This is a genomic window from Amycolatopsis samaneae, assembly GCF_039541975.1.
Lineage (GTDB): Bacteria > Actinomycetota > Actinomycetes > Mycobacteriales > Pseudonocardiaceae > Amycolatopsis > Amycolatopsis samaneae.
Map to the genome: position 1 here is coordinate 344299 of NZ_BAABHG010000001.1, position 230686 is coordinate 574984.

A 230686-nucleotide genomic window follows, 5' to 3' on the forward strand; every position below is an offset into this window, starting at 1 on the left:
GGGCGGAACCGGGTGCCGCCGCGCAGGCCCGTGCGTTCGGCGCGGTCTGCCTGGCCTTCCTGCTCGGCGCCGCGCTGGGCGCGCTGCTCACCGCGGCGCTGGGCAACCGGGCCGCGTGGGCCGCCGCGCGGTGTTCCGGGCGGAACCGGGTGCCGCCGCGCAGGCCCGTGCGTTCGGCGCGGTCTGCCTGGCCTTCCTGCTCGGCGCCGCGCTGGGCGCGCTGCTCACCGCGGCGCTGGGCAACCGGGCCGCGTGGGCCGCCGCGCTGCTGCTCTGCGCCGGGCTGCTGCTGTTCGTCCTCGACGAACGGCCACGACGCCGGAGCCCGTAGCCGCCGCGCGCGCGGCCGGGACCCGTCAGTCCACAGTGGAGTCTCGGTCGCCGAGGCCCCGCACGAGGTCGGCGAGCAGGTCGTCCACCCCTTCCAGGCCCACCGAGAGGCGGACCAGGCCCGGCGTCACCCCGCTCGCGCGCTGCTGACCTTCGTCCAGCTGCGCGTGGGTGGTGGAGGCCGGGTGGATCACCAGGCTGCGCACGTCCCCGATGTTGGCGAGGTGGCTGAACAACCTCAGCCGGTCGACGAACCGCCGTCCGGCCTCGATGCCGCCGGCCAGCTCGAAGGCGACCACCGCGCCGGCGCCGAGCGGCAGATAGCGCTCCGCCGCTTCGTGCCAGCGGTTCCCGGGCAGCCCGGCGTAGTGGACCCGCTCGACCGCGGGATGCCCCGCCAGCCACCGGGCCACCTCGACAGCGTTGCGGACATGCCGCTCCATCCGCAGCGAGAGCGTCTCGATCCCTTGTAACAGAAGGAAACTGTTGAACGGGGACACCGCGGGCCCCAGATCGCGCACGAGCTTGGTGCGCAACCGCAGGGCGTAGGCGAGTGCCCCGAACTCGGTCCCGAAGACCAGACCGTGATAGCTCGGGTCCGGCCGGGTGAACTGCGGCCAGCGGTCCGGTTCGGCGCCGAAGTCGAACTTCCCGCCGTCCACCACGATCCCGCCGATACCGGTACCGTGCCCGGACAGGAACTTCGTCGTCGAATGCACCACGAGGTCCGCGCCGTGCTCGAGCGGCCGCGTCAGGTACGGCGTCGGCACGGTGTTGTCCACCACCAGCGGCACGCCCGCTTCGTGCGCGACCCCGGCGACCGCCGCGACGTCGAGCACGTTGCCCAGCGGGTTGCCGACGCTCTCGGCGTAGAGCGCCCTGGTGTTCGGCCGGATCGCGGCCCGCCACGCGGCGAGGTCGTCCGGGTCCCGGACGAAATCGACCTCGACACCGAGTTCGGCGAACGTGTACGCGAGCAGGTTGTACGTCCCGCCGTAGAGCGTGGCGGCCGCGACGACGTGGTCACCGGCCCGCGCGAGGTTCAGCAGCGCCAGTGTCGAGGCCGCCTGGCCGCTGGCGACCGCGACGGCGGCCACCCCGCCCTCCAGATCGGCGAGCCGTTCCTCCACCACCGCGGTGGTCGGGTTGGACAGCCGCGTGTAGGCGTGCGATTCGAGGTCGCGCAACGCGAAGGCCTCGGCGGCGTGCCGTGAGTCGGCGAAGGTGAACGACGTGCTCTGGTACACCGGCGTCGCGCGGGCCCCGGTCGCCGGGTCCGGCCGGGCACCGGCGTGGATCTGCCGCGTCTCGAACGACCAGTCCGCACTCACGCGGCGGGTTTCCTTGGGCGCATGACATCCATGATCGCTCGCGAGCTTCGCTCACGCACGGTCGGCCAGGACTTCGCCCCACCAGCGTTCGGCGACCTTCGGATGCGAACGCAGCCAGCCGACCAGCGCGTTCTCCCCGTACGCCGCGAGCAGCGGATTGTCCTCGTCCTCGGTGATCCCGCGCGCGCCGGAGGCCAGTTCCGGCGGCAGCCGCAGCGGCTCGACGACCGCGTCCAGCCGGGGCGCGAGGAAGAAGGGCACCGAGAACCGCTCGACACCGGCGGGCGGGCTGACCACGCGGTGCCGGGTGGCCCGCAGGTAGCCCCGCGTCGCGATCTCCAGCATTTCGCCGATGTTGACCACGAAACCGCCCGGGATCGGGACCGCGTCGATCCAGCTCCCGTCGGCCGCCTGGACCTGCAGCCCGCCGACCTCGTCCTGCTGGAGCAGCGCGAGGTAGCCGTAGTCCTTGTGCGCGCCGACGCCCTGGTCGGCCTCGTCCGACGCGCGGCCGGGGTAGCGGATGATCTTCAGGTGGGTCGCGGCCTCCTCGTCGAACCACGCGTCGAAGTAGCCTTCGTCCTGGCCCAGCGCGGCGGCGAGCGCGCGCAGCACCTCGCGGGTGACGCGCAGCGCCTCGGCCTGCCAGGCGAGCGTCGTCTCCCGCAGTTCGGGCAGCGACTCCGGCCACTGGTTCGGCCCGATCAGCCCGCGCCACGCCGGTTCGCCGGGACCCGGTTCGACGGCGGCCCGCTCGGGCCCGACGTCGAGTTGCTCGCGCCAGTCCGGGGAACCGCCGGTGTACTCGTGCCCGGTACGCGTGTAGCCGCGGAACTGGCGCGAACGGAGGTTCTCGATCGCCAGCCGCGCCTCGACCGGCAGCGCGAAGAACCGCTTGGCCACCTCGAAGATCCCGGTCGTCAGCGCCTCGGGCACGCCGTGGCCGACGACATAGAAGAACCCGACCTCGCGGGCGGCGTGCCGCAGCCTCGCGAGGAAGGCGGCCCGGTCCGCGGCGGGGTCCCGGAACTCCGAAATGTCGATCACCGGCAGCGTGGTCACGTCTCCGAGCGTAGGCGGTGTCCCCTGCCCCGAACCGGTGCTCTCACATCGCGGGCGCCCGGACGGCGAGGAACTCGATCTTGCGCCGCAGCGCGAACCCGAGCGACTCGTACAGGCGGATCGCGTTCGTGTTGTCGGCGCTGGTGTGCAGCATCGGTGTCTCGCCCCGGTCCCGGATCTTCGCGGCCACCGCGAGCACGAGCCGGGTGGCCAGTCCCCGCCCGCGATACGCCGGGTCGGTGCAGACCGCGCTGATCTCGGACCAGCCCGGCGGGCGCATCCGCTCCCCGGCCATTGCCACCAGCGCCCCGCGCTGCCGGATGCCCAGGTACGTCCCGAGTTCGACGGTGCGCGGCCGGAACGGGCCGGGCTGGGTGCGCTCGACCAGGTCCAGCATCTCCGGGACGTCGGCGGCGCCGAGCCGGACGGCCTCCGGCGCCTCGGCGGGGACCACGCCGACGTCGACGAGCTGGACGCCGTGGATCCGGTCGACCACCTCCCAGCCCTCGGGCGGGGGCCGCTCCACGCCGAAGATCGCGGCGACGGCCCCGGGACCGGCCAGTTTCGCGACGTCGTGCCAGACCTCGTCGCCGGGTTCGCCGGACGTCGCGAAGAACGGCGTGACGTCGGCCTGGTACCGCGCCGCCCGGCCGTGCCGCTCGGCGAACCGCGCCTGCGAACCGGTCAGCGCCGCCCAGGCGGGATTGTCCAATGGTGATGCGTCCGGAAGCACAGCCATGATCGAACCACGGCCGTCCACAGCGCGGAAGGGCGTGCGGGCCACGATGTTTGGCCGAGCCCACCCACGGTCCGGCCGGTGCGCTCACCCGGGCACGGCGAGTACTCCGGCGAGCAACGCGGCGACGAGCGCCGTCCGTTCCGGTATGGCCGGGACCAGCACGTGCTCGTCGTCGGCGTGCGCGCCGCCGCCGACCGCGCCCAGCCCGTCCAGCGTCGGGACGCCCACGCCCGCGGTGAGGTTCCCGTCCGAGCCGCCGCCGACCGCGACGCCGGTGATCGGCCCGAGGCCCAGTTCGGCGCCGAGGCGCACCGCGCGGGCGAACAGCTCCGCCGACGCCGAGGGCGGCAGCGGCGGGCGGCGCGGGCCGGGGACCACCTCGACCTCCGCGCCCGCCAGCACCGGCCGCAGCGCGCGGATCGCGGTGTCCACCCGGGACTGCTCGGCCGGTTCGCGTACCCGCGCGTCCACCGTGAACGCGCCCTCGGCGGGAACGGTGTTGCCGGTGGTCCCCGCCCGGAGCACGGTCGGTGTGACGGTGGTCCCGCTCGACGGGTCGGCCAGCGCGGCCACCGCCAGGATCTGGTGGGCCAGCTCGACGGTCGCGTTGACGCCGCGTTCGGGTTCGAGGCCGGCGTGGGCGGCCCGCCCCCGGACGCGGACCTCGTACTGGGACACGCCTTTCCGCGCCGTCTTCAGCGCCCCGCCGTCGGCGGCCGCCTCCAGGACCAGCGCGGCGGCACAGCCCGCCGCCTCGTCCTGGATCAGCCGTTCGGACGAGGGCGAGCCGAGTTCCTCGTCACCGGTCACCAGTACCGTCACCCCGGACGGGTCGGGCAGCGCGGCGACCGCGTGCAGGGCCATCACCACGCCGGTCTTCATGTCGAAACAGCCCGGTCCGCGCAGGACCCCGTCCTCGACACGGAACGGGTGCGTCCGCAGCGATCCGAGCGGCCACACGGTGTCGTGGTGGCCGAGCACGAGCACCCGGCGCGGCCCGTCGCCCAGCCGCCAGCGCACATGGGTCCGGCCGTCGAGGACGATCCGCTCGGCCGGGACGCCGAGCAGCCGCTCCCCCAGCTCGGCCACCAGCTCCGCGCTCCGCGCCACGGCGGCCAGGTCGGCGGACGGGGACTCGTGGCACACCAGGCGCTCCAGGTCGGCCAGCATCGCGGGCAGCGCGTGCCGGAACCGTTCGGGCATGACTCGCTCGGCCATCCTTCTCCTCACCACAGTGCTCCGGCGTCCAATGGACCCCACCGCGGACACGGTGTCACACCATCCTGACGGACCCTTCGTGGCGCGGTACAAGAATCGGCGGTCACATTCGTGTGCCCGCACGACCCTTTCCCCCTCCTCCGCTCGTAGCGTGCTCAGCACATCGCCGGAGGGAGCACAGTGTCCACAGTAGACTTCGAGGTCCTGCCATGACGGCCGCGTCGCCCGGCGCGGCACGGCTCGCCGCCGACGCGGCGGCCACGGCGGGCGTCCGGATCCGGGAGGTCGCCGAGCCCGGCGAACTGCGGGAGCTGAACGAGCTCTTCCGCGACATCTGGCGGCCCGACCCCGGTAACCCGCCCCTCACCGAGGAGCTGCTGCGGGTGCTCGCGCACACCGGGAACTACGTCGGGGGCGCGTTCCTCGGCGACCGGCTCGTGGGCGCGGCCGTCGGCCTGTTCGCCGCCCCGGCGACCGGGGCGCTGCACTCGCACATCACCGGCGTCGGCGCGGCGGCACGGGGACGTTCGGTCGGGTTCGCGCTCAAGCTGCACCAGCGGGCCTGGGCACTGGAGCGCGGACTGGCGCGGATCACCTGGACGTTCGACCCGCTGGTCCGCCGCAACGCCCACTTCAACCTCGTCAAGCTCGGCGCCCGTCCGGCGCGGTACCTGCCCGACTTCTACGGCCCGATGGACGACCACATCAACGGTGGCGGCGCCACCGACCGGCTGCTGATCTCGTGGGAACTGGCCGGCGAGGACGTCGAAGCGGCCTGCGCGGGAAACCCCCGGCCGGCGGTCCCGCCGCCCCACGCCGCGCGCGTACTGGCGAACGAGGACGGCAGGCCGGAACCGGAGAAGGCCGACGCGCCCGTCGTGCTCGTCGACACCCCGGCCGACATCGAGGGACTCCGGACCGGGGACCCGGCGTGCGCGGCGTTGTGGCGCGAACGGATGCGCGAGGCGCTGTGCGACCGGATGGCCGGGGGCGCCGCGATCACCGGGTTCACCCGGGAGGGACAGTACGTGCTCCGGACACCGGAGGACTAGCACGACATCGCAAGAAAAAGGGGGGCGGCACACCGGAAAACGGAGGTTCACCGATGAATCCCGCACCCTTGACCGGGGAGTGGACGCGGAGCAGGATCCGCCGCACCGCCACCCTGACCATGATCATCCTGCTGCTCGCCTGGTCCATCGACTACGTGGACCGGTTCGCGATCGGCATGGCCCTGCCCTCGATCGGCGCCGAGTTCGGGCTGACCAAGACGGCGCAGGGGCTGCTGGTGACCACGTTCGCCGTGGTCTACCTGGCCTGCCAGGTCCCGGCGGGGTTCCTCGCCGACCGCTTCGGTGCCCGCAAGCCGATGCTCGTCACGCTGGTGCTGTGGTCGGGGTTCACCGCGCTGACCGGTCTCGCCGGTACCTTCGGCATCCTGCTCGCGATGCGCGCGCTGTTCGGGATCTCCCAGGGCTGTTTCCCCGCGGCGTCGTTCAAGGCGGTCGCCGAGCGCACCACCCCGGACCGGCGGGCGACGGTGACCGGGGTGATGCTGGCCGCCAGCGGCGTCGGGCCCGGCATCGCCCCGCTGATCGTCGCGCCGCTGATCGCCGCGGTCGGCTGGCGGCACACGTTCCTCTGGCTGGCGCTGGGCGGCGCGCTCATCGGCGTGCTGCTGTGGAGCCTGCTGCCGAAGCCGCTGCCCGCCCGGCTCAACGCCGCCGCCGTCGGCAGCGCGCCGCCGGTCACCGCGTCGCGCCGGGAGGTGCTGCGGTCGCCGCAGCTGTGGAAGTTCGCGGTGCTGTTCTGCTCGCTGAACATGCTCGCCTACGGCCTGATCACCTGGGTGCCGAGTTACCTGCTGGAGGCCCGGCACGTTTCGCTGGCGCAGACCGGCCTGCTCGCCGCGATCCCGATGCTGGTCACCGTGGTCACCACGATCCTCGGCGGCTGGCTGTTCGACCGGTTCTTCGCCCACCGGACCCGGTGGTTCCTCGCCTCGATCACCACCGGGACCGCGGTGCTGCTGGGCCTGATGACGTTCGCGAGCACGACGGTGGAGTTCACCGTGTACGAGACCTGCGCGATCGGACTGTCCGGGCTGAGCACGATGTGCGTGTTCGGCCTGCCGCTGCGGGTGCTGCCGCCCGCGCTCACCGGGACCGGGATGAGCGTGCTGAACTTCGGCGGCCAGGTCGCGGGCGCGAGTTCGCCGCTGCTGATGGGCTGGCTGGCCGACACGTTCTCCTACACCGCCGCGTTCGGCCTGCTGGTGGTGACCACGGTGCTCGCGGCGGTCTTCGCCTTCTGGGTCCCGCAGCGGCCGGAGCACCTGCGGCTCGGCCGGCAGCCGGACGCCACCGGGCTCGGCGAGGGCCCCGTCGTCGCCACCCCGTAACCCGCCCCGAGTCCACAGTGGACGCTCGGTGCGCTCCTCGGCGCAGGTCCGTGGGGGCCTCCTCGAGGGACTCCAGGTCCCTCAAGGAGGCCCCCACGGACCGACCGGCGAAGGTGGCTCTCGCAGTACCTGTATCGCCAGGGTCTCCCAGGAGTCCAGGACGCCTGTCAACCTCGTCGAGTCGGCCCGGCCACCCGGAAAGCGCCGACCACACGGCAGACAGGAACGAAGACCCATGGCGGACAGCCAGTTCACCACGCACTCAGACCTTTTCGATCTGAGTGGGAAGTACGCACTCGTCACCGGCGGGACCAGGGGCATCGGGATGATGATCGCGCGGGGCCTCCTCCAGGCGGGCGCCCGCGTCGTTGTCAGCTCACGCAAGGCAGACGCGTGCGCGGAGGCACAGCGTCTGCTGTCCGAATTCGGCGACGTCCGGGCGATCCCCGCGGACCTGTCCAGGCACGACGAGTGTCAGCGCCTCGCCGATCTCGTCAAGGCCGGCTCGGAACGTCTGGACATCCTCGTCAACAACGCGGGGGCGATGTGGCGCGAGCCGCTGGAGACGTTCCCGGCCGAGGCATGGGACGCGGTGCTCGACCTCAACCTCAAGTCACCGTTCTGGCTGGTACAGGCGCTGCTCCCGGCACTGCGCGAGGCGGGCTCCGCCGACGATCCCGCGCGCATCATCAACATCGGCAGTATCGCCGGGGGCATCCACGTCGCCCATGCGCCCAACTACTCCTACGCCAGCAGCAAAGCGGCACTCCACCAACTCACCAGGGTGCTCGCCAGGGAACTGGGCCCACAGCACGTCACGGTGAACGCGGTGGCCCCAGGAGTGTTCCCTTCGCAGATGATGGCGGCCACGATCGATGCCATCGGCGACACGATCGCGGCGAAGGCCCCGCTGCGCCGGCTCGGCCGCGCCGACGACATGGCGGGTGTCGCCGTATTCCTCGCCAGCCGGGCCGGGTCCTACCTGACCGGCACCGTCATCCCGGTCGACGGCGGCACCGCCACGACCGCGTCGGGCACCTAACGCACACCCCTGATCGGCAGCACCGCGAGACCGCCGAGCACTGCGGCGACGACGGCGCCGAGGAACAACGCGAAGTAGTTCGGCCCGGCGTTCCCGATCGCCAGCAACGGGGTCGCGAGCGCCGGGACGAGCAACTGCGGGAGCTGGTACGACAGCGCGATCACCGCCAGCCCCGTCCCGGCGTCCGCGCCGGGCGGGAGTACCTCGGTCATCATCGCCACGTCGACCGAGACGAACGCGCCCTGCCCCATCCCGGCCACCGCGATCCCGATCGAGAACGTCAGCAGGTCCGCGGAGAACAGGCTGATCAGCAGCCCCGCCGCGGTGCACAGCGCCGAGACCCAGACGATCGCCTTGCGCCTGCCGGTCCGGTCGGAGATCCAGCTGAACACGAGCGTGGTGACGACACTGCCCGCGAAGTACACGCCGAGGACCGTGCCGGAGACGCCCGCCGCGTCCTTTTCGGACACTCCGAGCCGGTCGGTGAGGAAGTAGAGCAGGTACCCCACCACCGACACCAGCGCCATGGTGACCAGCAGCCGGCAGCACCACGCCCACGCGAAGTCCCGGTGCCGCACCGGGTTGATCCAGTAGCTGCGCAGCAGGCCGCGCCAGTCCACGCGCGCGGGCCCGGTGCGCACGATGTCGCGCAGCACCGCCACCAGGCCGAGATTGGCCGCGAGCGCCACCCCGGCGGGCGCGCCGAACCACCACACCGGGTTCCCCGGCAGGATTCCGACCAGATGACTCCCGGCGAACGGCGCGATGCCGGTGCACAGCCCGAACGAGGCCGCCACCCTGGCACGGAGGCGGGCCGGGATCTGGTCCGCGAGCAGCGCGTTCAGCGCCATGTTGGTCGCGGCGAACCCGGCCTGGGTGAGACACCAGCCCGCGATCACCAGCGGCACGTTCGGGGCGAACGCGAGCACGAGCATGCCGAGCGCCCCGGCCACCGTGCCGCCGAGCAGGAACGGGCGCCGGATGCCCGCCCGCGCGGTGCTGCCGTCGCTGATCCGGCCGAGCGGCGCGGTGAGCACGATGACCAGCACGCCGCCCAGGCCCGCGGTCAGCGCCAGCAGCTGCGTCTTGTCCGCCGGGGCCAAAGTGGACAGTCGCAGCGGGATGCTCACCGTCGCCGCCGACACCAGCGCCAGCGCCACGCCGAAGTAGGCGAGCACGAACAACGGCAGGAACAGCGGGGACTGCCGTTGCCCGCCCGGCACGGCGACGGCGTCGTCCCGGACCGGTTCGGCGATCTCGGACATCTTCGTCCCTTTCCCCGCTGTCCGCGGTCAGGAGTGCAGGGCGCGCAGCGCGTCCGCGATGGCGGCCTGCGCGACCCGAGCGGTGGCCGAAACCCTTTCGTAGACACCACTTTCGTGGGTCTGGCCCACCAGCCGCAGTGCCGCCACCGGCACCCCCGCGCCCGCCAGCGCGGCGGCGTAGGCCTCGCCGTCACCCCGCAGCGGGTCGATCTCGGCGGTGAAGACGTAGGCGGGCGGCAGGCCGTCGAAGCGCTCGGCGAGCAACGGCGACGCCCTCGGGTCGCGCCGGTCCTGTTCCCGGGGCACGTACTGCGCCACCACGCGTGCGAGGCCGGCCCGCTGCTCGTCGGTCAGCTCGACGGCGTCGAGGTCGAGATGCCCCGAGGTCAGGTCGAGCGCGGGGACCTCGAGGATCTGCGACGCCAGCGGATACCCGGCGCGGTCCCGGTTCACCAGGGTCAGCGCGGCCGCGATGTTCCCGCCGGAGGACTGGCCGGCCACCGCGATCCGCGTGCGGTCGACCCCGAGCCGCCCGGCCTCCCGCACCAGCCAGCCGAGCACCGCGTAGGCCTGCTCGACCGCCGCCGGGAACGGATGTTCCGGTGCCAGCGCGTAGGAAACCGCCGCGACGACGACACCGGCCCTGGCGGCGCGCAACGCGCACTGCGCGGCGACGCCCGGATGGTGCACCCCGCCCTGCCGCCACGCCCCGCCGAAGAAGAACAGGCACACCGGGAGCCCGGTCCCCGCTCCCGGTTCGTCCGGGTAGTACAGGCGCACCGGCGCGTCCGGATAGCCCTCGACCGGGACGACGTGCTCCCGGACCGGCAGCTCCGGCCCCGGCGGGCCGAGGCGGGGATAGACCGCGCATTCGTAGTCGTAGGCGCGTTTTCGTTGTTCTTCCGGGTCTTCCGCCTCGGCGGGCGGAGCGACACCGAGGCCGGCCAGCGCGGCGAACAGGCTCGGATCGAGGGGCACGACGGGGTTTCCTTCCTCAAGTCCTCAGTGGACGGTGGCGGCGGTGCGGCGGGCGCGCAGGAACCCGGAGACGCGGTCCTGCCATTCCCGCGCGATCGGCGACGTCGCGGTGATCCCCGCGGAGCCGTGGACCTGACGCGGCGCCCGCCAGGTCTCCACCGGCACCCCGGCCGCGGCGAGCCGGGCGGCGTAGGCCTCCCCGCAGTCCCGCAGCGGATCGCATTCGGCGGTGAGGACCAGCGCGGGTGGCAGCCCGGCCAGGTCGCGCACCTCGGCGGGCGCCGCCGGGCCCGGCGCCGGGTCGGCGCCGAGATACGCCGCGCGGATCTCCGCGAAGTCCCCGAAGTCCGCCAGCACACCGTGTTCGCGGAACGAGCCGTCCCGGTCGAGGTACAGGCTCGCCGCCGGGACCTCCAGCACCTGGTGATCCAGCGGCGGTCCGCCGGCGTCGCGCAGGTGGACCGCGGCGAGCGCGGCCAGGTTCCCGCCCGCCGAGGCACCGCCGACGCCGAGACGGCCGGCGTCGATCCCCAGTTCGGCGGCCGAGGCGGCCAGCCAGCCGAGGACGTCGACGCAGTCTTCGAGCCCGGCGGGGAACGGGTGCTCCGGGGCGAGCCGGTAGTCGATGTCGAAGATGTCGAACCCGCTGTCGACCGCCCTCCGGCGCAGCAGCCGGTCGTTGATCACCTCGTGCACGTCGCCGCCGATGAATCCGCCGCCGTGCACCGAAAGGTGCGCGGGCCGGGGCCGGTCGTCGCCCGGCGGGTGATACCGCAGGACGGTGACCTCCCCCGAGCGGACCGGGACGCGGTGTTCGGTCACCACACAGCCCGCCGGGCCGGGCAGCGTGAACCGGGTGGCCAGGACGTCGGCGAGTTCGCGGGCGGCGCGGCGCCGTCGCGGCCAGTCCGCCGCGCGCAGGTCCGGCAGCCCGGCGGCGATCTCTTCGTTCGCGGCGAGCCACTCCAGTACCGCGGCTTCACAGCCCGCGGCGCGGGCGAGCGCGACGTAGTCCGGCATCCAACCTCCATCGAAGTGCTTCGACAAAGGACTTTAAACCTCGCGGGACGCGAGGTCAACCACGATGCGGCGGAAGCGGGGCGCGGCGGATAGGGTGAGCCGGTGGGGAGTTCGGACGTGACGATCTACCAGGTGGCCGAGACCGCCGGGGTGAGCATTTCCACCGTGTCGCTCGCCCTCAACCACCCGGACCGGGTCAGCGAACGCACCAGGGAACGGATCATCGAGGTGGCGGGCGAACTCGGCTACCGGCCGGGCGCGACCGCGTCCGAACGGGCCCGCCGCCGCACCGGCCGGATCGCCGTGCTCGCGCCGTTCAGCAGCTACGAGTCGTACCGCACCCGGTTGATCGGCGTCCTCGAGGCCTGCGCGCCCGACGACGTCGAGGTGGTGGTGCACGACGCGCCTTCGGCGGCGGCCACCAGCTCACCGCTGCTCGACGCCCTGCCCGTCCGCGGCGACGTGGACGGACTGGTCGTCATGGGCGTGCCGCTCGCCGACGAAGGCGCCGAACGCCTGCGGCGCTGGGGCCCGCCCACGGTGCTCGTCGACTCGGCGCACCCGGCCTTCTCCAGCGTCACCTTCGACGACGAACAGGCCGGCTACCTGCTCGGCGCCCATCTGCTCGAACGCGGCCACCGGCACCTCGGATACCTGCACGAGCCCCAGCGTTCGATGAGCTACGTCTCCCCCGGCATGCTCCGCCGCGACGGTGTGCGCCGGGCGCTGCGCGAGGTGGACGGCGGTGTGCTCGACGATCTCGAACTCCCCGGCAACGACCTCGCCGCCGCCCGCGAATTCGCCGCCGGTTTCGCGGCCCGCGCGGACCGGCCGACCGCCGTCATCGCGCACCACGACGTGCTCGCCGCCGGGGTCCTCGCCGGGCTCCGCGCCGCCGGGGTGGCGGTGCCCGCCGAAGTGGCCGTCGCGGGAATCGACGACGGCCCGCTCGCCGAGGGACTCGGGCTCACCACCGTCCGGCAGCCGTTCGCGGAGTCGGGCCGCCGGGCCGGGGAACTCCTGCGCTCGCTGATCGGGAAGCCGGGCCGGACACCGGGCCGCACCCTGCTCACGCCCCGGCTGATCGTCCGCGAAACCACCTGACCCGCCACCCACGCACCCAATGTGGCGTTCGGTGCGTCCAACGCACCGAATGCCACATTGGGGCGCTCGTCCGCCGGGTTAGCGGACCGGTGCCGTCGCCTGCAGGTCCGCCAGCGCCTCACGGGACCGGGCGCGGAACTCCTCGACGCGCGCGAGCTTGATGTCCTCGTAGCCGCGGACCACCTCGGCCAGCTCGGCGATCGCGGTGACCGCGTCGGCGGTGCCCGGTTCGAGGCAGGCGAGCGCGTCCCGCACCAGCCGCTGGTACTCGCCGATGAGCGCGCGTTCGACACGGCGCACCTTCGCGTAGCCGAAGGCGTCGAACCGCGTGCCCCGCAAACCCTTCGCGGCCCGCAGCGTCTTGAACGCCAGCTCGGCCGAACGCTTCAGCCGGAGTTTGCGCTTCATGCCCATCGCCCGCAGCACCGGCGGGTGCAGCAGTACCGAGACCGAGGCGTCGGCGCCGAACTCCTCGTCCCGGCGGGCCTTTTCCACGGTGTCGAGGTGCAGCCGCGCGACCTCGTACTCGTCCTTGTACGCCATGAACCGGTGCAGTCCCTTGGCATACGCGACCGCGACCCGCTCCCCCTCGTCCCCCGCGCGCGCGGTCGCGAGGTCCGCGACCCGCCGGACCTCCTCGGCGTACCGGCGCGCGTAGTCCTCGTTCTGGAACCCGACGAGGTCCGCGACCCGGGTGGCCAGCACCCGGCCCAGCTCACCGGACGGGGCGTGCGCGGCGGCGATCGCGACGGCCACCTCGTCGACCGCCACCGTCGCGCGCTCCGGCGCCGAGGTCGCGGCGAGCACCGCGTCCCGGTCGAGCACGGCCGCGCGGCCCCAGCGGAACGCGGCGAGGGTCTTCTCGACCCCGGCGCCGTTGAGCCGGATCGCCTGCTCGATGGCCTCGGCCGACAGCGGGAGGCAGCCGTGCTGGAACGCGGCGCCGACGAGCAGCATGTTCGCGGGCATGTGATCGCCGAACAACGCCTCCGACAGCGCGAGCGCGTCGAGGTAGTAGTTGTCCGCGCCGCGGGTGGCGGATTCGACGCGTTCGAGCGCGTCGTCCGGCGAGCCGGGCACGACCACGCGGTTGGTCACCATCGCGGCGGTCGGCACCACGCTGGTGTTGACCACCGCGACGGTGTGCTCGCGATGGGTCACGGCCAGGTTCGCCTCGGCCGCGGCGCCCAGCAGGTCGAAGCCGAGCAGGACGTCCACAGTGGACTTCGACGCGCGCAGGGCACCACCGACGGGCTGCTTCGAGATCCGCACGTCGCTGATCACCGGGCCGCCCTTCTGCGCGAGACCGGTCTGTTCCAGCCCGGCGGCGTAGAGGCCGTCGAGGTGCGCCGCCATCTGCAGGATCTGCGACACGGTGACGACGCCGGTGCCGCCGATGCCCGGCATGCGCAGCAGCGTCCCGTCGCCGGTGAACCGGCGCAGCGGCGGGGTCAGCCCGACCGGCAGCGCCGGCACCTCGCGCTTGCGCCGGGTGCCCGGCTCGACGAGCAGGAACGACGGGCAGTCCCCCTTGAGGCAGCTGAGGTCGGAGTTGCAGGACGCCTGGTGGATCCGTGTCTTGCGGCCGAACTCGGTCTCGACGGGCCGCACCGAAAGGCAGGTCGAGACGTCGCCGCAGTCACCGCAGCCCTCGCAGACACGCTCGTTGATCACGACCTTTTCCGCCGGTGTCGGCAGCTGTCCGCGCTTGCGCAGGCGCCGTTCCTCCGCCGCGCAGCGGTCGTCGTGGATCAGCACCGTCACACCGTCCACTCGGGACAGTTCGCGTTCGACGTCGGCGAACTCGTCGCGGTGCCGGACCGACGCGACCGCGTCGAGTTCGACTCCGCGATAGGTCCCCGGCTCGGCCGTGGTCACCACGACGCGGCGGACGCCCTCCAGCGCGAGCCACCGGGTCAGCGCCGGGATGCCGAGCCGCCCTTCTGCCTGCTGCCCGCCGGTCATCGCGACGGCGTCGTTGTAGAGCAGCTTGTAGGTCATCGTGGTCCCGGCCGCGACGGCGGCGCGGATCGCCAGCGAGCCCGAGTGGTGGAAGGTGCCGTCCCCGAGGTTCTGCACGAAGTGCCGGTCGCCGGTGAACGGCGCGAGGCCGATCCACTGCGCGCCCTCGCCGCCCATCTGCGTCAGCCCGATCTGGTGCCCCCGGCCCGCGGTGTCGAGCGCGACCATCGCGTGGCAGCCGATGCCGACGCCCACGAGCGTGTCGTCGCCGGTGCGGGTGGAGGTGTTGTGCGGGCAGCCCGAACAGAAGTACGGCGTCCGGCTGTCCACTGTGGGCAGGGTGATCCGCGACGCCCGCGCCGGGGCGAGCGCTTCCAGATGCGTGGTCGCGGTACGGGGCAGCCGGTCGGCGCCGATCCGGGCGGCCAGCGCCCTGGCGACCTCGTCCGCGCCCAGCGTGCCCCGCGCGGACAGCAGCGGCCTGCCGTTCTCGTCGCGGCGGCCCACCACGTTCGGGGCGCCGGGGCGGCGGTACAGCGCGGCCTTGAGCGCGTCCTCCAGAAACGGCGTCTTGTCCTCCACCACCAGGACTTCGTCGAGGTCGCCGGTCATCTCGGCCAGCGCGTCCGCGTCGATCGGGAACGGCATGGCCAGCCGGATGAGCCGCACCCCGAGACTGTCCATGACGGCCTCGTCGATACCGAGGTCCGCCAGCGCGCGCAGCACGACCGAGTAGGCCATGCCCGAGGCCAGCACGCCGAGGGTGGCCCGTTCCGCGGTGAAGGTGACCCGGTTCAGCCCTGCCTCGCGGGCGTAGGCGCGGGCCAGGTTGAGCCGCCGGGTGAGCACGTCGTGCTCGGCGTCGACCGCGGCGGGCCCGACCAGCGCGCCGCGCGAGGGCCGCGGTGTCTTCGGCGGCGCCGGGATCGCGTGCCCGAACCCGCCGACGTCGACGGTGGCCGACGCGTCGGCGATGTCGGCGACGATCTTCAGGCCGGTCCACAGGCCGCTGGCCCGCGACATCGCGACCGCGTGCAGGCCGAGTTCGACGATCTCCTCGATCGAGCCGGGCGCGAGCAGCGGCATCGACAGGCTCTGGCACAGCTGTTCGCTCGCGCTGGGCAGCGTCGAGGACTTGCAGTCCGGGTCGTCGCCGATGAGCGCGACCGCGCCGCCGAGCGCGGCGGTGCCCGCCACGACGCCGTGCCGGATCGCGTCCGCCGCCCGGTCGAGGCCGGGGTTCTTGCCGTACCAGAACCCGGTGACGCCGTCGTGGCGCCGCCCCGGCGTCTCGCCGAGCAGCTGCGACCCGGCCACCGCGGTCGCGGCGAGTTCCTCGTTGAGCCCCGGCTGGAAGACGATGCCCGCGGGCTCGGTGAACCGCGCGGCCCTGGCCAGCTCCATGTCCAGCCCGCCGAGCGGCGAACCGGGGTAACCGCTGACGAACACCCGGGTGTCCAGTCCCCGCGACTCGTCCAGCTTCCGCTGCTGGAGCATCAGCCGGACCAGCGCCTGGATGCCGGACATCAGCACCCTGCCGTGCTCGGCCGTGTAACGGTCGTCCAGGGAGACGGCGGCGAGGTCGACGCTCACGGGGGAGCCTCCATCCAGGGTCGTTCGTGGTGGGCTACGCCACAGCAGAACCGACACCCGGCCTGTTGCGCAAGTAAGTCTCTCGAAGCTGGACCCAACACGCAAAGAACTCTGTGCGAATACTCCTCTCGCGGCTATTGTTTGCGTCCAGATCGAGGAGGCACCCGTGACCGACGTGGACGACACCGACCTGCGGGTCCTGCAGCTGCTGCGGGAGGACGGCCGCCGGACGTACTCGGAGATGGCCCAGGAGGTCGGGCTGTCGGTCGCGGCGGTCAAACGGCGCGTCGACCGGCTTCGCGAGCTCGGGGTGATCACCGGGTTCACCGTCGAGATCGACCACGCCAAGCTCGGCTGGGGCATCGAGGCGTTCACCGAGATCCGGTACGTCGGCACCACCGGCGTCGAGGAGATCATGCGCGACGCCGCCGAACTGCCCGAGGTGCAGACGGTGTTCACGATCGCGGGCGACCCGGACGCGCTGGTCCACCTGCGTGCCCGCGACATCGGCCACCTGCAGCAGGTCATCGACCAGCTGCGCCGCTCCGGCACGGTGACCGGCACCAAGACGCTGATGATCCTCGGCTCGCGCAGCCGCAAGAACTGATCCGGCACCCAGGTCCGTGAATGCCACATTGAGGGACTCTGAGTCCCTCAATGTGGCATTCACGGACCGCCGTATTCCGGGACGGGCCGAGGGGATTTCACCCGCGAAAAAGGAAATCCCCTCGGTGCCGGAAACGCGCGGATTTTCGTCAGCCGACGTCGGTGCTGCCCAGCACGGTGTCCTGGCTCGGCGGATCGAGGGCCAGGTCCACGTCGAACTTGGCCAGCGACGGATCGGACGCGTCGGTGGTCACGTGGGTGACCGACTTCGGTTCCACCGAGGTGGTCGCCTTTCCCGCCGGGGTGCCCTGCGGCACGGTGAAGTCCACTTTGCCCTTCGCGGTGAACTTCAGCGGCCCGCTCGCCGGCACCTCGGTGTCCGGGATGGGCAGGTTGACCTTCAGGGAAATGGCCTGCCCGCTGCTCACCTTGAGCGACACCGAGGCGTCGATCGCGCCGCCGACCTTCTTGGCGCCGACCAGCCGCAGGCCGTCCGCCGTGCTGTCCCCGGCGTCCACGTCGAGGCTGAACGGCACCGAAACCGGCTGGCCGATCGTCGCCTTCGCCGGGATGTCCACGTGGACGACCGTTTTCACGGTCTGGTCGCCGATGATCGGGAAGCCGCCCTTCCAGGTCAGCGACTTGTCCGCGGCGGCGGCCTGGCCCGCCCCGCACACCGTGACGACGGCCGCCGCCACCGCGAGGATCCCGGCCTTGGCGAACCGGGAGCGCGTACGCGTCATGGTTGCTGTCACCTTCAGCTCCTTTTTCTTCGCAGGAATACCGAACAAGGGGAGAAAATGGATGACGGGCCGGGCGCCCGGCCCTCGCCGGTCACAGTAGTGGGTGAATATTGACCACGACACCCCGCCGGTGTGACTTTCACGTAATTGCGGAGTATTCATCATCCGCACCCTGATTCATTCGATCGTCATTGTCATCCGCGAACGGATTCCCGCGTATTCCGGCCGAGCGGAGCCTCCACTGTGGACGCGGTGGACGCGGTGGACGCCGGGGTCACCCGAGCAGGAACGGGAGCAGGAGGCCGAGCAGCGCGTCGGGCCGGTCGAGTGGGACGAGGTGCCCGCAGTCCTCGACGAGGTGTCCTTCGAGATCGTCCGTGATCGGCCGCAGCTGGCGTTCGAGACTCCGCCCGACCGGGTGCGCGCCGACGGCCATCGTGGGCACGGTGAGCCGGTGGGCACGCACGGCCTCCCGGATCCGCTCCGCGCTCTCCGGCATCGCCCGGTAGTGGGCGAAGGCGCAGCGCAGGGCGTCGGATCCGGTGTAGGCGCTGACGAACGCGTCGCGGATCGGCTCCGGCACGCCCCGGCCGTGGGTGCCGACGTCGAGGAACCAGCCGACGTACTCCGCCTCGTGCCCGGCCAGGACCGTCTCCGCCAGCCCCGGCACGGAGTGGAAGCCGAACCACCAGGGTTTCCCGCCGGCCAGGAACTCCTCGGCGCCGGGCAGGGTGCCCAGCAGCGACTCCATCAGCACGAGCCGCCGGACCCGCTCCGGGCGGCGCAGCCCGAGCAGGAACGCCGGTGGCGTGCCCGCGTCGATGCCGACCACGGCGGCGGTGTGCTCCCCCAGCGCGTCGAGGATCCCCGCCGCGTCGTCGGCCAGCGTGTCCGCGTCGTAGCCATCGCTCGCCCGGGTGCTCGCGCCGAGGCCGCGCAGGTCCGGCGCGAGCACCCGGAAATGCCGCGCCAGCCGGGGAATCACCGCGCTCCACAACCGCCAGGTGTGCGGGAATCCGTGGAGCAGCAGCACGGCGGGGCCGGTACCGGCGACCGCGACGGAGGTCTCGATGCCGTTGGTGGCGACGCGGCGCAGGGAAATCTCTTCGACGGTGGTGGGCACGACCCCTCCCGATTGTGGTTACCATTGGTGACCAGATAAACGTAGGTAACCCGAAACGCCGTGCCAAGACGGCACTTTCCCGACAGGTGGTGAGCCCGAGGTGACCTCCTCTCCCGCCGGTGCGCCGGCCCCGGCGCGCGGCGACGTGTTCGACCCCGCCTGCCCGGCCCGGCGGCTGCTGGACCGCATCGGCACCAAGTGGACGTCGATGGCCGTCAAGGTCCTCGCCGAGGCCGCACCGGACGAAGTGCGCTTCGCCGAGCTGAAGCGCCGGATGCCCGGCGTCTCCCAGAAGATGCTGTCCACGACCCTGCAGGGGATGACGCGGGACGGACTGGTCGCCCGCCGCGTCGAACCGACCGTGCCGCCGCGGGTGCACTACCGGCTCACCCCGCTCGGCCGCTCGCTCGAGGAGCCGCTCGCCGCGGTGCGCGCGTGGGCCGAGGAGCACATGGCGGAGATCGACGAGGCGAACGCCCGCAGCGACGCGGCAGACCCCGGCCATCCGGGGCCGTAGGCCCGGCCCACCGCCGGTGCCACCACGACCGGCCGGCGTCGTTCGTTCGGAGTATCGGTGACCCCCGTTTACTGATAGCGTCCGCAGATCCCGAGCTCGCGGAGGCGTCAGTTCTTGCCGGGGAACGCCCGAGCGCGCGGTGGTGAGGCAGGTTCAGATGCGTGACGATGTGGTCCAGGCGAGTTCCGTGCTGGCACACCCGCCCGAGCGGGTGTGGGAGGTGGTCGGCGCGCCCGAGCGCTACTCGCGGTTCGTACCGGAGATCAGCTGGTGCGAGGTGGTCGAGCCGGCCTCGCCCGGCCGCGGCCCGCGTTGCCTGATCCGGCTCCGGCCGCGCCGGGGCGAGCTGGTCGAGGAGCAGATCCACGCCGTGGTGCACCGCTCCGGCGAACACGTCGTGTGGCGCGGCGTGGCGGACGAGCGCAGCTGGGTCTCGGTCGAACTCCACCCGCTTCCGGACAGCCGTACCGAACTCGTCGCGCGGCTCATGCTGCCCTCACCCCGCGCGGAGCTGTCCCGGTCTGCGCTCAAACGCAGTGTCCAGGAGATCGCGCGGCGGATCGACCGGCACCTCTCCGGTGACCCCGCCCCGCCGGAGGACCCGCAGCGGAACAAGGCCACCACGCTCCGGACCGCGAGCACCCTGGTACGGGCCGGGGTGCTGTCGGCCGGACGGCCCGACAAGGTCGCCCGGCAGCTGACCTCGCTCGCGCAGTGGGGCGCCACCCTGGCCGGCGGCTACCAGGCCGCGGCGGGGCGGGCGCCCGCCGAGCCCGCCCTGCACGACGAGCGCTGCGCCCGCACGTTCGGCCAGACCGAGGAGCGCAGCAACCGCCTGGCGAACGCCCTGGCCGAACGCGGGGTCAGGCCCCGTGACCGGGTCGCCCTGATGTGCCGCAACCACGCCGCGATGGTGGAGTCGTTCATCGCCTGCGGCAAGCTCGGCGCCGACGTCGTCCTGCTCAACACCGGGCTCTCGGCGAGCGCGGTGGCGAAGGTGATCGCCGTGCACCAGCCGGTGGCGGTACTCGCCGACGACGAGTTCGCCCGCGTGATCACCGACGTCCGCGGCGAGTTCCTCCGGGTCAGCACCTGGCCGGAGGCCGAGGCGGGCTACCCCACGGTGGACGAGCTGATCGCGGGCGCGAAGCCCGCCCGGCGCAAACCGGTGGACCGGCCCGGCCGGATCGTCGTGCTCACCTCGGGCACCACCGGGGTCCCGAAGGGCGCCCGCCGCCCGACCCCGAAGGGCGTCGGCGCGGCGGCGGCGCTGCTCGACCGGATCCCGCTGCGGTCGGGCGACCGGATCGTGGTGGCCGCTCCCCTGTTCCACACCTGGGGACTGGCCGCGATGCAGATCGGGATGGCACTGCGGGCCTCGCTGGCGCTGGTGCGCCGTTTCGACGCCGAGGAGACCCTGCGGACCATCGCCGAACAGCGGTGCGACGCGCTCTTCGCGGTGCCGATCATGCTGCAGCGGATCCTCGACCTGCCGTCCCGGATCCGCGGCCGCTACGACCTTTCGTCGCTGCGGATCGTGGCGAGCAGCGGTTCGGCGATGTCCGGCGCGTTCGTCCACGAGTTCACCGAGACCTTCGGCGACGTGCTCTACAACCTCTACGGCTCGACCGAGGTGTCCTGGGCGAGCATCGCCGATCCCGACGACCTGCGCGCCGCGCCGACGACGGCGGGCCGCTGCCCGCTCGGCACCCGGGTCGCGATCCTCGACGAGGACCGCCGCCCGGTGCCGCCCGGCGGGGAGGGCCAGATCTTCGTCGGCAACGAGATGCTGTTCGACGGCTACACCGACGGCGGGAGCCTGCCCAGGGCGCACGATCTGATGGCCACCGGCGACGTCGGCTACGTCGACGCCGACGGCAGGCTCTTCGTCACCGGCCGGGCCGACGAGATGATCGTCTCCGGCGGCGAGAACGTCTTCCCCCGGCCGGTGGAAGAGGCGCTGATGGCACTCCCCGGTGTCTACGAGGTCGCGGTGGTCGGAGTGCCGGACACCGAGTACGGCCAGCGGCTCGCCGCCTACATCGTGCCCCGGCGCAACGCGCGGCTGCACGCCGAGGACATCCGCGCCTACATCCACCAGCGGCTGGCCCGGTTCGCGGTGCCGCGCGACGTCTACTTCGTCCCGGAACTGCCCCGCAACGCCACCGGCAAGGTGCTCAAGCGGCTCCTCAACGACGACACCTGGCCGATGGACCCGGACGGCGGTCTCGCCCCGGTGTGGCCGGGGCACTGACCGGCCACCCGCAGGCTAGCCGCGCGCGACGGCCCGGCGCTCCCGCAGGGACTGGCCGAGCCAGATCAGCCCGAGCGCGACCCCGACGAGCGTGATCGTGGCCCCGGCCAGCGCGGGACCGCGCAGCTCCAGCACCGCGCTGAGCACGTACAGCAGCGCCGCGGGAACGACCGCGCTCGCGGTGACCAGCGCGGGCACGACGGCGGCGGCTCGGTTCGCTCCGGACATGTGCTTCCCCTTCCCCCGTGCGCCCGCCTCCCCTGGCCGGGCGTCGTCCTCCCACCGTATACCCGGGCCAGGACTCGCGGGCCGGGTATACGGGATGCCGACGGCCACCGCCGGGCCGGGGCCGCTCAGGTCCACAAAGGACACTACGGGGTGACGGCCTCCACCCTGGCGGGCACGTGCTTGTGCCACGGGGTGCCCGCCAGCGGATCGCGCAGGCCCAGCGAGGTCAGCTCGTTGGGCGCCACCCCGGCCACGCCGTGGTCGGGGTGATCGACGCCGAGGCCGTTGGGCAGCGAGACGTGGCCGGGCCGCATCATGTCGGTGATCTCGACGACGACCTCGGCGGCGCCGCGTTCGGTCACCACCCGCGCCGGGCCACCGGAGGTGAGCCCGAGCCGCGCCGCGTCGTCCGGGCTGACGCGGAGCGCGCCCGCCGCGTCCCGGCGCCGCCAGGCCGGGTCGCGGTAGATCGTGTTGGCGGTGAAGGACCGCCGTTCCCCCGCCGAGAGCACGAACGGGAACTCCTCGCTGACCCAGCCGGGTTCGGTGTCCCGCAGTCCGCCGAGTTCGCCGAGCAGTTCGGGGATCTCGACGGTGAACCGCCGGTCGGGACGGCGCACGTAGGTCCACACGTCCTCCCACTCGTCGACGGTGAACGTCACCCCCGACGGCGTCGACACGATCGCGTCGAACAGTTCGTCGCCGTCGGCGAATCCGGCGCGGCGCACCGCTTCGGGATGGGTCATCGCGCACAGCTGGGCCAGCCCCCACACCGCGGCGGTCCCGCGCTGCCCGTCGGGCAGGACCGTGCCCAGCGTCTCGTAGAGCACGAACGGCGCGAGGCCCATCAGCGCGGGATCGGCGCCCGCGGCGGTGAAGAACGCCGCCGCGAACTCGGCGCGTCCGGTCCGCGCCGCCGTGGTCAGCTTCGCGAGCACCGCGGGCTCGACGACGCCGAGGTGCCGCAGCACGCGGGCGTAGATCTCCGCCTCCGGCATCGTGCCCGGCAGCGGGTCGAGGACGGGCGGGCGCAGCTGGAAGGTGTTGTGCGGGAACTCGACGTTGAAGAACGTGGCCTCCCACTTCTCGAACTGGCTCGCCGCGGGCAGCACGTAGTCGGCGTGGCGCGCGGTCTCGGTGAACGCGACGTCGACGACCACGACCAGGTCGAGCGCCTCCAGCGCGGTGCGGAAGGTCCGGGAGTCGGCCAGCGAATGCGCCGGGTTCGTGCTGTCGATCCACATCGCGCGGAACCGGTCCGGGTGGTCGGTGAGGATCTCCTCGGCGATGGAATTGCACGGCACCAGGCCGGAAATGATGCGCGCGCCGGTCACCGGGGTGGTGCGCACCCGGCCCTTTCCGCTGCCCCCGGACCCGGCGCCCGCGATCGCCGCGAAGCTCGAGTGCAGGAACATGGTGCCGGGCCTGCCGAAGTTGCCGGTGAGGATCCAGAGCAGCTTGTTCAGATAGGACACCAGGGTGCTGTTCGGCGCCTGCTGCACACCGAGGTCCTCGTAGGTGGTGGCGCTCGACGCGGTCCCGACGCGCCGCGCCGCCGTCCTGATCAGCTCTTCGGGGACACCGCAGCGTTCCGCGTACAGCGCGACCGGGACCTCGGCCAGCGCGGCCACCACGGGCTCGGCGCCGGTGGTGTGCTCGGCGAGGAAGTCGTTGTCCAGCAAGCCTTCCTGGACGAGCACCCCGAGCATCGCGGCCAGGCACCAGGCGTCGGTGCCGGGTGCGACCTGGAGGTGGATGTCGGCCATCGCGGCGGTTTCGCTGCGCCGGGGGTCGAGCACGATCATCGTGCGGCCGGGGTCCTTGGCGATCGCGCGCAGCGTCGGCCGCGCCCGCGGGAAACTGTGTGACTGCCAGGGGTTCTTGCCCACGAACACGACGACCTCGGCGTGCTCGAAGTCGCCCTTGGTATGCCCGCCGTAGAGCTTTCCGTCGACCCACATCTCGCCGGTCTTCTCCTGCGCCAGCGCGTTCGAGAAGTACCGGACGCCGAGCGCGGCCTGCAACGCCCTGTTGTAGACGCCGCCGAGGTGGTTGCCCTGGCCCCCGCCGCCGTAGAAGAGGATCTTGTCGCCGCCGTGGGTGTCGCGCACCGCCGAAAGCCGTTCCGCGATCTCGCGGAGCGCGGTGTCCCAGCCGATCTCCTCGTACGTGCCGTCGTCCCGGCGCCGCAGCGGGGAGGTCAGCCGGTGCCTGCCGTTCTGGTAGTGATCCAGCCGCAGCGCCTTTTCGCAGGTGTACCCGGCGGACGCGGGATGCTCCTTGTCGCCGCGGATCCGGTCGAAGCGGCGGCCGCCGAGCTTGATCTCGATGCCGCAGTTGCACTCGCAGAGGATGCACGCGGACTTGTGCCACTGGTCGGTCATGACTTCGCTCCCCGCCACCGGTGTCAGGACGCCGCGGCGCGTTCGCGCTCGGCGGACTTCTTGAGATCGGCGAAGCGGATCGTCTGCCCCGCCGCGCCCCAGTTGCCCACCGGGACCTCCCGGATCAGCGTCCAGACGCGCAGCGCGTGCTCGGGCGCGAGCCCGGCGGCCGCGACCACGGCCGCGTGGACGTCGGCGACGAGACCGTCCTTGCGCCGCTGGGACAGCGCCCCTTCCGGCACGGTGATGTCGACGCGGTAGCGCGGGGCGCCGCCGGGACGGCCGCCGACCGCGAGCCCGCCGTCGGGGATCTCGTGCAGGTACACCCAGGTGATCTCGCGGAAGAACTCCGTGTCCGGAGCGCCTTCCCAGCGCAGCAGGATCGTCGCGAGTTCGTCCGGGAGGGACTTGGCCGCGGCGGGTTCGAGGGCTCCGGCGGGAATCGTGATGTCGATCAGCGGCATGACGGCCTCCTGGGGCGACGTTCGGCTACTGTCGAGTAACTATGGACTCTGTCATAGTATTGAGTCAAGCGGGTCCGACCGGTGGAGCGGAGGCGGAGTTGGGACGACGGCCAGGGCAGAGCCGGCAGCGCATGCTCGACAGCGCGATCGCGCTGTTGCGCGAACGCGGTGCCTCGGGGGTGAGCATCGACGCCGTCCTCGCGCACAGCGGCGCGCCGCGCGGCTCGGTGTACCACCACTTCCCCGGCGGCCGGAACGAGCTGATCACCGGCGCGGTCGGCCAGGCGGGCGAGTTCATCGGCGGGCTGATCGACCAGGCCACCGCCGACGGCGATCCCCGCGCCGCGCTCGGCGGGTTCGTCGCGTTCTGGAAGCAGTCACTGCTGCGCAGCGACTACCGGGCGGGCTGCCCGGTCGTGGCGCTCGCCGTCGACAACCGCGAGGACCTGCCGGAGGCGGCCGAACTGGTCCGGGAGATCTTCGCCCGCTGGCACGGAAAACTGCGCGACCTGCTCGTCGGCGGCGGGATCCCCGCCGACCGGGCGCACCGCCTCGCCACCCTCGCCGTCGCCGCGATCGAGGGCGCGGTGATCCTGTGCCGCGCGGAACGCGACAGCGCCCCGCTCGACGACGTCGTCACCGAGATCGCCCCGCTCTTCGGCTCCTGACATCGCACGAGGTCATGCGCCCCAATGTGGCGTTCGGTGCGTCCAACGCACCGAACGCCACATTGGGTGCGTGGAACGCACCCAATGCCACATTGGGGCGTTTGGAGCCCGGGAGAGGCTAGGAAGAGATGCCCGCGAGGAAGCGTTCGACGAGCAGGGCGATGTCGTCGGCGGTGCGGTCCGGGCTCGCGCTCGGCTGCATGATGTGGCTCAGCACGGTGCGCACGACGGTGTCGATGGCCACGTCCAGCTCACGGGCGGGCAGTGCCGGTGCCGTCGCCTCGACATGCTTGCGCAGCACGGTTTTCGCGGTTTCGATCAACGTCGCGGACTGGGTGGTCAGCAGCGGCAGGAGATCGTGGCCCGCGCCGTGCGAGGCGCTGACGATCGCGTGCAGCAACGGGGTCTTCGTGGCCAGCACGAGCACGTTGTGACACGCCCGCCGCACCGCGTTCACCAGATCTTCGGGGTAGGCCTCGAACGCGGCGTCCACCGCCGTCAGGAAGTTCTGCAGTTCCGCCAGCACGATCGCCTCGGCCAGCTGCCGCTTGCCGCCGATCTCGTTGTAGACGGTCTGCCTGCTCACCCCGGCCAGCTCGGCGAGCTTGCCCATGGTGACCGAGGACCAGCCGCTCTCCACGGTGGCCCTGGCCGCGGCGGCGACGATCCGGCCGCGCAGCGTCAGTTCCCGGTCCCGCGAGGACGGCGGCGCGACTGTCATGTCCGCGATGCTAGCCAATCTTCCGCCCCAGTGCGGCGAAGGTGAGAGCCTCCTCCCACGCGCCGCGTTCGGCGACCCGCCGCCGGTACTTCATGATCTCGCGGGGCCGGTCGACGGTCAGCGCGCCCACCAGCCGGTCACCCCGGCGGTACAGCGCGGCGAATCCCGCGACCGCGCGGGAAACCACGCGGACCTCGTCGGCCCGCGGGGTCCCCACGAACTGGAGCCGGTGCCCGTAAGTGTCCGACCAGAAGTAGGGCACCGGCTCCAGCGCGACGGCCGACGCGGGATCGAGCGCGTGGCGCGCCGCCGCCGCTCCCTGTTCGGCGGCGTTCGTCCAGTGCTCGAGCCGCATCAGCTCGCCGTCGAACAGCGGGCTGGCCGCGTGCGCCACGTCGCCCGCCGCGTAGACCCCCGGCACGTTCGTGGCCAGCCGCTCGTCGCAGACCACCCCGCCGTCGGCGCCGTGCAGCAGCACCCCGCTGTCGCGCAGCCAGCCCGTCGCGGGCGCCACCCCGATACCGACCACGACCAGATCGGCGGCGATCTCGTCGCCGTCGTCCAGCCCGACGCCGATGACCCGGCCGTGGTGCGAGGCGATCGCGGTGACCCGGGTGCCGAGCCGCAGATCGGTGCCGTTCTCGCGGTGCAGCTCGGCGCAGACCTCGCCGGCGTCGCGGCCGACCGAGCGGATCAGCGGCAGCTCCAGCGCCTCCACGACGGTGACCGGCAGCCCGCGCTTGCGTGCCGCCGACGCCACCTCCGACCCGATGAATCCCGCGCCGATCACCACCGTGCGGGCACCGGCGTCCAGCGCGGCCCGGATCGCCCGCGCGTCCTCGACCGTCCGCAGCTGGTGCACACCCAGAATCCCTTGTCCCATCGGGAAAGGATGCGGTGCGGCGCCGGTGGCGACCACCACCGCGTCGTAGGGCACCGGGCGCCCGTCGACGACCACCTCGCGCTCGGCGGTGTCGAGCGCCTGCGCCGGGGCACCGAGGCACAGCCGGACGTCCCAGTCCTCGCGCAGCTCGTCCGCGGACCGGAACGGCGTCACGACCCCGTCGTGCCCCGTGCCGAGGAAGGACTTGGACAGCGGCGGCCGGTCGTAGGGCAGGTGTTCCTCGGCACCGATCAACGTGACCGGGCCGGTGAACCCGCTGCGCCGGGCACTCTCGACCGCGCGAAGTCCCGCGAGCGAGGCGCCGACGACCACGAGGCTTTCCACGGCTTCAGCCCTTCAACGTCAACGCGAGCACCGGGCACGCGTCGACGGCGGCGGTCAGCTCCCGGCGATGCTCCTCGCCGGGGTTCTCGTCGAGGACGACCATCTCGCCGTCGTCCTGGACCTCGAAGAACTCGTGCGCCATCGCCTCGCACATACCGAGGCCCTCGCATTTCGTACGGTCCACCACGATGTTCATTTCAGCTCCTTGATTCCTGTGCGGTGGCTTGGAAATCGACCTTCTCCCGTACCCCGCAGTCCGGGCAGCACCAGTCGTCCGGGACCTCGCCCCAGGCGGTGCCGGGCGGGAAACCTTCCCGCGGATCACCGGCGGCTTCGTCGTAGACGTACTCGCAACCGGGGCAGACGAACCGGCTCACGACACAGTCCCCGCATACCGCGCGAGCACCTTGCCGCGCTTGCCGGGCTGGATGTTCGCCCGCGAGATGTCGCCGCCGAAATGGGTGAGCACGCGGCGGTCCATCACCCGGCGCCACACCGGCGGCACCAGCGCGAGCACGATCATCCCGGCGTACCCGGTGGGCAGCACCGGCGACTCCTCGAAGTCACGCAGGGTCTGGTAGCGGCGGGTCGGGTTCGCATGGTGGTCGCTGTGCCGCTGCAGGTGATAGAGCAGCACGTTGGTCGCGATGTTGTTGGAGTTCCAGCTGTGGCTGGGATCGACGCGCTCGTAGCGGCCCGTGCCGTCCGGCCCGGTGCGCTGGCGCAGCATCCCGTAGTGCTCCATGTAGTTCACGACCTCCAGCAGCGAGAAGCCGACCACGGCCTGGATGATCAGGAACGGCAGGACGCCGACGCCGAAGGCGATGATCATCGCCGCCCACAGCACCGCCGACATCAGCCACGCGTTGAGCACGTCGTTGCCGAGCCGGAACGGGTGCTGGTTCCGGCGCGCGTACCGCTTCTTCTCCAGGTTCCAGGCGCTCTTGAGCGAACCCCACACGGTCCGCGGCCAGAACCGGTAGAAGCTCTCGCCGACGCGGCTGCTCGCCGGGTCCTCCGGCGTGGCGACGCGGACGTGGTGCCCGCGGTTGTGCTCGATGTAGAAGTGCCCGTAGAAGCTCTGCGCGAGGGCCACCTTGGACAGCCAGCGCTCGTGGCTTTCCTTCTTGTGCCCCAGTTCGTGCGCGGTGTTGATGCCGATGCCGCCGACGCAGCCGATCGAGACGGCGAGGCCGATCTTGTCCACAAGGGACAGATCACCCTTCGCGATGAACCAGAACGCGCCGACGAACCCGATGTACTGGATCGGCAGGTAGAGGTAGGTGATCCAGCGGTAGTACCTGTCGTTCTCCAGCGCCTCGATGACGTCGTCCGGCGGGTTGGACCGGTCCAGGCCCGCGATGAGGTCGATGGCCGGGACGATCACCAGGATGACCACCGGGCCGATCCAGAGCCAGCCGCCCCAGCCGGTGAACTCCCGCATCCCCACCGCGAGGAACGCGAGCGAGGGCACCACCAGGCCGATCAGCCAGAGGTACCGCTTCTTGTCCTTCCACTGCCCGGTCGATCCCTCGGGGATCGTGCCGGTGTCCTCGGCTGCGACGGCCACTGCGTCCTCCTCGACGAGCGTGCTTTTACAACACCATAGATTTTGTACAGAGGATTTGACAAGTGGAAGCCAGTTGTAAAGTTCTGACGGCGTGTCAGATCGCCCAATGATGTCCGGGAGACTCCGTACGTGAATGCCACATTGAGGGACTCTGAGTCCCTCAATGTGGCATTCACGGACCATCAGGCCAGGCCCGCATAATGGGGGTCACCGAGCCGAACCGAGGAGCGCCGTGCCCGAGAAGCTGACCGTGGATCTCCACCCGTACTTCCGCAGCGACCGGGACCTCGACGCCGCCGTCCGCCGCACGATCTTCCGCGCGGCGAAGGACCAGGTGAAACTCGTCGAGTTCATCCCGGGCAAGGGATCGGGCAAGCTCCGCAAACGGGTGCTGGCGATGCTCAACCAGCCGCACCTCAAGAAGCTCTACCGGAGCGTGGAGGCCGACACGACGAACGAGGGCCGGGTGCTGGTCCGGTTCTGAACCGGACCAGCACCCGGCCCTCGGAGCCCGGGACTCAGGCGGTGAGCCGCCGCTTCTCCTGGCGCAGCCAGCCGTCGATCCACCAGCCCAGCTCGACCAGCACGATCCCCACCGCCGCGCAGGCCAGCCCGGACAGCGTGTACCCGAGGTTGCTCGGGTCCAGCAGGAAGATCTTCCGGCTCAGCGGCAGCAGGAACATCAGCGCGGAGATGCCGATCATCGCGACGATCAGCGCGAGCCGCCACCAGGTGTAGGGCCGCGCGATGATCGCCAGCACCCACAGCGCGATGGCCATCAGCGTGATCAGCGCGGTGGTGCTGGCCTGGACCTGGGCGGCCTCCCCCGCGTTGGCTCCCGGGTGGACGAGCAGGTAGGACACGAACGAGGACACCGCGATCACGACCCCGGCCGGCACGGCCATCCGCATCACCCGGCCCACGAACCCGCCGCGGGCGCGGTCGTTGTTGGGCGCGAGCGAAAGCACGAACGCGGGCAGGCCGATGGTGAACCAGCCGACGATGGTGACGTGCCGGGGCAGGAACGGGTAGGGCAGCGCGTCGAACCCGATCAGGCCGGGGATCCCGACCATGAGGGCGAGCAGCACCGAGTAGACGGTCTTGGTGAGGAACAGGTTGGCGACCCGTTCGATGTTGCCGATCACCCGCCTGCCTTCGCCCACCACGTGCGGGAGCGTGGCGAAGGCGTTGTCCAGCAACACGATCTGGCCCACCGACCGGGTGGCCGGGCTGCCCGCGCCCATCGCGACGCCGATGTCGGAGTCCTTGAGCGCGAGGACGTCGTTGACGCCGTCGCCGGTCATCGCGACGGTGTGCCCGCGCGACTGGAGCGCCTTGACCATGGCCCGCTTCTGGGCAGGGGTGACGCGCCCGAACACCGAGCCGTTCTCGACGATGTCGGCCAGCTTCTCCGGATCGTCGGGCAGGGTGCGGGCGTCGACTGGCGCGTCGGCGCCGGGCAGGTCCAGCGAACGGGCGACCGCGCCGACCGAGACGGCGTTGTCGCCGGAGATCACCTTCACCGCGACGCCCTGGCTCGCGAAGTAGTCCAGGGTCGCCCGCGCGTCCCCCCGGATCTTCTGCTCCAGCACCACCAGCGCGACGGGCGTGACCTGGCCGGGCGCGTCCTCGGCGTCGACCGCGTTCCCGGCGCGGCCGAGCAGCAGCACCCGCAGGCCCTTCGCGCCGGTTTCCTCGGCCTCGGCCCGTTCGGGCGCGTCCGCGGGCAGCAGGACGTCGGGCGCGCCGAGCACCCAGTTGCCGTGTTCGCCGAAGCTCGCGCCACTCCACTTCCGCGCCGAGGAGAACGGCGCGACGGCGGTGTGCCGCCAGCCCGGATCGTCCGGATGCGCCTCCGCGATGGCCTGCAGGCTGGCGTTCGGACGGGGGTCGGCCACCGCGAGCGCCGCGAGCACGACACCGGGGTCGGTGTCACCGGCACCGCTCAGCGGGCGTACCTCGGTCAGCCGCATCGCGTTCTCGGTGAGCGTGCCGGTCTTGTCCGCGCACACCACGTCGACCCTGGCCAGGCCCTCGATCGCGGGCAGCTCGTTGACCAGGCACTGCCGCCGCCCCAGCCGGACGACGCCGACCGCGAACGCGATCGAGGTCAGCAGGATCAGCCCCTCGGGCACCATCGGCACCAGCGCCGCGACCATGCCGCGCAACGCGTCGGGCAGCGCCTGGTCGCCGGAGAGCTGGTTGTAGATCGACAGCGCGCCCGCCGGGACCAGCAGGTAGGTGATGACCTTCAGGATCGTGTTGATGCCGTTGCGCAGCTCGGAGTTGACGAGGGTGAAGCGCCCGGCCTCCTCGGCGAGCTTCGCCGCGTAGGCCTCCTTGCCGACCTTCGTCGCCCGGTACGCCCCGCTGCCCGCCACCACGAAGCTGCCGGACATCACCGGGTCGCCCGGCGTCTTGACGATCAGGTCGGACTCGCCGGTGAGCAGCGATTCGTCGACCTCCATCGCCTCGGCCTCGAGAACCTCGCCGTCCACGACGATCTGGTCGCCGGGGCCGATCTCGATGACGTCGTCGGCGACGACCTCGTTCGGCGCGATCTCGGCGGTCTTCCCGTCGCGGCGCACCCTCGGCCGGACCTGGCCGACGATCGCGAGCTTGTCCAGGGTGCGCTTGGCACGCAGCTCCTGGATGATGCCGATGACGCTGTTGGCCACGATCAGCCCGGCGAACAGGCCGTCGAGCAGGTACCCGGTCGAAAAGATGATCACCGCGAGCACCGCGAAGATCGCGTTGATCCGGGTGAACACGTTGGACCGGACGACGTCCCAGGTGCTGCGGCTGGCCCGCGAGGGAACATCGTTGGTCCGGCCGTTGGCGACCCGCTCGGCCACCTCGGCCGCGGTCAGTCCTCGCTCGACGTCCTGCATCAGCAGCCGCTCATCCCCTGACATGATCCCGACCTTACGCACATTCCGGGCAACACGGTCCACCGAGTCCCCCGGTCGCCGCGGTCAGGCGCCACCGTCCCACACCAGGGTGAACAGTTCGCGACCGGAAGAACCCAGATCGGGTGGGACGTCCGGGTCGTGGCCCAGGTCGAGCAGGACCCGCCGGACCTCGCCGGCCGCCGAGGGCGGCAGGCAGAGCCGCCGCCGCGTCACCTCGACCAGATCGGGGAACGCGGCGTGCTCCGGTTCGGGCGGACGGCGCCAGCGGCTGACGACCGGCTCGACGCCGAGTTCGCGCAGCGCCGCCACGCAGTCCCCGGCGGTGGGCCCGGCCGGACGGGTGACGCCGTGGAAGTGCGTCCACAGTGGATTCAACGCGGTGAGCGGGTGCCGGGCCGCGAGCTCGGCGACCACCCGGCGGCGGGCACGGGCGGTCAGCGCCGTCACGAACGGTCCGAGATCGGCCACGTTGTAGAGGACGTTGCCGCACACGACGACGTCGGCGACCCCGGTTTCCGGCGCGACCTCGGGCCAGCGCCCGGCGATCGTGGTGACGGGCACCCCGGCCGCCGCGGCGTCGCGGGCGAAGGTCCCCAGCAGGTCGGTGTCGCCGTCGACCGCGGTGATCCCGGTGACCCGGCCCGCGGCCACGAGCGGGAGGCTGGTCGCGCCCGCCGCGGCCCCCACGTCCAGCACGGTCCCCGGTTCCGCCAGCGCGGCCAGCGCCTCCCGGTAGGTCGCGCCGACCGGCGCGGCGACCTGCTCGCGCGCCCGGCGGCGGAACACCTCGCGGGGCAGCACCCAGGGCGTTTCCCCGGCTCCGGCCAGGATTTCCGGCGGGATCGCCCACGCGGCCAGCGCCGCCGCCCATTCCTCGATCGCGCTCATCGCCGGCCATTCTCGTCGCGTCGGCCCGCCGTCCACCAGCTGGACACGCTCCGTAGGGAGTCGGATTCCGCTGGTAGTATTCGATCACGATGAGGACGCGACCGGTCACCCCGCGCCGATCCGGCCCGGCGCGAAGCCGTGCTCTCGTGGTCACGGCGGCGTTCCTGGTCCTGCTCGGCTACCTCGGGCTCCACGTCTCCCTGTGCTGCCTCGCCGGCGCGGGCTCCCCTGCCGTCGCGACCGCCACCCTCACCGGCCACGATTCCGACGAGCACACCGGCGACTGTCCGGACGAACACGGGCCGCACACCCACGGGCACGGCGACGTCGTCTGCGCGCCGCCCCGCGCGGACGACGGCGGCGCGCTGGCCGCCGTACCCGCGGTGCTGCCCACGGATTTCGTGCTGCGCCGGCCACTTTCCCGGATCCCGGCCCGGCGCGGGCCGCCCCGGTGGAGCACACCCGGCCGGGCGAAGCTGATCGACCTCTGTATCGCGCGGACCTGAGCGGGCCGCGCCCGTTTCCCACCTGTCCTTCCCCCGCCTCCGGCGTGGGGCGGGGGAAGGCGTGCCGGAAACGGGCCCCGCGACTCCCTTTCCGCCCGTGCCCAGGCACGCGATACCGAAGGAAGCCCTGTCATGAACAGCGTCGTCTCCGCGCCCGTCGCGGCACCGTCCGCCCCCGCGCGGCTGCTCACCAGCGCCGTCAGCTGCCACTCCCCCGCCACCGCCGTCGGCAACACGCCGGTGCTGTGGATCGGCGAACCACTCGCGCCAGCCGGGCGCGGTTTCTGGGCGAAACTCGAAGGCCACAACCCCGGCGGTATGAAGGACCGGCCCGCCCTGCACATGGTTCGGCGGGCGCGGGAGCGGGGCGACCTCGCGCCCGGCGCGCGCATCGTCGAATCCACCAGCGGCACGCTCGGACTCGGCCTCGCGCTGGCGGGCATCGTGCACCGGCACCCCGTCACACTGGTCACCGATCCCGGTATGGAGCCGATCGTGCGGCGGCTGCTGACCGCGCACGGCGCCGAGGTCGATCTCGTCGCCGAGCCGCACGCGACCGGTGGCTGGCAGCAGGCGCGCCGCGACCGGGTGCGGGCGGTGCTGGCGGCGCACCCCGGTTCGTGGAGCCCCGACCAGTACCACAACCCGGACAACGTCGAGGCGTACGCGTCGCTGGCGATGGAACTGCTCGCGCAGCTCGGACGCGTCGACGTGCTCGTGTGCTCGGTCGGCACGGGCGGGCACTCGGCCGGGATCGTGCGCGTGCTCAAGGAGTTCAACCCACATCTGCGGCTGGTCGGCGTCGACACGATCGGTTCCACGATCTTCGGCCAGCCCGCCCGCGCGCGGCTGATGCGGGGGCTGGGTTCGAGCATCTTCCCCCGCAACGTCGACTATCCCGCCTTCGACGAGGTGCACTGGGTCGCGCCCGGCGAGGCGGTGGCGACCTGTCGCGCGCTCGCCGCCACACACCACGCCACCGGCGGCTGGAGCGTCGGCGCCGTCGCGCTGGTCGCGGGCTGGCTGGCGCGGACGGAGGATCCGCACGTCCGGATCGCCGCGGTGTTCCCCGACGGACCGCACCGCTACTTCGACACCGTCTACAACGACGCGTACTGCGCCGAGCACGGCCTGCTCGACGTCCGACCCGCCGAACACCCCGACACGGTCGCGCACACCGGTGAACGCGAGGTCACCCGGTGGACGCGCTGCGCGAAGGTCGCCGCACCGGCGGGGGCGGCCCGATGAAACCGCTGACCGAGTTCCGCTCGTTCGACCGGCCGAGCCGCCTGTTGATGGTCAACCAGTTCACCATCAACGTCGGCTTCTACATGCTCATGCCCTATCTCGCCGGGTACCTCGCGGGGCCGCTCGGCCTCGCGGGCTGGGCGATCGGGCTGGTGCTGGGCGTCCGCAACTTCTCGCAGCAGGGCATGTTCCTGCTCGGCGGCACGCTGGCCGACCGGTTCGGGTACAAGCCGCTGATCGTCGCGGGTTGTGTGCTGCGCACGGGCGGATTCCTCCTGCTCGGCCTCGTCGACACGCTCCCGGCGCTGATCGCCGCCTCGGCCGCGACCGGGTTCGCCGGCGCGCTGTTCAACCCCGCGGTCCGCGCCTACCTCGCCGCCGACGCGGGTTCGCGCCGCGTCGAGGCCTTCGCGCTGTTCAACGTGTTCTACCAGGGCGGCATCCTGCTCGGCCCGCTCGTCGGGCTGGCACTGACCGCGTTCGACTTCCGGCTGACCTGCCTGGCCGCGGCGGCGGTGTTCGCCGCGCTGACCGTGCTCCAGATCCGGGCGCTGCCCGCCCGCGCCATTCGGTCGCCGGCGGAGGAACGCCGGTCGGTCCTGCACGACTGGCGGACCGTACTGACCAACCGCCCGTTCCTGCTCTTCGCGCTGGTGATGGTCGGCTCGAACGTGCTGACCTTCCAGGTCTACCTCGCGCTTCCCTTGCAGGCCAAGGCGATCACCGGTTCCGGCACGGCTCTCGTGACCGCGCTGTTCGTGGTGTCCGGCGCGATCGCGATCGCCGGGCAGCTCCGCGTCACCGCGTGGTTCCGGCGCCGCTGGGCACCCGGCCGCTGCCTGGTTGTCGGGACGACTCTGCTCTCCGCCGCGTTCGTGCCCCCGTTGCTGGCCGCGGGCCGGACAGGTCCCGGCTGGGAGGCGGCCGCGCTGCTGCTGGCCGCCGCGCTGCTCGCGCTCGGCACGGCGGCGATCTTCCCGTTCGAGATGGACACCATCGTCGGGCTCTCCGGCGAACGCCTGGTGGCCACCCACTACGGCTTCTACAACACCGTCGTCGGCATCGGGATCATGCTCGGGAACCTGTTCACCGGCAGCGTTTTCGACCTCGCCCGCGCGGCCGGCTACCCGTGGCTGCCGTGGGCCGGGCTCGTCGTGGTCGGCGTGCTGTGCGGCGCGGGCTTGTTCGCGCTGGACCACCGTCGCGTCCTGACCCCGGTTCCCTGATCATCCCGGTCCGTGAATGCCGCATTGAGGGACTCGGAGTCCCTCAATGCGGCATTCACGGACCATCGCGGAACCGGCTTCTCGACACCGCCGGGCCGTGAGAGCTCCTTCGGGACCTGTTCGTTTGGGTGCGTACTTCGTCGGAGTGGCGAGGCGTCCGAGGGACGCCCTGGGTGCGCTGGATGCACCAAGGGCGTCCCTCGCTGCGTTGGACGCACCGAAGGCGTCCCTCGGCACCCGGCCCGCCCGGGAAAGCCGCGCGCATCGGTTGCCTGCACCGAACGCCACATTGGGTGCGTCCGGCGGCGTCGGCGGCCAAAACGTTATACGAGGTAGCTTACGCTGTATGCTAACGTGACGCGGACCACGACGGGCAGGGCGGCCGGAAGGAGCGCGGTGGCCGGGCAGCGCACCCCACGGGGCACCCTCAGCCGGGACAAGATCGTCGCGGCCGCCGTCGAGGTGCTCGACCGGGACGGGTTCGACGGCGTCACCATGCGCTCGGTGGCGAACGTCCTCGACGTCAACGCGATGTCGTTGTACCGGCACTTCCACGCCAAGGAGGATCTCCTCGTCGCGGTCGTCGACGAGCTGCTGGGCGGCCTGCCGCTCCCGCCGCCGGACACTCCGCCGGTCGAGGCGGTCAAGGAGATCGCGCGGGCGCAGTTCGCCCTGCTGCTGCGGTATCCCGGGCTGCACCTGGTGGACACCGGCACCGATCTGGGGCCGGGCGAGCTGCGGGTGAGCGAGCGGCTCTACGCCGCGCTGTTCCAGTCCGGAATGGACATTCCGGACGTGATCGTCCTCCAAGCTGTGCTCCAGCGCTTCGTCGTCGGCTGTGCCTTCCGCCATCCCGCCCGGCGCGACTGGGACCACGACGTCGTCTACTGGAACGAACTCCGCGCCTCGCTGGCGAAACTCCCCGCCGAGCGGTACCCGACGCTCCGGAAGCTCGGCGCCGGTCTCGCCGACGCGCGGCGCACCCAGGAGGACGTCTTCGAGGAGGGGCTCGACACCGTCCTCGCCCCGCTGGCCGCACGGACGAGGAGGCGACGACCGTGACCGCACCGCCGCGACCGAGCCTGGGCCGGGTCGTCGACGACCTCGGCAGCACCCTGCTGCGCGTGGTCGCCGGGCCCGCCGATCCCGACCCGCAGGTCGGCTCGGTGTCGATCTACGACCCGGCCGACGGCGTCACGGTCGCGCCGGGCGGGATCCTGCTCGGCGTCGGGGTCACCGACATCGCGACCGTCGCCGCGCTGCTGGCCGAGCTCGCCCGGTGCGGGGGCGCGGCGCTGGTGCTCAAGACCCCGGCCCCGCTGGACGACGGGATCCGCGCAGCCGCGGTGCGCGGCGGCGTCCGCGTGCTCGAGGTGAGCCGCGCGGCGTCGTGGGAACAGCTCGTCGTGCTGCTGCGGACGCTGCTGGACCCGCCGGAGTTCGGCGACGCGAGCGAGGAGATCGCCGGGTACCCGGCGGGCGATCTGTTCCAGCTGGCCAACGCGGTGGGCGCGCTGGTGGACGCGGCGGTCACCATCGAGGACCGCTCGGCACGGGTGCTCGCGTTCTCCACCGGTCAGGAGAACACCGACGAGGGCCGCGTCCAGACCGTCCTCGGCCGCCAGGTTCCCGAGCAGCACCAGCGCACCCTGACCGAGATGGGGATCTTCCAGCGGCTCTACCGCAGCAGGGAGCCGGTGTTCATCCCGGCGATCGCCGACAGTTTCCTGCCCCGCATGGCGATCGCGGTCCGCGCCGGGGACGAGGTGCTCGGCTTCCTGTGGGCGGTCGTGTCCGAGCCGATGCCCGAACACCGCAGGCGGGCCTTCGCCGACGCGACCAAGATCGTCGCGCTGCACCTGCTCCGGCAGCGCGCGGGCGCCTCGGTCGACGCCCGGCTGCGCGCCGAGCTCGTGGCCCGGCTGTTCGACCGGGCGGGCGATCCCGCCGAGGCCGCCCGGCGGCTCGGGGTGCGGGACAAGCCGGTGTGCGTCCTCGGCCTCGAACTCACCGGCGCCGAGGACGACGAGGTCCGGCGGGCGGCGGAGGTCCGGCGGGTCGCCGACGCGCTCGCGCTGCATCTGAGCGCGCTGCACCGCTCCGCCGCGGCGACGACGCTCGGCGACGTCGTCTACGGCCTGCTGCCGGTGTCCGGGCAGGCCGACGGCGAGGCGATGGCGGCGCGCGTCGCCGAGGACTTCCTGGAGCGGATGGGAAGCCGGGTCGCGCTGCGCGTCGGGATCGGCCGGGTGGCCTGCACGCCCGAGGGCATCGTCGGCTCCCGCGCGGACGTCGACGTCGTGCTCCGGGTCCTGCGCGAGACCGGCCGCGCCGAACGCTGCGCCACGGTCGCTTCCGTGCGGCTGGACCTGTTGTTGTTGCGCCTGGCGGAAATCACGGACCTCGGCGAGGAGAACGACGACGGCGGGACCGTCACCAGCCTGCTGGCCTACGACGCCGAGCACCGCTCGGACCTCACCGGCACCCTCGCCGCCTACCTCGAGGCCTTCGGCGACATCGCGAAGGCGTCCGCCGCGGTGCACATCCACCCCAACACGTTCCGGTACCGGCTCAACCGCCTGTGCGAGATCAGCGGGCTCGACCTCACCGACGCCGACGCCCGCTTCGAGGCACTCATCGATCTGCGGCTGCACCGCCTGCGCCACGCGTCCGCGTGACCGACGGGGAGTCGTTCCCCAGCCCGAAAAACCCGGCCGGAGTTCGTGCTTCGGCACAGTCGTGCGCCGGGCGGCGCGCCGTAGGCTGCGAAGACGATCAGTGCTTACGCCGCGAAGGAGGCTCACGGATGGCCATCGACGCCACGGCATCGACGAACGGTGCCCCGCCGTACGACGTGGTTTTCTCCCGTGCCAGGGTGATCGACCCGGAAACCGGGCTCGACGGGATCCGCGACGTCGGGGTCACCGGCGGGACGATCGCCGCGGTGTCGGAGGCCCCGCTGTCCGGGCGCCGCACCCTCGACGTCTCCGGGATGGTGCTCGCGCCCGGGTTCATCGACCTGCACAGCCATGCCCAGACGCGGACCGGGCTGCTGCTGCAGGCCATGGACGGGGTGACCACCGCGCTCGAACTGGAGGCGGGCGCCGCGTCCGTCTCGACCGCGCTCGCCGGCGCCGAACGCGACGGGCGTCCGGTCAACTACGGCTATTCCGCCTCGTGGCTGCTGTCGCGGATGATGCTGTTCGACGACGCGCCGCTGGCCGACCCGATGGCCATGTTCGGCGCGAACCACGACCGTCCACTGTGGAAACTCGCGGCGAGCGACCGGGACGTCGACCGGCTGCTCGACCACGTCGCGCAGGAGGTCCACAACGGAGGGATCGGGATCGGCGTGCTCGTCGGGTACGCACCGGGGACCGGCACCGCCGAGTACTTCGCGCTCGCCCGCGCGGCCGAGCGACTGGGCGTGCCGACCTTCACCCACACCCGCTACATCTCCACGATGGAGCCGCACACCTCGCTCGAAGGGGCGCTGGAGGTCATCGCCGCTTCGGCGGGCACGGGCGCGCACATGCACATGTGCCACGTCAACAGCACCTCGAACCGGATGATCGACGACATCGCCGGCGCGATCGCCCGCGCGCAGAGCACCGGGGTCCGGGTCACCACCGAGGCCTACCCCTACGGCTCCGGGTCGACCGTGATCGGCGCCGACTTCCTCGCCCCGGAGAAACTGCCGAGGATGGGCATCACCCCGGACCGGCTGCGGTACCTGCCAACCGGGGAGATGGTCGCGACCGCGGAGCGGCTGGCCGAGCTGCGGGCCAACGACCCCGGTGGCTCGGTGGTGCTCCAGTGGGCCGACGAGGCCCTCGAAGCCGACCGGGAACTGCTGCTGCGGTCGTTGCTGTTCCCGGACACCGCGATCGCCTCCGACGCCGTGCCCATCGTCACGCCGGGCGGCGCGACGGTGTCGGACGAGTGGCCGGTGCCCGGCGCGTCGCTGACCCATCCGCGCAGCACCGGCTGCTACGGCCGGACCTTCGGCTGGCTGGTCCGTGAGCTGGGCGTGCTTTCGCTGCCCGAAGCCGTCCACCGGTGCACGCTGGTCCCGGCGCGGATCCTGGAGGAGGCCGTGCCCGCGATGCGGCGCAAGGCCCGCGTCCAGCCGGGCGCCGACGCCGACCTGGTCGTCTTCGCTCCGGAGACGTTCGCCGAACAGGGCGACTACCTTGTCGTCGCGCCGTCCACCGGTGTCCGTCACCTGCTCGTCGGCGGACGGTTCGTCATCGACGGCGGGGAACTCGACACGGCGTCCACCGCGGGCCGCCCGATCCGAAGTGGACAGTGAGGAACGGTATGGGAACCAAGGAAGACACCATCGCCGGGATCCAGGAGGCGGCCACGCGGGCGGGGGTGCGCGTGTGGCTGCACGCGCGGCCGGTCGACGGCGGCCCCGAACTCGGGATCGGCGCCGAAGACCCCGTCGTGACCGCGTCGGTGTTCAAGATCCCGGTGGCGGTGGAGCTGGCGCGGCAGGCCGCCGCGGGGGTGGTCGATCTCGCCGGGCAGCTCACCGTGCGGCCCGGAGAGGGACCGCCATCGCCCTACGGGCTCGCCACCTTCCCGCACGAGACGACGTTGTCCTGGGACGCGCTGGCCGGCCTGATGATCAGCGTCAGCGACAACGTCGCCACCGACCTCGTGCTCGACCGGGTTACCAAGGCGTCGGTGAACGCGCTGCTGACGGAGCTGGACCTCCCGGGCACCGCGGTCACCGAGAACTGCGCCGAGCTGCTGGGCGGCATCGCCGAGGAACTCGGCATCGACTACGAGGACGACGCGCGGGTGCTGTCCGACCTGACCGCGGACCAGCTGTCCGGCCTTCGCGCGCTGGATCCCGCGCGGACCTGCCGCACCACGCCCGAGGAGACTACCCGGCTGCTCGCGATGATCTGGCGGGACGAGGCGGCCCCGGCGCCGGCCTGCGCCGACGTCCGGCGCTGGCTCGGCGGGCAGGTGTGGCCGCATCGGCTGCGGTCCGGGTTCACCGGCGACGACGTCCGCGTCTCCGGCAAGACCGGCACGCTGCCCACGGTCCGCAACGAGGTCGGCGTGGTCGAGTTCGAGGGCGGCGGCCGGTACGCGGTCGCGGTCTTCACCCGCGCCGTGGATGCGCGATCCCAGGTCCCCGCCCGGGACGCGTTCCTCGGCGTCGCCGGGGCGAAAGCCGTGGAGTGGTTGCGCGGCAACGACTCCGTGTGATCGTGCTGAAGGACGCCTTCGGTGCACTCAGTGCACTGAAGGCGTCCTTCAGCGCGCCCAACGCACTGAAAGCGTCCTTCAGCTTCTCCGGAACTCGCGTGATCGAGCGGCGAACTCGCGTGCTTGGACACGGAACTCGCGTGACTGGGCGGCGAACTCGCGTGATTGGGCGGTGTCTCCCTGGCCAAGGGGCGCGCCGGGGAGACACCGCGGTTTTCAGAGTTTTGGCGCGGCACGGCCGCCGAAGTGGACGTACGGGGTTCCGTCGGCGAGGCGGTAGAAGAGCACGGGTGTCCACTGGCGCTCGCCGGGCAGCCGGGTCAGGTAGCGGTCCGCCGACTCGGGGACCAGGTCCAGCACCTTCGGCCCGGCGGCGGCCAGTTCGGCCATCGCGCCGCTCCGGACCACGCGCATCCGCACCGCACCGTCCTCTTCGGACACTTCGAGCCGGACGCCCGCCCGGTCGTACACCCCGGTCACGCGCGCGGCGTCCGCCGCGACGGACCGTTCGGGCTTCGCGGGCGGCGCGGGTGGCTCGACGTCCACGAGGTCGCGGAAGATCTCGCGGAACAGGGCGTCGTAGAGATCGCGGGCCGGGCCGCCGTTGGTCAGCAGGCACACCGCGAGTCCCCGTTCCGGCAGCATCCGCAGATGCGCGATCTGCCCGATCGTCCCGCCGTCGTGGCCGACGACCGCGTGGCCCTGCCAGTGGTGCCGGAACCAGCCGAGCCCCCAGGAATCGGCCAGCCCCATGCCTTCGGGCAGGGTGACCTGGTTCCGCCGCATGTCCGCGGTGAGCGCCTCGGACAGCACCCGGGTGCCGTCGGCCGCCACTCCCCCGCAAAGGTGCAGCCGGGCGAAGCCGAGGACCTCGCGCGCGGTCGCGGTGACCCCGCCCGCGGGGCCGGAGGACCGCGGGATCTCCCAGCGTGGCGCGGGAACGGGCACCCCGTCCCCGCCGTCGACGTGCCCGAGCGCGGTGTTGTACCGCAGCGCCTCCTCGGGCAGCGTCACGGTGGCGGTCAGCCCGAGCGGACGGAACAGCAGCTCGCGCATGGCCTCGTCCCACACCAGCCCGGTCACCCGCTCGATCATCCGGCCGATCAGGACGAAGCCGGAGTTGCAGTAGGACCAGGTCGCGTCGATGGGGTGGTTCTGGGCGACGTCGGCGAGCCCGGCGACGTACCGCTCGACGCAGTCGTCGCCCCGGCCGGTGTCGGTGAACACGTCACCGTCGATCCCGCTGGTGTGGGTCAGCAGATGCCGCAGCGTGACCCGCTTCGTCACCTCCGGATCGGCCAGTGCCAGCTCCGGCAGCACCTCGGCGACCGGGGCGTCCAGGCTCAGCTTGCCCTCGTCCACCAGCCGCATCGCGACCGTCGCGGTGTACACCTTCGAAATCGAGCCGATCTGGAACAGCGAGTCCGGGGTGGCGGGCAGCCCGGTGCGCCGGTTCACCACCCCGTACGCCGCTTCGGCGGTCTCGTCGCCGAAGCGGATCGCCAGCGACGCCCCGACCACGCCGTGCTCCTCGGCGAGCAGGTCCAGCCGCCGCTGCCAGTGCGCCCGGTCCAGCGGCACGGCGGCCGAGGGCGCGCCGTCCGGCGCGGCGGCGCGGGTGTGCCGGATGACCCAGTCGACGATCCGGCGGTTGTAGTCGGCGCGGTGCGAGGGTTTCCCGGTGAGGATGAACAGATGGGACGCCTCCGGGTAGAGCACCATTTCGGCCGGGACGCCGCGGGCGCGCAGCGCGCCGAACCACTGTTCGGCCTGGCCGACCGGGCACCGTTCGTCGGCCGCGCCGTGCAGCACGAGCGTCGGGCTGGTGACGTTGCCGACCTCCGTGATCGGCGACAGCGCGGCGAACCGCGCGGGATCGTCCCAGAACGTCACCCCGAGTTCGGCGCGGAACATCATCGGCCCGGCGTCACACGTGCCGGACATGCTCACCAGGTCGGCCACGACTCCCCCGGCCACCACCGCGGCGAACCGGCCGGTCCTGGTCGGCAGGCGGCAGGCCAGGTAGCCGCCGTAGCTGTAGCCGCACAGCGCCAGGCGCGCCGGGTCCGCGAGGCCCTCGGCGACCAGCCGGTCCACCGGTTCGAGGAAGTCGCGTTCGTCGGCCTCGCCCCACGCGCCGACCGCGCCGCGCAGGAACGCCTCGCCGTAGCCGTCGCTGGCCCGCGGGTTGAGCAGCAGCACCGCCCAGCCGCGCGCGGCCAGCACCTGGTGGTACAGATGTGCCGAGTCGCGGACCGGGCTCCACGCGTTGTGCGGTCCGCCGTGCATGTCCACCAGCAGCGGGAGCGGACCGGTCGCCGCGGGGTCGCGCAGCAGCCAGCCGTGCACCTCGCCCCCGTCGGACACGGTGAAGGTGCGTTCGACCGGGGTGAAGTGCGCGACGTCGCCGAGCGCGTCGGCGGTGTGCGTGGTAAGCGGGGTCAGCGCGCCGGACGGGTCCAGCAGATAGACCTCCCCCATGGTGTCCACTGTGGACAGCAGGACCGCGGCCGTGCCGGTCCCGGCCGCCACGGAAAGCCCCGACACGACGCGGTCCCCGTCGATCAGTTTCTCCGGCCCGTCCGCGCCGAGCCGGTACAGCCGTGTGCACCCACGATCCCTGGCACAGAACAGAATGTCGTCATCCCGGCGTTGCGGGAGCGCGCCGGGGTAGCCGCCAGCGCCCGGCATGACGTTGCGGTCGAGGTCCTCGGTCAGGTACGCGAACTCCCCGGTGGCCGGATCGGCCCGCGCCAGCCGCGCGTTGCGGACCTCGGTGTCGGGCGTACCGACGAGCAGGATGTCCTCGCCCACCCAGTTCACCGCGCTCACCGTGCCCCCGGACGGCCCGACGCGCCGGGGTTCGGTGTCGTCGCCGGAAAGACGCAGCACGAACGCCGAGGATTCGCCGCTGAGATCCGCGCCGGGCGCGAGCGCGTGGGTGTAGGCCAGTCGCTCGCCGTCCGGCGACCACGCCGGGACGCCCGCGTGGAAGTCGCCCCTCGTCACCTGCCGTACCGACCGGTCGGCGAGGTCGAGGACGAAGACGTGCCGGCGGATCCCGCGCAGCCGCCCGGCACCGTCGAACTTGTGGAACAGGCGGTCCTGCGCGAGCGGCGCGCCGGCGCGGGCACCCCGGTCACGCTCGGTCTCCGCGGCCGTCGCGTCCAGGTCGGCCGGGGCGGAGAACGCGATCCGCGTGCCGTCGGGACTCCACACCGGGGTACCGGCGCCCAGCGGCAGCTCGGTCAGCCGTTCGGGCTCACCGCCGTCCAGCCGGAGCCACCACAGCTGCGGCGGGCCGTCCTGCGCGCGCAGGAACGCGACACCGGTGCCGTCCGGGGAAAAGCGCGGGTCGGTGTCGGCGCGTCCGGTGGTCAGCGCGCGCGGGGCGGCGCCCGAGGTGGTGACCAGCCAGAGCCGGTCGACGTTCTCGTCGGCGTCGGTGTCGGCCGTGCGCAGGACGTAGACGACCCGGGTCCCGTCCGGGGAGATCGTGGGATCCGACGGCACCGCGAACCGGGCGAGGTCGGACAGGGCGGGTCGGCGCGGGTCGGCCATGGGTTCTCCCTACCTGAGGCGGGTTCCGGCGCGAGGCGGCCACGCCTCGCCCGGCGAGTCACCATCCCGAGGGTAGGAACGCGGCACCTCCGCCCGCCTCGTCGATTCGGCCGAAACCGCGCCGCCTACTTGGTGGGCGGCACCCAACGCGCCGCCACACCGTACACAGTGGACGGTGCGGCGGTCACCCGCCGGTACCGGCCGGGACGTCGCCGAGCGGGCGCCCCGGCCGGTCGCGGACGAAGAAGCTGGCGACGAGGCCGATGACGGTCATCACCGCGAGGTAGCCGCCGACGGCGTACACGGTGCCGGTGCCCGACTGCAGTGCTTCGGCGATCGTCGGCGCGAACGCGCCGCCGAGGACCGCGCCGATCGCGTAGGAAATGGCGGCGCCGCTGTAGCGCACCCGCGTCGGGTACATCTCCGCGTACAGTGCCGCCTGCGGGCCGTAGGTGAAGCCGAGGCCGACGGCGAACAGCACCAGCGCCAGGACGAGCAGTGCGACGTTCCCGGTGTCGATCAGCGCGAAGAACGGGAACATCCACAGCAGCTGCGCGACGAAACCGAGCTGGTACACGCGGATCCGGCCGATCCGGTCGGCGAGCCATCCGCCGAGCAGCGTGCTGGCCAGCCACGCCACCGCCGAGACCATCACCGCGAGGAGCACGGTGGACCGGTCCAGGTGCAGCGACCGGACCGCGTACGACTGGACGTACCCGCCGGTGGTCATGTAGCCGACGGCGTTGTTGGCCGCGAACAGCAGCGCGCCGAGCAGCACCAGCCGCCAGTGGTGCCGGAACAACGGGACGAGTGGCAGGCTCGACGCGGCCTTGGCCTCACGCACTTCCTCGAACACCGGGCTTTCCGCGACCCGGGTCCGGATGAGCATGCCGACGGCGATCAGCACGACGCTGAGCAGGAACGGGACCCGCCAGCCCCAGTCGAGGAACTGGGCGGGCGTGGTGAGCGCGGCGACCAGCGCGAGGACGCCGTTGGCGAGCAGCAGCCCGATCGGGACGCCGATCTGCGGGAACGCGCCGTAGAGACCGCGCCTGCCGGGCGGGGCGTGCTCGACCGCGAGCAGCGCGGCCCCGCCCCATTCGCCGCCCGCCGAAAGCCCCTGCACGATCCGCAGCAGGACGAGCAGGATCGGCGCGGCCACGCCGATGGCCGCGGTGTTCGGCACCACGCCCATCAGGACCGTGGACGCCCCCATCAGCAGCAGGGTGAGGATCAGCATGGCCCGCCTGCCGATCCGGTCGCCGAGGTGTCCGGCGACCACGGCGCCGATCGGACGGAAGAAGAAACTGATGCCGATCGTGGCGAACGAGAGCAGCAGCGCGTCCTTGCCCAGCGCCGCGAAGTACTGGGTGGCGAAGACCTGCCCCGCACAGATCGCGTAGATGAAGAAGTCGTACCACTCGATGGTGGTGCCGATCATCGCGGCGAGCACGACGCGCCGATGGTCGCTCCCGACGGCTCCGCCCGATCGCGCCATGACAGCTCCCTTGCTCCCGGCCACTCAGACGCCAGATCGTATATAGTCCGCCGACTCCCGGCAAGACACGGCCACCATCTCCGGCGATTATCGTGTCAGACATATACGATCGGCCCGTGTCGACGGAGCCCACGAGCAAGTCCCAGCGTGCCTACCGGGCCATCAAGGCCCGGATCACCGAGGGTGTCTACGGGCCGGGGCACCGGCTCGTGCTGGGCACCCTCGCCGGCGAACTGGACGTGAGCGCGGTGCCGGTCCGCGAGGCGATCCGCCTGCTCGAAGCCGAAGGGCTCGTGCGGTACGTGCACAACGTGGGCGCCACGGTCGCGGCGATCGACCCGGTCTCCTACCGGCACACCATGCAGGTGCTCGCGATCGTGGAGGGCGCGGCGACCGCGCTCGCCGCCCCGCACGTCACCGCGGCCGACCTGGCGAAGGCCGCCGGCCTCAACGCCCGGATGCGGGACTGCCTCAGCGAGTTCGACCCGACGGAGTTCACCCGGCTCAACCACGAGTTCCACGAGGTGCTCTACGCGCGCTGCCCGAACCCGGAGCTGCTCGGCTCCGTGCGGCAGGCCTGGTCGCGGCTGGCCGCGATCCGGGAGTCGACGTTCTCGTTCGTCCCCGAACGGGTCGCCGCCTCGGTCGCCGAGCACGACCAGCTGCTCGACCTGCTCCGGTCGGGCTCCGGTCCGGAATGGATCGAACACGCCGCGCGCGGGCACCGCATCGCGACCCTCGACGCGTTCCTGCGCTGGGAAAGCGGGCAGCACACCGAGCCGGAGTGAAGGACGTGGCACCTCCACGCCGTCGCCGCGAGCCGAGCGGTCCCGCTCAGCAGGTCACGGAGACCTTGGCGTTCGGCGAAAACGACACGTGGACGTGGTCGTAGTGGTTGGCGGTGGTGCCGCCGCGGTCCTCCATCATCGACCAGCCGCCGCCGTCGTTGTAGCGCTGGCGCCAGATCACGTAGGTGACGCCGAACTCCTTCTGGTTCGCCAGTACGTATTCCGCGAGCCGGTTGCCGGTGGCGGTGTCCACCATGAAGTCCAGCGCCAGCCCGAGGGGATGCTCACCGCCGCCGCTACGCCCGTTCGCGCCGCCGACGGTCTTGACGCCGAACTTCGCCTTGACGTGGTTGCCCACCTGCGCGACATGGGGTTTGGTGCCGGCGAGCGTACTGGCGCACGCCTCGGGTTCGGGGGTCGCGGTGGTCTTGGGCGCGGTCGTGCTGGGCGGCGGGGGCGTCGTGCTGGCCGGCGTCGGGGTCGCGCTCGTGGTCGTCGGCGGGGCCGGGGACGAGGACGGCGGCGTGCTCGAAGCGGAGGTGGTCGGGCGCGGCGGTGCCTGCAGGGCGAGCGCGGCGTCGGCGGGCTGGACCGCCGGGGAGTCGCCGGTGGTCAGCCACACCGTCGCGGGCAGTGCCGCGGCGACGGCGGCCGCCAGACCGGCGGGCAGTCTCCAGGAAGGGCTCTTCCGCTTGCGATGTCGTCCGGGCATTTTCGCTCACTCACCAGTTCGGGGCCGAAGCTGGCGCAACATTACGAAACGGACACGGCGATGTCACGCCAGAGTGTCGTCAGCCACATCGACGGCGTGTGACCACGTCGGCACAGGTCGACCCGGCGCGCGGTTTCGGTCGCCATTCCCCCGGCGGTATCCGGATTCCGGCGCGAACGACCTGGTCGATGACAGTTTCGTCTGCCCAGTACCACCGCGTGGCCGGGAGATCACCACCGGTCAGGAACCGAGATGCACTACGGTGACGCGTTCACCGTCCGTGACGGCGAACCTCGTCCCCGCCGGGTGCCCGGTGATCCGTCCGGTGGGATCGACCGCCACCCGGCGGCGACGTCGCAGAGTTCACCGTCCGACCATGCCAGTGTCCTGGCCCCGGGCACCGCGATCACGTCCCGCCGTACTTCTCGCACGAGACCAGCGTCGCGGTCCCCGGCACCCGTGTCAGCCGGATTTCCCGCCGGGCGCGTGGCTCAGCAGCGGGCGAGCATACCGGTGAGCGCGCTCTTCTCCTCGGTGGTGATGGTGAGCCGCCACTTGTGCTTCACGTGCGTCCACATCTTCGCGTAGGTGCACCAGTACGAAACCAGCGGCGGCTTCCACTCGTCCGGGGTCTTGTCGCCCTTCTCGCGGTTCACGTAGTTGGTCACCGCGACCAGTTGCGGACCGTCCAGGTCGTTGGCGAACGCGCGCCGCTTCGCCGTCGTCCAGGACGAGGCCCCGGTCCGCCACGCGTCGGCGAGCGGGACGAGGTGGTCGATGTCGATGTCGGACGGGGAGTCCCAGGTCTCGCCGTCGTAGGGGCTGTGCCAGCTGCCCGAGACCGGGCGGCAGTCCTCGTCGACCTTCACGTCGGCGCCGTCGCGCTTCAGGACGACCTCGCGGGTGTTGCAGCCGTCCCCCTGGTCGATCCAGTGCGGGAACTTCTTGCGGGAGTACCCGTCCATCGAGCCGTCCGCCGCGACCCGCAGCGCGGTGAGTTCGGCCTTCGCCGTCGGCGCGTCGGGGACGCCCGGCGGGGTGGCACCCGCGGAGCCGGCGAGCCCGACGACACCGACAAGTGCGACGAGTAACGTGAGAATGAACAACCGGAGTATTCTGCCGATATTCACGGTATTCTCCTGACAGTTCCGTAATCCAGGACGAAAATGTCGTGCCCGGTCATTCTCGCCGGATCCCGCCACCGGTGTCGACCCGCCACCCCGGGGAAACCGGAGCCACCGGCGCGGCGGGCGCGCGGACGGTATTTCTGCACGCTCGGCGCGACGCGGAGGCCCGGCACCGCGCCGAAGTGTCCCGAACGCCCCGTTCACGGCGTTCACCGCCGCCGTCGGTACATTCAGGACACCACGGCGAAGAAGTACGCGACCACGCGAGCGGAACAACACACCAATCGGCACGGAATGCCAGACCCGAGAATTCCTGATCATTTCCCGCGCTCGCCACAGCCATCGGTGATCGCGGACCGGAAATCCGCCTCGCCCACCGGATTTTCGCCCGATCACCCGGCACGCGCGCGAGTACGATCACCACGGATCACCTGCACAGGCAGGAAGTCCGTGAGAAACATCGCACTACTCCGGATGTCCGATCCGGGTGCTCCGGCGGACGCCCGGTACGGCGGAATTTCCGGTGAACGCTGTAACAAAACCGCGAAACCCGAAGCGGAACAGCGTGTCGCGCGACCGGAATGAACGCGTCGATAAAGGTTGACCTTTTGACCACTCGCCCACCACTCGAACGGCGGTGATGTCACTTCAACGCACCGGGGTATAAACATCCCGTTCACCTCTCGCGCGTACTCGGCATCGGAAAGGGATGATTTCGTGCGTTCGGTCAGGAAAGTGGCCGCGCAGGCGGCCATACCGTCCACGGGATCGGCTCTTCCGCCCGCCGCCGCAGGCAACCGGCGAGCACCCCGGTAGCGACCCCGGCCGCCTGCTCGCGCACCGCGCGAACGTGATCGAGGTCGAAGAGTGCTCGTATCTCCGGGTGCAGCCGGATCCGCGAGGTCAGGACTTTCGCCTCTGCCTGCCGTCCTCGGTTCACGTTGTAGATCTCACGACCTGACACCAAGGGGACCACATGGACCACGTCACGACCCTGGTAGTGGACGACCAGCCGCTCATCAGATACGCGCTCCGCCTTCTGCTGGAGAACTCCGCCGAAGTCCGCGCGGTCACCGAGGCCGGCAGCGAAACCGAAGCGCTCCGCCAGTGCGAGCGGACCAACCCGCGGATGGTCATCACCGAACTGTCGATCTCGGGCGAGCCCACCGGCGCGGGAATCTGCCAGTTCGCCAAGGAACGGCTCGACAACGCGGCCGTGCTGGTGTTCTCCGGCGACTCCTCGCCCGCCGCCGTCGCCGCCGCGCTCAACGCCGGCGCCGACAGCTTCGTGCACAAATCGGCCGACCGGAACCTGCTGATGGAGGCGGTCCGCTCGACGCTGGCCGGCCAGCGCGCCTGGGTGCTGGGCACCGAACCCGCCGGCGCGGCCGGCGAGGCCGCACAGCACACCGGGACCACACTGACCGGCCGCGAGGAGGAGGTACTGGCACTGGTGCTGTGCCGGTGGTCCAACGACGAGATCGCCGGCGAGCTGCACCTGGCCCGGCAGACGGTGAAGAACTACGTCAGCCGGATATTGCAGAAACTGGGCTACGGGAGCCGGAAAGAACTGTTCAGATCGTTCGACTTCACCGCCTGCCCACCGCCCGGCGGCGAATCGGCGGACACCGTCGCCGCCGCACGGAACAACTGATTCGAGGCCTCGTACCGCGAGTACTCGATCATGGCAAGATCAGGTACCCGGCGCATCCTGTGCGCCGGGTACCTCATTTCTATCCTGGATTTCGTGATCCTTTCAACGCCGATCAGGGAAAGACACGGAACACCCGGACCGCACACCACTGGCGACGCCGCCGGGAAGGCGGACCGCGCCGCCGCCGAGATCCGCAGCCTGCTCGCCGAACGCCGGATGGCCAAGGGCTGGTCGCAGTGCGACCTCGCCCACGAGCTGTTCGCCCTGTCCGGCAACAGCAGCGTCACCCGCGAGGACATCTCCCGCTGGGAGCGGGGAAAACGGATCCCTGGGCCGTACTGGCGGCACTGGCTCAGCGACGTGCTGGACATGCCATGCCACACCCTCGACGTCGCGGCGTGCGTGGCGCGGGAACACCGGCGCGCGCGGGACGACTGACGCCGGCAAAGGCGCGACGAAACTGGCCCCTTATGACGCCGGACCGATTCACCGACAATAGACAGGGCCGGAAGATCCGGCCAAGAAAATCCCCCGATGAAACATCAGGCCCTCATTTTTCGGAAAGGACTCTTCGCAATGCGTCGACTGTTGAGTGGTTCCGCCGCTCTCGCGATTCTGGCAACGAGCTTCATCACCGGCGCCGCGAGTGCCGCCGAAGGTACCGGCACCGAAGCCCAGCCCACGGCGTCCTCGACCGTGGTGATCAACGAGATCTCGACCCGGGGCCAGAACGGCCTGGCCGACCAGTTCATCGAGCTCCGCAACGTGTCGACCCGCGTCGTGGACCTGACCGGCTACTCGCTGCGCATCTACGGGCCGTCGAACAACCTGGTCGACACGATCTCGCTGCCCGCGGGCCTGCAGCTGCAGCCCCGGGACAACCTGGGCCAGTACGCGGTACTGGTCGCGAAGAACTTCTCGGGCACGATCCAGGACCAGACCAACGTGGTGCCGTTCAACCTCACCGGCGACCAGGCCATCCCGTCGAACGGTGGCGTCGCACTGGTCAGCCCGACGACCATGAAGGTCGACGGCATCGCGTTCAGCACGGGCGTCACCTCCGCCCGTGAGGGCCAGCCCGCGGTGCCCGAGAGCCAGGCGACCGAGCAGAAGAACGTGGCGAACGCCCGCGACGTGCTCAGCACCGACACCGACAACAACCGCGTCGACTTCTCGCTGCACCAGCGCACCCCCGGCGCCGACAACTGAGTGATCCAGGGGAGAGAACGGGCCCGAGCCGCCACCCGGCGGCTCGGGCCTTCTCATGACGTTGCTCTTTTGTGACACACTTTCGTGGCGGTCTGTCGCCAACGGCGACAGACCGCCACGGAGAGTCATGTTCTTCGGTAAACCGGTGGCTCATCCTCGACAGCACCCATCCGCGACGTCCGCGATCAGCGGTCGTCCCGCGGCGGTAGCCGAGGAGAGTGATACCGATGTTCACCCGCTCCCGTTTCCCGTACCGACGGCGTTTCCGCGGTCCCACGACGCTCGCGGCCACGACGATGCTCGTCCTTTCCACCGGCACGGCGATCGCGCACGCCGCACCCGCCGCCGGACCACCCGGCGCGTCACCCGCCCCACCCGGGTCACACCGGGTAACCCTGCTCACCGGGGACGTGGTCGTCTACACCGAGGACGGCGCCGGCCACCGCACCGCGCGGATCGAGCCCGCCGCGCGGGACGGGCAGCCGCCGCCCACGTTCCAGATCACCACCACCGCCGAGGGACTCGAGGTCTACCCGTCCGACGCGCTCCCGTTCGTCACCGGCGGGCTGCTCGGCCGCGACCTGTTCAACGTCACCGCGCTCGTGCGAGACGGCCGCGACGACGCGTCGACACCGACGATCCCGGTCATCACCGGCTACGACGGCCCGGCTCCCCGCTCGGCCGCCACGCTGGAAAGCCGGGCACAGCCACTCCCCCAGACCGAACGGCTCATCCCGCTCACCACGCTCAACAGCGTCGGAATCCAAGTACGCAAACCAGGGGCCGCCGAGTTCTGGCGTTCCCTCGCCACCCACGACGCCAGGGGAAAACCCGTGCTGCGACAAGGGATTTCCCGGGTCTCGGCGGACAAACGCGTGCGCGTGGCCCAGGACCGGAACGGCGGTACCGCCCAGGTCGGCGCGCCCGAGGCCTGGCAGCGTGGATTCACCGGGGCCGGGACCACGATCGCCGTCGTGGACACCGGGATCGACGAGAACCACCCCGACCTGAAGGGCAAGACCGTGGCCTCCGCCGACTTCAGCGGGGAGGGTGACACCGTGGACCGGCACGGCCACGGCACGCACGTCGCCTCCATCGCCGCCGGGACCGGCGCGGCCTCCGGCGGCAGGTACAAGGGGGTCGCCCCGGACGCCAAGCTGATGGTCGCGAAGGTGTTCGGTGCCGGCGGGGAGGGCGACACCGCCCAGGTCATCGCCGGTGTCGACTGGGCGGTGGCGCAGGGCGCGAAGATCGTCAACCTCAGCCTCGGCGCCGGGGTCACCGACGGCAGCGACCCGCTGAGCCAGGAGATCGACAGGCTGTCGGCGCGGTCCGGGACGTTGTTCGTGGTCGCGGCGGGCAACGCGGGGTCGGGGAACCGGACGGTCACCAGCCCCGGCACCGCGGTCTCGGCGCTGACCGTGGGCGCGGTGGACGGCAGGAACGCGCTGGCGTGGTTCAGCAGCCGCGGCCCGCGCCTCGGTGACGCGCTGGTGAAGCCGGAGATCACCGCGCCGGGCGTGGACATCACCGCGGCCCGCGCGGCGGGCACCGGCATGGGCTCCCCGGTCGACGACTACTACACCACCGCGTCGGGCACCTCCATGGCCACGCCGTCGGTCACCGGCAGCGCCGCGATCCTGCTCCAGCAGCATCCGGAGCTGTCCGGGGACACGCTCAAGAACCTCGTGGTGACCACGGCGAAGGACGCCGGGCTGCGCTGGTTCGAGCAGGGCGCGGGCGTGGTCGACGTCGGCAGGGCGGTCACCCGCACCGTGATCGGCCCGGCGGTCACCAGCTTCGGCCGCACCGAGCGGGACCAGCGGGCGACGGCCCCGGTCACCCGGGAGCTGACCTACGCCAACACCGGGGACCGGCCGCTCACGCTGAACCTCGGTCTTTCCGTGCAACCGTGGGACGGCACCGCCGTCGGCGGGATCAAACTGGACACCACCTCGGTGTCGATCCCGCCGCGGAGCACGAAAACCGTCCACCTGACCGACTATCCCGACACCGGGCCGTCCGGGGTCTACGGCGGCACGGTGGTGGCCACGACCGCCGACGGGGCGACCGCGGTACGCACCCCGATCAGCACCTACAACGCGCCGCAGCTGTACACGCTGACCCTGCGGATGTTCGATTCGACCGGCAATCCCGCGCAACTGGCCTCGGCGCAGCTGATCGACGACTCCGCGGGCGCGGCCAACCGCAACGATCCCTTCCTCGACCAGATCAGCCGTCCCGCCGACCTGGTGAACGGCGTGGCCCGCTTCTCGGTGCCCGCGGGAACCTACTCGGCACTGGGCTGGACACTGGAACGCGGGCCGAAGGTACGCCAGTGGTCCGCGCTGAGCGCGTCCGAGCTACGGGTGCCCGCGACCTCGGAGATCGCGCTGAAGGCCGCCGACACCGTGCCCGTCCGGCTGGTCACGCCCACGCCGACCGATCAGCGCGACCGCACGGTGATGCTGCGCCGCGTGATCCCGGCGGGACCGGGCACCGGCGGCTACATCGGCGAGTCCGGGTTCGTCGCGGCCGGTGGGGACTGGGACATCCGGGTCTCCCCGGTGGCCGGCACCGCGCACGGATCGATCTCCTTGCAGGACACCGCGACGCTGGCGCAGGCCGCCGTCCGGCTGACGGCCGACGGCTTCCGGGCGGACGCCCTGCAACCGTCCTACGACGTGCCGACGCTGACCGCGAAGTGGCCGGGTGACCGGTCGCTGCCGGTCGTCTACGGCAGCGCGGGCACGGCCGAGGACCTCGCGAAACTCGACGTCAAGGGCAAGGCCGTGCTGGCAAGGATCCCGGTGCCGCCCGACGCCCCCGACGCGCTCGACGCGCTCACCGAGGGCGCCGCGAACGCGGCCAAGGCCGCCGCGGACGCGGGCGCGGCGGCGCTGCTGCCCTACGCCGGGCTGCCGGACGCGCTGCCGATCCCGGGCCTGGCCAGCACCTCGCTGCCCACCCTGTCCCCGGACTGGACGCAGGGAGAAGCGTTGCGCGCCAAGGGTTCCGTGGCCCTGCGCCTGCGCGTGCAAGCCGTCCCGGACGCGATGTACAACCTGAGTTACCTCGACCCCAACGGGGTATCGAAGGAGCACGTCCGGCGGGTGGACCCGGCGACGCTGGTCGCGACGAAGACGTCGTACCACGCCGACCAGCCCGGCCTGAGCGGGCAGAAGACGTGGTACCCCTTCCCCGGCGGGCTCTGGAAGACGCAACCGGTACAGGGCACGCGGATCCCGGTGCCGGGCACGTGGACCGAGTACACCGGGCCGGTCGACGACCAGATGGTGTGGAAGCGGGTGGTGACGCTGTCCGGCAACGACAGGACGGGCAAACGCGCGTCGCTGGCGATGAACCAGCAGGACACCTACCGGACCGGCGAGCGCACCCGGCCCGACGAGCACTGGTTCGGCGCGGCGCTGCGCACCACCGCCGTCGAGCTCCAGCCGGATCACCCCGCGCGGTATCCGGCCACCGCGGACGGCTGGCGGGTGGCGTGTTCGCTGTGCCGGGGCGGCGACGATCCCGACCTGTTCGTGCCGGCGATGCAGTGGGTGGACGGGTTCGGCGGGGCCGGGCACTACACGAGCCCCTACGAGAACGCCCGGTACTTCGCGACCACGACGACACGACTGTCCAGGGACGGCACCGAAATCCCCCGGTCCAACGGGGACGATCCACTCGCGCTGGTCCCGACCTACCGCCTGGCGCCGGAAAAGGCGACCTACCGGCTGGACGTGACCGACGTGCTCTCGCCGAGGCCGGAGATCGGCGCGCCGAGCACCACGTTGTTCCGGTACGGCACGCGGACGGACACCACGTGGACGTTCACCTCGGCACGTTCGGCGTCCCCGGCGCCGGTGGGATTCGCCTGCTACCCGGCGGGCACGGCGTGCTCGTTCCAGCCGCTGATCCTGCTGGACTACCGGCTGCCGCTCGATGTCACCAACCGCGCGCCCGCCGGCGTCCCGTTCACCTTCGACGTGGCGGCGGCCGGACACAGCGGTTCGCGCGGCGGTCCGGTGACCGGGTTGAAGATCTCGGCGTCGACCGACAGCGGGACGACCTGGACGGAAGCACCCGCGCGGCCACGCGGGAACGGGATCTGGTCGGTGACCGTCGAGCACCCCGCGGCGGCGGGCGCCGACGGCACCGTCTGGCTCCGCGCCGAAGCGCGTGACGCGTCCGGCGACACCGTCACGCAGACGGTTCAGCGGGCCTACGGGCTGGGCGCGCCACCGGCGGCCGTGTCCTCCCGCGCCCGCTGATCCACCGGCCGCGCGGGGTCCGGGAACCCCGGCAGGGGAACCCAGCCCCGCGCGGCCGCCTGCAGACCGGCCTGGAAGCGGGTGTCCGCGCCGAGCGTGGTCATCAGATCCCGCAGCCGCCGCTGGAACGTCCGGTAGCTCAGGCCGAGTTGCTTGGCGATGCTCCGGTCCGGCATGCCGGTGGTGAGCAGCGCGAGCAGCCGGGTGTCCTCGAACGCCGGTGTCCGGGCCCCCCGCTCCGCGCTGTCGGGCAGCCGCAACGGCATCGCGTGGTCCCACAGGTAGTCGAAGAGCGTGGCCAGCGCGTCGAGCAGGCTGCACGGATGGACGACGAGCGCGGTACCGACCTGCGGGGTGCCCGACCGCAGCGGGACGAGCCCGATCCGGCGGTCGACGACGACCAGCTTGAGCGGCGCGTGCGACACCACCCGCGCCTGCTCGCCCAGCGCGAGGCCCGCTTCGAGGTCCGCGACCAGGTCGTGCAATTCCAGCGCGCCTTTGTCGTAGACACCGCGAAAACGTATTCCACGATTCAGCAGATCCTGTTCCGCCGGGTGCAGGACCGACGGCGGCTGCGCGTACGGCGGTTTGTCGACGAATACCACCTCACCGCGCGCCGAACGCAAAAGCCGTTCGACCCGTTCGGCGATGACCTCGTTTCCCTGCACGACCTCGATCAGATCGACCGGGTTTTTCCCCGGCGCCGCCCGATGCCGTTCCTGGAGCCGGGTGGCCACCATCCGCGCGTGTTCGAGCTCCTGCTCCTTGCGGCGGAACATCGCGTCCAGCGCGACACCGGGATTCACCGCCGAATACGCCGCGGGCGTGCCGGAAAACCTTACCAGCAGGCCCTTTTCCGTCAGGCCGCGCAGCACCGGGGTCAGCCGTTGCGCGCTCAGCCCGGTTTCGCCCCGCAACTGGGCGAGAGTCATCGACTTCCGCCCGGCGAACGCGGCGTAGACCGCGACGTCCACTTCGCGCAGTCCGATGACATCCAGCACGGCGACCTCGTCTCGCGATATCGGGTTTCCCTCGCCGGGAAGATTACCGGCCCCCGAGGGCCGGACCAACGAAAGTTTCCGATCGTTCCCGTGGTTCGCGAATTGCCGCCGCGGCACCGGGACCACCGCCGCGCCAGGGTCCAAAGACCCGATCGCGGCGGGCTTGATGACCGGCGCGCGCGGCGGGCGCGCTCCGTACCGTCGAACGGACCAACGGGGTGATCCACGAGGGAGGTGGTCGGGGTGGCCACAGTGTTCTCCACGAAGTTCTCCACGAACGGTCCGGTCCCGCCGCGACGGGAGCGCGAGACGACGGGAGGGACGGGCTCGTGACGACCATGCTCCCCCGGCCCGCGTCCCGCGAAGCGGGCGTCGCCCGGCCCCACGAACCCGAGGAGCGGCTGGTCCGCGCCGCGGTCGGCGGCGACCGCGAGGCGATCGCCCTGCTGCTGGCGCGGCTGCGGCCCATCGTGCTGCGCTACTGCCTCGGCCAGCTCGGCGGCGGGCACGGCTACGCCGGTGCCGAGGACTGCGCGCAGGAGGTGCTGCTCGCGGTGTTCGCCGGGCTGCCGCGCTACCGGCACGACACCAGCAAGTTCCTGCCCTATGTCTTCGGCATCGCCGCGCACAAGGTCGCCGACGCGCGGCGGTCCAAGGCCCGCGACCCGTCCGCGCCCACCGCCGACCCCGACCCCGGGGCCAGGAGCGGCGCCGACGACCCGACGCTCGAGGACGTCGAGCGGGCCGACGGGCTGGGCCGGATCTCGGCACTGCTCGACGGGCTCGCCCCTCGCCCCCGCGAGGTACTGGTCCTGCGGATCGTGCTCGGCTTCAGCGCCGAGGAAACCGCCACGGCACTCGGGATCAGCAGCGCGGGCGCGGTGCGGGTCATGCAGCACCGCGCGCTCACCGAACTGCGGCAGGTCCTGCGCGGCGGCGGCAGGCCCCGCCGCCGTCGCGGGGCCTGACCCGCGCGCGGTCAGTGCGAGGACCGCCGCCTGCGGTTGGCGAGGTAGACCGCGGCGGCGGTGCGGCGCTCGAAGCCGAGCTTGTGCAGCAACGAGGAGACGTAGTTCTTCACCGTCTTCTCCGCGAGATACAGCTCGGCGGCGATCTGGCGGTTGGTGAGCCCGTCCGCGACCAGGTCCAGCACCCGCCGCTCCTGCGGGCTCAGCTGCTCGTACCGCGGATCCGCGGTGGCGGTCTCCCCGCGCAGCCTGCTCAGCACCGACGCGGTGAGCGTGGCGTCCAGCAGGGAACCGCCCGCCGCGACCGTACGGACCGCCGAAACGAGCGCACCACCGGAAACCTGCTTGAGCATGTACCCGGCCGCCCCGGCCATGATCGCGCCGAACAGCGCGTCGTCGTCCGAATAGGACGTCAGCATCAGGCAGGCGGGCGGCGGGTCCAGCGCGGCGCGGATCTCCCGGCAGACACCGATTCCCTCCCCGTCGGGCAGCCGGACGTCGAGAATCGCCACGTCCGGCCGGGACGCCGGGACGCGGACCAGCGCCTCGGCCGCCGAACCGGCCTCGCCGGTGACCCGGATGTCGTCCTCGGCCTCCAGCACCGTCCGCAACCCGGTGCGGACGAGCTCGTGGTCGTCGAGCAGGAACACCGCGATGCTCATGCGGTCACTCCCCCTTCCCTTCGTCCATTGTGGACGGACGGAGTACCGCGGTCCACACGACACCGGTGCCGCCCTCGTCGAGACGCCGGGCGGTGCACGCCCCGCCCCAGCGGGCAGCGCGCTCGGCGAGGTTGGCCAGCCCGCTGCGCCGGACGGGCCGCTCGGGAATCCCGGTGCCGTCGTCGGTCACGGTCAGCCGCAGCTCACGGCCGGACCGGTCCACCGCGACGTCCACCGCGACCGACGAGGCCCCGGCGTGTCTGGCCACATTGGACAGTGCCTCGCGCAGCACGGCCACCAGATCCGCGCGCACGGCGTCACCGACCGCGGCGTCCAGCGGCCCGTCGAACCCGATCCTCGGCTCGAAGCCGAGCGCGTTCCCCGCCTCGAGCGCGACCCGCAGCAGCTCGGACCGCAGGCTGCCCCTGATCTCCTCGGGTTCCTGCAACGAGAAGATGCTGTTGCGGATCTCCCGGATCGTCCGGTCGAGATCCTGCACGAACCCGGTCACCCGGTCGGCGACCTCGGGCTCGGTGACCAGCCTGCCCAGCCCCTCCAGCCCCAGCCCGGTGGCGAACAGCCGCTGGATCACCAGATCGTGCAGATCGCGCGCGATCCGGTCGCGCTCGGCGAACACCGCGAGCCGCTGCCGGTCCGCCTGGGCACGGGAGAACTCCACCGCGAGCGCGGCGTGCGCGGCGAAGGTCTCCGCGAGCTGGACGTCGAAATCGGTGAACGGCGCCTTGTCCCGGAACTTCGCGACCAGCAGCACGCCGAGGGTCTCGTCGCCGACGATGAGCGGCACGGCGATGGCGGAGTCGAGGTCGCGGATCATCGGGGGCAGCGAGGTCACCCTGTCCCGCTGCTGTTTCTCGACGTACTCGCCGTAGTCACGCACCACCACCGACCGGCCGGTGGTGAAGGCGACCCCGGTGGCGGTGCCCTCGGTGGGCACCCGCAGCCCGGCGAGCCGGTCGGCGTCCGCGCCCGGCGGCTCGACCACCTCGAACACCAGCTCCGCGGAGTCCGGGCCGAGCGGCCGCGCCACCGCGCCCGCCGAACCGCCCGAGACGATCCTGGCGCGCTCGGCGATCAGCCGCAGGGTCGCGGTGAGATCCTGCTCGGCCAGCAGCGCGCCGGTGACGTGGTAGGACGCCTCCAGCCAGCGCTCCCGCCGCCGGACCTGGTCGAACAGCGTCGCGTTCTCGATCGCGACGCCCGCCGCGGCGGCGAGCCCGGCGAGCACCTCTTCGTCGTCCGCGGTGAACTCGCCCTTCCCGGCGAACCCCAGGTAACCGAAGAGCGTGCCACGGACCCGGATCTCCGCTTCGAGGAACGACCGCGCGAGCGGGTGTTCCGGCGCGCCGGCGTGCAGTTCGCCCAGCCGCCGCGGCCGCCGCCCGTCCCGTTCCGGGAGCGGGCCGTCCCCGCTCGCGTAGTGCTCGACCAGTTCGTCCAGCGTGCCCTCCCGGCCCCGCACGCCGAGCACACCGTAGGGCGCGCCGACCAGTTCGCCGCCGATCCGGACGATCCGGTGCAGGAGATCGGGCAGGCTGAGGTCCTGCGCGATGGCGACCATCGCGTCGAGCAGTTTCGGCACGCCGGTTTCGTTCACGACTCCCACGGGTCCCGCTGGTGTCACCCGTCCCGGACGGCGCCCGGGGACTGTCTTCCCTGGACCAGTCGACTACCGACAGTGGTTCGTTACCGGGCGGGTCGCCGAGATCCGGCGCCCGGACACCGCCTCGAACGGAATCCGGACATAGCGGTCGTCCGGTGCCGGGGCCCACGCCGTCAGCGGCAGCGCCGCCAGCTCGGCGGTCACCGCGGGATCGCGGACCTCGTGCGCCCGGCCGAGCGCGGTGACGAACCAGCCCCCGGACGCGCCGACCTCGTCGACCGAGATCGCGACGACGGTGTCCAGCGACGCGGCGAACACCGCGCCGCCGGAGGGCACGACGAAGACCGCCGCGCCGTCCCGCACGGCGAACCGGACCGGCTGTACCGCGGGCAGCGCCCGGTGGGTGAACACCACCCGGCCGATCGGCGCGGTGGCCAGCAACGCGACGCACTGCTCGCGGCCGAGCACCTCGAAACCCGATGCATCCGTCATTCGTGGTCCTTCGCCAGGCGTGATGTCCGTTCACGATGCGCGCCGCGCGCGGCGCGCCGCTAGGGCCGATGGACCCGGTAGCCATCCGGGCGAACGCGGGAGTGCTCCGCGGGGGTTCTCGCTACGCTGAACGCCCACGCACGAGAACGGAGGAACTCCATGGCGGAGTGGCGTGATCTGGTCACCTTCATCAGGCAGTCGTACCGGGTCGTCCGGGACGAGCCTGACGAGATCCGGATCCGGCTCGTCTTCGGCAGTGACGACCCCGACACCGAGAACCGCGCCCAGATCGTGGTCATCGCGCACGAGATCTTCGACCGCAAGGAGGACTGGGTGCAGATCGCGACCCCGTTCGCCCGCGCGGACGAGGTCGACCTGCTCTCCGTGCTCACCGAGATCGGCGAAACCATCGTGGTCGGCGGCGCCGTCGTGATGGGCGAGCACCTCGTGCTGCGGCACTCGCTGCCGCTGATCAACCTGGACATCAACGAGTTCATCGACCCGCTGGAGCTGGTCGCCGGTTCCGCCGAGCTGCTGGAGCAGCAGTTCACCGGGCGGGACGACTACTGAGTTCCAGGCCGGCCGCCGAGGTCCGTGAATGCCACATTGAGGGACTCTGAGTCCCTCAATGTGGCATTCACGGACCACCGAATTTCCTGACCCCTTGCCCCGCAAGGGAACAACCGGCCAGGTAAGTCTACAAAGGACAGTACATGACGTGCAGCCCGACCCGGCCCAGCGCCGGGTGCTCGAACGCGCCGGGGACCGTGCCGACGATCTCGAAACCGAGCCGCCGGTAGATCGCGACAGCGGCGGTGTTGGACGCGGCCACCGCGTTGAACTGCATGCCCGCGAATCCGCGTTCCCTGGCCCAGCCGAGCGCGTCCGCGCACAGCGCGGTGCCCACCCCCCGCCCGCGCGCGCCGGCGGCCACCATGAAACTCGCCGTGGCCACATGCGATCCCGGCCCCGGCCGGTTGGCGCCCATCTTGGCGGTGCCGAGGACACGGCCGCCCTCGGCCGCGACGACCGTCCGCCCCGGAGGCGCCTCGACCCAGACCTTCCGCGCCTGTCCCTCGGTCATCGCCGGGTCGTAGGTGTAGGTCTCCCCCGCCCGCACGATCTCTTCGACGATCGGCCACACGCTCGGCCAGTCGGTTTCGGCGAACTCCCGGATGCGCATGCCCGGCACGGTACCGCCCCAAGATCGGAAACGGCACAATGGCGTGATGACGGACGGAATCCGGGCGATCTGCTTCGACGTGTACGGCACGGTCGTGGACTACCGGCCCGCGCTGATCGCGGCGCTGGAACGGTTCGGCGCCACCGCGGGCCTCGCGGCGGACTGGCCGGCGATCGCCGACGAGTGGCGGGCGTCCGAACGCGTCGCGATGGACACGGTCAACGAGATCGGGCACTGGCGGGACCTCGACGCGCTTCGCGCGGAAGGGCTGCGCACGGTGTTCGGGGATCACGACCTGCCCGAGCCCAGCGACGCCGAGACCGCGGTCCTCGTCGGCGCGTGGGCGCGCGGACGGCCGTGGCCGGACGTGCCGGCGGCGATGGCGCGGCTGCGGGAGCGCTTCCTGCTGGCGACGCTGTCCAACAGCACGATCACCACCCTGGCCGCGGTGTCGCGGCACACCGGGCTGGTCTGGGACGCGGTGTTCTCCAGCGCGCAGGCCGGTGCCTACAAACCCGCCGCCGCGCCCTACCAGCGGACACTCGGCTGGCTCGCGATGGACCCGGCGGAGGTGCTGCTCGTGGCCGCGCATCCCTACGACCTGCGGGCGGCCAGGGGTCACGGCATGCGGACGGCGTTCGTGCCGCGCCCGCTGGAGTACGGCCCCGGCCGCCTGGCGCCCACCGTCGAGGACGGGGAGGTCGATCTCGTGGCGGACGACTTCGCCGATCTCGCCACCAGGCTGGGCGCCTAACGCGCCGGGCGCGGCCACCACGGGACGAGCGCCGAGGTGGTCCGCCGGTATTCGGCGTACTCCGGGTACCGGCCGAGGCTGATGCTCTCGGTGAACCGTGTCGAGCCGACGAACAACAGTGTCAGCAGGACCGCCCCCGTCACCGTCCACTGTGCCACCGAACCGGCGGCGATCGCGCCGAAGGCGAAGACGGTCCACCACTGGGCCAGTTCGCAGAAGAAGTTCGGATGCCGGGAATAGCGGAACAGCCCGGACCGCCGGAAGCGAGGGCTCGGTTCCCGGCCGGCCGCGAGTTCGGCGTGCTTCCACCGGTGGAAGGTCCACTGTTGCTGGTCCGCGACCGTCTCCCCGGTCAGGAAGGCCAGGAACGCCACCGCGGCCACCACGTCCGCCGGCCCGAACGGCGTCCTGTGCTGGAGGGCGGTGTACGCGGGCAGGGTGATCAGCAGCAGCAACGCGTTCTGGTAGATCGTGATGTAGCACAGGTTGAACAGCTGGAACCACCCCGGGGACATCCGCCCGCGCAGGACCGCCCAGCGGTAGTCCTCACCCCCGCGCGCGTAGCCGCCCTTCCGCGCGAAGTTGAACGTCAGCCGCGCGCCCCACAACGCGACCAGCACCAGCATCGTGTCGAGCCGGGCGTCGGCGAAGCCGGCGGCGCCCGCGAAGATCGCCACGTACACCACCGGCACGAGCGACCAGACCCGGTCGATCCAGGAGTACTCCCGCGTCGTGATCGACAGCAGCCAGACGACGAGACAGACGCCGCCGAAGACGGACAGGCAGACCTGGATCGCGTTCATGTCTTCGCACTCTAATCCGGACGGAGCCGGCCGGGTGCCCGCGCGTTCCCCGGCCGGACCGGCACGTGGCCCGGCTGCGCGCCCGCGCGGACGGCAGCTACGGTGGTGCTTGCGCACAGCGACGGTGTGGGAGGGTTTCCGTGACGGAGGAGGACGGCCCATGCCCCGGCGGGGTGACCCGCAACGAGCTCCGGGACGTGTTCGGCGGCTCCGTCCAAGCGGGCTCGATCACCGGCGACGTCCACCTCCAGGTGAACGGCCACGGCGTACGGACGCCGATCCCGCGTGAGCTTCCGCCGGACGTGTCCGGGTTCACCGGGCGGGACGCGCAGCTGGACGAGCTCGACCGGCTGCTCGCGCGTGCCGAGGACTCCACCGCGGTGGTGATCTCGGCGGTGTCCGGCACCGCGGGAGTCGGCAAGACCGCGCTCGCGGTGCACTGGGCGCACCGGGCGCGGGAGCGCTTCCCGGACGGGCACCTCTACGTCGATCTGCGCGGGTACGACTCCGGCCGTCCGACTCCCCCGGCCGAGGCGCTGGAAGGATTCCTCCGCTCCCTGGGTGTCGGCGACCGCGACATGCCGCGCGGGCTGGACGGCAGGGCCACCCTGTTCCGCTCACTCGTCGCCGACCGGCGCCTGCTGGTCGTGCTCGACAACGCGCGCTCGTCCCAGCAGGTGACCCCGCTGCTGCCCGGGACGTCCTCCTGTTTCGTGGTGATCACCAGCAGGGACACGCTGCCCGGCCTGCTCATCACGCACAGCGCGGTCCGCGTCACCGTCGACCTGCTGCCCGAGCACGAGGCGATCGCGCTGCTGCGGGGCCAGCTCGCCCGGCGCGTCGACGCCGAACCGCGCGCGGCCGCCGAACTCGCCGACCGGTGCGCGCAGCTGCCGCTGGCCCTGCGGATCGCCGCCGAGCTGGCGATCTCCCGGCCCACCGCCACCCTCGCGGAGCTGTGCGCCGAGCTGGCCGACGAACGGCACCGGCTGGAGTTGTTCAGCGCCAGCGGGAATCCCCGCGCCGCGGTACCGGCGGTGTTCTCCTGGTCCTACCGGCATCTCGGCGCGGCCGAGGCCAGGGCGTTCCGGCTGCTGAGCCTGGCACCGGCCGCGCGGGGCCTCGACGAGTACGGTCTCGCCGCGCTCACCGGCGGCACCCTGCCCGAGGCTAGGAACGTGCTCGCGATGCTGCTGCGCTCCCATCTCGCCAGGGAGACGGCGGGCGGCCGGTTCCACATGCACGACCTGCTCCGCGCCTACGCGGCCGGGCTGTCCGCCGAAACCGACACCGCGGACGAACAACGGGAAGCGCTGGCACGGCTCCACCACTACTACGTGCACGTGACGTGCCGGGCGCTCGATCTCCTCGCCCCCCGGCACGGGACGAACCGGCCGCCGCTGCCCGCGCTGGCCACACCGGCCCCGGAACTGCGCGACCCCGAGCGCGCCATCTCGTGGCTGACCTCCGAGCGGCCGAACATCGTCACCACGACCGAGCGGACGGCGGGCGACGATCCGGGCTCCCGCCTCGTCTCCGCCGTCGCGGAACACAATCTCGGGCTGCTCGCCCGCCAGGTCGACGCGGTCCCGGAGGCGCTGCGTCATTTCGAACAGGCCAGTGGGCTGCTCGAGGACGCGGCGCCGAAGTACGCCACCCGGATCTGGCTCGACCAGGCCGAGGCGCTGCTGACCGCCGGACTGGCCAAGGAGGCGGCGATCCGGCTCGACGAGGTGATCGCCGCCCTGTGCGCGGCACCGGAACCCGGTGACCTCGCCGAGGCCGAGGTGCTCCGGGCCGTCGCGGCGCTGCTCGACGGGGACGCGGCGACCGCGCACGAGTTCGCGCACGCGGCCGAGCGGCGGTTCGCCGCGCACGACGACCCCCGGTGGGCCGCGATCACCGCGCTCATCCGGCTGCGGGCCGACGTGCGGCTCGCACTGGGCACCGGCGCGGTGACGGATCTGCTGGTGGACCGGGCGCGGCGGCTCGCCGCGCTGCTGGCGGAGTTACAGCTGACCGACGAGTCGGCGGCGGCGGGGCTGCTGGCCGTCCGGGTCCTGCTGCGCCGCGACCGGGTCGCCGAGGCCGAGGCCGAGCTGCGCCGGGCGCCGCGGCCGCCGCGGGCCACCTCGGCCGACCTGCGGACACTGCGCTGGCTGTGCCGGGCCGAACTCGCGCTGGCCCGTGGCGGCCGCGGCGCCGCGCTCACCACCGTCCATCGTGGACTGTCCGAACTGGACGGCGCGCGCGGCCACCCGGCGGGGCAGGGCCTCGCCGGCGGTGCCGCGATCCACGGCCGCGAACTCGTCCAGTTCGGGATCCGGCTGATGCTCGAGGACGAGTCCGCGGTCGACGCGCAGCGGCTGTTCTTCTGGCTGGAACGCGCGGGCGCCCGCACCTACCGCTACGAACCACCGGTCGACGATCCCGCGCTGGCGGACCGGATCACCGACTACCGGCACCTGAGCCGGACCCTGCAGCTGGCCCAACTGCGGGGCACCCCGTCCAGGAAGCTGGCCACCCGGCACGCCGTGCTGCAACGGGAGATCTCGCGCCTGACCCCGCAGCCCACCCCCGGCCCCGGCTCGGGCAAGCCGGTCACCTTCGCCGCGGTGGCCGAAGCGCTCGGCGACCGGGGACTGATCAGCTTCGTCGCGGCGGGAGACGCCCAGCTCGCGATGGTGATCGCCGGTGGCGAGGTCCACCTGCTCGGCGTCGGCGCCCGCGGCACGGCCACGGCGCTGGCCTGGGAGCTCTACGCGGACATCAACGCGCTGGCGCCGGATCAGCTGCCGCCCCCGCTGGCCAAGGCGGTGTCCCGGTCCGCCGAGCGCCGCGCGGGATGTCTCGACACGCAGTTGCTCGGCCCGCTCGCGAAGCTGGTCGGCGACCGGGAGCTGGTCGTCGTGCCCAGCGGGCCGCTCTACTCGGTCCCGTGGGGCGCGCTGCCCTCCCTGCGCGGCAGGCCCGTGGTGGTGACGCCGTCCGCGACCGCGTGGGTGACCGCGAAGGCGAACCGGCCCGAACTCCGCCTCCGGCCGAAGGTGCTGGTGCGCGGTCCCCGCGTGTCCGGCCGGACCAGTGAGATGAAGCCGCTGAAGAAGCGCTACCCCGGCGCGCTCTCCCTCGACGGGGCCGAGGCGACCGTGGCGACGGTGCTGGAAAGCCTCGACGGCGCGGGACTGGTGCACCTCGCGGTGCACGGCGAGGACGAACCGGAGAACGCGCTGTTCTCCCGGCTCGAACTGGCGGACGGACCGCTGTTCGCGCACGACGTCTGCCGCCTCGCCCACCCACCGGCGCACGTCGTGCTCGCGGCGAACGAACTGGCGCTGAGCCACACCCGGCCGGGCGACGAACCGCTCGGCTTCGCCGGCGCGCTGCTCTCGGCGGGGGTGGGCACGGTGATCGCGGCGGTGACCAGGGTCGGCGACCGGGCCGCCGCGACCGCGATGACCGAACTGCACCGCGGGCTGGCCGACGGGATGAGTCCCGCGTCGGCGCTGGCGAAGGTCACCGCGCGGGATCCCCTCCACCGTCCCTTCCTGTGCGTCGGCGCCGGCGCGTAGCCTCGCGTTCCGCGCCACGGCGCCCGGTCGGCGCGATCGACAGTCCACAAAGGACATAACGGCGCCTTCCCGTCGCCACACCACCGGATACCGGCGCGTTACCGATCCGGCCAAAAGCAGGCCGTCCGCCGCGCGGCACGTAACCGTTGCCACGAAGCCATTCGGCCGTGACTGTGGTCGGCTTGGTAGCGATCGGCACAGCACTCCCTCGTTCGGGGGAACTCCGCGAGGGCTCCGCGCGCCCGGCACGCGTCCGGACTTTGTGGCTTCGGCCGGGGGATTCCCGGCCCCCGCCCGCCCGGCGGCCCCTCGTGAGGGTGACAGCCCGCCCCTGCCCCACACCGTGTCCTGTAGTTGCCGCGCCAGGTCGTCCGTGTTCGTATCCCTGCGTCAGCCACGGAGACCACAGACGAGGGAGTGCAGACTTCATGCGCAGGACAATTGTCCAGGCGGTGGTGGGCGCGGCGGTCGTGATCGCGACGGTCACCGCCTGCGGATCCGGCGACTCGAACGGCTCGGGTGGATCATCCAGCGCCGCCGCGCCGCCCGGCGGGTCCGGCACGTCGTCCGCCGCCGGTGCGCCCAGCTCGGCGGGCCAGGGCGCGATGAACGGCGCCGCCGGGCAGGTGAACTCGGCGATCGAGCAGGCGCTCCAGCAAAGCCCCGTCACCTTCGAACCGCAGAAGGCCGACCTGACGGACAAGGCGAAGCAGACCCTGGAACAGATCGCCAAGGCCATGCAGGGCAACGATGTGAAGATCACCGTCGCCACGCACGCCGGCTATCCCGACGCGCAGCAGGCGAAAACACTGTCGGAGAAACGGGCGCAGGCCATCGCGTCCGCGCTGGAAACCCACGGCGTGGCCAAGGACCGCGTCAAGGAAGACGCCACCGGCAGCGAGAAGGCACAGGGTGATCAGGCGCTGAACACCCAGATCAGCGTCGCGCAGTGACCTTTCGCGACAGTGCGGGCGAGCAGCACGGACTGCCCGCCCGCACGGCGCCGTCCCGAACCACCGCGAGCCGCTGCTACTACCTCGTCGGGCCCAGCGGCTACCCGAACTTCGGCGACGAGCTGATCGCCGCGACGTGGCTGCGGTATCTCGCGCGGACCGACCCCGGCGCCGAGGTGTGGCTGGACTGTCACTCACCGGGCCCGGCGCAGCTGCTGCTCGGCGACCTGCATCCCCGCCTGCGCTGTACCGACACCCTGTGGCGGCTGTGCGGCGAGGCGCCCTCGGCCGATCCGTGGGAGGTCGCCGCGTGGGTACAGGAGGTCGTGCACGATCCCGGACGCGCGCCGCGATGGGACGCGGGGATCGCTCTGCTCGGCCGCGCCGACGTCGTGCACCTGCTCGGCGGCGGATATCTCAACGCCCTGTGGCCGCGGCACCTCGGCCTGATCGCGGGTGCGGCGGCCGCCGCCCGGCGCTCCGGCGGCCGGGCGGCCATGACCGGCCAGGGACTCGTGCCGTTTCCCGCCGACGCGACCCACCTGCTGCGGTCGCTCGCCGACCGCTTCGACGTCGTCGACGTCCGCGACGATCCTTCCGCCGAGCTGCTGGCCGGCTGCGCCGCCGCCTACCGCACCTGCGACGACGTGTTCCTGGCACCGCCCGCGCCCTCCCCCGCCACCGCGGCCCGCGAGTTCGTGCTGTGCGTGCAGTCGGACATCGGCGCGCACGAAGTGTCCACTTTGGCCGCCAAGGTGCTCGGCATGCTGCGGGCCTGGCGGGCCGAACCCGGCCAGATCGCCGTCGTGGAAGGGATTCCGCGGGTGGACCGCGCGGTGCACTCCCTGCTCGAACACGAACTCGACGGCGCGGAGTTCCATCCGTTCCGGGACGTCTGGCGGCGCGGTGTGCCCGCGGCGCCGGGGCAGACCTGGATCTCCACGCGCTACCACCTGCACCTGGTCGCCGCCGCCGCGGGCGCGGCGGGTGTCGCGCTCAGCGTTTCGCCCGGCTACTACGCGACCAAGCACCGCAGCCTGATCGACCTCGGCTCCGGATGGTCGATGCTCGACGCGACATCGAAGCGGATACCGGATCGCCCAGACGGCACCGGATTCCCGGCGCAGGTCATCCGGCGCTGCTCCCAGCTGAAACTCTCGGTGGCCGAAGCGGTTTACGGTCCCCCGCCGGCCGTGCCGGTCGAACCGGGCGCCGAACGCGGGACGCGGCGCCGGGTGCTGCGGCCCCGCTGGTCCCGGACCGGCGGCTGAGACGCCCGACGGCGACGGGAAAGGGGCGGAGCCGCCCCTTTCCCGGGTGTCCGTGGCTCAGCGCCCGTGGTTTCCTTCCGGGTGACCGCCGCGCCGGGATTCCTCCTCGCCGTACCGGCTTTCGGCGTGCCCGCCGCCATATTCGCCACGGGGCTGTTCACCACCGAAGCCGCCGTCGGCCGGACCGCTCCCGGCGGGCCCGGCGTCCTGCCGCTGCCCGCCGGAATCACGGGATTCTCCGCCGAGGAAGCCTTTCGCCTTGTCCGCGACCGCGTCGATCTTGTCGGCGTGTTCACCGAACTTGGACTTCGCGAAGTCGGCCGCCTTGTCGACGTGCTCGTCGCTCACCGCGTTCTTGATGCCATCGAAGTCGATACCCATCGGCACTCCCTTGCGCGTTCGGACGAAGCCCGGTACGGGGAACCGGGCCCGCTGATACCTCCATCCAAGGTGACTCGGAGGGCTTCGCAAGTCAGGAGCGCGGGGTGGGTGAGAAACCGTGAAGAACCAAGCTCAATCCGCACCCAGCGCGTCCAACCCAGAGTAGTCCTCTGTGGACATTTCGAGCTCCGCGGCGGCGAAGTTCTCCTCCAGATGCCGCGTCGAGGACGTGCCGGGAATGGGCAGCATCACCGGAGAACGGTGCAGCAGCCAGGAAAGCGCCACCTGCGCCGGGGTCGCGCCCAGCCGGGCGGCGATGGCGGCGAGCGGCCCGCCGGGGGCGACGCTCGGCTTGATCGGCAGCCACGGGATGAACGCGATCCCGTGTGCCGCGCAGTGCTCCAGCACGTCCTCCGACGCGCGATCGGTGAGGTTGTAGCGGTTCTGGACGCTCACGATCGGCACGATCCGCTGGGCCTCGACGAGCTGGGCGACCGAGACCTGCGACAGGCCGATGTGCCGGACCTTGCCCTCGTCCCGCAGCTGCCGCAGCGCGCCGATCTGCTCGGCGAACGGGACCTTCGGGTCGACGCGGTGCAGCTGGTACAGGTCGATGCGGTCGGCGCGCAGCCGGCGCAGGCTCAGTTCGGCCTGCTGGCGCAGGTATTCCGGGCGCCCGAGCGGCACCCACGCGCCGCCCGGCCGGGCGTGCCCGCCCTTGGTGGCGATCACCAGGTCACCGGGGTAGGGATGCAGGGCTTCGGCGAGCATCTCCTCGTTCAGGCCGAGTTCGTAGGCGTCGGCCGTGTCGATGAAGGTGACGCCGATTTCGACCGCGCGCCGGGCGGTCCCGATCGACGCGGCGCGCTCGGCGCGGGTACCGCTGTGCAGGCGCATGGCGCCGAGGCCGAGCCGGTGCACGGGCAGGTCGCCGCCGAGGCGCAGGGTGGTTTCGACTGCTGGCACGAGGATTCTCCCTGTGATCGAGGTTCTCTCCCCCCACCTTGCGGTCTCCTGGTCGTTAAGACAATCGAGACTTTCTTTCCCTGACCGCTTAGCATCACTGATGTGTTGAATCTCGAACGCCTCCGGGTGCTGCGTGCCGTCGCCGACACCGGTTCGGTCCGCGGTGCCGCGGATTCCCTGCATGTCACCACCTCGGCGGTGTCCCAGCAGCTGACGCGGCTGGAGCGCGAGATCGGGCAGCCCCTGCTGGAGCGCCACGGCCGCGGCGTCCGGCTCACCGAAGCCGCCGCCCTGCTCGCCGAGCACACCGAGCGGCTGCTCACCCAGGTCGAGCTGATCGAAGCGGACCTGGCCGGACATCGCGGCGCGGTGACCGGCTCGGTGACGGTGGCTGCCTTCGCCACGGCCGCGCGCGGCCTGCTGCCCGGCGCGGTGCGCGCGCTGGGCGAGCGGTACCCGGATCTCGACGTCCGGCTGGCCGAGCGGGAGCCGCACGAATCGGTGCCCGCGCTCGCGCGCGGCGATCTCGACCTCGCGATCGTGCAGGACTGGCCGGACGCGCCGCTGCCGGTGCCCGACGGCCTGTCCCGCCGCGCGCTGACCGAGGACACCTTCGACGTCGCGGTGTCCACAAAGGACCCCCTGGCCCGGCGGAAGGTCCTGACGACCGCTGAGTTGCGCGAGCAGCGATGGATCGGCTGGACCGCCGGGCAGATCTGCCACGACTGGCTGACCCGGACGCTGCGCGAGCTCGGCGCGGAGCCGCGCGTCACGCACACCGCGTCCGAGCACTCGACCCAGCTCGCCCTGGTCGCCGCCGGACTGGGCACGGCGATCATCCCCCGGCTCGGCCGCGATCCGGTGCCCCGTGGCGTCCGGTTCGTCCCGCTGCGTCCCGCGCCGCGACGGCGGATCTTCGCGCTGTGGCGCACCAGCGCGTTCCCGCGGCCCGCGATCCAGGCGACGGTGCGGGCCCTGGCGGAATCGGGACACCACTCCCATGCGCCCGGGACACCCGGCCCCCGAGGATGAACGACGACGCCGGGAATCCTTGGGGGACGACAATGACACTCAGCGCGACAGCCATGACGTGGGGCGCGGCGCTCCTGGTCGCAACGGCAGCGCCCGCGCACGCCGCCCCGTCGGCGGCCCGGCCGGACGGCGCCGAACCGCTGTACCGGCCCGCCGCGCCGGCCAGCGCGCAGAACGCCGCGTTCTCGCCCGACGGCGCGACGGTGGTGTTCACGCTGTTCCCGCGCGGCTACAACGCCGGGCCCGCCGCGCTCGAACTGCTCGGGTCCGGCCCCGGCGGCACACCCCGGCAACTCCTCCAGGAAGGCGACCAGAGCGCGGTCAACCTGCCCGGCTCCAGCTGGAACGCGGCGGCCGGACTGATCACGTTCTCCTTCGACGTCACCGATCTCGACGAGATCTGGACGATCCGGCCGGACGGTGGCGGGCGGCGGCAGGTCACCACGCACACCGGCCCGCGCGGGTTCACCGAGCCGAGTTTCTCGCCGGACGGCCAGTGGATCGTCTTCCAGGAGAACCTCGACCAGAGCGGACCGGGCGCGCTCGGCAGCGTCTGGAAGGTCCGCCGGGACGGCACCGGGCTGACCCGGCTGGTCGACGGGCCCGGCACCGGCACGGACAACCGCCAGCCGAACTGGTCGCCCCGCGGTGATCGGATCGTGTTCCAGTCGCGCGGCGCGACCGGCGACTACAAGCTGCGCACGATCGGCCCGGACGGCGGCCCGCCCCGCGCGGTGACCTCCGGCGCGGGCGAGGACACCGACGCGAGCTGGTCGCCCGACGGCACCCGGATCGTGTTCTCCTCCGACCGCGGCGGGCTCGCGCACGCGCAGCTGTTCGTGGTTCCCGCCGACGGTGGCCCGGCGGTCCAGGTCACCCGGGCGCCCACCTGGTACAGCGGGGCGCCGAGCTGGTCACCGGACGGCCGCTGGATCGCATTCGAATCCCGCGAGGGCGACGGCGAGACGCCGACGTCGTTGTGGCGGATCGCCGCGCCCGCCTGACTCCCCGGGCCGACGATCGCGGGTTGCCAGGGTGAAGGGGATCACGTACGGTCCCACGCTAACGCGAAAGTACTTCACGTTAGCGGGAGGAGTCACCGATGCCGGTGAACCGTCGTCACGTCCTGGCCGGGGCCGCCGCGCTCCCGCTCGCCACCGGCCTGCTCGGCACGGCCGCCGCGCCGGCGTCCGCCGCGCCCGCCCGCCCGGACGGGGAGTTCCTCGTCGGCGTCGGCATCGCCGACGTCACCGGCCCCGCCGCGGAGAACGGCATGATGGGCTACTCGATGCCGCAGCAGCAGACCGCGGGCATCCACCTGCGCACCCGCGCGCGGGCGTACGTGATCGCCGACGGCACGCGCCGGATCGCCTTCGTCACCGCCGAACTCGGCGCGTTGTTCCAGTCGGTGCACCAGGGCGTGCTGCGGAAGCTCGCGGCGCGGTTCGGCGACCTCTACACCGAGCGGAACGTCCTGCTCAACGCCACGCACACACACTCGGCCTGCGGGGGCGACTCCCACTACGCCGCCTACGACCTGTCGATCCTCGGGTTCCAGGAGCAGGTTTACGACGCCGTCGTCGACGGGATCGTCGCGGCGATCACCCAGGCCCACGCGGACCTCGCGCCCGGCTCGATCAGCCTCGGCCGCACCGAGCTCACCGACGCCAGCGCGAACCGCTCGCGCACCGCGTTCGAGCTGAACCCGAAGGCGGACAAGGACCACTTCCCGCTGTCGATCGACCCGGCGGTGACCGTGCTCCGCTTCCGGCGCGGCGGCGCCGACGTCGGCGCGATCACCTGGTTCGCCACACACGGGACGTCGATGAGCAACGGCAACCACCTGATCAGCAGCGACAACAAGGGATACGCGGCCTACACCTGGGAGCACGACCACGCCGGGGTCCGCTACCTCGACGGCGCGCCGGGGTTCGTCGCCGCGTTCGCGCAGACCAACTCCGGCGACATGACGCCGAACCTGAACCTGAAACCGGGCACACCGGACACGGAGTTCGAGAACACCCGGCGCATCGGCGAACTCCAGTTCCGGGCGGCGAAACGCGCGTTCGACGCCGCGAGCGAGGTCGTCGCGGGCGGCGTGGACCACCGGATGTGCTACGTGGACATGTCCGACGTCGCCGTCGACGCGAAGTACACGCCGAACGGGCGCCCGCAGCGGACCTGCACCGCGGCGATCGGGGTGTCGATGCTCGCGGGCAGCACCGAGGACGGGCCGGGCCTTCCCCTGCCCGAGGGCGTGAAGAACCCGTTCATCGACTGGCTCGGCGGGATCGACGCGCCCATCCCGCGCGCGCTCGCGGACGCGCAGGCCCCCAAGGTGATCGCCGTGCCGTTCGGGGCGATGAAGCCGTACCCGTGGGCGCCGGAGGTGCTTCCGCTGCAGATAGTCCGGATAGGACAGTTGCACCTGGTGGCCGGGCCCGCCGAGTACACGATCGTCGCGGGCCTGCGGATCCGGCGGACCGTCGCGGCCGAGCTCGGGGTGCCGCTGGAGAACGTGCTGGTGCAGGGCTACGCCAACGCCTACAGCCAGTACGTCGCGACGCCCGAGGAATACGACTCCCAGCAGTACGAAGGCGCCTCCACGCTCTTCGGCCGGTACACCCTGCCCGCCTACCAGCAGGAGTTCGCGAAGCTCGCGGCCGCGATGAAGGCGGGCCGGACGGTCCCGCGCGGGCCGGTCCCCCGTGATCTGCGCGGCAAGCTCGTCAACTTCCAGCCGGGCGTCGTGTTCGACAGCGCCCCGGCGCTGAAGAACTTCGGCGACGTCCTCACCGAGGCGAAGCCCAGCTACCGGCGGGGCGAGCAGGTCAGCGTCACGTTCGTGACCGGGCATCCGAAGAACGACCTCCGGCATGGCTCCACGTTCCTGGAGGTCCAGCGGTTCGAGGGCGGGAAGTGGACGCGCCACGCCGACGACGGCGACTGGGCCACGAAGTACCACTGGGCACGGAAGCTCGTCGCCGAATCGCAAGCCACCGTTACCTGGGACATCCCCGCGAACACCCCGATCGGCAAGTACCGCGTGGTGCACTACGGGAACTGGAAGAACGGCTGGAACGGGCACCTCACCGCGTTCAGCGGGACCTCCCGCGCCTTCGTGGTTTCCTGACCGCCCGGCAGAAAGGACCTCCCCGTGCGGAAACTGGCCGCGCTCGCCACCCTGGTCGCCCTGCTGCTGACCGCGACGCCCGCCCTCGCGGCCCCTGCGTCCACGGCCTCGGTGCTGAGTTTCAACCTCTGGCAGCTGCCATGGATCGCGAATCCGGACACGGCCGACAAACAAGCCCGCGCCCAGGCCGCGGAAAAGGTGATCCGCGCGAACGGCACCGACGTGGTCGTGCTGGAGGAGGCGTTCAGCGCCGAGGCCGAGTCGCTGCGTAAGCGGCTGACCGACGCCTGGCCGTACCAGACCCCGCTGGTCGGCCAGTACTGCTCGACCGCGCCCGGCTGGTCCACTGTGGACGGAAACTGTTCGAACTCGCCGGTCGTGGTCAACGGCGGGGTCGTCGTGCTGTCCAAGTGGCCGATCACCGAGGCGCACCAGCTGGTGTTCCGGAACTCCTACCAGGGCACCGCCGACTACCTGGCGAACAAGGGCGCCGCGCTGGTCCGGATCCTCGCGCACGGCAGCAGGCCGCTGTGGCTGGCCGGGACCCACCTGCAGGCCGACGAGGCCCCGGACACGCTGCCGAAGGCGCACGAGATCCGGATGGCACAGCTCGGCGAGATCCACGGCCTGGTCGCCCGGTACGTCCCCGGCGGCGACCCGGTCGCGATCGCGGGCGACCTCAACATCGAGTACTGGGCGGGGCAGGGCCGGAAGGACGGCCTCGGCCGCGGCCAGGCGCGGCAGGGCGAGGCGGCGCTGGACGGCGTCCTGCGCACCGCCCCGGCCGGGAAGTACACCTTCGACGCGGCCACCAATCCGAACGCGGCGAAATCCGTCCCCGCGACCTACCGCGACTCACTGGACTACATCGGCGCGCTGCGCGGCGGCGGGCGCCCGCTCGCCGACGTCGGCGCGGTTTCGATGGTGTCCTATGGCGACGGAACGCTCCCGTCCGACCACTATCCGGTACGCGCCTCCGTCCGCTTCTGAGCTCTTTCCCCGAACCCGTCCCGGACGTCGTCATCGCGGCCTAAGGTGCTGGCACGCAAGGAAAGGGAGGCCACCGCGTGCACATCAGGTCCCGGCGACGCTCGGTGAGGTTCGACGGCAGGACGATCACGATCAGTATCGCCATCAAGGACAAACTGGGTTTACCGGACGACCGGAAGCACCGGTTCCCGGCCCGGAAGATCACCAGGATCAAGCACGTCGAGCCGACGACGTGGAAGGACGGCTGGGTCACCTTCGTCGCACCCGGCCTTCCCGACGACGTGGTCACCAACGTCCCCGCCTTCGTACCCCGGGAACCCGCCAACGTCTTCCGGTACGCCGCGGACAAGAAGACCGAAGTCGCCGAACTCCTCGAAGCCATCGAAAAGGCACGCGGCTGAGCCGTCGCCTATTCGTCGAGGTAGCGATACCTCGCGTCGGCGGGCGAGATGAGGACCTGACCGGCACGGAGCCGCCACTCGCTCATGCCCTCGGCTTCGTGGCTGGCAAGGAACAATCCCCGGACGAGGTCGTCGTCCTCGTCCGGGGGTGGGACCCGCGCGATTTCCCGGAGCTGCCCGAGAAACCAGTCCACGGCCGACTCACGGATGTCGCCGCCGTAGAAGACGTACCTCCGCCAGTTGAACGGCTTGCGGGGAAAACCCCAGCCCCCGGAGTAGAAGTCATCGTCGTCATGCGCCGCGATGATCGCCTTGATGGCGGGGACCTGCTCGTCGTCGCATTCGAGCCAGCCCCTGATCGACACGTACGTACCCATTGCCCCGCCCCCCACCTCGACACGGGGAAAGCCGCGTCACCCAGGTGCATCTTGTCTCACGTCCCGTCTTCCGGTAATGACAGAAGACCCGGCTGCCGGAACGGCCGTCCCCACGACGAGGAGGACGCGCGATGCTCAGTGTGCTCGGCGACTACTGGCGGATCCTCCTGGCCCTCGTACCCGGGCTCGTGCCGCTGCTCCGGTACGTCACCGGCCACCGGGTGCCCCGCTGGCTGTGGGCGGGCTGGGCACTGCTCGTCGCGGCGGTGGCGCTGGCCTGGGCGGTGCGCATGTCGTGGCCCGGCACCCTCGTGCTGTTCGTCGCGCTCGTCTTCATCGCCGTGTCGTCCTGGATGAACGTGGCCGAGCGCCGCGCCCGCGCCAGGGAGGGACCCCGGTAGCGCTACCCCGGCGGCCGGTGCGCGGCGACCTCCGGCGGGGTGCCCGCGTACCGCTCGACCTCGACCAGCGCGTGCTGCCCCGAACAGCCCTGGGCCAGCGACGACGTCGGGCGATCGGCGGTCAGCACGTTCGGGTTGCCGTGGCGGCACACCGCCGGATCGGCCGGGTCGGGGTCGTACCAGGCACCGGTCGACAGCTGCGCGACACCGCGCCGCACGGCCGTGCTGGTCCGCAGCCCGGCCAGGCAGCTGCCGCGCTCGTTGAAGATCCGCACCACGTCACCGGAGGCCAGGCCGCGGGCGGCCGCGTCGTCGGGATGCATCCGCACCGGTTCGCGCCCGGCGATCTTCTCGCCCCGGCTGTGCGGGCCGTGGTCGAGCTGGCTGTGCAGCCGCGTCTTCGGCTGGTTCGCGATCAGGTGCAGCGGATGGGCCTTCGCCGCCTCACCGCCGAGCCACTCCTCCGGCTCCCGCCACACCGGATGTCCCGGGCAGTCCGGATAACCGAACCCGTCGATGGTCTCGGAGAAGATCTCGATCCGCCCGCTCGGCGTGCGCAGCGGGTTCCGGTCCGGATCCGCGCGGAACCCGGCCAGCGACACGTGCCGCACCGGGCGCACCGGCAGGTCCAGCACGTCCTCGCTCGCCCAGAACTCGTCGAACGAGGACACCGGGTTCCCCTCGCGTTCGCGGTCGGCGGCCCACTCCGTGTAGAGGTGCCGCAGCCATTCGCCCGCGGTCCGCCCCTCGGTGAACTCCTCCCCCACCCCGAGCCGCTCGGCGAGCTCGGCGAACACGCGGTAGTCGTCGCGCGCCCCGGCGTGCGGTTTCGTCAGCGCCCGCATCGGCACGAACACCGGATCGCCGTACCCACCACCGAAGTCGTCCCGCTCGATCGACATCGTCGAGGGCAGCACGATGTCCGCGTGCCGGGTCGTGGCCGTCCAAAAAGGATCGTGCACGACGACGGTGTCCGGCCGGGCGAACGCCCGCCGCAGCCGGGCGAGGTCCTGGTGATGGTGGAACGGGTTCCCGCCGCACCAGTACACCAGCCGGATGTCGGGGTAGGTCAGCCGTTGTCCGTTGTAGTCGTACTCCTGGCCGGGGTTGAGCAGCATGTCGGCGATCCTGGCCACCGGGATGAACGTGTCGCAGCCGTTGGCGCCCTGCGGCAGCGAGGGCAGCGGCACCGCGCGGACCGGCCTGCCACCGACGGCGGAGGAACCGTACCCGTGCCCGAAACCGCCGCCCGGCAGGCCGATCTGCCCAAGCATCGCGGCCAGCACCAGGCCCAGCCACAGCGGCTGCTCGCCGAACCGCGTGCGCTGCAGCGACCAGCTCACCGTGACCATCGTGCGGGACGCGGCCATCTCCCCGGCGAGCGCGCGGATCCGCGCGGCGGGGACCTCGGTGAGCGCTTCGGCCCATTCCGGGGTTTTCGGCACCCCGTCGGCGGTGCCGCGCACGTACTCCGCGAACCGTTCGTAGCCCACCGTGTACCGGCGGAGGAATTCCTTGTCCGCCAAGCCCTCGGTGTCCAGCACGTAGGCGAGGCCGAGCATCAGCGCGACGTCGCCCGCCGGGCGCGGGGAGATCCACTCCGCCTCCGCGTCGGCGTGCGTGTCGTCTTCCAGGGGGCTGATCGAGACGAACCGGCAGCCACGGGCCCGCGCGGCGGCGACCCACGAGCGCATCCCGTGCCGCCCGACCCCGCCGGGGGCCACCACGGCGTTCTTCGGGGACAGCCCGCCGAACGCGACGACCAGCTCGGTGTGCTCGGCGATCACCTCGTACGTCGTCGAATCGTCCATGATCGTCCACGCCGGGCCGACCACGTGCGGCAGCAGCACGGTGGTCGCGCCGAGGCTGTAGCTGTTCACCGAGTTCACGTATCCGCCGAGGCAGTTGAGGAACCGGTGCACCTGGCTCTGCGCGTGGTGGAACCGGCCCGCGCTGGCCCAGCCGTACGATCCGCCGTACACGCCTTCGGGCCCGTAGCCGTCGTACACCCGCCGCAGCTCACGCGCCAGCAGGTCGAGCGCCTTCTCCCAGGAGACCGGGACGAACGCGTCCTCCCCGCGCCCCGCCGCGCCGGGCCCGTGCTCCAGCCAGCCTTTGCGCACGTGGGGCTGGGTGATCCGGACGGGATGGTCCTGCACGTCCAGGATGTTCTCGAGCATCGGCGGCGGCTCCGGGTCCTTCGACCACGGCCGGACCGACCGCAGCCGGTCCCCGTCCGTTTCCGCCTCGAACATGCCCCAGTGGGTGAGATGGATCGTCATAGCGTCGCTCCCTCCACCCCGCATTATGCCTACCGAGGCGGGAAAAGCGATCAACTTTTCGGGTCGCCGCGGACGACGGCGTGTGCCGCCCGGACGAAGTCCTCCAGCGCCGGGTGCCGGGAGTTCGGCGGCCACGCGAGGAAGACCGGCACCGGCGGCGCGTCGGTCAGCGGCACGTAGACGATCTCGGCGTGCGGATGCAGCCTGCTGCTGGAGGCCGGGGTGATCCCGATCCCGTTGTTCGCGGCGACGTTGCTCTGCCAGTCGTCGACCGAGCCGACCTCCACGGCCACCACCGGGCGCGCCCCCGCCGCCCACAGCTCGGGGGTCGCCGTGCCCGAGTTCCGTTGCACGATCAGGCCGTCCCCGGCCAGGTCGGCGAGCCCGAGCGCGCGACGGCGGGCCAGCGGGTGCTCCACCGAGAGCGCCGCCACCCGCTTCTCGCTGTAGAGCAGTTCGCCGCGATAGCCGGGACGCGGCTGCGGGCCGCGCAGCACGCTCACGTCGACCCGGCCGCTAGCCATTCCCGCGTAGGGATCGTCCAGCCGGCACAGGTCGAGCGGCTGGTCCGGCCGCACCGCGCGCCAGCGGCGCAGCAGGGCCGAGGTGTGCTCCCCGAAGGCCGACCACGCGTGCCCGACCCGCAGCGGGCGCGGCCCGCCGAAGGGCCGCTCCACCGCGTCGGTGAACGAGGCCAGCGCGGCGGCGGCCTTGACCTGGAAGAGCTCACCTTCGGGGGTCACCACGACCCCATGCGCGGAGCGGGCGAGCAGTGTCGCGCCGACGTGGCGTTCGAGCTGGGCCAGCGTGCGGGAGACCGCGGGCTGCGCCAGCCGGAGCCTGCGGGCCGCGGCGGTGATGCTGCCCTCCTCGACGGCCACGAGGAACGTCTCCAGATGCCGGATGTCCAGCCCCATAACCGCAGAGCATACCCCATTGCGCATCGGCATTTCCGGGATGTCCACCCCGCTCATTACCGTCGGCCGCGTACCGATTTTCTCCCGGAAAACCTGCCGAGGTCTGGCCCCGATGTCCCGAAACAATGCGCTGTTCGTCATTTTCGCGCCCATCGCCTTCGTGCTCATGTGGGCGAGCGGGCCCATCGCCGTCGAGACGGGACTCGCCTCCAGCTCGGCGCCGACCTTCCTGCTCCTGCGCGCACTCGGTGCCGCGATCTCGTGCTGGGTCATCTGGTTCTTCGTCCGCGACCGGCTGCCGCGCACCCGGCCGGAATGGACGCGGACCGTCGTGGTGGCGATACTCCTGCAAACCGCTTATCAGGGTTTCTTCTTCATCGCCGTCGGCACCGGAATACCCGCCGGAATCGTCGCCGTCGTGCTCGGGACCCAGCCGCTGCTCACCACGCTGATCACCCGGCAGGGCCGGAGCCCGCGGTTCCGGGCGGGCCTGCTGATCGGGCTGGCCGGCGTCGCGCTGACGGTCAGTTCGGCGCTCGGCACGACGGCCGCGGCGGATGTCGCGGGCACGCTCACCGGGGTCCTGTTCGCCTTCCTCGCGCTGCTCGCGATCACCGGGGGCACCGTCGTCCAGGGCCGGACCACCGGTGTGGGCACCTGGGCGTCGCTGGCGATCCAGTACTCGATCAGCTCGGCGGCGTTCGCCGTGACGGTGGCCTGCACCGGCGGGCCGCGGCTGACCGGCCGCCCGGCGTTCTTCCTCGCGCTCGGCTGGATGGTCGCGGTGATCTCGGTCGGCGCCGCCGCGCTGCTGTACTTCATGGTCGCCCGCGGCGAGATCGCCAGGGTCACCAGCCTGTTCTACTGCGTGCCACCCGTCACCGCGCTGCTGGACCTGCTGATCTCCGGCACCGCGCTGACCGCGCTCGAACTCGCCGGGATCGGCCTGGTGCTGCTCGCCGTCGCCCTGATCCAGGCCGCGCCACGCGAACGAAAGACGGCCGAGCCCGCGCCGGGCGCGTCCGTGGTGTCCCGCTGACGCCCCACTGATGCCCGATGATGTCCCGCGCCGAACCTGGGTGCCGGTTGTGAGTCGCTGTGCCCGGCCTGTGCGTCCGGTGTTCCGAGGTGCCGCCGGGACGTGGCTGTGGTGATGTGAACACGTGCGGCTCAGAACTCTTCGCTCCGCGACACTGGTCGTGGTCCTGGCTTTCCTGGCGCTCGCGGCGGGCAGCGCCGGGGTCGTCGAGGGCACCGCCACCGCGGGCGCCCTCCCCCACGTGGCGCCCGCGGCGAACACCGCCCCGGCCGCGAGCGGCCTGGCCGTCGCGAGCCCGGCGGTGGGCGCGTTGTTCTCCGGTGGCAGGCACTTCTGCTCCGCGAGCGTCGTGCACAGCGGGGCGGGCGACGTCGTGCTGACCGCCGCGCACTGCGTCAGCGGCCGTTCCGGGCTCACCTTCGCGCCCGGCTACCACGACGGCGTCGCGCCCTCCGGCCAGTGGCAGGTGACCGGCGTCTTCGTGGCCCCGGGGTGGACCGCCTCGGCGGATCCCGACCTCGACTTCGCCTTCCTGACCGTCCACCGGCCGGGCGAGTCCCGCCCGGTCGAAAGCCTCACCGGCGCGAACACGCTGGGCACCGGACGGGGCTTCGTCAACGCGGTCACGCTCACCGGCTACCCCGACACCACCGACGCGCCGGTGGTCTGCCGGAACACCACCACCCAGTTCGGCGCCTACCAGCAGCGGATCGCCTGCCCCGGCTTCCCGGACGGCACCAGCGGCGGACCGTGGGTGACCGACACCGGGTTCGTCGTCGGGGTGATCGGCGGGTACCAGCAGGGCGGCAACTCCCCGGACGTGTCCTACAGCGCCTACTTCGACGCCGACATCCAGAACCTGTTCTCGACCGTCACCGGCTGACCGCGCGCGGCGCCAGCGCCAGCTCGAACGTGTTGCCCTCCCCCTGTACGAACGAGCTCAGGTACCCGGTGAACGCGCCGCAGCCGGTCAGCGGCGCCAGCGCGAAAGTGCCGGTGAGCGCGCCCCCGGCGGCCATCGCGAATCCCTCGCCCGTGCGCAGGTCCGCCGCCGCGGGACTCGAGGTCCGGCAGTCCGGCCCGCTGCTCACCGGCATCCCGAGCAGGGTGACCAGGGGCAGCGCGAGGTCGAACCGGGTGTGCGCGGTGAACCCGGTGCCGCCGAGTTCCCCGGTCTGCGGGCCGGACGGCGTGAAGACGAGGTCGGCCGTCCCCGGCAGGAACCCGAACAGCCGGAACTCCGCGTGCGCCCGGTCCAGCGCGAGGCCGCCGCCGAAGGTCTGTCCGTCACCGGCGCCGACGCCGAACCCGCCGGTGACGGGCGTGGTCGCGCCGAGTGCCCTGATCGTCGTCCGGCCCGACACCGTGTAGTCATGGGCGGTCGTGCCCGGCCCCGGGAGATCGACCGACAGCAGTACCGGGTCCTGGCCGGGGTCGAGCGTGCAGCCGGAGGTGAACGAGCCGAGCCCGGTGAACGAGCCGTCGACCTTCTTCGGCGTCAGCCGGGTGGTGAAGTCGCCGATGACCAGGGTGGTCCGGCCCGGGTTGGCGAGCTTGATCGCGGGCACCGAACCCGTCGCGTGCGGGCTGAACGTCCCCGACTGCGGGACCGCGGTCTTGGCCACGGTCAACGGAATCCGCACCGGAAGCGGCTTCGCGTCGCCGTTGGTCAGCGTGACGCCGGCCGCGGCGGTGCCCTCGATGCTCGCGGCGCCGACGAGGGCGAGCCCGCGTGTGGCCTTGTCGGGCACGGTCACCGACACTTCCGGCCCGGACGTGGTGAGCGTGCCGCCCGACCGGGTGGGGACGTCGAACTCGGCCTTGATCTCGACGGCGAGCTTCTGCAGCCCGATCAGCGGGAACGGGCAGGTGAAGGAGAGCTTCTTGTCGACGGGGGTGGACGCGGCCGCGCCGCGGACCGCGGCGAACAGCAACCCGGCGGCGATGAGTAGGAGGACGAGGCCCGTCGCGAGCAGCGCCCTGGCGGAGGAGCGAAGAGGCATGATCGCCTTCCGGTGCGCGGCGCCGGTCCCCGCCACCGGAGGGTGGCGGGGACCGGACGGCCTGGCTACTTCTTGGTGAGGTTCAGATCGAGCGTGTTGCCGTCGCTCTTGGCGAACGCGCTGATCCAGTCGTTGAGCTGACCACAGTTCTGCAGCGCGGACAGCGAATAGGTCCCGGTCAGCTTGCCGCCCTTGAGCAGGTCGAAGTCGGGGCCCGTCTTCATCTCGCTGGTCGAGGGACTGACCGTGCCGCACTTCGGGTCGTTGCTGATCGGGATCCCGAAGACCTGCACCGAGGGCAGGAACACGTTGAACTTGATGTGTGCCTTGAACCCGGTCCCCTCCAGCTCACCGGTCTGCTGGCCGACCTGCTCGACCTTGATGTCCGAACCGCCCTGGACGAAGCCGAACAGCTTGAAGTCCGTGTGCGACGGGTCGAGCTTCAGGTCACCGGTGAACGTCTTCTTCGCCAGGTCCACGTCCGCGTCGAAGCCGCCGTTGATCGGCGCGGTGCTGCCGAGCGCCTTCAGCGCGGTCTGGCCCTTGATGCCGAAGGAGTACTTCAGCCCGCCACCACCGGGCGGCGTCGTCGGCGGGGTGGTCGGCGGCGTCGTGGGTGGTGTGGTCGGCGGGGTCGTCGGCGGGGTGGTGGGCGGAGTGGTGGGCGGAGTGGTTCCGCCGCCGTCGCCGATCTTGATCGTGGCCAGGGTGTTCTGCTGGCCTGGATCCTGTGTGCACGGCGCGTCGATCGTGCCGTCCGGCGTGATGCCGGTAACCGAGCCGTCGGCCTTGCGCGGGGTGACCTTCAACTGCAGGTCACCCACGGTGATCTTGGCCTCGCCGGGCTGGGTGAAGGTGAGCGACGGCGTCTTGCCCCCGGCGTTGACCGTCATCTCGCCGGAGGGCGGGATGGGGCTCTTGGCGATGTCGTTGGGTACCTTCACCGGCAGGTCGAGACCGGGCGCGGCCACCTTCGCGTTCGCGATCGCCTGGCCCTCCAGCGTCGCCGCGCCGATCAGGTTGAGCCCGCTGACCGTGTCCGCGTTGATGGTGGAGACGGCCTTGATGTCGAACGTGCCGGTCGGCTGACCGGTCTTGACCGACAGCGGCAGATCGGTGTTGATCACCACCTTCAGCGGCTGGGAACCCACCAGCGGGTAGGTGCAGTGGTAGTTCAGCGTGAGCGAGATCGGGTCGGCGGCGCTGGACGGCGCCCCGATCACGAGTGCCGTGGCGACCAGCCCGGCGGCACCGGCAGCGGCGGCGGCGACCGCCCTCTTGGTTCCTCTTCGGTGACTCACAATCGTCCTTCCGTGGTATCAACGATGATACGAAACGGCGTATAATTCCCCATGTCGCCTGTTGTCCAGACCCCAGGGAATTTTCCGGGTAGCGACGATGTCTGACGGATCGCAACCGAACAGTAAACTAACGACGCGCCCCGGCGCCGATCAAGGGATTACCCGGAAAACTTGACGCGCCCTCGCCAAATTGTCATCCCGGAACGGCGCCGAAGGCGTGTTCCTAGCAGGATGCAGCGGGTTTTCGCAGCCCAGCGGCCAGGAGGCGACCGGAGATGCGGCCGCGAGAACCGCTGACGCGCGTGACAACAACGAGCGGGAAATTTCGCCCGCGCATGCCAATCGGCAATTCCGAGATCCCCAGCGCGCCCCGGCCGTCTTGCCCGGCGGAAGCTTTGGTGAGTAACCTCGCAGTTCAGCAGTCCGGTCACCGGCGACCGGCGCGGAATATCACTGCCGCCGTGCGCCCCGCCCCGGCTCCTCTCCCTTTCGCGAATTCGACGAGGACACCATGAAAAAAACGCGCCGCACGGCGTCGAGAATCGCGTTCGCCCCCGCGGCGGCACTGGCCGTCGTGGCACTGACCGCCTGCGGGTCGCCCCGGCCCGCCGACACCGGCCACCACGCCGACCCGGCCGCGCTCGCCTGGGCCGACAAGGTGTGCACCGGTGTGGCGGCGGGGTCGGCGAAGCTGTCCCGGCCGCCCGCGCTCGACCCGGCCGACCCCGGCCGGTCCAAGGACGCCATGGTCGGCTTCCTGACCTCGCTGGCGGCCGCGCTGGATGACATGGCGGGCGGCATCCGCGCCGCGGGCGTCCCGCCCGTCCCGGATGGACAGTCCGCTGTGGACAGGGCGACCACGACCCTCGGTGACACCAGGGCGAAGGTGGCCGACACGAAGGCGAAGATGCAGGACGCGAAGGTCACCGACCAGGCGGGCCTGCAGAAGGTGATCGGCGACGCCGACGGCACGATGAGCAAGCTGAGCGAACCGGAGGGCCCGATCAAGGACCTCAAGGCCAACCCCGAACTCAACCTCGCCTTCGCCGAATCCCCGACCTGTAAACGGGTCTACGGCACCGCCTGACCCCGTTCCCGTCCCCTTCCTGGAGGCCTGGCCGTGTTCCCGTTCCCCCACCCGTCCCGCGCGGTGCTCGCCGCCGCGCTGGCCGTCGTCCTCACCACCGCCGTGGTGGTCCCCTCCGGCGCGAGCCCGGCGGACGCGGACGCCCCGGCCACCGCCGGGACCGGGCCGTTCGACGACTCGTTCTACACCCCGCCCTCGCCGCTGCCCGCGGGCAAGCCGGGCGACGTCCTCCGCTGGCGCGCCTCGAAAGCCGGACCGCGCAAGGATTCCGTCAACGCGTGGCAGGTCATGTACCTGTCCACCGACGGACGCGGCAAACCGGACGCGGTGACCGGGACCGTGCTGGTGCCGAAGAACGCCGACCCGGCCGCCGCGCCGATCGTCGCCTTCGCGCCCGGCACGCACGGGCCCGCGTTCGGCTGCGCCCCGTCCTCGATGATCGATATGGGCGCGTTCTACGAACAGCCGGGGGTCGACGACCTGCTCGACGCCGGATACGCCGTCACCGTCACCGACTACGAGGGCTACCACCAGGACCCGAAGACGACCTACGTGGCCGGGCGGTCCGAAGGTCCCGCGGTCATCGACTCGGTCCGCGCGGCCCAGCGGCTGGCCGAAACCAAGCTCTCCCCCGGTGCCAAGGTGGTCTTCCGGGGCTACTCCCAGGGCGGCGGCGCGGCGGCGTGGGCGGGTCAGCTCCAGCCCTCCTACGCGCCAGAGGTGAACCTCGTCGGGGTCGCCGCGGGCGGGGTGCCCGCCGACCTCGTCCAGGTCACCCTGCAACTCGACGGGAAATTCGGGTTCGGCGTGTTCGCCTACGCGCTGGTGGGCCTGGACAACGCCTATCCCGAACTGAAACTCGATTCGTTCCTCAGCGACAACGGGCGCGCGAAGCTGAAGGAGATGCAGCAGAGCGCGTGCACGTTCGAACTGCTCACCACGTACGCGAACCAGAAGATCGCCGACTACACCACCAGCGCGGGCTACGTGAAGCCGGAATGGATCGCGCGGCTCAACGAAAACAAGCTCGGCGGCGCCCCGATCAGGGTCCCGGTCTTCCACTACCACGCCATCCAGGACCAGCTCGTCCAGTTCGCGCAGGACGACGCGATGCACAAGGCCTACTGCGCGGCCGGGGTCAAGGAGATCTGGAAGACCTACGACACCGACCACATCACCGCGGTCTACACCGCGAACGCCGACGTGCTCGCCTTCGTCAAGGACCGGGTCGCGGGCACGCCGGCGACCTCGAACTGCTGAGGCCCGCGGTGCCGAGACCCGCCCCGGTGTCCCCTGTGGACACCGGGGCGCGCGGGACGCGCCGACCCGGCGAGGGCGGGACCGGGAAACTCCGGGAACTCCTCCGGTTCGCCGCCGTCGGGCTGGCCGCGTTCGGCTGCACCCTCGCGGTGAACTACGGCCTGAAACTCACCGTCCTGCACACGAAGCCGGTGACCGCGCTGGCCGTCGCGAACGTCACCGCGACCGCGCTCGCCTACCTGCTGTCGCGGCGCTGGGCGTTCCCCACCCGCGGCGGCCTCCGGCGCGCGCCGGAGGCCGCGTTGTTCTTCGCGGTCAACGCGATCGCCGTGACGATCACGCTGTGCCCGCCGCTGGTCTCCCGCTACGTCCTGCGGCTCGAGGTGCCCCAGGTCGGCTTCGCCGCGCAGGAGGTCGCCGACTTCGTCAGCGGCATGCTGGTGGGGACCGCGGCGGGTTCGGCGTTCCGCTGGTGGGGCTACCGGCGCTGGGTGTTCCCGATCGCCGACGCCCGGGAACCGCGCGCCGAATCGTGAACGCCGCCGCGCTGACGCGGCACCCGCACGGTCGGCAGCACGCGCCGCCACCCGCGGCCACGACGGTGGCCGCCGTACGGCGACGGCGGTGCCGACCCGAAGTCGAAATCCGCCCGGCAGGCCATCAGCCCGCGACCGTCGTTCCGGCACGGCGCGTCGTCGCATCCATGCGTTTCTCCCGTACTCCCGGGTTACCGGCGAACGGTTTCCTGAGTACCGGGACACCGCGAAAATGTCGATACACCGCCACGGACCACAGCCGAACTTGGCACCCGCACGAGGACACCACCGCACGTTGTTGTCACGCCAGCGGCAATCGCTTCCCCCGCCCCGTTTCCGCGCTGCCGGACGAGGCGTTCCTGCGTTACTTTCCTTTGACGAGCGGAAAGGCGGCACATGGCACTCGACACGCACACGCTTACCCTGCACGGCCGGCGAATCCGGCTGCGGGAGTACCGCCCGCCCGGCCGAACCGGATCCGGCGACGTCCTGGTACTGCTGCACGGTATCTCGGGCAGCGGCGAAACCTGGCTTCCCCTGCTGACGTACTTCGAACGGACCGGATTCGGCCACCGCGTCCTCGTCCCCGATCTGCCGGGGCACGGCGACTCCGACGCCCCACGGGCCGACTACGGCCTCGGCGCGCTCGCGAGCGCGGTGCGGGACGTCCTCGTGCTCACCGGGCACGAGCACGCCACCGTCGCCGGGCATTCGCTCGGCGGCGGGATCGCCATGCAGTTCGCCTACCAGTTCCCGGAGATGTGCTCCCGGCTGGTCCTCGTGGGCAGTGCGGGACTCGGCCCGCAGGTGACCGCGGTGCTGCGCGCGACTGCGCTGCCCGGGGCCCGCGTGACACTCACCGTGACCGTCAACCGGGCCACGCTCGCGATCGCCCGCGCCCTCGCGGCGGCCGGGCGGAGGTGCGGCGGCGGGCTCGCGCCGGAGACCCGGGAGCTCACCCGGCACCTGGCCGCGCTGGCCGACCCCGGCCGCCGGCGGGCCTTCCTGAGCATCGCCCGCGGCCTCATCGACCTGCGCGGCCAGCGCGCGAGCGCGGTCGACAAGCTGTATCTGGCCGAACGGGTACCGACGCTCCTGGTGTGGGGCGCGCGCGACCCGCTCATCCCGGTCGCGCACGGCCGCCGGACGGCAGAACTGCTGCCGGACAGCCGCTTGACCGTGTTCGAAAACGCGAAACACTTTCCGCATGTGGCCGATCCGGAACGGTTCGGCCAGGTACTGGCACGTTTCCTCGCCGAGACCACGCCCGCTCGGTTGAAGCTGGCGGAGGTGGTGGCCACGCTCGTCGCCGCGAACAGCGTCACGACACTGGAGAACACCCCGGAAAAGTTGTCACCCGGACCTCATCCCCGGCGCCGGTAAATGTCACTTGCCACCGGTTCGCTCCACCCGTTCGGGTGTAGTCCGTACGGGTTACGTCAGCAGCCCCCGGAATTCGTTGACAGGTCTCCTGGCCGGATTTTATGTTGCGTGGGCCACAAAATCTGGATCGGCTTCACCGTTGAAGAGGCTGATTTTGTTGCCAGCAAGGATAAAACATGACCGACTTGGACACCGGGTTCGGCCGGCGCGAGCCGCGGACGGCCGCCCCGCAGTACCGGCAGGCTTCCGGACCGACCGCGCGTCCCCGTGCCTTCACCCCGGCACCGCGAACCCCTCTGGAGACGCGATCCGTGCGCAGCACCGGCGCGAATGGACTGTGGGCGTCGCTGCCCAGGGAACTGGGCGAGCGGTTCCGGCCCCGCGTCGACCCGATGGCACGAGCCATCCTCCAGGAGGTGCAACGCGCGGTCCCCGAGTACGCGCAGCCACTGGAGGGCGCGTTCGGCCAGATCATCACGCAGGGTATCCGCCAGGCGATCCTGCACTGCCTCGACAGCATCGGCGTCGGCACCGTCGCGCTCGACACCTGGACCACCGTCTTCCGCAACCTGGGGAAGGTCGAGTTCAACGAGGGCCGCAGCCTCGACTGCCTCCAGACGGCCTACCGCGTCGGCGGCCGGGTCGCCTGGCGGCACGTCTCCGAGTTCGGCCAGGCGATCGGCACCGACGCGGACACCCTGTGCACCGCGGCCGAAGCGATCTTCGCGTACGTGGACGAGATCTCCGCGCTGTCGATCGAGGGCTACACCGCCGCGCAGGCACGGGCCGCGGGCACCCGGGCCCGGCGCCGCCGGCGGCTGCTCGAACTGCTCCTCGCCGACCCACCGTCCTCTCCGCAGGCGATCGCGGCGCAGGCGGTGAACGCGCAGTGGGCCACCCCCGCCGAGGTCACCGTCGTCGCGCTGGAGCGCCGCCCGGGGCCGCACGGCCCGGCGGCCCCGGACCTGCACGACGACGTCCTGGTCGATCTCGAAGGCGCCGAGCCCTGCCTGGTCACCGGCGACCCCGGCACGCACCTGGCCGACCTCGCCGAGCGGCTCCCCGGCTGGCGGGCGGTGATCGGCCCCGCCGTCCGGCTCACCGACGCGCCGCGGTCGCTGTTGTGGGCCCGGCGCACGTCGCGGCTGATCCAGCGTGGCGTCCTGCCGGACGCCCCGGTCACGCGGTGCAGCGATCATCTGTCCACCCTCTGGCTGCTCGCCGACGAGTTCCTGGTTCGCGAGCTGTGCGCCCGCAGCCTCGCCCCGTTCGAGGGCCTCACCCCGAAACAGCGCGCCCGGCTCGGCGAGACACTGCTGATCTGGCTGCAGTCCCGGGGCAGCGCACCCGAGATCGCGAAGAAGCTCAAGGTCCACCCGCAGACCGTCCGGTACCGCATGCACCAGCTGATCGACCTGTTCGGCGACCGGTTGAACAACGCGGACGACCGGCTCGACATGGAAGTCGCCCTGCGCGCGGAGGCACTGCTCGCGACCGACTGACAGCACCGGGAAAGCGCTCGCCCCTCCCGCAACACCGGCGCACAACCACCCACTCACAACACTCACTCACAACGAGGTGACGAGGTGACCCGACCGCAGGGTGGCCGCAGTGGTGTCGAGGCGACGTTCGGCCCCCTGCTCGGGCCCGCACGGCCCGCCGCCGACGGCACGCGCCTGGTCCAGCTGTGGTCGCTGCTGCCCCGGGAGCTGGCGGCGGTGTACCGGCCCGTGCTTCCCGACGTGGCGGGCGAAGTGGTCCGCGAGATCCAGCGGACCATCCCCGACTACGCCCGCCCACTGGACGGCGCGTTCGGAAAAGCGCTGAAAGCCGGTGTCCACGCGGCGTTCCTGCAGTTCCTCGACCGCATCGGGCACCCGGACACCCCCGCCGAGGACCGCGGGCGGGTGTTCCTCGGGCTGGGCGTGCACGAGTTCGCCCAGGGCCGCGGCGTCGACGTCCTTCAGGCCGCGTACCGGGTCGGCGCCCGGGTGACGTGGCGGCGGATGGCCGAAGCCGGTACCCGTGCCGGTGTCCCGTCGGCGATCCTGTGCCTGCTCGCGGAGGCCATCTTCGCCTACATCGACGAACTGTCCGCCCTGTCGGTCGCCGGGCACGCCCAGGCTAGGGAAAAGGCCGCGGGCGCGCTCGAACGACGTCGCCACCGGCTGCTGGAACTCCTGCTCACCGAGCCACCGTCCCCGCCCGGCGTGGTCGAGGAGGCCGCCAGGCTGGCCGGATGGCACCTCCCGGACCGGCTCGTCGCCGTCGCGCTCGACGGTCCGGGCGACGAGCCACCCGCGGCCGCCGTGGACGCGCTGGCCGACCTCGAAAGCGCTTCCCCGTGCCTGGTACTGCCCGCACCGGAGGACCGGCGGGCACTGGCCGGGGACCTCACCGGCAGACGCGCCGCGATCGGCCCCGCCGTGCCACCCGCCCACGCGGCGCGTTCCCTGCGTGCCGCACGAGAGGCGCTCCACCTCGTCGAAGCCGGCGTGCTCCCCGACGAACCGGTCACCTGGTGCGACGCGCACCTCTCGCAACTGTGGCTGTTCAAGGAACCCTTCCTCGCTGCGGAACTCGCCCGGCTCAGGCTCGCCCCGCTCGCCGGCCTGACGACGAAACAGCACGCCCGTCTCGCCGGAACATTGCTGGCGTGGCTGGAAACCTGCGGGAACGTCCGTGAGGTCGCCGACCGGCTCGCCGTGCACCCGCAGACCGTCCGCTCGCGCGCCCAGGAACTGGAGGCCCTCTTCGCCGACCGGCTCCGCGACCCGGAGCGCCGCTTCGAAATGATCCTCGCCCTGCGCGGTGCTCGCTGACCCCTGAGTTTCCCGCCCGGAGCGCGAGTTCCGCGTTCGGGAGGACGTAGTTGCGGAGGGCACAGTTCCGGAGAGAACAGTGCACGTCGGCGTGCGGGATTCCATGACAACGCTCCTTGGTTTCCTTCGTCTTGATTGGCCTACCTGGATTTTCGAAGCGGGATTCACTGTGCCACGAGGGCCGCTGTTTCCGCGTCGCCTCCCGGGACGCGCCGACCGCGTCGGCGGCTTCATCACTTCAACCACGTTTACCAGATCCGAGACGAGCGGGCATCCTTTTCCTTCCGTCGAGCTTCTCGCACGAAAACAGGCAAGCAGGCACCCGAAATACTAGATATGACTCTCAATTTCCTTTATATGCCAACAAATTTCGACCATATATGTCCCTTGTGGACAGTAGGCCACAAGTTCGCTCGTGTGAGTGATGATCTCGCACGCGTGTTCGAGCTACCGTGGAGCACGTGACCAGTTTCGCCACTCCCCCATCCCCGGTCGACACCGCTGGTGCCGACGCGGCCCTGTCCGAATACTGCGATTTGGAGAAGGAGGTTTGCCGGTTGCGGGCGCGTCAGGTGCGCGCCCTGGAGCGCTATTCAAGTTGCGTCGGTTCGCGAAGATCCGCCACGGCCGAACTCGCGCTCGCCTCGTCGGTGACGGTGCGGCAAGCGGAGAAGAAGCTCAACCTCGCCGAGGCCCTGGTTCACCGGTTGCCGTGCACGCTCGCGGCGATGGACCGGGGCGAGCTCGATGAGCTCAAGGCATCCAAGGTCGCCGAGCCCACCGCGGCGCTGTCGGACGAGCAGGCGCGGCGGGTGGACGAGATCATCGTGCGGCGGCTCGCCGGAAAGAACTCGAGCACGCTGCGGCGCGCGGTGAACGGAGTCATCCTGACCGTGGACCCCGACGGATACGAACGTCGTTCGATCCTGCGGCGGCGAGCCCGGCAGATCCGGCTGCACCACGACGACGAGACCATCAGCACCCTCACCGCGAAGCTGCCGGTGGAGCAAGCCAGCGCCATCTACGCCTCGGTCGACCGCGCCGCCCGGCAGCTGCGCCGTCTTCCGGGGGAGGTACGCACGACAGAGCAGTTGCGCGCCGACGTGTTCGCCGAACGCCTGATCGCCGCTCGCGGTGGTGCTGCCGACATTCGCGCCGACATCCATGTCTACGTGGACCTGTGCACCCTGGCCGGGTTGAACAACGATCCCGCCGAGCTGGCCGGGTACGGGCCGATCCCGGCGTGGCTGGCCCGGCAGATCGCGACCGAGCCCTCCTCCACCTGGTCCCGGCTCATCACCGACCCCGACACCGGCCAGCTGCTGTCGGTCGGGCGCCGGAAGTACCGCCCACCCGCCGGCCTCGACGATTTCATCCGGGTCCGCGACCGCGAATGCGGCAGCCCCGGCTGTCACCGCCCGGCCCAGTTCACCGACCTCGACCACGTCAGGGCCTGGGGCGCCGCAAAAGGCGAAACCAGCGCCGACAACATGGGCGGGCGCTGCGGATTCCACCACAGGGTGAAGGACGAACCCGGATGGCAGCATATTCCCCATCGCGACGGCGGCTACACCGTCGTCACCCCCACCGGACGCCGGTATGTCCACCAACCCGCACCGCTCCATGAACCCCGCACCGCCGCCTAGCGCGCCGCGGCTACGTCGGGTTCAGCCGCCCAGCTGTGTCTTCCTCGGCTCGCCCGGCGACCACGCGAGGCGGGCGGCGTGCCGAACATCGTGGCGCCACGCGACCTCGTCATCCCCCATGCCCGCGTGCAACTCCCGCACCAGCGAGGTCACCGCGGACCGGGGGTCCACGTCGACGAGGCTGACCCGCAGGCCGGGGTGTTCGAGCACCAGAACGCGCACGAGCCCACGCAGGAAGTCCAGGCCCGGTTCCCCGGCACCGAGATCGGTGGCCGAACGAGTGACGACGTACAGGCGGGTGCCGCGGACGCGGCCGGCCGTCCTGATCAACCCGGTCACCGCGTGCATCAGCTCGTGGGCGTCGTCGGGATCTCGGTACGCGCCGGGCGGCCCGACCAGCAGCACGACCCCCCACACCGGGCGGGCGTCGACGGCGCGCTCGACGAGCAGTCCCGGCAGCTCGGCGATGTCGTCCTTCGGCAGGGAGAGGGCCTCGTCGCCGGTCGCGTCCAGCGCGATCGCCAGGGAGATGAGCCGGGCCAGGCTCAACGGATGCTCGTCGGTCAGCAGCAGCCACGACCGTGGCGCGGCCAGTGTCTCGTCCGGCAGGGCGACCTCCGGCCAGCACGTCTGGAAGGAGCCCGGCGTCAGTACGGCCTTGCCGAACCGGTCCAGTTGCTCCGCGATCCCGGCCTCTTCGTCGTTCTCCGGCTGCTCGTCGTTCATCGCCCGCACCCCCTCCGCCCGGTCACGCCGCGGCCAGCGCGGTGACCCGCCACCGGTCCCCGGTCCGTTCCGCGGTGACGCTCAGCTGGGCCGCGCCGGTGCTGCGCCGGCCGTCACCTCGGACGCCGGTCTGGTCGAGGAAGACCAGCAGCGCGGCGTGATCGCCGTCGAGCAGCTTCACCCCGGAGGTGACCGCCGACGAGGTGACGACGAGTTTCTGCTCGGCCGCGAGCTTCTTCACCTGCGCGAACAACTGGTCGTACTGGGTAAGGGCGGGACCGGTCAGCACCTGTTTCGCCGCTTGCTCGCTCTTGCCTGGCTCGTCGTAGCGGTACGAGAAGATCGTCGCGAGTGCCTTGCCGACCTGGTCGGTCACCTCCGCCGTCGCGGCGACGTCGGCCAAGGCGGTGTTGTGGGCCGCCACCGCCGTGGCGTCCCGTGCCTCGATCGCGAACCATCCCGCGAGCGCCGCCATCACCACCGCGACCGCACCGGACACGACCGGCCCTCGACGACGACGCGCCTGCCCCGCCCCCGGCTCAGGCTCCGTCGCTGGTACCGGCACAACCGGGTCGGCTACCGCGACCTTCTCCGGCTCGTCCTTTTCCAGCTCAGCGTGCGTGAACGTCCGGCGAGTACTTCCCGCCACCTTCACCGCGCGCCGTCCTGGTTGCGCGGTTCGTTTCGTGTGCATTCCCGCCCTCCGCGTCACGGTTTACCGACGGTGTTGTCCCCGGCATCCCCCGACACCGGGACCTGGCCGAGCGCCGTGACCCGCCACCCGTCCGGGGTCCGGTTCAGGTCGGCTTGGAACCGGTTGCGCTTGGTCACGGTGTCGCCGCCGTCGGGCCGCACCAGCAGCTCGACCGACGCGATCATCTTCGCGGTGCCGGCGCCACTGTCCACTTCGGTCACCGCGGCGTCGATCACCCGCCCGGTGGTCACCGTCTTCGCCTTGGCGATCCGGTCGAGTCCGCCCGGTTTGTCCTGGGACAGTTCGTCGTGCAGGGCACCACCGGAGAGGTCCAGCCAGTGTTGGTAACCCTGTGCGGCCTGTCGATAGTCCAAAGTGATCAGCCCGGTCACCGCCTGGCGGCCCGCGGCCAGCGCGTCTTCACGCACCTGGGCCCGCGCGAGACCGTCGTCGTGCCCGGTGTGCCACCAGGCGTAGCCGAACCAGGCGGCCAGCAGGGTCGCGAGTACCGCGGCCACCGGCGTGAGCCGGCGCGTGATCCGTGTCATCGCCTTCACTCCCTTCACCGGCCGCCCGCCGGAGCGTTCTGGGAACCGCGCACGTTCGTCGGATCGCCCTGGGGCAGGGCGCAGCGCGCGGCGGTGTTGAGCGGTCGCGCGGAGGTGTCGAGCCCGTCGCGGTATCCCGTGGTGTACCCGGTGACGCACGGCGGCGGATCGAAGAAGGTCAGCGAGAGGCCGATGTGCGCGCCGTCGGGGCCGACGATCGCGCTGCCCGCGGCGACGGCCTTGGGCGCGGTGACGAGCAGCTGCTCGATCCCGTTCCGCCGGGTCCGGAGGACGTCCGCGGTGGTCAGCAGGTTCGCCAGCAGGACACCGAGGTTGGGCCCGGCGTCCCGCAGGAGCGTGCTCACCTCGTTCGCCGCCGACGGCACCGCCGGGATCAGTTTCCGCAGGTCCCCGTCGGAGTTCTTGAGCGTCTCGGCGAGCAGCTTCGCGTTCGTGCCGAAGCTCCGGATCGCCTCCGCCTGCTGGATCTGGGTGTCGAGGACCGTGTGCGCGTCGGTGACGAACGTCGTCAGCGGCGCCACATGCGCGCTCGCGGCCTTGACGAACTCGATGCCCCTGCCCACGAGCTGGTCCAGCGCCGGGCCCGCGTCGGAGGTCGCGTTGTAGAGCTCGTCCACCACGGTCCGCAGCGCGGGTTTCGGTACCGAGGCGGCGAAGGAGTCCACACTGGACAGGACGACGTCCACCGGCAGCGGGATCTTCGTGTCGTCCTGGGCGATCACCGAGCCGTCGCGCAGCATGAGGCCGTTGTCCCGCCGGGGGCGCAGGTCGACGTACTGCTCACCGACGGCGGAGCGGTCCGCCACCACCGCCTCGGTGTCGGCCGGGATCGACGGGGCGCCCGGGTCGATCCTCAGGTCCACTTCGATCCCGGAGGAGACCAGCCGCAGGTCGCCGACGCGGCCGACCGGGACTCCGCGGTAGGCGACCTCGGCGTTGGTGAAGATCCCGCCGCCGCTGGTGAACCGCGCCTTGACGGTGTATCCCCGGTCGAGAACCAGCTTGTCGAGCCCGGCGTAGGTCGCCCCGACGTACGCGACCCCGAGCACGGCGATGACCACGAACACCACGATCTGCGCCCGTACGAATCTGGTCAGCATCAGCGACCACCCCGTGCCTTGAAGTCGAGGAATCCGTTGAGGTAGTCGCCGCGGATGGCGTCGAGCGCGGCGTCGGGGAACGGGAAGGTGAAGATCATCTCCATCGCCTTCGGCAGCTTGTCGCCGGAGTCGGCCAGCCGCCGCAGCATCGGTTCGAGCGCCTTGAGGTCGGCGACGAGGTCGTCCTTGCTGCGGTCGACCGTCTCGACCGCGACCGAGGTGAGCCCGTCCAGCGACTTCAGCATCCCGACGAGCGCCTGACGTTGCTGGTTGAGCACGTCGATCCCCGGGGTGAGCCCGTTCAGCGTCGTCTTGATCTTGTCGGTGTGCGCGTTCAGGGTGGCCGCCAGCTTGTTGACGCTTTCGATCGCGCGGGTGATCTCGGACCTGTGCTCGTCGAGCCCGCGCACGAAGGTGTCCAAACCGGACAGCAGGGTGCGCGCGGCGCTCTCCTTGCCGCCGAGCGCGTCGTTGAGCTGGCGGCTGATGTTCTGCACCTGCGCGACCCCGCCCCCGTTGAGCAACAGCGAAAGCGCGCCGAAGACCTCTTCGATCTCCGGCGTCAGTGAGGACCGGTCCAGCGGGATGACGGCGCCGTCGACCAGCCGCCCGTGCGGGCTGGCGTCGCCCGGCGGGGCGAGTTCGACGAACTTCTCGCCGAGAATGCTCGCCTGCCGCAGCCGCGCGACGGCGTTGGCCGGGAGACGGACGTCGCCGTTGACCAGCAGGCTCACCACGGCGCTGCGGCCGTCCGGCGCGAGGTCGACCGCCCGTACCTGGCCGACCGGGACGTCGTTGACCTTGACCCCGGACTGCGGCACCAGGTCCAGCACGTTCGTGAAACTCGCCGTGACATGGATGGGGTGCTCGCCGAGCGCGGCACCGCCAGGAAGCGGCAGATCGTAGACGTCGACCCCGCCGCTGCACCCCGTCGCGGCCAGCGCAGCCGCCAGCACCGCGGCGACCTTGAGCGGGCGGTTCATTTCGCCCCCGAGAACTCGGTGATGTTCCCGCGGCCGTCGATGGTCCCGTCGGCCTGGTTGTACGCGCCGAGCAGGTTCGTCAGCGCGTTCGGCGCGGTGTCGAACGCTTCGCCTAGTGACGCCTTCTGCTGCGCGAGCACCTTGGTGACCTCCGCCAGTTTGTCCACATCGGACTTCACCCGGCCCCGGTTGTCCTTGATGAACCCCTGCACCACCCCGAGTGCCTGGGTCAGCTCGGTGAGCGCGCCGGAGAACTGGTCACGCTGGTCGGCGAGAATCCTGCTGATCGAGGCCACCTGGCCGATCGCCTGCTTCACCTGGCCGTCGTTGGCGGCGAGCATCGCGGTGAACCTGCTGATGTTGTCCACCGAACCGAACAGGTCGTCCTTGGAGTCGCTCGCGGTGCGGGCGAATTCGCCGAGGTTCCTGATCGCCTCGCCGAGCGGCTTGCCGTTACCGTCCAGGTACTTCGCGGCGTTGGTCAGCACGTCGCTGACCGCGCCGTCCTTGTTGGCCCCCTGGGGGCCGAGCGCGGTCATCAGCTGGTTCAGGCTGCCCAGGAGCTGGTCGACCTCCACCGGCGTGGCCGTGCGCGCGACCGGGATCCGGGCACCGCCCGCCAGCTCCGGGCCGTGCGTGTACACCGGCGTGAGCTGCACGTACCGGTCGGCGACCAGGCTCGGGGTGATCACCACGGCGCCGACGTCGGCGGGCAGTTTCAGCTCCGGTCGCAGCGACATGGTCACTTCGACGTTCGTGCCCTTCGGTTCGACCCTGGTCACCGAGCCGACCGCGACGCCGAGCACCCGGACGTCGGAGTTGGGGTAGATCCCGACCGCCGCGGTGAAGGAGGCGACCAGTGTCCGGTCGGCGGGGCGTGTCACGAGCGGCCACACCGCGGTGACCAGCAGCCCGGCCGCGACGGCGGCCGCGAGCCGCCGCAGCCAGGCCCGGCGACGGTCCCGCGCGCCGAGGTCGACGAGGGTGAGGTGACGGGCCATCAGCGTCCTCCGTTCCGCGACGGCATACAGCTGCCCGGTGTGGTGCCGGTCGGCACGAGCCCGCAGATGTAGGTGTCGATCCAGCGGCCGTTGCCGACCGCGTTGCCCAGCAACCGGTAGAACGGCCCGGCGAGCCGCAGGCTGTCGTTCAGCTTGTCCTGGTTGCGCTGCAGCACGGTCGCGACGCGGTCGAGCTGGTCCAGTGCCGGACCGAGGGCCTTTTCGTTGTCCGCCACCAAACCCTTGAGCTGCACCGAAAGGTTCTTCACTCCGCTGAACAGCTTCGCGATCGCGTCCTTGCGCGCGTTCAGCTCGGTGAGCAACGTGTTCCCGTCGCGGATCAGCGACTCGATCTGCTGCGAACGCTCCCCGAGGGTCTTGGACACCTTGTTCGTGTTGGCGAACAGTTTCACCAGCTCCTCGTCGCGCGAAGCGAGGGTCCTGGACAGCGCGGTGATGCCGTCGAAGGCCGTCCGGACGTCCTGCGGTGTCGACGCGCCGAGCGTGCTCGACAAGGTCCGGAACGCCTCCACGAGCTGGTTGGTGTCGATCGCGCCGACCGTGCTCGCGAGGTCGTTGAAGACCGCGGTGACGTCGTAGGGCGCCGTGGTGCGCTGCGCCGGGATCGGCTGGTCCGGGTCCAGCTCGCCGTCCCCGACCGGATCGAGCACCAGGTTCTTCTGGCCCAGCAACGTCTTGATCTTGATCGCGGCGGTGGTCCGGTTGCCGATCCAGGCGTCCTTCACCCGGAACAGGACCTTGACGTGGTCGCCGTCGAGCCGGACGTCGGTGACCTCGCCGACCTTCACCCCGGCGACACGGACCTCGTCGTTGCTCTTCAGCCCCGCGGCTTCCTTGAACTCGGCCGCGTACGTCGTCCCGCCGCCGACGAACGGGAGGTCGTCGGAGAAGAACGTCGCCGATCCCGCCGCCGCCATCAGCACCGCCGTCACGGCACCGACCGCGATCGGGTTGCGGGCGCGAAAGGGCTTGATCCGGGGCGCTTTCATCGGCACCGTCCCTGCGTGACCGGGATCCCGACCGGCGGGCCGCCCGGCGCGGGCGCGGCGTCGGACCGCACCGAGCAGAGGTAGAAGTTGAACCACGAGCCGTAGGACACGAGCGTGCCGACGCGATCGAGCTTCTTCGGCAGATTGGCGAGGAACTGTTCGAACACCGGCGTGTTGTCGGCGAGGTTCTTCGAAAGGTCCCCGAGAGTGCTGATGCTGTCCTTGAGCGGGCGGCGGCCCTCCTGGAGCAGGTTCGCGGTGGCGGTGCTGAGCTCACCCAGCCCGCCGATGGCCTGCCCGATCGGTTTCGCGTCCCCGGCGAGGCCGGTCACCAGCCGCGCCGTCGTGTCGACGAGCCGGTCGAACTGGTCGCCCTGGGAGTTGAGGGTGTCGAGCACGGTGTTGAGGTTCCCGATCACCTGGCCGATCACCTGGTCCTTGCCCGCCAGCGTCGAGGTGAGCGACGCGGTGTGCCTGAGCAGACTGTCGATCGTGACGCCCTCCCCCTGCAGGACCTGGACGATCTCGAACGACAGCTGGTTGACGTCGTTCGGCGAAAGGGCCTGGAACAGCGGTTTGAACCCGTTGAACAACGCGGTCAGATCCAGCGCGGGGTGCGTGCGCTCCGGCGGGATCACCTCGCCCTCCGGCAGCGTGGTCGCGGTGTCGGCGCCCCCGGGGTCCACCGCGAGGTACCGCTGCCCCACGAGGTTGCGGTAGCGGATGGTGACCGACGCCGAGGACCGGAGCCGGTGCTTCACGTCCACCGAGAACTTCACGTCCGCCAGCCGGTGTTCCACCACCGCCACCGAGTCGACCTGGCCGATGCGCACGCCGGACATGCGGACCTCGTCACCGGGGTTGACCGAGGTCGCGTCGGTGAACCGGGCGGTGTAGCCGATGGTCATGCCCACCCCGGAATTGGCGATCGTGATGGCCAGTACCCCGGTGGCGAGCGCGGTGATCACGAAGAAGATCAGACCCTTGAGCGCCGGGCCCAGCACACTCCTCATCGGACGGTCACCTCCGTGCCGCGCAGCGCGGGCCCGGCGAGCACGCTGCTCCAGTCCGGGACGGCGGCCGCCGGCGTGCCGAGCGACGGCGCCAGGATCTCGGCCACCAGCCGCCGCTCCCCCGCCGAGTTCGCCGGGCCGAGATCGCCGTCGGTGGCGAAGGCCGACGCCGGGGAGGTGCCTCCCCCGCCGTAGCAGCGTGGCCCGCCCTTCTGGTCGTAGACCGGGGTGTCCCGACCGGGCACGTACTTGTCCCGAGGATCGTGCACCGACAGCTTCACGTGCAGGCCCGGTTCGTTCGTGCCCTTGCCCAGTGCCTTCTCCATCACCGGCTTGAGCCGGTTCACCGCGTCGAACAGGCACGGGAACTCGGGCGAATAGCGGGAAAGCAGCTCCAGCGTCGGCCTGCTTTCGACGCTGACGCCGATGATGTTCTCCTTGTTCTTCACCAGGAACCCGTTCAGGTCGCCGGACGCGGTGGTGACGCTGCCGTACAACGCGTCCAGGCTGCCCCGGGTGTCCACAATGGTCTTCGCGGTGACGGAAAGGTCCGACAGCGCCTGGAGAATGTCCGGCGCCGCCCCGGTGTAGAGGTCCGCGGCGTCGGCGAGGCCGGTGATGTCGGCTTTGAACCGCGGCATCAGCGGATTCACCTTCCCCAGCAGATCGCCCAGCTGGACTATGCTGTCCCCCAAGGGTTTTCCACGGTTGTCCAGCGCTTGGGAGATCGCGCCGAGCGAGCTGTTGAGCTTCTGCGGCTGCACCGCGCGCAGCAGCGGGAGCAGGTCGCCGAGCACCCGTTCCAGCTCGATCGCGTTCGCCGAGTGGTCCTGGGCGATGACGTCGCCGGACCGCAGCGCGCCGCCCTCGGCCCGGTCGGGCAGCACGAGGTTGACGTACCGCTCGCCGAACACCGTCTTCCGCAGCAGCCGCGCCGACACGTTCCGCGGCAGCTGGGTGATCTTCGCCGGGTCGATCGCGAGCTCGATCTCCGCCCCGGACGCGCCACTGCGCACCGCCCTGACCTCGCCGAAGGGCACTCCCCTGACCTTCACCTCCGCCGTCGGGGCCAGCTGGTTGCCGACCCGGTCGGTCCGGAGGGTGACGAGCTCGGCACGCGTGAAGTCCTTGTTGTAGACCGCGACCGCGAACCAGCCGAGCACCACCAGGACGAGCAGGAAGGCCACCCCGGCGAGCTGGGTGCGAAAGCGCTTGCTCATCCGGACACCTTCACCGTCGTGGTGGCGCCCCAGATCGCCAGGCTGAGAAACAGGTCGAGCACACTGATCAGCACGATCGACGTCCGCACCGCGCGCCCGACCGCGACGCCGACCCCGGCGGGCCCGCCCGCCGCGCGGTACCCGTAGAAGCAGTGCGTGAGAATGACCCCGACGCTGAACACCAGCACCTTCCCGAAGGACCACAGCACGTCGCCGGGTGGCAGGAACAACGTGAAGTAGTGGTCGTAGGTGCCACCGGACTGGCCGAAGAACACGACCGTGGTCACCCGCGAACCGAGGTAGGAGATCAGCAGGCCGATCACGTACAGCGGGATGATCGCGACGAACCCGGCGACGATCCGGGTGGTGACCAGGTACGGCATGCTGCGCACCGCCATCACCTCGAGCGCGTCGATCTCCTCGGAAATCCGCATGGCGCCCAGCTGCGCGGTGAACCCGGCGCCGACCGTCGCCGACAACGCGAGTCCCGCGGACAGCGGCGCGATCTCGCGGGTGTTGAAGTACGCGGTGAGGAACCCGGTCATCGCCGAGATGTTGATCTGGTTCAGCGCGCTGAAACCCTGGAGCCCCACCGTGATCCCGGTGAACACGCACAGGCCGACCATCACGCCGACGGTGCCGCCGATCACCGCGAGCGCGCCGGTGCCGAAGGTCACCTCGGCCAGCAGCCGCACCACCTCGCGGAAGTAGCGGGTCACCGCCATCGGGACGGCGGCGAGCGCGCGGACGTAGAACAACAGCTGGTCGCCGAGCGCGTAAAGGCTGTTGCCGGGCCGTTTGAGCGCGTCGCGGGCCCGTTCGGGAACGCTGGTCATGCGGGTCAGGTTCCCTTCGCCGGAACGAGCTGCAGGTACAGCGCGGTGAGGATGGTGTTGACGAAGAACAGCAGCAGGAACGTGATCACCACCGACTGGTTGACGACGTCGCCGACGCCCTTCGGCCCGCCACGCGGGTTGAGGCCCCGGTAGGAGGCCACCACCCCGGCGAGGAAACCGAAGATGAACGCCTTGATCGTGCTGATCACCAGGTCCGGCAGCTGGGCGAGCGCGTTGAAGCTGGCGAGGTACGCGCCCGGGGTCCCGCCCTGCACGATGACGTTGAAGAAGTAGCCGCCGAGCACGCCGACGACGCTGACCAAACCGTTGAGCAGCACCGAAACCCCGATCGCCGCCTGCACCCTCGGCACGACGAGCCGCTGGATCGGCGAGACACCGAGCACCTCCATCGCGTCGATCTCCTCGCGGATGGACCGGGCGCCGAGATCGGCACAGATCGCGCTGCCCCCGGCGCCGGAGATGATCAGCGTTGTCACGATCGGGCTGGCCTGCTGCACGACCGCGAGCACGCTCGCCGCGCCGTTGAACTGCTGGGCACCGATCTGGCTGGTCAGCGAGCCGAGCTGGAGCGAGATGACCGCGCCGAACGGGATCGAGACCAGGATCGCCGGTGTGATCGAAACGCTGGCGATGAACCAGAACTGCTGGACGAACTCGCGGACCTGTACCGGGCGCCGGAACATCGCGAGGACCACGTCGAGGCCCATCGCGCACATCCGGCCGAACTCGCGCAGCGCGTTCGCCGCCTTTTCCGGCGCGCGGTGCAGCAGCGTGGACGGACTCGTCATGTCAGCTCCCGCATCCGTTCGGCGGGCCACCGGAACCGACGCACCGCAGCTTGAGGTTGGTGACCAGCGTGTTGCCGGGCCCCGCGACGAGCCCGGTCAGCAGCGGGTCGAGATTCTCGCGGACCCCGCAGCCGGCGAACCCCGGTGTCGTGAAGGTCGCGGTGGCCTTGACCGGCGGCGGGTTCGTCGGCTGGAGCGGGAGGAGCGCCTTGATCGTCACGGCCGCGGGCCGCGCCGTGCGGCAGTTCGGGCCGACATCGAGGACCCGGCCGTCCACCTTCACGTTCGACAGTTTGATGAACACCTTCGTGGTGACGTCGGAGTCCGCGCACAGCGAGGTGCCGACACTCGTGCAGTCCTTCGAGCCGAGGATCTGGGTGGTGCCGGTGGCCTCGCCGTCCTGGATCAGCTCCACCGTGCCGGTGGCGGGCATGAACCGGAACGACACGAAATAGCTCGCTGTGGCCGGGACCGAGAGCGTTCCGGTCAGCGGCACCCGGCCGGACAGGCCGAGCAGGACGGCGTCGAAACGGCCCTGGGGAAAGGTGATGTCCGAGCCGAGTTTCGCGACGTGGCTCGTCGTCGGCTGCTGCTCGTCACCGACGTAGAAGCCGACCGGGAAACGGGTCCCCTGCTGTGGCTGCTGCTCGGCAGCGGCCACCGGGGCGGGCGCGGCGGGATCGGCGGCGGAGGCGGAAGCCAGTGACAGCGTGACCAGTCCCAGTACCGCCGGGAACAGGAAAGCGCGCGAAACACGCCCCATCAACGCTGACATTCGGGCTTCCTCACTTAGATTTCCCGGCCGAACGGCCACTGAGCAGCACGTTACTGGTGGGCCGGCACGGAAACAAGGAATACCGAAACTTCGCCGGAGAAAGGAGTTTTCTTGTAACCCCGCTGACTGTTCGGAGCCACTTCGTTCTCGTGGTGGATCACAAATTTTCTCCCGCCACCGGACAGCCGAAGGCCGCCATGAGAGCGTCGGGAGCGCGCATGGCGGCCTTCGGGTTTCCGGTACTACCGCGGGAGGTTCACTTCTTCGTCAGGTGCGCTTCGAGGGTGTTTCCGTCGCCGGAGGCGAGCAGGCTGATCAACGGGGTGAGAAAACCGCAGCCACGGAACCCGGGCAGGGTGTACTCCGCGGTCAGCTTCCCGCCCTTGAGCGGATCGAATCCCGGCGACGAGGTCAGCGGCACGGTCACCGGTTCACCGGTGTGACACGCCGTCGAGGTCAGGATCGGGAATCCGAAGACCCGTACCGAAGGCAGCCGGACGTCGATCTTCGCGGTGGCCTTGGCGGAACCGCCGGCGAGCGTGCCCGTCACGTCGCCGAGTTGCGCGAACCGCACCGTCGCCGAGGCCGGGAACAACCCGAACAGGCGGAACCTCAGCTGCGACTGCGGCAGCGAGAGGCGGCCGGTGAACCGGCCCGACGCGTCGAGTTTCGCGGCGAACTCGCCGGGCCCGAGCGGAAGCGTGGCCCCCAGCCGCTCCAGCTGTGTCCTGCCCTTGACGGTGTAGGTGATCCGGGTGTCTCCCGGCGGTGCGGTCGGCGTCGTCGACGTGCTCGGCGTCGTGGGCACCGTGGTCGAGGTGGTCGGCGTCGTCGTCGGGGTGGTCGGTTCCGTGGTGGGAGTGGTCGGGGTCGTCGGCGCGGTGGTGGGTGTCGTCGGTTCCGTGGTCGGGGTGGTCGGCGTCGTGGGCACCGTCGTCGACGTCGTCGGCGTGGTGGGAGTCGTGGGCGTCGTCGGTTCCGTGGTGGACGTCGTCGGGGTCGTGGGCGCCGTGGTGGGGGTCGTCGGCTCCGTGGTCGGCGTCGTCGGGGTGGTCGGTGCCGTCGTCGGCGTGGTCGGTTCCGTGGTGGGAGTGGTCGGCGTCGTCGGTTCCGTGGTCGGCGCGGTGGACGTCGTCGGGGTCGTCGGCTCCGTGGTCGAGGTCGGCGGCGTCGTCGGCGTCGTGGTGCCGCCGGCCGGTTTGATCTCGAAGGTGCCCAGCTGCTGGTTCTGTCCCGGTTGGACGGTGCAGTCCGAGGTGAACGTGCCGAGGTCGGTGGGCTGGCCCTGCGCGTTCTTCGGGGTCATCGTGGTGCTGAAGTTCCCGACGGTCACCGAAGCGGTCCCCGGCTCGGGGAAGGTGACGGCGGGCGCCTTGCCGCTGGTCCTGACGTGGAACTCCCCGGAGGAGGGCACCGGTGTCGACGGGATCGTCAGTGGCAGGCCCAGGTTCAGCGTCTTGCCGACCGGGTATTTCAGCGTCGCGGCGGCCTTCGCGCTGCCTTCGACCGTGGTGGCGCCGACCAGCGCCAGCCCGGCGGTCGCGTCCGCGGGCACGGTGACGTCCACGTCGAAGGTGATCGGGCTGGACGTCTTCCCCGCCACCGCGTCGTCGGGCAGCACGGTGTCCACCTTCACCACGAGGGTCTGGTCGCCGATCAGAGGAAAGGGGCAGGTGTACTTCAACGTCAGCGACGCCGGCGCGGCCTGGCTCTGGCCAGCCCCGACGATGCCCAGGGTCGCCGCGACGGCGGCCACGGTACCGGCCGCCAGCGCGTGCACGGATCTTTTCGACTTCGCGGAGAACTTCACAGCGGTCACTCCCTGAAGGGGAAAAATTGTGGTGGTACAGCCGAAACACCTCGGCAGAGGAGAGTCGAAACTACCTCCGGTACCACACCCCGGCAAGGATCGGAAAAGCCGCCGCTCCCCTTTTGTCATCCGCGTCAGGCGGGCCGCCGAACGGACTGGCATCGCGTTCTCCCCGAACCGCGGCGCGGACCATTTTTTGTCATCCGGCTCAGTCCCGGCCCCGGGAAAACTGTCACCACGGAGCTGTCCACCCTTCTTGTGATCCGGGTACGGGAAGCACACCGGAAAACTGTCACGTGGATATCCACTACCCGGGAATTCGTTGCGGCCACGCCGGGCCGCTGGGTACTTTCGGACGGAATCGAACCTGGGAGTGGCGATGGAGCAGGCTGCCATCGAGGTGACCGGCCTCGCCAAGAAGTACGGCGCGGTGACCGCGCTCGCGGAGGTCAGCCTGCGGGTGGCGCGGGGCACCGTGCTCGCCGTCCTCGGCCACAACGGTGCCGGGAAGACGACGCTCCTCGACATCCTCAGCACCCGGACCCGGCCCAGCGCGGGCAGCGCGCGGGTGTGCGGATTCGACGTGGTGCGCGCCGGACGGCAGGTGCGCAAGCGGATCGGGGTCACCGGCCAGTTCGCCGCCGTGGACGAAGCCCTCTCCGGCCGGGGCAACCTCGAACTCGTCGCCCGGCTGCTGGGCGCGAACGCCCGCCAGGCCCGTGCGCGCGCGGCCGAACTGCTCGCGGTGTTCGAGCTGGAGGACGCCGCGGGGCGACCGGCACGGACCTACTCCGGCGGCATGCGGCGCAGGCTCGACCTCGCGGCAGGTCTCGTCGGCGATCCCGAGGTCCTCTTCCTGGACGAGCCGACCACGGGGCTCGACCCGATCAGCCGCGCCGGGCTGTGGGGTACCGTCGAACGGCTGGCCGCGCGGGGCACCACCGTGGTGCTCACCACGCAGTACCTCGAAGAGGCCGACCGGCTCGCCGACCACGTCGTCGTGCTGGGGCTGGGCCACGTCACGATCTCCGGTCGTCCCGCGCAGCTCAAGGCACGCCTCGGCGAACGGACCGCGACCCTGACCTTCGGTACCGACCTCGCGGCCCAGCGCGCGCGGACCGCGCTCGACAGGCTGGGCCTGCGCCACACCAGCGCGGACCCGGGGCTGGTGCTCGGCGTCGCGCTGGCCGGCCCGGCCGACGTGCCGGTGCTGGTCCGCGCGCTCGACGCGGCGGGCGCGCCGTTGAAGGACCTCACCGTCACCGAACCGACGCTGGACGACGTCTACCTTTCCCTGCACCGGAATCCGGCGGTGCCGTGATGACCGAGGCACGGCACCGGGCGGCACCGCGACCGGTGCTGACGAACCCGGCCACCTGGCCGGAAAGCGGTTTCGGCACCCAGGTCCGGGTACTCGCCGCCCGATCGCTGCGGACCGCGTTCGGCGACCGGCGGCTGGTGTTCTTCGGGCTGGCGCAGCCGATCGTGCTGCTTTTGTTGTTCAGCCAGGTTTTCAGCGGCGTCAGCACTCTTCCCGGCGTCGCGGCCTATCAGGGGTATGTGAACTTCCTCGTCCCGGCCACGCTGGTGAACATCGCGATGACCACGGCGATGAGCTCGGGTGCCGGTCTGCTCGCGGAGATCCACAGCGGGTTCACCGGGCGGTTGCGGTGCCTGCCCATCAGCCTCACCGCCGTCCTGGTGGCCCGCACCATCGCCGACTCCGCGCGGCTGGCCGTCCAGTTGCTGGTGACCGTCATCGCGAGCGTGGCGCTGCTCGGTTTCCGGCCGACCGGCGGGGTGCTCGGCCTCGGCGCGGCGCTGCTGCTCACCCTCCTCGTCGGCTGGTGCCTGAGCTGGGTGTTCGTCGCGATCACCACGTGGCTGCGCAAGGCGGAGACGCTGCAGCTGGCGTCCTTTGTGGTCATGTTCCCGCTGATGTTCTCCTCCAGCGCGTACATGCCGCTCGACACGATGCCCGGCTGGCTACGTGTGGTCTCCGCGATCAACCCGCTCACCTACGCCATCGACGCGGCGCGGGCGCTCGCACTGGGCCGGCCGCCGGGCTGGTCGATCCCGGTCGCGCTGGGCATCGCCGCGGTCGCGGCGCTGGCGGGCGGCTGGGTCGCGGCGAGGACGTTCCGCTCGGCCCGGGGCGTCGCGCTGCCGTAGCGGCCGCGTCAGGAGGAGCCGTCGGCGCACTCGTGGTAGTCCACCGGAAACCCGTCCGCGGTCAGGAAGTCGTGGAGCCGCGCGGCCAGCTCGTCCTTGGCGGCACCGGCGCCCAGCCGGGTGGTGACGGCTACTTCCCAACCGCCGTAGACCGCGCGCCACGGCTTCAGTGTCCACGTCAGCGCGATGTGCCCGCGCGGCTCGTAGACCGCGCCGACCGTCAGGTCGCGGTCGGCGTTGACCCAGCGTTTTTCGCCCTGCCAGCCACGAAAGTCCAGCTCGTCGACGAACCGCGCGAGACCGCGCCCCAGCACGAAGTTGGTCACGGCCTCCAAGCGGGCGTCCAGCCCCGGCGCCCCGGCCCGCACCGTGAAGAACATCCGGCGGTCCAGTGGGTGCACCGCCGCGTGCCGTTCCCCGAAGGTCACCGACACCGAGGGATCGTCCTCGCAGCGGAGCACGACCTCGGTGTCGTCCAGGCACGCCAGCTCCGTCTCGGGCCGCAGCCAGCCGTGCGGGCAGTCCGTTGTCACCCGGGCGAATCTACTCGCGTGCGGACCGGCGGACTTCCTTGCCCGTGCCGAGAACCGTGACCGGCTCCGTGGTGACGAAGGCCGCGACGCGTTCGAGGGCGTCCGCGGCCTCCGGGATCGGGAACAGCGGCCAGACGTGCAGCATGCCGGGAAACTCGTGCCAGGCCAAGGGAATTCCGGCGCGCTCGGCCTTCTCGCGCAGCCGGTGGGCGTCGACGTTGAGGACGTCCCGGGTCCCGGTGAAGACCGCGATCGGCGCGAGACCGGCCAAGGTCCCGAACAACGGGCTGACCACCGGGTCGCGCACGTCGAGGTCGCCCGCGTACACGCGCCCCAGTTCCGGCAGTCCCCGCGCGGGCAGGATCGGGTCACGACGGTCCAGGCGCGCGAGCCCCGGATCACCGAAAGTCGCGTCGACACACGGGGAAAGCAGCACGAGCCGCGCGGGCTGGGGCAGGCCCGCCGTCCGCGCCTGCATGGCGAGGGACAGGGCGAGGTTGCCACCCGAGGAATCCCCCATCACCGTCAGCTCGCCCTCGTCGGCACGGGCGGCGAGCTCGGCGTAGAGGGGAAGCAGCATGGCGAACGTTTCGCGCGCGGTGTGCTCGGGCGCGAGCGGGAAGCCGGGCACGATGACCGCGCAGTCCAGCCGCCGTGCCAGCTTCGCGATCAGGCCCCAGTGGGGATCGGTGATCGAGAGCGTCCAGCCACCGCCGTGCAGGTAGAGCACTCGCCGCGTGGACGGGGCGCCGTCGCGCGGGGCCACGACGTGGACACGGTGGCCGGAAAGCTCCTCTTCGCGCACGGAAAACCCGGCCCGGACCTTCGCCGGTGGCGGGGTGGGGCCCCGGCGCCGGTCGCCGGCGACGGCGCGGCGGATCCGTTCCGGGCCGTCGAATGTGGTGTGCACACGCAGTGCCGCGACCGCGACGGCCAGCAGACGCGCTCGGACACTAGGCATCGGACCCGCTCTCGGGAGTGCCGGGGAAACGACGGGTCAGCAGGGGAAGCAGGACCTCGTCGACCAAGGTGGTCAGGAAGACCGCGTCGAGCGGGTGACCGAGCAGCGTGTGCCGGACGATCTGGCCTTCGGCCACCTGATGGGCCAGGCCCGCGTCGGTGCCGCCGGGCAGTTCGCCGCGGCCGATGGCGCGGGCGACGATCACCGGGAACGGCGAAAGGTCCTCATTGTCCACATGGGACCGCAGCGCCTCGGCGAGTCCGGGATCCAGGCGCATCGCGTGGATCAGGCCGGTCATGAGGACCGCGTACCGGTCGTCGATCCGCGCGCAGGACGCGCGCAGCGTGGCCAGGAGGTCACCGCGCAGGGTGCCGGTGTCGGGCGGGTCGGCCACCGCCTCGGCGTCGAGGTCGTCCAGCGCCGCCTTGACCAGTTCGGGTTTGCCGTTCCACCGGCGGTAGATCGTGGTCTTGCTGGCGTGCGCCCGCGCGGCCACCGCGTCGATGGTCAACGTCCCGTAGCCGACTTCGCCGAGCAGGGCGAGCGTCGCGGCCAGGATCGCCTGCTCGCGTTCGATTCCGCGGACCATGTCACCTCCAAGTGTACGAGACCGTATCGTACACATCAGGCAAGTGCGTGTGTGGAGCTCGGCGGCGCCGGGCTCGACGAGGTGGTCACCGCACTCGGACCGCATCGCGGCGTCGACGACCCCGCGATGCGGTCCATGCAAGACGAGGCGCGACGCGTTCTGGCCACGGGGGCCGCGCCTCGCTCGCCGCTAACCGCGTGACCGCTCCGCGATCCGGGCACGAAACCGCCCGGGGGTGATGCCGAACTCCCGCTCGAAGGCGTGGGAAAACGCGTAGGGACTGCCATATCCGACCCGGCCCGCGATGGCGGCGAGCGTGTCCGGGGTGTCCCGGAGCAGCGTGGCAGCCAGGGTCAGCCGCCACCAGGTGAGGTACGCCATCGGCGGACGGCCGACCAGTGCGGTGAACCGCCGCGCGAGGGTCGGCCGGGACACCCGCGCCGCCTTGGCCAGGCGCTCGGTGGTCCACGGCTCGGCCGGGTTGGTGTGCAGCGCCCGCAGGGCGGCGGCCGTCACCGGGTCGCCCAGCACCCGGGGCCAGGCCCCGCCGGTGGTCCCGGCCAGCCAGGACCGGATGACGTAGACGAGGAGAAGGTCGAGCAGGCTCGGGAGCGCGACGCAGGAACCCGGCCGCCGCTCGTCCAGCTCCCCGGCGAGCAGGTCGAGCACGGCACGGAGTTCGAGGTGCTCACCCACCCGGTTCGGCAGGTGGACGACGCCGGGCAGTTCCGCGATGAGCGGGTGCAACCGGCTGCAGTCGAGCCGATAGCGGCCACAGAGCAGCTCCGTCTCGCCGTGCGCGGGCCGCGCCCCGCCGAGCCAGCGTTCGAACGGCACCGCCTTCTTCCGCGCGGCCGCCGGAGCGACCGGGGAATCGGCGAGCACGTGGCCGGCGCCGTGCGGCAACAGCACCACGTCGCCCACCCCGAGGGACCGCGGTTCGTCGCCGTCGGGCAGCAGCCAGCACCCGCCCTTCAGTACGACGGCGACGCCAGCGCCGACGTACGGTTCCCGCCGCACGCACCAGGTCCCGTCCGCCCCCACCCGGGTGAACGAGGGCTGCCCGAGCCGGACGGCGGAGATCGCGTCGCTCACCACGTCCATCGCGTCAGGATACCGATCAGCTCAGGAATGAGACGCACGCGTATTCGGATGAGCCGGATACGCATTGGGAAGCTCGCTGGAGCTTCCTAAGGTCGACGGCATGACGAACACAAGCGTGCAGCGTGTCGTGCTGGGCGAGGTCGAGGTCATCCGGGTCGTCGAATGGCACGGCCCGTTCCTGCCCACCACCGGCCTGGTCCCGGACGCGCCCGCCGAGGTGTGGCGGGACAACGAGGACTGGCTGGCGCCCGACCACTGGGAGCCGGGCAGCGACCGGGCCGTGCTCGCGGTGCAGTCCTGGGTGCTGCGCAGCGAAGGGCGGACCGTCCTGATCGACACCGGCGTGGGCAAGGGACGCGAACGGCCGGGCTCGCCGCCGTTCCACCACTGGCGGAGCGACCTGCCCGCGCTCCTGGCGAACGCCGGTGTCGATCCGCGGGAGGTCGACGTCGTGGTCAACACCCACCTCCACGTCGACCACGTCGGCGGGAACACCGTCGCCGCGGACGGGGAATGGGTACCCGCGTTCCCCCGCGCCCGCTACCTCATCCCGGCCGCCGACGACCGCTTCTTCGGTCCGGACAACGCCTATGGGAACGGCGCGCAGGCGGACGGCCGCGCGGTCTACGAGGACAGTGTCGCGCCGGTGCACCGGGCCGGGCAGGCCGTGCTGTGGGAGAACGAGTACCGGATCGACGAGCACCTCACGCTCGAAGCCGCGCCCGGCCACACCCCCGGTTCGTCCGTGCTACGGCTGGCTTCCGGGCACGACCGGGCGGTGTTCGTCGGCGACCTGCTGCACAGCCCGGTCCAGCTCCTCGACCCGTCCTGCAACAGCGCCGCCTGCCTCGCACCGGAGCAGGCCGCGGCCAGCCGCGGCCGGGTCCTCCACCGGGCGGCCGACGAACGGGAACTGCTCGTCCCCGCGCACTTCGGCGGCGCCGGCGCCGTGGAGGTCCGGCGAGGGAACGGCGGGCTCACCCTCGGCCCATGGGCGTCGTTCGGTCCACAGTAGACGGTCTGGGAGGGACCGGTCCCTCCCCGGCGGCGGTGCACTGGTCGTCGTCCCCCGCCGGAGGAGGTGCCGTGTCCGCCGCGCTGCCGCCGAACCTGGCCGATCTGGCCCGCGAAAGGCGCCTGGGCGAACTGGAAGACCGGTTCGGGTACCGTCCCGGCGTGGCCGGCGCCCTGCTGCTGGCCTTCGTCGGGAGCACAGCGGCCGGAAACCTCGTCCGGGTCGTCTCGGGGGCGGCGGGCACCGCCGAGGGGGTGGCCACCGTCGTCGTCCTGGCGCTGGTGGCCTGGCGGGTCCGGCGGATGTGCGCGCGGCTACGCGGTGGTGTCTATCTTTTCGAGGGCGGGATCGCCGAGGCGTACGGAAACAGAAGACGCCATGCTGCTCGACGGCAGGCTGGTCGCGGTGCGGCGGGTGGCGATGACGGTCGCGAGCCGGATCGGCCAGCCGCGTCCGCCGTGAGCCGGCCCGCCGCGGACGCCTCGCGGACCACAATGGACACCGCTCAGCGCGTCGTCACGCCTGTTCCGGGCGGACGACCAGCACCGGGCACCGCGCGTGCTGCACCAGCGCCTGGCTGGTCGAGCCGAGCAGCATCCCGGTGAACCCGCCCCGGCCCCGGCTGCCGACCACCACCAGCCGCGCCCCTTCCGACAGCTCCAGCAGCGCGTGCCGCGGCCGGTCCGCCCGCAGATCGCGCCGGATCTCGACGTCGGGGTACTTCTCCTGCCAGCCCGCCAGCCGCTCCGCCAGCAGCCGCTCCTCGCCGTCCTTCACCGACTCCCACCCGGGCAGCAGTTGCGCCGTGTTCCCGATCGAGTCGTAGGCGACGTCGCTCCACGCGTGCAGTGCCACCAGCGGCGCGTTCCGCAGCGACGCCTCCTCGAACGCCACCGCGACCGCCCGCTCGCTCACCGGACTGCCGTCGATCCCCACCACGACCGGCCCGTCCGAAGGCACTTCGCCGGTGTCCTCCCGGCCGCGGACCACCGCGACCGGACAGCGCGCGTGCGCCACCACCGCCGCGGTCGTCGACCCCAGCACCGCCGAGAGGAACTCCCCGCGCCCGGCACCACCGACCACCAGCATCCGCGCGTCCCGCGACTGCTCGACCAGCAACGGCACCGGCGCCTCCGGCAGGGTGCGCCCCTCGACCCGGATCCCCGGGCTCACCGACCGCGCGATGACCTCGCCCTGCCGCACGAAACCCTCGCTCGCCTGCTGCAGATCGTTCAGCATGCTCTCCGGTGGCGGCGCGCCGACGCCGTAGTAGAGGCCGGCGATGTTGACCGCGCTCACGATCCGCAGCACGTCGCCCCGCGCCGCCGCCACCCCCGCGGCCCACGCCACGGCCCGCTCCGCGTCGGCCGAGCCGTCGGTGCCGACCAGGATCGTGTCACTCATCGGGTGCTCCCTCGTGTCCGGAAAACAACGGGTATGGCCTGGCACCGACGGTATCCCGCCAAGCCCTCCCGCGCAGGGTTCCGTTCGTCACCACCGGGGGTGACCTACGTCCCGCCGGTCCACAGTGGAAACCGGACGAGTCCTCCGTCACGGGCCGCTACCCGGCGCCCGGCGCGGCGACCGGGACCAGGGCCGCCAGCCGCTCGACGGCGGCGGTGGCGCCTCCGGCGGCGGCGAACGAGGCCCGGATCGTGGCGGCCCCGGCCGCGTACCGGGGTTCGGACAGCACCGCGGCGACCGCCTCCCGGATGTCCGGCGCCTTCGCGCGGTCGAACCGCAGCCGCAGGCCCGCCCCGGCGGTCACCACCTGCCGCGCGAGCATCGACTGGTCGTCCCGGATCGGCGCGACCACCAGCGGAACGCCCGCCGCGAGCGATTCGCACACCGTGTTGTGGCCACCGTGGCACACCACCGCCGCGGCCCGGCGGACGACCTCGGCCTGGGGAATCCGCGTGGCCAGCAGGATCCCGTCGCCGGCCAGCTCGCCCGCCGGGTCGACGACCAGGCCCTGGACGTCCGGCGTCCCGGCCAGCGCGTCGGCGCTTTCGGCGAGGAAACGGCGCCCCGCCCCGGCGTTGGCCGTGCCGAGGGTGACGAGCACGAGCGGGCGGCCGTCGAGCGCGTGCCACGGGAAGTCGGCCGCGGGCGCCGGTGCGCGCGCCGGGCCGACGAACCGGACCCCCGGGTGCGGGGCCGGGCCCGCCAGCGCGGCCGTGGTGAACGCGAGCACGAGATCCGGTGAGAACCGCAGGTCACCGCAGACGACGCCGTGCCGCGCCCGGAGCCCGTCCTGCAACCCGTCGATCCACGCGGCGATCTTGGGCAGCGCGCGCAACGGTTCGGCGAGTTCGGTGGGGGTGGAGGCCGAGGTCACCCACGGTATCCCGCACCGGGTCGCCACCAGCGCGCCCGCGAACGCCTGCTGGTCGGCGACCACCACGTCCGGGCCGAACTCGGCCACCGCCGCGGTGGCCCCCGGCATCATCGCGTCGGCGAGCGGGACGAGGTAGGACTCCCACAGGAACTTCAACGCCGCGAAGCCCCGCAGCCCTTCCGGTCGCCGTTCCACCGCGAACGCGGCCGCGTCGCCCGCCGGGAACACCGTGGCCGCCCCGGTCAGCTCCGAGGTCGCGGGTTCCGGCCCGCACCAGGCGACCTCGTGCCCGCGCGCCGTCAGTTCCGCGGCCACCGCGCGCAGCGGCGCGACGTGCCCGGTCAGCGGCGGGACCACCAGCAGGAAGCGGCTCATCCGCGCGCTCCCCCGTGCCGGGCGATCCAGTCCAGCAGCAGCTCCCGCACCTCCCGGTGCTGCTCGACCAGCACCGAGTGCCCCTGCCCCTCGAACACGTGCAGCTCGCCCCGGGGCAGCAGCGAGGTCAGCGCCTCCAGGTCGTCGGACTGGTAGCCGTGACTGCCCAGAATGGACAGTACGGGGCAGTCGATCGCGGCCACCTGCTCGGCGGTCAGCAACGGGCCGCGCGGGACGTCCTCGGCCATCGTGGTCGAGGAGATCCGCTCCGCCGCCATCCTGGCGAGCCGCCGGTGGTGCGCGCTGTAGTTCGCCTCTATCCAGGCGAAACTCTCCTCCACCTGGAGAAAACGCACGGTGTGGTCGAGGATCCGGGTCATCTTGTCCGCCCACAGCGCGGTGGCGGGTTCCGACTCGATGCACACGATGCTGCGCACCCGCGCCGGGTTCGCGGCGGCGTAGCTGTAGGCGAGCGTGCCGCCGAAGCTGTTGCCGACCAGGTGCACCGGCCGGTCGAGATCCAGCTGCCGCAGCAGATCGTCCAGATCGGCCACGAAGTCCCCGATCGTGTAGCCACGTTCGGGACGTTCGGTCCTGCCGTGCCCGCGCAGGTCGTAGCTGATCACGTCGATGCCCGCGGCGGCGATCGGCGGGGCGAGCGTGAGGTAGAAGCTGGCCAGGCTGTCGGTGCCCATCCCGTGCAGGAACACCACGGTTTCGGTACCCCCGCCCGCCACGAGCTGCACGTTCGTCCGCAGCCCGTTGACGGTCATCGTCGGCATCGGCTCAGCCCCGTCCGGCCAGCCGGGCGGCCACGAAGTCCGCGATGTCGCCGACCCGCAGCCCGATCACGTCGTCGAGGTCCTTCTCCGCCAGGAATTCCGCGAGGTTGACGTCCGCGCCGTAGTGCTCGGCGAGGATGCTCGCGAAGGTCACCAGGTCGATGCTTTCCAGGTGCAGATCCTCGTGGAACGTGGTTTCCGGCGTGATCTCGATGCCCAGCACCTCGGCGTCACCGACCAGCTCGCCGAGCAGTTCGGCGACGGTGGCGAAGACGGTGGGCGGGCTCTGCTGTCCGATCGTCATCTCGTGCTCCTGTTTGTCCCACAACGGTTCCAGGCCACGACGTGACCCGGTATCGCGGCGAACTCCACGCCGGCCCCGATCTCCTCGGCCAGCCCCTCGGTCTCCCCCGCCACGCGGACGGCGACGCGGGGCGGCACCGGGTCGTCCCGGTCGCGGACGAGGGCGACCGCGACCTCCCCGATCCGCGCGACGGCGACGGCGACGGCGAGATCCGGCAACTTCCGGCCGTGCTGCCCGGAAACCGCCGTCCCGTCGGGGTGCACGCGGATTTCCGCCGGGTAGACGCCGTCGCCGAGCCGCGCGCGGACGGCGTCCTTGATCGCGATCCGCTCCAGCAGCCAGCCCCGCTGCCGGCGTGGTTCCAGCGCTGCGTACTCGGCGCGTTCGGCGGCGCCGAGGTACACGCCCGCGTAGATGTCGCGGGCGGCGACACTCGGCCAGCGGTCGGTGACCAGCGTCCAGGAACCCTCGCGTACCTCGGAAAGCCCGTGCCGGTCCGGGAAGGCGTAGACGCGGTGGGCGGCGCGGTCGCACGGGAAGCGCACGTCGCGCCACCGCTCGATCCTCGCGAGCACCCGCCCGTCCCGGACCAGCTCGGCGTCCATCTCCAGCACGTCCGGCCGCGGCAGGCGGACCCGGACCAGACAGTCCACCCGCGTTCCCGGCCCGGGTTCGGGGCCGTACCAGGTGATCCGGCCCATCGAGGCGGGGAACGCGAGCAGCCCGTCGGCCTGGGTGGCCATCAGCCAGCACCCGAGCAGCTGCCCGACGTTGTCCAGCAGCGCGCCGGGGGCGGGCGGTACGACGAGTTCGGCGCGGATGTGCCGCTCACCGATCCCGTCCAGTCGCGCCAGCCCCTGGTACGCCGGGCCGTGGAACATCTCGCGGCGACGGTAGACCTCGGCCGCGTTCCACGGGGCCGAGGTTTCCGGTCCCGGCACCGGTAACGGTCGCGGCGCGGGCAGATAGCCGCGTCCCAAGTGGACGGTCAGGGTGCTGTACGGCCCGATGCCGACCCGCACCCGATCGGCCTCGCGGATCAGCGACAGCGGCACTCGTCGCGCGGGAGCGGCGATCAGCCAGCGGGAGAACGCCGCGTCCTCGATCCCGGTCGCGACCGTTCCCGGCCACGCCCGCTCCGCCGCCCGGCAGGCCAGGTCGACCAGCGCCGTCGCGGGCACGACGGGCCGGAAGTCCGCCTCCTCCGGCCATCCCTCACGCTGCCGGAAGAAGCGGTGGTCGGCCAGGTGGGGCATCGCCGCCAGTGAGACGTCCACTGTGGACTCGACCGGCCCCGGGCCGGAAGCGGCACGCACGACGCTCGCCGCCGCCTGCCGGGTCTCGGCCAGCAGCGCGGTGAACTCGGCGACGATCGCGTCCGGCACCCCGTCCGGGATCTCCGGCAGCGCCTCGCCGCCCTCCAGCATCCCCCTGGCTTCCTCGCTCACCGAAAGCAGCGTGCTCGCGGTGTCGATTCGCGTCCGCCTGGCCTCCAAAGCGGCGAACCGCGGCTGCCCGCCCTCGGCCCACACCGCGGCCGCCACCCGCCGCAGCTGCCCGAGGCCGGACCGGGTCCCGGACGCCGCGGCGACGACCAGGTGCGGCCGGTCCCCCAGCGTGTCCGCCACGAACGAACCGACCTGCCCGGCACCGGCCTGCACGAACACGCGGACACCGTCGGCGTACAGGGCCTCCGCCAGTTCGCGGAACCGGACTTTGCGCACCAGGTGGGCGAGGTACAGCTCGCGGACCTCGACCGCGGCGGACGGATAGGGCCGCGCCGTGGTCGCCGACCACACCGGGATCCGCGGCGCGCTCAGCTCCAGCTCGGCCACGAGCCGGGTGAACGGGCCCAGCCGCGAACGCAGCAGCGGCGTGTGGAAACCGGAGCGGAACGGCAGTGTCCTGGCGACGACGCCGCGTTCGGCGCACACCCCGGCGAGCCGGGCCGCGGCCGCCGGGTCCCCGCACACGATGGTCTGGCGGGGCGCGTTCTCGTGCGAGATCATCAGCTCCGGTTCGTCCGCGAGCAGGTCCTCCGCGCGCTCCGCCGAACACCCCAGCACCAGGAACTCCGCTTCGGGCAGGGTGAACCCGTGCGGCCAGTAGCGGGCCATCAGGTCCGGTGTGGACGGTGGCGCGTACATCCCGGCGGCCTGCATCGCCGTCCACTCCCCGACGCTGTGCCCGGCCAGCACGTCCGGGGTGACGTCGAGCCGTCGCAGCGCGGCGTCGAGCAGCAGCCCGACCTGCCCCACGCTCGCCGCGCGGTCGAGCACGCTCGCCGTCGACCACCCCGGGCGCGCCAGCCCGAAGTGCCGGGCGACGTCGGCGCAGTGCGGTTCCGCGTCCGCTTCGAGCCCGGGGTAGACGAACGCGGTCTTCGCCCCCGGCCGCCGCAGCAACGGGTCCACCGAGCACCAGATGTCGTTCGGGCCGTGCCATCGGGTCCCCTCGGCGGCCACCTTCGCGAGCACGCGCCGGGCCACCGCGAGCCGTTTCTCCTCCGGCCCGACGACGGCGATCCGGCACCGCCCCGGACCCTCCACATCGGACTGTTCGGGCCGGTCGAGCAGCGCGCGCAGCGCGTCCGGAGTGGACGCCGCGAGCCGTAGCACGCGTTCCGGCTCGGCACCGATCCGCGCGCGACGCCGCCGGGCCGGGGCGGGGTCGCCCTCCTCCAGCACGACGTGCGCGTTGACGCCGCCGAAGCCGAACGCGTTGACCGCCGCGCGTCGTGGCCCGTCACCTTCCCAGGGCCGCGCCTCGGACAGGACGCGGAAGCGGGTCTTTTCCAGCAGGGGGTTCGGGTCCGCGCAGTGCAGGGTCGGCGGCAGGGTGGCGTGGTGCAGCGCGAGCGCCGCCTTGACCAGGCCCGCGACGCCCGCGGTCGGCAGGGTGTGCCCGATCATCGACTTGACCGAGCCGATCACCCCGGCCGGTCCGGCGGGCGGGCCGAACACCTCGGCGACCGTGGCCAGTTCCGCCGCGTCCCCGGCGGGGGTCGCGGTCCCGTGCGCCTCCAGCAGGCCCAGCGCCCCCGGTTCCGCCGGATCCAGCCCGGCCGAGGCCCACGCGCGGCGCAGCGCCAGCGACTGCCCGGCGACGGCGGGGCTGAGCAGACTCGCGCCCTTGCCGTCGCTCGACGTGCCCGAGCCGCGCACCACCGCGTACACCCGGTCGCCGTCGCGCCGCGCGTCGTCAAGGCGTTTGAGCACCACGACCGCGGTGCCCTCGCCGATCAGCATGCCGTCGGCCGCGCGGGAAAGCGGGCTGATCCGCTGGCTCGGCGACAGCGCGCCGAGCTGGGTGAACATCGACCACAGCGTGTCGTCGTGGCAGTGGTGCACCCCACCCGCGAGCACGACGTCGCACCGGCGCCGCGCGAGTTCGCCGATCGCCTGGTCCACCGCCACCAGCGAGGACGCGCACGCCGCGTCCACCGTGTACGCGGGACCGCCGAGATCCAGGCGGTTCGCGACCCGGGAGGCGGCCAGGTTCGGCACCAGCCCGACCGCCGTGTCGGGCCGGAACTCGCCGAGCGGTTCGAGCAGCGCGGTCCGCAGCCGTTCCAGGACCTCCGGCCCCGCCGAGGGCAGCAGTTCCCCGACGGTGCGGGTGATCTGCCGGACCGACCGGACCCGCTGGTCGAACCGCAGCAGTCCGGGCGAAAGGTAGCCGCCGCGGCCGAGGATCACGCCGACGCGTGCGGGGTCGCCCAGCCCGCGCGGGCCTCCGGCGTCGTCGACGGCGGCCACGGCCACCGCCAGCGCGGTCAGCTGGTCCGGTTCCATCGCCTCGACCGAGCTGGGCACGATGCCGAACGCCGCCGGGTCGAAGTCGAGGGTGTCCGCGACGAACCCGCCCCGCCGCCCGTAGGTGCGGTCGGGCGCGCCCACGCCATCGGGGGAACCGCCGTGGAAGCTCGGGTCCCGCCGGTGCTCCGGGATCTCGGTGACCGCGTCGGTGCCGGAGACGAGGTTCCGCCAGTATTCGTCCACAGTGGATGATCCGGGGAGGAAAACACCCATCCCGACGATCGCGACCGGTTCCTGGCGGCCCACGGCGTTCACCACAGCGCTCACCACAACGACGCCGTGTACAGCACCGAGCGGACCTCGGGTGAGCCGTAGGCCAGCTCGCGCAGGAGCGCGGCGGTGCCATCGGCGGGGTCGATCAGGGCGACCTCCCGACGTTCGTACTCGCGCGCGAGTTCGGGGGAAACCATGCCACCGTGGTCTTCCGAGGGCGCCCATGGTCCCCAGTGGACGGTCAGGGCCCGGCGGCCGGTACGGCGGGACCAGCGCTCGCCGAGGGTTTCCAACGCGTCGTTCGCCGCCGCGTAGTCGGTCTGCCCCCGGTTGCCCAGTACCGCGGCGATGCTGCCGAAGAAGGCGACGAACCCCGGCCGCGCGCCACACTGCTCCAGCGCGTCGAGCAGTGCCCTCGCACCGTCCACCTTGGTCCCGAACACCGTGCGGAAGGACTGCTCGTCCTTGTCCGCCATCAGCCTGTCGTCGATCACCCCGGCCGCGTGGACGACACCGTCGATCCGGCCGTGGCGGGTGTGCAGGTCCTTCACCACCTGCCGGACGGCGGCGCCGTCCCGCGCGTCCAGCACGCGGTACGCCCCCGTTCCCCCGGCCGCGTGGATCCCGGCGAGGGTACCGGCGATCTCCCGCTGGGCGAGGACCGTCCGGACCCGCCGCTCGATCTCGGCGACGGTGCCGCCCCGGGAGGCCAGTGCCGCGCGCAGCGCCTGCGCGTCACCGGGCAGCCCCTCGTCGTCCGGCTCGGCGGGCCACGGGGTGCGCCCGGCCAGTTCGATCCGGCATCCGCTCCCGGCCAGCGCGACCGCCGTCCGCGCGGTGATCCCGCGCGCCCCGCCGACCAGCAGCACCACCGAGTCCGCGCCGAGTCCCAGCGCCCGCGTCTCGCCGCCCGCGGGACCGGCGCCCGCATAGGCGATCGCGCCGAGGTCGGCGGCGGTGGGTTCGAACGTCGCGCGTCCCCCGGCGTCGTACCGGACCACCGCGGGGCCGTCGGCGAGTACCTCGGCGAGCACCACTTTTCCGATGTCCACAGTGGACTCCAGTTCGACCAGCCTGGTTCGGCCGTCGCGCTCCCGCGCCGCGGCACGCACCAGCCCGCGCAGCCCGGCGCCGTGCTCCGACCCGGGCCCGGCCACCACGACCACCGTCCCCCGTGCCGCCTTGACCTGGCCGAACACCTGCGGCGCGAGGAGTTCCTCCGCCTCGGCGAGTGGGGTCAGCACCACCACGACGTCGGCGTCATCGTGTACCCCCGGCACCGCGCCGGCCTCGGTGAACGCCGACCGGACGGACTCCGCGAGCTCTTCCTGCCCCGGTTCGCCGAGGACCGCGACCGTCCGGCCCCGCAACTCCCCGCTGTCCGGCGTACCGAGCGGCGCGGGCACGCGGGTGAGCACGTATCGCGCCGGGGCCTTCCCCGCCGGGGCCGCGGCGGGGAAGGCCCCGACTGCCGCGGGTGCGGGCGTCGGCGGCTGATCAGGGCTCACCCACTTCTCAAGCCGGGCGGCCAGCGCGGCGGCCGTACGGTCGCGGCCGAGCCGGTCCTGCCCGTCGTCGGGCACCCGCCCGGACAGGCCGAGCTTCGCCAGCAGCGTGCCCGCGATCTCGGTGCGCTTGATCGAGTCGATGGACAGATCGGCTTCCAGGTCCAGCTCGCCGCCGATCATTTCGGCCGGATAGCCGGTGCGTTCGCTGATCACGCCGATCACCGTCGTGAGAACGTCGGCCTCCTCCGCGACGACCACCGGTTCGGGCTCGGGCTCCGGCGTCACCACCACGGCCTCGACCGGGGGCGGCGACGACACCGGCGCGGCCACCGGGGGCGGCGCCGCGCCGAGATAGCCCAGCATCACCTCCCGTTGCGCCGCGACGAGTTCGCGGGTGGTGCGGAGGAAGTCGACGACGGCCTGGTCACGACCGGGCGCGGGCTGGTTCATGGTCGTCCTCGGGATTCGTCGGGCGGGCGCGAGCCCGTGCGCGGGGATCTCGCCGCCGGGAGCGCGGACCAGCTGTCCGTCCACCGTCCACAGTGGAGTTCCGGCGGGACCGGGCCGGACCCGGCCGCGGAAAAGCCGTTCGGTGCGCACCCCGGCCCCGGCCACCGCGAGCCGGGCGAGCGCGGTGAGGAAACCCCGCAGGCCGGGGCCGCCCGGATCGCAGGCGATCACGGTGTGCGGCCGGTCGCCGAGGATCTCCCCGGTCAGGCGGGACAGCACCCGGCCGGGCCCGGCCTCGACGAAGGTCCGCGCGCCCGCCGCGTACATGTCCTCGATCAGGTCGGCGAACCGTACCGGCGCGCCGATCTGCGCGGCCAGTTCCGCCCGCACCGCACCGGTTCCGTACGGCCGCGCGGTGCGGTTCGACCACACCGGCAGGCCCGGTTCGGTGATCTCCGCAGCGGCCAGGTCGACGGCGAACACCGCGCCCGCCCCGGCCACCACCGGGCTGTGGAACGCGCACGCGACCGGGATCCGCTTCGCCGCGACGCCCCGCTCACGCAACCGCCGGACGGCCCGTTCCACCGCGGGAACCGGTCCGGAAAGGACGGTCTGCCCCGGCGCGTTGTGGTTGGCCAGTACGACGTCGGGACCGATCAGGTCGAAGGCGAGTTCTTCGCGGGACGCCTTCACCGCGGCCATCGTGCCGGGATCGGCACCGGCCACCTCGGCGATCGACCGGGCCCGCGCCCGGCTGAGCGCCACCAGCGTCGCGGTGTCGAAGGCCCCGGCGACCGACAGCGCGGCCAGCTCGCCGTAGCTGTGCCCGGCGAGCAGGTCCGGCCGCACCCCGAGTTCGGCGAGCAGCCGGCAGACCGCGGACTCGACGAGCCCCAGCGCGGGCTGCGCCACCCGGGTGTCGGTGAGCGATTCCTCCTGCGCCGCGAGGGTTTCCTCGTCGAAGGCGCGGGGCGGGAAGATCGTCGCGGCGACGTCGGGGGCCAGCCGCAGCACCCCGGCCAGCTCCGGGAAGTGCACGAACAGGTCCGCCAGCATCCCGGTCCGCTGGCTGCCCTGCCCTGGGAACAGGAACGCGAGCTTTCCGGGTTCACCGCTATCGGCGGTGATACCGCCCCGCCCCTCGGCGGCGTCCCGCAGTTCGGCCAGATCGCCCGCGACCACCGCCAGCCGGACCGGCTCGGTGCCCGCGTCGGACCGCGCACCGGCGAGCGCGGCCAGCTCCCGCAGCGGACGGCCCTCGTGGGTGTCGAGCAACGCGCGCAGTGTCCTCCGTGCACTGTCCACATCGGAGCCACGGACCAGGAACAGCTCGGCCGCCCAGTCGCGGAGGCCGTGCCGCCGGTCCGGCGGCACCCCGGGCGCGCCCAGCACCGCGTGGAAGTTGGTCCCACCGAACCCGAACGCGCTCACGCCCGCGAACGCGCGTTCGCGTGGCACTGGCGACGGCCGGGCACCGGTGGAGAACGTGAAGGGACTGCGCGCGGCGTCCCAGGCGGGATTCGGCTTGCTCAGGTGCAGCGTGGGCGGCACGACCTCGTGCCACAGCGCCAGCGCCGCCTTGATCAGCCCGGCCAGTCCCGCGGCGCACTTCGTGTGCCCGATCTGGCTTTTCACCGAACCGAGCACGCACTCGCCCGGCGCGGCACCGGCCGCGGTGAAGAACTCGGTGAGCGTGGTCAGTTCGGTGGCGTCACCGACGACCGTGCCGGTGCCGTGCGCCTCCACCATCGTGACGTCCGCCGGGGACACCCCGGCGTCGCGGTAGGCGCGTTCCAGCGCGCGCCGCTGCCCGTCGGGGCGCGGCGCGGTCAGCCCCAGCGCCTTGCCGTCGCTGGCCGCGCCGACGCCCTTGACCACGGCGTACACCCGGTCCCCGTCGCGTTCGGCGTCGGCGAGCCGCTTCAGCACGAGGCAGGCGGCGCCCTCGCCGAGCGCGATCCCGTCCGCCGCGGTGTCGAAGGGACGGCACCGCCCGGTCGGCGACAACGCGCCCGCGGAGGTGAACATGAGGTAGTCGTTGATGCCGTTGTGCAGGTCGACCGCGCCGCACAGCACCATCGCGCTGGTGCCGGCCCGCAGTTCCTTCACCGCGAGGTCCAACGCCGCCAGCGAGGACCCACACGCCGCGTCGACCGTGTAGTTCGCGCCGCCGAGGTCGAGCCGGTTGGCGACCCGGCCGGAGATGACGTTCGCGAGCGTGCCGGGGAACGAGTCCTCGGTCAGCTCGGGCAGCTGGGCGAGCAGTTCTCCGGGGACGTCTTCGAGGTAGCCGGGCAGCAGCGCCCGCAGCACGCCCGCGTTCGCCAGGTCTCCCCCGGCCTCCGCGCCGAACACGACGCTGGTGCGTTCCCGGTCGAAGCCACCCTCGCCGTAACCGGCGTCGGCGAGGGCCCGGCGCGCCATCTCCAGCGACACCAGCTGCGCCGGGTCGATGCTGCCCATGGACGACGGCGGGATCCCGTAGGAAAGCGGGTCGAAGTCCAGCGGCGGCAGGAACCCGCCCCACTTCGAGGCCGATCCACCGTCGCCCTGTCCGAAGTAGACACTTTGGTCCCAGCGGTCCTCCGGCACCTCGGTGACGGCGTCGGTGCCGCGCAGGATGTTCGACCAGAACGCGGGCAGGTCCGGTGCGCCGGGGAACGCGCAGGCCATGCCCACGATGGCGATCTCACCATCCACAGTGGACGTTTCGGGCTCTTTGGCATCGCGCGTCCCCGCACGAAGCAGCTCGGCGGCGCCGTCGGTGACCTCGCGGTGCAACGCGGCGATCCCGGTGCGTTCCCCGCGCAGCACCGCGACCTGACCCGCCAGGTACATGCCCTCGGCGAGCTGGCCCTCCTCGCCGACCGCGACGAGGTCCGCGCCGTCGCGGCGGATCCCCTTGCTCGCGATCCGCAGGCGTCCGGTGTTCAGCTCCTCCAGCCGCTGCCAGGTCTCCTGCGGCGGGAGCCCCCGCGCCCGCAGTCGCTCCTTCAGCGCGGCGAACTCCTCGGTGTAGGGACTGGGCAGGCACCGGGTGAGGTGCCCCGGCGCGGTCTCCAGGGTGACCGTGGCCCCGGCGCCGAGCAGCCGCTCCTGGAACAGGCCGGTGACGGCGCCGTGCGTCACCGCCTCCTCGGTGAACAGATAGGCGGTGCCCATCAGCACCCCGATCCCGGCGCCCCGCGCGGCCACCGGGGCCGCCATCGCGGCGACCATCGCGGCGGACCGCGCGTCGTGCACACCGCCCGCGAACAGCACTTCGACGTCTTCGGCGCGGTAGTCGCCCAGCACGTCGAGCTGTTGTTCCCAGAGCGCGAAACTCGACCGCGGGCCGATGTGCCCACCGCATTCGGCGCCCTCGAACACGAACCGGCGGATCCCGGCATCGAGGAACTGCCGCAGCAGGATCGGCGAGGGCACGTGCAGGAAGGTCGCGATGCCCTCGGCCTCCAAGGTCCTGGCCTGCGCGGGTTTGCCGCCCGCGATCAGCACGCACCGCGGGCGCGCGGCCCGCACCGCGGCGAGCTGCTGGGCACGCAGTGCCTCCGGGACGAACCCGAGCAGGCCCGCGCCCCACGGCCGCTCGCCGAGCCGGGCCGCGGTCCGGTCGAGCAGCTCGGTGCTCTTCGCGCCGTTCGCGGTGGCCACCGCGACGAACGGGAACCCGCCGTGGTCGGCGACCGCGGCGGCGAAGCCGGGCTGGTCGCTCACCCGCGTCATCGGGCCCTGGACGACCGGCAGCGCGGTGCCCAGCGTCCGGCACAGCGGGGCACCCTGCGCCGCCGGATCCACCACGACCGGCGCGGCCAGTGACCGCACCACCGACCGGACAGCGCTTTCCGCGTCCGGGAACCGGTGTGCGAACACGGCCGCGAGCCCGTCGTCGGCACGGGCCAGCTCCTCCCTTGCCGCGTGCGGGACCTCGGCCTCGGGGAACAGGCCGAGCCCGTCCAGCACCACGCCCGCCGCTCCCCCGGCGACCGCGGCCACCGCCGTGCGCGGCCCGATGCCCCCGTACGCCCACACCGGGACGTCCCCGCCGAAGCGCGCCAGCAGCCGTTGCAGCAGGACGAACGTGGTGAGCTCGGCGCCACCCGCCTCGCTGCCGCGGGCGACCAGCCCGGCGGCACCGGCGCCGAGCACCCGGGCGGCCTGCTCGACACCGGTCACCTCGGCCAGCACGGGAAGGTCGCTACCCGGCCACGGCGCGCCCTCGGCGAGCAGGACGAGCCCCGCGCCGCTGTCCCGCACCACCTCGGGCCGCACCGGGTGCTCCGCGCGGATCCGGACGCCGAACGGCAGTCCACTGTCCACAATAGAGCCAGCGGCATCGCCGGGGCCGCCGAGGTCGAGGACGCCAAGCCCGCCACCCCTGGCGACGGCGGCCACCAGGCCGGGATCCGGCCACCCGAGCGGATGCACGCCGAGCACCCGCGCCCGCGCCGTCGCGTGACTCATCGGTGTCCTCCTGTTCACCCCCCACCCGGCCGGATCTCGTGGATCCGGCGATCTTCACCGGGGGTTTCCAAGAAATAACCTACTTGCCGCAGGGAGTGCAATACTCGCACCCGAAAACTCGGGAAACAAGAGAGGACATGCTAAAGTCCCGACACCGGGAACAAATACACCGACAGCGCAGAACAGCGCGATGACCAGCACTTTTATCATCCGCCTCGCAGCTTTCGACGACAATTTACTCACCGGCGTCACAAAACACCGGAATAGCCACCGGAGTACGACAAAAATGGCACTGGAGCACACGTGGAAGTGACAGGACGAGTCGTCGTGCTGACCGGCGCGGCACACGGGATCGGCGCCGCGATGGCGCGGCGCTTCGCCGCCGACGGCGCGGCCGGGGTGGTGGTCTCCGACCTCGACCTCGCCGCGGCCGAACAGGTCGTGGCCGGGATCGCCGCCGAGGGCGGCACCGCGATCGCGCGGCACGCCGACGCGACGTCCAAACAGGACCTGAAGCGGCTGGTCGCCACCGCGCGCGCCGAGTTCGGCCCGGTGGACCTGTTCTGCTCCAACGCGGGCGCCGCGTTCGGCACCGGGGTGCACGCGGCCGACGAGCAGTGGGCGCGGTCGTGGGCGGTCAACGTCATGCAGCACGTGCACGCCGCGCAGGTCGCGCTGCCCGCGATGCTCGGCCGCGGCGAAGGGTACCTGCTGATCACCGCGTCCGGCGCCGGGCTGCTCGGCACGCCGGGCGACGCGCCGTACTCGGTCACCAAGCACGCCGCCGTCGGGCTCGCCGAATGGCTGGCCATCACCTACCGGCCACGCGGCGTGCGGGTCAGCGCGCTGTGCCCGCTCGGGGTGCGCACGGCGCTGCTCGAACCGGGCCTGGCCGCCGGGCATCCCGCCGCGCTCGCGATCGCCGCGGCGGCGCCGCTGCTGGAGCCGGAGGACGTGGCCGCCTCGGTCGTGCGCGGCCTGGCCGCGGAGGAGTTCCTGATCCTGCCGCACGAGTCGGTCCGGGAGACCTACGCGCGCAAGGCGCGCGGGCTCGACGAGTGGATCGACCACACCATCACCGAGACCGGCGCGAGGAAGGGCTGAGCATGGAACACCGCAGGCTCGGCGACAGCGGGCTGGCCGTCAGCGAGATCGCCTACGGCAACTGGCTCACCCACGCCGACGGCGCCGCGTGCGTCGCCGCCGCACTCGACGCGGGCGTCACGACCTTCCACACGGCCGCGGCCTGGGCCGAAGGCGCGGCGGAGGAGGCGCTCGGCGCGGCGCTCGCCGGGGCCCGCCGCGACGATCTCGTGCTGTGTACCGGGGTGTTCTGGCCGGAGGGCGCCGGCCCCAACGCCGCCGGGCTGAGCCGCAAGCACCTGCGGGCTTCCCTGCACGGCTCGCTCCGGCGGCTGGGCACCGACCACGTCGACGTCTACCAGCTGCTGCGGTTCGACTACCGGACACCGCTCGACGAAACCTTCCTCGCGCTCTCGGATCTGGTGCGGCAGGGGAAGGTCCTCTACGTGGGCACCGCGGAGTGGACGGCCGACCAGCTGGCACAGGCGAGTGCCGCCGCGCGGCGGTTCGACGTCCCGCTGATCGCCAACCAGCCGCACTACTCGATGCTGTGGCGGGTGGCCGAGGCACAGGTGATGCCGGTGTGCGCGCGCGAGGGCATCGGCCAGTTCGCGTCGGTCGCCCTCGCCCAGGGCGTGCTGACCGGCAAGTACCGGCCGGGGCACGTCCCGCCGGGATCCCGCGCGGCCGCCGGGGGCGAGGCACGGAGGTCCGTGTGGCCGCTGCTGATGCCGGACCTGCTCGACCGCGTCGGCCTGCTGCGCGGGGTCGCCGACGACGCCGGGCTGACCATGGCCCAGCTCGCGCTGGCCTGGGCGTTGCAGCACGACACCGTCGCCTCGGTGATCACCGGCGCGAGCACCCCCGCGCAGGTCGTCGAGAACGCCAAGGCCTCCGGGATCTCCCTCGACCTCGACGTGCTGACGCGGATCGATCAGCTGCTGGGCAGCTTCGTGCAGACCGATCCGCGCCTGACCTGGTCCCCGCCCGCGACCGGCTAGCGGGCCGCGTGCTCCCGCAGTGCCCGCGCCTCCGCCTCGGTCGACACCGCGGGCGGCGAACCCGGCAACGGCTTGCGCGCGGACTCCTTGGTGAAGAAGCACGCGACGGCACCGATGATCCCGGCGATGATGAGGTAGTACCCCGGCCAGTTCAGGTCGCCGGTGACCGCGATGAGCGAGGCCGTCACCACCGCCGTCGTCCCGCCGAAGAGCGACACCGAGATGTTGAAGGCGATCGACAGGCCGCCGTAGCGGATCTCGGTCGGGAACAGCGCGGGCAGTGTCGAGGGCATGGTGCTGTTGAAGCACACCAGCATCAGGCCCATCATCGCCAGCCCGCCGAAGACGGGGCCGACCCCGCCCGCGCGCATGAGCAGCACCGACGGCACCGCCAGTACCACCATGAACGCGCAGCCCGCGAAGATCACCGGCCGCCTGCCGATGCGGTCGGACAGCCGCCCGACGAAGGTGATGAACACCATCATCAGCAGCAGGACGACGATCTGCAGCACCTGCGAGGTGGTCTCGCTGATGCCGGCGTGGTCCGGCAGCCCGGCGAGATAGGTCGGCATGTACGAGGTGAGCATGTAGTTGGTGACGTTGAAGACCAGCACCAGCCCGCCGCAGACCACCATCGGCCGCCAGTACTTGACGAAGATCGTGCGGATCTCGCGCAGCGTCTGACTTCCCTCGCGGCCCTGCGACTCGTCGGCGAGCGCCTTGAACGCCGGGGTCTCCTCCAGCTTGAGCCGCAGGTAGAGACCGATCAGGCCGAGCGGCCCGGAGATCAGGAACGGGATCCGCCAGCCCCAGCTGAGCAGATCCTCCTCCGGCAGCACGGTGGTGACCACGGTCGCGATGGTCGCGCCGAAGGCGTACCCGGTCAGCGTGCCGAACTCCAGCCAGCTGCCGAGGAAACCGCGCCGCTTGTCCGGGGCGTACTCGGCGATGAACGTCATCGCGCCGCCGTACTCGCCGCCGGTGGAGAAACCCTGGAGCAGCCGGGCCGCGAGCATCAGCATCGGCGCCGCCGCGCCGATCGCGCCGTAGCTGGGGATGAACGCGATCACGAACGTGCCGACGGCCATCAGGATGACCGTGATCGAGAGCACCTTGGTCCGGCCGATCCGGTCACCGAGCGGGCCGAAGAACATCCCGCCGAACGGACGGACCAGGAAGGCGACCGCGAACAGCCCCAATGTCCCGATTGTCCCGACTGTCTCGTTGGCGCCGGTGAAGAAGACCTTTCGGATGGTCACTTCGAGGTAGGCGAACACCCCGAAGTCGAACCATTCGGTCACGTTGCCGATGGCCGCCGCGCCGATGGCCCGCCGGATCACCCCCGGCTCGGTCACCGTGACCCTGCCCGCCTCCGCGGGCCGCTCACCTGCGACTTCGTCCGGATTTCCCACGGACCCACCCTCCTGTCTCGCATCCGGCGACCCACTGTCCGGCCGCCGATCACGGTCTCACCGCCCGTGAAACCGTCGCGGTCTCCTTCCGCACCAGGAAACCGTTTTACCGGACGCGAGCGGTCACCGCTGAGTGAGGTGGGCGGCGGCTGCCACGGTGTGCCCGAGCAGCAGGGCCGTGGTGACCGGCCCGACACCGCCGGGCACCGGGGTCAGCGCACCGGCCACTTCGGACACTTCGGGCGCGACGTCCCCCACCAGCCCGCCGTCCCCGGCCGGGTTCGTGCCGACGTCGACCACGACGGTGCCGGGCGCGACGTGCCCTGCCGTGACCAGCCCGGCCCGGCCCGCCGCCACGACCAGCACGTCGGCCCGGCGGGTCATCCCGGGCAGGTCGGCCGTGCGGGAGTGGCACACGCTGACCGTGGCGTCGCGGGCCAGCAGCAGGTGTGCCGCGGGCACACCGACCACTGTGGACCGTCCGACCACGACGACATGCCGCCCCGGCAGCGGGACCTCGTGGTGGTCGAGCAGCGCCACGACGGCCTCGGCGGTGGCGGGCGCGAACGCCGGGAGCCGCGCGGCGAGCCGCCCGAGACTCGCCGGATTGGCCCCGTCGACGTCCTTCGCCGGGTCGATCGTGCCCGCGAGGTCAGCCGCCGACGCCCCTTCGGGCAACGGTGTCTGGAGGATGACTCCGTGCACCGTGTCGTCGGCGCTCAGCGTCTCCAGCGCGCGCCGGATCTCCGCGACCGTGGCGTCCGCGCCGAGGTCGACGACGTCGCACACGATCCCGGACTTCGCGGCGGCCTTCGCGATCGAGCGGACGTACCAGAGACTGGAGCCGTCGTCGGTGGCCACCACGACCGCGAGCCTCGGCGGTGTCCCGGCGGCGGTCAGCGCGTCGGCGGCCTCCTTCGCCCTGGCCCGCAGCGAAGCCGCGAGTTCCTTACCGGACAACGAAATCGCGCTCATGCGATCGCCTCACTCCGCGAGACGGTGTTCGATCCTTTGTGGCGCATGACATCCGTGATTCGCGCGCAAGCGTCGCTCATGCGCCCAGCCCCGCCCGCACCTCGGCGGTGACCTTGTCCGCCCGTGCGCGGATCCCGTCCACACCGTCCTTCGTGGCGACCAGCCCGGCGCGGGCCTCCTCGTCACGGACACCGCCGAGGTTGACCTCGATGTTGACCCGAGCGGTGGTGGCTCCGGCCCGCGCCGCTTCCACGGCCGCGGCGATGTCGGTGACGACGTTGCGGTTGCCGACCGGCAGCAGCCGCTCGGCCAGCGTCACCACCTCCCCGGCGGCGCCGATCACCTCGGCAGGCGGGCGGCACGCGCCGAGCAGCGCGTCCGCGATGGCGTGCGACCTGGCCTTCTTCTCGTCCTCGGTCCCCTTGGGCAGCGCGTACGCCGCGGTGACCGCGGTGAACGCCGACGCGTCCCTTTCGGCCAGCCGTAGTGCCCGCTGCCGCAGTTCGTCGGACTCGGCGACGACGCCGTCGATCACCTCACGGGCCCCGGCGTACTTCGGGCCGTCGCTGTACCGGGCGACCATCCCCACCAGCGCGGCGGCCTGCGCGACGTGCAGGGCCGCCGTCGCACCCCCGCCAGGGGCCGGGACCCGCGCGGCCAGCCGTTCCAGGAACTCACTCAGGATCTGATCGCGCATCGGGCCTCGTCCTCCGGTCGTTCGTCACGGATCGTGCTCAGCGGCGGATGCGCTCCATACCCGGGTCGAACAGCGGTTCGGCGGCGACGGTGGCCGCGACGCGGCGGCCGAAGTACTCGATCTCCACCGCCGTGCCGACCTCGGCCGTGGCGGGCAGCCACGCGTAGGCTATCGGCCCCCGGACGGTGAACCCGTAGGCGGCACTGGTGACGTAGCCCGCGGGCCGCCCGGCCACGAACACCGGCTCCTTGCCCAGCACCACCGAGCGCCCGTCGTCGATGGTGAGACAGCGCAGCCTGCGCGCCGCCGTCTCTTCGCTCCTCCCTTCGATGGCCGCCCTGCCGACGAACTCGCCCTTGGCCGAGCGCACCGCGAAGCCGACGCCCGCCTCGTACGGATCGTGTTCGGTGGTCATGTCCGTGCCCCACAGCCGGTAGCCCTTCTCCAACCGGAGGCTGTTGAACGCGGCGCGGCCCGCGGCGATGACACCGAACTCCTGCCCGGCGGCCCACAGCGCGTCCCACAGCCGGAGCCCGTTGTCCGCGCCGGTGTAGATCTCCCAGCCCAGTTCGCCCACATAGGACAGTCGCATCGCGGTGACCGGTACCCCGGCGATCCGCGCCCGCCGGGCCCGGAAGTACTTGAGGCCCTCGTGCGAGAAGTCCTCCCGGCTCAGCGGCTGGACCAGCTCCCGCGCCGCCGGACCCCAGACACCGAGGCAGCAGGTCCCGCCGGTGACGTCCCGCACCCGGACGCTCCCGTCGCCGGGCAGGTTCTTCCGGAAGTGGTCGACGTCGAGGGTGCCGTTGATCCCGATCTGAAAGACGTCGGCTTCGAGGCGGGCCACGGTGACGTCACTGCGGATGCCGCCCGCGTCGTCGAGCATCAGCGTGTAGGTGACCGAGCCGACCGACTTGGTGAGCTTGTTGGTGGTGAGCCGCTCCAGGAACGCGAGCGCGCCCGGCCCGCTGACCTCGACCCGTTTGAGCGGGGTCATGTCGTAGAGCGCGACGGCGGTGCGGGTCCGCCACGCCTCCGCGGCCGCGATCGGCGAGTGGAACCGCGCCGACCAGCCGTCCCGGGCCGGGGGCAGCCACTCGTGCGGCATCTGTTCGACCAGCGGCGCGTTCGCCTCGTACCAGTGCGGCCGCTCCCAGCCCGCGGCCTCCAGGAAGAACGCGCCCAGCTCCCGCTGCCGCGCGTGGAACGGCGTGACCCGCAGGTCACGCGGGGAAAGCTTGGGCTGCAGGGGATGCAGGACGTCGTAGATCTCGACGAAGTTCTGTTTCGAGGTCTCGTCGACGTACTCCCGCGCGAGCTGGACCTCCTCGAAACGGTTGACGTCGACCTCGTGCAGGTCGGTCTCCGAACGCCCGTGCACCAGCTGCTCGGCCACGGCCTTCGCGATCCCCGCCGAATGGGTCACCCAGACGGCCTCGGCCACCCAGAACCCGCGCACGTCCGCGGACTCGCCCACGAGGGACTGGCCGTCCGGGGTGAAAGAGAAGATGCCGTTGAACCCCTCCTCCACCTTGGTCCGCCGCAGCGCGGGCAGCAGCAGCGTGCTCTGCTCCCAGGACGGCGCGAAGTCCGCCTCGGTGAACGGGAGCATCGACGGCATCGCGTGCTCACTGACCTCCGCCACATCATCCACTTCGGACAGTTCGACCGGCATCGGCCGGTGCGCGTAGGACCCGATGCCGAGCCGGTCGTGGTGCTCGCGGAAGTAAAGATCCTGGTCCTGGTGGCGCAGGATGGGCAGACTCGCCTCGGAGACCTCGGTGGTGCGCCCGGCGAGCTCGGCGAGCCGGCCCGTCCTGGCGTACTGATGCGCCAGTGGCAGCAACGGGATCTCCATCCCGGCCATCGCGCCGATCCGGCGCCCCCAGAATCCCGCGCAGGACACCACGATGTCGGCGTCGAACACCCCGGCATCGGTTTCGACCCCGGTCACCCGGCCGCCGCTCCGGCGTACCCCGGTGACCCGGGTGCCGCCGAGGAACCGGGCGCCGCGGGCCTCGGCGCGACGGGTCAGCGCCACGACCGCGCGCCCGGCCTTCGCCAGCCCGTCGGTCGGGACGTGCAGCGCGCCGAACACCATGTCGACGTCCAGCAGCGGATATCGGCGGAGGCATTCCTCCGGGCCGATGAGCGCGGACTCGATGCCCCACGACGTCGCCCAGCCGTGCTTGCGTTTGAGGTCCTCCCAGCGCGCGGGTGTCGTCGCCACCTCCATCCCGCCGACGGGGTTGAAACACGGCAGCCCGTCCACCTCGAGCGCGGAGAACTTCTCGACGGTGTAGCGCGCGAACTCCGTCATGGTCTTGGACGCGTTGGTCTGGAACACCAGGCCGGGCGCGTGCGAGGTCGAGCCGCCGGTCAGCGGCAGCGGGCCCTGGTCGAGCACCGTGACCTCGGCCCACCCCCGGGCGGTCAGCTCGTCGGCGAGGTTGGCGCCCACGATCCCGGCGCCGATGACGACGACACGTGGCGATGCGGCCATGGGAATCCTCCTGGATCGGGAGTGGTCGGGGCCTGGTCAGCGAAAGACGACGGTGCCGGCGCCGTTGAGCAGGACCCGGCGTTCGCAGTGCCAGCGGACCGCGCGGGACAGCGCGAGCGCCTCGGCGTCGCGGCCGACGGTCACCAGCGCGCGGGGCCCGTAGCTGTGGTCGACCCGCTGGACCTCCTGCTCGATGATCGGCCCCTCGTCGAGATCGGGGGTGACGTAGTGGGCGGTCGCGCCGACGTACTTGACGCCGCGCTCGTAGGCCTGGTGATAGGGCTTGGCACCCTTGAACCCGGGCAGGAACGAGTGGTGGATGTTGATCGCGCGCCCCTGGAGCTTGCCGCACAGCTCGTCGGAGAGCACCTGCATGTACCGCGCGAGCACGACGAGGTCGATCCGGTGCTCGTCGACCAGTTCGAGCAGCCGCCGCTCCGCCTCGGGCTTGGATCCCGGTGTGACCGGCACGTGCGCGAACGGGACACCGGCGGCCTCGGCCATCGGCCGCAGGTCCTCGTGGTTGGACACCACCAGCGCGATGTCCGCGCCGAGGCTGCCCGCCCGCCAGCGGAACAGCAGATCGTTGAGGCAGTGCCCGAACTTCGAGACCATGACCAGGATCCGGTCCGGGCGTCCGTCGGAGAAGGCGAACTCCATCGCGAACTCCCGTGCCACCGGCCCGAAATCCTGGGCCAGACCGTCCACAGTGGTCTCTTCCGGCCGCACTCCGCCGGGGTGGGTGAAGGACGTGCGGAGGAACAGCGTGCCGTGGACGTCGTCGTCGAACTGCTGGTGCTCGACGATGTCGCAGCCCCGGCCGAGGAGGAACGACGTCACCGCGTGCACGATGCCGGACCGCTCGGGACAACTGAGAGTCAGGGTGAAGGGCGGGGCCACGGAAATCCTCCTCGATGCCCAAGGGACCAACTGGAGAACACTTGATATATCAGTTGCATGTTACGCGCTCGGGTGGCGCCGGGTCAACCGGCGGGCAAGGCACCGCTGCCCGCCGCCGAGGTTGTCCTTTGTGGACTCCGGTGCGGTGAAGGACCCCGGGTTCAGTGTGCGTGGTCTGCCGGATCGGGGCAGGGGGTGGGCGTTTTCGCGTGATTGGAGGCAGAACTCGTGTGATCGGACGGCGATCTCGCGTGATCGGCGGCGTCACTCGGTGGCGGCGTCCAGCAGCCAGGCGGCGCAGTACTCGGCGAAGGAGGACCGGACCAGCAGCGCGAACCCGGCGCGGGCGGCGTCGCGGACCAGCAGCACGATTCCCGTTCTGGCGAGCAGGGTCTGCACGCAGGTCCCGGTGCCGGCCACGGACGGGTGCAGGTCCACCGAGCATCCGTGGGCGAGCACCTCCCTGGCCCTCGGCCCGGACAGCGTCAGCAGCGTCCGCTGGCCCGACACGTCGACCACCGCGCCCGCCGCGGGAGCAAGCGCCGCACGCACGGTGTCCTCCAAAGCTGTGTCCTCCGAAGCGGTGTCGTCCAAAGCGGTGTCCTCCGGGGTGGGAGGACCACCGAGGACGAGGTATTCGTCCGGCCCCATCCAGCAGATCTCCAGCGTGCCGTGGGAACCGGAACCCCGGGTGAACGTGCAGGGCCCGGACGGCAGCGCGACTCCCAGTGCCTCGCCCACCCGCGTGGCCGCGGCCGCGTCGCGAACGCGCACGGTCAGCTGGGACGTGCGGGGTTCCTCGGCCACGCGCAGCGCGGGCGCGAGCGCGGCGAACCGGGCGCTCCACTCCGCGAGCGGCGAACGCCGGGTGACCTCAACCGTCACGGCGAGCCCCTTCCTTGTCGTACAACACCGATTCGGTGACCGTCACCGGGACCACGCGACCCTCGACCGGCACGTACAGCGTCGACCCGATCCGCTCGCGCCCGGACCGCACCACGGCCAGCGCGAAGGTCCGCCCCAGCGCCGCGCTGCGGTAGCTCGACGTCACGTGGCCGAGCATGCGCACCGGCGGCTCGGGCAGGTGCTCGGTCCCGACGAGCTGCGCGCCCTCCGGAAGCACCAGGTCCGGATCGACCGGCAGGAGGCCGACGAGCTGTTTGCGGTCGGGGCGCAGGTTCTCCGCGCGGGTGAACGACCGTTTCCCGAGGAAGTCGGCCTTCTTCTTCGACACCGCCCACGACATCCCGAGATCCTGCGGCGTCATCGTCCCGTCGGTGTCCTGCCCGATGATGGGATACCCCTTCTCCGCGCGCAGGACGTGCATCGTCTCGGTGCCGTACGGCGTGATCCCGTACGGCTCCCCCGCCGCCATCAGTGCCTCCCACAGGGCGAGGCCGTACCAGGACTTCACGTTGATCTCGTACGCCAGCTCACCGGAGAAGCTGATCCGGCACACGCGGGCCGGGATCCCGGCGACCTCGGTGTCCCGCCAGGTCATGAACCCGAAGGCGTCGTTGCCGACGTCGAGCCCCGGCGCCACCGCGGCCAGCACCTCGCGCGAGCACGGCCCGACCAGCGGCACGGTGACCCAGTGCTCGGTCACCGACGTCGCGAACACCGTCAGGTGCGGCCACTCCGTCTGCAGCCACTCCTCCATCCAGTCGAGGACCATCGCCGCGTTGCCGGTGGTGGTGGTCACCAGCCACCGGTCCTCGGCGGCGCGCAGGACGGTGCCGTCGTCGATCACCATGCCGTCCACACCGCACATGACGCCGTACCGGACCCGGCCGACCTTCAGCGTGCTCATCATGGTGGTGTAGAGCAGGTCGAGGAACGTACCGGCGTCCGGCCCCTGGAGGTCGATCTTGCCCAGGGTGGACCCGTCCATCATCGCCACGCCCTCCCGGGCGGCGCGGCATTCCCGCAGGACGGCGGTGTCCATGCTCTCGCCGGGAAGCGGGTAGTACCACGGCCGTTTCCACTGGCCGACGTTCTCGAACCTCGCACCGCGCGCCACGTGCCACGGGTGGATCGCGGTGACCCGGACGGGGTCGTGCAGCTCGCCGCGGTCACGTCCGGCCAGCGCCGCGAACGGCACCGGCGTGTAGGGCGGGCGGAACGTGGTGGGCCGTCCTCGCGCGAGATCGGTGCCCAGCTCGTCGGCCACGATCCCGGCGGCGAGCATGCCGGAGGTCTTGCCCTGGTCGTGCGCGGTGCCGATGGTGGTGTACCGCTTGACGTGCTCCAGCGAGCGCAGCCCGGCACCGGTCGCGCGGAGCACATCGGTGACCGTCGCGTCCCGCTGGAGGTCGACGAACCGGGTATCACCGTCCACAAGGGACTTTCCGTCGGGCACCCGCCACAGGACCGCGCCCGCGACCTCCTCGGGCCGGGCGCCGGACACCGGCAGCGGGAAGTCCGCGGCCACGGCGAATCCCGCCGCGGCGACCGCGGCGTTCCCCGCCTCCCTGCCCTGCCGGACGCACCCGGCCAGGTCGGGCACGCCCGCGGCCGATCCGGCGACACGCAGCGCGGGCAGGGGTTCGGCCGGGACGTACGCGCCGAGTGCGGGCGCGTACCGCAGCGTTCCGCGCGCCTGGCCGAACAGGTGCACGACCGGGTTCCAGCCCCCGGACACCAGCAGCGCGTCACACGGGATCGTGGTGACCTCGCCGCCCGGCGCGGCCACCTCCACCCCGGCCACCCGGTCGGCCCCGGAGGTCCCGGTGACGAACTGTCCACAACGGACTTCGATGCCCCGTGCCGCGCACTCGGCCAGCCGCTCCGCGGGCCCCTCGGCCCTGGCGTCGACCACCGTCGCGACGCGCACCCCGGCGTCGGCGAGGTCGAGCACGGCGCTGTAGGCACTGTCGTTGGTGGTGAACAGCACGACGCGGCGGCCCGGCACGACCCCGTAACGGTGCAGGTACGCACGGGCGGACGCGGCGAGCAGAATGCCCGGCCGGTCGTTGCCCGCGAACACCACCGGCCGCTCGTGCGCGCCGGTGGCGACCACGGCCTGCTTGGCCCGGATACGCCAGACACGCTGGCGGACAAGGGTTTCCGGGGCCACACCCAGATGGTCGGTCCGCCGCTGGAGTGCCAGGAAGAACCCGTCGTCGTAGGCACCGAACGCCGTCGTGCGTTCCAGCACCAGCACCTCCGGGAGCGACCGCAGCTCCTCGGCGACGCCTCGGATCCACTCCCGCGCGGGCCGGTGGTCCAGCAGCTCGTTCGAGCCGAGCAGCGATCCGCCCGCCTCGGGCCGCTCGTCGACCAGCACCACCCGGGCACCGGTGCGCGCGGCCGCCAGCGCGGCGGTGAGCCCGGCCGGCCCGGCCCCGACGACCAGGACGTCACAGTGGACGTGCTGATGGTCGTACCGCGCCGGGTCGGGCTCGTCGGCGAGCCGCCCCTGACCGGGCAGCCCGCGCGCGACCAGGCCCTCGCGCAGTTCGACCGTGGTGGCGGTCAGCATCGGCTCGGGGAACGGCTTTTCCAGCTGTACCAGCGCGTTCGGCTCCTCGGCCCCGGCGGACATGACGCCGCGGGGGCGGCCGAGCCGGACGCTGGTGGCGACCCGGTGCACGCCGTGGGCCAGCAGCGCGGACGCCAGGGTGTCGCCCTGGTAGCCGGTCAGGACCCGGCCGTCGAAGAGGAACTCGATCGGCCTCGCGCGGTCGACGTGCCCGCCGGTGGGCAGCCGGAAGGGCGCGCTCACGGGAGCACCGGCCGGGGCTCGTCCAGGCGGTACACCGCGAGGAACTCGTGGGAGACGGTGTCGCGGACGGCGTTGAACCAGCGGCGGCAGCCCGCGGAATGGCTCCACCGCTCGGCGAACGGACCGGCCGGGTTGTCGCGGAAGAAGACGTACCGCGCCCATTCCTCGTCGGACAGTGCCGAAGGGTCGGCCGGGTAGGGCACATGGGCCTGGCCGCCGTAGCGGAACTCGGCCTCCTCGCGGGGCCCGCACCAGGGGCAGCGAATCAGTTGCACGAAAAACTCCAGAAGCTCAGTGGGCGACGGCGGCCGCGCCGTGCTCGTCGACGAGCGCGCCGGTGATGAAACGCTCCAGGGCGAACGGCTCCGCGTACGGGTGTGGCTCGTCCTTCGCGACGGTGTGCGCGAAGCAGTCGCCGACGCCGGGGGTGGCCTTGAATCCGCCCGTCCCCCAGCCACAGTTGAGGTACAGGCCGCCGACCGGGGTGAGCCCGACGATCGGGGACGCGTCGGGCGTGACGTCCACGATGCCCGCCCAGGTGCGCAGCAGGTGGGCCCTGGCGAAGACCGGGAACAGCTCCAGCGCGGCGGCCATCTGCTGTTCGATGATGTGGAACGAACCCCGCTGGCCGTACCCGGTGTAGCCGTCGATCCCGGCACCCATCACGAGTTCGCCCTTGTGCGCCTGCGAAACGTACACGTGCACGGCGTTGGACATGACGACCGTGGGATGCACCGGTTCGAGCAGCTCGGACACCAGGGCCTGCAGCGGATGCGAGGACACCGGGAGTTTCAGCCCGACCATCGACGCCAGCACCGCGGAGTGCCCGGCCGCGCACAACGCCACCCGGCCCGCGGCGACCCTGCCCCGCGTGGTCTCGACGGCGGTGACCCGGCCCTGCCGGGTCTCGATGCCGGTGACCTGGCAGTTCTGCACGAGGTCGACCCCCATCGCCGCCGCCGCGCGAGCGAAGCCCCAGGCCACGTAGTCGTGCTTGGCGATCCCGGCGCGGGGCTGGAAGGTGGCGCCCAGCACCGGATAACGCACCTCGGGCGAGATGTTGACGATCGGGCAGATCTCCTTCACGCCCTCGGCGTCCACCCATTCGGCGTCGATCCCGTTGAGCCTGTTCGCGTTGACGCGCCGGACACTGTCGCGGACGTCCTGGAGGCTGTGCGCCAGGTTCAGCACGCCACGCTGGTCGAACAGGATCGGGTAGCCGAGATCCTCCTCCAGGCCCTCCCACAGTTTCAGGGAGTGCTCGTAGATCCCGGAACTCTCGTCCCACAGGTAGTTGGACCGGATGATGGTGGTGTTGCGGGCCATGTTGCCGCCCGCGAGCCAGCCCTTCTCCAGCACGGCGACGTTCGTGATGCCGTGCACCTTGGCGAGGTAGTACGCGGTCGCGAGCCCGTGCCCCCCGCCCCCGACGATCACGACGTCGTAGGAGCGCGCGGGATCCGGGTCGTCCCACAGGAAATCGGGGTGCTCGGGCAGCCGCGCCCCGGGAGCGGTGGCGGTCACGGGACTCCTTTCCGTCTGGTCGACTACTGGTATATCAGTCGTCGATGTAGACTAACTCGGGTGAGCACACAGGTCAACAACCTCTCCCTGGCGGAAAAGGCCTACCTCCACATCCGCGATCGCCTGGTCATGCTGGACATCAAACCGGGAGAGCCGATCAACGAAGAGGGGCTCGGCGCCGCCCTCGACATGGGGCGCACGCCGATCCGGGAAGCGCTGAAGCGGCTCGAAACCGAGCGCCTCGTCGTCGCGTACCCGCGTCGAGGCACGTTCGCGACCGAGGTCAACATCTCCGATCTCGCGCACATCTCCGAGGTGCGCCGGACGCTGGAGCCGATGGCCACCGCCGCGGCCGCGGAGCGCGCCTCGGCCGCCGAACGCGAGGCGCTGCGCGTCCTGCGCGGGCAGCTGGACGTGGCGGCACCGGGGGGCGACAACGCCGATCTCCTCCAGGCCGATCTGAGCGTGCACCGCGCGGTCTACCACTGTGTGCACAATCCCTTCCTGGAGGACACGCTGCTGCGCTACGACAACCTCGCCACGCGGATCTGGTGTGTCTTCGTGCCCCGCCTGCGGGGGATGGCGGGGCACGTCACCGAGCACGTCCCGCTGCTGACGGCGATCATCGAGGGCGAGGCGGACAAGGCGGCCGCGCTGACGCTCGACCACGTCAAGGGGTTCGAACGGGCCATTCGTGCCCTCATCTGAGCACCTCAGGCGAGCCGGGCGCGGACCCAGTCGTGGAACTCGCCGATGTGGTGTTCGCTGGGCACGAGCACCCCGCCCCTCGCGTACGAGCGTGAGCCCATCGCGAGCTGGCACCGTTCGCACGCGTCGAAGTCCTGCTGGTTCACCCGGTGGAACAGCTCGACCGAGCGGGTGAGGTCCACCCCGGACTCCACCACCTCGGGCAGGTACAGCCAGTCACAGCGCACGATCGTGCGGTCCGGGGCGAGCGGGAACATCCGGTGCACGATCACGTGATCGGGCACGAGGTTGACGAACACCTGCGGCCGGACGGTGATCGCGTAGTAGCGGCGGTCCTGGTGCTCCCCCACGCCGGGCAGCCGGTCGAGGCCGGCACCGCCGTCCACCGTGAATCCCCGGACCTCGTCGCCGAACTCGGCGCCGTGACCGACGTAGTACTGCGCGGCGTAGCCGTCGGCGAACTCGGGCAGCACCTCGGTCAGTTCGGGGTGGATGGTCGCGCAGTGGTAGCACTCCATGAAGTTCTCGATGATCTGCTTCCAGTTCGCCCGCACGTCGTATTCGACGCGGCGGCCCAGCGCCAGCTCGTCGACGGCGTAGGCGGCGATCTCGTCCGGCCCGCCGAGGCGGCCGTCGACGTCGGCCATCACGGTGGTCTCGAAGGACGGCGGCTCCTCGGCGAGGCACACCCAGGCATACCCCAGGTACTCCCGCAGGTGCAGCCGGATGAGCCCGAACTCGGCGCGGTCGACGTCCGGCATGCCGGTGAGGTTGGGCGCGGCGATCAGCCTGCCGTCCAGCCCGTAGGTCCAGGCGTGGTACGGACACTGGAAGGACCGCCGGACCGCGCCGCGCTCCTCCGTGCACAGCCGGGCCCCTCGATGACGGCAGACGTTGAGGAACGCGCTGAGCGTCCCGTCGCGGCCCCGGGAGATCAGCACGCTTTCCCTGCCGACCTGGACGGTTTCGAACATGCCCGGCGTCGGCAGGTCCGCACTGCGCACGGCACAGAACCACGAGGTCTCGAAGATCCGCACCTGCTCCAGCGCGAAGATCTCCGGGTCGGTGTAGAAGTGGCCGGGCAGGGTCGCGATGAGACTCGGGGGCAGTTCGGTGCGCGGCAGATCGGTACTGGTCATCACGAAGCTCCTCTCGGTGGTGGGACGGTCGGTGCGGGACGCGGGAGGGTCAGAACAGCACCACCGAGCGGAGGACCTCGCCGTGGCGCATCTTCGCGAACGCCGCCTCGACCTCGCCGAGCCCGATCGTCTCGCTGACGAACGCGCCCAGTGGCAGGCGGTCCTGGCGGTAGAGGTCGACCAGCATCGGGAAGTCCCGGCCGGGCAGGCAGTCCCCGTACCACGACGACCGGACCGCGCCACCGCGCGAGAACACGTCCACCAGCGGCAGTTCGAGGCGCATGTCGGGGGTGGGCACGCCGACCAGCACGACGGTGCCCGCGAGATCGCGCGCGTAGAACGCCTGCTCGAACGTCTCGGGCCGGCCGACCGCGTCGATCACGACGTCGGCGCCGTGCCCGCCGGTGAGCCCGCGGATCGCTTCCACCGGTTCGGCCCGTTTCGCGTTGATCCTTTGCGTGGCACCGAGTTCGACGGCCTTGGCGAGCTTCGCGTCGTCGATGTCGACCGCGATCACCTCGCGGGCCCCGGCCAGCCGCGCCCCGGCGATCGCGGCCCCGCCGACGCCGCCGCAGCCGATCACGGCGACCGTGTCGCCCCGGCCGACCTGCCCGGTGTTGATCGCCGCGCCGATCCCGGCCATCACCCCGCAGCCGAGCAGGCCCGCGACCTCCGGCGGGACACCGGGATCGACCTTCGTGCACTGCCCGGCGGCGACCAGCGTCTTCTCCGCGAACGCGCCGATGCCGAGCGCCGGGGACAGCGGGGTGCCGTTGGTCAGCGTCATCGGCTGTCGCGCGTTGTGCGTGTCGAAGCAGTACCAGGGACGCCCGCGGCGGCAGGCCCGGCACACACCGCACACCGCGCGCCAGTTGAGCACCACGAAGTCACCCTCGGCCAGGTCGGTCACGCCGTCCCCGACCGACTCGACGACACCGGCGGCCTCGTGCCCGAGCAGGAACGGGAACTCGTCGTTGATGCCGCCCTCGCGGTAGTGCAGGTCGGTGTGGCAGACACCGCAGGCCTGGATCCGCACCACGGCCTCGCCGGGGCCGGGGTCGGGAACCACGATGCCGGTCACTTCGACGGGCGCGCCCTGCTTGCGCGCGACCACGCCACGAACCTGTTGTGACACAGGCTTTTCTCCTCTCCGCGGGGTCCGGGTACCGCAGCGGGAACGGGCAGCGCCGCGGGTTCCCCGGCCGGGACGCCGGTGGGATCGAGAGGCGCGAAGGAGGATTGAGTTGCGTATTACGCATGCGGTTGCCCTAGTGGAAACTCACGATGACGGGGCGTCCAGCCGGTGTCAAGACGCGTTCCCCGGCGCGCCCTGAACGGAGCACACCGGTCCGCCGGTCGTGAAAATTCCGCCGAAACTACCTGGCCGTAGCTCTTGACGCGTCCCCGCGGCGGGACTCAAACTTTGTTGCGCATCTTGGTTTGAGTTTCGCAGTACGCAACTCAGCCACTCACAGTCCCACACTCTCCGACACATCGGCCCGGCACTTCCGGAGGTTCGACATGATGCGCGCGTGCACGGTGGACGAGCTGCCTCCCGGGGAATCCGTGCGGATCCCCGGGCCCGCGCCCATCGCGGTGTTCAACGCCGACGGTGAGCTGTATGCCATCGACGACACGTGCAGCCACCAGGACGCCTCCCTCGCCGAGGGCTGGCTCGAGGGCTGTTTCGTGGAATGTCCCCTGCACGCCGCCCTCTTCGACCTGCGCACCGGCATGCCCTCGTGCCTCCCCGCGAAGAAGCCGGTGCGCACCTACGCCGTCCTCGTCGAAGACGGCGTCGTCTACGTCCACGCGGACAACGCGGACAACGCGGAAGGCCAGGAGGACGCCGCGTGAGGAGCGTCGCGATCGTGGGGGCCTCGCTGGCCGGTGCCCGCGCACTCCAGGAGCTGCGCGGTCAGGGCTTCGACGGTGAGGTGGTGCTGATCGGCGAGGAGCCGCACCGGCCCTACGACCGACCACCGTTGTCGAAGGAGTTCCTGGCGGGGGCGATCGACCGGGACGCGCTGGACCTGCTCGACACCGAGGACGACCTCGGCGTCACCTACCGCCTCGGCGTGCGCGCCGAGCGGCTCGACCCGGCCAACGGACGGCTGACGCTCTCCGACGGCGGCGAGGTCTTCGCCGACGGTGTCGTCATCGCCACCGGCGGGCGGGCCCGCACGCTCCCCGGCGCCGAGGGTGTCGCCGGGGTGCACGTCCTGCGCACCCTCGACGACGCGCTGCGGCTGCGTGCCGAACTGAGCGGGTCTCCCCGGGTGGTGGTGGCCGGTGCCGGGTTCGTCGGCGCCGAAGTCGCCTCCACCTGCCGGGGTCTCGGCCTTGAAGTGACAGTGCTGGAGGCACTCGACGCCCCGCTTTCGCGCGTGTTCGGCCCGGAGCTGGGCGCGGTGTGCGCGCGGCTGCACGCCGAGCACGGGACGCGGCTGCGCTGCCGGTCCGTCGTGAGTGGACTGACCACAGTGGACGACGGGCCGAGGGGGCGCCGGGTCACCGGGATCGATCTCGCCGACGGCGGGCACCTTCCCGCGGACGTCGTCGTGGTGGGCATCGGCATGTCGCCGGCCGCCGACTGGCTGATCGGCTCGGGCCTGACCGTCGGCAACGGGGTGCACACCGACCGCGGCCTGGTCACCGAACTGTCCAATGTGGTCGCGATCGGCGACGTCGCGCGGTACGCCGGCGAACGGGGCGACCGGCTGCGTCACGAGCACTGGACGAACGCGACCGAGCAGGCCGGGGTCGCGGTGACCAACCTCCTGGCGGGCCGGACGGTCCGGGGCCACACGGCGAGCGGGTACGTCTGGTCCGATCAGTACGGCGGCCGGATCCAGGTCGCCGGACATCCCGCTCCGGGCGACCGGCTCGTCCTCGTCGAAGGGACCACGGAGGATTCGTCCTTCGCGGCCACCTTCGAACGGGACGGTGGCACAGTCGGCGTGTTCGCGCTGAACAACGCGAAGCTGTTCAACCGGCTCAGGCGTCAGGCGCTCCGGCCGCCCGCACCGGTCGCCTGACGCCGTCCGCCCGGCTCAGTGCCCGGCGTGCCAGCTCGCGCGCAGGACACGCTCGCCGTGCTCGTCGATCACCGCCCGCCAGGTCATCCGCAGCGCGGGGCGCGTGGTGACGGCGGACCGCTCGATCGGCCGCCGGGGCGCCGGAGTGGTCGTGTCAGTGGCACGCGAGTAGATGGTCGTGGTCATGGTGACCTCCCGGAGGTTCGAGGGATGTGGATGAGCCGGGACTGTGTTCTGGACTCATGGCCCTCACCTCCTCCGGTCGGCGTTCCGTTGCCCCCGAGTAAACCCCAGGTCACCCCCGTTAGTCAAATGATTGCGCAAGTGTTCCAGTGTCGACGGTCGCGAGGCGCCGGAACAGCGGGCGCGCTCCGGGCAGCCGCCCGTCCCGCTCCGCGCAGGCCTGGGCCACCCGTCCCGCCGCGTCCGGCAGGAAGGGCGCCAGCTCCTCGCCGACGGTCCGGCACGCCCGCACAAGGGTGGCCAGCACGGCGTCGAGTTCTCCCGGGTCGGCGCGCTCGGCCTTCGCCAGTTCCCAGGGCTTGGCCTGGTTGACGAAGCGGTTGGCCTCGTCGACGATCGCCTGCACCGCCGCGGTGGCACGGCGGAAGTCGAACTCCGCCAGGGCTTCGGCGATCTCCGCCGCGGCCACGCGGCACGCGTGGTCCACCCGCTCCGCGCCCGGTGCCCGGCCGCCGGTGGGAACAACCCCGTCCCGGTACCGGTGGACCATCGCGACGACCCGCTTGACGAGATTGCCCAGCCCGTTGGCGAGTTCGTCGTCGGACCGGGCGACGAGCCGGTCGCGTGTGAAGTCGGCGTCCCCGGCGCGGGGCACCTCCCGCAGCAGCCACCAGCGGACGGCGTCGGTGCCGTACTCCCCCGCCAGTACGGCCGGGTCGACGGTGTTCCCGGCGGACTTGCTGATCTTGCGGCCCTCGTGGGTGAGGTAGTCGTGCACGACGATGTCGGTCGGCAGCGGTTGCCCCGCCGAGAGCAGCATGGCCGGCCAGTAGACCGCGTGGAACCGGAGAACTCCCTTGCCCACCAGGTGAATCCGGCGATCGGAATCGAGCCACCAGCGCCGGTGCGCGGCGTCGCCGGACCCGTAGCCGAGCGCGGTGAGGTAGTTGCCGAGCGCGTCCCACCACACGTAGATCACCTGCCCGGGGTCGCCGGGCACCGGGATCCCCCAGCCTCGCGCGCGGTTCGCCGAGCGGGAGACGGAGAAGTCCGAGAGCCCGCCCGCCAGGAACCCGAGGACCTCGTTGCGTCGCTGCGCCGGTTCGATCCGGAGGCGTCCGCTCTCGACGAGGTCGCGCAGTTGGCCGGTGTAACGGGAAAGCCGGAAGAACCAGTTCTCCTCGGCCACCCGCTCCGGCGGCACGTCGTGCTCGGGACACCGCCCGCCGGGCAGTTCGGACTCGCCGTAGAACTGTTCACAGCCGACGCAGTAGAGCCCCTCGTAGTACCGGCGATAGAAGTCCCCCGCCTCGGCGCAGGCATGCCACAACTTCTCGACCCCGGTGCGGTGCCGATGATCGTGGCTTGTGCGGAGCACGTCGTCGGTGGACAGGGAAAGCGGCTCGCGCAGGGCGATGAACGCCGCGGCGTTGCGGTCGACGAACTCCCGCACCGGTATCCCCGCCGCCTCCGCGGCCAGCACGTTCTTCAACGAGTTGTCGTCGGTACCGGTCTGTAGCCGGACCCGGTCGCCCAGCCGACGCCGATGCCGGGCGAGCACGTCGGCCTGGACGAGTTCCAGCGCGAAACCCAGATGTGGCCGGGCGTTGACGTACGGGATGGTGGTGGTGAGGTAGGTGGTGGACAGCGGAACCTCCGGGTGGACACGGGGCTCCGAGATCGTTCGAGGCCCCTGGACAGGGCCTCGGACAGATCATCCGCGCAGAGTCACCGGCCCCGGGAACGGGGCATCATGGCGGTACGCGCGGAGATCATGACGTGAGGCTAGCCGACCACGTCCGGTCCCGCCACCGGTTTACGCCAGCCCCGGCCAGTCGCCCGTCCGCGCGCGGACCAGCCGCGCCACCTCCTCGGCGGAGCGATCACCGGTGTCGACGCGGAAGTCGCCGATTCCCGCGCGGTCCAGCTCTTCCGCTTCGCGTGCCGCCCGTTCCGCCAGCGAACGCAGGTCTTCGGCGGATCGGCCGTTCAGGTCGTCACCGGGAATCGGGGGTCCCGCACCGCGCCCGCGCCGCAGGATCCGGTCGGTCAGCGCGGCGGGGCCGGCACGCAGCAGGCACACCTTCGGCCGCGTACCTGGTACGGCGGCGAGGTACCGGTCCACGGTGGCCTGGTCACCGGCGCCGCCGGACACGATCAGGCACCGGGCCCCGGCGGCGTGGAAGTTCGCCCAGAGGGCACCGAGGTTGCGTGCCTTCAGCCGGTGGCCTCCCGGATCGTCCGGCGCGGGACGGCGAAACCCGAGCTGCGCCAGGTCGACATACGCGGTCCGGACGCCGGACCCGATGAGCCCGGCGAAGATCTCCCAGGCCACCGCGGACTTGCCGACCCCGCGCGGGCCGCACAGCCACAGCATCGGCGCCGCTCCTTCGTCTACTGTGGACGGTGGGATCGCTCGCTCCGCCGTCCCTTCGACGACCGGCGGCCAGCCGGTCTTCTCCCGGACCAGCCGCGCCACCTCGGCCACGGACAGCCCGTCGGTGTCGACACGCAGTTCGCCGGTCTCCGCGCGGTCCAGCGATTCGGCGTGCTGGACGGCGGCGTCCGCGAGCTGCGGCTGCCAGCCCCGAGCCGTGATCCGGTCCCGCAGCGTTCGCTCGCCCGCGCGCAGCCGGCACAGGGTCAGCGCGATCCCCGGCATCCGCTCGGCGTACGCCCGCACGGCGTCGGCGGTTTCCAGAATCCCCGACACCAGGAGTCCCCGCGCCCCCGCGTCCCGGACGACCGACCCGACCGCGGCGAGGTTGGCCGCCTTGAGCCGTTCGTTGCCCGGATCGTCCCCGGGCGCGGGATGGCACAGGCCGAGCTGGTCGACGTCGACGTACACGGTGTCGACGCCGGTACGGCCGAGTTCGCCGAAGATCTCCCACGCCACAGTGGACTTACCGACGCCGGAGGGGCCGTGGAGCCAGAGCAGGGCAAAGGAACCGTCGCGCACGCGATCAGGCTAGGGGAAGCCGCGGTGCCCGGCGATCGGATTACCGGCGCGCGACCCTGATCGCCGGGGTCACCCCGGGATCGTCGCTGCGCAGCGTCCAGTCGCCATTCCACTCGAAGCCCGGATTCCGCACCGCCAGCCCGATCGTCTCGACGTTGTCCACCCCGACGTCGACCGCGAGGTCGGCCGCCGGGCTGGTGGTGCAGAGCTGGAAGGCGAGGGTCACTTCGTCCTTCCCCCGCGCGAACTCGGTGACGTCGATCGGCCCCTGCCCGGATTCGCCGTTCATCCACAGCCCGGCCCACCAGTCGGCCACGTCGTGCTCGTAGACCACCTGTCCGTCGACCAGCGCCCGCTTGACCAGGTGTCCCTGCGCGGCCGGTGTCCTGGCGTACTGGTCACGGTCCCAGAACGAGATCTCGTACCGCGCCGAGGACCGGTCCACGCCGACGACCTGGCTCGCCGACGCGCACGCGCCCGCCCTGGTCGCGGTCCGTTCCGGCACGGTGAACCCCAGCCGCCCGTGCCCGTACATCGCGCTGTCGTCGGTGCGGTAACCCCGCGTCGGCGGCTCGGGCGGGTACGGGCGGTTCACGAACGGCAGACCACGCAGCGTCGTGGCGACCGCCTCCCGGATCCGGGCGGGCCGGTCCTGGACGTAGTGGTCGAGCGAGGGCAGCAGCGCGCGGTTGTCGGACACCAGCCGCCAGCCACGGTCGTTCTCGAACCCGCCGTTCACCACGGTCAGGCCCTCGCCGGTGACGTCGTCGAAGCCGACGTCGAGCGGGAAGTCGCCGACCCCGTTCCGGTCGAGGATCCGCAGCGTGATGGTCGCGGATTCCTTGCCCCGCAGCGCTTCGGTCAGGTCGACGGTGTGCCGCACCCAGCCGAACCCGCCCGGATCGGTGACGTCGGACTCCCACGCGACGGCGCCGTCGACGAGCAGTTGCTTGAAGTGGTACCCGGCGCCGCCGAGATTCCCGTAGTTGCCGTCGTAATCCACAAAGGACAGTGATTTCCCCGCCGCCGCCGTGTCGACCCGGACCCGTTGCTCGGCCCCGGCGTAGTCGCCGGGCCTGGTCCCGATGAAGGACGGGAGCGCCACGCTCAGCCTGCCGATGCCGTGCGCGGCCCGGTTGCCCGCGGTGATGTTCGGCTTGTCCCCCAGCGGCAAGCCGTAGTTGTTGATCCCGAGGATCCGTCCGTCGCGCGCGTAGGGCAGCGCGGCCTGGATCGACGCCGCGACGTAGTTCTCGTCCGGCGGCAGGGCCGCGTCCAGGAACCTGTTGGTGTACAAGAGGAACAGCACGCCCATGTCACGCGGTTTCGCCTGGGCCAGTATCGCGTCCAGGTTCGGCCGGACCGCCGCCGGGTCCTGCGTGTTGCTGGTGAAACCGAGGTAGGGGTACACGATGCCGTCGATGAACGGGGCGAAACGCTCGTAGAACGCCGGGCTGATCGCGTCCGAATAGTACGCGGTCGTGTAGAACCCGAGTTTCGGGTTGACCGCGTCCTGGGCGTCGACGATCTTGTGCATGTACTCGGGCGTGAACAGCTGCCCGTTCTGGCCGATCAGGAAGTCGTCGATCGCCCACGCCACCACGTTCGGGTACCGCACGGACAGCTTCGCGATCTCCCGCGCCCAGGTGACGAAGTCCAGTTTGTACGGTCGCGAGCACCGGCCGCTCCGCGACGGGACCGGGTCGTCGAAACACTCCGACGGCGGAACCACGTACACCCAGATCCGGATCCCCGCGGCGGCGGCCACGGGCGCGAACTCGGTACGCAGGTCGTCCCAGTCCGTCGGGGCGTCCCAGATGCCGTAGACGTAGGTGTTCAGCCCCTCCCGTCTCAGTTTCGCCACGAGCGACGGCGTGTCGATGTGGCGGTAGCCGTCGGCGCGCGGGCGCGGCTCACGCACGACGGCGTCGACGGTGTTCCCGCCCGACATCGCCGCCTTGATCCCGCCTTCGGGCACCACGGACCGGCGGATCTCGGCCAGGGACGCGGCCTTGACCCGCCGGGTGTCGTGGCCGGGCTGGGCCACGGCGGGCGTGAACGCCGTCATGGCGAGTGTCACGCAGGATCCGAGGACGAGCACCAGCCTCGGCAAGTGACGGGGACCGCGCATGGTTTTCCTCCAGCCTGGTCGGGAACCTCAATCCGGTGGCGGCAGCAGATCCTCGAACTCCGCGAGGAACCGGCCGACCATGGCGGTCTCCTCGCGGTCGAGCCGATACCCCGGCTCACGGCAGTGCGGGCTCTCGAACAGGCCGCGCCGCACCGAGATCAGCTTCTCCGCGGCGATGATCAGCTCCTGGTCGAGCATCCAGTACGAGATGTAGGGCAGCAGCCGCCGGTGCAGCTCCTCCCCGCCCACGTGCTCGCCCTCGGCGAACCGCCGCCAGATCTCGACGTAGATCTCGGTGAACGAGCAGCCGGGCTGGGTCCCGACCGCGCCCCGGCGGAACGCGTCGGGCAGCTGGACGCCCGCGTACCCCTCCACGGCAGGCAGCGGCGGGTCGCCCTCGGCCAGCTCGGCGATCAACGCTCCCGGCGGGCTGGCCTCGACCTTGACCAGCCGCAGGTTCGGATGCTCCCGTGCCAGCGCGGACAACGCCGGCGCGTCGAGACTCGTGCCCGTTTCGGCGGGCGCGTACTGCAGCACCACCGGAGTCGGGGCGACCGCGGCCAGCACCGCGCCGACGTGGGCGAGCACCGCCCGCCGGGACGGGGCCAGGAAGTGCGGCGGCAGCAGGTTGACCAGGTCGGCGCCCGCCTCCACCACCGCGACGGCCCTGGCCACCGCGAGCAGGGTCGCGTGGTCCTGCACCGCGACGATCGCCGCGACGTCGTCGGCCGCCGCGGTCTCGGCCAGCAGGATCGCGGTGAGCCGCGCGCGTTCCGGCTCGTCGAGCTTGTGGAACTCCGAGGCGAACCCGGGGAACATCACGCTGCGCACACCGGTGCCGAGCACATGCCGCACCACCCGGTGGAATCCGGGGACGTCGACCGCGCCGTCCTCGGTGAACGGCACCTGCAGCACCGGCGAGACTCCCCGCACCGGCGGCTCCGGCACGCCGCTCACCGGCGATCACTCCGGGCGGCGCCGAGCAGGCCCAGCAGCGTGCCGCCGAGCACGGCCGCGCGCTCGTCCTCGCCGATGGTCCAGTCCCGCACCCTGGTGACCTCGGATTTCGCGACGGTGTAAGGGGAATCGGTGCTGAAGATCACCCGTGACGTGCCGATCTCGGGGTCCCGCGCGAACTCGCTGAGCACGGTGTCCCACGGCGCGTACGCCGTGTCCGCGTACAGGTTCGGCGCGTACCGCAGCGCGGGCGCGGCGTCGATCCAGAAGTCCGTCGCCCCGCTGCGGCCCATCAGGAAACGCACCCCGGGGTACCGCCGGGCGAGGGTGGCCAGCGGCAACGGGAGCGCGCTCGGCGGTGTGCCGGTGCGGACGTAGACGAGCCAGCCGTGCTCGCCGGCGAACCCGAGCAGCGGGTCGACCAACCCGTCGAGCAGGTCGAAACCCTGCAGCACCGGATCGACCGCGAGCGCCACCGCGCCCGCCCCGGCCGCCCGCGCCAGCTCGGCCAGCGCTGCCGCGCCGTGCCACGGATTCGCCACCGCATAGGCGGACAACCGCCCGCCGGACTCCCGCGCGGCGGTGGTGACCAGGTCGTTGCCCTCGCCGTTGGCGACCGCGGTGCACCGCTCGTCCGGCGCGATCAGTGCCCGGTCGATGCCGAGCTGGTCCATGGTCGCCAGCAGGGTCGCGGCGTCGAGGGCCACCTCCCGGCCGGTGCCGAGCCGGACGTGCGCGTCGACGACCGGAACACGGGACGCGTTCACGAGGGCACCTCCAGACCGAGCGCGCCGAGCGCGTCCGCGTGGATGATCCGTTCGACGGCCTCCGCCGGTACCCGGGGCAGCTTCGTCCCCTCGAGGATGTCGTTGACCCGGCGCAGCCCGGCCATCGCCTCGCCGGTGTCCGCGATCGGGAAGTCACTGCCCAGCAACAGCTTTCCGGCGCAGCCCCACTCGACCGCGGCCAGCAGCGACTGGTAGCACACCCACGGCCGCAGGTAGATCGAGGACACGTCCGCGTAGACGTGCGGATGCTTCCGGATGGTCACCACCGTCTCGGTGCCCCACGGATGTCCCATGTGCGCCATGACGATCCGCAGCTCCGGGAACCGCAGCGCGACCTCGTCGGTGACCAGCGGATAGGTGTAGCGCAGCGGCGCGTGCCGCATCGGCGACGCGCCCTGGTGGAACAGGATCGGCAGCCCGTGCCGCTCGCAGTGGGCGTAGAACGCCAGTGCCCGCTCCTCCAGCGGATCGAAGTTCTGGTAGTTCGGGCCGAGCTTGACCCCGGCCAGTCCCAGCTCCACGCATCGCTCGACCTCCTCGAAAACGTTGTCCCGCAAGGGGTTCACCGAGAGGAAGCCGATGCGGCGGCGCGGGTCGGCGGCCACGAACTCGGCGGTCGCGTCGTTCGTGCGCTCCGGCGGGTAGGGCAGGCCGGTCATCGCCTCCGGATCGTCCACCGCGATGTTGAACACGATCGCGACGTCGGCCCCGGCCACCGCGGCGGCGTGGTCGGCCCACGAGTTCGTGGTCGTGACCGGCCGATCGGTGCGCCAGTTCTCGTACACCCGGCGCTCGGCCTCCGGCACCGCGTCGCGGTGGGTCGGCGTGTGCGTGTGGACGTCGACGATCACCTGAACCTCCCGCGCAGGTCGCCGCGCGGCACCACGCCCAGCCCGGCGCCCTCGCCGAGCCGGACCCGGCTGCCGTCGCTGTCCAGCGGTTCCGCCAGCACGTCCTCGGCGTAGTAGTGCGCGCCGATGATGTCCGAGGGCAGCGCGGACAGGCGGGGCAGCGCGCAGGCCACGTGCAGCTGCGCGGCCGCGCCGATGCCCAGCTCGCCGTTGGAGCCGAGCAGCACGTCCAGCCCGGACACCTCGGCGAGCCGGGCCAGCGCCACCGCGCGGCCGGGACCGCCCGCCTTCCCGACGTACACGCTGACGACGTCGGCGGCGTCCGCGCGGGCGAGCCGGAGCAGGTCGTCGGTGCCGAACACCGCCTCGTCCGCCACCACCGGCAGCCCGAAGGACCGCAGTGCCGCCATGCCTTCGAGGTCGCCGGGCGCCACGGGCTGCTCGACGAAGGCCGGGCCGGACTCCGCCAGCCCGCGCAGCGCCACGCGGGCTTCGGCCCGGCTCCAGCCGCCGTTGGCGTCCATGCCGAGGAACGCGTCCGGCCCGGCCAGCTCGCGGGCCCGTGCCATCCGCGCCAGATCGCCCGGCACCCCGAGGCCGACCTTGACCTTGAACGCCAGGAACCCGGCCCGTGACGCGGCCGCGTACGCCCTTTCCAGCTGCTCACCGTCGCCGGAAAGGGAGAGCTTGATCGGTACCTCGTCGCGGTAGGGCCCGCCGAGCGCCGTGGCCAGTGAAACGCCGAGTGTGCGCGCGTAGGCGTCCCACAGCGCGATCGACACCCCGGCCTTGGTGAACGGGTTCGCCGCCAGCACTGTGTCCATAGTGGACTCCAGGGCGCCGACCGGGGCGAGCGGCCTGCCCAGCAGCGCGGGCGCGAGCGACTCGGTGACGAAGTGCCGCGCGCTCACCCCGTCCTCGCCACTCCACAGCGGGGTGGCGCTGACCTCGCCGTACCCCTCGACGCCGTCCGTCGTGACGACCCGCACCAGCAGGAAGTCCGACCGGTCGTGGGCCCCTTTCGCGCCGCGCACCATGAGGTCCGGGTGTGCGTCCAGGGTCACCGGGGCGGTCTGGACCGCCTCGATCCGGGCCGTGCGCGGGTTCACCGGAGCCTCCCCAGCCGGTCGCCGAGCAGCCGCAGGGGATTGTGCACCAGCAGGTCCGCGCGCTGCCGCTCGGTGAGGCCCCAGCCCTCGACCTCGGCGACCCTGGCCACGGCGTAGTCCTGACCGGCCTTGTCCGACAGCCCCGCGTCCGTGCCGAAGACGACCTTGCCCGGCGGTGCCTCGGCCACGATGCGGCGGGCCGCGTACGGCGGGGTACCGCACAGGCACAGGTGGAGGTTGGCCGTCTCGCACGTCACGGCGAGCGCCTCCCGCCAGCAGTCGTGCAGGCCGCCGTGGCCGAGCACCACCGGCAGCGTGGGATGACGGCGCGCGAGCGCGGCGATCTGGGCCGGGGTCGAGTACGGCGGGGTGCCGTCGTGCGAGAGCAGGATGCCGCCCGCCTCGGTGACCACCTCGCAGATCGGGTCCAGCACGCGCTCGTGCATGCTGAACCCCTGCAGCCACGGATGCAGCTTCAGCCCGCCGAGGCCCAGTTCGGCGAAACACCGCCGGGTTTCCTCCACCGCGCCGGGGTGCCGCGGGTGCACCGTGCCGAACCCGACCATCCTCGCCGGGTCCGCGGCGGCGAAGGCGGCCAGCTCGTCGTTCGACTCTCGCGTGGCGTTGAACAGCCCGTCGTGGGCGAGCAGCACCGCGGCGTCGATGCCCGCGCTGTCCAGGAAGGCGAGGAACTCGGGCGGCCCGAACTCGGCGCCGCCGAGCCAGGTGCCGGTGCGCCACGCGGGGGTGTGCGTGTGGAAGTCGATCATGGCCGGTTCGCCAGTGTGCTCAGCCTGTCCGCCAGCGCGCCGAGGCATTCGTCGAGCCAGGCCATGCCCCGCTCGCGCGTCGCCCGCGCGGGGTCGTCGGTGTAGCCGTCGATCCGCCGCCACGCCGCCGCCTCGTGCACCTCCACACCGTCCACACCGGACTCCGCGGGGAGCGTTCTCGGCTGCCGCCGCCGCACGAACTCCGGCCGGAGGGCGAGCAGCATCGCCGTCTCGAACTCCCCCGCGTGCCCGGGGATCGGGGTGTCCGGCACCCGCGCGAGCAGATCCCAGTAGTGGATCACGGCCACGGTCAGGTCGTACGCCGAGGCGGCCTTCGCCGCGGCCGCCTGGGCGACACCCCGGTTCCCGCCGTGGCCGTTGACGATCACCAGCCGCCGCCCGCCACACTCCACAATGGACCGGGCGAGGTCGGTGAGTACCGCGATCGCGGTCTCCGGGGACAGCGACAGCGTCCCGCCGAAGGGCAGGTGGTGCCCGGACACGCCGAACCGGAGCGGCGGCGCGAGCACGAGCCGCGCCGAATCGGCCGCGCGGACGACGGCGAACCGGCAGATCGCCTTGACGATGGCGGCGTCGGTCCCGGTGGCCAGGTGCGGGCCGTGCTGTTCCGTCGCGCCGACGGGCAGGACGACCAGGCTGTCCGGCAGTGCCTCCCGCAGTTCCTCGCGGGTGCTTTCGGCCCAGAAGAGAAGCGTCATCGTCGTCCCTCCAGGAGCGTCGTGATGCGTTCGGCGAGGGCGAGCGTGGCGACCCCGGCTTCGAGACCGGGATCGGCCTCGTGGCGTACGCCGGTGATCAGCTCGACGAACCGGGCCAGTTGCCGGTCGAAGCACCGCGTCGTCCGGTCCGGTTCGAACTCGAACCGCTCGATACCCGCCGCGGTGCTCAGCTCCACGGTGAAGCTGTACCCGTCCAGCCGGACGTGACCCCGGTCGCCGAGGACGCTGATCTCGCACCGGGGCGGCGCGTCGGTGAGCCAGCCGAACTCGGCCAGCACGACCGTCCCGTGTGGACAGAGCAGCCGCACGCCGCACAGGTTCGGCGCGGGCAGGCCGTCCCGGGTGGCCAGCGTCCAGGCGTCGTCGACCCGCTCGGGCGCGCCGAAGAGCAGGCGGAACCAGTCGAAGACGTGCGCGCCCTCGTGGACCAGCGGCAGGCCGTGCCGCAGGGTCTCCTCGACGCGCCGCGCGTGCGCCGGGTCGGCCGGATCCCGCCGTTCGTCGTAGATGTGCGCGCGGACCAGCAACGGGGAGCCGAGCAGCCCGGAGCGCAGCCACTCCCCGAGCAGCTCCAGCGCGGGATCGTGCCGGTAGGTGAGCCCGGCCTGCACCCGCCGCAGCTGCTCTTCGGGCAGCGCGAGCAGCTTTTCGCCCGCTTCCAGTGACGTCGCGACCGGTTTCTCGGCCAGGACGAACCGGCCGCTCCCGGCGACCTGGGCGATCAGGCCGGCGGTCACCCACGGCGGCGTCGCCAGCACGACACCCCGCACCGACGGATCGGCGAGCACCTCGCGGACGTCCTTCGCCACCGGGGCGCGGGCGTGCGCGGCCGCCAGCGCCCGCCGCGCCGGGTCGGGGTCGACCAGCGCCGCCACCGTGACCTCCGGATTCCGCAGCAGCGCGGGCAGATGGGCCCGCAGGGCGATGTCCCCGAGGCCCACCAGCGCGACGCCGATCATCGGCCCACCCCCTCGAGCGCGGGGATCGCGTCGATCAGCGACCGGGTGTAGGCGTGCTTGGGCGCCTCGAAGATCTCCTCACGAGTGCCCGTCTCGACGATCCGGCCGCGGTACATCACCGCGAGCCGCGGCGCCAGGTACCGCACCACGGCGAGATCGTGCGAGACGAACAGGCAGGTCAGCCCGAGCCGGGCCTGCAACTCGCGGAGCAGTTCGAGGATCTGCGCCTGGATCACCACGTCGACCGCGGACACCGCCTCGTCCAGCACGAGGAACGACGGGCCGGGGGCGAGCGCGCGGGCGAGGTTGACCCGCTGGCACTGCCCGCCGGACAGCTCGTGCGGGTACCGCCCCGCGAACGAGGCGGGCAGCCCGACCAGATCCAGCAGCTCGGCCACCCGGCGCCGCCGCTCCCGCCTCCCCGCCTTCCGGTGCACGAGCAGGGGAAGCCCGACGATGTGCCCGACCGTCTTGCGCCGGTTGAGCGAACCGACCGGATCCTGGAGCACGATCTGCATCTCCCGGCGCAGGCGCCGCAACCCGGCGCGGCCCAGCGACGCCAGCTCCGTACCGCGGAAGGACACCTTTCCCGCGTCCGGCCGCTCCAACCCGAGCAGCAGCCTGCTCAGTGTCGACTTGCCCGACCCCGACTCCCCCACGAGGCCGAAGGTCTCGCCGCTCCGGACACTCAGCGAGACGTCGTCCACGGCGGTGACCCCGGTGCCGAACCGGCGGACCAGCCCCTCGGCCTCGATCAGCACGCCCTCGCCCGGCGGGCCGGACTTCGCCGGGGTCGTGCTGAGCGTGACCGCGGAGGCGACGAGCCGCCGGGTGTACTCGTGCCGCGGGGTGGTCAGTACCTCCCGCAGCCCGCCCGACTCGACGATCCGGCCCTCCCGCAGCACGTGGATCCGGTGGCACAGCGCCGAAGCCACCGCGAGGTCGTGGGTGATGAACAGGACCGCCATGCCCCGCCGCTCGGCCAGCTCGCCGAGCAGCCGCAGGACGCGGGCCTGGGTGGTGACGTCGAGCGCGGTGGTCGGCTCGTCGGCGATGAGCACGTCCGGCGCGCACGAGATCGCCATCGCGATCATCACCCGCTGCCGCATCCCGCCGGAGAACTGGTGCGGGTAGTGCCCGAGCCGGTCCGCCGCCTCCGGTACGCCCACCTCCACCAGCAGCCGGATGGCCTCGGTGTGGGCCCGCGCGGCGGTGACCTCCCGGTGCGCGCGGATCGCCTCGACGAGCTGCCCGCCGACGGTCCGCACCGGATTGAGGCAGGACAACGGGTCCTGGTAGACCATCGCGATCCGGCGGCCCCGCACCCGCACCAGCTCGCGTTCGCTCGCGGTCACCAGGTCGGTGCCGTCGAGCAGGATCCGGCCGCCGGTGACCGCGACCGGCCCGGGATTGAGCCGCGGGATCGCCAGCGCCGTCATCGTCTTGCCGCTCCCGGACTCGCCCACCAGCGCGGCCCGCTCGCCCGAGCGCAGGGTCAGGTCGACCCCGCGCACGATCGGCCGCCCCCGCACGCCGAGGGACAGTTCCTCCAGCCGCAGCACCTCGTGCGTCATCGGCCGCTCCACGCCGTACCACGCAGCACGCGCTGGACCTGGTCGCCGACGGTGTTCAGCGCCGCGATCGCCGCGATGATCAGCAGCGCGGGCGCGACCGGATACCAGACCGACTCGTACAACCGGTCGTAACCCGCCTTGAGCAGCGTGCCCCACGACGCGTCCGGCGGCTGGATGCCGAGGCCGACGAAGCTCAGCGTCGCCTCCAGCATCAACGAGGTCGCGACGTTGAGCGAGGCCTGTGCCAGCAACGCCGGGAGCGCGTTCGGCAGGACCTCGGCGAACAGGATCCGCGACCGCGACGCGCCCACCGCCGTCAGCCCCCGCACGTACTCCGACTTCAGCTCGGCGAGCACCGCCGACCGCGTGATCCGCGCGGTGAGCGGCGCCATCAGCAGCCCCGCGACGATCGTCATGGCGAGGATCCCCGACCCGAACGCCGCGACGAACACCAGCGCGAACAACAGGGTCGGGATGGCCAGCGCGGCCTCGGCGACGCGCATCAGCACCTCGTCGAGCCAGCCGGGCCGGGCGGCGGCGAGCAGTCCCCACGCGACGCCGAGCACCATCGCGATCGCGGTCGCGCCCGCCGCGAACCCGAGCGAGGCCTGGCCCGCCTGGGCCACACGGGAAAGCAGGTCACGGCCCAGCTCGTCGGTGCCGAACGGATGCGCGAGGCCGGGCGCCCCGAACTTGTGCCGCGTGTCGATCCGCGTCGGCGAGGCCAGCGCGAACGGCTGGATCACCGCGAGCAGGACGAACACGCCGAGCACGGCCAGCGCCACGACCGCGGGCGGGCGGGCCAGGAACCGGCGCAGCACGCCCCGCCCCACCGCGTCCACACTGTCCATTTCGGACAATTCGAGTGTACTCACGGGACCGCCTCCCCCACCCGCAGCCGGGGGTCGAGGACGCCGTACAGCACGTCGACGAGCAGGTTCACCAGGACGAACACCGCCGCCAGCAGCAGCACCGTGCTCTGGATGACCGCGTAGTCCCGTTTGTACACCGAATCCACGACCAGCGAGCCCAGCCCCGGCCAGCGGAAGACGAACTCCACCACGACCGCGCCGGAGAGCACCTGTCCGACGGTGACGCCCAGCGAGGTCAGCGCGGGCAGCAGCGCGTTGGGCAGTACGTGCCGCAGCACCACCGACCGCCGGGGGATCCCCTTGCCCACCGCGGTGCGGACGTGCCGCGAATCCTCCACTTCGGACAGTCCGGCCCGCAGGTAGCGGATCAGCGGGGCGGACAGGCAGATGCCCAGCGTCACCGCGGGCAGCAGCAGGGCGCGGAGATTGCCGCCGAAGTCCGCCGACGGGGCCACGTAGCTTTCGTCGCGCAGCACCCCGAGCCGGACCACGAACAGCGCGATGAGCACGATCCCGAACACGAACGGCGGAGCCGCCATGCCCAGCGTGGTGTACCCGCCGACGAGCCGGCCCAGCCAGCGCCCGCCCAGTATCGTCGGCAGCACCGACAGCACCAGCGCGAGCACCACCGCGAGCGTCACCCCGGCCAGCGACAGCTCCAGCGTCGGGCCCAGCCGCTGCCCGACGAGCACGCCGACGTCGAACTGGCTGAAGTACGACCGGCCGAGGTCACCGCGGAGCAGCCCGGTGATCCAGTGCCAGTACTGCACCGGCAGCGGGTCCTCCAGCCCGAGCTCGGTACGCAGCTGCCGCAGCGCGGCCGGATCGATCCCTTGCGCCGCACCGACCTTCGTCACCGTCGGATCCCCGGGGAGCAGGCGCAGCACCACGAAGACGAGCACGGAAACGCCGACGAGCATCAGCGCGCTGACGCCCGCGCGCCGCAGGACGTACCGGCCCATCACCCACCCCCTCTCCGTGGCCGGCGACCGCTACGCCGCGAACCCGGCCTCCTCCAGATGCAGTGTTCCTTCCGCCTGTACCCAGGCACCACGCACGCTAGCGGCGGCCACCGACAAAAACGCGGTGCTGCCGATCACCACGACCGGGCTCTCGCGGTTCAGCACCTCCTGGGCGGTCCGGAACGCCGCGTCCCGCACCGGACCGTCCCCTGTGGACTCGACGGCGGAAACGGCGTCGTCGTAGGTCTTCGGCGCGGCCCAGTTGCACTCGCAGGTACCGGACCCGCCGGCGAACCAGGAGAGCGCGTAGCCGTCCGGAAGCGGGGTGAAGGACACGTAGTTGGCGGCGATCGTGTTCGGGTACCGTTTGCCCTTGGGGTAGAACTTCGCGCTCCACGTACTGTTCTCGGAACCGCGGATGTCCAGGCCGATCCCGATCTTCTTGAGGTCCTCCTGCAGGATCTGCGCGATCGTGGTCCACTCCGGGTTGCTGCCGGCCTTGGTCCAGAAGACCAGCGTGCTCCCCTCGCCCACCCCGGCCTCGGCGAAGAGCCGCTTCGCCCGGTCCAGATCGAACCCGTGCGCGGGCAATGCCTGGTCGTAGTACCGGTTCTTCGGATTGACCGGCACGTTCCCCGGCGTCGGCACACCGTAGCCGACGTAGGCGGCGTCCATCATCACCGCACGGTTCGCCGCGTACGAAAGTGCCTGCCGTGCTTGGGGTTTGTCGAACGGCGGCGAGGAGGTGTCCAGTTCCCACACCACGTACCCGGCCGGTTCGGCGGCGGTGAGCAGCTGGCGGCCGCCGGTGGCGAGGTTCTTGACCGCGTCGGGCGCGACCGCGCCGAGCACCTGGAGATCACCGGAGCGCAACGCCGTCTGGGCCGCGGTCGCGTCGGCGTAGCGGGCGATCCGGACGCCGTCGAAGTGCGGCCTGCCACGGAAGTAGGCGTCGTTGCGCACCAGGTCCACCGTCTGGTCGGGGACGAACGCCTTCAGCCGGTAGGGCCCCGTGCCGTTCGCCGTCCGGTTCACCTCCCCGATGGCGTCGACGTCGGTCATCTTGACGTCGACGACGTCGACCGCGAGCCCGGGATCCGGCGAGCTCAGGTCGAGCACCAGGGTCGTGTCGTCGGCCGCCGTCACCTTCGCGACCATGGCGATCTTCGTGGCCACCTGTGCCGTCGATCCCGGGGCCAGCACCCGGTCGAAGTTCTTCTTCGCCTCCGCCGCGGTGAACGGCTTTCCGTTGTGGTACTTGACTCCGGGGTGCAGCCGGAAGGTCCACTGCCGGAAGTCCGGGGTGTGCGTCCACGAGTCCGCGAGGTCCGGCTGCGCCGAGTTGTCCGGCGCCCACTTCGTCAGCCCGTTCCACAGTAGCGTCTGCAACTGGGTCTGCGCGGCGCTGGAGATCTTGTTCGGATCGAGCTGGGTGACGCCGTCGGCCTGGCCGTACACCAGCGTGCCGCCGTCCCTGACCGCGCCCTGCCCGCTCTTCGCGGACGCGGTGACCTCCGGCCCGCCCGCGTCGCCACCACCACACGCCGCGAGCAGGACCGCGACGGCCACCGGTACACCCACGACAGCGAAACGACGTTGTGCCCGCACAGCTACCTCCACACAGGGACGCTGTACCGCTCCGGGATCACTCGCTATTTCGAAAATACCTTCCGCCAGTTGAAAAAGAGTAAGCCGCGTACGTCCGGGGACGCAAGGCCACCCGGGTTCGGCACCGGTTCAGAAGCCGAGCCCGGCCGAGATCTCCCCGGCCTGCCCGACCACGAGCCCGGCGGCCGCGGCGAGCCCGCGTTTCGCGATCTCGCGGGAAAAACCGGTGACACCGACCGAACCGACGACCCGCCCTTCGGCGTTGAAGACCGGCGCCGCGACGCAGGCGATCTCGGCCTCCTCCTCTTCGTCCTCCACCGCGTAACCCGTTTGGCGGACCTTGGCGAGCTGGGCGCGAAACGCCCGTGGCGTAGCCCTTTTCGCCTTGGGGCCGGTGCCGGGCACCAGCCGGGACAGCAACGGCTCGAGTTCGGCATCGGGCAGGTGCGCCGCGATCGCGCGGCCGAGCGCGGTGAGGTTGAACGGCGCCAGCTTGCCGGGATAGGTGTCGAACTGGATGAACCCGGACGCCGCCGCCTTCGCCACGTACACCACCGACGCGCCGTCGAGCACCCCGGCGTGCGCGGGCATGTTCAGCTCGTCGGCGAGCACGCGCAGGTACGGGCCCGCGATCCCGGCGAGGTCCCCCTTTCGGACCAGCGAGGAACCGAGGCCGTAGAGCCGCATCGTCGGCCGCCAGAAGTGACTGCGGCCGACCACCCGGCGCGCGGCGTAGCCCCGTTGTTCGAGTGTGTAGGCGATCGAGGCGCAGGTGGCGAGCGAGATGTCCGCCGCGTGCGCGAGCGCGGTGAGGGTCAGGCCCTCCCCGGCCGCCACCAGCGTCTCCAGCACCGTCAGGACGCGGTCCGCCGACGGCGAGGCGGGCCGTCCCGGCGTTTCCGGCATCCCCATCACCGCGATCCTTCGTATTCCCGAAGCCGTTTTCGGTATGGGGATACTACGCCCAGCGCCACCCACTCCGTCCTTTGTGGACTTTGTAGTGCCGAGGGACGCCTTCGGTGCGCTGGACGCGCCCCCGCACTGAAGGGAGCTTTCAGTGCATTGAGCGAGCTGAAGGACGCTTTCAGTGCGTCGAGTGCACTGAAAGCGTCCTTCAGCACACCTGCGCAACGGTTCGGTCGGCCCGGCTGCCGTGTCCGCTGGGAGAGAAACCTTACGCGCGCCACCCCCGGTCCTGTTAGCTTCGATCTCGTGACCGGGGAGGGGACGGCACGGCTGGGCAAGCGGTTCGCCAGGCTGTGGGCCGCGAGCACCACGTCGGCGCTGGGCAGTGGCCTGGCGACCATCGCCGCGCCGCTGCTCGTCGCCTCGCGCACGAGCGACCCGCTGGTGGTCTCCGCCGCGGCCGGGGTGTCCTGGCTGCCGTGGCTGCTGTTCGCGCTGCCCGGCGGCGTGCTGGTCGACCGGGTGGACCGGCGGCGGCTGATGATCGTGATCGACTGGGTCCGGGTCGCCGCGCTGCTCGTGCTCTCCGTCGCGATCCTCACCGGCACCAGCGGGATTCCCTTGCTGTACACGGTTTTGTTCGTGGTCAACACCGGCGAGGTGATCTTCCGGTCGGCCGGCCAGGCGATGATTCCCGCGGTGGTCCCCCGGGCCGGGCTGGACCGGGCGAACGGCTGGCTGACCGGTGGCGTCACGCTGATGCAGAACATGATCGCCGGGCCGCTGGGCGGATTCCTCTTCGTCGTCGCGGCGAGCATCCCGTTCTTCGTGAACGCGGCCACCTACGCGGCGAGCGCGATCCTGATCGGTCTCGTCACCGGCGCCTACCGCGCCGAGCGTCGTCCCCCGGACGCGGCCGACGGCGCGGGCGCCCCGCCACGGCGGTCGGTGCGGCACGAGCTCGCCGAGGGGTTCCGGTGGCTGCTGCGCCAGCGGCTGCTGCGGACCATGGTGATCCTGATCGGCCTGCTGAACCTGACGCTGGTCGCGGCCACCGCCGTGCTCGTCCTGCTCGCCAAGGAGCGGCTGGGGCTCGATTCGGTCGGCTACGGCCTGCTGTTCACCGCGCTGGCGGGCGGCGGCGTGCTCGGCTCGCTGGCCGGTGACCGGATCATCCGGCTGGTCTCCGCCACCTGGACCCTCCGGATCGGTCTCGTCGTCGAGGCCGGGACCCACCTCGCCCTCGCGGCGTCGCGCGACGCCTGGCTCGTCGGCGTCGTGCTCTTCCTCTTCGGCGTGCACGGATCGCTGTGGAGCATCGTCGGCAGTTCGCTGCGCCAGCGCCTGACGCCGCCGGACATGCTGGGCCGGGTGAGCAGCACGAGCCTGTTCATCGTCGCGGGCGGCAACTGCGCTGGCGCGCTGCTGGGTGGGCTGGTGGCGGCGAAGTTCGGCCTCACCACGCCGTACTGGGCCGGTTTCGTGGTGGCCGCGATCGTGACCGCGGCGACCTGGCACGTGTTCGACCGCGCCACCGTCGAGCAGGCCTACGCCGAGCCCGCCGAGGTCAGTCCACCCGTGGCGAGGTGACCCGGGTGGCGCGGCGCAGCAACGGGAACGTCAGGCCGGTCACCGCGAGGACGCCGAGCACCGTCACCACGGCCATCCCGCCGAGCGTGGCCGGGTCGAGCACGACCGGTGTCCCCGACAGGTGCAGCACGGGCAGGGTGAGGCCGACCCCGGCGACCAGCGCCAGCACCACGCCGACCACCACCGGAAGCGCCGTCTGCCACAGCAGGCTCCGCGCGAGCACCGCGCGGGGGACGCCGGCCGCGGTCAGCGCCGCCAGCAGACGCCGTCGCTCGGTGATCTGCTCGACCGAAAGCATGAACAGGCTCAGCACGGCCACCACGAGCACGAACACCGACGCGGCCAGCGTCACGGCGCGCAGGCCGGCGCTCTGCCGGTCCGGCGGGGCGGACGCGGCGGCGGGGTCGTTGGCCCGGACCGTGACCCGCCAGTTCAGCGTGCCCAGTGCCGCGGTCACCCGGTCGGCCAGGTCCGGGGCGGGCCCCGCCCCGGTCATCAGCACCGTGGCCGGTACCCCGAGCCGGGTGAGGTCGACATCGCGCAGCGCGCCGGGCGTCACCAGCAGTGCGCCGTCCGCGCCCCGTACCGCCGCCCCGGCCGGCACCCGCCGCACCGGCGCCGGGACCGTCCATTCCGGACCGGACCGGCCGGGCGGCAACAGGACGGGACCGGGCGGCAGCGGGCTCCGGTACCCCTCCGGCCGCCCGTCCACGGCGAAGACGTCGCCGTCGTGGCAGGGGCCGATCCCGGCGCGCAGGGCGAGCGCGGCACAGTCCCCGATCTGCAGCGTTCCCGAACCGTAGTCCCGTCGTTCGACGTGCACCTCACGCACGACGTGCACACCGCGCACCCCGGGCGCGGCACCGGCCCGGTCGAGCGTTTCGGACAGAAACCCTTGCCCCGCGGTGATTTCCACCGGCGCCCCCGGCATCGCCGAGGTGCCGGGAGGCGCACCGGCCGCCCGGACCGCGACGAGCACGTTCTGCGCGAGGAGCAGGCCGGCCAGCACCACGACGAGCCCGGACACCACGCGGCCCGCCGTGCCACTGTCGAGTTGCAGCCGCCGGATCGCGAGCTGCCACGACGGCGGGCCGCCGGTGAGCCGTCCGACGATCCGCTCCACCGCCCACGGCAGCAGGGCGACCACGCCGAGCAGTACCAGGACGGTCCCCGCGCCCATCGCGAAGATCACGAGGCCGTCTTTCGTCCGTTTCTCCGCCGAATACGTGTACGCCAAGGAAAGCAGGCCGAGCCCGATGATCGTCCAGCGCCACCACACCATCCGTTCGACCGTCCGGCCGCGACGCACCACGCCGAGCGGTTCGACCACCGTGCGGCGCAGCCCGAACACCGCCGCCGCCATCGCCAGCACGGGCACCAGCGCCAGGATGACGGCGGCCTGCGCCACGGGCGGCACGAAATCCGAGGCGAAGACCCGGATCCCGAACAGGTCGAGCCGGCCGATCACCGCGCGCAGCCCGAGGAACAGCAGGCCACCGAGCACCACCCCGGCGCCCGCGCCGAGCAGTGACTCCGCGGCGGCGATCCGCCGGGTCCTGGCCGCGGGCACCCCCAGCAGGCGCAGTGCGGCCAGCCGCCGTTCCCGGTGCGCCGCGCCCATGCGCGACGCCGTCGTCACGAAGATCAGCAACGGCAGCAGCACGACCACGGCCAGTGGCACGACGAGCAGGAAGATCCGGCTGCCCAGCTCGAACCTGCCGGCCGGATCGCCGAACCCGAAGACCTTCGCGACGAGCGGGTCGGCGGCGAGTTCGGCGGTCTCGTCACCGGTGTAGAGCCGCAACTCCCCCGCGTCGTGCAGGCCCGCTTTCCCGATCTCCCCGGTCACCGTGCCGGGGAACCGCGCGCGCAACGGCGCCCCGTCCGGCGAAGCCAGTTTTTCCGCCAGCGCGGGCGAAACCAGCAGCTCGCCCGGCGCGGGCAGCCGGGAAAGGCCCGGCGGTACCGGGGAGGTGGCGTCCGACGCGGCCACCCGGCTCGCCCAGACCTCGTCCCCGTGGACCCGGGCGTCGTCCGTGCGCAGGTACAGCGGCCGCACGCCGGGCTTCGGCGCCGTCACCAGTGCGGTGGCCGCCAGCCGGTCCGCGCGCGAGTTCGCCACGTTCCCGGCCGAGGCCGCGGCCAGCAGCGTCGCGACCGCGAGCGCGATCCCGGCCGCCGTCAGCGCGAGCCGGGGCAGCGCCGCGCGGAACTGCCCCTTTCCGCCTGTCGACAAACGGATTCCGAGTGCGATGTCCCTGCCGAGCATGATCACGGGCGCGGACTATACACAGGAGGTATACCTCCCGTGCATACCGTCCCGTCAGTCCCAGTAGTTGAAGAGCGCTTCGCCGAGGGTGCCGGGCCGCCAGTACTTGATGTCGTAGGGCGAGACATGGGGCCAGGCCGTGGCGTCGAACGGGCCGTCGAGGTCGGCCGGGGTGAGCACCTGGAACACCGGCTGCGACACGGCCAGCGCCGCGACCAGTTCGGGGGCATCGACAAAGATCAGCGGGCCGCAGTCCACGGCGCCATCGCCGACGATCCGCGGCTCCGCCACTGCCAGTACCGCCGAGTCGTGGGCGCGGACCACGGCGACCGTACGCTCGCGGTAGGCGATGAGCCCCTGGTCGAAGTTGGGAGTCACCTCGGTGGCGAGCCGGAACTCGAGCACCCGGCCACCCGTGCTGCGGGCAGCCGCGTAACAGGCGCCTCGAAAGGTGCGGACATCCGTCATCCGGCGAAGATACTGGCGCTCGTGGGACGCCCGGTACCCGATTACGACCGCTCCGCGGCGAGCGGCCACCGGCGGTTAAGCTCGCCGATCGGGAGGGGAAAGGTGATGGCGATGAAGATCGAGGATCTGCTGACCACCCTGCGCACCGCGGTTTCGGCGCGGGCCGTCTTCGGTGAGCCGGTCGAGCGGGACGGCGTGACCGTGGTCCCGGCGGCACGCGTGCTCGGCGGTGGCGGTGGCGGGCAGGACCTGCCGGAGGGGGAAGGCGCCGGCCTCGGCTACTTCGCGCGTCCGGTCGGCGCCTTCGTCATCGAACGGGGCCGGGTCCGCTGGGTACCAGCCGTCGACGTGACCCGGCTGGTCACCGTGGCCGGGGCGGCCGTGGTCACCTGCCTGCTCACGCACCGGGGTTTCGTGCGGGCCAAGCGGCGGCGCGGCTGACCCCGTCCGCCCCGGTTTCGGCGAGTGCCTTGACCGCGGCCAGGGTGTGCTCGATGGAACCGGCGTTGAACCCCGGCCGGTCGGCCTGCCCGGTCACCCGCGGGCCGAGGAAGCGCTGGACGAACCGGTTGCCGACCCGGTACCAGTGCTCGGTGAGCACACAGCCGCCTTCGGCCGGGGTGATCTGGTAGGCCCAGCGGGAAACCCGCATCCCGAACGGGCTGCGCACGTCGAAGGCGAACCAGTGCCCCGGCTCGCAGGCGATCACGGTGACCCGGGTCCACCACCGTTTGGCGCCGTTGTGGTTGGTACCGCGGAACCGGGCCCCGAGCGCGGGACCGGTGGCGCCGCCGACCCAGCGGCCGCCGGCGTTCTCCGGGCTGAACCGGCCCATGCTCGGCAGGTCGGTCACCAACGCCCACACCGCGCGCGGCTCGGCGGCGACGTGCACACTGCGCGAAATCGTCGGGTCCACCCAGGAAAAGTACCCAGCGCTTTCCCACCGCGACAACACGCGCGGCGGGAAAGCGCAGCCGAGGAGAGGGCTATTCCGGGACGGTGGCACCGCGTGTGGTCAGGTACGCGTCGAGCGCGGCCGCGCCGGACAGCATCGCGAGCCCCCGCCGGGTGAGCCGGGACCGCCAGTCGGCGAGCGCCGCCTCCAGCGCTTCGGCGCCGCCCGCCTCCCGGACCCTGGCCAGGACCGGGGCTATCCGGTCGAGCAGGTACCCGCCGCGCCGGAGCTGGTGGACCAGCCGCGCGTCGCGGACGTCGGCGGGCCGGTAGACGCGGTAGCCGGTCCGCGCGTCCCGCCCCGGCACCACCAGTCCCGCCCGTTCCCACTTGCGCAACGTCGCGGGCCGGACGCCGAGCCACCGGGCCAGTGTCCCGACGAACACCGCCGCCCCGGCCGGATCCGGCTCCGTGGGCACCAGCCCGCCGATCGCCGTTTCCACCGAGGACAGCGTCCGGCGGTCCTCCCCGAGCTGCCCGTGACTCTCGTCGATCAGCGTGAGCGCGTCCTCGACCCTGCCCTCGTGCACCGCGCGCATGATCGCCGTCGCGCCCGCGTGGCCGTGTGCCGGTACCAGCGCGACGAAGGCGGAAAGCGCGTCGGAATGCACCGGGGTGTAGACCCGGTATCCGGAAGGAGTGCGCTCCGCCGGGGGCAGGATGCCCGCGTCCTCGTAGTTCCGCACCGCCTGGGTGGACAGCCCGTGCCCCCGCGCGAGGTCGACCGGGCGGAGCCGCACCTCGGCCACACTGTCCTCCCAGTTGAAGGTTTTCCCGATTTCTCCGCAGAACTTCCGGAAAAAGTTTACACCGATAGTTCAACGATACGGTTGAAGGTACCGCCAACCGCGAAAAGAACGGGAATTCGACATGACCTTCAGTCCCCCGATCGAGGACGCCGTCTGGGCCTTCGCCGAAGGCCATGGCACCGACATCGGCGCCGTACTGGCCCAGCTCCTGCCCGCGCTCACCACCCGGCCCCGGCTGCTCGGCCTCGGGGAGCCCACCCACGGTGTGGAGGACTTCCTCCTGCTGCGCAACCGGCTGTTCCGGCACCTGGCCGAGTACGAGGGGTTCCGGTCGATCGCGCTGGAGAGCGACTGCGTGGCGGGACTGCTCGTCGACGATTTCGTCGGCGGCGCACCGGGTTCCGTCGACGAGGTCACGCGGAACGGCTTCAGCCACGGCTGGGGCACCTCGCCCGCGAACCGCGAACTGGTCGGCTGGATGCGCGAGTACAACCAGGGCCGCCCGGCCGCCGACCGCCTCCGGTTCCACGGTTTCGACGCGCCGACGGAGATCACCGCCGCCCCCAGCCCCCGGCAGGCCCTCCTCGCGCTGCACGGCTACCTGGCCGCGAACGTCGACGCCGAACTGCTGTCCCACAACGCGGAGACCATCGAACGGCTCGTCGGCGCGGAAGAGCGCTGGACCGAACCCGCGGCGATGCGGGATCCCGCGCGCTCGGTCGGTTCCTCCGAAGACGTCGCGAAGCTGCGCCTGCTCGCCGACGATCTCCAGGAGCTGCTTCTGGAACTTTCACCGCACCTGCTCACCGTGACCTCGCCCGGCGCGTGGTGGCGGGCGCGCCTGTACGCCAGGGCCGCGACCGGCCTGCTCCGCTACCACGCCGCGATGGCCGACGACTCCCCGGCGCGCTTCACCCGGCTCACCGGGCTTCGCGACACGATGATGTCCGCCAACCTCGAGTCCATTGTGGCCGAACAGGCCGAACGCGGGCCGACCATGGTGTTCGCCCACAACCTCCATCTCCAGCGGGAAAAGAACAGGATGACCATGGGCGGCCAGGAGCTGGGGTGGTGGAGCGCGGGGGCGATCACCGGTGCCCGGCTGCGTGATCGGTACGCCTTTCTCGCCACGGCCGTGGGCGGCCTTCCGGCGCGCGGGCTCGGTGTGCCGGAGGACGAAAGCCTTGAAGGCATCCTGTCCTCGCTGCCGGAGAACGGCTACCTCGTCGACTCGGCGCGGCTGGGCGAGGCGCTGCGAAAGTCCGGAATCACACCGAAACCGCGTACCGACGCCTCGACGGCCTTCGGCTACTTCCCGCTGGACCCCGAACACCTCGAGGACACCGACGGCATCGTCTTCCTCAAGGAAGCCGGCTGACGGTCTCCCGTCCACCGGTGGCGCGAGGGGCGCGCACCACCGGCGGGCCGGGCGCGGTCAGCCGAGCGTGAGGGTGACGTCCTGGGCCGCGTCCACCTCCGGCGAACCCGTCTTGGTCGCGTCGAGTGCCGCCGCGACGAGTGCCGAGTTGCCGGCCTTGTAGTCCGTCGCGTCGTTGTCGTTGTCCACCGGGATCACCACGGTGTGACTGGCGCCGTCGCACGTGGCCACGACCTCGTCGCTGCCGCCGAAGGCCGAAGCCGTGCTGTCGTTGACATAGGCGACGATTTCGCCGGTGTACCCCGCGTCGCAGGTGTAGGTGACGGTCACGTTGACCAGATCGTCGGCGGCCACGACGGCGCCGCCGATGCTCAGCGTGGCCGCCGCCGTCGCGGCGGTGGCGGGTGCGGCGGAGAACACGGCGAAGGCGGCCGTCGCGACGGCGACGGTTCCGGTCCAGGCTCGGGCGGACTTCATGACGATCACTCCCTGTCCCGTGATCACGGATCGGTGCGGAGACGTGGCCCGGTGCCCAGCAGCGGGCCACGCCGTGGTGGGGTGGGTGAGGCGCGGCGAATCTTCTCCGGCGTCGAGCCCGCCGGAGACGCCACCGGCGGCCGGTCCCGTGTCGCGGACCGGCGGCGCACACGGTCCTGTCCGGACCGGTCCCGGTCGCCCCCGCTGAGGGACCGGCACCGGCGCGAGACCGCCCGAACAGCATCCATCCTCACCGGCCCGCCGGAAACCGCCGTTGTGGCACAACGGATTCCGCTGCGTGGCCTAGCACCGTCCCGTCCGGAACCCGCCGCGCGGCGAGCGGGGACCGCCGGAAGGCGGGCTCAGCCGACGCGGACCCGCCCGCCGCGCGCCTCGTCGTCGGTGCCGTAGAGCACCCGGTCGCACACCGGGGAAAGACAGGTCAGCGCCTCGATCTTGTGCCCGGGAAAGGTGCCGATCCGCACCGGCGGCGCGGCGAGTTCGATCGTGCCGCCGGCGCCGAGCTTCCCCACCGCGTACACCGCGGAGTCGAAGGGACCGTCGTCGCCGGGATCCGAGGCCGAGGAGACCAGGATCCGGTCGTCCCCGGTGATCGCGACGTCGGAGGTGTGCCGCACGTCGGTGGTGGGATAGGGCGCCCGGAAATCCACGAAAGCCGGTTTCCCGAACGACCGTGTGGCGAGGTCGAACCCGGCCGCGGAAAGCGTCGCGGGCCTGCCGTCCTGGCCGCGGTCGGCCCAGACCGCCAACAGCCCTCCAGCACCGGATTTCAGCGCGAATCCCTCATAGTTGGCGCCCGGTTTCCCCGCCGGAAGCGGGAAGGTCGCCAGCACCCTGGCGCGCGGCCCGTCCAGCCGGAGGTGGAAGCCCTTGCCCGCGCTGGCAAGCGCGACGTACTCCCCCGGACGGCCGGGCACCGCCGCGACCGCTTCCAGGTCCACCGGCGTTTCCCCGGACCACTCGATCGGATCGACGCCGGTCACCGCGCCCCCGGTCATCCGCACCCGCGCCGCGCGGTTCTCGCCGGGTTTCTTGTTGTCCCGCACCACGAGCGCTTCGACGCTATCCGGCCCCTGGCTCAGGACCGCGACGCCGCCGGCTCCCGAGGTCATCCCGTCGCCGATGCTCTCCCAGCCGTCCGCGGCCGTGGCGGCCGGTGCGGGGACGGCGAGGACGGCTACGGCGAGAAACCCGAAAACCACGCGTTTTCCGCCGGAAAGCGGAGCCGAGGCGATCATCGGACGAATTCGTCGCGCACCCGGGGCGGCCACTCGCCGGCCGCGATGATCCCCGCCGCGTAGGCCCGCGCGACCAGCTCCGTCCGGTTGGCGGCGTTCAGCATTCTCATCAACCGCGAACAATGGTATTCCACTCCCCTGACGCTGAGTACGAGCCGCCCGGCCAGACGGCCGGTCGAATGTCCCGCGGCGACACCGGCCAGCACGTCGGCGGCGAGGGCACTCATCGCGTACCCGCCCACTCCGGTCGCCGCGGAAGGTTCTTCCGCCACCACGGTCATTTCCGGCCGGTCGCCGTCGCCACCTTCCGCCGCGGCGGCACCTCGGCCGGGGCCACCGGCGGCGAGGACGCCCCGCTCGTTTCCCTCCCGCGGCCCGGCTGCCGCAGGAAACACGCCAGCAGCGCGGAGAACAGGCACATGCAGCCGGCGAGGATCCACGCGCCGGTGTAGCCCACCCCGCCGACCACCCACGCGGCGATCCCGCCACCGCCGATACCGCCCACCAGTTTCGCGCTGTAGAGCAGGCCGTAGTTGGAGGCGTTGTTGTTCTCCCCGAAGTAGTCCGGCACCAGCGCGGCGAACAACGGGTAGAAGGCGCCGCCGCCGAAACCGACGAGGAAGGCGAACACCATGAACAGCGCGCCGTTGTGCGTGTTCCCGGCCCACAGCAGCCCGAACTGCGCGACGGCCGCGATCAGCAGCACGAGCACCAGCGTCGGTTTGCGGCCGATCCGGTCCGACGCCCAGCCGACCGCCGCGCGCCCGGTACCGTTCACCACCGCCAGCACGCCCGCCGCCGAAGCCGCGACCAGCGCGCCGAAGTCGCTCTTCTTGGCGAAGTCGACCATGAAGTTGATGCCGAACAGCGAGACGACGCCGATGCTCACCATGCACACCCACATCAGCGGGAGCATGCCGGTCCTGATCGCCTCCATCGGCGTGTACTGCCGCACCGCGGGCGGGTTCTTCGCCAGTCCGGTGCGCTTGGCCCTGTTCCGGCCCCAGGCGACCGGGTCGACCTCGGCTGGCCACCAGCTCTTCGGCGGATCCTTGAACAGGAACCCGCACGCGCCCACCACTACGACGATGTAGCCGGCGATCAGATCGAGGATCGGCCTGTAGTTGTCCTTGGTGAGGAAGGCGGCGAAGATCGCGAGGAAGGGCAGGGTGCCGTAGGCGAACCCGCCGTTCACGAACCCGGTGCGGGCGCCCCGCTTTTCCGGGTACCACTTGCCGACCATGTTGACGCAGGTGGCGTACACCAGCCCGGCCCCGGTCCCGCCCAGCACGGAGTAGCCGAGGAAGGCGACGATCAGGTTCCCGCTGTGCGCGATGGAGATCAGCCCGATCCCGCAGCACAGCGCACCGGCCAGCATCGCGGCGCGCGCCGAGACGATGTTCCTTTCCCGCAGCCGTCCGGCGGGGAAGGCCACCGCCGCCTGCAGCGCGGCCCAGACACCGGCCACCCAGAACGCCTCCGCGGTCGACCAGTGGTACTTCGTTTCGAGCGTCTCCTCGACCGCGCCGAAGCCGTATTCGAAGACACTCACCGCCATCATGGCGATCCAGGGCAGCCAGACCATCCACGCCCGCGACCTGCCCATGATGTCGTGGGGACTTTCCCCCACCCGATATACCCGCCCGTTCTCGTCGGCTATTTCCTGATAACCCGCCATAGGAATACTCTTTCGCGATGGATCTCGCACTCGGGAAAGGTGCGGGAAAATGTGAACGCGGTTTCGGCAACTCCGCTCCGGCGGGCCCTCGCGGTCGCCGGATTCGATGGATCGAACCTAGGGTTTTACCCCGTTCGGGTCAACGGCTCCCGGCAACCGGCCGCTTAACCCCCGTGCCCACGGCGCGGCGCGGTTCGGTCGGGCCGGTAGTACCGTCCCGATCTGCCACATGGTCGCTCAAATGCCGATGCGGCAAGGCTTTCCGGCCGCCACGCGCGCGTGGCGGCCGGGCACGGACGGACGAGGTCAGTGCGGCGAGTTCTCCGCGCCCGCCACCGGCCGCAGCCGCGCGGCGAGGTCCTTGCGATCGGCGACCCCGAGTTTCCGGTAGATGTTCCGCAGGTGGAACTCGACCGTTCGCGGTGACACGAACAGCGTTTCCGCGATTTCGTTGTTCCGTCGTCCCCGGACGGCGAGCTCGGCCACCCGGCATTCGGTGGCGGTGAGGATTTCCGTGCGCATTCCGGACAGTTCGGTGCTGGGAATCGACCGGGCGCGGCCGCCCGCGGCCTTCAGCACGGCTTTCGCGTCGGCGGCGAGCGCGACGGCCCCGCACGAGGTGCCGAGATTGAGCGCCCGGCGCGCGTACTTCCGCGCCCCTTCCCTGTCCCCGGCCGCGAGCAGGGCCCGGGCGAGCAGGAATTCGGTGCGCGCGAGTTCGAGCCGCGCCGGGGACCCGGCCAGGACACCGGCCGCCTCCTCGAGCAGTTCCACGCCGCGGGCCCCGCCCGCCGCGATCCCGGCCGAGCGCACCGCGACGCCGTGCGCTCGCGGGGTTCGCCACCGCCGCGCCGCCGCCAGCTCCCGCTCGGCCAGTTCCACGGCACGGTCGCGCTCGCCCAGCGCGGCCAGCACCTCCACGCGCAGCGGCTCGGTCAGGCTCCCCGCCGGCCGGTCGGCAGGCTGTGCGCCCTGTTCGAAGCAGGCGAGCGCGCCACGCAGGTCGCCGCGCGCCAGCCGGATCCTGCCCCGCACGTCGAGGAAAACCGCGCGCACGAAGAGGAATCGCTCCTCCTCCCGCTCGTCGAACCGGTCGAACGCCGCCTCGGCTTCGCCGGTTTCCCCCCGTTCGAGCAGCAGCAGCGCGCGCACCAGGTCCACCGCGGAACACCATTGGCCGACGTCGTGACGGAACCGCTCCGCGGTGTCGACGTCCACAGTGGCCCGTGCCAGCTCCCCGGTCCGATACCGCAGCAACGCCCGCGCGGCCAGGCCGTGGAGGTACATCCACGGATCGACGCGCCTGCTGCCGTCCACCAGCCGGGTCAGCGCTTCCTGCGCGCCGTCGACGTCGTCGGCGGCCAGGAGCACTTCCCCGGCGCACAGCTGGGCGAGCCCAGCCGGGCCGTCCCCGGCTTCCCCGAGGGCGGCGCGAGCCAGCCCAGCCGCCTCCGCCGCGGGTTCACCCCGCCGGAGCGCGACCACCGCCAGCCCGGCCAGCAGCGATCGCTCCGCGTCGGTGTCCCCCTTCGGTCGCGTCAGCTCCCGCGCCCGCCGCATCGCGACGTCCACAGTGGACTCCGAGGTGACACTCGTCAACAGCAGCGCGGCCTCCGCCGCCCTCAGCAGCTCCCGCCGCGCCTCGTCCGGTTCGGCGGGCAGGCCCGCCCGTAGCCCGTCGAGCGTCCCGGCGAGCAGCGGCACCACCTCCGCGGCCCGGCCCGCCCGCACCCCCAGCCGCCCCGCCGTGATCCCGATCCGCGCGCGGGCCACCGGATCCGACACCTCGGCCAGCACCGCGCGCACGACGCGCAGCGCCTCCGCCGGGTCGATCCGGCCCAGCGGTTCCACGGTTTCCAGCAGCAGTGCCGTCCTGGACGTCCCGTCGTCGCCGTCGAGCGCGCGCCGCAGGTACCGCAGGGCGGCCTCCGGGTGACCGCGGCCCAGCTCCTGCCCAGCGGCGGCGCGCAGCACGTCCGTCATCCACGGTTCGGTGCGCCCCGGGACGTGCACCAGTTGCTCGGCGACGTCGACACCGGGGCGGCCCGCCTCGTTCAGCAGCCGCGCGGCCCTGGCCCGGCACCCGGCCAGCTCACGCGGTGTCAGGCAGCCGAGCACCGCCGAGCGCAGGACCTCGGAGCCGAGATCGCCGCTCGCCCCGGAGCCGAGCCCGAGTTCCCGCAGCACCCAGCGCGCGCCGTCCACCAGCCGCGGCGGCACCCCGCTCAGCTCGGGGACCAGGTCGAGATTGCGGGCGCCGAGAATCGCCGCCGCGCGCGCGACCTCGACGACGTGCCCCGGCTGTCCTTCCAGCCGGGCGGCGACCATCGGCGCGACGACCTCGCCGCTCAGCTCCGCCACCCTGGACGCCCCCGCCGCGTCCGGTGGCACGCACTCCGCGCGCAGCTTTTCGATCAGCTGCCGCAGCGCGCGGGGATTCCCGCCGGAAGCCTGGGCACAGGCAGCGGTGAAAACGCTGTCCGGGGCGGCAGGAAAGGACGCGCACAGGATCTCGTGCACCTGCGGCACGGTCCGGGGGTGCAGGTCGACCACCGCGCAGCGCGGGTCCGCGGCGAGACCGCCCAGCCCTTCGGCGCCGGGCCCGGTGCGACCGGTACGGCGGGACAGCAGCACCAACAGCGGCGACCGGTCCGCGCGGCGCAGCAGGAAGTCCAGCCACCACATGGACGGCTCGTCGCACAGCTCGGCGTCGTCGACGACCAGGGTCAGCGGCCGCTCGGCCAGCAGGCTCGCCGCGAGCCAGTACAGCCCCTGCAGGGCGGGATACGCGTCGTCGAGGGTGACGGAGCCCGCGAAACCGTTGGGCGAGTAGAGCCCGGCCACCGCGCGGCGCGCGACGTCGTCCCGGGCACGGTCGTTCTCGACCAGCGCCCGGACCGGGCGGAACAGAGCGCGGACCACACCGAAATCCGCGACCTCGCCGAGGTCGCCACAGCGGACCGGCAGCACCCGGGACCGCGCGCGCAGTGCCGACGCGGTCGTGTCGAGCAATCTCGTCCTGCCGATTCCCGCCACGCCGCGCACGAGGGCGATCCGCGCGGTGCCCGCGAGCGCCCGCTCGATCGTCGAGGCGAGCGCGGGAGAGCCTGCTTCCCTGGCGGACACGGAGCTACCCGCCCATTCGGTAAATCGTTTTACTGCCTGCCACCATTCGCACTATACGACTACCCGGAGCGGTTGCCAATTGTCCCGCGGCGGCTACTCAGCGGAGGCAACGCACCTCCCCCGTCCGATACCTGCCGCCATCCAGGGGACGATCCCCTGGTCGACACCGGGAAAGCCCGGTCACGAAGCGTGAGAAATCCCTTCCCACCCTCGGAGTTGTCGCGGCGGAGAATCACCCGGAGAGGCAACGGAATACGCCGGAGCTACCGGTCAACGGGAACCCCTGAATGTCTTTCATTTTCCTTGGTGGCACACGGGTTCGGAGAAACGGGAACACTATGAACACAAACGCCGGACCACGTCCACGCCGTGCTATCAGGCGCGCCAACGGTTTCCGGCGCGCTACGTTGAAAATTCAACGTCCACACCGGACAGAGAATACGTCATGGCGGGCGTCGGCCCTCACCTCCGCCGTCGCGCACGGTCTTTCCCGGCGTCCCGGCGGGCGAGCTCCGCCGTCTTCGACAGCCACCGCTCCCGCCGCGCGTCGTCCGCCCCTTTCACCGGGCCGAGCCGGGTCGTCCACACCGGACGGATCCCGCAGTAGCGCAACGTCGCCCGCCGCAGCTGTTTCCCGGCGCTGTCCCCCATCAGCCACAGGTACCACCACGGCGAGTCGGTGGTCACGATCAGCCGCCCGGTCCCGTTCAGCAGGCCGAGCGGACGGCCGTCCGGCCGGATCTCGAAGGCCCGCCGGGGAAGCAGCACCCGGTCGAAGAACCCCTTCAGCAGCGCGGGCACCGACCCCCACCAGATCGGGGCGACGACCACGACGTGCCCGGCGCCGGCGATCCGGTCCCAGGCCCGCCGCAGATCGGGTTCCAGTTCCTGTCGCGCGCGGTAGCCCTCACGCAGGTGCGGGTCGAAGTCCAGGTCCCGCAGCGCGAGCACCGTCGCGTCGCCGTGGGCGTCGGCGTACGCGCGGGCCACCGCGGCGCACAGCGACGCGGGATTCGGGTGACCGTCGATGACGAGGGCGGACATCGTTCTCCGTTCGAAAAGCTAGCAAAAGCGGAAGCGGATTCCTCTTCCGCCAGAAACGTAGTCTCGTCGACCTCTCCAGGTCAACCGGTAGCGGAATCCGCTTCCGCTTCGATAGGCTCGGCGTCATGCCCGACGCACCGCCCCGCAGACGCAAGGACGCCCAGCGCAACCGCGAACGCGTCCTCACCGCGGCGGGCGAGGTCTTCGCCGAACTCGGCGCCACCGCACAGGTCGAGGACGTCGCCAGGGCCGCGGGCGTGGGAGTGGGCACCATCTACCGGCACTTCGGCTCCCGGGACGAGCTCGTCGCCGCGCTGGTCGCCCACCGGATCACCGGCTGGGCCGCCGAGGCCCGCGCGGCCAGGACGGCGGCCGGCCCCGATCCCTGGCAGCGGTTCTCCGGTCTGCTGTGGTCCTACGCCGACTCGTGCGTGACCGACCACCAGCTGCTCGACCTCGGCTGCGCGGCCGTCCTCGACCTGCTGTCGGGCGACCACGAACACTCCGGCGAACTCGTCGCCCTGATCCAGGAGACCCTCGACGAGGGCACCACGGCGGGAGTGCTCCCGGCCACGCTGACCGTCGAGGAGGTCCTCGCGCTCATGACCGCCATCGGCGGTGTCGCGGCGGTGCCCGATCTCGACTGGCGGCCCGTGCTGCGCTACGCCCTCGACGGCATCCGGCACGCGGCGGACGGGTCAGTCCGCCTCGGGTAGCGCGGGGGCCAGCCCGGCCCGGCCCGCGATCCCGAGTTTGCGGTACACCTTGGTCAGCTGCTTCTCGACGGCGCGGGTGCTCACCCCGAGCGCCTCCGCGATGTCCTGGTTCGTGGCCCCTCGGGCGGCGGGGCGCGCAACCCTGGCCTCGGCCGCCGTCAGCTCCACCGCCGCGTCCGGTTTTCCGGCGGGGTCGAGGAGATGGGTGGCAGCGCGGGATTCGGCCAGCTCCCGGCCTTCCCGCAGCTGTTCGGCCGCCTGCCGGTGGTGTCCGGCCGCGGCGAGTGCCCGGCCGAGCCGGACCTTCGCGACGGCGAACTCGGCCCTGTCCTCCGACCGGCCGAGGAGGTCGACGGCCTCCCGCAGCAGCGGGACGCCGTGGTGGCCGCCGAGCACGTCCGCCCTGATCCGCAGCGCGCGGCCGAGCGGCCCCGGCGCGCCCCAGGCGAGCGCCGACCGGTGCGCCCGGTCCGCGAGCACGCCCGCCCGTGTACGGTCCCCCGCGCGCAGGCACAGCTCGGCGGTCATCGCGTGCCACGGGACGATTCCGTTGCCGTGCCAGCGATCCCGCTCCAGCGCGCGACCGGCGTCGAGCGCGTGCTCGACCGCCTGCCCCGCCTCGCCCCGACCGGCCGCGAGCATCGCGTCGACCAGTCCCCACAGTGGCCGGGTGAACCGGGCCCGGCGGCGTTCGCGGGCCGGGTCGAGCCGATCGGTGGCCAGCCGGAGGTCCCCGGTGCGGATCGCGGTCAGCGCCAGTGTGGCGGCGAGCTGCTCGCCAGGGTCGTCCGCCATGAGTTCCCACGCCTCGACCGCCGCCGCGCGCGCCGGGCCGAAATCGCCGGTGTGCAGCAGCACGAGCGCGCTCTGCGCGCACAGTTCGCGGTACACGACCGGGGCGCTCCGCGCGTGGGCACGCTTGAGCGCGACCTCCAGCCACACCGCGAGTTCGGCGGTCGCGTCCGCCGCGATGAGCACCGAAACCAGGAGCGGCACCATGGTGTGCGGCTGCTCGGGATCGACGGGCTGGGCCGCCAGCAGCCGGTTCGCCAGGTCCGCGGCCCGTCCCGCGGGCAGGGCCGCCCGCCGGGCCGCTTCGTGCAACAGCACCGCGTGCAGTTCCCGTTCGGCGTCCGTCGCCGGTTCCCGTTCGAGCGTCGCGAAACCACCATCGGGCAATGGGTTTTCGAGGCCGGGATGCCGCAACCGCGCTTCCAGCCGCAGCGCGAGTGCGCGCGCGGAGCCGGAAAGCCGGGCGGGATCACCGAGGTCGCCGACGGCCTGACGCACCAGTGCGAGGACCGGGCGGGGCGCGGTTCCCGGCGCCAGCGGCGCGAACGGGAGCAGCGCCGCGCCACGGTCGGCGGCGGTGGGCAACTGGGGAACGGCCTGCCCGAGGTGCCGGGCCGCCGTGCCGGGATCGAACCGGCCTTCCACCGCGGCGAGGTCGATCAGCAGCTCCGCGCGGCCGGGCCCCTCTCGTGGGCGGTGCGCCAGCGCGCGCCGCAGGAGTTCGACCGCGTTTCGCCCTCGGCCGTCGCGGATCGCGCTCGTCGCGGCGGCTCGCAGTACCTCGGCCGCCCATGTCCCTTGTGGACGGTCGACACCGAGCAGCAGGTTCGCGACCCGCTCGACGGGGTGTCCGTGCCGGTGCAGCGAGCACGCCGCGGCGAGGTGCGCTGCCTCGCGCCCGGAGGGCGGCGGCAGTTCGCCGACGACCGCGCGGACGGCGGGGTGCGCGAACCGGGGCCCGGCGGGCGAGGGCGTGAGGAGCCCGGCCGTCCGCAGCACGCGTTCGGCGTCTTTCGCTTCGCCCACACCGAGCCCGGCGGTCTCCGCGAGCACTTCGAGCCCGATCGGGTCACCCACGACGGCGACGGCGGCGGCCAGCGCCGTCACCGCGGGCGGCTGCCTGCGCAGGAAGGACAGCAACCGCTCGCGGAGGTCGCCCGGCACCACCGCCCGCACGACGCTCGCCGGCACACCCCGCGGCGCCGCCCCGTCCGCTTCGAGCGCGCGCAGGAGCGCGGTGAGCACCATCGGATTGCCCGCCGCGCGCTCGTGGCAGGCCGCGCGGAAGTCCGGGTCCGCCCGGCCGAACACCGCGCCGGTCAGCCGCGCGCTCGCCCGCGCGCTCAGCGGGCGCAGCGGCAGCGTCTCCCGCGCCAGCGAGGTCAGCTCGGCGAGGCGCCCCGGCCCGGCGTGGTGGTCTTCCCCGTGCGTCGCGGCCGCGATCACCACCGGCAGGCCGGCGGCCCGGCCGGCGAGGCAGCCGAGGCAGCGCAGCGAGGGCACGTCCGTCCACTGGAGATCGTCGACGAGCAGCAGTAACGGCGTCCGCGCGGCCATGTTCGCGGCCAGCGCGCGTACTCCTTCGCACAGCGCGAGATCCGCGCCGGACCGGGGTGCCCCGGCAGGGACGTCGTCGAGCAGCGAGCGGGCGGCGGACGCCTCCCCGCCCAGCCAGGCCGCGCGACGGCCGGGATCCGCCGCGCGGACCGGGCCCTGGAACAGCTGCCGCACGACGCCGAACGCGAAATCCCGTTCGAACGGGGCCGCGCCCGCGCGCAGCACCCGCGTCCCCTCCGCATTCGCCTGCTCCGCGAAAGCGTTCAGCAGCACCGTTTTCCCGATGCCCAGCGGACCGGAGACGAGGACGAGGCCGCCCGCGCCGCGGTGCGCCGAGCGCAGCACCGACGCCATGACGGCCAGTTCGGCCCCGCGTTCCAGCAGCATGGTTCCCACTCACCTCCCGAACCGCGACACGGCCGGGGCGTCCACCCGGCCCGCTTGCCCAGGCGCGGAGGTGGCGACCGGGTCCACCCGCGGCATGGCGCCTCCTGCCCCCGAGCGGCGGACAGTCAAGCCTCGGCAGTGGATAATGTATACAGTATGTTCAAGTCAGTCGACAGTCTTTGCTTGGTGCCAGTGGGTCGTTCTGTGGATTCCCACAGTTACTTCCTGTCGTCGCCCTTGCAACGGCGCCCCGGCACGACTCCCCCGTGCTGGGGCGGTTTCCGCCGGGCACGCCGGGCGAGAGCGGCCTGTGCCCGGGTCGGCGGCGACTCCGGGCACAGGCCCCCTGCTCCAGGGCACGGTCGAGACACCGCCGCGGTCTCCACGCGTAATCGTCACGCAAGGGCTCGAATTCCCGCCCGTGGCACCACAACGGACGTTTCCCGGGCGAGAAGATGCTGCAGGTGGGCGCGAGCCCTGGCTTCTCGATCACCCGCGACCGTCGACGCTCCGGTTGCGCCAGATCGAGGTTTTTTCAGTAGGGGCGGGCGTGTTGGTGTCGGGGTGTGCTGAAGGACGCCTTCGGTGCACTGAGCGCACCGAAGGCGTCCTTCAGCACGGTCAACGCACTGAAAGCGTCCTTCAGCACCCTGCTCACCCCGCCAAAGGCCACCAGCGTCGCTTACCGTCCCCAACGAGGCGTACGAGACATCCTGACCCGGCGCACGTCCCGAACGACGCGTCCGGAACGTGCGCACACCACCCTTGATGAGAAAACCTCATCGTGGAACAGGTCGTCACTTTTCGCTCGCCCCGTCCGAGTCGTTCTCGCCGTTCGTGAGCGGTTTGTGTTCGTCCTGCCGGGGCACCTGGTTGCCGCCGTCCTTTCGCGCACCCCAATCCTTCAGGACATCCAGGATCTGCGCGGCGGGCATGGCCCGGAGCAACGCGTCGACACCGTCGCCGCCGCCCGCTCCGCTGATGACGTTCGGGACCTGCGCCTTGGCGTACTGCGCCAGCACGCGCTCGAACCCGACATACTCGGGACCCAGCTGCTCGGCAAGCACCTTCACCTTGACGTATTTCAACTTTTCCCGTTCTTCCTCTACTTTCACTCGCATCATCTCGATACCGGCGAGCACTTCTTCGTTCTTCTTGTCCGCTTCGAGTTCGGCGAGCCGGGCGTTCGCGAGGACCACCGCTTGTTCCTGCAGGGCGACCCGCCTGCGGCGCTCGTTGATTTCCGAGTCCTCGCATTCGAATTCTTCGAGGTTCGTGGTGGTCGCGAGGACACCGATGGGCGCCAGCGCCTGCCGGACCTCACCCGTCAGGTCGTTGCACAGTTCGTTGTACTTTGTGATGAAGTCCAGAATCGTGCGCTCGGCGGAAACCCGCCGAAAGTATCCGTCCACAGTGGATACGATCACCTTCTCGACGAGCTGCTTCACCGTAGCCCGTCCGCCGATGTCGTTCGTCGTCCCGAACCGGAGGACCAGAGCCGGCGCCGCTTCCCTGGGGATCTGCACGGTCTGCTTCATGTCGAGCCGGACCGTGTGTCCCTGCACGTTCAGCACGATCTGGTCGAGCGAGGCGTCCAGATTGTCGTCGGACTTCTTGTGTTTCGCCCACTCCAGGATCAACTCACGTGTCGGGATCCTGACGACATGGGCGAACCAGGGATTGATGGAATAGCGTCCGGAGTCGTGCAACGTCTCCTGCTGGACGCCTTTCTGGCCGTTGCCTGCCAGAAAGACCCACGGCTCCTGGAAGCTGTTGTGGCCGGGCACCCTCGGCGCGACCGACGACCGGTCGTCGGGGCTTTCCGCGCCCAGGTGCGTGACGACGACACCGGTCTCGGCGACCTCGAGCTTGACGTCCCGCAGGTCCGCGAGGTCGATGCCCTCGCGTCCGGCCGCTTCGGCCGTCTCGACCGTGATGACCTCGAACATCTCGGTGTTGATGTCGTAGTAGCCACCGGTGAGGATCTGCTGTTGCGGCCCCTGCTCGCCACCGTCGGCGAGGAACCTGACACCGTCCCGGTAGCAGTCGCACTCCACGTGCTTGGCCATCTGGCTCCCGGCTGGGCGAATCCCGCCCACCTTGGCCACGACGACGCCGATCGTCCCGTCCGGGACGTGCGTCCTCGGCACGGTCCTGACCTCGAACATCTCGGTGTTGATCTCGTAGTAGCCGCTCATCAGGACCTGCTGTTGCGGCCCCTGCTCACCGCCGTCGGCGAGGAACCTGACACCGTCCCGGTAGCAGTCGCACTCCACGTGCTTGGCCAGTGAACCCCCGATCCGGCGGTTCTTGCCGACCTTCGCCACGACGATGCCGATCATCCCGTCCGGGACGTGCGTCCTCGGCACGGTCCGGAGCTCGTAGACGAACGGCACCAGCCAGCGAAGGTCGTTGGCCTTGAGCGTTCGCGCCTGTACGCCCTTTCCCCCGCCGCGGCTGACCGCCGGGTCGTCGTCCCCCTCGGCTCGCAGGCCGATCGTCTTGGTGACGATCCCGACCTTGCCCGCCGGAACGGTACGCAGCCCGGCGACCCCGACGTACCCCGCGGCGGCGAGCACCACAATGAGAACCACGTACTCCACGTCACCACTCCAGTTGCCGCAGTCGCCTATGGACGGACATGATCGTGGAGGCCCATTCGTCATGCCATTCCGGATAGACCTCCCGCTCCGGATTTCGCAGCGTCGGGTAAAAGGGCTCGCTTTCCACCGCCTGCCGCGTGAACAAGGGATAGCGAAGCGATACCTCGTCCTGCTCCGCGCGCCAGCCGAGCCGCACGCAGACCTCGCGGAACTCCCGGCGCCCGGCCAGGCCCAGATCCGCCAGCCTCCGTTGCTGGGCACGGAATCCCCAGGCCCCACCGGAGGATTCCGCCCACACCGCGTCCAGTTCGGCGATCAGGGCGAGCGGCAACCCCGTGCCGTCGGCGGACCGCAGCCACCCGTTGCGGCCGCGGCCCGCGGATTCGACCAGCGTCACCGTGGTCAGCGTGTCGGCGCTGCCCACCCGGCCATCCCGCAGGAACTCCCCGATCTGCCGCACCCGGTCCTTCGTCCCCGGGTCCAGCTCGTCCTCCGGCCCCGGGTCCGGCCCCAGCTCGGGCGCCGGGCGTTCCCCGGGCGATGCCGGCGCGTTCTCCGGGCCGGGCCGTTTCGGGAAGGCGATCCGAAAGGGAAAGGCCGGCTTCCCGGCCGGCCTTTGCGAGGGTGGTGAATCCCCTGGTACGCATACGTAGGCGGTCTCGCGAAACTCCTTGACCGCGACTTGGACCGATCGGAACTGCTCCGGCCGCAGCCCGCCCAGTCCCGACCCGACGACCTTCTGGTACACGGGCCGGGAAACGATCTGCACGAGGTGCGCGCGGGAACTCTCGTCCAGCGCGGCCCGCGCCGGCTTCGAGTCGAGCAGGCGGGCCGTGACGATCGGGGCGGGTCCAGCCCAGCCGAGCGGCCCCGCCGTCATGACGTCGCTGTGCATCGCGACGCGCAGCCGCATCTGCATTTTCGTGTTGTGGTCGTCGTTGTGTTCCGCGAGCCGGATGTCCAGCTCGTTGACGAACCCGCGGACAACAGCGATCAAATCGACATCAGGCGGCAATATCGCGAGTTCGCCGTCGCCCCCGGTCTGCCGTTCCCACCGCGCACGACTGATTCCCGCGTTCTCCGCCGCCTCGTTCAGGATTCGATCAAGTTCCCGCTGAAGTACGACGTGCCCACGGGTGGGCCGGTCACTGTACTTCTGGATATCAACTCCGATCATGAAACGCTCGAAAAGAGACACATGACCTCCAGCGCGGCACCCCGGGCTACTAGTAGCCGCCACGACACTACTCCTCATGGCCGCCCGCCTCCGTGTCAAATGACACAACGGAAATGATCCACAAAACGCGTGATCCCGTCGTTCGGCAGTGGTGCCGCGAGCCGGGGAAATCGACGAGTACCGGAACGGCCGCACCACGGGACGAGGGCCACGGCGGCCCGGACACCTGGCAGCCGCGACCCTCGAATCCCACCCGCCTGGTCACGATTCAATAACCAAGTGCGACTCCTCTTGACGAGACATCCGCTTCGACACCTCGCTGGTCGTCAGCGCCCCGTGAACCCGCGGTTACCACCAGGGGACCACCACCCGGCTTTGTGGCAGATCTGGAGCGAACGGCCGTCCGGCCGGTGTGGCCTGGGCCGCTTTTTGGATGGTTCCTCCAAAACCGGGGCCACGGCATGCGTCATAGGTGACATTGGTGTACCGGCTGGTAAGAGAGCACTGTGTAGGCAGGAGCAGGCGACGCCCCAGGACAAGGGGACGTCGCCTTCTGTGCGTACTTGGGAGGCTCAGTCGGTGTTCAGTCGTGTCGCCATCGTGAACCGGGGAGAGGCCGCGATGCGGCTCATCCACGCAGTCCGGGATCTCTCCGCGGAGACCGGGAAGCGGATCGAGACCGTGGCTTTGTACACCGACGCGGACCGGACGGCGACGTTCGTGCGCGAAGCGGATCTCGCCTACTCGCTCGGCCCCGCCTCGGCGCGGCCCTACCTCGACTACGCCGTGCTGGAGCGCGCGCTGACCGAGACCGGCGCCGACGCGGCGTGGGTCGGCTGGGGATTCGTCGCCGAGGACCCGGTCTTCGCCGAGTTGTGCGCGAAGCTCGGGATCACCTTCGTCGGGCCGAGCGCCGAGGCGATGCGCAAGCTCGGTGACAAGATCGGCGCGAAGCTGATCGCCGAGGAGGTCGGGGTCCCGGTGGCCCCGTGGAGCCGTGGCGAGGTGGCGAACCTCGACGACGCGCTCAAGGCGGGCGACCGGATCGGCTACCCGCTGATGCTCAAGGCCACCGCGGGCGGCGGCGGGCGCGGCATCCGCAAGGTCACCTCCGCCGACGACCTCGCCGACGCCTACGAGCGCACCAGCCAGGAGGCGCTGCGCGCGTTCGGTTCCGGCGTCGTGTTCCTGGAGCGGCTGGTCACCGGCGCCCGGCACGTCGAGGTCCAGGTGATCTCCGACGGGGAGACGGCGTGGGCGCTCGGTGTCCGCGACTGTTCGGTGCAGCGGCGCAACCAGAAGATCATCGAGGAGTCCGCGTCGCCGGTGCTCGCCCCGGCGCAGACCGCGGAGCTGAAGGCCTCGGCCGAGCGGCTCGCCGTGGCGGTGAACTACCGCGGCGCCTGCACGGTCGAGTTCCTGTATCACCCCGGCGAGCAGCTGTTCGCCTTCCTCGAGGTCAACACGCGGCTCCAGGTGGAGCACCCGATCACCGAGGTGACCACCGGCACCGACCTGGTCAAGCTGCAGCTGCACGTCGCGAACGGCGGGAAGCTCGAAGGCGCCCAGCCCGCCGAGCTCGGGCACGCGGTCGAGGCACGGCTCAACGCCGAGGACCCGGACCGCGACTTCGCCCCCTCCCCCGGCCGCATCGCGCGCCTGGCCCTGCCCGCCGGACCGGGCATCCGCGTCGACACCGGCGTCAGCGAGGGCGACACCATCCCGGCCGACTTCGACTCGATGATCGCCAAGATCATCGCCTACGGCCGCGACCGTGACGAGGCGCTCGCCCGCTTGCGCCGGGCGATGGCCGAGACCACCGTGCTCATCGAGGGCGGCGCGACCAACAAGAGCTTCGTGCTCGACCTGCTCGACCGGCCCGAGGTGATCGACGGCAGCGCCGACACCGGCTGGATCGACCGGGTCCGCGCCGAGGGCGGGCTGATCACCCACCGGCACTCGGCGATCGCGCTGGCCGCGGCGGCGATCGAGGCCTACCGCGACGAGGAGGACGTCGCCCGGCAGCGGCTGCTGACCACCGCGCACGGCGGACGTCCCCAGGTACAGCACGAGAGCGGCCGGCCGCTCGACCTGAAACTGCGTGGCGTCGGCTACCGCGTCGGCGTCGCGCGCGTCGGGCAGACGCGCTTCCGCGTCGGCATCAGCGGCGGTGGCGACTTCCGGCCCGCCGACGTCGAGATCGAGCGGTTCGACCGGCACAGCGGGCAGATCACGGTCAACGGCACGCGTTTCCGTCTCGTCACCGGGACACACGGGCCGATCCACCTCGTCGAGGTCGACGGCGTCGCGCACCGGATCAGCCGCGACGAAGGCGGCGTCGTCCGCTCCCCCGCGCCCGCGCTCGTCGTCGCCACACCGCTTTCGGTGGGTGACGAGGTCGAGTCCGGCGCGCCGATCCTGGTGCTGGAAAGCATGAAGATGGAGACGGTGCTGCGCGCGCCGTTCCGCGCCCGCGTCCGGGAGTGCCCGGTGTCGGTGGGCAGCCAGGTCGAGACCGGCGCGCCGCTGATGCGGCTGGAACCGCTGGCGGACGGCGACACCGCCGAAGAGTCCGATCAGGACAGTGCGGTGGTGGAGATCGACCTGCCCGCCCAGCCCGACGGCGCCTCCGCCGCGGACCGGGCCGCCCGCGGCCTCCAAGACCTCCGCAGCCAGCTGCTCGGCTTCGACGTCGCCGGGGAATGGACCCCGTCGCTGACGGACTACCTGGCCGCGCGCGCCGAACTCGGTGCCCCCGAACAGTTGCTGACCGGTGAGCTCGGCCTGCTGTCGGTGTTCGCGGAACTGTCCGAGCTGAGCCGGAACAAGCCCGCCGGCGAGGACAGCGAGCCGAACACCCCGGTGCACAGCCCGCGCGAGTACTTCCACACCTACCTGCAGAGCCTCGACGTCGAACGCGCCGGGCTGCCCGAGCAGTTCCAGGCGCGGCTGCGCCAGGTGCTCGGCCAGTACGGGGTGACCGAGCTCGAACGGACGCCGGAGCTGGAGGAGGCGGTCTTCCGGATCTTCCTGGCCCAGCAGCGCGCGTCCTCGGACGTCGCCGTCGTCTCCGCGCTGTTGCGCCAGTGGATCACCGAGGCACCGCCGGTGGACTCGATGCGGGAACCCACCGGGCTCGCGCTGGAACGGCTCGTGGCCGCCACCCAGGTACGTTTCCCCGCGGTGTCCGACCTCGCGCGTGGTGTGGTGTACCGCTGGTTCGCCCAGCCGCTGCTGCGGCGCAGCCGCGCCCAGGTCTACGCCGGGATCCGCAAGAACCTGCGTTACCTCGACCGGTACCCGGAGACCCCGGACCGCGCCGAGCGGATCGCCGCCATGGTGTCCAGCGCGGAACCGCTGGTACGGCTGTTGGGCCAGCGCATCGCCCGCCCTGGCGCCGGTACCGCGCCGCTGCTGGAGGTCGTGACCCGGCGCTACTACGGCAACCGGGCGCTGGAGGACATCCGGGCGCGGGTGCTGGCCGGCTGCGTGTTCGTCACCGCGGAGCACACCGCCGCCGAGCGCCACACCCGGGTCGCGACCACCGCGGTCGACTTCCCGGCGCTGCCCGAGGCCGTCCGCGTGGTCGGTGACCTCGCCGGCGAGCTGTCCGGGGACAGCGAACTGGTGGCCGACCTGTACGTCGCCTGGGACGGGCAGCCCGACGCCGACGCGATGGCCGAGCAGCTCGGCCGGGTGCTCGCCGCGCATCCGCTGCCCGCCCGCGTCGACCGGATCACCACCACCGTCGCCGGGAGCGACGGCGCGGTGATGCACCACCACTTCACCTTCCGCCGTACCGGCGACGGGTTCGCCGAGGAGCGGCTGATCCGTGGCCTGCACCCGCAGATCGCCGAGCGGCTGCAGCTGCGGCGGCTGCGCGAGTTCGACCTCACCCGGCTGCCCTCCTCCGACGAGGAGGTGTACCTGTTCAAGTGCGTGGCGCGCAGCAACCCGGACGACGAGCGGCTGGTCGCGATGGCGCAGGTGCGCGACCTCACTCCGCTGCGCGAGGCCGACGGCAGGCTCGTCTCGCTGCCCGCGGCGGAGGACACGCTCTCCGCGTGCCTCGACGCGATCCGCCACGTCCAGCCCCAGCGCCCGGCGAAGAAACGCTTCGACACCAACCGGATCGTCATCTACGTGTGGCCGCCGACGGACCTCACCATGGACGAGCTGCGCATGCTGACCGAGCGCATCCTGCCCTCGGCCGTGGGCGCCGGGCTGGAGGAGGTCAAGTTCCTGGCCCGCCAGCGGGACCGGGAAACCGGTGAGCTGACCGACGTCGAGGTCAGCATCACCTCCGACATCAGCGCGCGCGAGGGTTTCCAGCTCTCGGTGAGCGAACCGGCGACGACGGTGGTCGAGCCGCTGGACGACTACCGGCAGAAGGTGCTGCGCGCCGCGCGGCGGGGCACCGTCTACCCGTACGAGCTGACCGCGATGCTCGCCGGGAACCGGGGCGGCTTCGTCGAGCACGACCTGGACGAGGCCGGGGTCCTGGTCCCGGTCGACCGGCCGCGCGGCCACAACAGGGCCGCGATCGTCGCCGGGGTGGTCAGCACGCCGACCCGGCGCTACCCCGAGGGCGTGACCCGCGTGGTGCTGCTGGGCGACCCGACGAAGTCGCTGGGCGCGCTGTCCGAACCGGAATGTTCCCGCGTCATCGCGGCGCTGGACCTCGCCGAACGGATGCGGGTCCCGCTGGAGTGGTTCGCGCTGTCCTCCGGCGCGCGGATCTCGATGGACTCCGGCACCGAGAACATGGACTGGGTCGCGGCGGCGCTCAAGCGGATCGTCGAGTTCACCCAGGCGGGCGGCGAGATCAACGTCGTCGTCTCCGGCATCAACGTCGGCGCCCAGCCGTACTGGAACGCCGAGGCGACGATGCTCATGCACACCAAGGGAATCCTGGTGATGACGCCGGACTCGGCGATGGTGCTGACCGGCAAGCAGGCGCTGGACTTCTCCGGTGGTGTCTCGGCCGAGGACAACTTCGGCATCGGCGGTTACGACCGGGTGATGGGGCCGAACGGGCAGGCGCAGTACTGGGCGCCGAACCTCGGCGCGGCGCGGGACGTGCTGATGTCGCACTACGACCACACCTACGTCGTCCCCGGTGAGACCTCGCCGCGGCGCGCGAGCACGAACGACCCGTTCGACCGGGACGTCTCGGTCTTCCCGCACGCCGTCGTCGGCAGCGACTTCACCACGGTGGGCCAGATCTTCTCGGCCGAGCACAACCCGGACCGCAAGAAGCCGTTCGACATCAGGACGGTGATGCGCGCACTGTCCGATCAGGACCATCCGGTACTGGAACGCTGGGCGGGCATGGCCGACGCCGACACCGCCGCGGTGCAGGACGTCCACATCGGCGGGTGGCCGGTCTGCCTGCTGGGCATCGAATCGCGGTCGGTACCCCGCCGCGGCTTCCCGCCCACCGACGGCCCGGACACCTACACCGCGGGCACGCTGTTCCCGCGCTCGTCGAAGAAGGCGGCGCGCGCGATCAACGCGGCCAGCGGGAACCGGCCGCTGGTGGTGCTGGCGAACCTGTCCGGGTTCGACGGCTCGCCGGAGTCACTGCGCAAGCTGCAACTGGAGTACGGCGCCGAGATCGGCCGCGCGATCGTGAACTTCGAGGGCCCGATCGTGTTCACCGTGATCTCGCGGTACCACGGCGGCGCGTTCGTGGTCTTCTCGAAGACGCTGAACCCGAACATGACGGTGCTGGCGCTGGAGGGCTCGTTCGCCTCGGTGCTCGGCGGGGCCCCGGCGGCGGCCGTGGTGTTCACCAACGACGTCAACACCCGCACGGCGAACGACCCCCGGGTGGTCGCGTTGCAGGCACGGGTCGGGGAGAGCAGCGGCGCCGAACGCGCGGCGCTGGCCGCGGAACTGGCCGAGACGCAGTCCTCGGTGCGGGCGGAGAAGCTGGGTGAGGTGGCCGCGGAGTTCGACCGGGTGCACAGCATCCAGCGCGCGGTCGAGGTCGGCTCGGTCGACGCGATCGTCAGCGCCGCCGAGCTGCGGCCGCGGATCATCGAGGCCATCGAACACGGCATGAAGCAGTAGGTTTCGAAGGCCTCTGAAGGCCACCTTGAGGGACTTGAACGCCCTCAAGGTGGCCTTCAGAGCGTCTCGCCCCCCACGGCCCCCATGCGCCCCAATGTGGCGTTCGGTGCGTCCAACGCACCCAATGCCACATTGGGGCGCTCGACCGCGGCGGATCAGTGGACCGCCTGGAGCAGGTCCAGGACTTCGGCGGGGGCGGGCAGACGCGGGGAGTTCTTCGTGACGGCGTCGGCCACGGCCGCCTCCGCGATCGCGGGCAGCATCTCGCGGGTGACGCCGAGCTCCCGCAACGGACGTTTGATCCCGATCGACCCCGAGATCTCCCGCACCGCCGCGATGGCCGCGTCCGCCCCACCACCGTCCACAGTGGAGACACCCATCGCGCGCGCGGCCGTCTCGTAGGCGGACGCGGCGGCGGGAGCGCTGAAGGTCATCACCTCCTCCAGCACCGCGGCCAGCGCGACGCCGTGCGGGGTCCCGGTGCGCGCGGTGAGCGCGTGCCCGATGCCGTGCACCAGGCCCAGCCCGGACAACGTCAGCGCCCGGCCCGCGAGGTGCGCGCCGAGCATCAGCCGCGACCGCGCTTCGAGATCGGCGCCGTCCCGGTACGCGACCGGAAGCCACCGGCTCACCATCGAGACCGCCTGCGTCGCATACGCCGCCGACACCGGGTTCGCACCACGGGAAGCCAGCGACTCGATCCCGTGCACTAGCGCGTCCAGCCCGGTCGACGCGGTGACCGGCGCGGGCAGGCCGAGGGTCAGTTCCGGGTCGAGCACGGCGATCCTGGGCAGCACCGACGAGTGTCCGATATAGACCTTGCGGCGGACGTGCAGGTCTTCGACGACACCGAAACCGTTGGTTTCCGCGCCGGTCCCCGCCGTCGTGGGCACCGCCACGATCGGCAGGCCGTCCGCCGCCGACCACAGGGTGTCCGCGTCCGCCGCGACGGCGTCCGGATTGCCCGCCAGCACCGAGATTCCCTTCGCCGCGTCCAGCGCCGAGCCGCCGCCGAGCGCCACCACCACGGCGTTCCCGAAGCCCCGCAGCCGCGCGGCACCCCTGTCAAGCTCCACTGTGGACGGATTGGGACCGACGTCCTCGTGGACCTCGTGCGCCAGCCCCGCCGCCGCGAGCGTCCGTTCCACCCGCCCGACGATCCCGGTCGCCCGCAGTCCGCGATCGGTGATCACGAACGCCCGGTCGTGCCCCAGTTCCGCCACGAACCCCGGCAGCCCGGCCAGTACGCCGGGCCCGAACTCCAGCCGTCCGGACGGTTCCACGCTCAGCCGCATGGCGGTCTCCTCAAGAAAGGTCGATCCAGGTGGTCTTGAGCGCGGTGTACGCGGCGAGCGCGTGCAGGGACCTGTCCCGGCCCGCCCCGGTCGCCTTGAACCCGCCGAACGGCGTGATCACGTCACTCGCGTCGAACGTGTTGACCCACACCGTGCCCGCCCGCAGCCGTTTCGCGACCGCGTGCGCGGTCCCGACGTCGCGGGTCCACACCGACGCGGCGAGCCCGAAGTCGGTGTCGTTGGCCAGCCGGACACCCTCGTCGGTGTCACCATTGTAGGAGATCACGGACAGCACCGGGCCGAAGATCTCCTCCCGCGCGATGGTGTCGCCGTTGCGCACACCGTCCACAATGGTCGGTGAGAAGTAGGTGCCACCGGTACCAGTGAGCACGCGGTCCCCGCCGAGCACCACCTTTCCGCCCTCGGACCGTCCCGTGTCGACATAACCGAGGATCCGGTCCAGCTGGACCTCGTCGACGATCGGGCCCATGACCGTGGCCGGGTCGAGCGGGTCGCCGACACGGAAGGTCTCCTCGGTCGTCGAGACGATCTCGGCGAGCAGCGGTTCCTTCAGTGATTCGGGCACGATCAGCCGGGAACCCGCGTTGCAGGTCTGCCCGGCGTTGTAGAAGACGCCCCACGCCACGGCCGAGGCCACCGCGGACAGGTCCGCGCCGGGCAGCACGAGCTGCGGCGACTTCCCGCCCGCCTCCACCGCGACCTGCTTGCCGTTGGACTCCCCCGCGTACACCTGGAACAGCCGGGCGACCTCGGCCGACCCGGTGAACGCGATCTTGTCCACCTCCGGATGACGGCCGAGTGCCCGGCCCGCCACCTCACCCCGGCCGGGCACGACGTTGAGCACGCCGTCCGGGAGGCCCGCCTCGGTGCCCAGCCGGGCGAGGACCAGCGCGGCCAGCGAGGTCTGCTCCGCGGGCTTGAGCACCACCGAGTTCCCGGTCGCCAGCGCCGGGGCGAGCTTCCACGAAGCGATCAGCAGCGCGTAGTTCCACGGCACCACCGCGCCGATCACCCCGAGCGGCTCGCGGGTGACCAGCGCGAGCGCGTCACCGGGTGTCGGTGCCACCTCGTCGTAGGTCTTGTCGATCGTCTCGGCGTACCAGGCGATGGTCTCGGCCGTCTTGACGACGTCGACACGCACCGACTCGGTGATCGGCTTGCCCATCTCCAGGGTGTCGAGCAGGGCCAGCTCCTCGGCGTTCGCGAGGACCAGCTCCGCCCAGCGCAGCAGGATCCGCTTGCGCTCCCGGGGAGCCAGCCAGCGCCACCGTCCGTCCGCAAAGGACTCCCGGGCCGCGCGCACCGCCCGGTCGACGTCCTCGGCGCCACCGTCGCCGACCCGGGCGAGCACCCGCCCGTCCCGGGGCGACGTGGTGGGAAACGTCGCCCCGGAAAGGGGATCGGTGAACCGGCCGCCGATGAACGGCCGCGTCTCCGGGGCGATCCGCCCGGCCGCGGCCAGCCAGTCCTCGTGCGTGCGGGCCGTCAGCGCCGCGATCGGATCCGCCACCGCGAGACCGCCTCCTCGTCGAGTTCGACACCGAGTCCCGGTGCCGTCGGGACTTCTAGCTCCCCGGCCGGGTTGATCATCAGTGGCTCGGCGAGCATGAAGTCGCGGCGTTCGGGGGTCCAGCCGGGCGGGTCGTAGGGGAACTCGAAGTACGGTCCCCCGCCGACCCCGGCCGCGACGTGCAGGTTGGCGAGCACCCCGATGCCGTTGGTCCAGCTGTGCGGCGTGAACGCGCGATGCTTCAGCCGCGCCAGTTCGGCCAGTGTCCGCGCCCGGTGCATCCCGACCGCGAGCACGACGTCCATCTGGTAGACGTCGAGCACGTCGTGCTCCAGGTAGCGCAGCAGCTCGGGCACCGACGGGTGCATCTCCCCCGCCGCGATCCGGACACCGGGATTCTCCGCGCGCAGCGTGCGGAACCCGTCGATGTCCGCGTACGGCAAGGGTTCCTCGACCCAGAAGACGTCCAGTTCGGACAGCCGGCGGACCAGCTCGCGGGTCTTCGCGAGGTCCGTGGCCGCCGCGGTGTCCCCGGCCATCCGCCAGGACTGGTTCAGGTCGACCATGATCGCGAAGTCCGGGCCGAGCGCCTCGCGCACCGCCGCTACCGCGGCGACGCCCTCGGCCACCCGGTCGCGGTCGATCCGGATCTTCGTCGCCCGGAAGCCCGCCTCCCGCGCCCGCAGCGCCGCTTCGGCACGGGCTTGCGGCGGCTTCAGCTCGGCCGACGAGGCGTACGCGGGCAGGGACCGGGCGGCGTTGCCGAACAACGTCGCGACCGGCAGCCCCGCGACCTTCCCGACGATGTCCCACAACGCGGCCTCCAGCGGCCAGTAGCGGCCGCCGTGGAAGTTGGCCGTTTCGATGGCCTTGACGTGCCGCACGATGTCGAGCGGGTTCCGGCCGAGGAACAGGTGCTCGACCTGCTCGAACCCGGCCATGGTGTCCCCGGAGCCGATGCCGGTGACCCCGTCGTCGGTGTGCACGCGCACGATCGTGGCGTCGAAGTGGCGGCGCGGCTCGGGATCCCAGGCCGCGAGCAGCGGTGGGTCGAGGTCCAGCCGCAGCCGGTCGAGGGTGATGGCGACGATCTTCACGTGATCGAACGTAGAAACGGGACGGGCGGCGGGGCAAGGTCCGCTGGTGGATCGCAACGCGCGTTGCGATGGCGCCAACCGGAGACCGGCCACCGGGATACGCTGCGCTCGTGACGGTTCCGCGGGCGGGTGCGGTGTCGCGCGGCCAGGGACACGGCCTGCGCCGCGACCTCGCGCTGCTCGAAGCGCTCGCCTCCCCCGAAGCGCAGCGCGCGGGCGGGCTCGGGGTGGTCCGGCTCGCCCAGCTGACCGGCCGGGAGAAGAGCCAGGTCTCCCGCGCGCTCAAGGCGCTCGCCGAGGAGGGTGTCGTCGAACGCGATCCCGACACGCTGGAGTACCGCCTGGGCTGGCGGCTGTTCTCCCTGGTCGCGCGGACCGCGCAGGACCGGCTGGTCCGCGCCGCCGAGCCGGTGATGCACGCGCTCTCCGAGGATCTCGAAGAGACCAGTCACCTGTGCGTGCTGCGGGACCGCGAAGTACTGACGCTGCTTTCGGTCTCGGGGCATTCGTTCCGCGTGGCGGGCTGGGAGGGCCGCGGGGTCCCGGCGCACTGCACCTCGGCCGGGCGGGTGCTGCTGCTCGACGCGAGCCCCGACGAGCTTTACGTCCGGTTTCCCTTGCTGGAAAACAGTTTCCCACTGTCCGAAGTGCACACTCTGCCGCAGCTGTGGGCGAGGATCCAGGAGTGCCGCCGCGAGGGTTACGCCCTCGTGCGGGAGGAGTTCGAAGTGGGACTGTGCGGCGTTTCGGCGCCGGTACGCGACTTTCGCGGCCGGGTGGTGGCCGCGCTCAACGTCTCCGCCCCGGTGTCGCGATTCGGGCACCGCCTCGACGACGCGGGCCGGGTGACGGCGGCCGCCGCGGCGAAGGTGTCCGCCCAGCTCGGCTGGGAGACCACCACACGACCACCCGCCACACCCCCGACCTGAAGGTCCGTGAATGCCACATTGAGGGACTCAGAGTCCCTCAATGTGGCATTCACGGACCGCCGCGGGAACCGGCCCCCGGTCAGGACAGGTCGTTCTCCGGCTCGGCGGCGGCCAGCACCTCGTACACCTTGCGGCGTGCCTCGGACAGCACCTTCCGGACCTCGGCGAACTCCGCGTCGGTCCCGGTGTAGGCGACCTGCGAGGCCGCGCCCGAAAGCTCACCGAGCTGACGCCACAGCGCCTGGAAACGATCCGCGCCCGGCGCCTCGGCGGAGTCGCTCTCCCACAGCGAGCCGAACTCCTCCTCACGACCGGCGACGTGCTCGCGGCCGGCCTCGGTCAGCTCGGCGACGCGGCGGCCGCCGTTCTCGGCCGTCCGGACCAGGCCCTCGTCCTCCAACTGCTGCAGGATCGGGTAGATCGAGCCGGGGCTCGGCCGCCACTCGTTGCCGGTGCGGCGCCGGATCTCCTGCATGATCTGGTAGCCGTGCATCGGCTCCTCGGTGAGCAGTGCCAGCACCGCGGGCCGGACCGGACGGCTCGGCCCGCGCCTGCCCTGCCACGGCCCGCCGCCGAACCAGCCGCCGTGCCGGCGCGGGTCGCCCGGGCCGGGGCCACCCGGAAAGCCCGGGAAGCCGGGAAATCCGGGGAACCCGCCACGGGGGTCCGGGCCGTGCGGCGGAGGCGGCGGGAAACCCGGCCCGTGCGGCGGGCCACCGTGCGCGGCCTCCGGCCCGAAGCCCTCCTCGGTCCCCCAGCCCTCGCCGTCCCCGGGATGCTCCGGGTGACCGCGCCAGTCCGGGCGGCCGAAACCGAAACCGCCGTGACGGCGCGGATCACGATCGGGGAACCCGGGGAAACGCCCGTGCGACGGGGGCCCGAAACCCGGTCCGTGCGAGGGCCCGGCGTGCGCCGCCTCCGGGCCGAAGCCGTGGCCCGCGTGGTCACCGGGGTGCTCCGGGTGGCCGTGCTGCCCGTGTCCGTGCCGTCCGAACCCGCCCGGGTGCCCCGGGTGCCCGAAGCCGAAACCGCCGCGCTCGCCGAAGCCGCGGAAGATCCTGCCGAAACCTGTGGTCCGCTCCATGATCTGTCCCCTTCCTATCGGCGACTATCACCGACATGGCCACGATATATCGCCGCTATTCGGGACGCAAGGACGCAGGTCAGCGGCGTATCGCGAGGGCGAGCAGCTCCGCGGCGGGCCCGGTGAGCCGCCGCCCGGCGGGCCAGACGGCACGCAGCGCGCGGCCGAGGTCGACCCCGTCGACCGCGACCGGCACCAGCCTGCGGTCGGCGACCTCGCGGGCGACGTCGAGCGCGCTGATCACCGCCGGGCCCGCGCCGGAGATCACCGCGTTCCGCACCGCCGAGGCCGAACCCAGCTCCAGCAGCGGGGTGACCGCGCCCGCACCGGCACGGCGCAGCGCGGCGTCGACGGTCTCGCGGGTCCCGGAGCCACGCTCGCGGACCACCAGCGGGGTCGCCGCCAGCTCGGCGGCGGTGAGCGGACGGCGCCTGCGTGCCCATCGATGCCCGTCGGGCACGACCACGACGAGGTGATCCGCCGCGACCTTCCGGGTGGCCAGGCCCGGCAGCGGGCCCGGCGACTCGACGAACCCGAGGTCCACCTTGCCCTGCACGACCAGCTCGGCGACGTGTTCGGAGTTGACCACCTCCAGCCCGACATAGCGATCGGGGTGGGCGCGCTTGACCTCGCCGATCCACGCGGGCACGAAGTGCTCGGCGAGCGTCATGCTCGCGGCGACCCGGAGCTCGGCCTCGCGTTGCGCGCGCAACGCCTCCGCGCCGGTGAGCAGCTCGCTCATCTCGTCCAGCACCCGGCGCGCCCAGCCGACCACGACGCGGCCGTCCGGGGTGAGCCCGGACCCCCGGTGGCTGCGGTTGAGCAACGCCAGCCCGAGCCGTCGTTCCAGTGTGGACAGTCGTTTCGTCGCGGACGGCTGCGCGATGCCCAGCGCGGCCGCGGCCTGCCCGATGCTGCCGAGTTCGTCGACGAACACCAGCAGGCGGAGTGAGTCGAGGTCGGGTGCGGTCATAGCCCAAGTGTATGACCTCAGCACGCGCCGACGGCTACCGCGACACCGGCGGGCGGGCGAGGCTTGCGAACATGACCACGACCCGCCCCAGAACAGTCCTTCCCGGACTCGGCGTCACCGCGGCAGGCGTCGCGGTGGCCTACCTGATCAGCTCCGCCCTGCCGGTCCTCGGCGCGCTCACCGTCGCGGTCGTGCTCGGCGTGCTCACCGGCTCGCTTCCCGTGCTCACCGACGAGCTCCGCCAGGCCATCGGCCGGGTGACCAAACGCCTGCTGCGCGCCGGGGTGGTGCTGCTCGGCCTTCAGCTCGCCCTCCCGGCGGTGCTCTCGCTCGGCCCCGGCACCCTGCTCGCGGTCGTGCTGACCGTCGGGGTGACCTTCGCCGGCACCCTCGGGATCGGCAAGCTGATCCGGGTCCCGCGCGGGCTCGCGATGCTGGTGGCGACCGGGTTCTCGATCTGCGGCGCCTCGGCGATCGCGGCGATGGAAGGCGTCGTCGAACGCAAGGACTCCGACGTCGCGACGGCCGTCGCGCTCGTCACCTGCTACGGCAGCATCGCGATCGCGGCGGTTCCCCTGCTGGGCAACGCGCTCGGCCTGGAGGGCATCCGGCTGGGCACCTGGGCGGGGATCAGCGTGCACGAGGTGGCGCAGGTGGTCGCGGCGGCGACCCCGGCGGGCGCGGGCGCGGTGGCGATCGCGATCGTGGTCAAGCTCAGCCGCGTCGTCCTGCTGGCGCCGATGGTGGCGCTGGTGAGCGTGGCCGAGAACCGCAAGCGGACCCGCCCCGACGGCGCCCGCGCACCGCTCGTCCCGCTGTTCGTCCTCGGCTTCCTCGCCATGGTCGTGGTGCGCAGCACCGGCATCCTCCCCGGCGCCGTGCTCGACGTCGCGAAGATCGCGTCCACCCTGCTGCTCGCGGGCGCGCTGTTCGGGCTGGGTTGCGCGGTGCGTATCGGCGTCCTGATCCGCACCGGCGGCCGGGCACTCCTGCTGGGCCTGTTGTCGACGCTTCTGGTGGCCACCACCGGTTTCTGCACGCTGGCCCTCTTCGCCTGAACGTATAGGCCGTTATACAGAATCCAGAAAGAAGCCCCGTACGTACGGGTCGGCGAGGGAGCGCAGCTCGCTCGCCGACCCGGCGGCGGTGATCCGGCCCTCGCGCAGGACCGCCATCCGGTCGGCGACGCCGGTGGTGGTCAGCAGGGACACGTCCTGGGTGATGGCGAGGACGGCGGCACCGGCGTCCGCGTATTGGCGCAGGGTGGCCCAGACCTCGTGGGCGAGGTCGGCGTCCAGGGAGGCGGTGGGTTCGTCGGCGATGAGCACTTCGGGCGCGGGGAGCAGCGCGGCGGCGAGCGCGGCACGCTGGATCTGCCCGCCGGAGTGCTGGTGGGGATGGAGATCGAACGCGTCGGCGGGATAGCGGGCCGCGGCGCACGCGCGGTCGAGAGTCCATCGCCGGTACCGGTTTTCCCGTTCGCGCAACTGGGCACCGACGGTGTGCCCCGCGCTGAAAGCGGTTACTCCCGCTTGGGGAACCAGGCCGACGGTCCGGCCGCGCAGCCGCCGCCAGTGCCGCCGATCCCGCACGGGCACGCCGTCGACGAGCACCTCCCCGGTGACCTGAGCCGATTCGGGCAGCCCGCCGGTCAGCGCGGCGGCGAGCATGGACTTGCCACACCCGGACTCGCCGAGCAGCGCGGTGATCCGGCCCGCCGGCACGGCGAGGCTCACCGCGTCGAGAACCGTCTCGCTCCACCGTCCCGTGTCGATGTGCACGGTCAGCTCACACAGCTCGGCGATCACCCGTCCGACCTCCCCGATGGGGCTAGTCGCCACCGCCGGGGATCACGGTCAGCCCGTGGCGCGGATCCGGTGTGGCGTCGAGTGCTGCCCGGACCGCGGGCCGCTGACGGAACTCGTCGCGGACGCGTTCGGTCCGAAAGGCGATCTCAAACACCACGCCGCGACAGTGGACCCGCCACGACCACCGCACCGCCCGATCGGCGATCGCGGCGTCGACCAATGCCTCGGCATAGGCGCGACGCCACGCGCTCGCGGGCACCTCCCCGTCGAGCACCTCGATGCGCAGCCATGGATCCGACACCCTCGACGCTCACGCCGGGCCCGGGGCGCCGGGTGGCGGTTCCGGTGGCAGGACGTGGATGGAGACGTCCGGCCGTTCCGGCGCCGGTCCCGTGGTCGCCGCCGGGGCCGGTGGCAGCCCCGGTCCGGGGTTCGCCCGATAGCTGAGCACGGCGGCCAGCACGGCCAGTACGACCGACGCCAGCAGGGCGATGCCCCCGATGTCGGGAACGACCACCAGGCTGTTGGGCCCCACCGGAGACACCATGAGGGTCACCGTCGCGATACTGGCCGCCGTGGCGGCGGTGAACGCCGCGCTCACCGCCGCCGACACCGGCCGCACGCGTCGCGCGCGGGCGGCCGAGACGAGCGCGAACAGCTGCACGGCCGCCGCGGCCACCAGCACCAGGCCGACGGGGACGGCGGTTTCCGTGAACGTGGTTCTCCCCGGGACGCCGTATCCGACCGACCACGCGCCGATCACGACCTCCGGCGCGTTCGGCTCGGGACCTTCGGAACTCCGGACGGTCATCAGCGGCAGGAACACCCCCGCCACCGTCGCGGCGATCGCCGCGAGTTCGGCCAGGACGACCCGGACAACGGAAACCCGCCGATGCTCCATCACGCCATAGTGCCAGCGACCGCCCGGTTCCGGCGCTGAACCCGCCACAGCCAGGCGGTCAGCCCGACGGCCGCGACGCTGCATCCGGTGAGCCAGGCGAACGCCGTCCGGAATGCCATGGCCGGGCCGTCGGGGAGCGCGTTCGCCAGCACCACCGCGAACAACGCCGTCCCGACCGCGCCGCCGACCCGCATGACGATGTTGATCTGGGCCGTGCCGTCGGGCAACTGGGACCGGGTCACCGCGGCGAAGGCGACGGTGCCGACCGGCATCATCAGGAACGCCGACGCCATTCCGCGCAGGACCAGCAGCGCCTGCACGAACACGCCGTCGACCGGCAGGTCGGCCACCGCGAACGGCACGGTGGCCGCCAGCGTGGCCACACTCCCCCACAGCGCCACGGCCCCGCCCCCGTAGCGGTCGGTGAACCGCCCGGCCAGTGGCAGCGCGATCGCCGATCCGGCGCCGAGGCCGATCATCAGCAGCCCGGTGGTGACCACGTCGCTGCCGCCCAGCACCTGGAAGTACAGCGGCAGCAGGAACATCGCGCCGAACATCGCGGGCCCGGTGAAGAAGGTGGTGGCCGCGGCGACCGCGAACGTCCGGTTCCCGAACAGCCCGAGGTCCAGCAGCGGGTGCTCGCGACCCCGGGTGCGCACGCAGAACGCCACGAGCAACGCGATTCCCGCGAGCGCCGGGAGGAACACGCGGGGCGAAGCGAACGTCCCGGTCTCGCCCCATGCCGTCGCCGCGTAGATCACCGCGGGGATTCCGACGCCGATGAGCAGGTAGCCGGTGCCGTCCGGCCGGTGCGCGGTGCCGCGCTCGCCGCGCGGTACGTACCGCAGGCCGAGCAGGGTCCCGGCCACGCCGATCGGGATGTTGATCAGGAACAGCCACGGCCAGCTCAGCGAGTGCAGGATCAGCCCGCCGAGCAGCGGGCCGATCGCCGGGCCGAGGCTGACCACGATGCCCAGGGTGGACACCACCCTGCCCAGCCGGGCCGGTCCGGCGACCTCGCCGAGCACGGTCTGGCCCGCCGGGACCATCAGCCCGGCGGCGAGTCCCTGCAGCACGCGCAGCGCGATGAGCCAGCCGATGTTCCCGGCGAACGCGCACAGCGCGGACGCGACGGTGAACGCGACGAGCGCCGCCAGCCACAGCCGCCCGGCGCCGTAGCGGCGGGTGAGCCAGCCGCAGGCGGGCAGCGACACCGCGAGCGCGATCAGGTAGGCGGTGAACACCCACTGCACCGCGCCGAGCCCGGTGCCGAGATCCCGGACGAGGGTGTCGACTCCGACGTTGACCACGGTGGTGTCGAGCATGCCCGCGAAGGCGCCGAACACGATCACCCAGCACACCCGCCACAGCTGGGGTGTCATTTTCCCCGGTGCTTCCTCCGCCGTCACGACCACGGCGTTCTCCTTCCCCCTTGGTGAATTCTCGTGATCACGCTAAAACTTAAAGTGCGCTTCAAGTCAAACCCCGGACAGGGAGGCCGCCGGATGCCCGAAGAGATCCGCGAACCGTGGGGCGACTGGGATCCGGCGGCCCCGGCCGAGGCGGCGGGGCTGTTCGGCGCGTGCGGCGTCCCGTGGTGGATCGCGGGCGGGTACGCGCTCGAACTGTTCGCGGGGCGGCGGCTGCGCGCGCACGCCGACCTCGACGTGCTCCTGCTGCGCCGCGACCAGCTCGCCGTGCAGGCCGTGCTCGGCGGCTGGCAGTGGTGGGCCGCCGACCCGCCCGGGGTACTGCGCCCGTGGCGGCCGGGCGAGATCCTGCCCCCGGCCGTGCACGACGTCTGGTGCCGCCCCGGCGCGGCGAGCCCGTGGCGGATCCAGATCATGCTCGACGACCACGACGGCGACGACTGGGTTTCGCGACGGAACCCCCTGCTACGTCGGCGAATCGGAGAGATCGGACTTCTCGGCACCGCCAGCGTGCCCTACCTCGCCCCGGAGATCCAACTCTTTTACAAGGCGGCCCATCCCCGGCCCAAGGACGAGTCCGACTTCGCCGCCGTGCTCCCCCTGCTCGGCGATGTCCGGCGCCGCTGGCTCGACGACGCCATCGCGGCCACTTACGGCAAGGCCCACCCCTGGCGCTCAGCGCTGTGAACCGCTTGCCGGTGCCGTCGCGACGGCATCGCCGCCGAACCGGATTCCCTTGGCCTCCTTGCCGATCGCGGTCAGCAGCACCACCAGGAGCAGCGTGGGCACGACCGTCCACAGTAGAGCGGCGGAGTAGCCGTGCGACTCGGCGATCGCCTGCTGGATCGGCAGGTTCAGCGCCGCGAGGAGATTGCCGAGCTGGTAGGTGACGCCGGGGTAGAACCCGCGGATCGCGTCCGGCGACATCTCGGTCAGGTGCGCCGGGATCACGCCCCACGCGCCCTGGACCATGACCTGCATCAGGAACGAGCCGAGCGCGAGCATCCCGGCGCCGTGGTCGAACGCGAAGATCGGCAGGATCGGCAGTGCCAGCAGCGAGGTGAGCACGATGGTGCGGCGGCGGCCGAGCCGTTCGGACAGCGCGCCGAAGGTCAGCCCGCCGAGGACGGCGCCGATGTTGTACAGCACCGCGATCCACGTGCCGGTGGACGCGGACAGCCCGGCACCGCCGTGCTCGTGCGCCTTGAGGAAGCTCGGGTAGACGTCCTGTGTGCCGTGGCTCATCCAGTTGAACGCCGTCATCAGCAGCACCAGGTAGCCGAACCGGCGGATCACCTTCGGGTTCAGCAGGACGTCCTTCACCGAGGTGTGCGTGACGCGCAGCTTCTCGCGCGTGGCCTCCCACACCTCGGACTCCCTGACCCGCGCCCGGATCAGCAGGCTGATCAGCGCGGGCAGGATGCTCAGCATGAAGATCCAGCGCCAGTGCAGGCCCAGCGCCGAGTGGAACAGCAGGTAGGCCAGCGCGGCGAGCAGATAGCCGAAGGAGTAGCCGACCTGCAGCAGCCCGGAGAAGAACCCGCGCCGCGCCACCGGGATCTTCTCCATCGCCAGCGCCGCGCCCAGCCCCCACTCCCCGCCCATGCCGACGCCGTAGACGAACCGCAGGAGCAGCAACACCGTGTAGTCGGGCGCGATCGCGCACAGCAGCCCGGCCACGGAGTAGAGCAGCACGTCCACGATGAGCGGGAGGCGGCGGCCCACCCGATCGGCCCACAGCCCGAACACCAGCGCCCCGACCGGGCGCATCACCAGCGTCGCGGTGGTGATGAAGGCGAGCTGGGTGGCGCTCGCGCCGAAGGAGGCGTCCTTCGCGATGTCCGCCAGGACGAACACGACCAGGAAGTAGTCGAAGGAGTCCATGCTCCAGCCGAGCAGGGCGGCGAGGAAGGAGTCGCGCTGGTCCCGGGTCAGCGACCGCCGGGGTGGTTTCGCCGTCGCCACGCCGTCCGCCACACCAGGCTCCCGTTCGCCGCCGGATTCCCCCCGGCCCGGTCTACACCCGCCGCGCGCCCGCGGACAAGATCTTGCCGGTCAGCGGAAATACCGGTAGGACAAGGCGAATCCCTCACAACGGGACGCGGATGCGCACCCGGCGCCCGATGTCGGAGGCCCACGCGCGGATGCGGTCCCAGTCGCGGAAGTCCCCGGCCCGCTGCCCCGAGGCGACCAGCCGCGCCACCACGCCCCGCGCCTTGGCCGGGTCGAGACGGCCGCCGAAGGTCTCCGTGCGCTCGGCGTCGATCCGGGCGGCGAGCAGCGCGACGCGCGCGGGCAGGCTGACCCGGGCGGTGCCCGCGCCGGGCCCGCACGGCCCGCTGTGGAACAACCACACCGGCCGCCCGGCGAGTGCCTCGGCGTTGCGCTCCAGCAGCCGTACGGCTTCGGGCCGCCAGCGGTGGAAGTAGAGCGCGCTGCCGAGTACGACGGCGGCGTATTCCTGAACGGCGGTGACCTCCGCGGCGTCCAGCACGCGCACGGAAAGGCCGTGGTCACGCAGCACTTCGGCGATCACCTCGGCGATCTCCCGGGTGCCGCCGGTCTTGCCTGCGTAGGCGACGAGAACCGCGGTCATACGCACAGTGTCCCCCGACCGGTGCCCGGCCGCGTGACCCACACGAGTCAATCCGCCGATCGGACGCCCGGGCTCAACCGCGGGGTACGAACGCCGGACGCTGCGCCGGATCCGGTACGTCGTAGTACCGGTGGAACACCGCGGTCTGCCCGCCGGACAGCGGCGGGACGATCCAGCTCCAGTCGGCCCGGCAGCGGCGGCCCGCGCGTTCCTCGCGCGCGACGTGGTCGAGGAAACGCCGGGACTCGGTGTGGTGGTCGGCGACGGTCACCCCGGCCTCGTCGAACGAGTGCTGCACCGCCAGCGTCAGTTCCACCAGCGCCCGGTCCCGCCACAGCGTGCGCTCCGAGGCGGTGGACAGCCCCAGCAGCTCGGCGACCACGGGCAGCAGGTCGTAGCGGCCGGCGTCGGCGAGGTTGCGCGCGCCGACCTCGGTACCCAGGTACCAGCCGTTGAACGGGGCCGCGGGGTAACGGACCCCGCCGATCACCAGCGTCATGTCGCTGATCGCGGGCACCGCGTGCCAGCGCAGCCCCAGCAGCGCGAACCGGTCGTGGTCGGGATGACGCAGCGGCACCTCCAGCACCGCGTCCGGCGGCACGGTGAACAGCCGGGACTCCCCCGGCACCGCCTCGACGAGCAGGGGCAGGACGTCGAAGGCGCCGCGCCGGGCCGGCGGGCGCCAGCCGAGCGCGCGGACCCGCTCGGTGAAAGACGCGTAGCGGGGATCTCCCAGGACCGTGCCGTCGTCGCGCGCGTACCCCGCGTAGCGGATCAGCTGTTCGTTGTGGATGCGGGGACCCGCCGCCGCCGGGGTGTCGGGGGCGAACACGGTCACCGTCGGCCGGATCCGCCCGCCCCGGGTCGCCTCGCGCAGATGGGTCACGCACTCCGCGGCCACCGCGGCGGCGCCCGAGACGTCCCGCCGGTCCCGGATCCGCAGCCCGCGCCAGTACAGCCTGCCGATGCAGCGGGCCGCGTTGCGCCAGGCGGCCCTGGCGCCGAAGGCCAGCTCGGCCGGGGTGTGCCGGTAGGTCCCGGTCCGCTCGATCTCGGCGCGGACGCGGGCCAGCCGGCGCGCCGGTCCGCCGCCGCACACGCCCTCGGCGTGGCACTGCCGGACGAACTCCTCCGCCTCGGCGAATTCCACCGCGCGTTCGTCGTCGCTTTCCCGTCGGCCGCTCGCTCGTTCTTCCGTCACCCGCGCGGAGGCCGACGTCACCACACCCACCACTCTCCGATTCCGGGAACCCTTGGCACGCTTGACAAACCGGACAGACGGCGAAGGCTACCCGCGCCGCGGCGGAACGACACTCCGCCAAACGCGGTCACCACGAACTGTCGTTGCGCCGAATACAGCCCGCGGGAAAACAATCACCTTTTCCGCCGTGACCCGGTTCACCTTTCCGGCGGCGCCCGGCGGGCCGCGGGCGCGCGGCGCCCACCCGCGGCTAAGGTCGTCGGCACGGTGACGACGGCGCGAAAGGACGGTCGGTGGGCACGAAGCGGATCCCGGTGGTCCTCGTCGCCGGTTTTCTCGGCGCGGGCAAGACGACCCTGCTCAACCACCTGCTCGCGAACCGCCAGGGTGTGCGGATCGGCGTGGTGGTCAACGACTTCGGCAGTGTCAACGTCGACGCGCTCGCCGTGGCCGGGCAGGTCGACACCATGGTCTCGCTCGGTAACGGCTGCCTGTGCTGCGCGGTGGACGCGAGCGGGCTCGACGCGATGCTCGCGCGGCTGGCCGAGGCCGAGGCGGGCATCGACGTCATCGTGGTCGAGGCCAGCGGGATCGCCGAACCGCGCGACCTGATCCGGCTGATGATCGCCAGCGAGAACCCCGGGATCCGGTACGGCGGGCTGGTCGAGGTCGTGGACGCCGCGGAGTTCGAGCGCGCCCGCGCCCGGCACCCCGAACTCGCCGACCATCTGCGCGTCGCCGATCTGGTGGTGCTCAACAAGGCCGACCGGGTCGACGCGGACGCGCTCGCCGAGGTGTCCGCCACCGTCGAGGAGCTGGCGCCGCGGATCCCGGTGCTGACCACCGCGCACGGCCGGGTGAACCCCGAGCTGTTCTTCGACCCGGAACCCCGGGACCGCGCCGGCCAGCTGTCCTTCGACGATCTGCGCGCGATGGACGCGCACGACCACGGCGACCACTCCGAGCATCTGCACGCGGCCTACCAGAGCGTCACCTTCACCGGCGAAGACCCGTTGGCACCGCGGAAGTTCATCGAGTTCCTGGAACGGCGGCCCGCCGGGATCTACCGGATCAAGGGCCACCTCGACTTCGGGCCGAACGGCACCCGCTCCCGGTTCGGCCTGCACACGGTGGGCTCGTTCGTGCAGTTCGACCGCTCGGCCTGGCCGTCCGATCGCCCGCGCCGCACCGAAATCGTGCTCATCGGGTCCGGAATGGACACTCACACCGTGCACGCCGCACTCGCGGACTGCCGCGCGGAGGACCCCGGCACCGTCGACGAACGCGGCATGCTGCACGTCCTGCGCTACCTCGAAGAATCCGCCTGAGCCGTCGGCCCCGGTCAAGCCTGACACGCCGAAGTAGCGCAAACGCACGGAAATCCGGCGTCCACGACGGACACTGGCACGCGGCGAACGACGTACGAGTTGAACCGGCCTCCCAGGAGGACTGTTCCATGGCGAGTACCCGCACCCCGCTCACCGGCACACCGCGCTGGTACCTCGTCGGCGTGCTGCCCGACGAGCATCCGGTCGCGCACCTGATGACCCGTGCCGAGGACCTGCGCTACCGGCGCTCGGCCTGCGGTGACCGCGAATCCCGCAGCTGGACGCCGGTGGACCTCACCGAGGACGCGGTGACACCCTGCGCGGCCTGCGTCGCGACCCTGCCCGCTCCCCCCGCCTGCACGCGAGGCCCGGCCGCCCAGCTCGCCTTCGACCTGCCCCTGCGCCAGCACCTGGACGTGTGACGGGGTCATGCGCCCCAATGTGGCGTTCGGTGCGCTGGACGCACCCAATGTGGCGTTCGGTGTGTTGAACGCACCCAATGCCACATTGGGGCGTTCGAGCCGGCGCTATTCCGTCTTCTTCGCGCGGCTCGGTGCCACGCGCGGCGGTTCGTTGGGCTGCTTGGGATACACCGGCGGCCACGGCGCGTCCATCAGCCCGTCGGCCAGGTCCCGGCGGGCCATCTCCAGCAGCGGTTCGATCGACTGTGGACGGTCCCCAGCACCCGCCCACGCATCGCCGCGCCCGGCCACGCGCGCGGGCACCGTGCTCAGCGTCAGCTCGTCCGGGACGACGGTGTCCAGTTCGTCCCAGCCGATCGGCGTGGACACCTGCCCGCCGGTCCTCGGCCGCACGCACCACGTGCCGAAGACCGTCTTGTGCGGCGCGTTCTGGTTGAAGTCGACGAACACCCGCGCGCCGCGCTCCTCCTTCCACCACCGCGCGGTGATCCGCTCCGGGTGGCGGCGCTCCAGCGCGCGGGCGAGCGCGACGGCCGCGGCCCGCACTTCGTAGCTGTCCCACCGGGATTCGAGCATGACGTAGAGGTGCAGGCCACGCGAACCGGACGTCTTGACCCACGCCTCGATGCCGAGCTCGCCGAGGAACTCCCTGGTCAGCCCGGCCGCCTCGCGCAGCTGCTCGAACCCGACCCCCGGCGACGGGTCGAGGTCCACCCGCAGCTCGTCGGTCACCTCCGGCGTGTCCGCGCGGAACGGCCAGACGTGGAAGCCGAGACAGCCCAGGTTGACCGCCCAGAGCACATGGGCGAGGTCCTTCGCGACCAGCGCGTCGCTCGTGGTGCCGTTCGGCGTCGAAACGACCGTGGTGCTCAGCCAGGGCGGCGCGCCCTTCGGCACGCGCTTCTGGAACCAGTTCTTGCCGCCCGCGCCGTCCGGATACCGCTCCAGCAGCAGCGGGCGGCCGCGGAGCCGGTCCAGCAGCGGGCCTTCGACGGCCTGGTAGTAACGGACGAGATCGAGCTTCGTCTCGCCACGCTGGGGAAAGTACACCTTGCCGGGACTGGTGATCCGCACCTCGACCCCGCCGACGTCGAGGCTGACGGCGTCACTCATGCGATCGCCTCGCTCCGCGAGACAGTGTCAGATCCCTTGTGGCGCATGACATCCATGATTCGCTCGCAAGCTTCGCTCATGCGATCGCCTCGCTCATCGTGCCTCCCCGAACAGTTCCGCCAGCTCGGCGGGCGGCGCCTCGTCCAGCTGGGCGTAGGTGCACGACGCGGGTTCGCGGTCCGGCCGGAACCGCACCAGCCGCCCGCCGTGCCGGAACCGGCCGCCCTGCAGGTGCTCGTAGCGGACCTCGGCCACCCACTCGGTCCGCAGCGGTTCCCAGGACAGATCCTTCTGCGGGGCCCACCGGCTCATCGCGCCGGGCCTGCGCCCGGGGTCGGGCTCGTATTCCGCCCAGGTGCGCCAGGGGTGGCCTTCGAGAGCGTTTTCTCGCAGCGGTTCCAGCTCTGTCACCAGCTCACGCCGCCTCGCCGCGGTGAAACTACTGGCGACGCCGACATGGTGCAGCGTCCCGGCGTCGTCGAACAGGCCCAGCAGCAGCGAACCGACGCTCTCACCGTCCTTGTGCCAGCGGAACCCGGCCACCACGCAGTCCGCCGTGCGCTCGTGCTTGACCTTCCACATGACACGCTTGTCCTGTTCGTACGGCAGTTCGGCCTGCTTGACCATCACCCCGTCGAACCCGGCGCCCTCGAACCGGGTGAACCAGTCCTGCGCGAGATCGGCGTCGTCGGTGAGCGGGGTGAGGTGCACCCGTCGCAGCGCGCCGTCCGGATCGTGCGCGAGGACGCCTTCCAGCTCGCGGCGGCGTTCGCGGAACGGCTCGCCGGTCAGGTCGCGGTCACCGAGCGCCAGCAGGTCGAACGCGACGAAACTCGCCGGGGTCTCCTCCGCCAGCTTCCGCACCCGGGACGCGGCCGGATGCAGCCGCAGCTGCAACGCCTCGAAGTCCAGCCCGGTGGGCGTCACCAGCACGATCTCGCCGTCGACGACGCAGCGCGGCGGGAGCGCCGCGGCCAGCAGCTCCACCAGTTCCGGGAAGTACCGCGTGAGCGGGCGGTCGTTGCGGGAACCCAGCTCGATCTCGTCGCCGTCCCGGAACACGACGCAGCGGAAACCGTCCCATTTGGGCTCGTAGCGGAGCCCCGCCGCACGAGGCACCTCGTGCACGGCCTTGGCCAGCATCGGCCGCACCGGCGGCATGACGGGCAGATCCACGTCCCGATCCTAAGCCGCCCCACGCCCGTCCGCCGGGAGTTCCGCCGCGGGCGCCTGGTCAGTTACATCGTTTTAGATGTATCGTTTCCGATATGAAGGCCGGTGAGTTGTACCTGCTCGGCAAGCACCTCATGGAGCTCGCCGCCCACGGCATGCGTGACGACGCGGATCCCGACGTCCCGGACGTCTACCTCGTGCTCATCTCGGTGCTCGTCGAAGCGCCGGACATCTCGATCAGCGAACTGACCGCGCGCACCGGATTCGCGCAGAGCCACGTCTCCGCCGCCGTCGCGAAGCTGCGGGAGCGGGGGGCCCTGCACACGCGCCCCGACCCGGCCGACCGCCGCCGCACCCTCGTCACCCCGGCCGACGGGCTGATCGCGGCGGTCGCGCAGCGCCAGCAGCGGGACGCCGAACAGGTCCTCGCCGCGGCACTCGCCGCGCTCGACCCGGACGCGGACGCCGTCGCGGACCGCGCCGCGCGGCTGGTCGAGGCCGCGGACGAGCTGTACCGCCTGCTCACCGCCCGGGCGCTCGGGGTGAGCGCGGACTCCGCGCTGATGCCGCTGCACTCGCTGGCCGAAGAGGCCACCGGACGGCCGAAGAAGAACTAGGGGAGGAAATCAGATGGACTACCCGTTCACCGGCACGGAGCCGATGCGCTGCCCGCCCGAATTCGCCCGGCGGCAGGACGAGGAACCCGTCGGCCGCGTGCGCCTCGCGACCGGCGAGGACGCCTGGCTCGTCACCCGCTACGCCGACATCCGCGCCCTGCTGGCCGATCCACGGTTCCGGGTGTGGATTCCCGGTGTCCCCGCGACCGGCGACGAGGGCCTGATCTTCACCATGAGCGGCCCCGGGCACACGCGGCTGCGGCGCATCGCCACGAGGGCGCTCACCCCGCGACGGGTGGAGCGGTTGCGTCCCCGAGTGGAAGCGCTCGCGGAGGAGCTGGCCGCGAAGCTGGTCGCGCAGGGCCCACCGGCGGACATCCTGGCCGGGTACGCGATCCCGTTCACCCTCTCGGTGCTGGTCGAACTCCTCGGCGTCCCGCCGTCGGCCCGTGACGATCTGCGGGCCTGGATCGACGGTGTCGTCGCGGTGTTCACCGCACCCGGCTACCAGGACATGATCGAGGCCGCCCGGAAGCTGGGCGACTACCTCGCGGAACTGGTCGAGTTGAAACGGCGATCGCCAGGAGAGGACCTGCTGACCGGGCTGATCCAGGCGCGCGATGACTCCGGTGACACGCTGAGCCCGGAAGAGGTCACCCAGCTCGCCTTCGCGATCATCATGGGCGGTTACGTCCCGCCCGCGAACGCACTGGCCATGGCCGTGCTGCGGCTGACGACCGAGCCGGACCTGCCCCGCGACGCCGCCTCGGTGCCCGCGCTGACCGAGGAACTCCTGCGCCAGGACCAGGGCTCGGCCGCCGACCAGGGGCGGGTCGCGATCGAGGACGCCGAGGTCGGCGGGGTGCCGATCCGCGCGGGCGAGTTCGTCCTCGCGTCCCTGCGCGCGGGCAACCACGACGCCCAGCGATTCCCCGACCCCGCCAGGGTCGATCCCGCTCGCACACCGGGGCACCTCACCTTCGGCCACGGGCCGCACCACTGCCTCGGCGCGGCACTGGCCCGGCTGCACCTGCGGACCGGCGTCGCCGCGCTGCTGGCCGCCGCTCCCCGGCCGCGCCTCGCGGTGCCCTTCGAGGAAATCGCCTGGCGGCAGATGTTCCTGACACTCCAGGGCCCGGTCGCGGTGCCGATCGACTGGTGACCGGCGAGGCACCGAACGATCAAAAGAGGTTTCCACAGGTCAGAGTCCATACCCGTTGGGTAAGAGGTAGCCGCTGTGAGGCAGGGCGCACTTCCCTGCCTCACAGCGGCGGCGTGATTGCAGTCAACGCGATGTTCTCGGCTTGGCTGCGTCACCGTGACAAAGCCCGACGCGTGGGAGGATGACGGCAAAGTGAATGAAAACCGGACTCCTGCGTCCTAAACCTGCTGGTCAGGAAGTGTCGTCCCCGCGCGTGCGGGGCTGGTCCCGCGTGCCCGCCGAACTGAGCGGAGTCCGCGCCGTCGTCCCCGCGCGCGCGGGGCTGGTCCGTCCCGGAACGTGAGGTGGGTCGAGAAGATGAGGTCGTCCCCGCGCGCGGGGCTGGTCCCACATTGACCTGATCGTCACGGGCAAGACACGCGTCGTCCCCGCGCGTGCGGGGAGGAGTCCGGCGTGGAACCTGCCCGCCGCGCCGCTGCCCGGAGACGACGGGCACCCGCCGGACGGTCCGATCTACGACACTCCGGACGGGAAACCGGGTACGCGCTGATCCTGTCGTTCGGTTCTCGTCGGTGGTGGGTGACATCCTGGCGATGAATCGCCGGGAGGCGCGCTGTGACCGACGTCGAAGAGCTGGTCGCGCTGGTCGGTGCCGCGCTCGATGCCATGAACCGCGCCGCGGCGGCGCTGGAGCAGGCCCGCGACCAGGTCAAGACGGTCGGCGAGACCTGGGCACAAGCGTGGCAGGGCAGGCGATCGCAGGAGGCCATCGAAGCCGAAGGCGGCGCCGAGAGTGTCCGTGCTGACACCGACGCGCTCGCGGCGCGACTGCGCGCGGCCACGGCCGACCTGACGAGCTACCGGGACAACCTGACCGGCTCGCCGACGCCCCCGGCCGCGCCGCCCGGCCCGGCGACGAGCCGCAGCGCGCTACCTTTGCCCACACACGGCACGCAGGAGCCCGAGCGCGTCAAGGCGGCTCGCGCGCAGCTTCCACCGTCGGTCACGCCGAACACCGGACAGAAGACACACGGCCGGTGGTTCGCCGGAAACAGCGACGAAAGTATCTCGGTGACGAGTGGGCAGGACGAGCAGTACGAGCAGGCCAAGGCGCACCTCGCCACCCTCGGAATCCCGAACGTGATCGCGTCCTCCCACGCCGAAACCAAGTTAGCCGTCACCATGGTCGCCAAGGGCCTGACCGACGTCACCATGACCATCAACAACATGCCTTGCCGGGGCCGATGGAGCTGTGACCGCCTGATACCCGCGATACTTCCCCACGGCTCGACGATGACCATCCACGGCACCAAACCGGACGGCACCCCGACCGTCAACCACTACGCAGGAAAGGCCAACCGATGAACGTGGAAGCCTGGTACGACCAGGACGCCGAAGACCCGACCTTCGTCACCACGGCCGCCGAACTCGACGCCGTCCTTGACGCGGTCGCCGCGCTCGACGGCCCCACGCTCGTCCAGCTCTACCCCGCCGACGACCCGGACGGCCCCGAGCTTTCCGCCGGACTCCACGAGGACCGGGGCGTCCTGCGCTACGCGGGTCACGACGTTCCGGCGGGCTCCTACAGCCGCAACACCGGGAACCGCTTCCCGATTCCGCAGTGGGGCGCGGTCCGCTACTACCACATGACCGCGGACAACGACTTCCCCGACGACGCCGAGATCCCCGCCGCCGACGTCCGCAAAGCCGCCCACGAGTTCATGACGTCCGGAGCACGCCCGACCGCAGTCGGATGGACGGACGAGCAGGCCCCGCCGACGTCCTGAACCTCAGGGTGTGCTCGCGCTCGCCGGAATCCACGCGGCTCGGCCGCTACCGTGCTGGGCGGCCGGACGTGCCGGACCAACGAGGGATCACAGGTCGGCGAGGACCAGGCCGCTGCGGGGCTTCGGGGTGAAGTAGGTGGCCTTGCGGGGCATCCGGCGGTTGGCGGCGTGCACGGCGAGGACGTCCGCGAAGGGCACCGGCGCCAGCAGCAGCACGACGTCGGCGTCCGGCGGCACCGGGCGTCCCGCGGGCAGCGGCCGCACCGAGGGGCCGTCCGGGTCCACCCCCAGCGCCTCCCGGAGCAGCACCCGCTCGAGGACGTCGTGGTCCATCACCGGCCGGGGCCAGTCCGGCTCCGGTAGCCGCACCCGCACCGCCGTCGTCCCCGCGACCGCCACCACGGACCCGGGACACGACGGCGCCGTCCCGTCCGACGGGCCGACCTCCAGACCGGCCGCCCGCCACCGCGCCGCCAGCGCGGCCACGTCGAGACCGGTGCCGGCGAGCACCCGGTGGATCGCGCCGATCTCCAGTCTCGGCCCGGCGGTCACCAGCGCGAGCAGCGCGCCCCGGCCCGCGTCCCGCGCCGCGGCGACCCGGTGGTTGCCGTCCGCCACCAGCAGGTCCGCGGCGGCGATCCCGGCCAGCAGGCGATCCTGCACCGGTCCCGCCGGTACCACCCACAACTGGTGCCCGCGCCCCGACTGGTCCGAAGTGGACAGCCGGGGCGCCCCGAGCGACGCGCGGGCCCACGCCACCCGCGCGGTCAGCTCGTCCCCGCCGGAAGCCGGGACCAGCATCGCCGCGCTGGTCGCGCAGCCGAGCCCGGCCAGCATCGCGGCCCGCTCCGCCACGACCTCGGGATAGACCTCTTCGGTGTGCCGGACCCGCGCCCGCCCGTCCGCGCCCACCTCCGCCGGGTCCACCAGGCACAGCACGCCCGCCGCGTCCCCGTCCGGCCCTTCGATCCGGTACAGCGCGACGAAGTCGGACATCGGCAGGTAGTGCTCGGCGATCAGCCGTTTCAGCGCCATCCGCGCCGCGGGCAGGGCCTCGGTGACGCTGTGGCCCGCGGCCAGCGCGGCCGGGGTCCGCGCCGGGTGCTGGACCGCCAGCAGCGTGTCCCCGGCGGCCTCCGGCCCGGCGAGGGCGGCCATCACCCGGTCCGGTTCGGCGAACTCGTCGACGTCCGGACCGGGCACCACGTCCCGGACCACCCAGCCCCGTTCGATAGACCGCACCCAGGTAAGCATCCCTCCATCTTGACCCGGGAAGCGCCCGCCCACGCTGCGCCATTCGTAACCAATCCGAGGGCGGCCACGGCGGAAAACGGGCACTACGAGCGGATCGGCCGCGAATCGTGTCCACCCGGTCGCACCCGGATCGGTAAATCAGTGCCACCGAGTGGGGTTGCGTGGAATCATTGCTTAGCGAAAGTAGTTAGTTCTCGCCATGGGCAACCCAGGGAGTACACCGCCGATGACCACCGCCGCGCCCGACGCACGGAAGGCGGTCGGTCTCCGTTCGGAGCGCGGCCCCGTGCTCGCCTCCGTCATGCTGAGCACCGGCCTCGTCGCGCTGGACAGCACGATCATCGCCACCGCGGTCCCCTCCGTGGTCAGCGACCTGGGCGGGTTCTCGCAGTTCCCCTGGCTGTTCTCGATCTACCTGCTCACCCAGGCCGTCACCGTGCCGCTCTACGGCAAGTTCGCCGACGTGCTGGGCCGCCGCCCGGTGATGTTCTTCGGCATCGCGCTGTTCCTGCTCGGCTCGGTGCTCTGCGGCGCCGCCTGGAGCATGCCGGTGCTCATCGCCGCCCGCGCGGTGCAGGGCATCGGCGCCGGCGCGGTCCAGCCGATGAGCCTCACCATCGTCGGCGACCTCTACACCGTCGAGGAACGCGCCAGGGTGCAGGGCTACGTCGCCGGGGTGTGGGCGGTCGCCTCGGTGGTCGGGCCGACGCTGGGCGGGGTGTTCGCCGAATACCTGGACTGGCGCTGGATCTTCTTCATCAACCTGCCGCTCGGCGCCGCCGCCGCGTGGATGCTGTACCGCAACTTCAGCGAAAAGGTCGAACGCCGCACCCGCCGCATCGACTACCCCGGGGCCGCGCTGCTCACCGCGTCCTGCACGCTGATCATCCTCGGCCTGCTCGAAGGCGGCGTCGCGTGGGGCTGGTCCTCGGTCCCGAGCCTGGCGATCTTCGGCGTCGGCGTCGTCCTGCTCGCCGCGTTCGTCCTCGTCGAACGCCGCGCCGCCGAACCCGTGCTGCCGCTGTGGGTGTTCACCCGCCGCACCCTCGTCGGCGGCAACCTGGTCGCCGTGGTCGTCGGCGCGCTCATGATGGGGCTCAGCTCGTTCCTGCCCACCTACGCCGAGGGCGTGCTCGGCAAGGGCGCGCTCGTCGCCGGATTCGCGCTCGCCGCGCTCACCATCGGCTGGCCGATCGCCGCCTCGCTTTCCGGCCGGATCTACATGCGCATCGGGTTCCGCGACACCGCGCTGATCGGCAGCGTGTTCGTCGTCGCGGGCGTGGTCTCCACGACGCTGCTCGACGCGGACTCGTCGATCTGGCACGCCGCGGGCGCCGCGTTCGTGCTCGGGATCGGGCTCGGGCTGTGTTCGAGCCCGACCGTCGTCGCCGTGCAGTCCACCGTCGGCTGGGAACGCCGCGGCGTGGTCACCGCGACGAACATGTTCAGCCGCTCGCTGGGCAGCGCGGTCGGCGCGGCGGTGTTCGGCGCCATCTCCAACGCGACCCTCGCCGACCGCTTCGCCCACCCGCCCGCCGACATCGCGGGCCGGCTCCCCGCCGGTGGGGACGCCACCAGCCTGGTGCTGGGCGGGCACGCCGGGGACTCCCCCGCCGCGGGCTACGTGCGCGGCGCGCTCGCCGACGCCACCCACCACGTGTTCCTCGCGCTCGTCGCCGTCGGCGTGCTGATCGTGGTGGCCCTGCTGCTCATGCCGCGACGCACCCGGCAGCTCACCTTCGACGAGCCGCGCTAGCCGCGCCCCGCACGCCGCCGAAATTGTGGTGCCGTAACCGGCACGCCTCCCTACGCTCGGCCCATGCACCACACGTCCGCCCTGCTGAACGTCATCGACGTGGAGGCCACCTGCTGGGACGGCCCGCCACCGCCCGGCTCGGTGTCCGAGATCATCGAGATCGGGCTCACCGTCGTGGACGTCCCGGCCCGGCGCCGCGTGTCCCGTCACCGGGTGCTGGTCCGCCCGGCCCGGTCGGCGGTGAGTGCCTTCTGCACCACGCTGACCGGGCTGACGCGGGCCGAGGTCGACCGGGGCGTCCCCTTCGCCGAGGCGTGCCGGATCCTCGTCGAGGAGCACGGCGCCGGGGAACGTCCCTGGGCGAGCTGGGGTGAGTACGACCGGCGGCAGTTCGCCCGGCAGAGCCAGGCGGACGGGGTCGCCTACCCGTTCGGCTACCCCACCGAACGCACGCACACCAACGCCAAGGCCGTGTTCGCCGAGGCACACGGGCTGCGCAGGAAGCCCGGCATGGCCCAGGCCCTCCAGCACGCCGGGCTGCCGCTGGAAGGACGCCACCACCGGGGCGAGGACGACGCGTGGAACATCGCCGCGCTCGTCCTCGACCTGGCGGGCCGCGGCGCCTGGCCGGGCACCGCGGCCACCGGCTAGTTCTGCAGCGGCGCCAGCTCGCGCAGGAAGTCATCGAGGAAGTCGCGGTAGTCCCCCGAATACCCGGGCCGGATCACGAACTTCGTGATCCCCGCCTCGATATGCCGTTCGACCAGCGCTCGCGCGTCGGCGAAACTCGTGGGCACCAGTTCCGCCGGATCGGTACCGGGACGGCGGCGCGCGGCCACCTCGGTCAGCTCGTCCGGCCTGCCCTTGGCCGCCACGACCATGCTCAGCCCGAAGTGGTCCTCCTCGATCTCCCGGCCCGCCTCGGCCGCCGCCTCCTGGATCGCGATCCGCGCGGCGCGCGCCTGCTCGGGGGTGTGGAAGCTGCCCAGCCACCCGTCGGCGAGCCTTCCCGCGCGCCGCAGCGCGGCCGGCGCGGTCCCGCCCAGCCACACGTCCAGTCGTTTGGCGGGTCGCGGGCCCAGCCGGGCGCCCTCGACCTGGAAGAACTCGCCCGAGAACGACACCTCCTCCTGCTCCAGCAACGCGCGGAGCAGCGTCAGCGATTCGTCGAACACCGCCGCGCGACGCCCGTCGGGTACCGGGAAGAGCTCGTGCTCGGCCCGCCGCGCCGGGCGCAGCCCGAACACCGGCAGCACCCGCTTCGGCGCCAGCCCGGCCAGGGTGAGCAGCTGCTTCGCGACCAGGACGGGATGGCGGCCGGGCAGGATCGCCACCCCGGTGCCGACCTTGAGCCTGCTCGTGCGGGCCAGCGCGTGGGTCATCCCGATCAGCGGATCGACCTCCGGCGCGTAGACCAGCTCCGACAGCCACAGCGAGTCGACGCCCGCCTCCTCCAGCAGCTCCGCCAGCCCGGCGAACTCCGCGGGGCCGGTCCCCGCCGCCGGCGCGACCCCCAGCCTGATCTTCGGCTCCGCCACGTCGTGCGCTCCTCTCCGCCGCCGCGCTCCTCGCGGCCCTGCCAGGGTCCAACGCCGCGGATCCGGCGGAATTCCGTGCCCGTCTCCGGCACAATGGGCCGGAGACGACAGGCCGCGGCGGCTCGGCACGATCGATCGGCGCGGACCTTCCTGGACGAAGGGGGCATCGGGGATGGCGGCTGTCACCGACGGCGACAAGTGGTTGCGCCGGTTCCGGCCCGCGGCGGGCACCGGGCCACGCCTGGTGTGTTTCCCCCACGCGGGCGGGGCGGCCTCGTTCTACCGGGGTGTGGCGAAGCGGCTGGCCCCGGCGGCCGAGGTCCTCGCCGTGCAGTACCCCGGACGGCAGGACCGGCTCTCCGAGCCGATGATCCCGGACGTGCAGGGCATGGCCGAACGCGTCGCCGAGATACTGGCCAGCACGTTCGACGAACCACCGGCGCTGTTCGGCCACAGCATGGGCGCGAGCGTCGCCTTCGAGACCGCCCGGCTGCTCGACAAGCAGGGGCTCGGCGTGTCGGCGGTGATCGTGTCCGGCAGGCGCGCGCCCCGCAGCCCGTTGGCACACCGGCCCGTCGGCAACGACAAGGAGCTCATCGCGGCCGCGAAGGCGCTCGGCGGGCCGGGACCCGAGGTGCTCGACCACCCCGAGATCGCGGAACTCGTCCTGCCCGCGCTGCGCAACGACTGGCACGCGGCGGCGACCTACACCTACCGGGAGGGCCCCGACCTCACCTGCCCGCTGGTCGCGCTCAGCGGCGACGCCGATCCGGCGGTCGACCTCGGCCAGCTCGACCGCTGGGCCGAGCACACCACGGGCCCCTACACCCGGCACGTGTACCCGGGCGACCACTTCTACCTCGCCGAGCCGGAGGTCGAGGCCGAGATCTGCCGCGTGCTCGCCGAAACCCTCACCGCGGCCGGGCGCTAGCAGTACACCCAGCCCTCAGGCGGTCGCCTCGATGACCCGGGTGAGCGCGGCGTGCAGCGCCTCCAGCTCACCTATGTCCATGCCGAGCGTTTCGACCACGCGGTAGGGAATCTTCTCCGCCTCGGCGCGGAGCGCGCGTCCCTTCGCGGTGAGCTCGACGGTCAGCTGCCGCTCGTCGGAACGGCTCCGGCCCCGCGTGACGTACCCGATCGCCTCCAGCCGCTTCAGCAGCGGTGACAACGTCGCCGGCTCGGCACGCAACGCCGTGCCCAGTTCCTTGACCGACCTCGGCTCGCGCTCCCACAGCGCCAGCATCACGAGGTACTGCGGATGGGTCAGGCCGTGGGGCTCCAGCAGCGGCCGGTAGACGCCGATGACGCTGCGCGACGCCACCGACAGCGCGAAACACACCTGCCGGTCCAGCTTCAGCGGGTCCTCGCCCAGATCGATCTCCGCCACCACGCGTCCCCTCGGCTCCTCGTCACTTCCGTTGCCGCACCACCCTACCGTGGTTCTGGCGACACTAATGATTAGTGTGCTAACTATTAGCGTATTATGGAACCGGTGCGAGAGGAGGACCCGATGGATCGGCCACGACCGGGCGTGTTCCGGTGGTTCTGGTACGCGGTGGGCGGACGCCTGCCCGAGCGGTACGCGCCGTGGGTGCTGCACGACATGACCGGCCCGCACTGGAAGGCGCGGCACGTGGCCCGCAGCACGGTCGGGATCGCCCCGCTGTGCCTGGTGTGGCTGCTGCTGCCGGGTCCGCTCACCCTCCGGCTGTCGCTGGTGCTGATGGCCACGCTCGTCGCGTACTTCTATTCCTGTGCCTACATGGAGGAAAGCGCCGAACACCGGCTCACCAAGCACGGCTTCCCGCACGGCACCGGGAAGCAGCGGCGGGCCGCGCTCGCCGAAGCCGCCGACACCGAGGCGAAGGCCCGCTACATCGCCCGCTACCGGCAGGGCTGAAAGCGGCGGCGGCTAGAGTCGTCCACCGATGAGACGCAAGCTCCGCCCGCCGCTGCCGCCCCGCCACGGCCTCGACCCGGCCCGGCTCCGGCTGCCCGACGAGGGTCACTGGCGGACCCTGCTGGAGCACCTGGTGGACCGGCTGCCCCGGCTCGAACCGGACCGCATCGAGCAGATGCTGCGCGAGGAGCGGATCTTCGGGCAGGACGGGCCGCTCGGCGTCGACACCCCGTTCGCCCCCGGCACGTTCATCTGGTTCCACCGCGACCTGCCCGAGGAGGTCCCGGTCCCGTTCGACGTCACGGTCGTGCACCGGGACGAGCACCTGCTGGTGGTCGACAAACCGCACTTCCTCGCGACCATCCCGCGCGGCAGGCACGTCCTGGAGACCGCGCTCGTGCGGCTGCGCCACGAGCTCGGCCTCCCGCTGCTGAGCCCGGCACACCGGCTGGACCGGGTCACCGCGGGCCTGGTGATGTTCGTGATCACGCCGGAAAGCCGCGGCGCCTACCAGACGCTGTTCCGGGATCGCAAGGTACACAAGGAATACGAGGCGATCGCCCGGTACGACCCCGCGCTGCGCCTGCCGAGGACCGTGCGCAGCCGGATCGTCAAGGAGCGCGGAGTCCTCGCCGCGCAGGAGATCCCCGGCGAGCCGAACGCCGAGACCCACGTCGGGCTGCTGGCGCACCGCGACGGCCTCGGCCGCTACCGGCTGGTGCCCGCGACCGGGCGCACCCACCAGCTGCGCGTGCACATGAACGGCCTCGGCGTCCCCATCCTCGGCGACACGTTCTACCCGGACCTGGTCGAAACCCCGCTCGACGACTTCACCCGGCCGTTGCAGCTGCTGGCGAAAACGCTCGAATTCGAGGACCCGCTGAGCGGTGCACCCCGCCGCTTCACCAGCGGGCTCGACCTGCGCGCGTGGACCTCGCTCGACGCGTGGGCGGCGCCACCGGCGTGACCCGGCGGTGCCACCCGTCGCCGGGTCACTTGTGCCAGAACCGGATGTCGCTCCACTCCGCGGTGATCGGGCCCGCCCCGCTCGAGGTGCGGTACGTGCCGAACTTGTCGTAGTAGCTGCCGTCCGGGCTGGCCACGGTCTGCTTGAGCGAACCGTTGATGTAGACCTTGTGGGTCTTGCCCACCTCGTTGATCGTGTTGACCCGCACCCGCGTGCCGACGGTCGCGCCACTGGCGATCGTGTCCCCGCCGTGCACCGCGTAGAGCCTGCCGCCCTTTTCCACGGCCAGCATGAAGTACGGCCCGGCGGTCGGGGCGTCGCGGAAGGTCTGTTTCAGGCTGATCCGCGAGCCGCCCTGGCTGGTGATCTTGAAGTAGCCCTCGAACTGGTGAGTGCCGCCGGTGTAGGTGTCGTACCGGCGTTCGGCCCGCTGATCACCGCTGCTGTCCGAACAGGTCAGGGAGAACGTCGAGCCGGACGCCTTGCCGCAGCCGCGCTGCTGGGTCTGGTAGGACGGCGAATCGGGAATCCAGCCGCCGCCACCGACCTGTGCCGACGCCGCGGGCGCGACCACCGCGAGCCCGCCGACCACCGCCATGAGAACCCCGCCGACGCGAAGCCTTCTGCGCACGTGCCAACCTCCTGGACGACTCAGGGCGGCGGTGTATGGGTCAAGGGTCCAGACCATTCAGGGACGGGCCCGGGGCAGACTGTACGAGACGGGACGACGCACCGACAAGGGCCGCGGCTTCCCGGCCCGCTCAGCGGGAAACGCTCGCCGCCCTGGAATTCGACGGTCCGGCCGCGCGAGGCTGTCCGTTCCTCCCCACGTGACCGGACCTCGCGACCGGCTAGCCCTGCGCCCCCGGCCACTGAGTGTCCACATGGACACCGGGGTGGGACACCTCGGTCACGACGGGCGGGGCGGCGCCCAGTTGACCGGGAACGAACTTGCCGGCGACGGGCACGGGCGCGTCGACCGCGGCCCGGTTACCGGCGGCCTCCGCCGGGGCGAAGACGACAACACCGGCGACGACGGGCAATGCGACCGCGGCCGCACAGCCCACAATTGTGCGAATCATGGTTCCTTCCGAATTGGCGAGAACAGCGAATTCCGGTCCGGAGGTTATGATCAACATCCGGCGTGACGCCGTCCCGCAGCGCCTCCGTGCACCAAGCGCTGCCCGAAAGACCCCGTACCACAAGACATCGCGCGAGCAGGGCACGAGACGTGGTTGAATCCGATCATGTCCGTCCTCCGCGCTCTCGGCTCCTCCGGCCTGACCGTGTCCCCGTTCTGCCTCGGCGGGAACGTATTCGGCTGGACCGCCGACGAAACACAGTCGTTCGCCGTACTCGACGCCTATTCCGCCGCGGGCGGCAACTTCGTCGACACCGCCGATTCGTACATGTACCACTTTCCCGGCAACGAGCCCGGGCAGTCCGAAACCATCCTCGGCGCCTGGCTGGCCGCGCGCGGCAACCGCGACGACGTGGTCGTCGCGACCAAGGTCGGCGACCACCCCGGGTACAAGGGCCTCGCGCCCGCGAACATCAGGGCCGCGGCGGAGGAGTCCCTGCGCAGGCTGGGCACCGACCGCATAGACCTCTACTACACCCACTTCGACGACGAGTCCGTTCCGGTCGAGGACATCATCACCGCGCTCGACGGTCTGGTGAAGGCGGGCAAGGTCCGCGCCATCGCGACCTCCAACATCAGCCCCGAACGGCTCTCGGCCTCGCTGGCCTTCTCCGACCGCGAGGGCCTGGCCCGCTACGTCGCGCTCCAGCCGCAGTACAACCTCGTCTCGCGCGACACCTACGAGGGGGAACGACGGGAGATCGTGCAGCGCGAAGGGCTGGCGTGTGTCCCGTATTTCGCACTCGCCTCCGGCTTCCTGACCGGCAAGTACCGGCCGGGCCGGACCGTCGACAACATACGGAACCTCCCCGGCCTCGCCGGTGGCTACGCGGACACCGAACGCGGCGTCAAGGTCCTGGCCGCGCTGGACGAGGTCGCGAACGCCCGCGGCGTGGAACTGGCGACGGTCGCGCTGGCCTGGCTCGCCCAGCAGCCGACGGTGGCCGCGCCGATCGCCTCCGCGCGCACGACCGAGCAACTGGCGGCCCTGGTCGCCCTGCACGACCTGCGCCTGTCCGACGCCGAAGTCCAGACCCTCACGGCCGCCTCGTCCTGACCCCGGACACGAACACGGCGAAGAATTCGCTCGGCGAGCGATGAGTTCCCGGCCCGCCGCGAGTCTCATCCGGTGAGCACGGTGACCGAGCGAAGGAGAAACCCGTGACGAACGACGTCTGGCCGATGGTCCACACGGAACGCGCGGCGCTGATCGACGACCTCACACACCTCGACGACCGGCGCTGGGACGAGCCGTCGCTGTGCGCGGGGTGGACCGTGCACGACGTGGTCGCCCACCTGGTCGACACCGCCCGGACGACGCGCCTGGGTTTCGTGGCCGGTCTCGTCCGGGCGCGGTTCGACTTCGACCGCCAGAACGCGCGCGGGGTGGCACGCGAGCGTGGGGCCTCGCCCCGGGAAACCCTGGACCGGCTTCGCCGGGTGGCTTCGCGAACGTCGACCCCTCCGGCGCCCCTCGACACCAGGCTCGTCGAAGAGGTCGTCCACGGCGAGGACATCCGGCGTCCCCTGGGGCTCACCCATGCCTACGCGCCGGAGGCCGTGGTCCGCGCGCTCCGCCTGCAGGCGCGGACTCCGGCTTCGTTCGGCGGCGCCAAGGAACTGACCGCTCGTCTCCGGCTCACGGCGACGGACGCCGAACTGTCCATAGGGGACGGTCCGGAGGTGCGGGGCCCCGCGCTCTCCCTGCTCCTGGCCGTTTCCGGGCGGCGGGTGGCACTGGAGGAACTCGACGGGCCGGGCGCCGCCACCCTGGCCACCCCCGCCTGACGCCCTGGCCGCGCCGGTCCTGCCCTGGCGCGGCCAGGAGGAGCGTGCCGGAGAGTCCACCACCCGGTTCCGCCCGAAGGTTCCCGCGCCGCGGACATCGCGAACGCCCACGGCATGGTGGCCGAGCGGGACGCGGCTTCGTCCGATGACCGGCCACGGAGCCCGCATTGTCCGTTGAGGATGGTCCAAAACGGACTTTCCCCCGCAGGCGACCGCTTCCGGACGGCGAGTGATACCGCGGCGTCACGCTTGTCCGGGCACGTCGGTGGGCGGGGCCAGGGGGCGTGCGCGCCACACCACTCCGAGCGCCGGGTCGCCGGTGGGATCCGGCTCGATCCGTTCCACCGCGAAGCCCTCGCGTTCGTAGAACGCCCCGGCGCGCCCGTTGGCCGCGAAATGCTCGACGCACAGCCGATCCGCGTCCGCGGGCAGCCGCGCGGCGAGCGCGTCGAGCAGCCGCGGGCCCCACCCGTGCCCGCGATACCGGGGGTGGACGTAGAGCTTGTAGATCACGTGGTCGGCGCCGCTGCGCCCGCGCTGCCCGACGCCGACGACCTGGCCACCGTCGTCGGCGACGACCACCAAGCCCGCGGCCACGGCCCCGCCGAGGTACGTCTCGTTCCACCACCGGCGAACCTGATCGGCCGCGGCATCGGCACCGATCAGCGGCGTGTAGTGCGGCCGGACGCAGGCCTCGCCGAACCGGCGGATCGCCGCCACGTCACCGGGCCCGGCGTCCCGCACGACCGGTACCGCACCCGGCGCCATCGTGTCCTCCCGTGGTGCTGTCCGGCGTTACCGGGCGGGCAGCCCGAACGTCCGCTGGATCGTGTCGAGATAGTACTTCCCGTCACGCACGTTCGGCTCGATGATGCCGCCTTCGTGCCACTCGTTCCAGGCGTACATCGTCAGGAAGTTGTCGATCGGGCTCGCCGGCTGGCCCCTCATGCTGTTCAGCGTCATCGTCATGGCCGCGGGGAACTGGGCCTTGGCGTCGTCCTTGAAGTACCGCACATCCGGCTTGGCCTCCCAGAAGCCGGTGCGCGGCGCCTCGTCGAAGCCGCTCATGCCACACCGCATCATCGGCTTTCCCTTGGTCTCCACGTTCGAGAAGTACGTCGGCGCGTCCCGCACGTACTGGCCGTAGCTGCCCGCCCGGATGTACTGGCCGATGTTCAGGCAGCCGAAGGCGTCGCTGTTCACCTGGAACGCGGTCCCCTGCTCGCTGTGGCCGACGAGGTAGGCGTCCTTGCCGGTCTTCGCTTTGATCTTCTGTTTCAGCAGGCCGATGAAGGTGTTCTGGTCGGCCACGCTGCCGTTCCCGAGCCCGCTGCCGTCCTCGAGGAAGACGATCGGGCGGTCCTCCTGGGTCACCAGGTAGTTCGCCTTGGTCAGGTAGCCCGAGTAGTTCTCGGCCGCGGCGTCGAACTGCGTCGTGGGCAGCATGAGGTGCTGCGGATCGTCCTTCGAGTAGGGGATGACGATGCTGAGCATGAACTGCAGGCGGTTCGTGTTGGCCGCCCGCAGGAAGGTCTTCAGCGCGGCGTCGCCCGCCGGGGCGCCCTTCTGGTTGTTCCAGTAGTCGTAGAACGAGAAGAAGCCGATCCCGGCGCTCGCCGCCTGGTCGATCTGCGCTTCGAGCGTGGCCGTCCTGCTGTCGTCGTAGTAGCCGATGGACGGCTTCAGGTGACTCCAGTCGCCCGGCCAGCCCTGGGTGTTCCGCGCGACCGGGCCCCACGGACTGTCCGGGTCGCCGTGGAAGTCGCGCACCCCGCCCCACGGGTCGGGGAAGCGGCCGAACGCGTTCTTGACCGCCTGGAGGAAGAGGTCGTCCGGGTTGGCCGCGTCGAAGGCGCCGAAGTAGTACGCGCCGACCTGGTGGTACTCGGGCAGCACGTAGCCGATCGGGCCGTCGAGCGTGTACCCGGCCGGCTGGCCGTAGGCGAGCCGCCAGCCTTTGCCGTTGGTGTAGCGGTTGAGCTGCTTCGCGCCGTTCACCGGCGAGGTGTAGACGTACCCGGTGCGGCCTTCGAGCGTGAAGCCGTGCGAGGTCAGGTAGTCGATCTCGCGCTGGTCGGTGCTGATGATCCAGTTGCCGGTCGCCGTCTGCTTGAGACGGTGGATCGGCCTGGTCGACTCCCCGGAGTTCGCGAAGACGTACCCGATCGGCCGCGGCGAGGGCATCTTCATACCGGAGTTCCGCTGTGCCGAGACGACCTCGCCCCAGTTCGCGCTGTAGAGGTACTTCTGCCCCGGCTGGTCGTACAGCTCGCGCAGTGGAAGCGGTTTCAGCTGGTTCACCGGCGTGGCGGCGGACGCGGCCGGAGTGGCCACAATGGACAGTGCGAAGACCGCGAAGACCGCGGCGACGGCGCGCAGTGACATGATCCCTCCCCCGATCAGGGGCCCAGGTTAGCAAGTGCCCATGCCGGGTACCGGCTCGCACCGTGGACACGGTGCGAGCCGGACGGCCACGCTCAGCCGATCACGCTGTAGATCCACTCGTGGTAGTAGGAGACACTCGTGTCGATGTCCGGGGTCTGACCGCAGATGTCACCCGGCGCCCTGCTCTGGACCCCGGCGAGCCGGTACCGGCCGAAGACGAACTGGATGACCGGCGATCCGGAGTCACCGCCACAGGAGCCGGACACCTTGTCGGGGTGTTCGGTACAGAAGTCGCCCTCCCGGATACCGTAGCCGTCCCCGGCGGTCGGGTCGGAGACGCACTGCGGGCTGGTCGGGGGTATCACCGGCGAGTCGAGTTCGCGCAGCTGCACGGGCAGCTCGGCGGGCGTGTTCTGCTTGATGTCGGTGTAGCCCCAGCCGATCTGCCGCGCTATCGCCCACGGCGCCGGGGTCGCGTCGGCGAGACCGATCGCCTTCTGCGCCACCGGCTTGTCCAGCCGCAACAGCGCGATGTCCTTGCCGTTGTTGCGATCCGCGCTGTTGACGTAGCCGGGAATGACCTCGATCCCGGCCACGTTCGCCGTCGAGCCGCCCTTGGTGCGGTCGTTCGAGCCGACCCGGACGTGGTACGTGGCGGGGCTGACCGGCGTGTAGGGCGCGCCGTTGGTGCCCGGCTTGGTGACGCAGTGGGCCGCCGTCACCACCCAGCCCGGGGCGACGAGCGCGCCCCCGCACCACTGCGTGTTCGGATCGCCCTTGTACTCGCGCTGGATGGACACGACGAACGAATAGTCGATGGTCGCGGGCTTGCCGTTGATGATGGCGTGCGCGGGCGCCGCGACCGCGGCGCTGCCCACGAGCGCGGTGGCGACCACCGCCGCGCGCCACAGGAGATGTCTGGTCACTTCAAGTTCACCCTTCCCCAGTAAACGTGTTTCGACGTGATCATCCTGCCAGTAAAAACCCGCGCCGAGGCGGAAATCCCCGAATTGGTCGAGACCACCATGTGACTACAGGGGAATGGGTGTCACCGAGCGCATATCGTTCCGTGGCCGCACTCCGCGACCTGGTGCGCGCCAAAGCCTTGCCGGATCCCGGGTGTCAGGCATAGCCTGACACCCGTCAGGAAGCGCCTGACATCCCGGACCGAGAGGCACCCGAATGGCCTCCAGCACGATGTCCTCGGCGATCGCGACGTGTTCGTTCTGCCTGAAACCCGATTCGGAGGTCGAGGCCCTGGTGGCCGGTCCCGGGGTGTTCATCTGCGGCGGATGTGTGGAGCTGTGCCGGCAGGTGATCGAGAACAAGCCGGCGTCGGTACCACGGCTCGCCCCGTGGGAACAGGCCCACGACGTCGAGACGGTTCTGAGGTCCCTTCCCCTGGTGGCGAAGGCATCGGTTCAGGTGGAGGAAAGCCTGACCGGCTGGGTTCGCCGCGCCCGCGCGCTCGGCGCGAGCTGGGCCCGGATCGGCGCCGCGCTCGAGATGACCCGTCAATCGGCCTGGGAGCGGTTTTCCGGCGAGGAATAGCGAATCGCTCGGGCACACCGTCCACGAACACGCCGCGCCGGTTCCCCACCGGAGAGTGGGGAACCGACCGTCCGCCGAAACCATTGAGGTTTTCTCACTGGGAGTAGTGAGTTCTGGCGCCCGGTGCGTGCTTCGGCTGAAACGATGTCGCGAATGCGACATTCGCGACACCAGCACACCCCCAACCGCTACTGAAGAAAACCGCATTCGGGCCGCCGGATTCATCCTGATCGCCGGGCTGCGGCCATGGTGGGCGGCTTGCGGACCCTTGTGGGGTAATGGGAAATTCCGGGCAGGGAACCGAGTGCCGGAAAACGAGCCCGCCGCACACCCCGGAGGTCCGGAGGGTGCCAAAGTAGCGACCTTCGTCGGTTGTTCGAAGTTCCGGGAAACCCGACCCTGGTCGAGGTTCGATTCCATTCCACCGCCGAATCCGGCCCCGTCTCCGGGGCCCGGTCCGGCCTGCCCGGAGGAGAACGACGCCGATGACATTGCGCCGACCACTCGTGCTGCTCGCAGCCGGCGTGCTGGCCGCGGCCGTCACCACGGCCGCGACCGCTCAGGCACAACCTTCCGATCCCCGGAATCCGCAAACCCCCGAGGCGATGGCCGCCGGCGCCGCGCAGCGGCTGGTGGCCTCCCGGCCCGCCGCCCTGCACGCCGGACCGGCCGACGTTTTCCAGCAGCACAAGGTGATCTCGTCGATCAACGGCCTGAAGTACGTTCCCTACGACCGCACCTACCATGGCCTGCCGGTCGTCGGCGGCGACTTCGTCGTGGCCACGAACTCCGCGGGACAGGTCCTCGCCACCTCGGTCGCGCAGACCGCCGCGATCGACCTGCCCAGCACGACCCCGAAGCTGACCGCGCGGGAGGCCGAGGCGACCGCCCGCACCCAACTGGCCACTGTGGACAGTGTGCTTCCCGCGCGGCTCGCCGCCTACGCGATCGGCACCCCGGCGCTCGCCTGGACGACCCAGGTCACCGGCCGGACCAAGGAGGGGCCCAGCAAACTGGACGTCGTCGTCGACGCCATGACCGGCAAGGTGCTGCGCACGCGGGAGCGCGTGGCGCACGGGGACGCGCAGGGCGTGTGGAACGGCCCGGAGCCGCTGCACATCGACACCACCAACAACGGCGACGGCACCTTCTCGATGGCCGACCCGAACCTGTCGAACGTCAGCTGCCAGGACGCCGACACCCAGACGACCTTCACCAAGTCCGGTGACAACTGGGGCAACGGCGACGAGACCGACCGGGAAACCGGGTGCGCCGACGCGCTGTACGGCATCCAGCAGGAGAACAAGATGCTGTCGCAGTGGCTGGGCCGCAACGGCTTCGACGGCAACGGCGGCGGCTGGCCGATCCGGGTCGGCCTCAACGAACAGAACGCCTACTACGACGGCACCCAGGTCCAGGTCGGGAGCAACACCGCAGGGCAGTGGATCGGCTCGATCGACGTGATCGCACACGAGCACGGGCACGGCATCGACGACCACACCCCCGGCAGCATGTCGGGCAACGGCACCCAGGAGTTCGTCGCGGACGTCTTCGGCGCCTCGACCGAATGGTTCGCCAACGAGCCCGCGCCGTACGCGGTGCCGGACTTCCTCGTCGGCAACCAGGTGAACCTCGTCGGGAACGGGCCGATCCGCAACATGTACGACCCGTCCCAGCTGGGCCACGCGAACTGTTACGACGACTCGATTCCCGGCACCGAGGTGCACGCCGCGGCCGGGCCGGGCAACCACTGGTTCTACCTGGTGGCCGAGGGCACGAACCCGACCAACGGCCAGCCGGTCAGCCCGACCTGTGACGGCTCCTCGGTCACCGGGCTCGGCGTGAAGACCGCGGTGCAGATCTTCTACAACGCGATGCTGCTCAAGAACAGCAACAGCTCCTACCAGAGCTACCGCACCTGGACACTGACCGCGGCGAAGAGTCTCTTCCCCGGCAGCTGCACCCAGTTCAACACCGTGAAGGCGGCCTGGGACGCGGTGAGCGTGCCCGCCCAGCCGGAGGATCCGGCCTGCGGGTGACCGCGTCAGGCACCCTGGTCACCACCCACCGCGACGGGGCGGGGAAGGCGAGCGATCGTCTTCCCCGCCCCGCTCGTCCGCGCGGGGCGGGCTAGCGCGGCACCGCCGGGGACGCCGCGAGCAGCGCCCGGACGGCGGCACGGACCCGCTCGGCGAGGGCTTCCGGCGTGGCGGCGTCGAGTTTGCCGTCCAGGTGCAGGAAAGCCAGGCCGTGGACGAAAGCCCACACCGCGGTGGACAGTGCCTCGGGGTCGGCGTCGGGGAAGACACCGCGGACGAGGGTCTTGACGTACTCGGAGATGGCGGCGGTCGCGGCGGCCCGTTCCTCGCTGCCGGGATCGCAGGGTTCGGTGAACATCACCTTGAACAGCGCCGGGTGGTCGACGGCGAAACGAACGTAGGCGACGGCGATCGCGGCGAGGTCGTCGGGGTCCCTTGGCGCAGGATGCGCCGCGGCGAGCTGTCCGGCGAGCTCGCGGTACCCCTCGGCGGCGACCGCCGAGACGAGCGCCTCGCGGTCCGCGAAATGTCGATAGGGAGCCGTGGCCGAGACACCGGCCCGGCGGGCCACCGCCCGTAACGAGAGCCCGGCGTCGCCGTTCTCCTCCAGCAGCTCACGCGCCGCGCGCAGGCAGGCGGCGCGCAGATCGCCGTGGTGGTACGAGGCGTTCGCCTGCGACACGGATCACTCTCCCTCATGTTTACAGTGCTTACATTCTCGGTTAATGTGAGCACTGCACACATCATAGGCGATGAGCGATCCGCGAGGAGAACCAGGATGACCAGCGAGCTGTTTGCGCCGCTGCCGCTGCGTTCCGGGGCCGTACTGGGCAACCGGATCGCGAAGGCGGCCATGGAGGAGAACCTGGCCGGCGACGGCCAGCTGCCCGGGCGGCGGTTGCTGTCGCTGTACCGGCGGTGGGCCACGGGCGGCGCCGGCCTGCTGATCACCGGCAACGTCATGGTTCACGCCGAGGCGTTGACCGGGCCCGCCGGTGTCGTGCTCGACGACGCCGCGCCACTCGGACCGTTCGCCGAGTGGGCCGAGGCGGGCAAGGCGGGCGGCGCGGCGATGTGGATGCAGCTCAACCACCCCGGTCGCCAGGTCCAGGCGGACCTGCCCGGCGTCGTGTGGGGACCGTCCGCGGTGGGCGTCGACCTCGGCAGGCACAGCGGCCGCTTCGGCCGCCCCACCGCCATGACCCCCGAGCAGATCGAGGCCACCGTGACGCGGTTCGCGGTCACCGCGGCGCGCGCCGAACAGGCCGGTTTCGACGGCGTCGAGGTGCACGCCGCGCACGGCTATCTGCTGTCGCAGTTCCTGTCCCCGCTGGTCAACCGGCGCACCGACGCCTGGGGCGGGTCGCTGCCGAACCGGGCCCGGATGCTGCTCGACGTCGTCCGCGCCATCCGCGCCGCCGTTTCGCCCTCCTTCGCGGTCGCGGTCAAGCTCAACTCCGCCGACTTCCAGCGCGGCGGATTCGACGCCGACGACGCCCGCCAGGTGATCGCGATGCTCGCGCCGCTGGGCGTCGATCTGGTCGAACTGTCCGGCGGCAGCTACGAAAGCCCGGCGATGTCCGGCCGTCCTGCCGACGCGCGCACCCGGGCCCGCGAGGCCTATTTCCTGGACCTGGCCGAGGATCTGGTGAAGACCAGTCCCCTGCCGCTGATGCTCACCGGCGGCATCACCCGGCGCGACACCGCCGAGAAGGTCCTGGCGGGCGGGGTGGCACTCGTCGGGATGGGCACCGCC

At 71.9% G+C, this 230686-nt stretch carries 198 protein-coding genes and 1 pseudogene (1 of these 199 cut by a window edge); 76 read left to right on the forward strand and 123 right to left on the reverse strand.

Annotated elements, in window-relative coordinates:
- The first annotated feature begins 115 nt into the window (after positions 1–115).
- Entirely contained in the window at positions 116–331 is a 216-nt protein-coding gene (locus ABD987_RS01560) for a hypothetical protein (RefSeq protein WP_378213993.1), read from the forward strand.
- Positions 332–356: 25 nt separating this feature from the next.
- Here ABD987_RS01560 and ABD987_RS01565 read toward each other — a convergent pair whose 3' ends face one another.
- The 4 genes from ABD987_RS01565 to ABD987_RS01580 all read right to left on the reverse strand — a co-directional run bounded on the left by ABD987_RS01565 (position 357) and on the right by ABD987_RS01580 (position 4680).
- Positions 357–1661: a bifunctional o-acetylhomoserine/o-acetylserine sulfhydrylase gene (locus ABD987_RS01565; protein ID WP_345385997.1), complete on the reverse strand. Its 1305-nt coding sequence runs from the start codon at positions 1659–1661 to the stop codon at positions 357–359.
- 51 nt (positions 1662–1712) lie between these two features.
- Entirely contained in the window at positions 1713–2723 is a 1011-nt protein-coding gene (locus ABD987_RS01570) for an isopenicillin N synthase family dioxygenase (RefSeq protein WP_345385999.1), read from the reverse strand.
- Positions 2724–2766: 43 nt separating this feature from the next.
- Positions 2767–3462, reverse strand: a complete 696-nt coding sequence (locus ABD987_RS01575; RefSeq protein ID WP_345386001.1) for a GNAT family N-acetyltransferase — start codon at positions 3460–3462, stop codon at positions 2767–2769.
- 84 nt (positions 3463–3546) lie between these two features.
- On the reverse strand, positions 3547–4680 hold the full coding sequence (locus tag ABD987_RS01580; RefSeq protein ID WP_378213969.1) for a M20 family metallopeptidase: 1134 nt from the start codon (positions 4678–4680) through the stop codon (positions 3547–3549).
- Positions 4681–4889: 209 nt separating this feature from the next.
- Between ABD987_RS01580 and ABD987_RS01585 the strand changes: the two genes are divergently transcribed.
- The 3 genes from ABD987_RS01585 to ABD987_RS01595 all read left to right on the forward strand — a co-directional run bounded on the left by ABD987_RS01585 (position 4890) and on the right by ABD987_RS01595 (position 8123).
- Entirely contained in the window at positions 4890–5732 is an 843-nt protein-coding gene (locus ABD987_RS01585; protein WP_345386003.1) for a GNAT family N-acetyltransferase, read from the forward strand.
- A 53-nt stretch (positions 5733–5785) separates the two neighbouring features.
- Positions 5786–7081 carry an MFS transporter gene (locus ABD987_RS01590; protein ID WP_345386005.1) on the forward strand — a complete coding sequence of 432 codons (1296 nt, stop codon included), beginning with the start codon at positions 5786–5788 and terminating at the stop codon, positions 7079–7081.
- Positions 7082–7316: 235 nt separating this feature from the next.
- Positions 7317–8123 carry an SDR family oxidoreductase gene (locus ABD987_RS01595; protein WP_345386007.1) on the forward strand — a complete coding sequence of 269 codons (807 nt, stop codon included), beginning with the start codon at positions 7317–7319 and terminating at the stop codon, positions 8121–8123.
- On the opposite strand, the gene ABD987_RS01600 is transcribed toward ABD987_RS01595, so the two are convergent.
- Genes ABD987_RS01600 through ABD987_RS01610 form a run of 3 tightly spaced genes read right to left on the reverse strand, consistent with a single transcriptional unit; the run spans position 8120 to position 11386 of the window.
- Positions 8120–9388, reverse strand: a complete 1269-nt coding sequence (locus ABD987_RS01600) for an MFS transporter (RefSeq protein ID WP_345386009.1) — start codon at positions 9386–9388, stop codon at positions 8120–8122. The genes ABD987_RS01595 and ABD987_RS01600 overlap by 4 nt on opposite strands.
- 27 nt (positions 9389–9415) lie before the next feature.
- Complete coding sequence (locus tag ABD987_RS01605) at positions 9416–10366, reverse strand: alpha/beta hydrolase fold domain-containing protein (RefSeq protein ID WP_345386011.1); 951 nt, start codon at positions 10364–10366, stop codon at positions 9416–9418.
- A gap of 24 nt (positions 10367–10390) precedes the next feature.
- Positions 10391–11386 (reverse strand): alpha/beta hydrolase, encoded by a 996-nt coding sequence (locus ABD987_RS01610; protein ID WP_345386013.1) that lies wholly within the window; start codon positions 11384–11386, stop codon positions 10391–10393.
- A gap of 117 nt (positions 11387–11503) precedes the next feature.
- Here ABD987_RS01610 and ABD987_RS01615 point away from each other — a divergent pair, with 117 nt between their 5' ends.
- A complete protein-coding gene (locus tag ABD987_RS01615; protein ID WP_345386015.1) occupies positions 11504–12490 on the forward strand; it encodes a LacI family DNA-binding transcriptional regulator in 987 nt (328 codons plus the stop codon).
- 78 nt (positions 12491–12568) lie between these two features.
- Here the strand turns inward: ABD987_RS01615 and ABD987_RS01620 are convergent, their stop codons facing one another.
- Positions 12569–16045 (reverse strand): indolepyruvate ferredoxin oxidoreductase family protein, encoded by a 3477-nt coding sequence (locus tag ABD987_RS01620; protein WP_345386017.1) that lies wholly within the window; start codon positions 16043–16045, stop codon positions 12569–12571.
- 166 nt (positions 16046–16211) lie between these two features.
- Here ABD987_RS01620 and ABD987_RS01625 point away from each other — a divergent pair, with 166 nt between their 5' ends.
- Positions 16212–16652, forward strand: a complete 441-nt coding sequence (locus ABD987_RS01625; protein ID WP_345386019.1) for an Lrp/AsnC family transcriptional regulator — start codon at positions 16212–16214, stop codon at positions 16650–16652.
- Between the two features lie 148 nt (positions 16653–16800).
- On the opposite strand, the gene ABD987_RS01630 is transcribed toward ABD987_RS01625, so the two are convergent.
- Together ABD987_RS01630 and ABD987_RS01635 are read right to left on the reverse strand one after the other, a co-directional pair.
- Positions 16801–17394, reverse strand: a complete 594-nt coding sequence (locus ABD987_RS01630) for a DUF6801 domain-containing protein (RefSeq protein WP_345386021.1) — start codon at positions 17392–17394, stop codon at positions 16801–16803.
- A gap of 274 nt (positions 17395–17668) precedes the next feature.
- Positions 17669–18517, reverse strand: coding sequence for an alpha/beta fold hydrolase (locus ABD987_RS01635; protein ID WP_345386023.1), 849 nt, complete (start codon positions 18515–18517; stop codon positions 17669–17671).
- Positions 18518–18617: 100 nt separating this feature from the next.
- On the opposite strand from ABD987_RS01635, the gene ABD987_RS01640 reads away from it, so the two are divergent.
- Together ABD987_RS01640 and ABD987_RS01645 are read left to right on the forward strand one after the other, a co-directional pair.
- Positions 18618–19034 (forward strand): winged helix-turn-helix transcriptional regulator, encoded by a 417-nt coding sequence (locus ABD987_RS01640; protein ID WP_345386025.1) that lies wholly within the window; start codon positions 18618–18620, stop codon positions 19032–19034.
- A 157-nt stretch (positions 19035–19191) separates the two neighbouring features.
- Positions 19192–21288, forward strand: coding sequence for an AMP-binding protein (locus ABD987_RS01645; protein WP_345386027.1), 2097 nt, complete (start codon positions 19192–19194; stop codon positions 21286–21288).
- A gap of 15 nt (positions 21289–21303) precedes the next feature.
- Here the strand turns inward: ABD987_RS01645 and ABD987_RS01650 are convergent, their stop codons facing one another.
- From ABD987_RS01650 to ABD987_RS01660, 3 genes are all read right to left on the reverse strand, one after another.
- Entirely contained in the window at positions 21304–21516 is a 213-nt protein-coding gene (locus tag ABD987_RS01650; RefSeq protein ID WP_345386029.1) for a hypothetical protein, read from the reverse strand.
- Positions 21517–21659: 143 nt separating this feature from the next.
- Positions 21660–23900 carry a molybdopterin-dependent oxidoreductase gene (locus ABD987_RS01655; RefSeq protein WP_345386031.1) on the reverse strand — a complete coding sequence of 747 codons (2241 nt, stop codon included), beginning with the start codon at positions 23898–23900 and terminating at the stop codon, positions 21660–21662.
- Positions 23901–23923: 23 nt separating this feature from the next.
- Positions 23924–24364: a tautomerase family protein gene (locus ABD987_RS01660; protein WP_345386033.1), complete on the reverse strand. Its 441-nt coding sequence runs from the start codon at positions 24362–24364 to the stop codon at positions 23924–23926.
- 98 nt (positions 24365–24462) lie between these two features.
- On the opposite strand from ABD987_RS01660, the gene ABD987_RS01665 reads away from it, so the two are divergent.
- Positions 24463–25032, forward strand: a complete 570-nt coding sequence (locus ABD987_RS01665) for a TetR/AcrR family transcriptional regulator (RefSeq protein ID WP_345386035.1) — start codon at positions 24463–24465, stop codon at positions 25030–25032.
- 118 nt (positions 25033–25150) lie between these two features.
- On the opposite strand, the gene ABD987_RS01670 is transcribed toward ABD987_RS01665, so the two are convergent.
- The 4 genes and pseudogenes from ABD987_RS01670 to ABD987_RS01685 all read right to left on the reverse strand — a co-directional run bounded on the left by ABD987_RS01670 (position 25151) and on the right by ABD987_RS01685 (position 28551).
- Positions 25151–25753, reverse strand: a complete 603-nt coding sequence (locus tag ABD987_RS01670) for a TetR/AcrR family transcriptional regulator (protein WP_345386037.1) — start codon at positions 25751–25753, stop codon at positions 25151–25153.
- Positions 25754–25763: 10 nt separating this feature from the next.
- A complete protein-coding gene (locus tag ABD987_RS01675) occupies positions 25764–26981 on the reverse strand; it encodes an NAD(P)/FAD-dependent oxidoreductase (protein ID WP_345386039.1) in 1218 nt (405 codons plus the stop codon).
- Positions 26982–26985: 4 nt separating this feature from the next.
- Positions 26986–27177, reverse strand: coding sequence for a ferredoxin (locus ABD987_RS01680; protein WP_345386041.1), 192 nt, complete (start codon positions 27175–27177; stop codon positions 26986–26988).
- 1 nt (position 27178) lies between these two features.
- Positions 27179–28551: pseudogene (locus ABD987_RS01685) on the reverse strand (fatty acid desaturase).
- Between the two features lie 232 nt (positions 28552–28783).
- Here ABD987_RS01685 and ABD987_RS01690 point away from each other — a divergent pair.
- Positions 28784–29035: a Smr/MutS family protein gene (locus tag ABD987_RS01690; protein ID WP_345386043.1), complete on the forward strand. Its 252-nt coding sequence runs from the start codon at positions 28784–28786 to the stop codon at positions 29033–29035.
- A gap of 34 nt (positions 29036–29069) precedes the next feature.
- Here the strand turns inward: ABD987_RS01690 and ABD987_RS01695 are convergent, their stop codons facing one another.
- Positions 29070–31466: a cation-translocating P-type ATPase gene (locus ABD987_RS01695; protein WP_345386045.1), complete on the reverse strand. Its 2397-nt coding sequence runs from the start codon at positions 31464–31466 to the stop codon at positions 29070–29072.
- Between the two features lie 60 nt (positions 31467–31526).
- Complete coding sequence (locus ABD987_RS01700) at positions 31527–32351, reverse strand: class I SAM-dependent methyltransferase (protein WP_345386048.1); 825 nt, start codon at positions 32349–32351, stop codon at positions 31527–31529.
- 89 nt (positions 32352–32440) lie between these two features.
- Here ABD987_RS01700 and ABD987_RS01705 point away from each other — a divergent pair, with 89 nt between their 5' ends.
- From ABD987_RS01705 to ABD987_RS01735, 7 genes are all read left to right on the forward strand, one after another.
- Positions 32441–32857: a hypothetical protein gene (locus tag ABD987_RS01705; RefSeq protein ID WP_345386050.1), complete on the forward strand. Its 417-nt coding sequence runs from the start codon at positions 32441–32443 to the stop codon at positions 32855–32857.
- 132 nt (positions 32858–32989) lie between these two features.
- Positions 32990–34105, forward strand: coding sequence for a PLP-dependent cysteine synthase family protein (locus tag ABD987_RS01710; RefSeq protein WP_345386052.1), 1116 nt, complete (start codon positions 32990–32992; stop codon positions 34103–34105).
- Positions 34102–35331, forward strand: coding sequence for an MFS transporter (locus tag ABD987_RS01715; RefSeq protein WP_345386791.1), 1230 nt, complete (start codon positions 34102–34104; stop codon positions 35329–35331). Before ABD987_RS01710 ends, ABD987_RS01715 begins: the two co-directional genes overlap by 4 nt.
- Before the next feature lie 354 nt (positions 35332–35685).
- A complete protein-coding gene (locus ABD987_RS01720; RefSeq protein ID WP_345386054.1) occupies positions 35686–36393 on the forward strand; it encodes a TetR/AcrR family transcriptional regulator in 708 nt (235 codons plus the stop codon).
- Positions 36390–38009 carry a PucR family transcriptional regulator gene (locus tag ABD987_RS01725; protein ID WP_345386056.1) on the forward strand — a complete coding sequence of 540 codons (1620 nt, stop codon included), beginning with the start codon at positions 36390–36392 and terminating at the stop codon, positions 38007–38009. Before ABD987_RS01720 ends, ABD987_RS01725 begins: the two co-directional genes overlap by 4 nt.
- 128 nt (positions 38010–38137) lie before the next feature.
- Positions 38138–39643, forward strand: a complete 1506-nt coding sequence (locus tag ABD987_RS01730) for an amidohydrolase family protein (RefSeq protein ID WP_345386058.1) — start codon at positions 38138–38140, stop codon at positions 39641–39643.
- A gap of 8 nt (positions 39644–39651) precedes the next feature.
- Positions 39652–40557, forward strand: coding sequence for a serine hydrolase (locus ABD987_RS01735; protein ID WP_345386060.1), 906 nt, complete (start codon positions 39652–39654; stop codon positions 40555–40557).
- 216 nt (positions 40558–40773) lie between these two features.
- Here the strand turns inward: ABD987_RS01735 and ABD987_RS01740 are convergent, their stop codons facing one another.
- Positions 40774–44118: a serine hydrolase gene (locus ABD987_RS01740; RefSeq protein WP_345386063.1), complete on the reverse strand. Its 3345-nt coding sequence runs from the start codon at positions 44116–44118 to the stop codon at positions 40774–40776.
- A 184-nt stretch (positions 44119–44302) separates the two neighbouring features.
- A complete protein-coding gene (locus ABD987_RS01745; protein WP_345386065.1) occupies positions 44303–45616 on the reverse strand; it encodes an MFS transporter in 1314 nt (437 codons plus the stop codon).
- Between the two features lie 116 nt (positions 45617–45732).
- Here ABD987_RS01745 and ABD987_RS01750 point away from each other — a divergent pair, with 116 nt between their 5' ends.
- Positions 45733–46404, forward strand: coding sequence for a GntR family transcriptional regulator (locus tag ABD987_RS01750; RefSeq protein ID WP_345386067.1), 672 nt, complete (start codon positions 45733–45735; stop codon positions 46402–46404).
- Between the two features lie 46 nt (positions 46405–46450).
- Here ABD987_RS01750 and ABD987_RS01755 read toward each other — a convergent pair whose 3' ends face one another.
- From ABD987_RS01755 to ABD987_RS01765, 3 genes are all read right to left on the reverse strand, one after another.
- Positions 46451–47116 carry a VldE C-terminal domain-containing protein gene (locus ABD987_RS01755; protein WP_345386069.1) on the reverse strand — a complete coding sequence of 222 codons (666 nt, stop codon included), beginning with the start codon at positions 47114–47116 and terminating at the stop codon, positions 46451–46453.
- A 491-nt stretch (positions 47117–47607) separates the two neighbouring features.
- Positions 47608–48231, reverse strand: coding sequence for an HNH endonuclease family protein (locus ABD987_RS01760; protein ID WP_378213988.1), 624 nt, complete (start codon positions 48229–48231; stop codon positions 47608–47610).
- 739 nt (positions 48232–48970) lie between these two features.
- On the reverse strand, positions 48971–49207 hold the full coding sequence (locus tag ABD987_RS01765; RefSeq protein WP_345386071.1) for a hypothetical protein: 237 nt from the start codon (positions 49205–49207) through the stop codon (positions 48971–48973).
- Positions 49208–49219: 12 nt separating this feature from the next.
- Between ABD987_RS01765 and ABD987_RS01770 the strand changes: the two genes are divergently transcribed.
- The 4 genes from ABD987_RS01770 to ABD987_RS01785 all read left to right on the forward strand — a co-directional run bounded on the left by ABD987_RS01770 (position 49220) and on the right by ABD987_RS01785 (position 55383).
- Positions 49220–49897, forward strand: coding sequence for a response regulator transcription factor (locus tag ABD987_RS01770; protein WP_345386073.1), 678 nt, complete (start codon positions 49220–49222; stop codon positions 49895–49897).
- Between the two features lie 93 nt (positions 49898–49990).
- Positions 49991–50335, forward strand: a complete 345-nt coding sequence (locus ABD987_RS01775; RefSeq protein WP_345386075.1) for a helix-turn-helix domain-containing protein — start codon at positions 49991–49993, stop codon at positions 50333–50335.
- Between the two features lie 138 nt (positions 50336–50473).
- Positions 50474–51106, forward strand: coding sequence for a lamin tail domain-containing protein (locus tag ABD987_RS01780; RefSeq protein WP_345386077.1), 633 nt, complete (start codon positions 50474–50476; stop codon positions 51104–51106).
- A gap of 227 nt (positions 51107–51333) precedes the next feature.
- The gene (locus ABD987_RS01785) at positions 51334–55383 is read left to right on the forward strand and encodes a S8 family serine peptidase (RefSeq protein WP_345386079.1); all 4050 of its coding nucleotides are present in this window, start codon (positions 51334–51336) and stop codon (positions 55381–55383) included.
- On the opposite strand, the gene ABD987_RS01790 is transcribed toward ABD987_RS01785, so the two are convergent.
- Positions 55335–56384 (reverse strand): helix-turn-helix domain-containing protein, encoded by a 1050-nt coding sequence (locus ABD987_RS01790; protein WP_345386081.1) that lies wholly within the window; start codon positions 56382–56384, stop codon positions 55335–55337. The genes ABD987_RS01785 and ABD987_RS01790 overlap by 49 nt on opposite strands.
- A 338-nt stretch (positions 56385–56722) precedes the next feature.
- Here ABD987_RS01790 and ABD987_RS01795 point away from each other — a divergent pair, with 338 nt between their 5' ends.
- Positions 56723–57352 (forward strand): sigma-70 family RNA polymerase sigma factor, encoded by a 630-nt coding sequence (locus ABD987_RS01795; RefSeq protein WP_345386795.1) that lies wholly within the window; start codon positions 56723–56725, stop codon positions 57350–57352.
- A gap of 11 nt (positions 57353–57363) precedes the next feature.
- Here the strand turns inward: ABD987_RS01795 and ABD987_RS01800 are convergent, their stop codons facing one another.
- From ABD987_RS01800 to ABD987_RS01810, 3 genes are all read right to left on the reverse strand, one after another.
- Complete coding sequence (locus ABD987_RS01800; protein WP_345386083.1) at positions 57364–58014, reverse strand: response regulator; 651 nt, start codon at positions 58012–58014, stop codon at positions 57364–57366.
- 4 nt (positions 58015–58018) lie between these two features.
- Positions 58019–59593, reverse strand: coding sequence for a GAF domain-containing sensor histidine kinase (locus tag ABD987_RS01805; protein ID WP_345386797.1), 1575 nt, complete (start codon positions 59591–59593; stop codon positions 58019–58021).
- A gap of 108 nt (positions 59594–59701) precedes the next feature.
- Positions 59702–60127 (reverse strand): pyridoxamine 5'-phosphate oxidase family protein, encoded by a 426-nt coding sequence (locus ABD987_RS01810; RefSeq protein ID WP_345386085.1) that lies wholly within the window; start codon positions 60125–60127, stop codon positions 59702–59704.
- A 159-nt stretch (positions 60128–60286) separates the two neighbouring features.
- On the opposite strand from ABD987_RS01810, the gene ABD987_RS01815 reads away from it, so the two are divergent.
- On the forward strand, positions 60287–60697 hold the full coding sequence (locus ABD987_RS01815) for a hypothetical protein (protein WP_345386087.1): 411 nt from the start codon (positions 60287–60289) through the stop codon (positions 60695–60697).
- A 127-nt stretch (positions 60698–60824) separates the two neighbouring features.
- Here the strand turns inward: ABD987_RS01815 and ABD987_RS01820 are convergent, their stop codons facing one another.
- The gene (locus ABD987_RS01820) at positions 60825–61310 is read right to left on the reverse strand and encodes a GNAT family N-acetyltransferase (RefSeq protein ID WP_345386089.1); all 486 of its coding nucleotides are present in this window, start codon (positions 61308–61310) and stop codon (positions 60825–60827) included.
- A 46-nt stretch (positions 61311–61356) separates the two neighbouring features.
- Between ABD987_RS01820 and ABD987_RS01825 the strand changes: the two genes are divergently transcribed.
- Positions 61357–62064 (forward strand): haloacid dehalogenase type II, encoded by a 708-nt coding sequence (locus ABD987_RS01825; protein WP_345386091.1) that lies wholly within the window; start codon positions 61357–61359, stop codon positions 62062–62064.
- Here the strand turns inward: ABD987_RS01825 and ABD987_RS01830 are convergent.
- Positions 62061–62867: a DUF1295 domain-containing protein gene (locus ABD987_RS01830; protein ID WP_345386093.1), complete on the reverse strand. Its 807-nt coding sequence runs from the start codon at positions 62865–62867 to the stop codon at positions 62061–62063. The genes ABD987_RS01825 and ABD987_RS01830 overlap by 4 nt on opposite strands.
- Before the next feature lie 140 nt (positions 62868–63007).
- On the opposite strand from ABD987_RS01830, the gene ABD987_RS01835 reads away from it, so the two are divergent.
- The 3 genes from ABD987_RS01835 (at position 63008) to ABD987_RS01845 (ending at position 68663) form a co-directional block, all read left to right on the forward strand.
- On the forward strand, positions 63008–66439 hold the full coding sequence (locus ABD987_RS01835) for a CHAT domain-containing protein (RefSeq protein ID WP_345386095.1): 3432 nt from the start codon (positions 63008–63010) through the stop codon (positions 66437–66439).
- Positions 66440–66867: 428 nt separating this feature from the next.
- The gene (locus tag ABD987_RS01840) at positions 66868–67392 is read left to right on the forward strand and encodes an OmpA family protein (RefSeq protein WP_345386097.1); all 525 of its coding nucleotides are present in this window, start codon (positions 66868–66870) and stop codon (positions 67390–67392) included.
- A complete protein-coding gene (locus tag ABD987_RS01845; RefSeq protein WP_345386099.1) occupies positions 67389–68663 on the forward strand; it encodes a polysaccharide pyruvyl transferase family protein in 1275 nt (424 codons plus the stop codon). Before ABD987_RS01840 ends, ABD987_RS01845 begins: the two co-directional genes overlap by 4 nt.
- 57 nt (positions 68664–68720) lie before the next feature.
- Here ABD987_RS01845 and ABD987_RS01850 read toward each other — a convergent pair whose 3' ends face one another.
- Both ABD987_RS01850 and ABD987_RS01855 read right to left on the reverse strand, forming a co-directional pair.
- Positions 68721–69044 (reverse strand): antitoxin, encoded by a 324-nt coding sequence (locus tag ABD987_RS01850; RefSeq protein ID WP_345386101.1) that lies wholly within the window; start codon positions 69042–69044, stop codon positions 68721–68723.
- Between the two features lie 132 nt (positions 69045–69176).
- A complete protein-coding gene (locus tag ABD987_RS01855; RefSeq protein WP_345386103.1) occupies positions 69177–70010 on the reverse strand; it encodes an aldo/keto reductase in 834 nt (277 codons plus the stop codon).
- Positions 70011–70112: 102 nt separating this feature from the next.
- Between ABD987_RS01855 and ABD987_RS01860 the strand changes: the two genes are divergently transcribed.
- The 5 genes from ABD987_RS01860 (at position 70113) to ABD987_RS01880 (ending at position 75566) form a co-directional block, all read left to right on the forward strand.
- Positions 70113–71042: a LysR family transcriptional regulator gene (locus tag ABD987_RS01860; RefSeq protein ID WP_345386105.1), complete on the forward strand. Its 930-nt coding sequence runs from the start codon at positions 70113–70115 to the stop codon at positions 71040–71042.
- Positions 71043–71095: 53 nt separating this feature from the next.
- The gene (locus tag ABD987_RS01865) at positions 71096–72046 is read left to right on the forward strand and encodes a TolB family protein (RefSeq protein ID WP_345386107.1); all 951 of its coding nucleotides are present in this window, start codon (positions 71096–71098) and stop codon (positions 72044–72046) included.
- 98 nt (positions 72047–72144) lie between these two features.
- Positions 72145–74175, forward strand: a complete 2031-nt coding sequence (locus ABD987_RS01870; protein ID WP_345386109.1) for a neutral/alkaline ceramidase — start codon at positions 72145–72147, stop codon at positions 74173–74175.
- 24 nt (positions 74176–74199) lie between these two features.
- On the forward strand, positions 74200–75165 hold the full coding sequence (locus ABD987_RS01875) for a sphingomyelin phosphodiesterase (protein WP_345386111.1): 966 nt from the start codon (positions 74200–74202) through the stop codon (positions 75163–75165).
- Between the two features lie 77 nt (positions 75166–75242).
- Positions 75243–75566: a hypothetical protein gene (locus tag ABD987_RS01880; protein ID WP_345386114.1), complete on the forward strand. Its 324-nt coding sequence runs from the start codon at positions 75243–75245 to the stop codon at positions 75564–75566.
- Positions 75567–75574: 8 nt separating this feature from the next.
- Here the strand turns inward: ABD987_RS01880 and ABD987_RS01885 are convergent, their stop codons facing one another.
- A complete protein-coding gene (locus tag ABD987_RS01885) occupies positions 75575–75943 on the reverse strand; it encodes a hypothetical protein (RefSeq protein WP_345386116.1) in 369 nt (122 codons plus the stop codon).
- A gap of 131 nt (positions 75944–76074) precedes the next feature.
- Between ABD987_RS01885 and ABD987_RS01890 the strand changes: the two genes are divergently transcribed.
- Positions 76075–76344 (forward strand): hypothetical protein, encoded by a 270-nt coding sequence (locus ABD987_RS01890; protein ID WP_345386118.1) that lies wholly within the window; start codon positions 76075–76077, stop codon positions 76342–76344.
- A gap of 2 nt (positions 76345–76346) precedes the next feature.
- On the opposite strand, the gene ABD987_RS01895 is transcribed toward ABD987_RS01890, so the two are convergent.
- Positions 76347–78626: a molybdopterin-dependent oxidoreductase gene (locus ABD987_RS01895; protein ID WP_345386120.1), complete on the reverse strand. Its 2280-nt coding sequence runs from the start codon at positions 78624–78626 to the stop codon at positions 76347–76349.
- Between the two features lie 50 nt (positions 78627–78676).
- Positions 78677–79543 carry a LysR family transcriptional regulator gene (locus ABD987_RS01900; protein ID WP_345386123.1) on the reverse strand — a complete coding sequence of 289 codons (867 nt, stop codon included), beginning with the start codon at positions 79541–79543 and terminating at the stop codon, positions 78677–78679.
- 112 nt (positions 79544–79655) lie between these two features.
- On the opposite strand from ABD987_RS01900, the gene ABD987_RS01905 reads away from it, so the two are divergent.
- Together ABD987_RS01905 and ABD987_RS01910 are read left to right on the forward strand one after the other, a co-directional pair.
- Complete coding sequence (locus ABD987_RS01905) at positions 79656–80582, forward strand: DMT family transporter (protein ID WP_345386125.1); 927 nt, start codon at positions 79656–79658, stop codon at positions 80580–80582.
- Positions 80583–80706: 124 nt separating this feature from the next.
- Complete coding sequence (locus ABD987_RS01910) at positions 80707–81465, forward strand: trypsin-like serine peptidase (RefSeq protein WP_345386128.1); 759 nt, start codon at positions 80707–80709, stop codon at positions 81463–81465.
- Here ABD987_RS01910 and ABD987_RS01915 read toward each other — a convergent pair.
- Together ABD987_RS01915 and ABD987_RS01920 are read right to left on the reverse strand one after the other, a co-directional pair.
- Positions 81455–82585 carry a DUF6801 domain-containing protein gene (locus tag ABD987_RS01915; protein ID WP_345386130.1) on the reverse strand — a complete coding sequence of 377 codons (1131 nt, stop codon included), beginning with the start codon at positions 82583–82585 and terminating at the stop codon, positions 81455–81457. The genes ABD987_RS01910 and ABD987_RS01915 overlap by 11 nt on opposite strands.
- A gap of 65 nt (positions 82586–82650) precedes the next feature.
- Positions 82651–83886: a DUF6801 domain-containing protein gene (locus ABD987_RS01920; RefSeq protein ID WP_345386132.1), complete on the reverse strand. Its 1236-nt coding sequence runs from the start codon at positions 83884–83886 to the stop codon at positions 82651–82653.
- Between the two features lie 511 nt (positions 83887–84397).
- On the opposite strand from ABD987_RS01920, the gene ABD987_RS01925 reads away from it, so the two are divergent.
- From ABD987_RS01925 to ABD987_RS01955, 7 genes are all read left to right on the forward strand, one after another.
- The gene (locus ABD987_RS01925) at positions 84398–84973 is read left to right on the forward strand and encodes a hypothetical protein (RefSeq protein WP_345386134.1); all 576 of its coding nucleotides are present in this window, start codon (positions 84398–84400) and stop codon (positions 84971–84973) included.
- 33 nt (positions 84974–85006) lie between these two features.
- Complete coding sequence (locus tag ABD987_RS01930; RefSeq protein ID WP_345386136.1) at positions 85007–86233, forward strand: lipase family protein; 1227 nt, start codon at positions 85007–85009, stop codon at positions 86231–86233.
- An 8-nt stretch (positions 86234–86241) separates the two neighbouring features.
- Positions 86242–86769 (forward strand): GtrA family protein, encoded by a 528-nt coding sequence (locus ABD987_RS01935; protein WP_378213966.1) that lies wholly within the window; start codon positions 86242–86244, stop codon positions 86767–86769.
- A gap of 396 nt (positions 86770–87165) precedes the next feature.
- On the forward strand, positions 87166–88152 hold the full coding sequence (locus tag ABD987_RS01940) for an alpha/beta fold hydrolase (RefSeq protein ID WP_345386138.1): 987 nt from the start codon (positions 87166–87168) through the stop codon (positions 88150–88152).
- Positions 88153–88463: 311 nt separating this feature from the next.
- Positions 88464–89654: a PucR-like N-terminal domain-containing protein gene (locus ABD987_RS01945; protein ID WP_345386801.1), complete on the forward strand. Its 1191-nt coding sequence runs from the start codon at positions 88464–88466 to the stop codon at positions 89652–89654.
- A gap of 84 nt (positions 89655–89738) precedes the next feature.
- Positions 89739–90974 carry a PucR family transcriptional regulator gene (locus ABD987_RS01950; protein ID WP_345386140.1) on the forward strand — a complete coding sequence of 412 codons (1236 nt, stop codon included), beginning with the start codon at positions 89739–89741 and terminating at the stop codon, positions 90972–90974.
- 461 nt (positions 90975–91435) lie between these two features.
- Complete coding sequence (locus tag ABD987_RS01955; RefSeq protein ID WP_345386142.1) at positions 91436–92620, forward strand: HNH endonuclease signature motif containing protein; 1185 nt, start codon at positions 91436–91438, stop codon at positions 92618–92620.
- Between the two features lie 21 nt (positions 92621–92641).
- Here ABD987_RS01955 and ABD987_RS01960 read toward each other — a convergent pair whose 3' ends face one another.
- The 13 genes from ABD987_RS01960 to ABD987_RS02020 all read right to left on the reverse strand — a co-directional run bounded on the left by ABD987_RS01960 (position 92642) and on the right by ABD987_RS02020 (position 105175).
- A complete protein-coding gene (locus ABD987_RS01960; RefSeq protein WP_345386144.1) occupies positions 92642–93346 on the reverse strand; it encodes a Rossmann-fold NAD(P)-binding domain-containing protein in 705 nt (234 codons plus the stop codon).
- Positions 93347–93368: 22 nt separating this feature from the next.
- Positions 93369–94040: a hypothetical protein gene (locus tag ABD987_RS01965; RefSeq protein ID WP_345386146.1), complete on the reverse strand. Its 672-nt coding sequence runs from the start codon at positions 94038–94040 to the stop codon at positions 93369–93371.
- 14 nt (positions 94041–94054) lie between these two features.
- A complete protein-coding gene (locus ABD987_RS01970) occupies positions 94055–94588 on the reverse strand; it encodes a hypothetical protein (RefSeq protein WP_345386148.1) in 534 nt (177 codons plus the stop codon).
- 14 nt (positions 94589–94602) lie between these two features.
- Positions 94603–95709 (reverse strand): MlaD family protein, encoded by a 1107-nt coding sequence (locus tag ABD987_RS01975; protein ID WP_345386150.1) that lies wholly within the window; start codon positions 95707–95709, stop codon positions 94603–94605.
- Positions 95709–96692, reverse strand: coding sequence for an MCE family protein (locus ABD987_RS01980; protein ID WP_345386152.1), 984 nt, complete (start codon positions 96690–96692; stop codon positions 95709–95711). Before ABD987_RS01980 ends, ABD987_RS01975 begins: the two co-directional genes overlap by 1 nt.
- The gene (locus ABD987_RS01985) at positions 96689–97693 is read right to left on the reverse strand and encodes an MCE family protein (RefSeq protein WP_345386154.1); all 1005 of its coding nucleotides are present in this window, start codon (positions 97691–97693) and stop codon (positions 96689–96691) included. Before ABD987_RS01985 ends, ABD987_RS01980 begins: the two co-directional genes overlap by 4 nt.
- Positions 97693–98703: an MCE family protein gene (locus ABD987_RS01990; RefSeq protein ID WP_345386156.1), complete on the reverse strand. Its 1011-nt coding sequence runs from the start codon at positions 98701–98703 to the stop codon at positions 97693–97695. The genes ABD987_RS01985 and ABD987_RS01990 overlap by 1 nt, the downstream gene beginning before the upstream one ends.
- The gene (locus ABD987_RS01995) at positions 98700–99716 is read right to left on the reverse strand and encodes an MCE family protein (protein WP_345386158.1); all 1017 of its coding nucleotides are present in this window, start codon (positions 99714–99716) and stop codon (positions 98700–98702) included. The genes ABD987_RS01990 and ABD987_RS01995 overlap by 4 nt, the downstream gene beginning before the upstream one ends.
- On the reverse strand, positions 99713–100936 hold the full coding sequence (locus tag ABD987_RS02000) for an MCE family protein (RefSeq protein ID WP_345386160.1): 1224 nt from the start codon (positions 100934–100936) through the stop codon (positions 99713–99715). The genes ABD987_RS01995 and ABD987_RS02000 overlap by 4 nt, the downstream gene beginning before the upstream one ends.
- Positions 100933–101772 (reverse strand): MlaE family ABC transporter permease, encoded by an 840-nt coding sequence (locus ABD987_RS02005; protein WP_345386162.1) that lies wholly within the window; start codon positions 101770–101772, stop codon positions 100933–100935. Before ABD987_RS02005 ends, ABD987_RS02000 begins: the two co-directional genes overlap by 4 nt.
- A 5-nt stretch (positions 101773–101777) precedes the next feature.
- Complete coding sequence (locus ABD987_RS02010; protein ID WP_345386164.1) at positions 101778–102581, reverse strand: MlaE family ABC transporter permease; 804 nt, start codon at positions 102579–102581, stop codon at positions 101778–101780.
- Between the two features lies 1 nt (position 102582).
- A complete protein-coding gene (locus tag ABD987_RS02015; protein ID WP_345386166.1) occupies positions 102583–103356 on the reverse strand; it encodes a hypothetical protein in 774 nt (257 codons plus the stop codon).
- A gap of 256 nt (positions 103357–103612) precedes the next feature.
- Positions 103613–105175: a DUF6801 domain-containing protein gene (locus ABD987_RS02020; RefSeq protein ID WP_345386168.1), complete on the reverse strand. Its 1563-nt coding sequence runs from the start codon at positions 105173–105175 to the stop codon at positions 103613–103615.
- Between the two features lie 370 nt (positions 105176–105545).
- Between ABD987_RS02020 and ABD987_RS02025 the strand changes: the two genes are divergently transcribed.
- Complete coding sequence (locus ABD987_RS02025) at positions 105546–106487, forward strand: ATP-binding cassette domain-containing protein (protein ID WP_345386170.1); 942 nt, start codon at positions 105546–105548, stop codon at positions 106485–106487.
- Positions 106487–107338 carry an ABC transporter permease gene (locus ABD987_RS02030; protein WP_345386172.1) on the forward strand — a complete coding sequence of 284 codons (852 nt, stop codon included), beginning with the start codon at positions 106487–106489 and terminating at the stop codon, positions 107336–107338. Before ABD987_RS02025 ends, ABD987_RS02030 begins: the two co-directional genes overlap by 1 nt.
- A gap of 8 nt (positions 107339–107346) precedes the next feature.
- On the opposite strand, the gene ABD987_RS02035 is transcribed toward ABD987_RS02030, so the two are convergent.
- The 4 genes from ABD987_RS02035 to ABD987_RS02050 form a co-directional block, all read right to left on the reverse strand.
- Entirely contained in the window at positions 107347–107871 is a 525-nt protein-coding gene (locus tag ABD987_RS02035) for a DUF6228 family protein (protein ID WP_345386174.1), read from the reverse strand.
- Between the two features lie 10 nt (positions 107872–107881).
- Positions 107882–108832 (reverse strand): alpha/beta hydrolase, encoded by a 951-nt coding sequence (locus tag ABD987_RS02040; RefSeq protein ID WP_345386176.1) that lies wholly within the window; start codon positions 108830–108832, stop codon positions 107882–107884.
- Positions 108825–109421: a TetR/AcrR family transcriptional regulator gene (locus ABD987_RS02045; protein ID WP_345386178.1), complete on the reverse strand. Its 597-nt coding sequence runs from the start codon at positions 109419–109421 to the stop codon at positions 108825–108827. Before ABD987_RS02045 ends, ABD987_RS02040 begins: the two co-directional genes overlap by 8 nt.
- A gap of 189 nt (positions 109422–109610) precedes the next feature.
- Positions 109611–110525: an AraC family transcriptional regulator gene (locus tag ABD987_RS02050; RefSeq protein WP_345386180.1), complete on the reverse strand. Its 915-nt coding sequence runs from the start codon at positions 110523–110525 to the stop codon at positions 109611–109613.
- Positions 110526–110625: 100 nt separating this feature from the next.
- Here ABD987_RS02050 and ABD987_RS02055 point away from each other — a divergent pair, with 100 nt between their 5' ends.
- Positions 110626–111540: an MBL fold metallo-hydrolase gene (locus ABD987_RS02055; RefSeq protein WP_345386183.1), complete on the forward strand. Its 915-nt coding sequence runs from the start codon at positions 110626–110628 to the stop codon at positions 111538–111540.
- A gap of 71 nt (positions 111541–111611) precedes the next feature.
- Positions 111612–112145 carry a hypothetical protein gene (locus ABD987_RS02060; protein WP_345386185.1) on the forward strand — a complete coding sequence of 178 codons (534 nt, stop codon included), beginning with the start codon at positions 111612–111614 and terminating at the stop codon, positions 112143–112145.
- On the opposite strand, the gene ABD987_RS02065 is transcribed toward ABD987_RS02060, so the two are convergent.
- The 6 genes from ABD987_RS02065 to ABD987_RS02090 all read right to left on the reverse strand — a co-directional run bounded on the left by ABD987_RS02065 (position 112057) and on the right by ABD987_RS02090 (position 125789).
- Positions 112057–112944 (reverse strand): universal stress protein, encoded by an 888-nt coding sequence (locus ABD987_RS02065; RefSeq protein ID WP_345386187.1) that lies wholly within the window; start codon positions 112942–112944, stop codon positions 112057–112059. The genes ABD987_RS02060 and ABD987_RS02065 overlap by 89 nt on opposite strands.
- Before the next feature lie 157 nt (positions 112945–113101).
- Positions 113102–114253, reverse strand: coding sequence for a glycosyltransferase (locus tag ABD987_RS02070; protein WP_345386189.1), 1152 nt, complete (start codon positions 114251–114253; stop codon positions 113102–113104).
- Positions 114250–115035, reverse strand: a complete 786-nt coding sequence (locus ABD987_RS02075; protein WP_345386191.1) for an alpha/beta fold hydrolase — start codon at positions 115033–115035, stop codon at positions 114250–114252. The genes ABD987_RS02070 and ABD987_RS02075 overlap by 4 nt, the downstream gene beginning before the upstream one ends.
- A gap of 4 nt (positions 115036–115039) precedes the next feature.
- A complete protein-coding gene (locus tag ABD987_RS02080) occupies positions 115040–115339 on the reverse strand; it encodes an acyl carrier protein (RefSeq protein ID WP_345386194.1) in 300 nt (99 codons plus the stop codon).
- The gene (locus ABD987_RS02085; RefSeq protein ID WP_345386196.1) at positions 115336–119415 is read right to left on the reverse strand and encodes a beta-ketoacyl synthase N-terminal-like domain-containing protein; all 4080 of its coding nucleotides are present in this window, start codon (positions 119413–119415) and stop codon (positions 115336–115338) included. The genes ABD987_RS02080 and ABD987_RS02085 overlap by 4 nt, the downstream gene beginning before the upstream one ends.
- 5 nt (positions 119416–119420) lie before the next feature.
- Positions 119421–125789, reverse strand: a complete 6369-nt coding sequence (locus ABD987_RS02090) for an SDR family NAD(P)-dependent oxidoreductase (protein ID WP_345386198.1) — start codon at positions 125787–125789, stop codon at positions 119421–119423.
- A gap of 303 nt (positions 125790–126092) precedes the next feature.
- Between ABD987_RS02090 and ABD987_RS02095 the strand changes: the two genes are divergently transcribed.
- Together ABD987_RS02095 and ABD987_RS02100 are read left to right on the forward strand one after the other, a co-directional pair.
- The gene (locus ABD987_RS02095) at positions 126093–126893 is read left to right on the forward strand and encodes an SDR family oxidoreductase (protein ID WP_345386200.1); all 801 of its coding nucleotides are present in this window, start codon (positions 126093–126095) and stop codon (positions 126891–126893) included.
- 2 nt (positions 126894–126895) lie between these two features.
- Positions 126896–127873, forward strand: coding sequence for an aldo/keto reductase (locus ABD987_RS02100; protein WP_345386202.1), 978 nt, complete (start codon positions 126896–126898; stop codon positions 127871–127873).
- Here the strand turns inward: ABD987_RS02100 and ABD987_RS02105 are convergent.
- The 9 genes from ABD987_RS02105 to ABD987_RS02145 form a co-directional block, all read right to left on the reverse strand.
- Complete coding sequence (locus ABD987_RS02105; RefSeq protein WP_345386204.1) at positions 127870–129285, reverse strand: MFS transporter; 1416 nt, start codon at positions 129283–129285, stop codon at positions 127870–127872. The two genes, ABD987_RS02100 and ABD987_RS02105, sit on opposite strands and share 4 nt — an antisense overlap.
- A 123-nt stretch (positions 129286–129408) precedes the next feature.
- A complete protein-coding gene (locus tag ABD987_RS02110; RefSeq protein ID WP_345386206.1) occupies positions 129409–130260 on the reverse strand; it encodes a bifunctional 5,10-methylenetetrahydrofolate dehydrogenase/5,10-methenyltetrahydrofolate cyclohydrolase in 852 nt (283 codons plus the stop codon).
- Positions 130261–130336: 76 nt separating this feature from the next.
- A complete protein-coding gene (locus ABD987_RS02115; protein WP_345386208.1) occupies positions 130337–130957 on the reverse strand; it encodes a cyclodeaminase/cyclohydrolase family protein in 621 nt (206 codons plus the stop codon).
- Between the two features lie 37 nt (positions 130958–130994).
- Positions 130995–133460: a GcvT family protein gene (locus ABD987_RS02120; RefSeq protein ID WP_345386210.1), complete on the reverse strand. Its 2466-nt coding sequence runs from the start codon at positions 133458–133460 to the stop codon at positions 130995–130997.
- 36 nt (positions 133461–133496) lie between these two features.
- Positions 133497–134360, reverse strand: coding sequence for a formyltetrahydrofolate deformylase (purU, locus tag ABD987_RS02125; RefSeq protein ID WP_345386213.1), 864 nt, complete (start codon positions 134358–134360; stop codon positions 133497–133499).
- A gap of 264 nt (positions 134361–134624) precedes the next feature.
- Positions 134625–135245 (reverse strand): sarcosine oxidase subunit gamma, encoded by a 621-nt coding sequence (locus tag ABD987_RS02130; RefSeq protein WP_345386216.1) that lies wholly within the window; start codon positions 135243–135245, stop codon positions 134625–134627.
- Positions 135235–138084, reverse strand: coding sequence for a 2Fe-2S iron-sulfur cluster-binding protein (locus ABD987_RS02135; RefSeq protein ID WP_345386219.1), 2850 nt, complete (start codon positions 138082–138084; stop codon positions 135235–135237). The genes ABD987_RS02130 and ABD987_RS02135 overlap by 11 nt, the downstream gene beginning before the upstream one ends.
- Positions 138081–138359 carry a sarcosine oxidase subunit delta gene (locus ABD987_RS02140; RefSeq protein WP_345386221.1) on the reverse strand — a complete coding sequence of 93 codons (279 nt, stop codon included), beginning with the start codon at positions 138357–138359 and terminating at the stop codon, positions 138081–138083. The genes ABD987_RS02135 and ABD987_RS02140 overlap by 4 nt, the downstream gene beginning before the upstream one ends.
- Before the next feature lie 16 nt (positions 138360–138375).
- Positions 138376–139608, reverse strand: a complete 1233-nt coding sequence (locus tag ABD987_RS02145) for a sarcosine oxidase subunit beta family protein (RefSeq protein ID WP_345386223.1) — start codon at positions 139606–139608, stop codon at positions 138376–138378.
- A 60-nt stretch (positions 139609–139668) separates the two neighbouring features.
- On the opposite strand from ABD987_RS02145, the gene ABD987_RS02150 reads away from it, so the two are divergent.
- Positions 139669–140316, forward strand: a complete 648-nt coding sequence (locus tag ABD987_RS02150; protein ID WP_345386225.1) for a GntR family transcriptional regulator — start codon at positions 139669–139671, stop codon at positions 140314–140316.
- 5 nt (positions 140317–140321) lie between these two features.
- Here the strand turns inward: ABD987_RS02150 and ABD987_RS02155 are convergent, their stop codons facing one another.
- Together ABD987_RS02155 and ABD987_RS02160 are read right to left on the reverse strand one after the other, a co-directional pair.
- On the reverse strand, positions 140322–141455 hold the full coding sequence (locus ABD987_RS02155) for an aromatic ring-hydroxylating oxygenase subunit alpha (RefSeq protein WP_345386227.1): 1134 nt from the start codon (positions 141453–141455) through the stop codon (positions 140322–140324).
- A 49-nt stretch (positions 141456–141504) separates the two neighbouring features.
- Complete coding sequence (locus ABD987_RS02160) at positions 141505–142590, reverse strand: S-(hydroxymethyl)mycothiol dehydrogenase (RefSeq protein WP_345386229.1); 1086 nt, start codon at positions 142588–142590, stop codon at positions 141505–141507.
- A gap of 386 nt (positions 142591–142976) precedes the next feature.
- Between ABD987_RS02160 and ABD987_RS02165 the strand changes: the two genes are divergently transcribed.
- Positions 142977–143312: a bifunctional 3-phenylpropionate/cinnamic acid dioxygenase ferredoxin subunit gene (locus tag ABD987_RS02165; protein ID WP_345386231.1), complete on the forward strand. Its 336-nt coding sequence runs from the start codon at positions 142977–142979 to the stop codon at positions 143310–143312.
- The gene (locus tag ABD987_RS02170) at positions 143309–144493 is read left to right on the forward strand and encodes an NAD(P)/FAD-dependent oxidoreductase (protein ID WP_345386233.1); all 1185 of its coding nucleotides are present in this window, start codon (positions 143309–143311) and stop codon (positions 144491–144493) included. Before ABD987_RS02165 ends, ABD987_RS02170 begins: the two co-directional genes overlap by 4 nt.
- A gap of 15 nt (positions 144494–144508) precedes the next feature.
- Here ABD987_RS02170 and ABD987_RS02175 read toward each other — a convergent pair whose 3' ends face one another.
- From ABD987_RS02175 to ABD987_RS02250, 16 genes are all read right to left on the reverse strand, one after another.
- A complete protein-coding gene (locus ABD987_RS02175) occupies positions 144509–144679 on the reverse strand; it encodes a hypothetical protein (protein ID WP_345386236.1) in 171 nt (56 codons plus the stop codon).
- Between the two features lie 118 nt (positions 144680–144797).
- A complete protein-coding gene (metG, locus tag ABD987_RS02180; protein ID WP_345386803.1) occupies positions 144798–146357 on the reverse strand; it encodes a methionine--tRNA ligase in 1560 nt (519 codons plus the stop codon).
- 135 nt (positions 146358–146492) lie between these two features.
- A complete protein-coding gene (locus ABD987_RS02185; RefSeq protein ID WP_345386238.1) occupies positions 146493–147635 on the reverse strand; it encodes a P-loop nucleotide/nucleoside kinase family protein in 1143 nt (380 codons plus the stop codon).
- A 40-nt stretch (positions 147636–147675) separates the two neighbouring features.
- Positions 147676–149766, reverse strand: coding sequence for a hypothetical protein (locus ABD987_RS02190; protein ID WP_345386240.1), 2091 nt, complete (start codon positions 149764–149766; stop codon positions 147676–147678).
- A gap of 27 nt (positions 149767–149793) precedes the next feature.
- Positions 149794–150723: a dihydrodipicolinate synthase family protein gene (locus ABD987_RS02195; protein WP_345386243.1), complete on the reverse strand. Its 930-nt coding sequence runs from the start codon at positions 150721–150723 to the stop codon at positions 149794–149796.
- Positions 150720–151490 carry an amidohydrolase family protein gene (locus ABD987_RS02200; RefSeq protein ID WP_345386245.1) on the reverse strand — a complete coding sequence of 257 codons (771 nt, stop codon included), beginning with the start codon at positions 151488–151490 and terminating at the stop codon, positions 150720–150722. The genes ABD987_RS02195 and ABD987_RS02200 overlap by 4 nt, the downstream gene beginning before the upstream one ends.
- Positions 151487–152362, reverse strand: coding sequence for an amidohydrolase family protein (locus ABD987_RS02205; protein WP_345386247.1), 876 nt, complete (start codon positions 152360–152362; stop codon positions 151487–151489). The genes ABD987_RS02200 and ABD987_RS02205 overlap by 4 nt, the downstream gene beginning before the upstream one ends.
- Positions 152359–153471: a mandelate racemase/muconate lactonizing enzyme family protein gene (locus ABD987_RS02210; protein WP_345386249.1), complete on the reverse strand. Its 1113-nt coding sequence runs from the start codon at positions 153469–153471 to the stop codon at positions 152359–152361. Before ABD987_RS02210 ends, ABD987_RS02205 begins: the two co-directional genes overlap by 4 nt.
- Positions 153468–154241: an amidohydrolase family protein gene (locus ABD987_RS02215; protein WP_345386251.1), complete on the reverse strand. Its 774-nt coding sequence runs from the start codon at positions 154239–154241 to the stop codon at positions 153468–153470. The genes ABD987_RS02210 and ABD987_RS02215 overlap by 4 nt, the downstream gene beginning before the upstream one ends.
- A complete protein-coding gene (locus ABD987_RS02220) occupies positions 154238–154960 on the reverse strand; it encodes a creatininase family protein (RefSeq protein WP_345386253.1) in 723 nt (240 codons plus the stop codon). Before ABD987_RS02220 ends, ABD987_RS02215 begins: the two co-directional genes overlap by 4 nt.
- Complete coding sequence (locus ABD987_RS02225) at positions 154957–155940, reverse strand: Gfo/Idh/MocA family protein (RefSeq protein ID WP_345386255.1); 984 nt, start codon at positions 155938–155940, stop codon at positions 154957–154959. The genes ABD987_RS02220 and ABD987_RS02225 overlap by 4 nt, the downstream gene beginning before the upstream one ends.
- On the reverse strand, positions 155937–157514 hold the full coding sequence (locus tag ABD987_RS02230; RefSeq protein ID WP_345386257.1) for a dipeptide ABC transporter ATP-binding protein: 1578 nt from the start codon (positions 157512–157514) through the stop codon (positions 155937–155939). The genes ABD987_RS02225 and ABD987_RS02230 overlap by 4 nt, the downstream gene beginning before the upstream one ends.
- A complete protein-coding gene (locus ABD987_RS02235) occupies positions 157511–158389 on the reverse strand; it encodes an ABC transporter permease (RefSeq protein WP_345386259.1) in 879 nt (292 codons plus the stop codon). Before ABD987_RS02235 ends, ABD987_RS02230 begins: the two co-directional genes overlap by 4 nt.
- A complete protein-coding gene (locus ABD987_RS02240) occupies positions 158386–159348 on the reverse strand; it encodes an ABC transporter permease (protein WP_345386261.1) in 963 nt (320 codons plus the stop codon). The genes ABD987_RS02235 and ABD987_RS02240 overlap by 4 nt, the downstream gene beginning before the upstream one ends.
- Positions 159349–159378: 30 nt before the next feature.
- On the reverse strand, positions 159379–160917 hold the full coding sequence (locus tag ABD987_RS02245) for an ABC transporter substrate-binding protein (protein WP_345386263.1): 1539 nt from the start codon (positions 160915–160917) through the stop codon (positions 159379–159381).
- Positions 160918–161085: 168 nt separating this feature from the next.
- A complete protein-coding gene (locus ABD987_RS02250) occupies positions 161086–161868 on the reverse strand; it encodes an IclR family transcriptional regulator (RefSeq protein ID WP_345386266.1) in 783 nt (260 codons plus the stop codon).
- Between the two features lie 300 nt (positions 161869–162168).
- On the opposite strand from ABD987_RS02250, the gene ABD987_RS02255 reads away from it, so the two are divergent.
- Positions 162169–163452 (forward strand): MFS transporter, encoded by a 1284-nt coding sequence (locus ABD987_RS02255; protein ID WP_345386268.1) that lies wholly within the window; start codon positions 162169–162171, stop codon positions 163450–163452.
- On the opposite strand, the gene ABD987_RS02260 is transcribed toward ABD987_RS02255, so the two are convergent.
- On the reverse strand, positions 163430–165688 hold the full coding sequence (locus ABD987_RS02260) for an FtsX-like permease family protein (protein WP_345386270.1): 2259 nt from the start codon (positions 165686–165688) through the stop codon (positions 163430–163432). The two genes, ABD987_RS02255 and ABD987_RS02260, sit on opposite strands and share 23 nt — an antisense overlap.
- A gap of 87 nt (positions 165689–165775) precedes the next feature.
- Positions 165776–166189 carry a hypothetical protein gene (locus ABD987_RS02265; protein WP_345386272.1) on the reverse strand — a complete coding sequence of 138 codons (414 nt, stop codon included), beginning with the start codon at positions 166187–166189 and terminating at the stop codon, positions 165776–165778.
- 111 nt (positions 166190–166300) lie between these two features.
- Between ABD987_RS02265 and ABD987_RS02270 the strand changes: the two genes are divergently transcribed.
- Positions 166301–166630 carry a GerW family sporulation protein gene (locus ABD987_RS02270; RefSeq protein WP_345386274.1) on the forward strand — a complete coding sequence of 110 codons (330 nt, stop codon included), beginning with the start codon at positions 166301–166303 and terminating at the stop codon, positions 166628–166630.
- Here the strand turns inward: ABD987_RS02270 and ABD987_RS02275 are convergent.
- Both ABD987_RS02275 and ABD987_RS02280 read right to left on the reverse strand, forming a co-directional pair.
- A complete protein-coding gene (locus ABD987_RS02275) occupies positions 166587–167105 on the reverse strand; it encodes an SRPBCC family protein (RefSeq protein WP_345386276.1) in 519 nt (172 codons plus the stop codon). The two genes, ABD987_RS02270 and ABD987_RS02275, sit on opposite strands and share 44 nt — an antisense overlap.
- 70 nt (positions 167106–167175) lie before the next feature.
- Positions 167176–167892 (reverse strand): TioE family transcriptional regulator, encoded by a 717-nt coding sequence (locus tag ABD987_RS02280; RefSeq protein WP_345386278.1) that lies wholly within the window; start codon positions 167890–167892, stop codon positions 167176–167178.
- 121 nt (positions 167893–168013) lie between these two features.
- On the opposite strand from ABD987_RS02280, the gene ABD987_RS02285 reads away from it, so the two are divergent.
- Positions 168014–169270, forward strand: a complete 1257-nt coding sequence (locus ABD987_RS02285; protein WP_345386280.1) for an erythromycin esterase family protein — start codon at positions 168014–168016, stop codon at positions 169268–169270.
- Positions 169271–169327: 57 nt separating this feature from the next.
- Here the strand turns inward: ABD987_RS02285 and ABD987_RS02290 are convergent, their stop codons facing one another.
- From ABD987_RS02290 to ABD987_RS02315, 6 genes are all read right to left on the reverse strand, one after another.
- Positions 169328–169747, reverse strand: a complete 420-nt coding sequence (locus ABD987_RS02290) for a hypothetical protein (RefSeq protein WP_345386282.1) — start codon at positions 169745–169747, stop codon at positions 169328–169330.
- Between the two features lie 362 nt (positions 169748–170109).
- Positions 170110–171006 (reverse strand): hypothetical protein, encoded by an 897-nt coding sequence (locus ABD987_RS02295; RefSeq protein ID WP_345386284.1) that lies wholly within the window; start codon positions 171004–171006, stop codon positions 170110–170112.
- A complete protein-coding gene (locus ABD987_RS02300; RefSeq protein ID WP_345386286.1) occupies positions 171003–171287 on the reverse strand; it encodes a LuxR C-terminal-related transcriptional regulator in 285 nt (94 codons plus the stop codon). The genes ABD987_RS02295 and ABD987_RS02300 overlap by 4 nt, the downstream gene beginning before the upstream one ends.
- Positions 171284–172636, reverse strand: a complete 1353-nt coding sequence (locus tag ABD987_RS02305) for an OFA family MFS transporter (protein ID WP_345386288.1) — start codon at positions 172634–172636, stop codon at positions 171284–171286. The genes ABD987_RS02300 and ABD987_RS02305 overlap by 4 nt, the downstream gene beginning before the upstream one ends.
- A 354-nt stretch (positions 172637–172990) precedes the next feature.
- On the reverse strand, positions 172991–175810 hold the full coding sequence (locus ABD987_RS02310) for a LuxR C-terminal-related transcriptional regulator (protein ID WP_345386290.1): 2820 nt from the start codon (positions 175808–175810) through the stop codon (positions 172991–172993).
- Between the two features lie 462 nt (positions 175811–176272).
- Entirely contained in the window at positions 176273–176854 is a 582-nt protein-coding gene (locus tag ABD987_RS02315; RefSeq protein ID WP_345386292.1) for an NAD(P)H-dependent oxidoreductase, read from the reverse strand.
- A gap of 125 nt (positions 176855–176979) precedes the next feature.
- Between ABD987_RS02315 and ABD987_RS02320 the strand changes: the two genes are divergently transcribed.
- The gene (locus ABD987_RS02320) at positions 176980–177570 is read left to right on the forward strand and encodes a TetR/AcrR family transcriptional regulator (protein ID WP_345386294.1); all 591 of its coding nucleotides are present in this window, start codon (positions 176980–176982) and stop codon (positions 177568–177570) included.
- On the opposite strand, the gene ABD987_RS02325 is transcribed toward ABD987_RS02320, so the two are convergent.
- The 3 genes from ABD987_RS02325 to ABD987_RS02335 all read right to left on the reverse strand — a co-directional run bounded on the left by ABD987_RS02325 (position 177553) and on the right by ABD987_RS02335 (position 184164).
- The gene (locus ABD987_RS02325) at positions 177553–180306 is read right to left on the reverse strand and encodes an ATP-binding protein (RefSeq protein WP_345386296.1); all 2754 of its coding nucleotides are present in this window, start codon (positions 180304–180306) and stop codon (positions 177553–177555) included. The genes ABD987_RS02320 and ABD987_RS02325 overlap by 18 nt on opposite strands.
- Positions 180307–181103: 797 nt before the next feature.
- The gene (locus ABD987_RS02330; protein WP_345386298.1) at positions 181104–182909 is read right to left on the reverse strand and encodes an SPFH domain-containing protein; all 1806 of its coding nucleotides are present in this window, start codon (positions 182907–182909) and stop codon (positions 181104–181106) included.
- Position 182910: 1 nt separating this feature from the next.
- Complete coding sequence (locus ABD987_RS02335) at positions 182911–184164, reverse strand: GUN4 domain-containing protein (RefSeq protein ID WP_345386300.1); 1254 nt, start codon at positions 184162–184164, stop codon at positions 182911–182913.
- Positions 184165–184665: 501 nt separating this feature from the next.
- Here ABD987_RS02335 and ABD987_RS02340 point away from each other — a divergent pair.
- Positions 184666–190161 carry an ATP-binding protein gene (locus tag ABD987_RS02340; RefSeq protein WP_345386302.1) on the forward strand — a complete coding sequence of 1832 codons (5496 nt, stop codon included), beginning with the start codon at positions 184666–184668 and terminating at the stop codon, positions 190159–190161.
- Positions 190162–190316: 155 nt separating this feature from the next.
- On the opposite strand, the gene ABD987_RS02345 is transcribed toward ABD987_RS02340, so the two are convergent.
- From ABD987_RS02345 to ABD987_RS02355, 3 genes are read right to left on the reverse strand one after another with little or no spacing between them, the layout of a single operon-like run.
- Positions 190317–191456, reverse strand: a complete 1140-nt coding sequence (locus tag ABD987_RS02345; RefSeq protein WP_345386305.1) for an iron-containing alcohol dehydrogenase family protein — start codon at positions 191454–191456, stop codon at positions 190317–190319.
- A gap of 10 nt (positions 191457–191466) precedes the next feature.
- On the reverse strand, positions 191467–192987 hold the full coding sequence (locus ABD987_RS02350) for an aldehyde dehydrogenase (protein WP_345386307.1): 1521 nt from the start codon (positions 192985–192987) through the stop codon (positions 191467–191469).
- The gene (locus ABD987_RS02355) at positions 192963–194084 is read right to left on the reverse strand and encodes a mandelate racemase/muconate lactonizing enzyme family protein (RefSeq protein ID WP_345386309.1); all 1122 of its coding nucleotides are present in this window, start codon (positions 194082–194084) and stop codon (positions 192963–192965) included. The genes ABD987_RS02350 and ABD987_RS02355 overlap by 25 nt, the downstream gene beginning before the upstream one ends.
- Before the next feature lie 110 nt (positions 194085–194194).
- On the opposite strand from ABD987_RS02355, the gene ABD987_RS02360 reads away from it, so the two are divergent.
- Complete coding sequence (locus ABD987_RS02360; RefSeq protein ID WP_345386311.1) at positions 194195–195013, forward strand: IclR family transcriptional regulator; 819 nt, start codon at positions 194195–194197, stop codon at positions 195011–195013.
- A 79-nt stretch (positions 195014–195092) separates the two neighbouring features.
- Here ABD987_RS02360 and ABD987_RS02365 read toward each other — a convergent pair whose 3' ends face one another.
- Positions 195093–196097, reverse strand: coding sequence for a PadR family transcriptional regulator (locus ABD987_RS02365; RefSeq protein WP_345386313.1), 1005 nt, complete (start codon positions 196095–196097; stop codon positions 195093–195095).
- 79 nt (positions 196098–196176) lie between these two features.
- Complete coding sequence (locus ABD987_RS02370) at positions 196177–197070, reverse strand: LysR family transcriptional regulator (protein ID WP_345386315.1); 894 nt, start codon at positions 197068–197070, stop codon at positions 196177–196179.
- Positions 197071–197141: 71 nt separating this feature from the next.
- Here ABD987_RS02370 and ABD987_RS02375 point away from each other — a divergent pair, with 71 nt between their 5' ends.
- Complete coding sequence (locus ABD987_RS02375) at positions 197142–198128, forward strand: YeiH family protein (protein ID WP_345386805.1); 987 nt, start codon at positions 197142–197144, stop codon at positions 198126–198128.
- A gap of 12 nt (positions 198129–198140) precedes the next feature.
- Here ABD987_RS02375 and ABD987_RS02380 read toward each other — a convergent pair whose 3' ends face one another.
- Genes ABD987_RS02380 through ABD987_RS02395 form a run of 4 tightly spaced genes read right to left on the reverse strand, consistent with a single transcriptional unit; the run spans position 198141 to position 201194 of the window.
- On the reverse strand, positions 198141–198878 hold the full coding sequence (locus tag ABD987_RS02380; protein ID WP_345386317.1) for an ATP-binding cassette domain-containing protein: 738 nt from the start codon (positions 198876–198878) through the stop codon (positions 198141–198143).
- Between the two features lie 22 nt (positions 198879–198900).
- On the reverse strand, positions 198901–199179 hold the full coding sequence (locus tag ABD987_RS02385; protein ID WP_345386319.1) for a hypothetical protein: 279 nt from the start codon (positions 199177–199179) through the stop codon (positions 198901–198903).
- A gap of 9 nt (positions 199180–199188) precedes the next feature.
- Entirely contained in the window at positions 199189–199779 is a 591-nt protein-coding gene (locus tag ABD987_RS02390) for a hypothetical protein (RefSeq protein WP_345386321.1), read from the reverse strand.
- Positions 199779–201194: a DHA2 family efflux MFS transporter permease subunit gene (locus ABD987_RS02395; protein WP_345386323.1), complete on the reverse strand. Its 1416-nt coding sequence runs from the start codon at positions 201192–201194 to the stop codon at positions 199779–199781. Before ABD987_RS02395 ends, ABD987_RS02390 begins: the two co-directional genes overlap by 1 nt.
- A gap of 90 nt (positions 201195–201284) precedes the next feature.
- Between ABD987_RS02395 and ABD987_RS02400 the strand changes: the two genes are divergently transcribed.
- Positions 201285–201896, forward strand: a complete 612-nt coding sequence (locus tag ABD987_RS02400; protein ID WP_345386325.1) for a nucleotidyltransferase domain-containing protein — start codon at positions 201285–201287, stop codon at positions 201894–201896.
- Here the strand turns inward: ABD987_RS02400 and ABD987_RS02405 are convergent.
- From ABD987_RS02405 to ABD987_RS02415, 3 genes are all read right to left on the reverse strand, one after another.
- Positions 201885–203093: an MFS transporter gene (locus tag ABD987_RS02405; RefSeq protein WP_345386808.1), complete on the reverse strand. Its 1209-nt coding sequence runs from the start codon at positions 203091–203093 to the stop codon at positions 201885–201887. The two genes, ABD987_RS02400 and ABD987_RS02405, sit on opposite strands and share 12 nt — an antisense overlap.
- Positions 203094–203298: 205 nt before the next feature.
- Entirely contained in the window at positions 203299–203805 is a 507-nt protein-coding gene (locus tag ABD987_RS02410; RefSeq protein WP_345386327.1) for a flavodoxin domain-containing protein, read from the reverse strand.
- 73 nt (positions 203806–203878) lie between these two features.
- Positions 203879–205006, reverse strand: coding sequence for a nitric oxide synthase oxygenase (locus tag ABD987_RS02415; RefSeq protein WP_345386329.1), 1128 nt, complete (start codon positions 205004–205006; stop codon positions 203879–203881).
- A gap of 293 nt (positions 205007–205299) precedes the next feature.
- Here ABD987_RS02415 and ABD987_RS02420 point away from each other — a divergent pair, with 293 nt between their 5' ends.
- Positions 205300–206334, forward strand: a complete 1035-nt coding sequence (locus ABD987_RS02420; RefSeq protein WP_345386331.1) for a CobW family GTP-binding protein — start codon at positions 205300–205302, stop codon at positions 206332–206334.
- Between the two features lie 128 nt (positions 206335–206462).
- A complete protein-coding gene (locus ABD987_RS02425) occupies positions 206463–206756 on the forward strand; it encodes a hypothetical protein (protein ID WP_345386333.1) in 294 nt (97 codons plus the stop codon).
- A gap of 105 nt (positions 206757–206861) precedes the next feature.
- Here ABD987_RS02425 and ligD read toward each other — a convergent pair whose 3' ends face one another.
- Both ligD and ABD987_RS02435 read right to left on the reverse strand, forming a co-directional pair.
- Entirely contained in the window at positions 206862–207869 is a 1008-nt protein-coding gene (ligD, locus tag ABD987_RS02430; RefSeq protein WP_345386336.1) for a non-homologous end-joining DNA ligase, read from the reverse strand.
- Between the two features lie 93 nt (positions 207870–207962).
- A complete protein-coding gene (locus ABD987_RS02435; RefSeq protein ID WP_345386338.1) occupies positions 207963–209045 on the reverse strand; it encodes an ATP-dependent DNA ligase in 1083 nt (360 codons plus the stop codon).
- Positions 209046–209137: 92 nt separating this feature from the next.
- Here ABD987_RS02435 and ABD987_RS02440 point away from each other — a divergent pair, with 92 nt between their 5' ends.
- From ABD987_RS02440 to ABD987_RS02455, 4 genes are all read left to right on the forward strand, one after another.
- Positions 209138–209659: a helix-turn-helix domain-containing protein gene (locus tag ABD987_RS02440; protein ID WP_345386340.1), complete on the forward strand. Its 522-nt coding sequence runs from the start codon at positions 209138–209140 to the stop codon at positions 209657–209659.
- 13 nt (positions 209660–209672) lie between these two features.
- Positions 209673–210821, forward strand: coding sequence for a cytochrome P450 (locus tag ABD987_RS02445; RefSeq protein ID WP_345386342.1), 1149 nt, complete (start codon positions 209673–209675; stop codon positions 210819–210821).
- 615 nt (positions 210822–211436) lie between these two features.
- On the forward strand, positions 211437–212186 hold the full coding sequence (locus ABD987_RS02450) for a DddA-like double-stranded DNA deaminase toxin (RefSeq protein WP_345386344.1): 750 nt from the start codon (positions 211437–211439) through the stop codon (positions 212184–212186).
- A complete protein-coding gene (locus ABD987_RS02455) occupies positions 212183–212608 on the forward strand; it encodes an Imm1 family immunity protein (RefSeq protein WP_345386346.1) in 426 nt (141 codons plus the stop codon). The genes ABD987_RS02450 and ABD987_RS02455 overlap by 4 nt, the downstream gene beginning before the upstream one ends.
- An 87-nt stretch (positions 212609–212695) precedes the next feature.
- Here the strand turns inward: ABD987_RS02455 and ABD987_RS02460 are convergent, their stop codons facing one another.
- Positions 212696–213862: a DUF1015 family protein gene (locus ABD987_RS02460; RefSeq protein WP_345386348.1), complete on the reverse strand. Its 1167-nt coding sequence runs from the start codon at positions 213860–213862 to the stop codon at positions 212696–212698.
- Positions 213863–214088: 226 nt separating this feature from the next.
- On the opposite strand from ABD987_RS02460, the gene ABD987_RS02465 reads away from it, so the two are divergent.
- Positions 214089–215618, forward strand: a complete 1530-nt coding sequence (locus tag ABD987_RS02465) for an MDR family MFS transporter (RefSeq protein WP_345386350.1) — start codon at positions 214089–214091, stop codon at positions 215616–215618.
- A 63-nt stretch (positions 215619–215681) separates the two neighbouring features.
- On the forward strand, positions 215682–216269 hold the full coding sequence (locus tag ABD987_RS02470) for a 3'-5' exonuclease (protein WP_345386352.1): 588 nt from the start codon (positions 215682–215684) through the stop codon (positions 216267–216269).
- Here the strand turns inward: ABD987_RS02470 and ABD987_RS02475 are convergent.
- A complete protein-coding gene (locus tag ABD987_RS02475; RefSeq protein ID WP_345386355.1) occupies positions 216266–217156 on the reverse strand; it encodes a TIGR03854 family LLM class F420-dependent oxidoreductase in 891 nt (296 codons plus the stop codon). The genes ABD987_RS02470 and ABD987_RS02475 overlap by 4 nt on opposite strands.
- A 172-nt stretch (positions 217157–217328) precedes the next feature.
- Here ABD987_RS02475 and ABD987_RS02480 point away from each other — a divergent pair, with 172 nt between their 5' ends.
- Positions 217329–218087 carry a thioesterase II family protein gene (locus tag ABD987_RS02480; protein WP_345386357.1) on the forward strand — a complete coding sequence of 253 codons (759 nt, stop codon included), beginning with the start codon at positions 217329–217331 and terminating at the stop codon, positions 218085–218087.
- Between the two features lie 15 nt (positions 218088–218102).
- Here the strand turns inward: ABD987_RS02480 and ABD987_RS02485 are convergent, their stop codons facing one another.
- Complete coding sequence (locus ABD987_RS02485; RefSeq protein ID WP_345386359.1) at positions 218103–218546, reverse strand: MarR family winged helix-turn-helix transcriptional regulator; 444 nt, start codon at positions 218544–218546, stop codon at positions 218103–218105.
- A gap of 123 nt (positions 218547–218669) precedes the next feature.
- Between ABD987_RS02485 and ABD987_RS02490 the strand changes: the two genes are divergently transcribed.
- Together ABD987_RS02490 and ABD987_RS02495 are read left to right on the forward strand one after the other, a co-directional pair.
- Positions 218670–219059 carry a DUF5313 domain-containing protein gene (locus tag ABD987_RS02490; protein WP_345386361.1) on the forward strand — a complete coding sequence of 130 codons (390 nt, stop codon included), beginning with the start codon at positions 218670–218672 and terminating at the stop codon, positions 219057–219059.
- Positions 219060–219087: 28 nt separating this feature from the next.
- Positions 219088–220026 (forward strand): RluA family pseudouridine synthase, encoded by a 939-nt coding sequence (locus ABD987_RS02495; RefSeq protein ID WP_345386363.1) that lies wholly within the window; start codon positions 219088–219090, stop codon positions 220024–220026.
- 25 nt (positions 220027–220051) lie between these two features.
- Here the strand turns inward: ABD987_RS02495 and ABD987_RS02500 are convergent, their stop codons facing one another.
- Both ABD987_RS02500 and ABD987_RS02505 read right to left on the reverse strand, forming a co-directional pair.
- Positions 220052–220624: a hypothetical protein gene (locus ABD987_RS02500; RefSeq protein ID WP_345386810.1), complete on the reverse strand. Its 573-nt coding sequence runs from the start codon at positions 220622–220624 to the stop codon at positions 220052–220054.
- Positions 220625–220877: 253 nt separating this feature from the next.
- On the reverse strand, positions 220878–221108 hold the full coding sequence (locus ABD987_RS02505; protein ID WP_345386365.1) for a hypothetical protein: 231 nt from the start codon (positions 221106–221108) through the stop codon (positions 220878–220880).
- Positions 221109–221273: 165 nt separating this feature from the next.
- Between ABD987_RS02505 and ABD987_RS02510 the strand changes: the two genes are divergently transcribed.
- Positions 221274–222224, forward strand: coding sequence for an aldo/keto reductase (locus tag ABD987_RS02510; protein ID WP_345386367.1), 951 nt, complete (start codon positions 221274–221276; stop codon positions 222222–222224).
- A gap of 104 nt (positions 222225–222328) precedes the next feature.
- Complete coding sequence (locus ABD987_RS02515; protein WP_345386369.1) at positions 222329–222955, forward strand: maleylpyruvate isomerase family mycothiol-dependent enzyme; 627 nt, start codon at positions 222329–222331, stop codon at positions 222953–222955.
- A gap of 243 nt (positions 222956–223198) precedes the next feature.
- Here the strand turns inward: ABD987_RS02515 and ABD987_RS02520 are convergent, their stop codons facing one another.
- The 3 genes from ABD987_RS02520 to ABD987_RS02530 all read right to left on the reverse strand — a co-directional run bounded on the left by ABD987_RS02520 (position 223199) and on the right by ABD987_RS02530 (position 226266).
- Complete coding sequence (locus ABD987_RS02520; RefSeq protein WP_345386371.1) at positions 223199–223723, reverse strand: GNAT family N-acetyltransferase; 525 nt, start codon at positions 223721–223723, stop codon at positions 223199–223201.
- 27 nt (positions 223724–223750) lie between these two features.
- Positions 223751–225340 carry a glycoside hydrolase family 99-like domain-containing protein gene (locus tag ABD987_RS02525; RefSeq protein ID WP_345386373.1) on the reverse strand — a complete coding sequence of 530 codons (1590 nt, stop codon included), beginning with the start codon at positions 225338–225340 and terminating at the stop codon, positions 223751–223753.
- Between the two features lie 92 nt (positions 225341–225432).
- Entirely contained in the window at positions 225433–226266 is an 834-nt protein-coding gene (locus ABD987_RS02530) for a S1 family peptidase (RefSeq protein WP_345386377.1), read from the reverse strand.
- Positions 226267–226522: 256 nt separating this feature from the next.
- On the opposite strand from ABD987_RS02530, the gene ABD987_RS02535 reads away from it, so the two are divergent.
- Positions 226523–226891 (forward strand): ClpX C4-type zinc finger protein, encoded by a 369-nt coding sequence (locus ABD987_RS02535; protein WP_345386379.1) that lies wholly within the window; start codon positions 226523–226525, stop codon positions 226889–226891.
- Between the two features lie 485 nt (positions 226892–227376).
- Positions 227377–228930: a M4 family metallopeptidase gene (locus ABD987_RS02540; RefSeq protein WP_345386382.1), complete on the forward strand. Its 1554-nt coding sequence runs from the start codon at positions 227377–227379 to the stop codon at positions 228928–228930.
- 91 nt (positions 228931–229021) lie between these two features.
- Here ABD987_RS02540 and ABD987_RS02545 read toward each other — a convergent pair whose 3' ends face one another.
- Positions 229022–229612 carry a TetR/AcrR family transcriptional regulator gene (locus tag ABD987_RS02545; protein WP_345386384.1) on the reverse strand — a complete coding sequence of 197 codons (591 nt, stop codon included), beginning with the start codon at positions 229610–229612 and terminating at the stop codon, positions 229022–229024.
- A 96-nt stretch (positions 229613–229708) separates the two neighbouring features.
- Between ABD987_RS02545 and ABD987_RS02550 the strand changes: the two genes are divergently transcribed.
- Positions 229709–230686, forward strand: partial view of an NADH:flavin oxidoreductase/NADH oxidase family protein gene (locus ABD987_RS02550; protein WP_345386386.1) — the 5' portion only. The gene runs 303 nt beyond the window's last position; the window shows 978 of its 1281 coding nt (coding positions 1–978); it begins with the start codon at positions 229709–229711; its stop codon lies off the right edge, out of view.

Excerpts from the sequence above, each read along its gene's own strand:
- ABD987_RS01575 (WP_345386001.1), bottom strand. The coding sequence starts at position 3,462 with ATGGCTGTGCTTCCGGACGCATCACCATTGGACAATCCCGCCTGGGCG.
- ABD987_RS01580 (WP_378213969.1), bottom strand. The coding sequence starts at position 4,680 with ATGGCCGAGCGAGTCATGCCCGAACGGTTCCGGCACGCGCTGCCCGCG.
- ABD987_RS01585 (WP_345386003.1), top strand. The coding sequence starts at position 4,890 with ATGACGGCCGCGTCGCCCGGCGCGGCACGGCTCGCCGCCGACGCGGCG.
- ABD987_RS01590 (WP_345386005.1), top strand. The coding sequence starts at position 5,786 with ATGAATCCCGCACCCTTGACCGGGGAGTGGACGCGGAGCAGGATCCGC.
- ABD987_RS01595 (WP_345386007.1), top strand. The coding sequence starts at position 7,317 with ATGGCGGACAGCCAGTTCACCACGCACTCAGACCTTTTCGATCTGAGT.
- ABD987_RS01600 (WP_345386009.1), bottom strand. The coding sequence starts at position 9,388 with ATGTCCGAGATCGCCGAACCGGTCCGGGACGACGCCGTCGCCGTGCCG.
- ABD987_RS01610 (WP_345386013.1), bottom strand. The coding sequence starts at position 11,386 with ATGCCGGACTACGTCGCGCTCGCCCGCGCCGCGGGCTGTGAAGCCGCG.
- ABD987_RS01630 (WP_345386021.1), bottom strand. The coding sequence starts at position 17,394 with ATGACGCGTACGCGCTCCCGGTTCGCCAAGGCCGGGATCCTCGCGGTG.
- ABD987_RS01645 (WP_345386027.1), top strand. The coding sequence starts at position 19,192 with ATGCGTGACGATGTGGTCCAGGCGAGTTCCGTGCTGGCACACCCGCCC.
- ABD987_RS01650 (WP_345386029.1), bottom strand. The coding sequence starts at position 21,516 with ATGTCCGGAGCGAACCGAGCCGCCGCCGTCGTGCCCGCGCTGGTCACC.
- ABD987_RS01655 (WP_345386031.1), bottom strand. The coding sequence starts at position 23,900 with ATGACCGACCAGTGGCACAAGTCCGCGTGCATCCTCTGCGAGTGCAAC.
- ABD987_RS01660 (WP_345386033.1), bottom strand. The coding sequence starts at position 24,364 with ATGCCGCTGATCGACATCACGATTCCCGCCGGAGCCCTCGAACCCGCC.
- ABD987_RS01670 (WP_345386037.1), bottom strand. The coding sequence starts at position 25,753 with ATGACAGTCGCGCCGCCGTCCTCGCGGGACCGGGAACTGACGCTGCGC.
- ABD987_RS01680 (WP_345386041.1), bottom strand. The coding sequence starts at position 27,177 with ATGAACATCGTGGTGGACCGTACGAAATGCGAGGGCCTCGGTATGTGC.
- ABD987_RS01695 (WP_345386045.1), bottom strand. The coding sequence starts at position 31,466 with ATGTCAGGGGATGAGCGGCTGCTGATGCAGGACGTCGAGCGAGGACTG.
- ABD987_RS01700 (WP_345386048.1), bottom strand. The coding sequence starts at position 32,351 with ATGAGCGCGATCGAGGAATGGGCGGCGGCGCTGGCCGCGTGGGCGATC.
- ABD987_RS01705 (WP_345386050.1), top strand. The coding sequence starts at position 32,441 with ATGAGGACGCGACCGGTCACCCCGCGCCGATCCGGCCCGGCGCGAAGC.
- ABD987_RS01710 (WP_345386052.1), top strand. The coding sequence starts at position 32,990 with ATGAACAGCGTCGTCTCCGCGCCCGTCGCGGCACCGTCCGCCCCCGCG.
- ABD987_RS01715 (WP_345386791.1), top strand. The coding sequence starts at position 34,102 with ATGAAACCGCTGACCGAGTTCCGCTCGTTCGACCGGCCGAGCCGCCTG.
- ABD987_RS01730 (WP_345386058.1), top strand. The coding sequence starts at position 38,138 with ATGGCCATCGACGCCACGGCATCGACGAACGGTGCCCCGCCGTACGAC.
- ABD987_RS01735 (WP_345386060.1), top strand. The coding sequence starts at position 39,652 with ATGGGAACCAAGGAAGACACCATCGCCGGGATCCAGGAGGCGGCCACG.
- ABD987_RS01740 (WP_345386063.1), bottom strand. The coding sequence starts at position 44,118 with ATGGCCGACCCGCGCCGACCCGCCCTGTCCGACCTCGCCCGGTTCGCG.
- ABD987_RS01745 (WP_345386065.1), bottom strand. The coding sequence starts at position 45,616 with ATGGCGCGATCGGGCGGAGCCGTCGGGAGCGACCATCGGCGCGTCGTG.
- ABD987_RS01755 (WP_345386069.1), bottom strand. The coding sequence starts at position 47,116 with ATGCCCGGACGACATCGCAAGCGGAAGAGCCCTTCCTGGAGACTGCCC.
- ABD987_RS01770 (WP_345386073.1), top strand. The coding sequence starts at position 49,220 with ATGGACCACGTCACGACCCTGGTAGTGGACGACCAGCCGCTCATCAGA.
- ABD987_RS01780 (WP_345386077.1), top strand. The coding sequence starts at position 50,474 with ATGCGTCGACTGTTGAGTGGTTCCGCCGCTCTCGCGATTCTGGCAACG.
- ABD987_RS01785 (WP_345386079.1), top strand. The coding sequence starts at position 51,334 with ATGTTCACCCGCTCCCGTTTCCCGTACCGACGGCGTTTCCGCGGTCCC.
- ABD987_RS01795 (WP_345386795.1), top strand. The coding sequence starts at position 56,723 with ATGCTCCCCCGGCCCGCGTCCCGCGAAGCGGGCGTCGCCCGGCCCCAC.
- ABD987_RS01800 (WP_345386083.1), bottom strand. The coding sequence starts at position 58,014 with ATGAGCATCGCGGTGTTCCTGCTCGACGACCACGAGCTCGTCCGCACC.
- ABD987_RS01805 (WP_345386797.1), bottom strand. The coding sequence starts at position 59,593 with ATGGTCGCCATCGCGCAGGACCTCAGCCTGCCCGATCTCCTGCACCGG.
- ABD987_RS01810 (WP_345386085.1), bottom strand. The coding sequence starts at position 60,127 with ATGACGGATGCATCGGGTTTCGAGGTGCTCGGCCGCGAGCAGTGCGTC.
- ABD987_RS01815 (WP_345386087.1), top strand. The coding sequence starts at position 60,287 with ATGGCGGAGTGGCGTGATCTGGTCACCTTCATCAGGCAGTCGTACCGG.
- ABD987_RS01820 (WP_345386089.1), bottom strand. The coding sequence starts at position 61,310 with ATGCGCATCCGGGAGTTCGCCGAAACCGACTGGCCGAGCGTGTGGCCG.
- ABD987_RS01825 (WP_345386091.1), top strand. The coding sequence starts at position 61,357 with ATGACGGACGGAATCCGGGCGATCTGCTTCGACGTGTACGGCACGGTC.
- ABD987_RS01830 (WP_345386093.1), bottom strand. The coding sequence starts at position 62,867 with ATGAACGCGATCCAGGTCTGCCTGTCCGTCTTCGGCGGCGTCTGTCTC.
- ABD987_RS01840 (WP_345386097.1), top strand. The coding sequence starts at position 66,868 with ATGCGCAGGACAATTGTCCAGGCGGTGGTGGGCGCGGCGGTCGTGATC.
- ABD987_RS01850 (WP_345386101.1), bottom strand. The coding sequence starts at position 69,044 with ATGGGTATCGACTTCGATGGCATCAAGAACGCGGTGAGCGACGAGCAC.
- ABD987_RS01865 (WP_345386107.1), top strand. The coding sequence starts at position 71,096 with ATGACGTGGGGCGCGGCGCTCCTGGTCGCAACGGCAGCGCCCGCGCAC.
- ABD987_RS01870 (WP_345386109.1), top strand. The coding sequence starts at position 72,145 with ATGCCGGTGAACCGTCGTCACGTCCTGGCCGGGGCCGCCGCGCTCCCG.
- ABD987_RS01885 (WP_345386116.1), bottom strand. The coding sequence starts at position 75,943 with ATGGGTACGTACGTGTCGATCAGGGGCTGGCTCGAATGCGACGACGAG.
- ABD987_RS01890 (WP_345386118.1), top strand. The coding sequence starts at position 76,075 with ATGCTCAGTGTGCTCGGCGACTACTGGCGGATCCTCCTGGCCCTCGTA.
- ABD987_RS01895 (WP_345386120.1), bottom strand. The coding sequence starts at position 78,626 with ATGACGATCCATCTCACCCACTGGGGCATGTTCGAGGCGGAAACGGAC.
- ABD987_RS01900 (WP_345386123.1), bottom strand. The coding sequence starts at position 79,543 with ATGGGGCTGGACATCCGGCATCTGGAGACGTTCCTCGTGGCCGTCGAG.
- ABD987_RS01905 (WP_345386125.1), top strand. The coding sequence starts at position 79,656 with ATGTCCCGAAACAATGCGCTGTTCGTCATTTTCGCGCCCATCGCCTTC.
- ABD987_RS01915 (WP_345386130.1), bottom strand. The coding sequence starts at position 82,585 with ATGCCTCTTCGCTCCTCCGCCAGGGCGCTGCTCGCGACGGGCCTCGTC.
- ABD987_RS01925 (WP_345386134.1), top strand. The coding sequence starts at position 84,398 with ATGAAAAAAACGCGCCGCACGGCGTCGAGAATCGCGTTCGCCCCCGCG.
- ABD987_RS01940 (WP_345386138.1), top strand. The coding sequence starts at position 87,166 with ATGGCACTCGACACGCACACGCTTACCCTGCACGGCCGGCGAATCCGG.
- ABD987_RS01960 (WP_345386144.1), bottom strand. The coding sequence starts at position 93,346 with ATGAACGACGAGCAGCCGGAGAACGACGAAGAGGCCGGGATCGCGGAG.
- ABD987_RS01965 (WP_345386146.1), bottom strand. The coding sequence starts at position 94,040 with ATGCACACGAAACGAACCGCGCAACCAGGACGGCGCGCGGTGAAGGTG.
- ABD987_RS01970 (WP_345386148.1), bottom strand. The coding sequence starts at position 94,588 with ATGACACGGATCACGCGCCGGCTCACGCCGGTGGCCGCGGTACTCGCG.
- ABD987_RS01975 (WP_345386150.1), bottom strand. The coding sequence starts at position 95,709 with ATGCTGACCAGATTCGTACGGGCGCAGATCGTGGTGTTCGTGGTCATC.
- ABD987_RS01980 (WP_345386152.1), bottom strand. The coding sequence starts at position 96,692 with ATGAACCGCCCGCTCAAGGTCGCCGCGGTGCTGGCGGCTGCGCTGGCC.
- ABD987_RS01985 (WP_345386154.1), bottom strand. The coding sequence starts at position 97,693 with ATGGCCCGTCACCTCACCCTCGTCGACCTCGGCGCGCGGGACCGTCGC.
- ABD987_RS01990 (WP_345386156.1), bottom strand. The coding sequence starts at position 98,703 with ATGAAAGCGCCCCGGATCAAGCCCTTTCGCGCCCGCAACCCGATCGCG.
- ABD987_RS01995 (WP_345386158.1), bottom strand. The coding sequence starts at position 99,716 with ATGAGGAGTGTGCTGGGCCCGGCGCTCAAGGGTCTGATCTTCTTCGTG.
- ABD987_RS02000 (WP_345386160.1), bottom strand. The coding sequence starts at position 100,936 with ATGAGCAAGCGCTTTCGCACCCAGCTCGCCGGGGTGGCCTTCCTGCTC.
- ABD987_RS02005 (WP_345386162.1), bottom strand. The coding sequence starts at position 101,772 with ATGACCAGCGTTCCCGAACGGGCCCGCGACGCGCTCAAACGGCCCGGC.
- ABD987_RS02010 (WP_345386164.1), bottom strand. The coding sequence starts at position 102,581 with ATGACGAGTCCGTCCACGCTGCTGCACCGCGCGCCGGAAAAGGCGGCG.
- ABD987_RS02015 (WP_345386166.1), bottom strand. The coding sequence starts at position 103,356 with ATGTCAGCGTTGATGGGGCGTGTTTCGCGCGCTTTCCTGTTCCCGGCG.
- ABD987_RS02025 (WP_345386170.1), top strand. The coding sequence starts at position 105,546 with ATGGAGCAGGCTGCCATCGAGGTGACCGGCCTCGCCAAGAAGTACGGC.
- ABD987_RS02030 (WP_345386172.1), top strand. The coding sequence starts at position 106,487 with ATGACCGAGGCACGGCACCGGGCGGCACCGCGACCGGTGCTGACGAAC.
- ABD987_RS02040 (WP_345386176.1), bottom strand. The coding sequence starts at position 108,832 with ATGCCTAGTGTCCGAGCGCGTCTGCTGGCCGTCGCGGTCGCGGCACTG.
- ABD987_RS02045 (WP_345386178.1), bottom strand. The coding sequence starts at position 109,421 with ATGGTCCGCGGAATCGAACGCGAGCAGGCGATCCTGGCCGCGACGCTC.
- ABD987_RS02050 (WP_345386180.1), bottom strand. The coding sequence starts at position 110,525 with ATGGACGTGGTGAGCGACGCGATCTCCGCCGTCCGGCTCGGGCAGCCC.
- ABD987_RS02055 (WP_345386183.1), top strand. The coding sequence starts at position 110,626 with ATGACGAACACAAGCGTGCAGCGTGTCGTGCTGGGCGAGGTCGAGGTC.
- ABD987_RS02065 (WP_345386187.1), bottom strand. The coding sequence starts at position 112,944 with ATGAGTGACACGATCCTGGTCGGCACCGACGGCTCGGCCGACGCGGAG.
- ABD987_RS02070 (WP_345386189.1), bottom strand. The coding sequence starts at position 114,253 with ATGAGCCGCTTCCTGCTGGTGGTCCCGCCGCTGACCGGGCACGTCGCG.
- ABD987_RS02075 (WP_345386191.1), bottom strand. The coding sequence starts at position 115,035 with ATGCCGACGATGACCGTCAACGGGCTGCGGACGAACGTGCAGCTCGTG.
- ABD987_RS02080 (WP_345386194.1), bottom strand. The coding sequence starts at position 115,339 with ATGACGATCGGACAGCAGAGCCCGCCCACCGTCTTCGCCACCGTCGCC.
- ABD987_RS02090 (WP_345386198.1), bottom strand. The coding sequence starts at position 125,789 with ATGAGTCACGCGACGGCGCGGGCGCGGGTGCTCGGCGTGCATCCGCTC.
- ABD987_RS02100 (WP_345386202.1), top strand. The coding sequence starts at position 126,896 with ATGGAACACCGCAGGCTCGGCGACAGCGGGCTGGCCGTCAGCGAGATC.
- ABD987_RS02110 (WP_345386206.1), bottom strand. The coding sequence starts at position 130,260 with ATGAGCGCGATTTCGTTGTCCGGTAAGGAACTCGCGGCTTCGCTGCGG.
- ABD987_RS02115 (WP_345386208.1), bottom strand. The coding sequence starts at position 130,957 with ATGCGCGATCAGATCCTGAGTGAGTTCCTGGAACGGCTGGCCGCGCGG.
- ABD987_RS02120 (WP_345386210.1), bottom strand. The coding sequence starts at position 133,460 with ATGGCCGCATCGCCACGTGTCGTCGTCATCGGCGCCGGGATCGTGGGC.
- ABD987_RS02155 (WP_345386227.1), bottom strand. The coding sequence starts at position 141,455 with ATGACCAGTACCGATCTGCCGCGCACCGAACTGCCCCCGAGTCTCATC.
- ABD987_RS02165 (WP_345386231.1), top strand. The coding sequence starts at position 142,977 with ATGATGCGCGCGTGCACGGTGGACGAGCTGCCTCCCGGGGAATCCGTG.
- ABD987_RS02175 (WP_345386236.1), bottom strand. The coding sequence starts at position 144,679 with ATGACCACGACCATCTACTCGCGTGCCACTGACACGACCACTCCGGCG.
- ABD987_RS02190 (WP_345386240.1), bottom strand. The coding sequence starts at position 149,766 with ATGCGCGGTCCCCGTCACTTGCCGAGGCTGGTGCTCGTCCTCGGATCC.
- ABD987_RS02215 (WP_345386251.1), bottom strand. The coding sequence starts at position 154,241 with ATGATCGACTTCCACACGCACACCCCCGCGTGGCGCACCGGCACCTGG.
- ABD987_RS02220 (WP_345386253.1), bottom strand. The coding sequence starts at position 154,960 with ATGACGCTTCTCTTCTGGGCCGAAAGCACCCGCGAGGAACTGCGGGAG.
- ABD987_RS02225 (WP_345386255.1), bottom strand. The coding sequence starts at position 155,940 with ATGATCGGCGTCGCGCTGGTGGGCCTCGGGGACATCGCCCTGCGGGCC.
- ABD987_RS02230 (WP_345386257.1), bottom strand. The coding sequence starts at position 157,514 with ATGACGCACGAGGTGCTGCGGCTGGAGGAACTGTCCCTCGGCGTGCGG.
- ABD987_RS02240 (WP_345386261.1), bottom strand. The coding sequence starts at position 159,348 with ATGGGCCGGTACGTCCTGCGGCGCGCGGGCGTCAGCGCGCTGATGCTC.
- ABD987_RS02250 (WP_345386266.1), bottom strand. The coding sequence starts at position 161,868 with ATGGGGATGCCGGAAACGCCGGGACGGCCCGCCTCGCCGTCGGCGGAC.
- ABD987_RS02265 (WP_345386272.1), bottom strand. The coding sequence starts at position 166,189 with ATGACGGATGTCCGCACCTTTCGAGGCGCCTGTTACGCGGCTGCCCGC.
- ABD987_RS02270 (WP_345386274.1), top strand. The coding sequence starts at position 166,301 with ATGAAGATCGAGGATCTGCTGACCACCCTGCGCACCGCGGTTTCGGCG.
- ABD987_RS02285 (WP_345386280.1), top strand. The coding sequence starts at position 168,014 with ATGACCTTCAGTCCCCCGATCGAGGACGCCGTCTGGGCCTTCGCCGAA.
- ABD987_RS02290 (WP_345386282.1), bottom strand. The coding sequence starts at position 169,747 with ATGAAGTCCGCCCGAGCCTGGACCGGAACCGTCGCCGTCGCGACGGCC.
- ABD987_RS02295 (WP_345386284.1), bottom strand. The coding sequence starts at position 171,006 with ATGATCGCCTCGGCTCCGCTTTCCGGCGGAAAACGCGTGGTTTTCGGG.
- ABD987_RS02300 (WP_345386286.1), bottom strand. The coding sequence starts at position 171,287 with ATGACCGTGGTGGCGGAAGAACCTTCCGCGGCGACCGGAGTGGGCGGG.
- ABD987_RS02315 (WP_345386292.1), bottom strand. The coding sequence starts at position 176,854 with ATGTCCGCCCTCGTCATCGACGGTCACCCGAATCCCGCGTCGCTGTGC.
- ABD987_RS02320 (WP_345386294.1), top strand. The coding sequence starts at position 176,980 with ATGCCCGACGCACCGCCCCGCAGACGCAAGGACGCCCAGCGCAACCGC.
- ABD987_RS02325 (WP_345386296.1), bottom strand. The coding sequence starts at position 180,306 with ATGCTGCTGGAACGCGGGGCCGAACTGGCCGTCATGGCGTCGGTGCTG.
- ABD987_RS02335 (WP_345386300.1), bottom strand. The coding sequence starts at position 184,164 with ATGAGGAGTAGTGTCGTGGCGGCTACTAGTAGCCCGGGGTGCCGCGCT.
- ABD987_RS02345 (WP_345386305.1), bottom strand. The coding sequence starts at position 191,456 with ATGCGGCTGAGCGTGGAACCGTCCGGACGGCTGGAGTTCGGGCCCGGC.
- ABD987_RS02365 (WP_345386313.1), bottom strand. The coding sequence starts at position 196,097 with ATGGAGCGGACCACAGGTTTCGGCAGGATCTTCCGCGGCTTCGGCGAG.
- ABD987_RS02370 (WP_345386315.1), bottom strand. The coding sequence starts at position 197,070 with ATGACCGCACCCGACCTCGACTCACTCCGCCTGCTGGTGTTCGTCGAC.
- ABD987_RS02375 (WP_345386805.1), top strand. The coding sequence starts at position 197,142 with ATGACCACGACCCGCCCCAGAACAGTCCTTCCCGGACTCGGCGTCACC.
- ABD987_RS02390 (WP_345386321.1), bottom strand. The coding sequence starts at position 199,779 with ATGGAGCATCGGCGGGTTTCCGTTGTCCGGGTCGTCCTGGCCGAACTC.
- ABD987_RS02400 (WP_345386325.1), top strand. The coding sequence starts at position 201,285 with ATGCCCGAAGAGATCCGCGAACCGTGGGGCGACTGGGATCCGGCGGCC.
- ABD987_RS02405 (WP_345386808.1), bottom strand. The coding sequence starts at position 203,093 with ATGGACTCCTTCGACTACTTCCTGGTCGTGTTCGTCCTGGCGGACATC.
- ABD987_RS02410 (WP_345386327.1), bottom strand. The coding sequence starts at position 203,805 with ATGACCGCGGTTCTCGTCGCCTACGCAGGCAAGACCGGCGGCACCCGG.
- ABD987_RS02425 (WP_345386333.1), top strand. The coding sequence starts at position 206,463 with ATGGCGAGTACCCGCACCCCGCTCACCGGCACACCGCGCTGGTACCTC.
- ligD (WP_345386336.1), bottom strand. The coding sequence starts at position 207,869 with ATGAGTGACGCCGTCAGCCTCGACGTCGGCGGGGTCGAGGTGCGGATC.
- ABD987_RS02440 (WP_345386340.1), top strand. The coding sequence starts at position 209,138 with ATGAAGGCCGGTGAGTTGTACCTGCTCGGCAAGCACCTCATGGAGCTC.
- ABD987_RS02445 (WP_345386342.1), top strand. The coding sequence starts at position 209,673 with ATGGACTACCCGTTCACCGGCACGGAGCCGATGCGCTGCCCGCCCGAA.
- ABD987_RS02455 (WP_345386346.1), top strand. The coding sequence starts at position 212,183 with ATGAACGTGGAAGCCTGGTACGACCAGGACGCCGAAGACCCGACCTTC.
- ABD987_RS02460 (WP_345386348.1), bottom strand. The coding sequence starts at position 213,862 with ATGCTTACCTGGGTGCGGTCTATCGAACGGGGCTGGGTGGTCCGGGAC.
- ABD987_RS02465 (WP_345386350.1), top strand. The coding sequence starts at position 214,089 with ATGACCACCGCCGCGCCCGACGCACGGAAGGCGGTCGGTCTCCGTTCG.
- ABD987_RS02470 (WP_345386352.1), top strand. The coding sequence starts at position 215,682 with ATGCACCACACGTCCGCCCTGCTGAACGTCATCGACGTGGAGGCCACC.
- ABD987_RS02480 (WP_345386357.1), top strand. The coding sequence starts at position 217,329 with ATGGCGGCTGTCACCGACGGCGACAAGTGGTTGCGCCGGTTCCGGCCC.
- ABD987_RS02490 (WP_345386361.1), top strand. The coding sequence starts at position 218,670 with ATGGATCGGCCACGACCGGGCGTGTTCCGGTGGTTCTGGTACGCGGTG.
- ABD987_RS02495 (WP_345386363.1), top strand. The coding sequence starts at position 219,088 with ATGAGACGCAAGCTCCGCCCGCCGCTGCCGCCCCGCCACGGCCTCGAC.
- ABD987_RS02500 (WP_345386810.1), bottom strand. The coding sequence starts at position 220,624 with ATGGCGGTGGTCGGCGGGCTCGCGGTGGTCGCGCCCGCGGCGTCGGCA.
- ABD987_RS02505 (WP_345386365.1), bottom strand. The coding sequence starts at position 221,108 with ATGATTCGCACAATTGTGGGCTGTGCGGCCGCGGTCGCATTGCCCGTC.
- ABD987_RS02510 (WP_345386367.1), top strand. The coding sequence starts at position 221,274 with ATGTCCGTCCTCCGCGCTCTCGGCTCCTCCGGCCTGACCGTGTCCCCG.
- ABD987_RS02520 (WP_345386371.1), bottom strand. The coding sequence starts at position 223,723 with ATGGCGCCGGGTGCGGTACCGGTCGTGCGGGACGCCGGGCCCGGTGAC.
- ABD987_RS02525 (WP_345386373.1), bottom strand. The coding sequence starts at position 225,340 with ATGTCACTGCGCGCCGTCGCCGCGGTCTTCGCGGTCTTCGCACTGTCC.
- ABD987_RS02535 (WP_345386379.1), top strand. The coding sequence starts at position 226,523 with ATGGCCTCCAGCACGATGTCCTCGGCGATCGCGACGTGTTCGTTCTGC.
- ABD987_RS02540 (WP_345386382.1), top strand. The coding sequence starts at position 227,377 with ATGACATTGCGCCGACCACTCGTGCTGCTCGCAGCCGGCGTGCTGGCC.